We start from the raw sequence: 225,696 nt of genomic DNA on the forward strand, positions 1-225,696 counted from the left end.
GGCTTTGCCACGATCAAAGCGCCGATTTCCGGCAGGCTTGGCGCGGTCAGCGTCGCGGTGGGCGACCTCGTCACCACCAGCAACGGCAGCAGCACGTCGACGCCGCTGGTGACGATCACGCAGGTCGACCCGCTGCAGGTGAACTTCAATCTTCCCGAAAGCGATCTTGCCTTACTGCACAAGGCGCTGGCGGCGCCGCAGCAAGGCGCGGTGACGCTGACCAAGGACGGCGACCCGAAGCCGATCGGCAAGGGAACGCTGGATTTCGTCGATTCCAGCGTGGACACGGCATCCGGCACGATCGCAACGCGGGCCAGTGTGCCCAACGCCGATCTTTCGCTGTGGCCGGGCCAATACGTCAATGTCGTGCTCGATGCCGGCATCATGCCGCAAATGACGTCCGTTCCGACGGTCGCCGTCCAGCCCAGCCAGAAGGGCCCGTTCGTCTATGTGATCAAGCCGGACAACACCGTTGAAATGCGGCCCGTGCAGGTCGCGCTGACAGAAGGCGCCAACACCGCGATCAGCCAAGGATTGAAAAGCGGCGAGCGTGTCGTCGTCGAAGGCCAGACCAAGCTGAAAAACGGCGCGGCGGTGCGCGAAGGCAAGGCCTCGAGCGGCACCGGCGACCAGGCGGCTCCGAAGGTCGCCGAGGCCGACAGGACGGGCGGAACACAGCCATGATTTCCGAATTCTGCATCCGCAGGCCCGTCGCCACGCTGCTCATGTCGTTCGCCTTGGTTCTGGGCGGGCTATTTGCTTACAAATTCCTGCCGGTCGCGGCGCTGCCAAGCGCGGAATTTCCGGTTGTCAATGTCTCGGCCTCGCTGCCTGGGGCCTCGCCGGAAACCATGGCGACCTCGGTGGCAACGCCGCTGATCAAGCAGTTTGCCACTATCGCCGGCATCGATTCGATCTCGACGACCAATTCGCTCGGCACGACCTCGATTGCCATTCAGTTCGTGCTCAACCGCGACATCGATGCAGCCGCCGCCGATGTGCAGGCGGCGATCGCACGCACGCAACGACAATTGCCGCCGGAGATGACCAGCCCGCCGAGCTATCGCAAGGTCAATCCAGCCGACGCGCCGATCCTGCTGATGTCGCTGGTCAGCGACACCATTCCGCTGACCGATCTCGATGCCTTTGCCGAGAATGTGATTTCGCCGTCGCTGTCGACGATCGACGGCGTTGCGCAGGTTTCGATCTACGGCCAGCAGAAATATGCCGTCCGCGTCCAGATCGATCCGACGGCGCTCGCCGCACGCGGCATCTCGATCGACCAGCTGCAGACGGCCATTGCCTCGGCCAACAGCAACACGCCGCTCGGCGTGCTCAAGAACAACAAACAGCAGTTGACCATCACGGCGAACACGCAGCTGACCAATGCGGCGGGATTCTCCAACATCATCATCGCCACCAAGAACGGCCATCCGGTGCGGCTCGGCGAGGTGACCCGCGTCATCGATTCGGTCGAGACCACGACGACGGCAAGCTGGTATGACGGCACCCGCGCCATCATCATGGCGGTGCAGCGTCAGCCGGATGCCAATACCGTCGATGTCGTCGACCGCGTCAAGGCGATGCTGCCTTCCTTCGAGGGTCAGATGCCGGCAGCTGCGAGCATCCAGTTGCTCAACGATCGCTCGACATCGATCCGCGAGGCGGTCGACGACGTGCAGTTCACGCTCCTGCTCACTATCGCGCTGGTGGTGATGGTGATCTTCCTGTTCCTGCGCCGGGTGACGGCGACGGTGATCCCGGCCGTGGCGGTGCCGATTTCGCTCATCGCCACTCTGGGCGTGATGTACCTGTTCGGCTTTTCCATCGACAACATCTCGCTGATGGGACTGACGCTGGCGGTCGGCCTTGTCGTCGACGACGCCATTGTCATGCTGGAAAATATCTTCCGGCATATGGAGGAGGATGGGCTCTCGGCAATGGAGGCGTCGCTCAAGGGCGCCCGCGAAATCGGCTTCACCATCATCTCGATCTCGATCTCGCTGGTCGCCGTGTTCATTCCCGTGCTTTTGATGGGCGGCGTGATCGGGCGCATCTTCAACGAGTTCGCGGTGGTGGTGACGGTCGCCATCCTGGCATCGATGTTCGTCTCGCTGACGCTGACGCCGATGCTGTGCTCGCGGCTATTGTCGTTATCGAAAGCCGAGCAGAAAGCAGCGCACGGTGAAGGCCATAGACAAAACGTCTTCATGCGGGGCTATGACCGGCTGCTGACATTCTGCCTGCGCCACAATTTCCTGGTTTTCCTTGTCTTCCTGGTAACCGCCGGGCTGTCGGTGTGGCTGATCCAGATATCGCCGAAGGGCTTCTTCCCGCAGGAGGATATCGGCCAGGTCTCGGTGACGACCATCGCGCGCCAGGACATTTCGTTCGACGCCATGGTGAAGCTGCAGGGGCAAGTGGCTGATGTCTTCACCCATTCGCCCTATGTCGCGCATGTCGGCTGGTCGGCGGGCAGCGGAAACAATGCGCTCAACCAGGGCCAGCTCTTTGTGCAGCTGAAGGACAAGGACCAGCGCCCCAACATCGACAAGGTGCTTTCGGATCTGCGGCGCCAGCTTGCCAATGTGCCCGGCATCGAAACCTACATGCAGCCGGTGCAGAACCTGCGGCTCGGCGCGCGTTCTTCGGCGAGTGCCTACCAGCTTGCCGTGCAGGGCCTCGATACCGGCCTGACGAACGTCTGGGCGCAAAGGCTGACGGACGCGATGGCCGCCGATCATGCCGCCTTCACCGACGTGACCAATGACCTGCAGAACAACGCGCTACAGGCGACGCTGGTGATCGACCGCGACAAGGCGGCGAACCTCGGCGTCGATACCGACACGCTGCGCTCCAGTCTCTATGGCGGTTTCGGCACCCAGCAGGTGTCGACCATCTTCGGCTCGGCCGACAGCTACGACGTGATCATGGAGCTCGACCCGAAGATCGAGTGGTCGCCCGAGCGGATGCTGGCCATCAAGGTGAGAACGGCGAGCGGCAGCCTGGTGCCGCTCGGTGCGTTCGCTCGCGTCGATCGGACCGCCGGTGCTTTGACCGTCAACCAGCTCGGCCAGCTTCCGGCTGTGACCATCTCCTACAATCTGCCGCAGGGCGTGGCCCTCGGCGACAGCGTGAGCCACATCAACGCGCTGAAGGACAAGATCGGCATGCCGCCGACGATCTCGACCGCCTTCTCGGGCACGGCGAAGACGTTCCAGGATTCGCTTTCCAACCAGGGGCTGCTGATCGGCGGCGCGATCCTGACCATCTATATCGTGCTCGGCATGCTCTATGAGAGCTTCATCCATCCGCTCACCATCCTGACCGGGCTTCCATCGGCGGTGCTCGGCGCGCTGGTGGCGTTGCGGCTGGCGGGGATGGATCTGTCGGTGATCGCGGTGATCGGCATCCTGATGCTGATCGGCATCGTCAAGAAGAACGGCATCATGATGATCGACGTGGCGCTCGAGCTCAGGCGCGAGGGAATGTCGCCTGTCGAATCCATCCACAAGGCCTGCCTTATGCGCTTCCGGCCGATCATGATGACCACGCTTGCCGCGCTGATGGGTACCATCCCGATCGCGCTCGGCACCGGCGCCAGCGCGGAACTGCGCCAGCCTCTCGGTGTGGCGGTGGTCGGCGGCCTCGTCGCCTCGCAGGCACTGACGCTGTTCGTCACCCCAGTCATCTACGTTTACATGGAGCATTTTTCCGGCTGGCTGGTCAGGCTGTGGACGCGGCGCCGGGGCGAGCCGAGTCCGGTCGAGGCGGTCGACCAGCCGTCGCTGTTTAACGACGAGGAAGAACCGGTGCCGCAGAAGGCGGCAGCTGAATAGCGCTGGCCCAAGCCGTGGTGCTTGCGGCCGGGTGTCCGCGATCGTAATTTGACGCCATGCAGCATAATCACGACCACGACAACGAGTTCGATCCGTTCGCGGCGCGGGTGCGCGCGCTGGAGACAATTCTCACCCGCAAGGGGCTGATCGATCCAGCGGCGATCGACGTTATCGTCGACACCTACGAGACCAAGATCGGCCCGCGCAACGGGGCAAAGGTGGTGGCGAAGGCCTGGGTTGATCCCGGGTTTGCCGCATGGCTGAAGCGTGATGCGACGGCGGCCATCGAATCGCTCGGCTACACCGGCCGGCAAGGCGAGCACATGCAGGCGGTGTTCAACACGGCCGACACGCACAACCTCGTCGTCTGCACACTATGCTCCTGCTATCCGTGGTCGGTGCTCGGCCTGCCGCCGGTCTGGTACAAGGCGCCGCCCTACCGTTCGCGCGCGGTGATCGATCCGCGCGGTGTGCTCGAGGAATTTGGGCTGAGCTTGCCGGCAACGACAACAATCCGGGTGTGGGATTCGACCGCCGAGCTGCGCTATCTGGTGGTGCCGATGCGGCCCAGGGACACAGAGGGCTGGGATGAGGCGCGGCTCGCCGATCTGGTGACGCGCGATGCCATGATCGGCACGGCGCTGGCGCGGGAACCGGCATGAACGGGCCGCAGGATCTCGGCGGCCAGATGGGTTTCGGGCCGGTCGCGCCTGAACAGGACGAACCCTATTTCCATGCCGATTGGGAAAGGCGGGCGCTGGGCGTGACGTTGTGCGCCGGCGCCATGGGCGCCTGGAACATCGACGAGAGCCGGCACGCGCGGGAATCGCTGCACCCGGCCGACTACTATGCGTCGAGTTATTACGAAATCTGGATCAAGGCGCTGGAGGTGTTACTCAAACGCCATGGTTTCGTCAGCGACCGCGATCTGGCCAGGGGCGATGCGGTCGACCCGGTAGCGACACCCAAGCGGGTCCTGAAGGCGCAAGACGTTTCGGCGGTGCTGGCCAAGGGCGGGCCTTGCGACCGGTCGGTCGCCGCCTTGCCGCGATTCAAGGCAGGCGACCTCGTGCGAACCAGGAACTTTCATCCGACCGGCCACACCAGGCTGCCGCGTTACGCGCGCGGCAAGCGAGGCGTCATCGAGGCCATGCGTGACGGCTTTGTCTTTCCCGACACCAATGCTCACGGTCAGGGCGAAAACCCGCAATGGGTCTATACGGTGGCTTTCACCGGCAGCGAAATCTGGGGCGAGGGCGCCGACCCGAAACTTGTCGTGTCCATCGATGCCTGGGAGAGCTACCTTGAACCGGCGTGAGACGGGCTCAGCCGCCACCGCGCTGCCCGCCGGTGTCGAGGCGCCAGTCTTCGCCCAGCCGTGGCAAGCAGAGGCCTTCGCCATGACGGTGGCGCTACACGACAACGGGCTGTTTTCGTGGAGCGAATGGGCGGACGCCTTGTCGGCCGAGGTGAAGCGGCCGGGCGCCGCGCGCGACGGTCATGACTATTACGAGCACTGGCTGGCCGCGCTAGAAAAGCTGCTTTCGGCCAAAGGCGTTGCCGGTAGGAGCGACGTCGACAGCCTTGCTGCTGCCTGGGAACGGGCCGCGCATGCTACGCCGCATGGCAAGCCGATCCTGCTGGAGAACGATCCACAGCGGGCTGGGTAAGCTGTCGTCGCCCGGCGTTGTTCTCTTTACGTTCCTCTTCGTCGCTGATAGCCTGGCCCTGTCGCAGCAGCGTAATTGCAGGCGATGAAGTTGATGGTGACGGCAGTCACCTTGTCTTTCCCTCGCGAATCCGGTCTGTCGCGCTGATGGAATTTTCTCCTCAACAGGACGAGGCGCTGAAGGCGGTGGCCGGCTGGCTGAAAGCCGGCAAGCCGCAGCTGTTCCGGCTGTTCGGCTATGCCGGCACCGGCAAGACGACGCTGGCGCGCTATTTCGCCGAGCATGTCGACGGCCAGGTGCAGTTCGCCGCCTTTACCGGCAAGGCGGCGCAGGTGCTGCGTTCCAAGGGCGCGGTCAATGCCCGCACCATCCATTCGCTGATCTACCGGCCGAAAGGCGAGGAATCGGTAGCGGACGAGGTGACCGGCAAAACCTCGATGTCGCCGACCTTTTCGCTCAACCGGCAGAGCCCGATCTCGCGGGCCAAGCTCGTCGTCATCGACGAATGCTCGATGGTCGACGAGCAGCTTGGCCGCGATCTGATGAGCTTCGGCACGCCGATCCTGGTGCTCGGCGATCCCGGCCAGTTGCCGCCGATCTCCGGCGGCGGCTTCTTCACCGAGCACGAACCGGACATTCTGCTCACCGAAATCCACCGCCAGGCGCGCGACAACCCGATCATCAGGCTGGCGCTCGATGTGCGCGAGGGCCGCGAGTTCATGCGCGGCGACTATGGCGCGGCGCAAGTGATCGGCAAGGAAGACGTCACCCAGGAATTGGTGCTGAAGGCGGACCAGGTGCTGGTCGGCACCAACCGCACGCGCCGTCGCTATAATCAGCGGCTGCGCGAGCTGAAGGGGTTCAACGCCGATTATCCGCAAGCCGGCGACAAGCTGGTCTGCCTGCGCAACGATCCAGCCAAGGGGCTGCTCAACGGCTCGCTGTGGAAGGTGATGACCTCGTCGCGCGAGACGGTCAAGCCCGGCATCAATCTGCTGGTCTCGCCGGAGGAAGACGATCCGGATCGCGGCGTCGCCAAGATCAAACTGCTCAAGGCGGCGTTCGAAGATCCGGACGCCGACATTCCCTGGCAGCAGAAGAAGCGCTTCGATGATTTCGATTATGGCTACGCACTGACCGTGCACAAGGCGCAGGGGTCGCAGTGGAACGAGATCGTGCTTTTCGACGAAAGCTGGGCATTCAAGGAAACCCGGCAGCGTTGGCTTTACACCGCCATCACGCGCGCGGCCGAACGGCTGACGATCGTCCGATAGGGCGGCCGTATCAGCGCTGGGCGATCGGTCTGGCGCCAAGCCATTCCCAGGCGGCGGTTTCGTCCTTAGCCTCGAAATGCCGGAGTTCGATAGGCAAAGAGGCTGGCAAGAAGGCTCTTGCCTCCGCTATCCAGTTCGGCTCACCGACCGCCGCGCAGCGGCCGATATGCTCCACCGCGTGAGCTATGCCCTGTTCGATCGTCTCGTCCGATACGTCGGTCCAGTCGACACCCTCATGATCGATCAGGCGCACCAGCACGTCGATTTTCGTGTGCAGCGCGTAGGCTGCCTCCAGCAATCCGAACAGGTTTTCGGCATCAGCCGCTGCGACATGGCCGACGACATCGATGGCGAAGAGGTCTTCGCGATCGGTATCGATGCGGCGGATCGCCGGCACGGCATCGAGAAAATTCAACAGGAAACTCCTTGCGCTCGATTTTCTTCGTTCCCCTGGAACACCTGAAACCCTCTGTCTGTTCCCCTTAAAGGCGCTATAGATGCGCGCCGAGATCAGCCTGGAACCGTGCAAATGCCTGCAAAGCTTTCCGTCAACCTCAATGCCATCGCCATGCTGCGCAACCGGCGGGACCTGCCGTGGCCAAGCGTGACGGGGCTCGGACGCATCGCCCTTGCCGCCGGTGCGCATGGGCTGACGGTGCACCCGCGACCCGACGAGCGGCACACCAGGCATTCCGATCTGCCTGAGATCAGGGCGCTGATCGACGACGAGTTCCCGAGTGCGGAATTCAACATCGAGGGCTATCCGACCGAGGAGTTCCTGGCGCTTGTGGAAAAGCATCAGCCGGAACAGGTGACGCTGGTGCCCGACGACCCGGTGCAGGCGACTTCCGACCATGGCTGGAACTTCGCCGCCGGGGCTGCGTTCCTGACACCGGTCGTCAAGCGCCTGAAGAAGGGAGGCTTTCGCGTATCGCTGTTTTCCGATCCGGACCCCGATGGCGTGAATGCCGCTCGCGACACCGGTGCCGACCGGATCGAACTCTATACGGGTCCATACGGCAGCTATCATTCCGATTCGGCAAAGGCGGCGAAGGAATTGGAGAAATTGGGAAAGACGGCGGATGCCGCTCTTGCTGCAGGGCTCCAGGTCAATGCCGGGCACGACCTTGTGGTCAGCAATTTGCCGGCACTGGCCAGGCGCATCCCGGCATTGGCCGAAGTGTCGATCGGACATGGGTTGACAGCCGATGCGTTGGAGTATGGCATGGCCGCAACGGTCAGGCGGTTTCTGAAGGCTTGTGGCTGGTAGAGAGAGGCGAGCCGATAGGCCGTGCGTTCCCGGCATGGCAGCGCGTCCTTTCCACCCCGCAGCATAGAGCACCGCACGTCTATGGGAGTGTCGTCCATGGCCCTTGCCCACGCCGGTAGCGAGGCAGAACCCATCGAGCAATCCAGCCACTCCACCGTCGAGCAGCACAGCACCAAGGTGCTGATGCTGGGCGCGCTGGGCGTGGTTTACGGCGATATCGGCACCAGCCCAATCTATGCATTTCGGGAAGCGCTGCACGCATCGTCGGGACCGGTAGCGCGCAACGACGTCCTTGGCGTGCTGTCGCTTATCGTCTGGGCGCTGACGATCATCGTCACGATAAAGTACGTCGCTTTCGTTCTCAGAGCCGACAACAAGGGCGAGGGCGGCACGCTGTCGCTGATGTCGCTTGCGCGCAGCGCTTATCCCAATGGAGCCAAGCTCATCCTGGGGATCGGGCTGTGCGGCGCGGCGCTGTTTTTCGGCGACGCCATTATAACGCCGGCCATCTCCGTGCTTTCGGCGGTCGAAGGCCTGGAAGTGGTGACCCCGACGCTGGAAACCTATGTGGTTCCGATCACGCTGGTCATCCTGGCAATGCTTTTTGCCGTGCAACGCTTTGGCACCGGCAGGGTGGCGGCCGTGTTCGGACCGGTGACGGCAGTGTGGTTCCTGGCGATCGGCGCCGCCGGGGTCTACCATCTGCTGGACGACCCGTCGGTCCTGCTGGCGATCAATCCCTATTACGCGGTCGCTTATCTGGCCAATACGCCCACCGGTGCCTTCGTCACGGTCGGGGCGGTGTTCCTGGCGGTCACCGGGGCCGAAGCCCTCTATGTCGACCTCGGTCATTTCGGGCGCAGGCCGATCGTGCTGGCATGGTTTTCCGTGGTGTTCCCTTGTCTGCTCCTCAACTATTTCGGACAAGGCGCGTTCGTTCTGGCCAACGGCGGCAAACCCACCAATCCATTCTTCCAGATGCTGCCTGATTGGGCGCTGATGCCCATGGTTGGGCTGGCCACGGCAGCGACCGTGATCGCCAGTCAGGCGGTGATCTCCGGCGCTTTCTCGCTGACCCGCCAGGCGGTGCAGCTCAATCTGCTTCCGCGCATCGAGGTGCAGCATACGTCCGAAATGCAATCCGGCCAGATCTACATGCCGCGCGTCAATCTGGTGGTTGCGCTGGGCGTGATGTTGCTGGTGGTCGGCTTTGGCGGTTCGAGTTCGCTGGCTTCCGCCTATGGCATTTCGGTGACTGGCGAAATGCTGATGACAACCATCCTGCTGTTTGTCGTGATGCGGTTCCGGTGGAAATGGCAGCTTGCACTGGCGGCGGCGCTCACACTGCTGTTTGGCACGATCGATACCGGATTTTTCCTCGCAAACATCGTCAAGATCCTCGAAGGCGGGTGGGTCTCGATAACAGTCGCTTGCGCCATGGGGCTGATCATGTCCACATGGATCCGCGGCACCCGCTATTTGTTCGACAAAACCCGCCGGAACGAGATTCCGCTGGATTTCCTTGCCGGCAATCTGCTGAAGAAGAAGCCGCATCTGGTGTCGGGCACCGCAGTGTTCCTGACCAGCGATCCGCTGAGCGCGCCGACCGCGCTGATGCACAGCCTCAAGCACTACAAGGTGCTGCACGAGCAGAATGTCATCCTTTCGGTGGTGACGGCACCGCAGCCGGTTGTGCCCGACAGCGAGCGCGTCAAGATGGAGACGGTCAACGAACTGTTCATGCGGGTGACGCTGACCTTCGGCTATATGGAGCAGCCCAACATCCCGCGTGCGCTGGCGATCTGCCGCAAGCAGGGCTGGAAGTTCGACATCATGACGACATCCTTCTTCCTGTCGCGGCGCTCGCTCAAGGCCTCGCCCAATTCCGGCATGCCGGTCTGGCAGGACAAGCTGTTCATCGGCCTGGCGCGCTCGGCGGCTGATGCGACGGAATATTTCCAGATCCCGACCGGACGCGTCGTCGAGATCGGGACGCAGGTGGCTATTTGAAAACGTGTCCGTTGCGACATTCCAGGTAGTCTGCCGATGGGACTGAGTCTGCCAAGTCGTGGAGGACTCGCAATATCGGGACGGAGCCATTACGTGACGGCACTTGATATTGCAGCGCAGCAAGCGTAGAGCACCGCCCGCTTATCGGAGTGTCGTCCATGGCCCTTACCAATGCTGGTAACGAGGCAGAACTTGTCGAACAATCGAGCCATTCTGAGGTCGAGCAGCACAGCACCAAGGTGCTGATGCTGGGCGCACTCGGTGTGGTTTACGGCGATATCGGCACCAGCCCGATCTATGCCTTCCGAGAGGCGTTGCATGCATCAGCCGGTGGCAACGTCGCCAACCGTGGCGACATCCTGGGCGTACTCTCGCTGATCATCTGGTCGCTGACGATCACCGTCACCATCAAATACATCATGTTCGTGCTTCGTGCCGACAATCGCGGCGAGGGCGGGGTGCTGTCGCTGATGGCGCTGGCGCGCAACAGTTTCCCGACCCGCTCGGCGGTGATCCTCGGCATCGGCATCGTCGGCGCGGCGCTTTTTTTCGGCGACGCAGTCATTACGCCGGCGATCTCGGTGCTGTCGGCGGTCGAAGGCATGAATGTCGTCACGCCGACATTCCAACCCTATGTGGTGCCGCTGACGCTGGCCATCCTGGCGATCGTGTTTGCGGTACAGCGGTTCGGCACCGGCGGCGTAGGATTGGTGTTCGGGCCAGTCACGGCGCTATGGTTCCTGGCCATCGGCCTTTCCGGCATTAACCACATCATCGCCGATCCGGAAATTCTGCTGGCAATCAGCCCGCATTACATCGTGTCGTTCCTGGTCAACTCGCCCGACGTCGCCTTCGTCACGGTTGGTGCGGTCTTCCTCGCCGTTACCGGCGCCGAGGCGCTCTATGCCGATCTCGGCCATTTCGGCCGCAAGCCGATCGTGCTCGCCTGGCTGGCAATCGTGTTCCCTTGTCTGTTGCTCAACTATGTCGGGCAAGGCGCCTTCGTGCTGGCAAATGGCGGCGTTGTCGGTCATCCATTCTTCGAGATGAACCAGGGCTGGACGCTTATTCCGATGGTCGTGCTGGCGACGGCGGCGACCGTGATCGCCAGCCAGGCGGTGATCTCCGGCGCTTTTTCGCTGACCAGACAGGCGGTGCAGCTCAATATGCTGCCGCGCTTCGTCATCCAGCACACGTCGGAAAAACAGTCGGGCCAGATCTATCTGCCGCGCATCAACCTGATGCTGGCGCTGGTGGTGATGTTGCTGGTGGTCGGCTTCGGCGAATCCAGCCGCCTGGCCTCGGCCTACGGTATTTCGGTGACCGGCAACATGCTGGTGACGAACATACTGCTTTTTGTTGTAATGACGCGCATCTGGAAATGGCCGCTCGGCGTCGCGGTCGCCCTGATGGCGGTGTTCGCCTTCGTCGATACCGGCTTCTTTGCAGCCAACATAGTCAAGGTGTTTGAAGGGGGCTGGTCCTCGCTTGCCATTGCCGCGGTTATTGTGCTGACCATGTGGACCTGGATCCGCGGCACCCGCTATTTGTTCGAAAAGACCCGCCGGAACGAGATTCCGCTCGATTTCCTTGCCGGCAATCTGCTGAAGAAGAAGCCGCATCTGGTGTCGGGCACCGCAGTGTTCCTGACCAGCGATCCGCTGAGCGCGCCGACCGCGCTGATGCACAGCCTCAAGCACTACAAGGTGCTGCACGAGCAGAATGTCATCCTTTCGGTGGTGACGGCACCGCAGCCGGTTGTGCCCGACAGCGAGCGCGTCAAGATGGAGACGGTCAACGAACTGTTCATGCGGGTGACGCTGACCTTCGGCTACATGGAGCAGCCCAATATCCCGCGCGCGCTGGCGATCTGCCGCAAGCAGGGCTGGAAGTTCGACATCATGACGACATCCTTCTTCCTGTCGCGGCGCTCGCTCAAGGCATCGCCCAATTCCGGCATGCCGGTCTGGCAGGACAAGCTGTTCATCGGGCTGGCGCGCTCGGCGGCCGATGCGACGGAATATTTCCAGATCCCGACCGGACGCGTCGTCGAGATCGGGACGCAGGTGGCTATCTAAACAAACGGCCGTGCCCCTTGAGGGCACGGCCATTGTGAGGCTCAGCTCACCAGAGCCGCCTTGTTTGCTTCAAGAAATTGCTTCAGCGGCTGCGGCTTCCTGCCGGACAGCGTCTCGACCGCGTCGGTCACCATGCTGATGCGACCGGAGCGGGTGTTGGTATCGAAGGAAACGATAACGGGGGCGAAAGCCTCGGGAACGCCGGCTGCCTTCAATCCCTCGGTCAGCGCTTCATCCGAAAGCTGGACAACTTCGATCGGCTTGCCGGTGATCTCGGTGACGAGGGCTGCAATTTCGGCCATCGTGTGGGCCTTGGGGCCGGTCAGCGTGTATGTCGTGCTTTCGGTTGCGCTCGAAGCGAGGCCGGCGGCAATCGCGGCAGCCATATCGTCGCGCGCGCCGTGGGCAATGCGGCCGTCTCCAGCGGACGTGTACCACTGCCCAGAGGCGATGGCGTGCGGCAGCGCCAGGAACAGGTTCTCCTGATACCAGCCGTTGCGGAAGATGGTGGAGGGGATACCGCTCGCCTTGATCGCCTGCTCGGTGCCGTGGTGATCGGGCGCAAACAGCACCGGCGATCCTGGCTCCGGATTGGGCATCGATGTGTAGAGCAGATGCGAAACACCCGCGCTTTTTGCGGCGGCGACCGCGGTCTCATGTTGCTTCAGGCGCTTGCCCGGAATGGCGAGCTCGTTTGTCGAAATGATCAGAACCCTGTCGGCGCCGGTAAATGCACTGGCCAACGATGCGGTGTCGTCGAAGTCGACCGTCCTGATGGTGACGCCTCGGGCTGCCAGATCGGCCAGATTTTCCGGATTGCGGGTAGCGGCGATGATGCGCTGAGGGGAGACCTTGAGCGTGTCAAGCAGATGATTGATGACGCCGCGGCCAAGCTGGCCGGAGGCGCCGGTGACGAGAAGGGTGTCGGTCATGAAAGGTCCTGACGTTGCGCCGGAGCGGCGGGTGCATATGTTAGTCTCAAAAAGAGACCAGCACTAAAATAGGAATTGACCCATCCTCGTAAAGAAGGCAGTTTTGCGGGAGGTAGGCACAGCCAGGGAACCAGCCATGGACGGCAAGATCGTCAATCTGAGATCGAAGCTCGAGATCTACAAAGCAGGCAGCGGTGGCGGAAACCTTGCGGATTGCCCGGTTCGCGACGTGATCCAGGGCATAAGCAACAAATGGAGTTCGCTGCTGATGGAGGCCTTGGCCGAGAAGCCGTACCGCTTTGGCGAGTTGCGGCGCCTCGTGCCCGATATTTCACAGCGCATGCTCACCCAGACGCTGCACGATCTGCAGCGCGACGGCTATGTGCATCGCGAGGTTTTTCCGACCAAACCGCCGAGCGTTGAATACAGCCTCACCGATCTCGGGCGCTCGATGTTTGGACCCTTGCACCAGCTGATCCAATGGGCCGAGCTCAATCACGGCGCTGTACGCGAGGCGCGGAAGGTTTTCGATGCTGCCGAAGGCTGAGTCTCAAGGCCGAGACAGCGGCTTGATTTAGCGACAACGCTGAAGGATTGTCCGGCCTGGGTCGGGTCGGGCAAATGGGCAATTCTCTGGACATCGCGATTGCCGGCGCGGCGATCAGTTACGCGCTCATCGGAACGGACGTATCGATACTGCGCTGGAGGCTTGCGTCCGCGGCAGGCTGGTGGCCAGTGGCAAGCATTCCGCCGGAAACGAATATCCTTGCCTCGATGATTACCGGCACTGTGATCAATCCATTCAAGCCGATCGGGCTTGCGGAAGCCCGGTGGCCGGATCGTTTCGGCGGATGATTTCCGAAAGGTGCGAGCCCTTCGCCTGTAGGAATGTATGGAGGCGTTGCGGATAATCGGGAGCGACCGCGTCCTTCACGGATGGGCGTTTGCGCAACGCCTCGCGCCACACCTGGACATGCGGCTTTCCGTCCAGGATGCCGAAATCGCCGATCCGGTCGAAGACGTCGAAATAGCGGAAAATCGGCCCGTAGACCGCGTCGACCAGTGAAAAGCGCTCACCGGCGAACCACGGCCCAACCGCGCCATTCGCCAGTTCCACTTCCAGGCGATCGAACACCGCCGATAGCGCCTCGCTTTCGGCGAGCAACGCGGCTTCCGTAGGCGCTGAATAGAAGCGACCGATGGCGCTGAGGATTGCCGAGCCAAACTCGATCCAGGCGCGATGTCGGGCACGGGCATAGGGATCGGTGGGATGCAGCGGATTGGGCTGGGTTTCCTCGAGGAATTCGAGGATGACGAGCGATTCGAAGATCACCGTTTCCTGGCCGTCATGCTCAACGCGAAGCAGCGGCACCTTGCCGAGCGGCGATATCGCCTTGAACCAGGCAGGCTTGTTGGCGAGATCGACGGCGATGCGCTCGAACGGCACGCCCTTTTCGCGAAGCGAAATCGCCGCGCGCTGCACATAGGGACAAACATGGTGGCTGACGAGGATGAGCTTGTCGGTCATCTCACTCTCCCCAGACATAGTTCAAGGCGCCGTTCTCGACGCGGGTGGAGAGGAACATCAGGCGGGAGCCCTTCGGCGCTGGGCCTTCGAGGCGATCACCGTTCGCCATGTCGAACGAGGCGCCGTGCCATTGGCAGACGAGCTTGCCGTCCTTGCAGTCGAGCGGGCCACCGAAGTGCAGGCAGACGTTGGCGGCGGCGCGGATACGCTCGCCGCTGCCGTAGACATGGACCTCGCGGCCGAAAAACGGAGCGATCAGGCTGCCTGTTTCCGGAATGTCGGCGATCCTGCAGATTTCATGCTTCATCGGAATTGCCTCTCATGATTGATGCGATTGCATCTATATAGATGCATTTGCATCGATCGTCAAGCTTGATGCAGTTGCATCTATCGCCTACGATGTAATCATGACCGGGATTCCTTCACCTCCAGCAATCAAAGCCTGGGCCCGCCTGATGCGGGTTTCGCGCCAGTTGTTGGAACGAGCCGAGGACGCGCTGAAGGACAGTGGCCTGCCGCCGCTTGCCTGGTACGACGTGCTGCATGAGCTTGCCGAGGCGGGCGAGGGCGGATTGCGGCCGTTCCAACTCACCGAGCGCACCCTGTTTGCGCAATACAACATCTCGCGGCTGCTGGCGCGGCTCGAAGCCGACGGGCAGGTCGAGAAGCTTCCAGTTGCCGATGACGGCCGCGGGCAAACCATCCGCATCACCGGCAAGGGGCGCGAGACGCGCCGCCGCATGTGGGTCGTCTACGGCCGCTCGATATCGGAGTTGGTCGGCTCCCAGCTTTCCAACGATGATCTGGACACGCTGTCGGCTCTGCTTGGGCGCCTGCGAGATCCGCCCGCCCTGGCGTGACACGCCTTCGTGCCGAAGATGGCGCGGATCTGCGAGGTCAGGCACTGCCCCAAAGGAATGCCAATGTCGCCAGAACCCCAAGCCCGACGCGGACCAGATGCAGATTGCCCCATTTGACGATCATTGTCCGAGCCTCAGGATTGACGGTGTTAGCGTCCATCACCTCCAGCAGCCGATTTGCCGGCATCATCACCAGCAGCGTCCATGGCCAAGGCAGGATGATCAGCACGGCGCCGGCCAGATAAGCGAGATTGCCGGTCTGCCACCACGCGACGAGGCCCAGAATACAGGCGATGACGGCGATCGAGGCCTGCATGGCGGCGCCGCGCTTGTAGGAAGGCTGCCATTCCTGCAGCAATGCTTTGTCATCGAGGCGAAGCCGCGCCGGCTGTTCGGCGACGCTGACGTAGATAGCCGCGCCTGCAAACACAGCGGCAACGGTCAAGGCAAGCAATCCGGCGAGCATGATCCGTGTCTCCCGTAATGCCCCGCATGGAGCAAGCTACAGAAATAAGGCTTGCGCCGGGTCGGGCAATACGCCATAAAGCCGAACCGTAACGTACGGTACGCGGTCGAGTTCGTATCTGAACTGCGGGTGAGTTCGCCTCCTGAGGAAAGACTGTGTTGCACGCTGTGACCGACATCGACACCAGCGAGACGCTGACGGAGCGGCAGAAGGCCGTGCTCGACGCCGCCCTTCGCCTGCTGGTCGAAGAGGGCGATCAGTTGACCATGACCGCCGTGGCGCGGCGGGCGAGCTGCTCGAAGGAGACGCTCTACAAATGGTTCGGCGATCGCGACGGGCTGTTGACGGCAACGGTGCAATGGCAGGCGTCCAAGGTGCGGGTAGTGCCGGTCGACCGCAAGGGACTCGATCTTGCCTCGCTGACGGCGAGCCTCGAACGCTTCGCTTCGGACTGGCTCAGGGTAATTTCGAGCGACACCTCGATCGCGCTGAACCGGGTGGCGGTCGGCCATGCTAGTTCGGGGAAGGACGATCTCGGCGCCATCGTGCTGGAGAACGGCCGCTTCGCGCTGGCCAGGCGGCTGAAGCCGGTGCTGGAGGCAGGCAAGGAAGCTGGTTTCCTCGAGTTTTCCGACGCTGAGATGGCTTTCCGCACCTTTTTCGGGCTGGTCGCCCGCGACGTGCAGATCCGCCTGCTGCTCGGCGACCGGCTGGAATTGACTGATGCGGCGATCGGCGGCGATGCCGTCCGGGCGACGCAGCAGTTTCTCGCTCTTTACGGGGCAAAAACCGGGCCGCAGGGCCTCTGAATTCAAAACGGGAAGGAAGAAAAATGCGTGTCTATTACGATCGCGACGCCGATCTCAACCTGATCAAAGGCAAGAAGGTTGCCATCATCGGCTATGGCAGCCAGGGCAGGGCGCATGCGCTCAACCTCAAGGATTCCGGCGTCAAGGATATCGCCATTGGCCTCAAGGCCGGCTCGGCGACCGCGAAGAAGGTCGAGGCCGACGGGCTCAAGGTGATGAGTGTGGCCGATGCCGCCAAATGGGCCGACCTGATGATGATGGCGACGCCCGACGAGCTGCAGGCCGACATCTACAGATCAGAGATCGCGCCGAACATCCGCGACGGCGCGGCGATCGCCTTCGCCCACGGCCTCAACGTGCATTTTGGCCTGATCGAGCCAAAAGCCTCGGTCGACGTCGTCATGATCGCGCCAAAGGGCCCGGGCCACACGGTGCGCGGCGAATACCAGAAGGGCGGCGGCGTGCCGTGCCTGGTCGCGGTCAACCAGGACGCTTCGGGCAATGCGCTCGATTTGGCGCTCTCCTACGCCTGCGGCGTCGGCGGTGGCCGTTCGGGCATCATCGAGACCAATTTCCGCGAGGAGTGCGAGACCGACCTGTTCGGCGAGCAGGTGGTGTTGTGCGGCGGTCTGGTCGAGTTGATCCGCGCCGGTTTCGAGACACTGGTGGAAGCGGGCTATGCGCCGGAAATGGCCTATTTCGAGTGCCTGCACGAGGTCAAGCTAATCGTCGACCTGATCTATGAAGGCGGCATCGCCAATATGAACTATTCGATCTCGAACACCGCCGAATGGGGCGAATACGTCTCGGGTCCGCGCATCATCACCGCCGAGACCAAGGCCGAGATGAAGCGCGTGCTCAAGGACATCCAGACTGGCAAGTTCACCTCGGAATGGATGCAGGAATACCGCGCCGGCATGTCGCGCTTCAAGGGCATCCGCCGCAACAACGACAGCCACCAGATCGAGGAAGTCGGCGCCAAGCTGCGCGCGATGATGCCGTGGATTTCCAAGAACAAGCTGGTCGACAAGGCCAAGAACTGAAGGAAATCCACGTTCGTTTCGTTACGCGTCCTCGGGCTTCGCCCTGCGGGCGCGTGGGAATTTCCAAGAACAAGCTGGTCGACAAGGCCAAGAACTGATCGCAATTTCATTGTCGATCAAGAAAGCCGGCGGAGCGATCCGCCGGCCTTTTTGCGTTGATTTCTCAGCAGGCGCGCTATTCCCGCTGTCGTGGTATGCGTGTGCAGGGCATGGCACAAAATGGCCAAGGGGGTGAGCGTTGGAACTCAAATTTCTGTTGGTCGGGTTTGCCGGCGCGGTTGCCGGCATGCTGTCCCTCGTCACCTTGCTGAAGTGGTGGGAGGTGAGGGCGGTCAGCCGCTGGTCTCCGACGCAGGGAAAGATCATCTCGTCGCGGGTCGAGGCTCGCGAGGTGACCAGTTCGGGATCCGGTTCGGACAGCAGAGGGTCGACCGAGATGCGCAACTTCCCGGCGATCACCTTCGAATACAAGGTGAACGGCAAGAAGTTTCGCAGTTCGCACTACAGCGTGCAGGAGAACCTTGGAAACTTTGCGGTGGCGGAAACCCTTGCGAAATTTCCAAACGGGGCCGGCGTAACCGTCTTCTACAATCCGGCCGATCCAGCCAAGGCCGTGATCGAACGCACCATGCCCGACGGTTCCTTCAAATTCATGGTCCAGCTTTCGGCCGGGTTGGTGGTCGGCGCGCTGGTATTGGTCTTCTCCGTTGGCGGCGTCCTGGAAGCGATCCGGCCGTTTTTGCCCAAGCCGCAGAACCTCGGCGCCGCGGCCCTGCTGCTTTTCATGGGATTGTTTGTCCTGCGCATGGGCTTTGCCCAGAAGTCACTTGCGGAACAGGCGGCCAAGTGGCCCATCACGGCAGGACGCATCGACGCCTCGGGCCTGCAGAAAGTCGAGACCCGCGACAGGTCCGGAGGCGGCTATCGGCCTTGGCACACAGTTTTCAAATCCCGCATCGTCTACAGCTATAGCGTTGCCGGCCAGCGCTACGCCGCCGATCGCATCGCTTTCGGCGCAAACGTGACGGCGTCGCTGCCGAGCCTCGTCAGCGGTCAATCGCAGCGCTACCTCGAGGGCGACAAGGTCGAGGTCTACTACGATCCCGCCAATCCGGCTGCAGCCGTTCTCGAATGCAGGGTGCGTGGGCTTTGGCTACTGTGGATCTGCGCCGCTGGCTTCCTTGGTGGAGCCGCGCTTCTGGTAGGCGTAATCTGAAGCTGCTGTTCTAGATGCTGCATATCCAGCGGAAGAAGGCACCTGTCGTCAGCATCTGACAAGAACTCCGCTGTCGAAGCCAGGCCAGGTCAATCTCACCGTCGTGCCATTGCCAACGATATGGACGAGACGCGAGAACGGCTCTTCGATCGTGGGATCAGAACCGTAGCATTGGCTGGCCCGCGCCACCCAGCCCGTGGATATCTTGCGAAACGTTGCGTGTTCGCAGCCGAAAGCAGGAACCGACAGTGCCTCAGGGTACAATGTGTAAACAGTCTGGCGTTGAACATCCGCGACGGCGGTACAGTTCAATCTGTGCCCGGACCATGTGCCCACATAGGGTTCCGTGGCAAAGGCGCTGCCGCACGAAAATGTTAAGATCGAAATGAGCATCAAGAGATTTCGCATCATCGATTTCTTTCTTTCGACCGGGCCTCGGGCCATGCTAAAGCATCGATGCTTAAACTTCACAATGCTGCTGCTCCAGGGACTCAAATGATCATCCGCAAAGCAGCAGCTATTTTTCTGAGCATGCTGAGCCTGTTGCAAGCAGCGAATGCGACAGAATGTTCGCTCAGCCACGCGACCTATCGCGAGCCGCGTTCGGGAGCGACGATACAGTTCCGGCCCATCGACCGCGAACCGGCCGCGCTGACGACAGAGGTCTTTTCGCTGATCGTGCCCAATACCCCCATTCGCCTGCCATCGGACATCACCTGGACCAATGGCAAGTACTCGTTTCCTGTGGGGACGATTCGGCACACCTGCAACGACGACGATCGTGAGGCGGGTCTCGAGGACGGCACCGGGCTGTGCAGAGTGTGGGATGGGCAGGTCTATGCGTTCAACGCAGGCGGTGCCGAGCAGTTGAGCTCTCGCGAAGCCTCGCCGGCACCGACAGGGTTGCTGTTGCCTGACTTCGGCGCGATGTTGACCGAATGGCCCGATTTCGCCAAAGCCAATCCCGATGGCTCGGCCTGGGATGCCTTTACCTTGACGGGTTGCAGCGATGAATAGCAAGAGACTGCCGGCCTGCATCTGCGCCCTGCCGGTCCTTCTGGCCATGGCCATCGGGGCGCGTGCCGACCAAAGCAAGCCGTCGCGTCCGCCTGTCGACAAATGCACCTGGGAACGGCTGGCGGACAGAGATGTCGGGCTGGCTGCCTGGGTACAGCGCTGCGATTTCGGATTCCGCCAGATCCATTTCGAGCTTGGCGGCAATGCTCTTGCCATCAAATACAGCGATGGCGGGCCGGCCGATCCCGTCGTCGAAGTCTTCGATATGCTGCCGGGCGAGGCCGCTGGCGCCGCGTTGCAGCGAATATACTCGCAGAAGACCGAGAAGGCTGTCAGCACACGTTGCGTGCTCATGCCTTACACCGAAGGGGTCACGCCCACGGGCACCCTGCGGTATGTCTTCAGTCCCGATGCCGTTTATCTCAGTGAATTGAAAGCCGTTGCAGACCCTGACGAGGTCGGCGAACCGCCATGCGGCGAATGGGGCGAAGCCCCGGACGGCATTCAGTATTTCGAGGTACAATCACCCGAGCTGCGAAAGCTTCTGTTCATTCGCGTTGGCCAGGAGGAGCCGCTGTTTGACGAGCAGACACTGCAAGTCCTGCCACCCGGATAGGGCCGGGAACCTCAACCGTAGTGCCAGCTGGGCTTTGGTTCGGTGCCGGTGAACATCACCCCAATTCGGTCCTCGCGGCGCCAGCGGACCTCCGCCTTGTAGGCAATGCCGTCGGTTGGAACGTAGAGCAGGAACTCATCGGGCACGCGCGCGTCGATCGAGACCTTCAATTCGGCACCGCCGGCATGCATGTTGCGCAGCGTGCATGTGACCTCGGAGTTGGTCATGCCGGTCAGGATCGCCGCGCCCTTCAAGACGCGCTGCCGGCGTTTGTCCCTCTGTTCGTCCTCGGCCATCGTACGCAATCCAGCGATCTTTCGCGTCTCGGGCGTTCTGATCGGGAGGATTATTAGACCTGGCTGATAAAAATAGCGTTATCGCTGGTGGAGGCTGGACGATTTTCGCGATTCCTGGCTGAAAGAAAAAGGCGCCGCGAAGCACGGCGCCGAATGATGCTTGTTGTCGGCCTGCTCAGCTATAGGGCGAATAGCATTGCTGGCGCCGGCCGTTGTAGGGCTGGAACGTGTTGTCCCAGGCGCGGTACGACCGGTAGCGATTGTAACACCATTGGACATGCGCGCTGGACAGCCGCTGTGTCCGGTAATAGCGCCGCGGTGGCGGCGCGTCGTAGTAGTTGTAGTTGTTGTACAGGCTGCCAAGGCCGAGCCCCAGGCCCAAGCCAAGAATCGCGGCGCCCGCACCACCATCATCATAGTAGCCGCCACGGTAATGGCGGCGATGATGGCGCCTACGCCAGCTGTCGTCCCAGCCGCCATTGTCCCAGTGTCTCGAAAAATGACGGCCGCGGAAATTGTTGGACCGCCATCTCCAATCATTGTCGCCGTGCCATTGCCGAAAGCCGCGATGGCGCCAACGCCAGATCTGCCTGTCGTTGCCGCCTGCCCAATCTTCACGAATTTGCACGATGTCGGCGGCATTGCCCGCCACCGGCAGCAGGGGTTTGGGCATCGGCCCGGCAAGCGAGGGGGCCGAGAGGCCGGCTATCAGACCGAGGGCCATCAGCCCGGATCTGACGGAAGATAAAAAGAGCGGTTTCATCGCACTCTCCTAAGATTCAGGCCCCACGCCCAGAATACCCAGGGAAGAGCCCATTCATGGAACTTTCCATCTGAACGGAGGATGAACAAAAAAGGTTCCATCAACCATGACGAGCGCGCGGTCAATCGGGGCCGCCTGGGTTCTACGCCCTTGTTTTCGAGCGCGCTTGCGGGCAAAGGTCAAAGCCATGTCGCTGCGCCTTGCCACATTCAACGTCGAAAACCTGATGAACAGGTTTGATTATTCCGGATACCGCAATCAGCTCAACGAAGATCGCACGCTGGCGCTTTTCGACATCCAGAGCGAGGCCGAATACAAGATGCTCGAGCAGGCGCGGGCGATCGCGCAGTCTGACGACACGCGGCAGTTGACGGCACTGGCGATCGCGGCCACCCGCGCCGACATCATCTGCATGCAGGAGGTCGACAATATCGAGGCGCTGAGGGCCTTCGAATATGGCTATCTGTTCAAGATGGTGGGGCAAGGCTACCGGCAGAAATACACCACCGCCGGCAATGATTCGCGCGGCATTGACGTCGCCGTGATGATGCGCAACGAGACCGCGCAGGGCCAGCCGATCGAATTCGTGCGTATGACCAGCTACGCCTATGTCACGTTCGAGCAATTCGGGCTGCACACGGCGGAATTGGCTGCGCTTGGACATCAGGCCAATGAACGCATCTTCCGGCGCGACTGCCTGGAAATCGATCTGACGGTGGCTGGCGCGCCGTTGACACTCTATCTCGTGCATTTGAAGTCGATGGGCTCTCCCCGCAACGGCCTCGACGGCCGTGAAGCAACAATGCCGCTGCGCATCGCCGAGGCGCAAGCGGTGCGGCGGATCATTGAGGAGCGCTTCGGCAAGGACCATGCCGCCGACAAACGCTGGGCAATCTGCGGCGACATGAACGACTACCGGCAGCGCGTGAAGATTACCGGCGATGCCGTCGACGGCTATCGCTTCGAGGTCATCGACGAGACCCGGTCCTGCATCGACGTGCTCACTGCCGGCGGTTTTTGCGAAAACGCGGTCGAGCGGCGGCCGGAAATGGATCGCTGGACTCTCTATCACACGCGCGGACCGGAAGAGCGGCATCTCTGCCAGCTCGACTACATCCTTTTGTCGAGGGCGCTAGCCAGGCAGAACGCCACCGCCGTTCCCGATATCATCCGCAACGGCCAGCCCTGGCGGACCATATTTCCGGCGGGCCAGGAGGTCGAGCGCTTTCCACGCGCCGGGTGGGACCGGCCTAAGGCATCCGACCATTGCCCGGTAGCAATTGCCCTCGACATGGCGTGAGACACGCGTGAGTTTCGACCTGCCGCGCAACGTCATCCTGCCGGTCGATGCCATCGACGTCAGGCTCGATCCCGGCCCACATCCGTTCGAGCGCGATAATGCCGAGGCGATCGCCGCAAACTGGCGGCGTGAGACCGCAGCCAAGCCGGCGCTTTTTGACGGCACCGTGGTGCTGCTTTCCGCTCTCAGCTATCGCGACAATCGCCTCGTCGGCCGCTGCCATGCGGTGCGTTATTCGACCTTCATGCTTTGGCGCAGCAATAGGCAGGTGCCTGGCGCCGAACATGCCTACGCGCACGCCATGCTGGTCGCCGGCGACAACGCGTTGGTGGCGATCCGCATGGCGCCGCATACGGTCAATGCCGGGCGCGTCTACTTCGCCGCCGGTTCGTTCGAGCCAACCGATTTCCACGACGGCCTTGTCGACGTCGACTTCAACATGATCCGCGAGGTGCGGGAAGAGACCGGCCTCGACCTATCAGGCGCGGCACGCGGCAGGCACCATTACGCCCTGTCGACGGCAAGCGGCACGGTGATCTTTCGCCGCTACCGCGAGACGGCCTCCGCCGACGACCTGGCACAGCGGATCAGCGCTTTCGTCGCCGCCGAGTCAGAGCCTGAAATCGAAGGCCCCGTCATCATCCGCAATGCCGCCGATCTGCCGGACGGGCTGATGCCGCATATGAGACCGCTGATCGAATGGCACTTTGCGAGCGAGCAAGGCTTCCGACTCTAACGTCGTAGCCTGCCTTCAATAGCCTTGCGGTCGTTGCGGGCGGCGACAAAATACAACAGCACGCCGAGACCCAGGAGCGCCCCCATCGCCGTTCCCATCGTCTGCCCAATTACCTGCTGGAAGTCAGCGGTGACGCGATCGGGATTCTCCATCCCATAAAGGATCAAATTCCACCAAAGCCCTGCCAAGGCGGCTTCGACGATCACAATCGCCAGAGCCAGTCGCGCTTTCTTGCTCATCCATTGTTCCCCCTTAGTCCCCAACAGCATTGTTATCATTGCAGAATGTGCTGCGACAAGGGCAGGTTGCATAAAAAATCGGCAGCGTCTGGAGGCGACACTTGCTGCAACGCCTACTCATATCTCAGCGCGTCGATGGGGTTGAGCCGTGCGCCGCGCAGCGCCGGGAAGAAGCCGAACACCATTCCGATCAGCGCGGAGAAGCCGACCGCAAGCAGGATGACCGCCGGGCTTGGAGCAAACGGGATCGTCAGCGTCAGCGAGGCAAGACCGGCAAGCGCCAGGCCGATCAGGATGCCGATGATGCCGCCAAGCAGCGACAGCACGGTTGCCTCGACCAGGAACTGGATGAGGATATGCTTTTCGTGGGCGCCGATGGCGAGCCTGATGCCGATCTCGCGCGTGCGCTCGGTTACCGACACCAGCATGATGTTCATGATGCCGATGCCGCCGACGAGCAGGCTGACGCCGGCGACGGCGCCGAGCATGCCAGTCATGGTGGTGGTCGCGCTGGCCATGGCATCGGCGATCTGGGTCATGTCGCGGATCGAGAAATCATCGTCACGGTCGGGCGTGATGCGGCGTGTGTCGCGCAAGATGTCCTCGACGCGCTGCTGCAGCACCGTGGTCAGCGTACGGTCGTCGGCGGCGACATAGATCGAGTCGATGTCGCGATTACCGGCAATGCGACGCTGATAGGCGGCAAGCGGCATCAGCACGACATTGTCCTGGTCCTGGCCGAAGCCGGTATAGCCCTTCGGTTCGAGCAGGCCGATGATCTTGCAGGAGGTGCGGTTGACGCGGATGATCTCGCCTTCGGGATCGCCGGCGCCGAAGAACTGCTGGCGCACCGTCTCGCCGACGAGGCAGACGCCGGTGCCGGAGCGGGTTTCCGAATCGCTGAAGGGGCGGCCCGAGACCAGCTTCCAGTCGCGGGCATCGAGATAGGCGCTGTCGGTGCCGGTGACGCCCGAGGTCAGGCTTTCGGTGCCGAAAATGACGCGCACCTGCTTTTGCGACGCCGGCGAGATGGCGCGCGCGCCGTCCAGGTGCGCGACAAGCGCGGCGAAGTCCTTGTCGGCAAGAGGCCGGACCACCTGGTCGAGCCCTCCCGGGCCGCCGGGTCCGGCCGGCCGGCCGGAACGAATGACGAGCAGGTTGCTGCCGAGCTTGGAAATGTCGGACTTGACCTTCTCAGTGGTGCCCGAGCCGATGGTCAGCATGGCGATAACGGCGGCGACGCCGATGACGATGCCGAGCAACGTCAGGAACGAGCGCAGCACGTTGCGGCGGATGGAGCGGAGCGAGAGGCGAACGGTTTCCCAGATCATGGCTAGGCCATCTCGAGATTGGCTGTGTCCGAGGCGACATGGCCATCGAGGAAACGGATCGTGCGCTGCGCATAGCCGGCAACATCGGCTTCGTGCGTGACCATCGCGATGGTCAGGCCGAGCTCGGTATTCAACTGCGTCAGGAGCTCCATGATCTCGTGCGTGCGGGCGGTGTCGAGATTGCCAGTCGGTTCGTCGGCGACGAGCAGCGTCGGCCTGGTGACGATGGCGCGCGCGATCGCCACGCGCTGCTGCTGGCCGCCGGACAGCTCGGCCGGCGTATGATGCTCGCGGCCGATAAGGCCGACCTCGGCAAGTGCCTGCATGGCCAGGCCGCGGCGCTCGCGGGCACCGACGCCGCGATAGATCAGCGGCAGTTCGACATTCTCGGCCGCCGTGGTGCGCGGCAACAGATTATAGCCCTGGAAAACGAAGCCGACATAAAGATTGCGCAGCTGAGCACGGCGGTTGCGGTCGAGACGGCCGGCGTCGATGCCTTCGAAGCTGTAGGTCCCGGCCGTCGGCGTGTCGAGGCAGCCAATGATGTTCATGGCCGTCGATTTGCCCGAGCCGGACGGGCCCATGATGGCGACGAATTCGCCGCGCCTGATGGCGAGGTCGACGCCGGCCAGCGCATGCACCCGGGCTTCGCCTTGGCCATAGTTTTTGCAGACCTTGTCGAAGCCGATGAGGGTCGCGCCGGATGCCACGATCAGCTCCTCTGCTGCGAGGCGGTAATGACTTGCGCGCCTTCCTCGAGGCCGGAAACGATCTCGGTCAGTTCGCCATCTGTCGAGCCGACCTTGACGTTGACCGGATGCGGCCGCCCATTCTCCAGCACGTAGAGCGTGCGCGAGCCGTCGGTGGGCTTCGTCGCCGCCTGGCGCTGGCGGTTGCCTCCGGGGCGTCCCATGCGGCCAGTGAACAGGTCGGTGAGGCTCCAACCGCGCTCCGCCGTCTGCGCCGGCCGGTAGCGGAAGGCGATGGACGGCACGGTTAGCACGTTTTTGGCCTGCTTGGTGACGACCGAGACGGTGGCGGTCATGCCGGGCCGCAACAGAAGCTCGCTGTTGTCGACATCCAGCCTTGCATCGTAAGTGACGACGCCGTCGGTAGTGACCGAGGCATAGGAAATGTCGCGGATTTCGGCGTCGAATGGCCGTTCAGGGAAGGCATCGACGGTGAAGCGCGCATGCTGGCCGGGTTTGACGGCGCCGATATCAGCCTCGTCGACTGCGGCCTTTAGCTCCATGTTCTTCAGATCCGCTGCGATGACGAACAGCACCGGAGCCTGCAGCGACGAGGCGACCGTCTGGCCGGGATCGACCGAGCGCGTCAATATGATGCCGTCGATGGGAGCGTAGATGGTGCTCTTGGCAAGATCCGTCTGCTGCGCCTTGAGATCGGCATTGGCCATGGCGAGGTTGGCTCTGGCGATATCGAGCGCCGCCTTCGAGCGGTCGCGCGTGGCGGTTGCCGCTTCAAGCGACTGGTCCGTCGCCATGCCGCGCTTGGTCAATTGCGCCGCGCGCACCAGCGCCTTTTCGTTTTCGGCCAGGGTCACGGTGGCGTCCTCGACGCTCGCCGCCGCCGCCTTGGCGGAGGCCTGGGCGCGCTCAATCTGAACCTCCAGCTTGGCAGTGTCGAGCGCGGCCAGCACATCGCCCTTCTTCACCAGCTGGTTCTCGTTGACCGAGACCGAGCGGACGACGCCGGAGAGTTCGCTGGAAATATCGACCTGGGTGAGGGGCTGCAGCGTGCCAGTAGCCGAAACCGCGACGGTAAGATCGGCCATGGCAGCTAGTGTCGTGGTATACTCGATCTTGGCGGGCGAGCCCGCGTACCACTGATAGCCGGCAAAGGCCGCGGCGACGGCAAGCAGTGCGAACACTGCGTAAAGCCAACCGCGACGGCGTTTTGTCTTCAGGCCCTGGTGGTCAAGCCCGAGCGCCGTCTCGATGGCGGAAGTGGAATCCGTCTTTGGCAGATTGACAATCTGGTCCACGCCGGACCCCTATGTTCAGTGATGTCCCATCAGTGCACAAATCAGGCCTTATGGTTCAAAATTCAAATTAAATTTCGCTCATGTTGGGAATGAGGCAGAGGACTTACTGAAATGCAGCCGCGGAATTACTTGCTTTACGACGTATTCACCACCAACCGGCTGGCCGGCAATCCGCTGGCCGTGGTGCTCGACTGTGACGGGCTGGACGTTGCGGCGATGCAGGCGCTGGCGCGCGAGTTCAACCTGTCCGAAACCGTCTTCGTGCTGCCGCCTGATAGTCCCAAGCATCGGGCCCGCATCCGTATCTTCACGCCCGACTATGAAATGCCGTTTGCCGGCCATCCAACCGTAGGCTCGGCGATAGCGCTCGCCGAAATGGCGGGTGAGGCCGCCGGGATCTTCGTGCTCGAGGAGAATATCGGCCCGGTGCGCTGCGCGGTGAGCACCCATGATGGTTCGACCTTCGCCGAGTTCGACCTGGCAAAACTGCCGGCGCAGCTGGAATTGTCGGCCGATCCCGAGGCGATCGGCGCAGCACTTGGCCTCGGACCGCACGAGATCGGGTTCGAGAACCACCGCGTTTCGTTCTGGTCGGCGGGCGTGCCCTACGTGGCCATCCCCGTCGCCAATCTGGAGGCGGCCGCCCGGATCAGACTGGACAACCAGGCCTGGTCGGAGCTCGCACCACGCAAGAGCGATTGGGCCTTCGCCAGCCCCTATGTCTATTGCCGCGAGACGGTGCACCACGACAGCGCCTTCCATGTCCGCATGGTCGTGCCCGGCAATCCGTCCTACGAAGACCCGGCGACCGGCTCGGCGGCCGCCGCCTTCGCCGGCGCGATCATGCATTTCGACGGCCCGACGGACGGCGTTTCGCAACTGTGGATCGAGCAGGGGCTGGAGATGGGCCGGCCTTCGCGCATCCGCCTCGAACTGAGTGTCGAAGGCCGCAAACTGGGCGCCGCCCGCATCGGCGGCCATGCGGTCAAGGTGGCTGAAGGCAGGCTTTTTGTTTGACGGGCGCGGCACTTCGGCGATTTGTCGGGAAATGAATCCCACGGGGCTGGACATGGCGGATGTCGGCGGCTATATGCCCGCCAACGCCGGTTTTGCCGGCCGAGTGGGTGCGTAGCTCAGTTGGTAGAGCAGCTGACTCTTAATCAGCGGGTCCACAGTTCAATCCTGTGCGCACCCACCAAAGATTTCAAAGACTTGGTGGAAAAGACCCTGGAGACGCGGATTTTTTTTGCGTCTCACTTCCCATGTGGGACTCTGCCTTCTCACGATCGTTCTTGATGAATGGAACCCGACCCGCAGTGACAGGCTTGATGTTGCCGACGGTGTTGGCTTCTATTGGACGGTGAGCAGGTAGGTGAGGATCGCCCGCGTTATAGCCACGATGCCGTCGATTTCGTCAAAGTTCGTCTTGCTTTTGCCAACAATCCATTCGAGCTCGGGAGCGCTTGGCAACTGAAGCGCGCGACATATTCCCCGACCCGAGAGCATAGTAAGATCAAAAGACTGCGGCTCGTTTTCCGCATAATAGGGAAAGCGAAAATACAACCAGATTGGCCCTCCATATCCAAGCTTGAATATCGTTCTGACTACAACATTGTGGCCGAACCGATCCTCGATGACGCCGTGAAAACTAAGGTCTCTAATAGCATAGTCATGGGAAGGCCTCGTTAATCCCATGGAGTTCCATGCCTTCCAAGTGTGTGCCTTCAGTTCCTTGTAGTTGGGGAATTTCGTCATTTCGGGAGTTAACCGGCTGGGAGGGTCGCGATAGCCTGTCTCTGTTTTCCACTCCTCCGCGGCGCTGCGAAGATCTTCAAAAATCTGAACGATTCTCGGGTCTGTCTGCTCGCCAGAAAAGATTGAGATTCGCCATTGAGAAATCATCTCGCACAGCTCTTCGACCGTATGGCCCGATCGCTCTGCCCAATCCTCGGTGGCGAGTATCCACGGCGAATTGTATTTCAGCCCGGCAAAAGCGCCGCTCTTGCTGTCGAAATCTCTAATGATCCGCGCAAGAATATCGCGAAGCCCCTGTTTGGGGTCTCCGAAAATCTGTGAGGGTTTGTTCATCAACGCGATCCGCGCTTGGCTCCGCCTTACTTCTCCGAAACACCAGCCTCCGCAAAGCTTGCCATGCGGGCGTGGCACTCCAGCGCCGAGCGGACGATGTTGACGGCGAGACAGGCGCCGGAGCCTTCGCCGAGCCGCATGCCGAGATCGAGCAGCGGCGGCAGGCCGAGCGCCTCCAACAGGCGGCGGTGGCCGGACTCGGCCGATACGTGAGCGGCCATGGTGTGGGCAAGGCCGGCGGGATGCAGCGCTGCCAAGGGTGCTGCGGCGGCGGTGCAGACGAAGCCGTCGAGCAGCACCGGCACGCCCAGGTGGCGCGCCGCCAACGTTGCGCCCAAGATCGCCGCAAGCTCGCGGCCGCCGAGGGTGGCCGCTAGCTTCAGCGGATCGGCCAGCGCCGTGGCGTGGCGCTTGAGGCCGGCCTCGATGGCGACGATCTTTCGCACAAGGCCGGCATCGTCGACGCCGGTGCCACGCCCGGTCCATCTTTCCGCTCCGCCGCCGAACAGAGCGGTCGAGATGGCCGCCGCCGGCGTGGTGTTGCCGATACCCATTTCGCCGAAGCAGACAAGGTCGAGTTCCCTGCTGATCGCGTCGTAGCCTGCCGAGACGGCGGCGAGGAAGGCCTCGTCGTCCATCGCCGCGTCTTGCGTGAAATCGCCGGTCGGACGGTCGAGGTCGAGCGGGATAACATCGAGATCGGCGCCGGCGATGCGGGCAAGCTGGTTGATGGCGGCGCCGCCGCCGGCGAAATTCGCCACCATCTGCACGGTGACTTCCGACGGGAAGGCCGACACGCCTTGCGCGGTGACGCCGTGGTTGCCGGCGAAGACGAAGACCTTGACGCGGTCGAGCTTTGGCATGTCGCGGCCCTGCCAGCGCGCCAGCCAGGCGGCTATCGTCTCCAGTCGGCCGAGGCTGCCTTGCGGCTTGGTCAGCGTGTCCTGACGGCGGGCGACGGCATTGGCCGCGGTGTCGCTGCCGTTGGGCAGGTCAAGGCAGGCGGCGCGCAGTTCATCGAGCGATTTGAAAGGCATGGGGACAAAATCTCCGAAACAGAGTCAGGAAAGGGAAACGGAAGCGACGATCAGGATTGCGATCTCGCCGAGCTGCTGGAGGGCACCGACAGTGTCGCCGGTCTGGCCGCCGATCTGGCTGATGCACAGCGCGCGGAAGGCGGCAAACAAAAGCGCAAGCAGGATGAGCGCGAAGATAGCAGCGCCGAACCCAAGCGCCAGCAGCGCGACCGCACCGAGTACGGCACCGATGCCAGCGGTCTCAGTCGTAACCAAGCCTGCTTCGGCCGAGAGGCCGTCGCTGCGAGCCGGCGGCAAAAGGTGCATGAAGGCGCCGAGCAGGCCGCGCGAGGCGGCATGCGCGGCAATGAGAGCCCAGAAGACAGGGGCCGGGCCGGCGAATCCAGAGAGCACGCTCCAGCGGATCAGCAGCGAGATGCTGAGTGCGCAGGCGCCGTAGGCACCGATGCGGCTGTCGCGCATGATCTCCAGTTTCCTGTCGCGCGTCTTGCCGCCGCCAAAGCCGTCGGCGACATCCGAAAGCCCGTCTTCATGCAGGCAGCCGGTGGCGAGCAGGATCGCGGCAAGGGTCAACGCTGCAGCAGGGCTCTCGGCTAGGCCTAGCCTCGTGCCGACGGCGTAGACCAGGGCACCGGCCAGAGCGACGGCGAGACCGGCAACGGGTGCAGCCCAGATCGCAGCGGCAAGGCTGCGGCCACGGAAGTCGGCTCTCGGCAGCGGCAGCCGGGTAAAGAAGACGAGGCAAAGCGCGATGTCGTCGAGCAGCTGCCGTTGCGAGGGGATCTGGAGTTTGAGCATGATCTATTCCGAAAACCGGCTACCACTTTTCGCTGACGCGGACCTTCGGTTCGGGATCATGCTCTCGCCCCTCGCAATGGCGTGGAAGAAGGTGCCGCTGACATTGCCGCGCTGGTATCCCGACGCACCAAGCGGATTGCCTTGTCCGTCGGCGAGGTCGGCCAGCGGCTCGTCATTGCCGGTCGCAACCATCTGCGCGTAGTGGAATTCATGGCCGCGGATCAGCGTGCCTTGGCTGCCGAGCGGACACCCGGAACGCAGCCGCGCCTCGCGGTAGCCGAGATTCATCTTGCGCTTGGCGAAGCTGGTCGAATGACCGAGCAGGCCAAGCATTCGATGCGTCTCGCCCGACGCGTCCTCGAGCGCCTCGCCGAGCACCATGAAGCCGCCGCACTCACCATGCACCGGCCGCGTAGCGGCGAACCGCGCCATGCCGGCTCTGAAATTCGCCGCGGCGGCGAGGCGACCGGCGTGAAGCTCGGGATAGCCGCCGGGCAGCCAACAGACATCGCAATTGTCGCCTAGTGCTTCGTCGGCGAGTGGCGAGAAGGGAATAATCTCGGCGCCGGCCTTGCGCCAATGCATGGCGACATGCGGATAGAGGAAGCTGAAGGCGGCGTCCTCGGCAAGTGCAATGCGCTGGCCGGGGGGCGGCAGCGCGTCGCCGAAATTGCCCGGCGCGGGCGTGAATGGCGCCGCCAGCGCCATGATGGCGTCGAGGTCGAGCGAGCGCTCGACCATGTCGGCCAGCCGGTCGAGGTGCGCCATCAGATTCTCATATTCGCCGGCCTGGACGAGGCCGAGATGGCGCTCGGGCAGGTTGAGCGAGGGATCGCGCAAGATAGCGCCGACGACAGGCAGCCCGAGTGCCTCGATGGCATCGCCGCATAGCCGGCGGTGGCGCTCGCTGCCGAGTCGGTTGAGCACGACCCCCGCCATGCGCACATCCGGATCGTAGGTGGCAAAACCCTTGGCGACGGCCGCTGCCGTGGTCGACTGGCCGGAAACGTCGAGCACCAGCAGCACCGGCAGGCCGTAGAGCCGGGCAAGGTCGGCAGCCGAGCCGGACCGTCCTGGAGCAGCCGGAATCCCGTCGAACAGGCCCATGGCGCTTTCGAGAAAGATAAATTCGGCATCCTCGTTCGCTTCACCAGCCAGCGCGTTGAGCAGGGCAGGCGGCATTGCCCAACTGTCGAGATTGACGCCGGACAGGCCGGTGGCTGCGGCGTGGAAGCCGGGATCGATATAGTCCGGGCCGGATTTGGCGCCGCGCACCTTCAGGCCGCGCCGGGCGAGCGCGCGCAGAATGCCGATGGTGACGCTGGTCTTGCCCGAGCCCGAGCGCGGCGCGCCGATGATGATGGCGCGGGTCATGACTCACCCGCCAATGCCGCGCGCATCGCGACGATGCCGCCAACGACGATCAGCGCCGGCGAGGTCAGACCGGCGGCCGCTGCCTCTTCCGCAATGGTGGCGAGCGTGGCGACGACGATCCGTTCCTGCGGTGTCGTCGCAGCGACAATTACCGCGGCGGGCGTCGAAGGCGCCAGCCCGCCCTCAAGCAGCGAGGCGGCGATCAGCGGCAGATTGGCCATGCCCATATAGATGACCACCGGCTGGCCGGTACGGGCGATGGCCGCCCAGTCGAGATCGTCATCGGTGCCGGCGGCGTGACCGGTCGCCAGGATCAGCGCCTTGTTGATGCCGCGCATGGTGCCGGGAATGCCGGTGGCGGCCAGCGCGCTGAGGCCGGACGTCAGGCCAGGCAGGATGTGGAACGGGATGGTTTCCCCGGCCAGCGCCAGCGCCTCTTCGCCGCCACGCCCGAAAATATAGGGGTCGCCGCCCTTCAGCCTGACGACGCGCCGGCCCTCGCGCGCCAGCCGGACCAGCAGAGCGGTGATGTCGTCCTGCTTCATCGATGGTTTGCCACCGCGCTTGCCGGCATAGAACAGTTCCGCGCCCTCGGCGACGGCGACGACTTCGGGCGAGACCAGCGCGTCATAAACCAGCGCGTCGCACTGTCCGAGGGCGGCCAGCACTTCCAGCGTCAGGCAGCCGGGATCGCCAGGGCCGGCGCCGGCCAGCCAGACATGTCCGGGCTCCAGCTGGCGCGGCTTGAAGTTCAGCCGGGTGAGCGCCTGCTCGACAGTAGTGTTTCTATTGCTGCCGCTCACGGTCCGTCTCGTCCGCGAAAACGCCGCTGGTAGTGGGCGTCGTAAAGTGAACTTTCACTAAAATCTTCCGCCGCCAGCGAGCGGCCGACGAAGATGATCGCCGTGCGTTCCATCGGATCCGCGCCTAGCTGCGCCTCAATGGTCGCCAGCGTGCCGGTCAACACCCGCTCGTCCGGCCAGGAGGCGCGGAAGACGACCGCGACTGGGCAGTCGGCGCCGTAGTAGGGCGTCAGCTCGGCGACGACGCGGTCGACAGCGTGGATGGCGAGGTGGATGGCGAGCGTGGCGCCGGTGCGGCCGAAGCCGGCCAGTGTTTCTCCGGGCGGCATTTTCGAGGCGCGGCCGGAGATGCGGGTCAGCACCAGGCTTTGCGCGACTTCCGGAATGGTCAGCTCGCGGCGCAGCGCGGCGGCCGCGGCGGCAAAAGACGGCACGCCCGGCGTCAGCGTGTAAGGGATGCCGTGCTTTTCCAGCCGGCGGATCTGCTCGGCAACGGCGCTCCACACGGAAAGGTCGCCAGAATGGAGGCGGGTGACATCATGGCCGGCCGCGTGGGCTGCCAGATATTCGGCCTCGATCTCGTCGAGTGACATCGGCGCGGTGTCGATCAACATCGTTCCGGGCGCGCAGTGCTGCAACAGCTCCGGCGCGACGATCGATCCGGCATAGAGGCAGACGGGACAACTGCCGAGCAGACGGCTCCCGCGCAAGGTGATCAGATCGGCGGCACCCGGGCCGGCGCCGATGAAATGGACGGTCATACCGCATCTCCGCTGATGGCGATGGCGCAGGTGACAGCACCGAGCACGGTGCGTGGTCCGAGCAGTTTTGCGCCTTTGCCGGCGGCGGCAAGCGCGGAGGCTTCGGAAACCGACGGCGTGCCGGCGTGCTCCTGTGATAGGTTGGAGTGGCTGGTTGTAGATGCAGCTTTGAGTTCGTCCTGCTCGACAACGATCACCGGAAGGCGGAGTTCGCGTCCGGCGGCGAAGATTGCCGCTTCATCCTGCTTGAGAGACGCGGTCGCGAGCGCCGAAAGCGCGGGCAGGGCAAGCCCGTGCGCCTCCAGCGCGGTTTCTACCGCAGCAAGCACGTCGCGTGCGCTGACGCCTTTGCGGCTGCCGATGCCCGCGACCATCATGGCTTCACCCAGCTCCATTGGGTGACCGGCATAGCCGGCCGCCAAGCCTGCATCGAACCGACCGGCGAAGCACGGGATATGGCGATGCGGGTGAGCTCGCCGCCGAGCGCAGCGTGACGGGAAAGCAGCAGTGCCTCCATCTCCAGCGTCACCGCGTTGGCGACGAGGCGGCCGCCGGCGGGTAAGGCATCGATGGCTCTTTCCAGCACGCCGGCATCGCTGCCGCCGCCGCCCATGAAGATCGCCGCCGGCGTTTCCAGTCCGGCAAGAGCTTGCGGTGCCGAACCTTCAACGACGGCGAGACCGGGAACGCCGCAGGCCGCGGCGTTGTGTCGGATGCGCGCGGCGCGGGCCGGATCGCCTTCGACGGCGATGGCGCGCATGGAGGGATGCGCGAGCATCCATTCGACGCCGATGGAGCCGGAGCCGGCGCCAATGTCCCACAGCAGTTCGCCGCGCCTTGGCGCGAGAGCGGACAGGGTGACGGCGCGCACTTCGCGCTTGGTGATCTGGCCGTCGTGCTCGAACAAATGATCGGCAAGGCCCGATGTCAGCGGCAGGACGCGTGATTGCGGGGTCGAATCAACTTCGATTGCGAGCACGTTGAGTGGGTTGATCTTTTCGAGGTCGAAAGCGCCGGCGTTCGCCGAGCGCAGCCTTTCGTTCTGCCCACCCAGCGCCTCCAGAACCGTCAACCGCGAGGCGCCGAAGCCGAGTTCGGTCATGAGACGGGCAATCGCTTCCGGTGCATCGCTATCCGAGGTCAGCGCCAGAATGCGGGTGCAAGGATGCAGCAACGGCCGGATCAGGTCGAGCGGGCGGCCATGCAGCGAAATGGTCTCGACGTCCTGTAGCGCCCAGCCCAAGCGTGAGGCGGCCAGCGAGAAGGCCGAGGGCGCGGGGATCACCCGCATATCCTCCGCCGCGACCTTGCGGGCGAGGGTGACGCCGACACCGTGGTAGAAGGGATCGCCGGAGGCCAGCACGCAGACGCGTCTGCCGGAGAGCGCCAGCACGTCGCGCATTTCGGCATCGAAAGGCGTCGGCCAGGCGCGCGCTTCACCTTTGGCGAGCGATGCGACGAGGGCCAGGTGGCGCTTGCCGCCGAAAACGAATTCGGCACCCGCGATCAACTGCTTGGCCTCGTCGCCGAGACCCGCTACACCGTCCTCGCCGATGCCGATGATCGTGAGCCATTTTGGAGTGAGCACGGCGGCGCGCGGACCTTCAGCAGGCATGATGACCCACCGCATTCTGATCCTCGGCGGAACCACCGAAGCCCGGCAGGTGGCCGGAATACTCTCGGTGCGCTCCGATCTCGCGATTACGCTGTCGCTGGCCGGCCGCACTGAAAACCCGGCCGCGCAAGGCGTGCCGGTGCGGGTTGGCGGCTTTGGTGGCGTCGACGGGCTGGCGTTGTATCTCCACGAGACGGACGTCGACCTGCTGATCGACGCCACGCATCCCTATGCGGCGCAGATCTCCGCCAATGCGGCGGAAGCAGCGCGCCGATCCGGCGTGCCGATCGTTGCGCTCAAGCGCCCAGGCTGGGAGCCTGCCGAAGGTGACCAGTGGACGCTGGTCGACGGTGTTACCAGCTCGGTGACGGCGCTGGGATCGGCGCAGCGCCGCGTGTTCCTGGCGCTCGGACGGCAGGAGATCACTGCCTTCGAGGCTGCACCCCAGCACCACTATCTCATCCGTAGCGTCGATCCGGTCGAACCAAGACTTACTGTGCCCGACGCGACCTATCTCTTGGCGCGCGGGCCGTTCCAGGAGCCGGACGAACACTCGCTGCTTCAAGAGCACCGCATCGATGTCGTCGTTTCCAAAAACAGCGGCGGCGAAGCGACCTACGGCAAGATCGCCGCAGCGCGGGCGCTCGGCATCGAGGTGGTCATGATCCGCAGGCCGGCGTTGCCGGACGTCACGTCGGCTGAGACGGTCGAATCTCTTGCCGCGATGGTCGATCATTTTCTGGTCGGTCATGTTCTTGGGCCCGCTGCCGACCGCGGCGTGTAGACCAGCGCTGGTTTTTCACCGCGCTTGATGATCCGGGTTTCCGGTGAACCGATGATGATGCAGGTGGCCATGTCGGCATTTTGCGCATCGGCTTCCGCCAGCAAGAAAACTTCGATGCGCTCGTCGGGACGGCCGGCGGCGCGACCGAAGATCACCGGCGTGGTGCCCGGCAGGATCGCGGCAAGGCATTCGAAGGCGCGGCCGAGTTGCCAGGGGCGCGCCTTGCTGATCGGATTGTAGAGCGCGATGACGAAGCCGGCGCCGGCCGCGGCCAGCAGGCGCAGCTCGATCAAATCCCACGGCTTCAGATTGTCTGACAGCGAGATGGCGCAGAAATCATGGCCGAGCGGCGCGCCGATGCGGGCGGCGACGGCGAGCATGGCGGTGATGCCAGGCACGATGGCGATGTCGACCGCGCGCCACTCGACCGGCCCCGCCTCGATCGCCTCGCAGACGGCCGCCGCCATGGCGAAGACGCCGGGATCGCCGCCCGATACGACCGCGACATTGTGGCCTTCCGCAGCCTTCAGCAGCGCGTCCCTGGAGCGCGCTAGCTCCTCGCGATTGTCGGAAGCGACGCGAATCTGGTCGGGACGCAGATCAAGCCGGTCAAGATAAGGCTTGTAGCCGTAGAAGAATTTCGCCTCGGCGACGGCCCGGTTCGCTTCCGGCGTCACCTGGTCGGCGTTGCCAGGCCCCAGGCCGATGACGGTCAGGCGGCCGCTCATGCTTCGGCTCCCAACGCGCTTGGCCGCCCCGACCAGCCGGCGACCAGCACGATGGCGAAATAAGGCGCCTGGTCGTCCTTTTTGTCGGCAAGCCGCATCGAGACGCCGCCCGGCATGGTGCCGCGCTCGACATAGATGGCCCGCGGCAGCTTGTCGGTCGCCTCCAGCGCACGCCTGATCTTGGGCAAGTTGCGGCCGACCTTCATGATTACGGCGGCATCGGTGTCGGCGAGGCGGCGCGTCAGCTCGAATTCGCTCATGGTGCCCGGCAGCACCGTCAGCACGTCGTCGCCCTGGACGATCGGTAGGCCGGTCGCCGACCAGCAGCCGGACATGGCGGTGACGCCGGGAATGACTTCGGTCGGAAAGCGATGCGCCAGCCTGACATGCAGATGCATGTAGGAGCCGTAGAAAAGCGGGTCGCCTTCCGAGAGCACCACAACCATCCTGCCGGCGCTGAGATGCTCGGCAACCTTTTCGGCCGACTGCTCGTAGAAATCCGTGATCTGCGAGCGGTAGTCGCCATGATCCTTGTCGATCTCCGTGGTCACCGGATAGAGCAGCGGCAACTCTATCAAATCAGGGCGAAAATGGGTTCCGACGATGGCACGCGCGTTGCTGTTGTTGCCGCGCTTGGCGAAATGCGCAACGACATCGGCCTCCGCCAGCGCGCGCACTGCCTTCAGCGTCAAGAGTTCTGGGTCGCCAGGACCGGTGCCAACGCCGACCAGCCGACCTCTTGCGATCGCATTCATAGGCCCGGCCTCGCCAGTGCGTTGAGTGCGGCGGCGGTCATGGCGCTGCCGCCCAGCCGGCCGCGCACGATGGCGTAAGGCACGCCATAGGAATTTTCGGCCAGCGCATCCTTCGATTCGGCGGCACCGACAAACCCGACCGGCATACCGATGATCGCCGCCGGCTTCGGCGCACCATCGCGCAGCTTTTCCAGCAGATAAAACAGGGCGGTCGGCGCATTGCCGATGGCGACGACCGAACCGGCCATGCGCTCGCCCCACAAATCGATCGCCGCGGCCGAGCGGGTGTTGCCGATTTTTCTCGCGATGTCGGCGGTCCGCGGATCGCGCAGCGTGCAGATCACTTCGTTGCCGGCCGGCAGCCGCGCGCGCGTGACGCCATGCGAGACCATCTGTGCGTCGCAGAAGATCGGCGCGCCGGCGCTCAACGCTGTGCGCGCAGCGGCGACGAAATCGCGTGAGAAAACGAAATGCCGCGCAGCCTCGACCTGGCCGCATGCATGGATCATGCGGATAGCGACGTCGGCCTCGGCTTCGGAAAAGCGCGACAGGTCGGCCTCGGCGCGGATGATGGCGAAGGAGCGCTCATAGATCGCTGTGCCATCATGAATATAGTCGTAGGTGATGGGGTTCTGGGCGGGCATGCTCATTCCTGTCGGTAAGCTTTGACGACGCCGGCCGTGCCAAGCCTTGCAAGGCAGGCGGCGGCAGTCTGGCCTCGAAGTCGTTTTCTGCGGATTGCCGCTGCAACGCCGCCGATGCCGCGCGAGGCGTCATCGCCCGGCCTGTATCCGGCAGGAAACATCTTAGCCGTCCCGTCCACGACAAGTCCGGCTCCGTTTTCGCTACCGACCAATGTCAGCGCCGCCGGACCGGGATGGGCGCAGCCCTTGGCGCAGCCGGAGATGTGCAGCGTCAAGGAAGAATCGAAGATGTCGCGGTTTTCCACGGCGATGGTCTCGGCGATTTCGCGCGTCGCGATGCGGCCGGAGGCACAGGCGGGAGCACCCGGGCAAGCGGCGATCCTGGTGCGCGGGTCGGCGGCGTCGGTGACGAAGCCGAGGGTTGCGGCGGCTTGGTGGAGCGGCGGGCAGGCCGCTGGCGCGAGGCCGAGGAAAACCAGCGCGCGGCCCGGCGCCAGGCGGATTTCGGTGGCGCCAAGGGCCAGCGCGCTCTGCGCGAGAGCGATGATCTGGTTCGCCGGCATGCTGCCGAAGGGTAGGCCGATGCCGAGGGCGGTTCCGGCTGCAGCCAAGTCGAAAACTCCGATGGGCCGGCGATCCTTCGCGCCCCCCTCTGTCCTGCCGGACATCTCCCCCACTTGGGGGGAGATCGGCAGCTTCGCCGGTGGCTCACTCTTAGCATGCTTATCGATTGGCGAAAGCTGAGATGAGGGCGCAATCTCCCCCCAAGTGGGGGAGATGTCCGGCAGGACAGAGGGGGGCGCGAAGGATCGCCAATTTGCCAGAGATCTCAGCTGTCTTTCTGTCAAATCCCGCGCATGGGCATCGCGCCCCTTTTCGGCAACCATCCTTAGGATCGCAACGGCGATGTCGCAGGCCGCATCTTCCTCGGCCATGACGAGTAGCGTCGCAGTCTGACCGCCGCCGGCGATAGCCACCTGCCATTGCGTCCCCGCATCGGTCCGCACCGCAGCCAGCCTGGCATCGGCCGTCACTGCATCCAAGGTCAGCTGTCCGCCACCGTCGACAATCACCGAGACCTTCGGGCCAAGACGCTGCGTGACGCCGGCGTCCTCGATTGCCGCCCGAATCCGCTCCGCTAGCGGGCGCGGATCGGCGATTTCCTGCGGGTCGAGCCCGGCCAGCGGACCAGTCTCGACCGGCACGCCGGTGCGAACGGCAACACCCAGCGCATCGACCTCCATCGCCAGCAGCCGGGCGCTTTCGGGCGTCAGGCCGCGTATCTGCAAGCTGCCGCGGGCGGTCACTTCCATAATGCCGTTGCCGTGGCGCAGGGCGGATTCGCAGAGTCCGATCAACGACTTCGGCAACAGTCCTCCAGCGACCGGATTGAGCCGCACCAGCAGCCCGTCGCCGGTTTGCATCGGTGCCGACAAAGCAGGGCAGGCGCTGCGTCGGGAGAAAGCGTTCATGCCGCCACCCCAAGCGCCTGGGCTTCGGCAATCAGTGCGGCGAGATCGTCATCGATCGAATTGCGCAGCGGATGCCACAGACCGCGCCGTCGTGCCGACATGAAACGTTCGGCCATGACCTTCGCCGCCGACGGGTTCTCGCGCAGGATGAAGGCGCGGACAACGGGGTCGCCGAGATAGGCGTCGTGCACGGCCTCGATCAGCGCGCCAGATATGGCATGAGTGGTCTCGGCAAAGCCGACAAGCCGGTCGACCGTCTCGGCGAATTCCGAGGCGCCGCGCGGCCCGTGGCGCATCTGGCCGGCAATGAAGCGCGGATTGACGGCGCGTGCCCGTACGACGCGGGATACGGCGTCCCCAACCGAGCGTGGCTTGGGCTTTTGCGGATCCGTGGTGTCGAGCACGATCACGTCAGCGTTTTTGCCGAGCGCGGCAAGCGCTGCCGAAAAGCCGCCGATAAAGGCGACGTCGGCCGAGCCTTCGAGGATGTCGCGGCCGGGATCGTCGCCGGTATGAACCAGAAGGTCGGCCTCAGCGATGCGGCCCTCAAAAGCGCCGGGCGCCGAAATGCCTTCGCCCTCGGCGCCGCCATAGGCATGCGAGGTGGCGGCGAGATAGGCGCGGCCGATCTCTTCGCGCGCGGCCCAGTCGCCGCTTGATAGCAAGTCCTCGATGCCGGCGCCGTAAGTGCCGGGCGAGGTGCCGAATATGCGCGGGCTGATCTTGCCGTCTGCACGGGTTCTCGCCGCCAGCGGGTTTTCCGAATCGTCCTCGTCGCGGGTCGCGACGGCGTTGGCGGCGGCATCGATCAGCGCGATCTGGGTTGGGAACATGTCGCGGAACAGGCCGGATATGCGCCAGGTGACGTCGACGCGCGGGCGGCCGAGCGTTGCCGGCGGCAGCACCTCGATGCCGGTGATGCGGCCGGTGGCGGAATCCCATTGCGGCCGGCAGCCCATCAGCGCCAGGCCTTGCGCGATCTCCTCACCGCCGGTGCGCAGCGAGGCCGAGCCCCAGAGGTCGATGACCAGCGAGCGCGGCCAGTCGCCATGCGATTGCATGTAGCTGCGGACGACTTCTTCCGCTGCCACCTTGCCCAGATCATAGGCGGTCGGCGTCGGCATGGTGCGTGGGTCGGCGGTAAACAAATTGCGGCCGGTGGGCAGCACATCGCGCCGGCCACGCGCCGGTGCACCGGCCGGACCGGCGGCGACATGGCGGCCGTCGAGGGCCGCGATGAGTGCTACTTTCTCGGCTGCCGCACTCTGCTCGCGCAAAGGATCGGTTTCGCCCTCAGGCGAGCGACCGTAGATATGCAGGCCGTCCTTGATGGCGAAATCCTTGAGATCGCAGAGCCAGGCGTCGATGCGGCGCAAGGCTTCGTCGGCTGCGTCGGTCCTGGCGACGCCGGCCTCTGAGGCGAGGCCGGTCTTTTCCGCAGTCTCGACGATCAGCTTCGCCAGGCGGTCGCGGCGGCGGCGGTCGAGCCCGTCGGCCTGGGCATATTCGTCAACCAGTCGCTCGAGTTTATGCTGCTCTTCGTCCAGCCCGGCGCCGGTCAGCGGCGGCGGCAGATGGCCAAGCGTGACGGCGGCAATGCGTCGCTTGGCTTGTGCTGCCTCGCCGGGGTTGGAGACGATGAAAGGATAAATGACGGGCAGGGGGCCGGTGACGATTTCGGGAAAGCAGTTTTCGCTGAGCGCCACGGTCTTGCCGGGCAGCCACTCCAGCGTGCCGTGGGCGCCGACATGGATAATTGCATGGATGCCGAGCGACTTACGCAGCCACAAGCCAAAGGCGATCAGTGCATGGCGCGGCGGCAGTGTCGGGTCGTGATAGTCGGCGCGGCGGTCGGCTGAGCGCCCGCGATCAGGGGCGAGGGCTACGGTGATATTGCCGAAGGTGGCGGCGCGGAAGGGGAATTTTGCGGTGGTGGGCGCTTGGACACCCCCCTCTGCCCTGCCGGACATCTCCCCTTCAAGGGGGAAGATTGGCAGTTCGGCTGCCGGCTCTCCCTTAACGCCCTTGGTAGTTGGCGAAAGCAGAGACAACAGCGCAATCTCCCCCCTTGAAGGGGAGATGTCCGGCAGCACAGAGGGGGGTGCCTCGCGCGAACCTGTCTCATCATCCGTATTCCCCCATGCGGCCTCCACCGCAGCGATGGCCGCCGGCGGCAATTCCTTCGAGAAGGTCAGATAATCCTGCAAAGCCAGTCCCTGGTCGGCTGGCTCCAGCACCTCCAGCAACTGACGCGGCGTTTGCGGAATCCCTTCAACGGCGTAGCCCTGTTCGCTCAGGTCGTGCAGCATCGCCAGCACGCTGGACGGCACGTCGAGACCGACGGCATAGCCGGTGCGGCCGGGCGCGCTCGGATAGTCGGGGATCAGGATGGCGAGCTTGCGCTCCGCACGCGGCGTCCGCTGCAGACGCACGAAGGCCTCGATACGGTTCGCGACCTGCGCCACGCGGTCAGGCTCTGGCCGGTTGGCGAAGGCGCGGAAGGCCAATGCCGGATCGATCTCGCTTTCGCTCTTGAAGGAAATGGCGCCGGCCAGGATGCGGCCGTCGAGCTCGGGCAGGACGACATGCATGGCAAGGTCGGCGGGCGCCAGGCCGCGCTGGTTGTTCTGCCAGATGTCGCGGCGGGTGGTCGCGACGACGACCTGGAACACCGGCACTCCGGCGCGGTCGAACAGCGTCTCGACGCCGGGTTCGGCGCCCGAGGCGAAAGCTGTGGCGGTGATGATGGCGGCAGGGTTCAGCGCGGCAAACGCGGTTTCGACAACGGCGAGCGATGCCGCGTCCTTGAGGCTGGAGACGAAGATGGGGACCGGCGCTATGCCACGCTGCCCGAGCGCCTCGACAAGCGCATCGATGGGCGCGACATCGGCGGCGAGCAGCATCGAGCGGTAGAACAGGATGGGGATGATGGGGGCGGGTTCGGCGGACGGTAGATTTAGGCTGCGTTCCGTCGCGCCCCCCTCTGTCCTGCCGGACATCTCCCCCACAAGGGGGGAGATCGCCTGGTCATCGTCGCCTTCGTCAATGTTCGATGTTGCAGAAGTCGCGAGACGGTCAGTGACAGCCGATCTCCCCCCTTGTGGGGGAGATGTCCGGCAGGACAGAGGGGGGCGCGACGGAATGCCGACGCTTGATAAGTCCATTCTTTCTATAACGCCGCGTCCCGGCTCGTAAAATCCCGCCTTTGGCACGCTGACAGGTTCAGCGACCGCCGCACCCGATCCGGCGAGACTTGCCAACCTCTGCACCAGCGCCGTCATATTCGCCGGGCCACCTTCGCGGAAATAGTCGAGCAGACCATCAAGTTCCTGGCGCGGCAGCGTCGAGCCTTCGATCAGCCGCAAATCCTCGTCGTGGCTCTCGCCCGGTAGGAGCGCCAGCTTAATACCGCGATTTCGCGCGACAACGGCAAGCTGGTCGCAGCCGTAGCGCCACCAGTCGTAACCGCCGAGGATGCGGACCAGGACGACCTTGGCGTGGCGGGCGACGCTGTCGATCCAGAGGTCGACGGACATCGGGTGGCGCAGGTCGCGCAAGGCGGCGAGCCGCATCGACGGCAGGCGGTCCGCATCTGCCTTCCACGCCGCCGCCAGCCCGGCGAGGTCGCTGTCGGTGAAGGACAGCGCCACGACATCCGCAGGCGTTTGCCTGAGATCGACAGGCTCGGCGAGATCGTCGAGCGAGGCGGATGTGGTGGTGAGGATGTGCATCGCGGCTCGTACCTGGGATCAGCCGGCGAGGATACGCTCGATCGCCGGGCGGTTCAGCCCTTTCAGGCCGATGACGACGAGGCGCGAGCGGCGATCGTCTTCAGCGGTCCAGGCGCGGTCGTAATAGTGGTTGACGCGCGGACCGACGGCCTGCAGCAAGAGCCGCATCGGCTTGCCGCCGACGTCGACGAAACCCTTGACGCGCAATACGTTTTCTTCCTCCGCCGCCGTGGCGACGCGTTGTGCCAGCTCGTCCGGATCGGACACCGACGCAATGTCGATGACGAACGAGTCAAAGTCGTCATGTTCGTGGTCGAGCTCGTCGTCGTGATGGGTCTTGCGGTTCTCGATGTCGTCCTCGACGGCGAGACCAAGGCCGAGCAGCACCGACGGATCGACCTTGCCTTGCGAGGTCGGCACGATCTTCACCGCCCGCGCAACATGCTTGCCGATGACGGCATTGGCGCGCGCCGCGCCGGCTGCGTCCAGCAGGTCGCTCTTCGACAGGATGATCAGGTCGGCACAAGCGAGCTGGTCTTCGAACACCTCCTCGACAGGATCGTCATGGTCGAGCGTCTCGTCCTGCGCGCGCTGCGCCTGCAGGGCGTCCATGTCGTTGGCAACGCGGCCATCAGCCAGCGCCGGCCCGTCGACGACGGCGATGACGCCATCGACCGTGACGCGGCTTTTCACCGACGGCCACTGGAAGGCCTGGACCAGCGGCTTGGGCAGGGCCAGCCCGGACGTCTCGATCAGGATGTGGTCGACCTTCGGCGTCAGCGACAGGATCTGGTCGAGCGCGGGGACAAAGTCGTCGGCGACAGTGCAGCAGATGCAGCCATTGGCCAGCTCGACGATGTTTTCCTCGGGGCAAGTGTCGATGCCGCAGCCCTTCAGGATCTCGCCGTCGATGCCGATATCGCCGAACTCGTTGACGATGATGGCCAGGCGCTTGCCTTTGGCGTTTTCGAGCAAATGGCGGATCAGCGTCGTCTTGCCGGCGCCGAGAAAGCCGGTGACGACGGTGCAGGGGACGCGCGAAACGTTGGCGGCCGAATCTGGGGAAGTCATATCAAGTCCTTCAAAAGGTCGAGGGGAGGGATGCGGGCAACCAAGCCGCGCTTCAGGCAATCGGGACGGCCGCGCCACGGAATGAGGCCGTCCGTCGAAGTAGCGAACAGCTTTGCCCCCGTCACCAGATCGGTGCCGCTGGTCGTGGTCAGGTCGCCGAAGACATAGCTCCAGCAGCCGTCGCGCAGCATCGCGGCGCTGAGCCGGCGCTTGCAATTGCCGAGGCATTCGACGGTGCGGATTTTAATGTTTTCGCTGGAAGCGGCGCGGCGCGTGTGCTCGGCGAGCAGTTCGCCGGCGCGGGGATAAGCGTCCGAACCGGTCTCGTCACGGCAGGACGAGCAGACGATGACGGTAACGCCGGCCGGGGAATCACCATGGCCGGACAATAAATCCGCTGTCTCAGCCGGAAAACTGCTGTCGCGTTCCAAATCAGGCTCCTTGCCCGGAAAACCCGCCAGGCGATCGGATTCTTATGTCCTAGACGGCAGGTCTCCTGGCTCGCGGGTCATCGCCTGGGTGCCGCCTTCCCGGGAATATCCCAGTGGTTTTCGGCCTTGGCTCGTCGCTTACAGTTGCGGGGACAGCCGCGGATTTGAAATCGAGATTTCGCACCGCATTCCCTCTTGGCCCTTGCCGTTGCGGGCAGGGGACCGTCTGGAACGGATTTAGGCTTGTGAAGGCAGTCGTGTCAACGCACGTCTATGACGCGGCGATATCTGCGAGCGGCTGGCCGAGGTCGCCGGCAGCCGTCACCTCGATGCGCTCGAGCCCGAGCCAACCCTGCATCTGCTTCAATTCCTCGAAAAGGGCGGCGGCAGTTTGCGGCGGGGCGCCGGGCTCCGAATAGGCGGCATGGACGCGCAATACGCCGGCCGGGCGGTCGGCCCTGAGGTCGACGCGCCCGACGATGCTGTCGCCGAGCAGGAACGGCAGCACATAATAGCCATACTGGCGCTTTTCGGCCGGCGTGTAGATCTCGATGCGGTAGTGGAAGTCGAACAACCGCTCGGTGCGCGACCGCTCGAAGACGACGGGATCGAACGGCGCAAGCAAGGCGCGCGCCTCGATCCTGCGCGGCAAACGGGCGTCCTTGTGGAGATAGGCTGTTTTGCTCCAGCCTTCGACGCTCACCGGCAACAGGTCGCCAGCCTCGACCAGTTCCTCGATGCGGCCCTTGATGTCGGCGGGCGAGAGGCGGAAATAGTCGCGCAGATCGCCCGCCGTGGCGACGCCATGGGCGCGGGCGGAGATGCGCAGCAGTTCGCGGTGGGCGTCCGCGGGGGACGGAACTGGCAAAGCGAGTACCGTTGGCGGCAGCACGCGCTCCGGCAGATCGTAGAACCGCTCGAAACCACGCCGGTGCGCCGTGGTGATGCGGCCCGCCCAGAACAGCCATTCGAAGGCATGCTTGGCATGGCTCCAGCCCCACCAGCCGCCCGAGCCCTTCTGGCCTTCGAAAGCCGACGCCGCGATCGGGCCTCGTTCAGCGACCTCGCGATAGATGTCCTCAATGTAGGCGGCGTGCTCGCGGCCCCATTTTGCCAGTCCGCTGTACATTTCCTCGCCGCGCTCGGCCCGCCGCATGCGCCAGCGCATCAGCGGATAGGTCTCGACGGGCAAGAACGAGGCTTCATGCGCCCAATATTCGAAGACCATGCGCTTGCGTGTCACCGCGGCGTCGTCGAGCAGCGCCAGCTTGTAGGGGCCAAGCCGCGAATAGAGCGGCATATAATGGGCGCGAACCACGGCGCTGACGGAATCGATCTGCAGCAGGCCGGTACGTGCAAGCACCCGGGCCAGATGCCGGCGGTCAGGCGTGCCGCTGGGGCGCGGGTCATTGAATCCCTGTGCCGCAAGCGCAATGCGACGGGCCAGGGCAAGCGAGATTTTTTCTTTCATGAAGGCGGTATCCGGACGATGTTAGACAGAGAAAATGACCTGCGATTCCGCCCCATGCTAGCAAGGTTTTGGCGGCATCTATGTCAGGAGAGAAAAGTGGAGTGAAAAGTGAAGGAAATCAAACAGGAGCGGATCGGACCAGTTTTCCCGGATATGCCGTCCAGCACCGCGATTTGAACAAGGTTTGACTTGCTTCGCCGAAAGCGCTGCGCTAACCCTCGCCGCGTTGCAGCATAGAGCCCCCTTAAAACGGTTCAGTGGTTAATCTGTCACGCTTCCGCAAGTGGGTCCGGTGCTGTAATCAGAGTGGATTGGCCGCCAACGGAAAACTGCAGCATGAACGCACTTTTAGGTTCGTACCTGCCCATCGTCCTGTTCATCGGCGTGGCGCTGGTCGTCGGCCTGGCGCTGCTCGCCGCACCGTTCCTGGTGGCTTACCGCAACCCCGATCCGGAAAAGCTTTCCGCCTATGAGTGCGGCTTCAACTCGTTCGACGACGCCCGCATGAAGTTCGACATCCGCTTCTACCTGGTGTCGATCCTGTTCATCATCTTCGATCTGGAGGTGGCCTTCCTGTTTCCTTGGGCAGTGTCGTTCAGTCAGATCGGCATGCTCGGTTTCTGGTCGATGATGGTGTTTTTGGCGGTGCTGACCATCGGCTTTGCCTATGAATGGAAAAAAGGAGCGCTGGAATGGGATTGAACGACAGTTCCGGCACGCTCGTCGCGCCGAAGCCCAAGGGCCTCATCGACCCCAACACCGGCAGACCGGTGGGGGAGGATGATCCGTTCTTCCTGGAGATCAACAACGAACTCGCCGACAAGGGTTTTCTCGTCACTTCGACCGAGGCGCTGATCACCTGGGCGCGCAGCGGCTCGTTGATGTTCATGACCTTTGGCCTCGCCTGCTGCGCCGTCGAGATGATCCACACCTCGATGCCACGCTACGACAGCGAGCGTTTCGGTGTCGCGCCGCGCGCGTCTCCGCGCCAGTCCGACATCATGATCGTCGCCGGCACGCTGACCAACAAGATGGCGCCGGCGCTGCGCAAGGTCTACGACCAGATGCCGGAGCCGCGCTACGTCATCTCGATGGGCTCCTGTGCCAATGGCGGCGGCTATTATCATTATTCCTATTCGGTGGTGCGCGGCTGCGACCGCATCGTGCCGGTCGACATCTACGTGCCCGGCTGCCCACCGAGCGCTGAAGCGCTGCTCTACGGCATCCTTCTGCTGCAGAAGAAGATCCGCCGCACCGGCACGATCGAACGGTGAGCGGCATGACCCAGGCGTTGAATGACCTCTCGACCTATCTTGGCGAGAAGCTGACCGGCCGGATCGGCGAAGCGGTGCTCGCCTATGGCGAACTCACTATCTCGGTCGAGCCGCGCGACCTGATCGAGGTGGTGACCTTCCTGCGCGACGACCCGAAATGCCAGTTCATTTCGATCATCGACGTTTGCGGCGCAGATTATCCGTCGCGGGCAAAGCGCTTCGACGTGGTCTATCACCTGCTGTCGCCGAGGCAGAATATCCGCATCCGCATCAAGGTCCAGGCCGACGAAGAGACGCTGGTGCCGTCGATCACCGGCATATATCCCGGCGCGGACTGGTTCGAGCGCGAGACCTACGACCTCTATGGCGTGCTGTTTTCGGGCCATCCCGATCTGCGCCGGATCCTGACCGACTACGGCTTCGAGGGCCATCCGCTGCGCAAGGACTTTCCGCTGACCGGCTTCGTCGAGGTGCGCTACGACGACGAAGCCAAGCGCGTCATCTACGAGCCGGTCGAGCTCAAGCAGGAATTCCGCAATTTCGATTTTCTGTCTCCGTGGGAAGGTACGGATTACGTGCTTCCGGGAGATGAGAAGGCAAAGCAGTAAATGGCTGAAACCTCCGTTCGCAACTTCAATATCAATTTCGGCCCGCAACACCCTGCTGCGCATGGCGTTTTGCGCCTTGTGCTGGAGCTTGACGGAGAAGTCGTCGATCGCGTCGATCCGCATATCGGGCTTTTGCATCGCGGCACGGAAAAGCTGATCGAGCACAAGACTTATCTGCAGGCCGTGCCCTATCTCGACCGGCTCGACTATTGCGCGCCGATGAACCAGGAGCATGCCTTTGCGCTCGCCGCCGAGCGGCTGCTCGGTATCGAGGTGCCGAAGCGCGGGCAGCTTATTCGAGTTCTCTACTCCGAGATCGGCCGCATTATGTCGCACATCCTCAATGTGACGACGCAGGCGATGGATGTCGGCGCGCTGACGCCGCCGCTCTGGGGTTTTGTCGAGCGCGAAAAGCTGATGGTGTTCTATGAGCGCGCCTCGGGCTCGCGCATGCACGCGGCCTATTTCCGGCCGGGCGGCGTCCACCAGGACCTGCCGCAGAAGCTGATCGAGGACATCGGCAAGTGGATCGACCCGTTCCTGAAGTCGGTCGACGACCTCGACGCGCTTTTGACCGGCAACCGCATCTTCAAGCAGCGCAATGTCGACATCGCTACCGTCTCCCTGGCCGACGCTTGGGCCTGGGGCTTTTCCGGCGTCATGGTGCGCGGCTCGGGTGCGCCGTGGGATCTGCGCAAATCGCAGCCCTACGAATGCTATGCCGAGCTGGACTTCGACATTCCGATCGGCAAGAACGGCGACTGCTTCGACCGTTATCTGGTGCGTATGGAAGAGATGCGGCAGTCGGCGAAAATCATGCGCCAGTGCGTCGACCTGTTGCTCGGTAAGGAGGGCAGCGGGCCGGTGTCTAACCTCGACGGCAAGGTGGTGCCGCCGAAGCGCGCGGCGATGAAGCGCTCGATGGAAGCGCTGATCCATCACTTCAAGCTCTACACCGAAGGCTACCGCGTTCCGGCCGGCGAGGTCTATGCCGCGGTCGAGGCGCCGAAGGGCGAGTTCGGTGTCTATCTCGTCTCCGACGGCACCAACAAGCCCTACCGCTGCAAGCTGCGCGCCCCCGGCTTTGCGCATCTGCAAGCGATGGACTTTTTGTGCCGCGGCCACATGTTGGCCGACGTCACCGCCGTTCTCGGCTCCCTCGACATCGTGTTTGGTGAGGTCGATCGGTGAATCGCATTCTGAGCCTCATGTTAATCGTCATTGCTGTCGCAATGCACCCTGCATATGCAATCGAGTGCGGAGCGTCTATCGATGCTTCCGATCTTGTGAAGCAGCACTTCAAGCTGAGCTACGTCACGCTTGGCATGCAAGAAAGTGCGACAGCAGAATCCGCCGATGTCGATGCTTTCTATTTCAAGAGAGATACATGCGAGTGTAGCGTCGCAGCGCCGGATGGCGCGAGTTTCTCTAAGGCGGAGGTATCGGCAGCCGCTTCCGGCAAAACAGGGTTCGCGCGGCTTGTTGCTCGCTTGGCTGGTAAATCCGGCGTTTGCCCGCCTGTCATGACAAATTCGCCGACTTTCCAATGTTTCGACGGTACGGCGAAACTTTGTAAGGAGGCCGCAGCAAGATGACGAACCTATACGTCTTTGGTGAGGTCGATCGCTAAATGTCAGTCCGCCGTCTCGCAGAAGCCAGCCTCCAGCCAGCCTCCTTCGCCTTCAACCGGGCGAATGCGGCAGCGGCGAAGCAGTGGATCAAGCAATATCCGAAGGGGCGCGAGCAATCCGCGATCATCCCCTTGCTGATGCTGGCGCAGGAGCAGGAAGGCTGGGTGACCAAGGCGGCGATCGAGACGATCTCCGACATGCTCGGCATGCCCTATATTCGCGGGCTAGAAGTCGCCACCTTCTATACGCAATACCAGCTCAATCCGGTCGGCACCCGCGCGCATGTCCAGGTCTGCGGCACCACGCCCTGCATGCTGCGCGGCTCGGAATCGCTGATGGATGTGTGCCGCTCGAAGATCCATCACGACCAGTTCCACACCAACGACAAGGGCACGCTGTCGTGGGAGGAGGTCGAATGCCTCGGCGCCTGCGTCAACGCACCGATGGTTATGGTCTTCAAGGACACATACGAGGATTTGACGCCGGAGCGGCTTGCCGAGATCATCGACCTCTATGACGCCGGCAAGGGTGCTTCGGTGACGCCAGGACCGCAAAACGGCCGCGTCACCTCAGAGCCGGCCAGTGGCCTGACGACCCTCAAGAGTGAAAAGGCGATCCTGAAGGCGACCCGCGACCGGGAAACCAGGGCGGCGACCAAGGCCGCCAAGGAAGCGGCGCCGGCGGCTGCCGCCGCAGCACCCGCGGCGCCGGCCCCGCCAGCCGCTTCTGCCGCGCCGGCGCCGGTTGCGCCCTCGAATGCCAGCAAGCCGAAGACCGACGCTGTCGAGACCAGTCCGGCGCTGAAATCGCCATCGGCGACAAAAGTCGCGCCCGCGGCGGAAAAGGCGGCGAGCGTTGCAGCGCCGCTGCATTCGGCCGCCAATGCCAACAAGGCCGAGCCGCAGGTCGAGGACGTCTCGAAACAGCGCAAAGGCCCCAAGAACAAGGCCGAGCCGGCGTCTGCTTTCAAAGCGCCGGAGGCCAAGGTTAAACCGGCGAAGACTGCCGCCAAGGCGGCCACGCCGTCGCCCGGAAACAAAAGCCGGCCGACCGGCAAGAAGCCGGTCTGAGGAACGAGCAATGCTTCAGGACAGAGACCGCATCTTCAACAATATCTACGGCCGCTTCGACAAGTCGCTGGCCGGCGCCATGGCGCGCGGTGCCTGGGACAACACGCCCGGCATCATCGCCAAGGGGCGCGAGTGGATCGTCAATGAGATGAAGGCCAGCGGCCTGCGCGGACGTGGCGGCGCGGGCTTCCCGACCGGGCTGAAATGGTCGTTCATGCCCAAGCAAAGCGACGGCCGGCCGAGCTATCTCGTCGTCAATGCCGACGAGTCCGAGCCCGGCACCTGCAAGGACCGCGACATACTGCGCCACGACCCGCACACGCTGGTCGAAGGCTGCCTGCTTGCGGGCTTCGCCATGGGCGCGGTCGCCGCCTACATCTATGTGCGCGGCGAGTTCATCCGCGAGCGCGAGGCGCTGCAACGCGCCATCGACGAGGCCTATGCGGCCAAGCTGATCGGCAAGAACAACACCTCCGGCTATGATTTCGACATCTACATGCATCATGGCGCCGGCGCCTATATCTGCGGCGAGGAAACGGCGCTGCTCGAAAGCCTCGAGGGCAAGAAGGGCCAGCCACGGCTTAAGCCGCCATTTCCGGCCAATGTCGGCCTCTATGGCTGCCCGACGACGGTCAACAATGTCGAGTCCATCGCTGTCGCGCCGACCATCCTGCGCCGCGGTGCCGCCTGGTTCTCGTCCTTCGGCCGGCCCAACAATGTCGGCACCAAGCTGTTCTGCATCTCCGGCCACGTCAACAATCCGTGCACCGTCGAAGAGGCGATGTCGATCCCGTTCCGCGAGCTGATCGAGACGCATTGCGGCGGCATTCGTGGCGGCTGGGATAATCTGCTGGCGGTCATTCCGGGCGGAGCGTCGGTGCCGCTGGTGCCGGCCGAGCAGATCATCGACGCGCCGATGGATTTCGACGCGCTGCGCGACCTGAAATCGGGCCTCGGCACGGCAGCTGTCATCGTCATGGACAAATCGACCGATATCGTGAAAGCGATCGCGCGGCTTTCCTATTTCTACAAGCACGAAAGCTGCGGCCAGTGCACGCCCTGCCGTGAGGGCACCGGCTGGATGTGGCGGGTGATGGAACGGCTGGTGCGCGGCGAGGCGCAGAAGCGCGAGATCGACATGCTGCTCGATGTGACCAAGCAGGTCGAGGGCCACACGATCTGTGCGCTTGGCGACGCGGCGGCATGGCCGATCCAGGGCCTGATGCGACATTTCCGCGGCGAGGTGGAGCGGCGCATCGACGAGTTTTCGCGCAACGCACACCGCGCCGAACCGGTGCTGGCGGCGGCAGAATAGAAGAATTCAAAAATGCGGGCGAATGTCCGAGACGAGGAAACGAGCGCGGGGCAGACGGAAACGACCAGGAGACCACCTATGTCGCTGTTTTCGACACCCGACGATTTTACGCCCGATATGGACCCGTTGTTGAAGATGAACCAGGATCTGACCAGGATGATGCCGAAGGAGATGGCCAATGCCGTCAATCTCCTGGCGCATCCTGTCGCGAGTGCGGCGGCGATGGCGGCACTCGGCATCGGTCTTGCCAACCACGCCTTTGGCATCTGGATGGGCGTGCTTTCGGGCGCGGCCGAAACTTCGCAGCGGCTTTGGCAGCCGGTCGCCGAGGATTTCGAAGCCAGGACGGAACGCTTTTCCGCGACCGGCAAAAGCTCCTCGACAAAGGCGCGCGCAGCGACCAAAACCCTGATTGCCGAGGCGCAGTCCTTCGCCAATGACGTGACCGACATTGCGACGAGCACCGCGGCGCGGAGCTTGGCGAATGCGAGCACCGTTGCAGCGGATGCCTCGGCCGGGCTGATGCCGGAAGATTTCAAGCAGCCCAAAGCGATGGACCGGCCAGCTGAGCCGGCCGACCTCAAGGCGATATCGGGCATCGGGCCGAAACTGGAAAAGGTGCTGAACGGCCTTGGCATCTGGACATACGCCCAGATCGCCGCGTGGACGCCGCAAGAGATCGCCTGGGTCGAAGATTACCTGTCGTTGAAGGGCCGCATCGGCCGTGACGGCTGGATCGGTCAGGCGGCCGCGTTGGCCGGGGTCAAAAAGTGAATTCAATATCGTGCGCGGTCTCGGCTGCGTCCGGAAGGAAAGATTGCGGAACGTCCGCAGGGGTTTGAGGCGAAATGGCAAAGCTCAAGGTCGACGGGAAAGAGATCACTGTACCCGACCATTACACGCTGCTGCAGGCGGCCGAGGACGCCGGCGCGGAAGTTCCGCGCTTTTGCTTCCACGAGCGGCTGTCGATCGCCGGCAATTGCCGCATGTGCCTGATCGAGGTCAAGGGCGGGCCGCCCAAGCCGCAGGCGTCTTGCGCCATGGGCGTGCGCGACCTGCGCCCCGGCCCGAACGGCGAGCCGCCGGAAATCTTCACCAACACGCCGATGGTCAAGAAGGCGCGCGAAGGCGTGATGGAATTCCTGCTGATCAACCATCCGCTGGATTGCCCGATCTGCGATCAGGGCGGCGAGTGCGACCTGCAGGACCAGGCGATGGCGTTCGGCGTCGATTCCTCGCGCTACCACGAGAACAAGCGGGCGGTCGAAGACAAGTATATCGGGCCGCTGGTCAAGACGATCATGAACCGCTGCATCCATTGCACGCGCTGCGTCCGCTTCACCACCGAGATTGCCGGCATATCGGAACTCGGTCTGATCGGCCGCGGCGAGGATGCCGAGATCACCACCTATCTCGAAAGCGCGATGACTTCGGAACTGCAGGGCAATGTCATCGACCTTTGCCCGGTCGGTGCGCTGACTTCCAAACCCTACGCCTTCCAGGCACGGCCGTGGGAACTGACCAAGACCGAATCCATCGACGTCATGGACGCCGTCGGCTCGGCGATCCGCGTCGATAGCCGAGGCCGCGAAGTGATGCGCATCCTGCCGCGTACCAACGAGGCGGTGAACGAGGAATGGATTTCCGACAAGACCCGCTTCATTTGGGACGGCTTGCGCACGCAGCGCCTCGACCGGCCCTATGTGCGCAAGGACGGCAGACTGGCCCCCGCAAGCTGGGCCGAGGCTTTTGCCGCGATCAAGGAAGCGGTGTCGAATGCCGCACCCGAAAAGATCGGTGCCATTGCCGGCGATCTTGCCGCCGTCGAGGAGATCTACGCGCTGAAGCTTCTGATGGCTTCGCTTGGCTCGAAGAACACCGACTGCCGCCAGGACGGTGCCGCACTCGATCCGTCGCTCGGCCGGGCGAGCTATGTCTTCAACCCGACCATCGAAGGCATCGAACAGGCCGATGCGGTGCTGATCATCGGCGCCAATCCGCGCTTCGAGGCGTCCTTGCTCAACGCCCGCATCCGCAAGCGCTGGCGGGCCGGCAATCTGCCGGTCGGCGTCATCGGCGATGTCGGCGATACGCGCTATGATTACGAGCAACTCGGCGCCGGGCCGGAATCGCTGAAGGATCTTGCCGATGGCAACGGCAAATTCTTTCAACTGCTGAAGAAGGCGACGCATCCGCTGATCATCGTCGGCCAGGGTGCGCTGGCGCGTCCGGACGGCGCGGCCGTGCTCGGCCAGGCGGCGAAGCTCGCCGTCGCCGTCAACGCCGCAAGGGCCGACTGGAACGGCTTTGCCGTACTGCACACCGCGGCGGCGCGGGTCGGCGGCCTCGATGTCGGCTTTGTGCCGGGCGAGGGCGGCAGGAACGTCGCCGGCATGCTGGGCGAGACCGATGTGCTGTTCCTGCTCGGCGCCGACGAAATCGACATGGCCAAGACCGGCGGCGCTTTCGTCGTCTATATCGGCACGCATGGCGACAAGGGCGCGCATCGCGCCAACGTCATCCTGCCGGGTGCCGCCTATACCGAGAAGTCGGGCACCTTCGTCAACACCGAAGGCCGCGTGCAGCAGACCAACCGGGCCGGCTTCGCGCCCGGCGAGGCGCGCGAGGACTGGGCGATCCTTCGGGCACTGTCGGATGTGCTCGGCAAGAAGCTGCCGTTCGATTCGCTGCCGCAATTGCGCGCTAGGCTCTATGCGGAATACCCGCATCTTGCCCGCATCGACCATGTCGCGGCCGGCGACCCGGCCGACATCGCCAGGGTGGCCAAGCTCGGCGGGCGGCTGAACAAGGGCACCTTCACCTCGCCGGTCAAGGATTTCTACCTGACCAACCCGATCGCGCGGGCTTCCGCGGTGATGGCCGAGTGCTCGGCTTTGGCGAAGAACGGCTTCAGGCAGGCGGCGGAGTAGACATGGACACCTTCTTCTCCTTCTACGTGCTGCCGGCGCTGCTGATCCTTTTGAAGTCGGTCGTGCTGATCGTCGTTCTGTTGATCTTCGTCGCCTATGTGCTTTACGCCGACCGCAAGATCTGGGCGGCGGTGCAATTGCGCCGCGGACCGAACGTCGTCGGCCCATGGGGCACGCTGCAGGCCTTCGCTGACCTTTTGAAATTCGTCTTCAAGGAGCCGGTGATTCCGTCCGGCGCCAACAAGGGCGTTTTCCTGCTGGCGCCGCTGGTGTCGGCGGTGCTTGCGATCTCAGCCTGGGCGGTGATCCCGGTCAATGAGGGCTGGGCCATCGCCAACGTCAATGTCGGCATCCTCTACGTCTTCGCCATCTCCTCGCTCGAGGTCTATGGCGTGATCATGGGCGGCTGGGCGTCCAATTCGAAATACCCGTTCCTCGGTGCGCTGCGCTCGGCGGCGCAGATGGTGTCCTACGAAGTCTCCATCGGTTTCGTCATCGTCACCGTGCTGCTTTGCGTCGGCTCGCTCAACCTGACCGATATCGTTTTGTCGCAGCAGGATGGGCTGGGCACGAGGATCGGCCTGCCCAATACCTTCCTCGACTGGCATTGGCTGTCCCTGTTTCCGATGTTCATCGTCTTCTTCATCTCGGCGCTGGCGGAAACCAACCGTCCGCCCTTCGACCTCGTGGAAGCCGAATCGGAACTCGTCGCCGGCCATATGGTCGAATATTCCTCGACGCCGTTCCTGTTGTTCTTCCTGGGCGAATATGTCGCCGTCGTCCTGATGTGCGCACTGGCCACCATCCTGTTCCTTGGCGGCTGGCTGCCGCCCTTCAATTTCGCGCCGTTCACCTGGGTGCCGGGGCTGATCTGGTTCGTGCTCAAGGTCTGCCTGGTGTTCTTCATGTTCTCGATGGTGAAGGCGTTCGTGCCGCGCTATCGCTACGACCAGCTGATGCGGCTCGGCTGGAAGGTCTTCCTGCCGATCTCGCTGTTCATGGTGGTCGCCACCGCCGCCTTCCTCAAGATCACGGGGTTTGCCTGATGTCAGCATTGTCCCAGGCCGCCAAGTCACTGCTATTGCAGGATTTCGTCAGTGCTTTCTTCCTGTCGATGCGCCAGTTCTTCGCGCCGAAGGAGACGATCAATTATCCGCATGAGAAGGGGCCGGTCAGCCCGCGCTTCCGTGGCGAACATGCGCTGCGCCGCTATCCGAACGGCGAGGAACGTTGCATCGCCTGCAAATTGTGCGAGGCGATCTGCCCGGCGCAGGCCATTACCATCGAAGCCGGCCCGCGCCGCAATGACGGCACGCGGCGCACCGTGCGCTACGACATCGACATGGTGAAATGCATTTATTGCGGCTTCTGCCAGGAAGCCTGCCCGGTCGACGCTATCGTCGAGGGGCCGAATTTCGAATTCGCGACGGAGACGCGCGAGGAGCTTTATTACGACAAGGACAGGCTTCTGGCCAATGGCGACCGCTGGGAGCGTGAACTTGCGCGCAACATCTCGCTGGATGCGCCTTACCGCTGATATTTGACGCATGGACGGGGCGAGGGGCCTCGTTTAAGGAACACGCAACTTGCCGGCCGGAGGCGGTGGCAAAAAACAGGACGAATGTCCTGTTCGGACAGGAAACCCGGGGGAACCCATGCTGAGTGGACTAGAGGCGGCCTTTTTCTACCTCTTCGCCTTTGTCGCGGTGGCGTCGGCGTTCATGGTCATTTCGGCGCGCAATCCTGTGCATTCGGTGCTGTTCCTGATCCTGACCTTCTTCAACGCCGCCGGCCTGTTCATGCTGACCGGCGCCGAGTTCCTGGCGATGATCCTGCTCGTCGTCTATGTCGGCGCGGTTATGGTGCTGTTCCTGTTCGTCGTGATGATGCTCGACGTCGATTTCGCCGAGATGAAGGAAGGCGCCCTGCAATACGCGCCGATCGGCGCGCTGGTCGGCCTGATCCTGGCAGCGGAGCTGATCATCGTGCTCGGCGGCTACACATTTGCGCCGAAACTGGCGGCGACGGTTTCGAAGCCCATCCCGGACCTGGCCGCGCGCTCCAACACGGCGGCGCTCGGCGACATCCTCTATACGGATTACCTCTATTACTTCCAGGTGGCGGGGCTGGTGCTGCTGGTCGCCATGATCGGCGCCATCGTGCTGACGCTGCGCCACAAGCCGGGCGTCAAGCGGCAGTCGATCGCCGCCCAGGTCGGCCGCACGCCGGTAACCGGAGTGGAAATCCGCAAGGTCAAGACGGGCGAAGGAGTCTGAGATGGTCGTCGGCATCGCGCACTACCTGACCGTATCGGCGATCCTGTTCACGCTCGGCGTGTTCGGCATCTTCCTGAACCGTAGGAACGTCATCGTCATCCTGATGTCGATCGAGCTGATCCTGCTTGCGGTCAACATCAATTTCGTCGCCTTTTCGGCGGCGCTCGGCGATCTGGTCGGCCAGGTGTTCGCACTGTTCGTGCTGACCGTCGCGGCGGCCGAGGCGGCGATCGGCCTTGCCATTCTCGTCGTCTTCTTCCGCAACCGCGGCTCGATCGCGGTCGAAGACGTGAACATGATGAAGGGTTGACGGAACCACCATGTATCAGGCCATCGTCTTCCTTCCGCTGCTCGGCTTCCTGATCGTCGGCCTGTTCGGCACCTCGCTTGGCGCCAAGGCTTCCGAATACATCACCTCAGGCTTCCTGGTGATCGCGGCTGTGCTGTCGTGGGTTGCCTTCTTCTCGGTCGGCTTCGGCGGCGGCGAGGTGTTCACCGTGCCGGTGATGCGCTGGATCCAGTCGGGCGGCCTCGAAGCGTCGTGGGCGCTGCGGATCGACACGCTGACCGTAGTGATGCTGGTCGTCGTCAATACGGTGTCGGCGCTGGTCCATATCTACTCGATCGGCTACATGCATCACGACCCGGACCGGCCCCGCTTCTTCGCCTATCTGTCGCTGTTCACCTTCGCCATGCTGATGCTGGTGACGGCCGACAACCTCGTGCAGATGTTCTTCGGCTGGGAAGGTGTCGGTCTGGCCTCTTATCTGCTGATCGGCTTCTGGTACAAGAAGCCGTCGGCCAATGCGGCTGCGATCAAGGCCTTCGTCGTCAACCGCGTCGGCGATTTCGGCTTTGCGCTTGGCATATTCGGCGTGTTCGTGCTGTTCGGCTCGGTCAATCTCGGCACTATCTTCGCCAATGCGGCGACGTTCATTCCGGCCGAAGGCGCGCCGCAAGGTGCGGCCGTGCTGACCTTCCTCGGCTATGCGCTTGATAAGCAGGCCGCGATGACGGTCGTCTGCCTGCTCCTGTTCATGGGCGCCATGGGCAAGTCGGCGCAGGTGCCGCTGCACACCTGGCTGCCTGATGCCATGGAAGGCCCGACGCCGGTCTCGGCGCTGATCCATGCCGCCACCATGGTGACGGCAGGCGTGTTCATGCTGGCGCGGCTGTCGCCGCTGTTCGAGCTGTCGCATTCGGCGCTGACCGTGGTCACCTTCATCGGCGCCTTCACCGCCTTCTTCGCGGCGACAGTCGGTCTCGTCCAGAACGATATCAAGCGCGTCATCGCCTATTCGACGTGCTCACAGCTCGGCTACATGTTCGTGGCGCTCGGCGTCGGCGCCTATGGCGCGGCGATCTTCCATCTGTTCACGCACGCCTTCTTCAAGGCGCTACTGTTCCTCGGCTCGGGTTCGGTCATCCACGCCGTCTCCGACGAGCAGGACATGCGCAAGATGGGCGGCCTGAGGGAGCTCATCCCGACGACCTACTGGATGATGGTGATCGGCACGTTGGCGCTGACCGGCGTCGGCATCCCGGTGACGATCATCGGCACGGCCGGTTTCTTCTCCAAGGACGCCATCATCGAAGCCGCTTTTGCCAGCCACAATGCGGTCGCCGGGTTTGCCTTCATATTGCTGGTCATTGCCGCCTGCTTCACCTCCTTCTATTCCTGGCGGCTGATCTTCATGACCTTCCATGGCGAGCCGCGGGCCAGCCATGAGGTGATGCACCATGTCCATGAATCGCCGCCGGTCATGCTGGTGCCGCTGTTCATCCTGGCGGCAGGCGCCCTGTTCGCCGGCGTGATCTTCCACGGCGCCTTCATCGGCGAGGGCTATGCCGAATTCTGGAAGGCGTCGCTGTTCACGCTGCCTGACAACCACATCCTGCACGAGATCCACGAACTGCCGCTTTGGGTCGAGCTGGCGCCGTTCATCGCCATGCTGATCGGCTTTGCGATTGCCTGGCAGTTCTATATTCGCGCGCCGGAAATGCCTCGGAGCGTCGCCGCCAACCATCGCCTGCTCTACGCCTTCCTGCTCAACAAATGGTATTTCGACGAGCTCTACGACTTCCTGTTCGTGCGGCCGGCAAAGCGCCTCGGCAGCTTCCTGTGGAAGACCGGCGACGGCACTATCATCGACGGGCTCGGGCCGGACGGCATCTCGGCGCGCGTCGTCGATGTCACCAACCGCGTCGTCAAGCTGCAGACCGGCTATCTCTACCACTATGCCTTCGCCATGCTGATCGGCGTTGCCGCACTCGTCACCTGGATGATGCTCTGATGACCGCCTGGCCGATCCTATCGCTGGTCACCTTCCTGCCGCTGGTTGGTGTGCTGCTCATCCTTTTCGTGCGCGACGACAGCGACAATGCGCGCCGCAACATCCGCGCCATTGCGCTGTTCACGACCGCCTTCACATTCGTGGTTTCGCTGTTCATCTGGACCGGCTTCGACAATTCGCAGCCCGGCTTCCAGTTCGTCGAGAAGTTTGCCTGGCTGGATTCCGGCATCTCCTACCATATGGGCGTAGACGGCATCTCCATGCTGTTCGTCATCCTGACCACCTTCCTGATGCCGCTCTGCATCCTCGCCTCGTGGGAATCGATCGAGAAGCGCGTCAAGGCCTATATGATCGCCTTCCTGCTGCTCGAGACGCTGATGATCGGCGTGTTCTGCGCGCTCGACATCGTCCTGTTCTATGTCTTCTTCGAAGCCGGCCTGATCCCGATGTTCATTATCATCGGCGTGTGGGGCGGCAAGCGGCGCGTCTATGCCTCGTTCAAGTTCTTCCTCTATACGCTGGCCGGCTCGGTGCTGATGCTGCTCGCTATCATGGCGATGTTCTTCCAGTCCGGCACCACCGACATCCCGACGCTTCTGACCCACAACTTCCCGGCCAATATGCAGACCTGGCTATGGCTTGCCTTCTTCGCTTCCTTTGCGGTGAAGATGCCGATGTGGCCGGTGCATACCTGGCTGCCGGACGCCCATGTCGAAGCGCCGACGGCCGGCTCGGTGATCCTGGCCGCCATCCTGCTCAAGATGGGCGGATATGGCTTCCTGCGTTTTTCGCTGCCGATGTTTCCAATCGCATCCGAAATGTTCGCGCCGCTGATCTTCACGCTCTCCGGCGTCGCCATCATCTACACCTCGCTGGTGGCGCTGATGCAGGAGGACATGAAGAAGCTGATCGCCTATTCGTCGGTCGCCCACATGGGCTTCGTTACCATGGGCATCTTCGCGATGAACCAGGAAGGCGTCCAGGGTTCGATCTTCCAGATGCTTTCGCACGGCCTGGTCTCAGGCGCGCTGTTCCTCTGCGTCGGCGTCGTCTACGACCGCATGCACACGCGTGACATCGACGCCTATGGCGGGTTGGTCAACAACATGCCGAAATATGCAACCGTGTTCATGATCTTCACCATGGCCAATGTCGGCCTGCCCGGCACCAGCGGCTTCGTCGGCGAGTTCCTGACCATGCTCGGCGTGTTCCGGGTCAACACCTGGGTGGCGTTCTTCGCCGCCACCGGCGTCATCCTGTCGGCGGCCTATGCGCTCTGGCTCTACCGCAAGGTGATCTTCGGCGCATTGACCAAGGAAAGCCTGAAAGGCCTGCTGGACCTGTCGACACGCGAGAAGGTGATCATCTATCCGCTGGTCGCGCTGGTCATCTTCTTCGGCGTCTATCCGGCGCCGATCTTCGACGCGACGGCCGAATCGGTCAAGGCGCTCGTCACCAATGTCACTGCATCCATCGGCGCCGCGCAGACCGCGGCGGCGAACTGACTGGGGTTTTGCGAACCATGACGCCGGACCTTCTCTCCAGCCTGTCGCTCTCGACGCCAGAGCTGATCCTCGCCATCGGCGCCTTGGCGCTGTTGATGCTCGGCGCCTATTCGCGCGCCAACACCACCGTCACAGTGAGCGGCCTTGCCGTCGCCGTGCTGGTGATCGCTGGCGCCTGGCTGATCTTTTCCCCGGGGCAGGGCAACGCCTATGGCGAAGCCTTCATCCAGGATCCGTTCGCCCGCTTCATGAAGGTGTTGGCGCTAATCGGCTCGGCGGTGACGCTGGTCATGTCGGTCCGCTTTGCCCAGGCGGAGCATTTCGACAAGTTCGAATATCCGGTGCTGATCCTGCTCTGCACGCTCGGCATGATGCTGATGATCTCGGCCAACGGCATGATCGGGCTCTATCTCGGCCTCGAGCTGCAGTCGCTGGCGATCTACGTGCTGGCGGCGATCAACCGCGACAGTCTGCGTTCGACCGAGGCCGGCCTGAAGTATTTCGTCCTTGGCGCGCTGTCTTCGGGCATGCTGCTTTACGGCATCTCGCTGGTCTACGGCTACACCGGCAATACCGGCTTCCAGGAGATCGCCGCGGCGCTGAGCGGCGGCGAGCGCCAGCTCGGCCTGGTCTTCGGGCTGGTCTTCGTGCTGGCCGGCCTTGCCTTCAAGATCTCGGCGGTGCCGTTCCATATGTGGACGCCCGACGTCTATGAGGGCGCGCCGACGCCGGTGACGGCCTTCCTGGCGGCGGCACCGAAGATGGCGGCGATGGCGCTGATGGTGCGCGTCACCATGGGCGCCTTCAAGCCGATCGCCGCCGACTGGCAGCAGATCATCGTCTTCATCTCAATCGCCTCGATGGCGCTCGGCGCCTTCGCGGCGATCGGCCAGACCAACATCAAGCGGCTGATGGCCTATTCCTCCATCGGCCATATGGGCTATGCGCTGGTCGGCCTTGCCGCCAACAGCCAGGACGGCGTGCGCGGCGTCGCCATCTACATGCTGATCTACCTGGTGATGACGCTCGGCACCTTCGCCTTCATCCTCGCCATGCGGCGCAAGGAGGGCAATGTCGAGCAGATCAGCGATCTCGCCGGCCTGTCGGCGACCAACCCGATCATGGCGACGATCCTCACCATCCTGATGTTCTCGCTGGCCGGTATCCCGCCGCTCGCCGGCTTCTGGGGAAAATGGTACGTGTTCCTTGCCGCCATCAATGCCAATCTCTACGCGCTGGCGATCATCGGCGTGCTGGCCTCGGTGGTGGGCGCCTATTATTATCTGCGCATTATCAAGATCATGTGGTTCGACGAACCGGTCGGCGGCTTCGTTCCGATGGCGACCGAACTGCGCGTCGTGCTCGGCGTCTGCGGCGCCTTCGTGCTGTTCTACGTGCTGATCGGCGGCCCGATCGGAACCTACGCCGCTGCCGCAGCCAAGACCTTCTTCTGACGGAATGACATTCAGGCTGGCTCCAACCGCGGCTTCGGAAGGGTTCCGGCTCGAGGCGCACGACACGGTCGGCTCCACCAATGCGCTGGCGCTGGAGCACGCGCGGGCCGGCGATCCGGGCAAGCTCTGGGTCGTCTCAAAAAAGCAGGAAGCCGGGCGTGGCCGCCGTGGCCGCGCCTGGGCGACGCCCGAAGGCAATCTGGCAGCGACGCTGCTGGTGATCACCAACACCGAGCTTCGGCTTGCCGCGACGCTCGGCTTCGTTGCCGGACTGGCGCTGGCCGACGCGCTCGACGCTGTCGTGCCGAAGGGCAGGATCGCGATCGGCCTCGATGGTGCGAGCCAAGGCAAGAACCGTTTCGAGCTGAAATGGCCGAACGATGTGCTTGCCTCGGGCGCCAAGCTCGCCGGCATCCTACTGGAATCGGCGATGCTGGAGGGGGGCCGTTCCGCAGTGGCTGTCGGCATCGGCGTCAATGTGGTGGCTTATCCCAGGGATTTGCCCTATCCAGCGACCTCGCTCAACGCGCTGGGGTCTGCTTGCGATGCCGAGACGCTGTTTCTGGCGCTGTCGGATGCATGGAGCGAGAATGCCCGGCTGTGGAACGAAGGGCGTGGGCTTGCCGCCGTCAGGCAGCGGTGGCTGGCGCGTGCGGCGGGGCTTGGCGGGCAGGTTGCTGTCAGAATTGACGGTAATGTGGTGCGCGGCACCTTCGAGACCATTGACGAGGACTGCCGTTTCGTGATCCGCGACGATGAAGGTTCGGTTCTGACGATCGCCGCCGGCGACGTGCATTTCGGCGCGGTTGCCTCGGCCGGCGGTTGACTGGCCAATACGTTTGACTGGCCTGTATTTGACCAGCTTGAATTTGACCGGCCCAAGAGTTTGACGGGCAAGGAAGGAAAGATCATGGCGAAAGCGGAAAACGCCGAACTTGTCTTCGTGCCGCTCGGCGGTGTCGGTGAGATCGGCATGAACTTCGCCCTCTACGGCTATGGCCCGGCCAATGCGCGCGAATGGATCGTCGTCGATGTCGGCGTCACCTTTCCCGATGCAACCCTGCCCGGCGTCGACCTGGTGCTGCCCGACACGCGCTTCATCGAGGAGAATGTCGCCAATCTGCGCGGGATCGTCATCACCCATGCGCATGAGGACCACTACGGTGCGCTGCACGACATCTGGCCGAAGCTCAAGGCGCCGGTGTGGATGACGCCGTTCAGCGCCGGCCTGCTGGAAGCCAAGCGGCAGGGCGAGCAAGGGGCGCCGAAAATTCCGGTGACGATCTACCGGGCCGGCGAGAAATTCACCGTCGGTCCGTTCGAGATCGAGGCCATCCCCGTCGCGCACTCCATTCCCGAGCCGATGTCGCTGGCGATCACCACTCCGGCCGGCGTCGTCATCCATACCGGCGACTGGAAGATCGATCCGGCGCCGACGGTGGGGCCGATGACCGACGAGTCACGCTTCCGCGCCTATGGCGACAAGGGCGTGCTGGCGCTGATCTGCGATTCCACCAATGCGTTGCGGGAAGGGGAATCGCCGTCCGAAGTGGCGGTGGGCGAGGGCATCAAGAGCGTCATCCAGAACGCCAAGGGCCGTGTCGCCGTTACCAGCTTCTCCTCCAATGTCGGGCGCATCGTCTCCATCGCCAAGGCAGCGCGGGATGCCGGCCGCCAGTGCCTGGTGCTTGGCCGCTCGATGAAGCGCGTCATCGATGTGGCTGATGAACTCGGCTATATGGACGGCTTGCCGGAATTCATCGCCGAGGAAGATTACGGCTTCATCCCGCGCGAAAACCTCGTCATCATCTGTACCGGCAGCCAGGGCGAGCCGCTTGCCGCACTCGCCAAGCTGTCGCGCGACGAGATGAAGTCGGTGGCGCTGACTGCCGGCGACACGGTGGTGTTTTCCTCGCGCACCATTCCCGGCAATGAGAAGGCGATCCTCGAGATCAAGAACCGCCTGATCGACCTCGGCATCAAGATCATTGAGGACGGCGATGCGCTGGTGCATGTCTCCGGTCATCCGCGCCGCAGCGAATTGCGCAAGATGTATGAATGGGTGCGGCCGCAGATCGGCGTTCCCGTGCATGGCGAGGCGGCGCATCTGGTGGCGCAGGGCTCGCTGATGTCGACGTCCGGCATCGGCCAGGTGGCGCAGGTGCGCGACGGCGACATGCTCAGGCTCTATCCGGGTGCGGCTGCGATCATCGACCAGGTGCCGTTCGGCCGCATCTACAAGGACGGAAGGCTGGTCGGCACCGACCAGGCGATGGGCATTCGCGACCGGCGCAAGCTGTCCTTCGCCGGCCACGTCGCCGTCAATGTCGTGCTCGACGACAAATACGAACTCGGCGGCGATCCCGATCTAGTCGCCATCGGCGTCGCCGAGGCCGATGGCAGCGGCGAGAGCCTGGAAGACCTGATGATCGATGCGGCAATCGGCGCCGTGGACTCCATCCCCCGCCAGCGCCGAAAAGACCTCGACCTGGTCCAGGAGGCGGTGCGGCGCGCGGTGCGCGGCGCGGCCAACGAAGCCTGGGGCAAGAAGCCGCTGGTGACGGTGTTCGTCACGCGGTAAGGGAATAGGGGAGTAGGGCAGTACGGCAGTAGGGGAGAAAGTAGTTTTCCCTACTCCCATACTGCCCTATTGCCTTACTGCCCTAAGGACGCAGTCAATGCTCGGACGCCTCAACCATGTCGCGCTTGCCGTGCCGGATCTGGCTGCGGCGGCGGCGGCCTATCGGGATACGCTTGGCGCCCGCGTGACCGCGCCGCAGGCGCTGCCGGAGCATGGCGTGACGGTGGTGTTCGTCGACGTCGGCAATACCAGGATCGAGTTGCTGGAGCCGCTCGGCGAAGGCTCGCCGATCGCGGCATTCCTCGAGAAGAATCCGTCCGGCGGAATGCACCATGTCTGCTACGAGGTTGACGACATTGTTGCGGCGCGCGACCGTCTCAAGGCCAGCGGCGCGCGCGTGCTGGGCGATGGCAATCCGAAGACCGGCGCGCATGGCAAACCGGTATTGTTTCTGCACCCCAAGGACTTTTTCGGCACGCTGGTCGAACTGGAGCAAGCATGAGCTGGGTCTCTTTCATCGCCCTGTTCTTCGCCACATGGTGGGTGGTGTTGTTCGCCGTCTTGCCATTCAGCATGCGGACGCAGGACGAGGACCAGGATGTGACGCTGGGTACGGTTCCGAGCGCGCCGCGCGGACCGCATATGCTGCGCGCCGCACTGCGCACGACGATCGCCACACTGGTCCTGATGGGCATCTTCTACGGCATCACGAGAGGGCTTGGTCTCGGCATCGACGACATCCCGCACATCGTGCCGGATTTCAACCAGAGCCCAGCGCATTAGCCGGCTACCCAATGTCCGGCTATCCAAGACCTATGCCGACGCCCTGAAATCAAGCTCAGCCAGCAAGGTCAACCCAAGTAAAGGCCGTGGGCCGGATTTGGGCTGACGCAACGTCATGTAGTTTGGCAATCTGTCTTGCTAACCAAATGATTGCACAAAAAAAATGCAAGGCGCGAGGCCTTGCAATTTAAACGCGTCCGATCTGTTTCCGGTGTCCGGCGGCAGCGAGTTACCGCGCCTAGATCGCATCCTCCCAAGACTTTGACCGCGTAGGAGGGCAGATTTTTCTCCGCCCTCTCGGTTATCGGGGCACACTAGCCTAAGGCGGGTGAAAATGTCACGAAGAATTTTGCCCGGAAACAGGCAATCTCGTGCTGCAGTGCACAATAGTACGGCAGGCGTTGCTTGCGAAACGCCCAGCAAGCCGTGTGCGGCAATTGCGGCGTCTGTGCAGCGCCTGGGCCGGGTTTCCATTCCGCCATGAAATGGCTATGAAGCCGGGGCAAGCAAGCCTGCGCTGCGCCGATTCCGGCGCCGCCATCCTCTCTCACGGACCAGTTCATGCGTTTGTCGCGCTATTTCCTGCCCATCCTCAAAGAAAATCCGCGCGAGGCCGAGATCGTCTCGCATCGGCTGATGCTGCGCGCCGGCATGATCCGCCAGCAGGGGCAAGGCAGCTTCTCCTGGCTGCCGCTCGGCAAGCGGGTACTGGACAAGGTCTGCCGGATCATTCGCGAGGAGCAGAATCGCGCCGGCGCGCTCGAAATCCTGATGCCGACCATCCAATCGGCCGAGCTGTGGCGCGAAAGCGGCCGCTACGAAGACTACGGCAAGGAGATGCTGCGCATCAAGGACCGGCAAGATCGCGACATGCTCTACGGCCCGACCAACGAGGAGATGGTCACCGAGATCTTCCGCTCCTACGTCAAGTCCTACAAGGACCTGCCGCTCAACCTCTATCATATCCAGTGGAAGTTTCGCGACGAGGTGCGCCCGCGCTTTGGCGTCATGCGTTCGCGCGAATTCCTAATGAAGGACGCCTATTCCTTCGACCTCGATTATGAAGACGCCAAGGCCGCTTATAACCGTATGTTCGTGTCCTATCTCAGGACGTTCACGCGCATGGGGCTGCAGGCGATCCCGATGCGCGCCGACACCGGGCCGATCGGCGGCGACCTCAGCCATGAGTTCATCATCCTGGCCGACACCGGCGAGAGCCAGGTGTTTTGCCATCGCGACTATCTCTCGCTTGATGTACCGGGGGCGAATACCGACTTTTCGAATGACGCCGAGATTGCCGAGATCGTCAAGACATGGACGACGCCCTATGCCGCCACCGACGAAATGCATGACGAGGCGGCATGGGAAAAGCTCACCGAAGCCGACAAGGTCTCGGCGCGCGGCATCGAGGTCGGCCATATCTTCCATTTCGGCGACAAATATTCCAAGCCGATGGGCGCCAAGGTGACCGGGCCGGACGGCAAGGATCATTTCGTCTCTGGCGGTTCCTACGGCATCGGTCCGTCGCGGCTGGTCGCGGCGATCATCGAGGCCAGCCATGACGATAACGGCATCATCTGGCCGGAAGCGGTGGCGCCGTTCGACGTCGGCCTGATCAACATGAAGGCTGGCGATGCCGAATGCGACCGCGTCTGCGGCGAGCTGCATGCCGCCTTTGCCGCCGCCGGCAAGGAGGTGCTCTACGATGACACCGACCAGCGGCCGGGAGGCAAGTTCGCTACCGCCGACCTGATCGGACTTCCGTGGCAGGTGATCGTGGGGCCGCGCGGCGTCGCAGCCGGCGAGGTCGAGATCAAGAACCGCAGGACCGGCGAGCGCGAGACGCTGCCGATCGGCGACGTGAAAAAGCGTTTCGGTGCCGCCGCATGAACGAAGCGGCAGCAGCCAAACCTTCGGGGGCAGGACCCTTTTCCGGCTTTGAGCGTATGGTTGCGTGGCGCTATCTGCGCTCGCGCCGCAAGGAGACGGTGATCTCGGTCATCGCCTCGATCTCCTTCCTCGGCATCATGCTGGGCGTTGCCACGCTGATCGTCGTCATGGCGGTCATGAACGGCTTTCGCGCCGAACTGCTGACGCGCATCCTCGGCGTCAACGGGCACCTGATCGTGCAGCCGCTCGACATGCCGCTGGAGGACTATGCCCAGGTCGCCGGCCGCATCAACGGCGTGCCCGGCGTCAAATACGCCATTCCGCTGATCGACGGGCAGGTGCTGGCGCAAGGCAATGTCGGCGGCGGCACCGGCGCGCTGGTGCGCGGCATACGCGGCGAGGACCTCGGCAAGATCACCATCGTCGCCAACAACATCAAGGAGGGCTCGATCGTCGGCTTCGACACCGGCGAGGGCGTCGCCATCGGCAGCCGCATGGCCGAGAATCTCGGCCTTGTGCTTGGCGATACGATCACGCTGATCTCGCCCGAGGGCGACGTCACGCCGCTCGGCACGACGCCGCGCATGAAGGGCTATCCGGTCACCGCGATCTTCGAGGTCGGCATGTCGGAATATGACAGCTCCATCGTTTACATGCCGTTCTCGGAATCGCAGCTTTATTTCAACATGGACGGCCGGGCGCAGACGATCGAGATCTACACCGACAATCCCGACAATATCGACGCGCTGAAGCCGAAGGTCGAAGAGGCGGCGCAGCGGCCGATCAGCCTTGTCGATTGGCGGCAACGCAACAAGACGTTCTTCGACGCGCTGCAGGTCGAGCGCAACGTCATGTTCATGATCCTGACGCTGATCGTGCTGGTGGCGGCCCTCAACATCATTTCGGGCCTGATCATGCTGGTGAAGGACAAGGGCCACGACATCGCCATCCTGCGCACCATGGGAGCGACGCGCGGCGCGATCCTGCGCATCTTCCTGATGACAGGCGCTGCGATCGGCGTTGTCGGCACCATCGCCGGCGTGCTGCTCGGTATCTTGATCTGCCTCAACGTCGAGCGCATCCGCCAGTTCTTCTCCTGGCTGGCCGACGAGCGGCTGTTCAATCCCGAGCTTTATTTCCTGAGCCAGCTGCCGGCCCGCATGGATGCCAGCGAGACGATCTCGGTCGTTCTCATGGCTTTGGCGCTGTCGTTCCTGGCGACACTGTTTCCGGCGTGGCGGGCGGCCAGGCTCGATCCGGTCGAAGCGCTGAGGTACGAATGATGGCCGAGGCCATTATCGAGCTGAAGAGCGTCGAACGGCACTATGTGCAGGGGCCGCGCAAGCTGACCATCCTGAACGGCGCCGATTTTTCGCTTAAGCGTGGCGAGATGGTGGCGCTGGTGGCGCCGTCGGGCACCGGCAAGTCGACGCTGCTCCACACCGCCGGGCTGCTGGAGCGGCCGGACGCCGGCGACGTGATCCTGGCGGGGCGCGCCTGCGGCCGGCTTTCCGACGACGAGCGCACGGCGATCCGCCGCAACGATGTCGGCTTCGTCTACCAGTTCCATCATTTGCTGCCTGAATTCTCGGCGCTGGAAAACATCATGATGCCGCAGCTGATAAAAGGGCTGGCGCGCAAGGAGGCGGCCGAGCGGGCGGCGCAATTGCTCGACTACATGCAGATCGGCAAGCGGGCGCAGCATCGCCCTTCCGAGCTCTCCGGCGGCGAGCAGCAGCGCGTCGCCATTGCGCGCGCCGTCGCCAACGCACCGCTGGTGCTTTTGGCCGACGAGCCGACCGGCAACCTCGACCCGGTGACTGCTTCCTATGTGTTCGAGGCGCTGGCAGCGCTGGTCCGGCAATCCGGCCTGGCGGCGCTGATCGCCACCCATAATCACGAGCTTGCCTCGCGCATGGATCGCCGCGTGACGCTTGCCGACGGCAAGGTCGTCCCGCTTTAGGGTGTGCTAAGACCGAGGTGATGCCGGCCTGCGAACTGGCGTGCGCCGTCCGCTATTTTTCGTGCGCGCTCTCGGCCCGAAACCGTCGGCAATCTGCCTCTCAACCCTTTCTTAACCCTGCCGAAATTGACCGCACGCAATTCCGGCCATGCCGGGATTGCGATCGTTGACATTCGAACAAAATTAGAACAAAATACGAACATACTAACAACAGGAGAGAGTTATGACCGATCTTGTTCAGGATGTCGTTTCGCTGGTGTGCATGAGCACGTTCCTCATTTCCATGGCAATCTGGATCGGCGCGATGTGAGGATGCGCTGAAAGACATGGCTCGAACGCTGACGACCCGTTCTTCGCGGAGGCGAGGGGCGCAGCGTAGGACTACGGTCTTCAGTGAGGTCCTGTCAGCCGACTTTGCGAGCCGCCTCGACCTGCAAAGGCGCTGCCGGGCCGAAGACATCTTCGAAGGCTGATTTCAGCGCCAGGTCGAGATCGGCCATTGTTACGGGAAGGCCGAGATCGATGAGGCTGGTGACGCCGTGATCCTGGACGCCGCACGGCACGATGCCGCTGAAATGGCCGAGATCCGGCTCGACATTGATGGCAATGCCGTGAAAGCTCACCCAGCGCCTCAGCCTGATGCCGATGGCAGCGATCTTGTCCTCGGCGACCGAGCCGTCGGGCAAAGCGGGGCGATGCGGCCGCACCACCCAGACGCCGACGCGGTCCTCGCGGCGTTCGCCGCGTACGTTGAAGGCGGCCAGCGTGCCGATGATCCATTGTTCGAGTGCCGCGACGAAGGCGCGGACATCCTCGCGGCGCCGCTTAAGGTCGAGCATGACATAGGCGACGCGCTGGCCCGGCCCATGATAGGTGTATTCGCCGCCGCGCCCGGCGGCAAAGACCGGGAAGCGGTCCGGCTCGATCAGGTCCTCGAAACGGGCGCTGGTGCCGGCGGTATAGAGCGGCGGATGCTCGACCAGCCAGACCATCTCGCCAGCCGCGCCGCTGCGGATTGCTTCGGCGCGCGCCTCCATCACGGCGAGCGCATCGGGATAGGCGGTGAGCCCGGGCTCAATGCGCCATTCGACCGGCGCCGAGCCGGGCGAGGGCAGGAACGACGTGGCGATCTGGCTGCGTTCTGTCATGATATCTCGTCTCGCCCCTCATATGGCGGCAATCGGTACAAACGTCCAGTTCCGGGCACGTTCGGCGCTTTGCAGAGTTAAGCCGATATCCGGCCGATTATTGCTGGCCGCGCACTTGTTTCACCGGAAACGATTTGCTACACGCCGCGGGCCGGTTCGTTCTGGCTCCTACCACGTGCGGTCGTGGCGGAATTGGTAGACGCGCAGCGTTGAGGTCGCTGTGGGGCAACCCGTGGAAGTTCGAGTCTTCTCGACCGCACCATTAAATTCGAAAGCGCCCCGTTGAGTTCGAGCACGGCAAAGAGCGTCTTTGTCAGGCGCGAGGCTTTTTTGCCTGCGATCGCGAGTTTGGCCGATGCGAAAACGCCATCGGCGCGCAGCCATATATGCGGTTTGCGTGGATAATTATTCGCGCACCAGGCGTCCGGTTGCCCACCAGATCACAGATACAGCAGCGATCGATACGTAGCCGTCCAGGGCATAGTGCCATCCAGTGTACACCGATCCGTACAGGATCAGGGCTGCAAACGCCCAACCCAGAGCGCCCAGCCAGAGATTGATCGAGGACAGCAAATAGGCGTTCAGTGCGGCAAAGGCGACATGCATGCTTGGCATGGCCGAGATGCCGCCGCCAAGGCTTGGCCGGCCACTCCGGTAAGCCATCAGGAGATATGCTGCGGGTTCCCGCACCATGTAATTATGGTCCAGTCTGTCCAAGGCGGCATTCAATCCGTGGAAGCGATCCACGCCAACAAACTGGTGGTAGTAAACCGGCCCGACCGATGCCAGCGCCAAAGCCAAGACAGTTCCGAGGATGCACAACGTCAGCGCTGCCGCGCTGAGATAGCGGATGCGCGCAATCTCGTCCGACCAGAGCGCCACGAAAAGGATGGTGCCGAACCACTGGTAGAACCAAATGACTTCATAGCTGTTGAAGACGACGAGCGACCACCCGTTGCTGTCGAGCTTATGGGCGATCTCCCACGGCGGCATCCCGTGCAACCATTCATCAGCGTCGGCTAACCAGTGGTCGGCATAGTATGGGACGACGGACGGGATGGCGATCTTGTAGGTGGAGAACGCGGTCAAGCTGGCAAAGAAGAACAGCAGCACCAACAGACAGCCGCGCCAGCGCCCTTGAACCAAATCCAGGGCGTAGCGAACCGGTTGCCGTCGGCCATGGATGAGCGCGGCACAACAGACGCCACCGATAAACAAGACCGGCATGCCAATAAGAAACTTGTGAGAATAGATTAGGGCTGATGTACGGAATACTTCTGGATATAGTGCAGATGCACCTAACACGTACATTGCCATAAACAAGGAGAGGCGCAATTGCCATATGGCTGAGGGCCTGTGGCGAGAGGCTTCCGTAGTTAGGGCCAAGCCAATTTACCCGTTCTTAATGTTTCGCCGGAGAGACATATACACCGATAAGGTAAAAACCTTGCCGTCAGGTTTACTTTTCCCCGGTGGTCGATACCTGCCGGCTCGCATGCGGTGGATTGATTCCCTGAGCAATCTTGCATCCGCATTGCTGCCCATGCCCCGCGCGAAGGAATTACCCCGGAGCCTCGGGCCGAACCGGCCCGTTGCTTAAACACAGGCCCGCCACTCCCTCGGTTGACCTATCATAAGTTTTAGCTTATCATAAGTCATGGTTTATGATTACGCAGGAATGGTGGCCTTGGCCGATCCGACACGCCGCAAGGTGTTCGAGCTCATCGCCGATCGGCCGCGCTCGGTCATCGATCTGACGCGGGTGCTTCCGGTCTCGCAGCCGGCGGTATCGCAGCACCTCAAAGTGCTGAAGGAAGCCCGACTGGTCCGTGCCGAGCCCAAGGGCGCCAGCAATATCTATCATCTCGACCCGCATGGGCTCGGCGAGATGCGCGCCTGGCTCGATCGCATGTGGGGCGATGCGCTCGACGCCTTCAAACGGGAAGTCGACAACAGCAAGGAGAAGAGGAAATGAGGACTATGATCAAGCCCGCACCGGTCAGGAAGTCGGTGACCGTGGAGGTGCCGCTCGACAAGGCATTCGATGTGTTCACGGGCGCCTACGCGGCTAAGGCCAAACGCTACGCTGCCTGATCGGCAGGCCTCTAAGCCCGATATCCAGCGAGGCCGTCGCAGCGTCGGCCTCGCCTCATTCCCGGTGCAGCATATGCCGTTCTGCCCGACCACCGGGACTAATGTTGTTGAGCGACCGATTCCCCGACCGGGGCAAACCACACCTGGCGTTGTCGCGGACTACCCGGCGGTTGGTCGGCGGCGATGGCACAGCTGGATTACCGGTGCTTCTCGACGAAAGCCTTGCAGGCGGGTGACAACTGCTCGATCATGCTCTGAAGGTCGCATTTGCCGATCGGTGTCATTGGGCAAAGCCGTTTGTAGTCAGGCTTGCATTCCTTGCCCTGAAAAGATTTGAAGGCCTTTGCATCGGCGGCAATCGGGTTCAAAAGTATTCCCGAACAAACCAGCGCAAGGCTGGTAAACAGATACTTCCCCATAAACACCCTCCCTTTATTACCGGTAATTATAGAGATGATAAATTAGAATGCTCTAATTATCAATCTTGAATTATCAATCTTGGGCAACCGGCAGCTCGCAAGGTCGTCTGATATCCGTCCGTTGCGCACGGAGAGGCCGATTCTCAAGCCAATCGCGCCGCCGCTCCATCTTTGTGTTTGACCATGATCTTTTCGGAAAACCGGTTTCCACTTTTCAGGATCATGGTCTAGACCTGACTGGCACCTTATCCGGAAATCCGATAGCGGGAGGCGCTGGTGGAAGGCCAGGACGAACACATGACCGGCACCAGGGCCACCGAGGAGCGCCGCGCCGACATCTATGACGAGGACGGCGTCATCCTGTCGTCGTTTCTCACCCAGATCGGTGCCGCGATCGCCGATCGCGATACGCTGACGCTGAAGCGCGAAGTCGACGATCTGCACCAGTCGGAACTCGGCCACCTGCTCGAGGCGCTGCACCCGGAACAGCGCCGCGCCCTGGTCGAATTGCTGGGCAAGGATTTCGATTTCTCCGCGCTGACCGAGGTCGACGAGGCGATCCGCCGTGACATCGTCGACAATCTGCCCAATGCGCAGATCGCCCAGGCGGTGCAGGAGCTCGATTCCGACGATGCCGTCTACATCCTCGAGGACCTCGACCAGGAGGACCAGGACGAGATCCTGTCGCAACTGCCGTTCACCGAGCGGATCAGGCTGCGGCGCTCGCTCGACTATCCCGAAGAGACCGCCGGCCGCCGCATGCAAACGGAGTTCGTCGCGGTGCCGCCATTCTGGACGATCGGCCAGACCATCGACTACATGCGCGAGGACAACAACCTTCCCGATCGTTTCAGCCAGATCTTCGTCATCGATCCGAGCTTCAAGCTGCTCGGCGCCATCGACCTCGACCAGATCCTGCGCACCAAGCGCTCGGTCAAGGTCGAAGAAGTCATGCATGAGACCAGGCATGCCATCCCGGCCACCATGGACCAGGAGGAGGCGGCACGCGAATTCGAACAATACGATCTTCTGTCCGCCGCCGTCGTCGACGAGAACGAGCGGCTGGTCGGCGTGCTGACCATCGACGACGTCGTCGACGTCATCCAGCAGGAGGCCGAGGAAGATCTGCTGCGCATGGGCGGCGTCGGCGACGAAGAACTCTCGGACAGCATCCTTTCGACTTCGCGCTCGCGTGTGCCGTGGCTGCTCGTCAACCTTTTGACGGCCTTCCTCGCGGCTTCGGTGATCGGCCTGTTCGACCGCACCATCGAGCATATCGTGGCGTTGGCGGTGCTGATGCCGATCGTCGCCGGCATGGGCGGCAATGCCGGCTCGCAGACCATGACCGTCACCGTGCGGGCGCTGGCGACGAGGGACCTCGATATCTACAATGCCGGCCGCATCATCCGCCGCGAAATCGGGGTGGGCTTCATCAACGGCATCATCTTCGCCATCCTGATCGGCATCGTCGCGGCTGCCTGGTTCCACGATCGCAATCTCGGCGGCATCATCGCGGCGGCGATGATCATCAACATGTTCGTGGCGGCTCTGGCGGGCATCCTGATCCCGCTGCTGCTCGACCGCTTCAAGATCGATCCGGCTGTGGCTTCGGCGGTTTTCGTCACTACGGTCACCGATGTCGTCGGTTTCTTTGCCTTTCTCGGGCTTGCCACATGGTGGTTCGGCGTAGGCTGAACGGCACCTCAATTGACTTTTACGTAAATGCCATGCGAGGCTTTGAAAGGTGCCTTGTCCGCCGATTCTGGTACGCGCCTGGGCGCCGGCGGCGCCGACCAGTTGGAACTCGCGGCGTGGCCGGGGCATTGGAGTGACGATGCGGGAATATTATTCGATCACGGAGCTGACCCGCGAATTCGACGTGTCGACGCGGACGTTACGCTTCTACGAGGACGAAGGGCTGGTGCAGCCGGTAAGGCGCGGCCGCACCCGGCTGTTCCGTCCGTCGGACCGGCATCTCATCCGCCAGATCATGCGCGGCAAGAGGCTCGGCTTCTCGATCAACGAGATCCGCGAAATCATCCAGATGTACAGGGAGCCGCCCGGCGAGGTCGGCCAACTCAAGCTGATGATCAAGCGCATCGAGGAAAAGCGCGAGGATCTTCGCCAGAAACGCCGCGACCTCGAGGAGACCCTGGCCGAGCTCGACCAGGCCGAGGAATCCTGCGTCGAGCGGCTGGTTGAACTCGGCGTCACCACGTAAGCGCGGTGTCAGCCCCGGCTCAAATCCAGCGCCGCACCCTTTTGGCGTAGTCCCGGTACTTCTTGCCGAATTTGGCCGTCAGCACCTTCTCCTCGCTCTCGATCGTCAGCTTCTGCGTCAGGAACGCCGCGATGACCGCGAGCGGCAGGAACCAGGCGATCCCCGAGACAAAGGCGAGGCTGACCAGCAGCAATGTGTTGGCGAGGTAGATCGGGTTGCGGCTGACGGCGAAGGGTCCGGTGGTCACCAGATGGTCCGGCACGCCGTTGGGGTTGAGCGTCGTTTTGGCGCGGATCATGGTGCGGATCGCGGTGAACCAGAGCGCGGCGACCGCCACCAACCCCACAAGGCCGGCGGCGAACAGGATGTCGCCGAGAAGATCGCCGATCCACGGCAGTGGATAGAAAAACCCTAGCGCGACGCTGACGATGATGGCGGCGACATAGATCAGCGGCGGCCATGGGATGTGCCCCAGCTTCGGCTGCCCAGGATTTTGCTGCACGGGTTTCGGGTGACTGTCGGTCATTGTTGTCCTCCCTCGATTAGCGCGTTCTCGGTTCCGCCGTCTCGGTTTGGGCGGTGCAGGTGCCGGCGAGCTCGCCAATATGCGCCTTCCACTCCGGGGACTGGTCGTTGCTGTAGAGCCGGTCAAGCGAGGCTTCGCCCTGGAGAGTGTCCAGCATGCAGGCACAATAGCTGGAGCAGAACTCGGTGTCGCGCGCCTGCTCGCAGGATATTTGGCAGGATTTCAGAAAGTTCACCTCCCTGCTTTCGACCCGCGCCGGCATGAATTGCGAAAACAGCCAGACCGAGCCGATCAGCAGCGGCTGATGGATCAGATAAAAGGCAAGGCTGTGCCGGCCGATGAAGACCAGCGGGTTTGCCCAGCGGCCTGGCGTCATGGCCGACAGCCGGGTCAGCACGCCGGAGGTGGCGGCGAGTTTGGTAACCGCGATGCCGGCAAGCACGGCGCCGAACCAGGGCAGCAGCGGAACATAGTCGTTGGAGTGCGGATTGGTCGCCGATAGACCGACCCACCACAAAGCCGGATGATCGAAGGCCTCGGATCTGAGGTAGAAGGGCGCCGCGATGACAAACGCCGCGACAAGCAGTGTCAGCAGCGCCGGCAGCCGCAGGAACGCCAGGCCGAGCAGGCTGGCGAGCGCGATCTCGTGCAATATGCCGAAAAAAATGAAGCCGTCGGGCGTGGCGATTCGGGTGACCAGCGATATTGCGAGAGCCGCCCCGGCAACCATGGCGAAGCGCTTCCAGAAGCCTGTCCAGCGGATTTTCTTGCCATGGGCGAGATAGAGGCTGACGCCGACCAGGAACAGGAAGCTCGAGGCGATGCAGCGCGCGTAGATTTTCCACCAGCCGAAGGCGGTGAGGCCGGGATCGGTGTAGCCGAAAAATTCGAGATCCCAGGTGAAATGATAGCTCGCCATGGCAAGCAAAGCGATGCCGCGTGCGATGTCGATGGCGGCGATGCGCTTCGCCTTCGGTTGATCCTGAACGGCGGTGGTCGGCGTGGCGATGCTCATCGGTCTCGCTGTCTTGGTTCAGCCCCGGCAAGACGACTATCACGGTTGCCACCGTCAAAAGAAGCAGTCCTCGCGTCACGTTGGCGCGGGTCAGCATTAGAACTCGCTTTAGGCCAGAGCCGGAAAGCCTTTGGCCGGCTTCGCTTTTTGCCGTGAAGGCGTCGGTTTCCTGTTACCCGGCCAGGAATCGCCGCGGCAGATTTGTGCTCCAACCCTGCTTTGGGCGATTCTGCTTCGGGGAAAGCAATGGCTACCCATGTGCGCCATCCTATCTGGCTTGCGGCCTTGCGGCCGGCGGATGCACGCACCTTCGCCTCGCTTTATGCGGTCGAATCGTTCGCGCGCGCCACCGTCTCCAGCGTCATCCCAATCCAGGCCTATGAGATCCTGCACAACGAGCAGACCGTCTCGATCCTCTACACGGTCGTGGCAATGCTCGGCCTCTCGGCGACGCTGTTCATGCCGATGCTGATCCGGCGCTTTGCCCGGCGCTGGGTCTATACCGCCGGTGCCTGCCTGCTGGCCGTCGGCTCGCTGTTCTTCGTCACTCATACGCTTGCTGGCCAAACGGTCGGCATGCTCTGCCGCGTCATCGGCGCCAGCGCGCTGGCGATCACGCTCAACCTCTACATCATGGACCATATCCGCAAGACCGATTTCATGCAGGCCGAGTCGCTGCGCATGGCGTGGTCGATGCTTGCCTGGACCGCCGGGCCGACGCTCGGCATTTTCCTCTACACGCGTTTCGGCATCTATGCCGCGCATAGCGCGGTGGCCGCCTTCGCCATGGCCCTGCTGGCGCTGTTCTGGACCTACCGGCTTGGCGACAACCCGTCGATCCGCCCGGGCAAGACGCGGCCGGTCAATCCGCTGGCCAATATCGGCCGCTTCGTCGCGCAGCCAAGGCTGAGGCTGGCCTGGCTGATCGCCTTCGGCCGTTCCTGCTTCTGGACGACGTTCTTTGTCTATGGGCCGCTGTTCATGGTGATCACCGGCGAGGGCGAGCTCGCCGGTGGCCTCTTGGTTTCGGCCGGCAATGCGCTTTTGTTCATGGCCATCTTCTGGGGCAGGGCGGGAAAGCGTTTCGGCGGCCGGCGCACCATGACGTTTGCCTATTTCGCCATGTCGGCGACGCTGCTGGCGGCCGGCGCCGTCGGCGAGGCCGCGCCGCTCGTCACCGGCGCGTTGCTGCTTTGCGGTGCCTTCTTCACCATCGCGCTCGATGCGCTGGGCTCGACCGCGTTCATGCGCTCGGTGCGCTCGTATGAGCGGACGCAGATGGCGGCGGTCTACCGCACCTATCTCGACTTTTCCGAGCTGACGCCGCCGCTGGTCTATTCAGTGGTGCTGGCGTTCTTCGGCCTGGGCGCGGTTTTCGCGACGCTCGGCCTGCTGGCGGCGGTCTGCGGCTTCGTCACTTGGCGCTATCTGCCCAAATCGCTTTGATGTTCAAGCGCCGCATGCCGCTCGCGCACCCAGTTGTGGAAGCGGTGCAAATCATATTCCTCGGGCATCAGCACGCCGGCCTTATGGCGCATCGAGCGCAGGCCCTTCTGGTTGACCTCGCAGATATCAGCGTCTTCCTCCAGCACCTGGGTACCGAAGGCGACGATGTTGTCGATATCCGCAGCCGGATCGACGAGCGCTTCGGGCGAAAAAAGCCATTCGGCGGTGAGTTCGGTCTGCTCCGGCCCAAGCGGCACCAGCCGCACGGTCCTGACATAGTCGACATGGCCGACGACGAACATCGACGGCAAGTTGGTGGCATAGGTCTGCCCGGCAGCACGCTCGGCCGGCGTCAGGCTCGAAAAGACCGAGCCGTGGACGCGCCCGTCGCGCGACCAGGTTTCGGCCCCGGCCCGCAAGCCGCCGGCAAATTCCGGCGCGTCATTGTCGGCGTGGCGCGCCCATTCGGGGTCGTCGTGCCGGCCCATCAGGCCGCGGCCATAGATCGGCACCAGCCGCGACAGGTCCTTGTGGACGCCGGGGCAGTGCAGGCACTCATTGAAGTTCTCCCAAAATATCTTCCAGTTGCAGTTCATAACCTTGCGCAGCACATGGCCGCTCAGCAGCGTTTCCAGCGGCCAGTTGGCGAGGTTGCCGGATGCCGGATCGAAGGATGTTTCAGCCGAACCGGCAGCGTCTTGCGCGAGGTTGACGAAAACGAAACCGCGCCACACCGAAAGCGCGACGCGGTAGAGCGGATGATCGGCCTTGTCGAAACCGTCCGGCAGCGATTTCGACGGCACGCGCACCAGATCGCCGCGCAGCGAATAGGACCAGGCGTGGTAGGGGCAGGTGATGAGCCGCGCCTTCAGCCGTCCTTCGCTCTGCTGGCAAAGCTGCGAGCCGCGATGCCGGCAGGTGTTGTGAAAGGCGCGCAATTCGCCGGTCTCGTCGCGCAGCACGACGACCTCCTGCGTGCCTATGCGAAACGTCCTGAAAGCCAGCGGATGGGCAAGGTCGGCCTCGCGGCAGACCAGCAGCCAATTGCGATACAAGATGGCCTCGAGATCGCGCTGATAGCCTGCGATGTCCCAATAGGCCGATGACGGCAGCGTCGGCTCGGCCCGCGTCAGGCCGTTATAGGGACCGCGCTCATTCGGGCTGGGTTGCATGCCGGCTTCCTCCCCATCCGCCAGCCGACACCCGGCTGTGAGAATTGTCAATTGCGGCGCCGGCCGGCGAGCTTGGCGAGGCGGCGCATTCGCCACACGATCCGGCGGAATTTGGTTTGCCGGGCGCGGCGATTCTGCCTATAGTCGCTGATGTCGTCGGTTCCGTTTGGAACCAAGAGGGAATGCGGTGCGGGCGAAATTCTTGCCCAATGCCGTGGCTGCCCCCGCAACTGTGTGCGGTAGTCCTCTCCATATGCCACTGAAGATTTTCTTCGGGAAGGTGGGGAAGGGCGCTGATCCGCGAGCCAGGAGACCTGCCGGCGACAGGAAACTGACTTCTATGCCCTCGGGTGGAGGGCGAAAGGACAAGACATGAATACCGCTTCCGTCTCGCTCGGCGCTTCCGTCTCCTCGCAGTCGCGTTTCATGCAGCTGGCGCTTGCTGCATTCCTCGGCATTTTCGTCATGGGCTTTGTCGGCTTCTCGCACATCGATGCGGTCCACAATGCCGCCCACGACTATCGCCACTCGATGGGCTTTCCCTGCCACTGACAAGGGGCTGACATCATGACACTGTTTCGCAACGTCGTGTTCATCGCGGCGATCGCAGGGCTCGTGGCCGGCGTCGTTCTCGCCTGCATGCAGGCCTATGCCACGGTGCCGCTGATCCTGAAGGCGGAAGTCTACGAACAGGCCGGCGGCGGCCATGACCATGCCGCCGCACCTGCGGCACCGGCCGCCACGGGCACGATGGCTATGAGCAGCGCCGCGCCGGCACCGGCTGAAGCAATGGCTCCGGCTGAGGACGAAGGCTGGGCGCCGGCCGACGGTTTCGAACGCTTTGCCTTCAGCGTCGTTGCCAATATCGTCACCGGCATCGGCTTCGCGCTGGTCCTGGTTGCGGTTTCGGAGTTCGCCGGCGGCATCGGCAATTGGCGCCAGGGCCTGTTCTGGGGGCTTGCCGGCTTTGCCGTGTTCACGCTGGCGCCCGGCCTCGGCCTGCCGCCGGAACTGCCGGCGATGCCGGCGGCCGACCTTGTCCAACGCCAGATCTGGTGGTGGGCAACGGTGGTGGCGACCGCCGCCGGTCTCGGCCTGCTCGCCTTCCGCAGATCGCTGCCGCTGGCGATCCTTGCGGTGGCGTTGATCCTAGCGCCGCATTTCGTTGGCGCGCCGCAGCCCGACAGCTTCGAGACGGCGATCCCGGAAGGCCTGCACCACCAGTTCGTGGTGGCGGTGACGCTGACCAATCTGGTGTTCTGGCTGGTGCTCGGCGCGGTCGTCGGCGTGGTGCGCGGCCGCTTCACCGGCACGGCGACCAGCCTGCACGACAGCTTTGCCTGACCGCGCTGCCGGGGCGCTGACCCTGATCATCGGCGGTGCGCGCTCCGGCAAGAGCGTGCATGCCGAGAGGCTGGTGAGTGCCTGTCCGGCGCCATGGAGCTATATCGCGACGGCGCAAGCCTATGACGAGGAGATGCGCGAACGGATCGCGCTGCACCGCTCGCGCCGCAGCCCCGGCTGGACGACCATCGAGGCGCCGCTCGACCTTGCCGGCGCGATCGAGGCACTGCCTGACGGCCAGCCGGTGCTGATCGATTGCCTGACGCTGTGGCTGACCAACCATATGCTGGCGGAACATGATGTCGAGGCCGAATGCCGAAGGCTGGCAGATGTGCTGTCGCGGCCGCGTGGACCCTGGTTCGTGGTGTCCAACGAGGTCGGCCAGGGCATCGTGCCGGAGAATGCGCTGGCAAGACGGTTTCGCGACGCGGCCGGCCGGTTGAACCAGGACGTTGCCGCCGTCGCTGACACCGTGCTTTTGATGGTGGCGGGGCTGCCGCTCAGGGTGAAATGACATGGCTGATACCGACCACATCGATCCCAAGGACGAGGAACGCCACCGCGCGAAGATGGCCAAGCGCAAGGCGGTGCAGGACGCCGAGGTTGCAGCCAAGACGGTCGAGAAAGGGCTGTTGATCGTCAACACCGGTCCGGGCAAGGGCAAGACCACGGCCGCCTTCGGGCTGGCGCTCAGAATGCTCGGCTACGGCAAGCGCGTCGGCGTCGTCCAGTTCATCAAAGGCAAATGGCACACCGGCGAGAAGGATGCTTTTGCCTGCTTCGGCGACCGCGTCGTCTGGCACGCCATGGGCGAGGGCTTTACCTGGGAAACGCAGGACCTGAAGCGCGACATCGCGGCCGCTGAGGCCGCCTGGGCCAAGGCGCTCGAGCTGATGGCCGAGCCGTCGATCAGCCTCGTGGTGCTCGACGAACTCAACATCGCGTTGCGCTACGATTATCTCGACCTCGAAAAGGTGGTCGCAGCGCTGAAGGCGCGTCGCGAGGGCCTGCATGTCGTCGTCACCGGCCGCAATGCCAAGCCGGTATTGGTCGAGGCAGCCGATCTGGTCACCGAGATGGGCGTGACCAAGCACCACTTCTCCGCCGGCGTGAAGGCGCAGCAAGGGATAGAGTTCTGAGGGGTTTGGCGATCGGGGAAGGGCGTTTCGGAGCAGGCGGCGCCGGCGAAGCTGCCGATCTCCCCCCTTGTGGGGGAGATGCCCGGCAGGGCAAAGGGGGGCACTGTCCCTCGGCCTGTCAGTCGGAGACAACTACGTCGTCAGACCGTCATTAGCAGGTGAACGGTCAAGAGGCTGGCGATCCTTCGCGCCCCCCTCTGTCCTGCCGGACATCTCCCCCACGAGGGGGGAGATTGGATGGCGCTTCGGATTTCGCCAACCCCGAACGTCAAAGGCAGGGAATGAGAAGCGCAAAGCTGGGGCGATTATTCTTTGGGCACAGCAATTTTGTTCTTGCTTTGTGCCGGCAGCTATGCTACTAATCTGGGTATGGTGCTAACTGGCTCCAACGACCCGCCGCTTGGCGGGTTTTTTGTTTCCGCTCGATCTCGAGCGCAGGTCACGCCAAGATAACGACCACTGCGACCACCCCGAACAGCCCGATCAGCAGCAAGTCGGCGACCCGGTAGAGTTTCAGCGCCCGCCGGATGTCGGTGCTCTCGGCATCGCGGCGGCCGCCTTCGCCCATCAACGCGTCTTCGACCATGACGCCGTCATAGGAACGGGGGCCGGCGAGCGCCAGGCCGAGCGCACCGGCCATCGCTGCTTCCGGCCAGCCGGCATTGGGCGAGCGGTGCTTTTTCGCATCGCGCCGCACGGCGTGCCAGGCGGCTTTGGCGTCGGCGCCCTTGACCAGGCAAGCGGCGAGTACGATCAGCAGCGCCGTCAGCCGCGACGCCGGCAGGTTGATCCAGTCGTCGAAGCGCGCCGCCGCCCAGCCGAAGGCTTCGTGGCGCGGAGTGCGGTGGCCGATCATCGAATCGGCGGTGTTGGCGGCCTTGTAGGCGACGCCGCCGGCGAGCCCGCCAATGCCGATCCAGAACGCCGGCGCGACGACGCCGTCGGAGAAATTCTCGGCCAGGCTTTCGATCGCGGCGCGGCAGACAGCGGCCCTGTCGAGCTTTTCCGGGTCGCGGCCGACGATCCGCGAGACGGCAATGCGGCCCATGTCCAGTCCGCCGCTGTCGAGGGCGTCGGCCACCGCTTCGACATGCTCGGCCAGGCTCTTCTGCGACAGCAGCGACGTCGCCAGGATTGCGATGACCAACAAGCCGAGGGGAATGCTCCAAAGCATGGTTTCGAGCCAGAAGGCGAGGGCGGCCGGCACCAGCACGATGACCAGCAGCGCGAGCACGCCCCAGCGGCGACGGTGGGCGTCGGAATCAGTGGCGCGGTTGAGCCTGCCGTCGAGAAAGGATATCAGCCTGCCGAACCAGGTGACGGGATGGCCAATGGCATCGAAGAGCTGGGCCGGGTAGCCGAGTACAAGTTCGATGGCCAGCGACAGGAAAGTGATCAGGATCGACATGAAGTCTCTTGATGGAGTGACGGCGGCAGTGGACCACGGCGGAAGCCTTGGCCGGGCGAGGGCGCTTTTCCCTCACGCGCCGCTGCCTTTCGTCGACCTCTCGACCGGGATCAATCCGCACTCCTACCCGCTTTTCGATTTGCCCGCCACCGCCCTGTCGCGATTGCCGGAAGCAGCGCGTGCCCGCGAATTGGCCGAAGTCGCGGCAAGCGCCTATGGCGCTCCATCGGCGGCGAATGTCGCAGCGGCGCCCGGCACGCAGATCCTGTTGCCGCGCGTCGCTTCGCTGGTCAGCCCGGGCAGGGCGCTGGTGCTCGGGCCGACTTATGCCGAGCATCGGCGGGCAGCGGCGATCGCCGGCCATGCGGCGGCTGAAGTCGATGATTTCGAAGCCTTGGCGGCGGCCGACCTTGCCGTCGTCGTCAATCCCAACAACCCGGACGGGCGCGTCGTCGAGCGCGAAAGATTGCTTCGACTTGCCGCAAAATTGCGCGCCAGAGGCGGGCTGCTGGTCGTCGACGAGGCCTTCATGGATGTCGGCCCACGCAGCGAAAGTCTCGCTGGCGACGTCGACCAGGGCGGCATCGTCGTGCTGCGCTCGTTCGGCAAGTTCTTCGGCCTGGCCGGCCTGCGGCTTGGCTTTGCATTGACCGACGCGCTGACGGTCGAGCGGCTGCAGGCGCAATTCGGGCCATGGGCGATTTCCGGGCCGGCGCTCGAATATGGCATAAGGGCGCTTGCCGATACCGGCTGGCAGGCCGGGATGCGGCGCCGATTGGCCGAGGATGCCGCACGGCTCGATGCGCTGTTCGGCCGGTTCGGCGTGCCTGTCGCCGCTGGCACCGCGCTGTTCCGCTATATCAGGCTGGCGAACGCCGCCCGCCTGTTTTCGGTGCTCGGCCAGCGCGGCATCCTGCTTCGGCATTTCGCCGACCGGCCGGATGTGTTGCGCGCCGGCCTACCGGGAGCCGACGAAGAATGGCGGCGGCTCGAATCAGCGCTTGCCGGCTGGGCCTCGCGGCGCGACGATGATGCCAAGGGAGAAACGATCCAATGATCCATGTCTGCTCGCTGTCCAAAGTCGAGGAAACGGTGACGAAGACCGGGGCCGGGCGGCTGCTTTCGCTGCTCGCTGCCGGCACGGAGGTGATGCGGCCGGCCTCGATCACCAGGGAAAACCATCTGCACCTGGTCATGCACGACATTGCGGTAGCGCAGGAGGGCATGACCATGCCGGGCGAGGAGCATGTCTTGAACCTGCTCGATTTCGCCCGCCAATGGGATCGCTCGCGGCCGCTGGTGGTGCATTGCTATGCCGGCATCAGCCGGTCGACCGCCTCGGCCTACATTATCGCGGCAGCGCTGGCGCCGAAGCGCGACGAAGCCGAACTGGCCAAGACGCTGCGCGCGCTGTCGCCCACGGCGACACCCAATCCGCGGCTGATCGCAATTGCCGACGCACTGCTCGAGCGCGACGGCCGCATGAGCCGCGCCATCGAGGCGATCGGGCGCGGCGCCGAAGCGTTTGAGGGCACGCCGTTTGCGCTGAGGATCGAGGGCTAGTTACGCAGCCAATCCGCCAGCTTTGCCTTGCGCACGTCCTTCAGCAAGCTGATGAAGCCGTCGGCTTGATGCTCGGCGGTGAGCCGGCCTTTTTCGGCGGTTGCAATGCTGGCGTCGCCGACCACGCCATTCGGGTTGAGGTCGCTGGCGATCCAGGCGAAGGCGTGTGTTCCGGTGTGGCGCAGCAGCGAAAATTCCTTTTCGGCGCGGGCGACCTTGGACACGAAATTATCGGCCTTGGCCATGTCGACGAGGTCGGGCCGGAAGTGCAGCATCAGCGAGGTCTCGACGTCGCCGCCATGAATGCCGTGGCGGTCTTCGAGGTCGGTGTACATGCCGGCCGGCCGGCCAAACCGTTGCCAGCTGGTCTTTACCGCCAGCATCTTTGCCCGCACGCGCAATTCGCGGGTGACGATGCCCATGATCTCCTCATTGCCGCCATGCGAGTTGACGACAATCAGTTTTCGGACGCCGGCGCGTGCGACCGACAGGCCAAGTTCGGTCCACGCCTCGACCAGGGTCGTCGCCGGCAGAGTGAGGGTGCCGGGCGCATGCAAATGCTCGTTCGACTTGCCCACCGCCTGAACCGGCAGGATGCGGATGTCGAGATCGCCGGGCAGGCGCGCGATCACCGTTTCCAGCATGCCGTTCATGATCGAGGTGTCGGTCGAAACCGGCAGATGGGGCCCGTGCTGCTCGATCGCCGCCAGCGGCAGAACGGCAATGGTCGCCTCAGGATCGACGGTCGCGTATTCGGTGGTCCGGTAGTCACCCCACCATACGCGTTTTTTTGTTCCGGCCATTTTTTACCTCGAAGAGACTGGATGCGCGCTTGATGAGGGGCGGCACCAACCTTTGTCGTGTAACTTGAGATCATCGGCCTGTCGATTCCAGCCGCTGGCCAGCGCTCCTCAACCCGCCGCGATGACCTCGATCTCGACCTTAAACTCCGGCCGGGCAAAGCCGGACACGATCATCAGCGTCGAGGCCGGCGCCGGACTGGCGAACAGCCGGTCGCGAACCTCCATATAGGGCCGCAGGAAGGCGCGGTCGGTGACGTAGGCGTTGATGCGGACGATGTCGGACAGGCCGAGCCCGGCCTCGCCGAGAATCGCCGCTATGTTCTGGAAACAGAGCTCGGCCTGTGCGCCGGCCTCCTCGGGGATCTGGTCGTCCGCTGTGATCGCGACCTGGCCCGAACACAGCACCAGCCGCTTGCCGGGCGGCAGCTCGACGCCATGGCTGTAGCGGGCGAAGGGCGGCTTGATCGACTTCGGCGTGAGAAATTTGAACATGGCAATCTCCGTTCACGGCAGCGTAAAGCTGGATGTAGGCGGGCATCAAGATGGCGGTGCATGTCACGAGGGCGATTGTGGACAGGCGATCAAAAAATAGGCACGATGCCTTCCGTACAGCATGACCCGTCCGGCCTTCGCGCCGCCATTGCACAGGCGGGCATTGCACAAGCGGGCGGTCCCGACGCAACGCGCCGGTGGCATGTGTCTTGCTTCTTGAAACAATGGTGTCGAGCCCGGCGCGTGATGCGCCGGAGCGAACAAAGGGTGGTGTGGATGTACGGAAGACTCAAGATTTCGGCGGGCGTGATCGTGCTGCTTGGCGCAGGTACGCTTGCCGCGGCAGCGAACGAAAAAGTCACCTTCGGCACCAACTGGCTGGCCGAGCCGGAACATGGCGGTTACTACCAAGCCGTGGTGGATGGTACCTATGCCGCATGCGGCATCGACGTGACGATCATGCAGGGCGGCCCACAGGTCAGCGGCCGGCCGCTGCTGCTCGCAGGTAAGATCGATTTCTACATGGGCGGCAATCTGCTGTCGGCCTTCGATGCCGTGCAGCAAGGCATACCGATGCGCGTCGTGGCCGCCGACTTCCAGAAGGACCCGCAGGTCATCATGTCCCATCCCGGCCAGGGGCTGGACAAATGGGAAGACCTGAAGAACGCCGACCAGTACATCCTCGGCGACGAAGGTGCGCAGACCTTCTTCCAGTGGATGGTCACCGACCTCGGCTTCGATGCCGCAAAACGCGTGCCCTACACTTTCAACCCGGCTCCGTTCATCGCCAACAAGAAGTCGATCCAGCAGGGCTACGTCACCTCGGAGCCATTCGCCGTCCAGAAGCAGGGCGGTTTCACGCCGAACCAGTTCCTGCTGGCCGACTATGGCTGGGACACATATGCAACGACGGTCGAAACCATGCAGGAGACGGTCGACAAGCGGCCCGAGGTGGTCCAGTGCTTCGTCGATGGCTCGGCCAAGGGCTGGTACAATTATCTCTACGGCGACAACAAGGCCGCCAACGAGATGATCAAGAAGGAAAATCCGGACATGACGGATGAGCAGATCGCCTTCTCGATCGAGCAGCTGAAGAAGTTCGGCGTGGTCGATTCCGGCGACAGCGAAAAGCTCGGCATCGGCGCCATGACCGATGCGCGCATCCAGAGTTTTTACGACAAGATGGTCAAGGCCAAGGTAACACCGGCGGGCATCGACATCAAGAAGGCCTACACGCTGGCCTTCGTCAACAAGAGCGTCGGGCTCGACCTGAAGAAGTAGGCCGTGAAGCTGGAGAAAGTGGCGCAACAGCCAGGAAGCGTATCGGGGCCGACGCTGTTGGCGCTGCGTGGCGTCGGCAAGGTGTTTTCCAACGGCGTCACCGCGCTCAGCAATGTCGAGCTGACGATCCGGGAAGGCGATTTCCTCAGCCTGCTCGGACCGTCGGGCTGCGGCAAGTCGACGGCGCTGCGGCTGATTGCCGGCCTGTCGACGCCGACCTCGGGTGTGCTCGACTGGCGCGGCAGCGGCGCCCTCGATCGTTCAAATATCGGCGACCGCTCGAATATCGGCTTCGTCTTCCAGGAGCCGACGCTGCTGCCCTGGGCCGATGTCTTCGACAATGTCTGGCTGCCGCTGCGGCTGAAGGGTGTGTCGCGGGCCAAGGCGGCGCCGGCGGTGATGGAGATGCTGGCGCGGGTTCACCTGACCGGCTTCGAGAATGCCGTGCCGCGCGAATTATCAGGCGGCATGAAGATGCGCGTCTCGATTGCCCGCGCCATGGTGACCAAGCCGCGCATTCTGTTGATGGACGAGCCATTCGCCGCACTCGACGAGATCACCCGCTTCAAGCTCAACAACGATCTTCTGGAGTTATGGCAGGATGAGCGTTTTACCGTCGTTTTCGTCACTCACAGCGTCTTCGAAAGCGTTTTCCTCTCCAACCGCGTCGTCGTCATGGCGGCGCGGCCGGGCCGGGTGTTTGCCGAGCTTGCCGTCGATGCATCCTATCCGCGCGACGAGGCGTTTCGCACCTCGCCCGATTATGCCGCGCTCTGCCGCCAGGCATCCGACGTGCTGATCGGCGCCATCAACTCAACTGCCGGACCGCATCATGACGGCCATTGAAGAACAAGTCCTGGCGCTCGACCCGGAGGAGGCGCGTCGCGTTCGCCAGGAGCGCTTCGAGCGCATCGGCAGGTGGCTGCTGCCGCTGGCGATCATGATCCTGGCGATCTGGCTGTGGGACCGCGTCTGCGTCTGGAACGACATCCCGAAATATATCCTGCCGCGTCCCGGCGTGGTGCTGCAGACGCTGCACGACGATGCCGGGCTGCTGTTCTCCTCGCTGCTGGTGACGCTCAGGATCACCTTCTTGAGCCTGCTTCTCGCCGTCATCGGCGGCGTCGGGCTGGCAGTGCTGTTCGCGCAGTCGAAATGGGTGGAGATGTCGTTCTTTCCGTTCGCCATCGTGCTGCAGGTGACGCCGATCGTCGCGATTTTTCCGCTGATCAACATCTATGTCGACAACCAGACGACAAAGCTGCTGCTTTGCGCCTGGATCGTCGCCTTCTTCCCGATCCTCTCCAACACCACGCTCGGCCTCAATTCCGTCGACCGCAATCTGCGCGATTTGTTCAAGCTCAACGGTGCCACCCGCTGGCAGCAATTGCGCTATCTGCGGCTGCCGGCGGCGATGCCTTATTTCCTCGGCGGGCTGAAGATCGCCGGCGGCCTGTCGCTGATCGGCGCGGTGGTGGCCGAGTTCGTCGCCGGCGCCACCGGCCAGTCGTCCGGCCTCGCCTCGCGCATCATCGAGGCCGGCTACCGGCTCAACGCACCAAGGCTGTTCGCCGCGCTGATCCTGATCTCGCTGACCGGCATCCTGATCTTCCTGGTACTGTCGCTGATTTCGCATCTCATTTTGCGGCGCTGGCACGAGAGCGCACTGAGGCAGGAGCGGTGATGGTGGACAGCGCCGCCTTGATACCAGCTTCTGGTTCCTACCATCTCGCCAAGGTTCGGCTTCATGCCTCACTGACGCCGGGCTTTTCTGGAGCCTTCGATACCGACGGGTTTGGGCTCGCCGATATCGCCATCGCCGATGGCAAGATCTCCGGGATTACGGCGCATCGATCCAACGCACAGGCAGGCGCCATCGACCTTGGCGGCCGGATCGTCTTGCCCTGCTTCGTCGACTGCCACACCCATATCGACAAGGGCCATATCTGGCCTCGAAAGCCCAACCCGGACGGCACCTTCATGGGCGCGCTGAACGCAACGGGCGCCGACCGCGCGGCGCACTGGAGCGCCGACGACGTTGCCCGCCGCATGGATTTTTCGCTGCGCTCTGCCTATGCGCATGGCACCAAGGCGCTGCGTACGCATCTCGACAGCGTCGCCCCGCAGGAAGAGATCTCCTGGCCGGTGTTCGAGACGATGCGGGAGAAATGGCGCGGCCGCATCGAGCTGCAGGCGGCCTGCCTGCTCGGCATCGAGGGCGTGCGCGACAGGAAGTGGTTCGAGAGGCTGGCCAAGCGGGTGGCTGCCGCCAAGGGCGTGCTCGGCGTCGTCACCTACATGGTGCCGGACCTCGAAGAACTGCTCGACCAGGTGTTTGCGCAGGCGATCAAGCATGGCCTCGACCTCGATTTCCATGCCGACGAGACCGACGATGTCTCGGCGATCTCGCTCAAGAAGATTGCCGAAGCCGCCCTTTGGAACGGTTTTGACGGGAACATCCTGGTCGGCCATTGCTGCTCTTTGGCGCGCCAGCCCGACCTTGACGTGCTCGACACGCTGGACAAGGTCGCCAAGGCCGGCTTGGCGGTGGTGTCGCTGCCGATGTGCAATCTCTATTTGCAGGACCGGCGCGGCGACAACACCACGCCGCGCTGGCGCGGGGTGACGCTGCTGCACGAGATGAAGGCGCGCGGCATTGCCGTCGCCGTCGCCTCCGACAATACGCGCGACCCGTTCTACGCCTATGGCGATCTCGACATGCTGGAGGTCTATCGCACGGCGACGCGCATCCTGCATCTCGACCATCCCGTCGCTGACTGGCCGCAAGCGGTGACAGCGACGCCGGCCAAGGTGATGCGGCTCGATGGTTTCGGCACGCTTGCCGCCGGAGGGCCGGCCGATTTCGTCGTCTTCAAGGGGCGAAGCTGGACGGAATTGCTGTCGCGGCCCGAATCGGATCGCATCGTGGTGCGCGACGGCCAGGCGATCGAACGCCAGCTGCCCGATTATGCCGAACTCGATGATCTGATGGTGGAATGATGGATATTGCGGCGCTCAAGCGCGACCTGGACGGCCTCAAGGTCGACGACCATCCGGCGATCGTCCAGCAGAAGAGCCGCGACTTCTACTGGTACAGCCCGGTGCTGAAGCAGCAGCTCGAGCATGTCACCGGCGACCTGATCGTGACGCCGAAAACGGAAGACGAGGTCGTCCGCGTGCTCGCCGCCTGCCACCGGCATGGCGTGCCGGTGACGCCGCGCGGCAGCGGCACCGGCAATTACGGGCAGGCGATGCCCCTGTCCGGCGGCGTCGTGCTCAATCTCGCCGAGATGAACGCGATCAAGGCGATCGCGCCCGGTCGTGTCGTCACCGGTCCCGGCGCCGTGCTCGCCGACATCGACAAGGCGACGCGGGCGCATTCCGGCCAGGAGCTCCGCATGTCGCCGTCGACCTACAACACGGCATCGATCGGCGGCTTCGTCGCCGGCGGCTCCGGCGGTATTGGCTCGATCCGCTGGGGCGGCTTGCGCGACCTCGGCAACGTCATCCGGCTGAGGACCGTGACGATGGAGGCACAGCCCCGCGTCATGGAGCTCACCGGCGAGGACGTGCTGAAAGTGATGCACGCCTACGGCACCAACGGCATCATCACCGAAGTCGAGATGCCGCTAACCGCCAGTTATGACTGGATCGACGTCATCGTCGGCTTCGACGATTTCATGGATGCGGCCGGCTTCGGCAACGATCTCGCCATCCAGGACGGCATCCTGGCGAAGTTGATCACGCCGATAGCAGCACCCATCCCCTACGATTACTTCAAGCGCCACCAGCGGTTTTTCCGGCGCGGCCAAAGCATCGTCGTCCTGATGATCGCGCCGCATGCGATGGATGCCTTCCTCGCCTTCACTGCGCGCATTAAGGGCGAGATCGTCTTTCGCGCCGATAAGGAGGCCGATCTCAAGGGGCTGCCGCCGGCCTATGAGCTGACCTGGAACCACACCACGCTGCGCGCCATCCGGGTCGACCCGACGATCACCTATCTGCAGACCCGCTACCCGTCGCCGGACCACCTCGGTCACGTCAAGGCGATGGTCGAACGCTTCGGCGACGAGGTGCCGGCGCATCTCGAATTTATCCGCTTCGATGGCGCCATCGGCATCGCCGGATTGCCGCTGGTGCGCTTCACCACGGCGGAGCGGCTGTACGAGATCATCCGCATCCACGAAGACAATGGCTGCTGGATCTTCAACCCGCACCGCTACACGCTGGAAGAAGGCGGCATGAAGCGGACGGATGAAGTGCAACTGGCTTTCAAGCGTGAGACCGACCCGCAAGGGCTGCTCAATCCGGGCAAGATGATCGCCTGGGAAAACCCGGACTATGATTATCGCTCAGGCAAGTCGTTCCTGTTCAAGGGGCTGGAGAAGACGGGTTGAGGAGAGGTTTGCGCTTGAACACCCCCCTCTGGCCTGCCAGCCATCTCCCCCTCAAGGGGGGAGATCGGCTGTCGGTATCGCTTTCGCCAGTTGACGACGTTGGAAGATGGTCGAGACGATGGAACCGCCAATCTCCCCCCTTGAGGGGGAGATGCCCGGTAGGGCAGAGGGGGGTGCCTCGCGCCGACCTGCGAGGACTTGGGTGAACATCCTCGTCCTCTACGCTCATCCGGTCGAGACCAGCTTCAATGCCGGTCTGCACCGGACCATCGTCGAGCGGCTGAAGGCCGCCGGCCATGCCGTCGACGATTGCGATCTCTATGCCGAGGGGTTCGATCCCAGGCTGACGCGGGCCGAACGGCTCTCCTATCACGACGCGCGCAGTGACGGCGATCCTGCAGCGGCTTACGTCGAGCGCTTGCTGCGGGCCGAGGCGCTGGTGCTATCGTTTCCGGTGTGGAACTTCGGCTATCCGGCCATTCTGAAAGGCTTTTTCGATCGCGTCTTCCTGCCCGGCGTGTCGTTCAAATTGGTTGACGGCAAGGTGCAGCCGTCGCTGCACAACATTCGCAAGGTCGCCGCGGTCGCCACCTATGGCGGCAGTCGGTTCCGAGCCATGCTGATGGGCGACCCGCCGCGCAAGCTGGTCAAGCGGGTGCTGCGTGCGACCATCAAGCCTGGCGGGTCGGTTTCCTACCTCGCGCAGTACTCGATGAACCTATCGACCGACGAGAGGCGGACGAGGTTCGTGGCGAAGGTCGCGGCCGAGATGGATGCGTTCTGAGCTACATCCGCACTCGCTCGGCCTTCGGATCGTACATCGGCTTGAGCGAGGCCTCGGCGGCAAAGCGCTCGCCGGCGATCTCGATCTCGTAGGACGACGACAGCACATCCGCCTCGCTCTCACCCTTGCAAGGCACGTAGCCAAGCCCGATTGCGCCGCCGAGATGATGGCCGTAATTGCCCGAGGTGATCGGACCGACGATCTTGCCGTCGCGCAGGATCGCCTCGTTGTGGAAGAGCAGCGGCTCGGGGTCGTTCAGGCGGAACTGCACCAGCCGGCGTGACAGGCCGGTTTCTTTCTTCTTCAGCACCGCATCGCGGCCGAGGAAATAGCTCTTGGCCGTCTTCACGGCGAAGCCAAGGCCGGCCTCCAGCACATTGTCTTCGTCGGTGATGTCGTGGCCGAAATGCCGGAACGCCTTTTCGATGCGGCAGGAGTCCAGCGTGTGCAGGCCGCATAGCTTCAGACCGACATCGGCGCCGGCCTCTTCTATCGCCTCGAAGACGTGGGCGGCCTGATCGGTCGAGACATAAAGCTCCCAGCCGAGCTCGCCGACATAGGTGACGCGGTGGGCGCGGGCCAGGCCCATGCCGATCTCGATCTCCTGAAACGTTCCGAACGGATTGTTGTCATTGGAGAAATCATTCGGGCTGACCTTTTGGATCAGCTTCCTCGAATCCGGGCCCATCAGGCAAAGCACCGCTTCGGCAGCGGTCACATCGGTAATGACGACGAACTCGTCGGCAAGATGTTTTTTCAGCCAGGCCAGATCGCGCTGCAGCGTGGCGCCCGGCACGACGAGGAAGAAGGCTGTTTCGGACAATCGCGAGACGGTCAGATCGCTCTCGATACCGCCGCGCTGGTTGAGCATCTGGGTGTAGACGATCTTGCCCGGCGCCACGTCCATGTCGTTGGCGCAGAGTCTTTGCAGGAAAGCGCAGGCGTCGCGACCCTCGACGCGGATCTTGCCGAACGAGGTCATGTCGAACAGGCCAACGCTGTTCCGGACCGCCAGATGCTCCTCGCGCTGGTTGTCGAACCAGTTCTGCCGTTTCCACGAATAGCGGTATTCGCGCTCCTGGCCGGGCCTAGCGAACCAGTTGGCGCGCTCCCAGCCGGCGACCTCGCCGAACACCGCACCGCGCGCCTTCAGATGCTCGTGCAGCGGCGAACGCCTCACGTTCCGCGAGGTTGCCATCTGCCGGTAAGGAAAATGATCGGCATAGAGCAGGCCGAGCGTTTCGGAGACGCGCTCCTTGAGATAGCGGCGGTTCTTCTGGAACGGCTGGGCGCGGCGGATGTCGACCTCCCAGAGATCGAACGGCGCTTCGCCGTCATTGATCCATTGCGCCAGCGCCATGCCGGCGCCGCCGGAGGAGACGATACCGATCGAATTGTAGCCGGTCGCCATCCAGTAGCCGGAAAGCTCCGGCGCCTCGCCGAGATAATAACGGTCGTCGGGGGTAAAACTCTCTGGGCCGTTGAAGAAGGTGTGGATGCCGGCGGTGGCCAGCATCGGCATGCGGTTGACGCCCATTTCGAGGATCGGCTCGAAATGGTCCATGTCCTGCGGCAACTGGTCGAAGCAGAACTCCTCGCTTATGCCGTTCATGCCCCACGGCTTGGCCACCGGCTCGAAAGCGCCGAGCATCATCTTGCCGGCATCTTCCTTGTAGTAGGCGCATTCGTCGGGCACGCGCAGCACCGGCAGGCGGGAGAGCCCGGGGATCGGTTCCGTCACGAGATAAAAGTGCTCGCAGGCGTGCAGCGGAATGGTGACGCCGTTCTGGGCGCCAAGTTCGCGTGCCCACATGCCGGCGCAGTTGACGACGATGTCGGTGTCGATCGTGCCTTGCTCGTCGCCCTGCGCCCAGGAGACGCCGGTGACGCGGCCTGCCTTGGTATGCACCTTGGTCACCTTGACGTTCTCGACGATCGTCGCACCGCGCTGACGTGCGCCCTTGGCCAACGCCATGGCGATGTTGGCGGGGTCGCATTGGCCGTCGAGCGGCAGATGCACGGCGCCGACCACATCGGATACATTGAGATGCGGATACATCTGCTTGACTTCACCTGGCGAAATCTCGCGCACGTCGACATCGAAGGCACGGGCGAGAGACGCCTGCCGATAGATCTCGTGCTTGCGCTCCCCGGTCAGCGCCACCGTGATCGAGCCAACCTGGCGCATGCCGGTGCCGACATCGGTCTCGGCCTCGAGCTTGACGTAGAGGTCGGCCGAGTATTTCGCCAGCCGCGTCATGTTCTGCGAGCCGCGCAGCTGGCCGATCAGGCCGGCGGCGTGCCATGTCGTGCCCGATGTCAGCTGCTTGCGCTCGAGCAGGACGATATCGGTCCAGCCGAGCTTGGCCAGGTGATAGGCTACCGAGCAGCCGGAGACGCCGCCGCCGATGATGACCGCCCTCGCTTTGGGAGGAATGGCCTTGGTCGGAATGGTTTTGGCGGGCGGGGCGTTCATGCGGCCTCACGGCGATAGCTGGAGGCGAAGCGGCGCAGACGCGTGGCAGCTTCCATCAGTACCGCCTCAGGCTGGCAGAGGCTGAAGCGGATGTGGCCTGCTGCGGCCTCGCCGAAGCTCGAGCCGGGCATGACGGCGACCTTTTCCTGGTCGAGGAAGGCCCAGGCGAATTTCTCGTCGTCCGGCTCGATCGCCGATATGTCGAGCATGACGTACATGCCGCCTTCGGAGCCGCGCACGGTGACGTCGTTCATGCCGCGCATGGCATCGAGAACGACGGCGCGCCTTGCGGCATAGCGCTCGGCGATCTCCTTGACGCCGTAGCCGTTTTCGAGCGCCTCGGCGCAAGCCAGGCTGATGAAGGCCGGCAGGCCGTAGGTCATCACCAGATTGAGGTCGGTCAGCAGCGAGATCATCTCCTCGGGCCCGGTCAGCCAGCCCATACGCCAGCCGGTCATGCCGTGGCTCTTGGACATCGAATTGATGACCAGCGTACGTTCTGCCATGCCGGGCAGCGAGCGCGGCGAGACGTGCTCGCCACCGCCAAGCGTCCAATAGACCTCGTCCGACAGCAGCCAGAGGTCATGCTCGCGGCAGATCTGCGCCAGATCTTCCAGCCGCTCGCGCGAATAGACGGCGCCGGTCGGATTGTTCGGCGTGTTGATCAGGATGGCGCGGGTGTTCGGCCGAAGTGCGGCGCGGATCTCGGCGGCGCGCGGCTGAAAGCCATCTTCGGCAGGTGTCTCGACGACGCTGAACGCGGCGCCCGCCGCGCTGAAGGTATTGGGATAGGTGGCGTAATAGGGCGCGACGACGATGGCATGGTCGCCCTGGTCGAGAACAGCTTGAATAGCTGCGTAAAGCGCGGCCTGCCCGCCCGGCGTGGCGATGACCTGGTCGGGGCTGGTCGCAACACCGGTGCAGAGCGTCGAGGCCGCCGCCATCGCCTTGCGCAGCCGCGGAACGCCGGCAAGTGGGGTGTAGTGGTGATTGCTGGCGCGGACCGCCGTCACGCAGGCTTCGATCGTCTCGCTCGGCGTGTCGAAATCATGGTCGCCGACCGACAGCATGATGATGTCCTCGCCGGCCTGCTTGCGCGCCCAGGCAGCGGAATGAACCTCCCAGCCATCCTTGCCCGAAGGCACGATGCCGGAAATGCGCGATGATGGCCTGGGCATTATGCTACTCCCGAAATTTCGTAGCCGGCCTGTTCGAGCCGGTCGCGCAAGGCGGCGATGTGGGCCGGTCCGACTTCGCAGCAGCCGCCGACGATGCCGGCGCCGGCCTCGACCCAGCCGATCGCCTGGCCGGCATAGGCGTCCGGATCGAGGTCGTGGCGGGCGTGCAGCACTTCGACGGTGCCGCCATGCTTGAGCGCCTCGACCGAGGTGAAGCCATTGGCATAGGCGCCGACCGCACCGCCGAGAGCGATCAGTCCGGGCAGCGCTGCAGCGATCGCTTCGGGCCGGCAGCAATTGATCAGCCGGGCCGCGACGGGCAGTCCGTCAAGAGCGCTCGACGCCGTCGTAATGGCTTCGCCGCTGCGCAGGCGCGGCGTGCCGTGGTCGGCAAGCGTCCACGACACCCATACGGGCTTGCCGCTTTCCGATGCCGCGGTGACGGCGGCGCGCGCCTCTTCGGCCGACGCCATGGTTTCGCACAGAAACAGATCGACGCCGTCCGCCTGCTCGGCAACGATGCGGCGATAGATATCGAGTGTATCCTGGAACGATATCGTCAGCGCCGGCGCATAGCTGCCGAACAGCGGCGACAGGCAGCCGGCGATCGCTGCGTCGCCGGCCTGGTCGCGCGCTTGCCTTGCCAGTTCGATGCCGCGTTTCTGCAACGGCTTGAACAGCTCTTCCGCGCCCTCGCGCGCCAGCCGCTCCGGCGTGGCGGAATAAGTGTTGATGGTGATGACGCGGGCGCCGGCGCGGATGAATTCCGCATGCAGGTCGCGCACCAGATCCGGTTCGTCGATCAGCACCCTGGCCGACCAGAGCGGCGTCGGCTCGGAGCTGCTGCGGCGGACCAGCTCCTGGCCCATGCCGCCATCGGTGAGGATGACTTTCTTCATGCTTTGAGCCTTTCGTTCGTCGGATCCCATAACGGCTCATCCTTCTGCACGATCGCCCGAAAACGTTCGCCGAAGATCTCGACCTCGACCGCGGTTCCCGGCTCGGTGAGGTCGGCGCGCAGCATGCCGAGCGCGATCGACTTGTCGATGCGATGACCCCAGCCGCCGGATGTCGTCTCGCCGACGATGTGGCCGTCATGCCAAAGCGTCGACATGTAAGGTGCGTCGCAGTCGCCGGGATTTTCGACGACCAGCGTGACGAAGCGCTTCTTGATGCCCTGCTGCTTTTCGTTCTGCAGCGCCGCCTTGCCGCGGAAGTCGGGCTTGTCCCATCTGACGAAGCGCTCCAGCCCGCCCTGCAGGATCGAGTAGTCGGTCGACAGGTCGCCCTTCCAGGTGCGGTAGCCTTTTTCGAGCCGCAGCGAATCCAGCGCGTACATGCCGAACGGTTTCAGGCCGTGCCTCTGGCCGGCCGCCCAGACAGCGTCGAAGATGACAGCGGTATCGTCGACCTTGCTGTGGATTTCCCAGCCGAGTTCGCCCGCGAAGGACACGCGCACCAGCCTTGCCCAACGTCCGGCGATACTGGTCTCCTGGTGCGTCAGCCAGGGCTGGGTGAGGTCGGCCGCGCAGAGTTCGGCGAGGATGTTTCGCGAGTTGGGGCCGGCGAGGATCTGGGTGGAGTATTCCTCCGTCCTGTCGACCAGCTTGAATGTGGCGTCCTTCGGTGTGCGCGATTTCAGCCATTCGAAATCATGCCATTGCGCCACCGCGGCAGTAATCAGCGTCATCAGGTCTTCGTCGTGGCGGACGACCGACATTTCGGTGACGATGCGGCCCTTGTCGTCGGCAAAATAGACGAGGCCGATGCGGCCGGGTTTCGGCACCAGGCCTGTCACCTGGAGGCTCAGCCATTCGGCGGCACCCGAACCGTCTAGATTGAAGCGGGAAAATCCCGGCAGGTCCAGAATGCCGGCGGCATCGCAGACGGCGAGGCATTCCTCGCGCACACGACGCTGCCAGGGGCCGTCACGGCGGAAGGTCAGCGTGGATTGTTCGGAGATGTCGTCGCCTGGCTTCGCATACCAGGTGGCGCGTTCCCAGCCATTATAGGCGTCGAACTGGGCGCCGAGCGCCTTGATGCGGCCGTGGAGCGGCGACAGCTTGCGGTCGCGCCCAGCCGGCCAGGCGTGGCGCGGGAATTGGATGGCATACTCGTTGCCGTAGATCTCCATGCCCTTGGCGACGCAGTAATCCGGCGCCGACGCAAAGGCGGTGAAACGGCGTGGATCGCAGGACCACATGTCCCATTCGGTCTGGCCCTCGGTCACCCACTCGGCCAGCACTTTGCCGGCGCCGCCGCCCTGGGCGATGCCGAAGGTGAAGACGCAGGCCTCGAAGGCGTTGGGCACGCCAGGCATCGGGCCGATCAGCGGGTTGCCGTCCGGCGCATAGGGGATCGGCCCGTTGATGACCTTGGACAGCCCGGCGGTACCGAGGATCGGCACGCGGGCGACGGCATCGGCCAGGTAATGTTCCAGCCGGTCGAGGTCGTCGGGAAACAGCTGGAACGAAAAGTCGTCCGGCATCGGGTCGTTGTGGCCGACCCAATGGGCGCGGCAATTGCGCTCATAGGGGCCGAGGTTCATGCCGTTCTTTTCCTGGCGCAGATAATAGGACGTATCGACGTCGCGCAGCAACGGCAGCTTCTTGCCTTGTTCCTTCGACCACGCCGCCAGTTCGGGGATTTCCTCAAACAGGATGTATTGATGGCTCATCACCATCATCGGCACCTCGCGGCCGAACATCCTGCCGACTTCGGCGGCGCGGTAGCCGGCGGCGTTGACGACAATCTCGCAGCGAATCTCGCCTTGCGGCGTCTCGACCACCCACTCGTCGTTCTCGCGGCGCACGCCGGTGACCGGGCAGAAGCGGATGATCTTCGCACCCATGTCGCGCGCGCCCTTGGCCAGCGCCTGGGTCAATTGCGCCGGGTCGATGTCGCCGTCGCTCGGATCGTAGAGCGCGCCCTTCAGCTCATGCGTTTCGATGAAGGGGTAGCGGCGCTTGATCTCGTCGGGGCCGACGACATTGATGTCCATGCCCTGATAGCGGCCCATGCCCTTGGCGCGCTGGAATTCCTGCATACGCTCGATCGTATGGGCGAGCCTGAGCGAGCCGGTGACATGATAGTTCATGGGATAGCCGACCTCGTCGGCCAACCGGCGATAGAGCTCGGTCGAATAGCGCTGCATGTTCATCAGCGACCATGACGAGGAGAACGTCGGCACGTTGCCGGCGGCATGCCAGGTCGAGCCGGAAGTCAGCTCGTTCTTCTCCAGAAGCACGCAGTCGGTCCAGCCCGCCTTGGCGAGATGATAGAGCGAGGAGGCGCCGACGGCACCGCCTCCGATGATCACCACGCGTGCCGTGGTCGGCAAACTGGCCATGTTCTTCTCCAGATCAATAGACGGGCGGCGAAACCACCCAGATCACCACAGCCGGTTCCGCTCCAGGATTGCGCCAGCGGAACGGCTTGCCGTCAAAGCGGAAGGAGTCGCCTGCTCCAAGCCGGTGCCAGACGCCGGCAATTTCGATGTCGAAGCTGCCGGACGCGACGTAGCCGGCTTCCTCGGTCGGCCGGCGGGCCTCGGTCTTCAGCTCGGCACCGGGGGCGAAGACCGAACGCAGCATCTCGAAGCTACCGCCGAGATCCGGCGACAGAAGCTCCTCCACCAGGCCGGAATCGCTTGTGCCAAGGGTGCGCCGGTTGCCGGCGCGCACGACCACGCCGCGTTCGGTCTCGACAGGCACGTCATGGCTGAAGAACAGGCTGACCGGCACGCCGAACAATTCGGCGAAGGCCCTGAGATCGCCGAGCGACGGGATCGACAGGCCGCGCTCGACCTGACTGACCCAGCCGACGGAACGGCCGAGCTTCAGCCCGATTTCGGCAAGCGTCAGGCCGCGCGCCTTGCGCAACGCGCGAATGTCGCCGGCCAGCAGCCGTTCGCCGTTATCTTGTTCCGGTGTTGCGGCGGTTGAGGGCAAAGCCATCCCTGTCTCGATGAAAAATTCCCAGCAAATTTCATGTGACCGCAGGTCTGTGAAAAAATCAAGATGATTTTCATGAACCCACAAGATTTACTTGCGCCATTTTGACGGTTCAGGCAAAGGCTCGGCACACGAGCGGCGAGTGGGGCGTCCGGTCGAGGCGGATAGGGCGTCGAGCGTTCATAGAAACTCGCAAGGATGCTCCATCACTTCTAGTCGGCGCATGATCCTTTCCGGAAAAGCCGGGTTCCAGGATTATGCGCAAAGGGACGGCCCATGCTGGAAAACAACTCCCGGATTGCGGCGGCGATCGTCGATGACGCGATCACCTCGCGCCGGTCCGTACGCGCCTTCTTGCCTGACATGGTCGATGACGACACCATCCGCGATATTCTCGCCGTTGCCGCGCGCGCGCCTTCAGGCACCAACATGCAACCCTGGAAGGTCTATGTGACCAAGGGCGAGGTCAAGCAGCGCATCACCGACGCCATTCTCAGTTCGGGCATCCGCGCCGAAAAGGCGGAGTGGGACGAGTACCGCTACTATCCTGACCAGTTCTTCGAACCCTATCTGACGCGACGGCGGGCCAACGGCTTCGGCCTCTACGGCGTGCTCGGCATCGGCCGGCGCGAGGTCGACAGGATGCGCGCCCAGCACGACCGCAATTTCGTCTTCTTCGATGCGCCGGTCGGCATGATCTTCACCGTCGACCGGCGGCTGAACAAAGGGTCGTGGATCGATTACGGCATGTTCCTGCAGAACATCATGGTCGCGGCGCGGGGCAGGGGCCTACACACCTGCCCGCAGGCCGCCTTCGCGCCCTATCACCGGCAGATCAGGCCGGTGCTCGACATCCCCGACGAGGAGATCGTCGTCTGCGGCATGGCGCTCGGCCATGAGGATACGTCCAAGCCCGAAAATGCCTTCCGCACCGACCGCGCGCCGCTGGAAGAGTGGGTTACGTTCGCGGAGTAGGGTGACGACGCGCCGTCTAGCTACTGCACTTCGTAACCGACTTCCTCGCTGGCGTGGCAGAGCGCCTTCCAGAACGAGCGTGCGAACGAGCGGAACACATAAATGTCGAATTGATCGGCGCCGGTGCGCTGGATCTGCGCGAAGACGTCGTGATGCATGGTCGAGCGGCCGGCGCCGATCGGGAAGGCCGGCAGCGCGAAGTCGATGGCGAAGAATTTTGCCAGGACCCACTCGGCCTTCGGCCCGGCGATACGGATCGCGGTGCGGCCGTGCGAAAGGTCGGTCACCGTACCGATAGCCGGAGTGACGACGTCGGCAAAGGCCGACGCCAATCCCTCGGCCTCATCGACCATTGTGAACTTTCCCGGCGCAAAGCCGAACACCGATCTGACGCCGTCCGTGACGCCGCCGCCGGCGCCGTCGGGCAGAGCCAGGCCGGTGACCGCATGGATGCCGGCCATCAACGCCTTCTCCTGGCCGGGCCAGGCGGCGAGCTGCAGGATCGAACCCGGCCTGGTTTCGGAGAGGATGATTTCGACACCGTGCTCGAAATTGCCATGCGAGCCTGGATGCAGCACCGGCTCAAGCGGTGATTGGCGCTCAACCATGCATGCGGCTCCCGTCCGGATCGAAGAAATGGTTGGAGACGATCTCGACCGGCCCGAACCGGTTGCGCAACGGGTCGGAGACATAAGCGCGCGTGCCGCGCCGCGCCTTGCCGCCCTTGACCAAGGCAAGCGCTATATATTTGCCGAGCGCCGGCGAATAGCAGCAAGCGGTGATGTGACCGAGCGAGCCGTGCGGATTGGCTTCGTCAAGCTCCTCGACGATGTGTGCGCCGCCGTTTAGCGGCTGGTTGTCGAGCGAAACAATACCGACGAGTTCCAGGCGGTCGGGCGCGATCAGCCCCTCGCGATCCATCATCGCCGAACCGATAAACGGCTTCTTCTTCGACAGTATCCAGTCGAGATGCAGGTCGCGCCCCGTGGTACGACCGTCGATCTCGGCGCCGGTGACGTGGCCCTTCTCGATGCGCAGGGTGCCCAGCGCCTCCAGTCCGTAGGTCACCAGCCCGAACGGCTTGCCGGCTTCGATCAGCGCCTCCCAGACATGGGTGCCGTAACCGGTGCCGGAATAGACCTCGAAGGCCATTTCGCCGGAGAAGGACAGCCGGCAGATCATCACCGGCACGCCGGCGATTTCGCCGTGGACGATGCCCATGAAGGGCAGGGCGGCATTGTCGACAGCGGTGCCGCTGACGCAAGCAGCCAATATCTGCCTGGCGTTCGGCCCGCCGATGGCGGCACCGGCCCATTGGTCGGTGACCGAGGTGACGTGGACCTTCAGCTCCGGCCAGATCACGTCGAGAAAATACTCCAGATGCTGCATTACCTTGCCGGCATTGGCGGTGGTGGTGGTCATCAGGAAATCCTGCTCGCCAAGCCGCCAGGTGGTGCCGTCGTCGAAGGCGAGGCCGTCCTCGCGCAGCATTAGCCCATAACGCGCCTTGCCGACGGCCAGCGTCGAAAACATGTTGGTGTAGACGCGGTCGAGGAATTCCGCCGCGTCCGGGCCTTGCACCGCGATCTTGCCCAGTGTCGAGACGTCGACAATGCCGGCGCTCTCGCGCGTGGCTCTCGCCTCGCGCACATAGGCCTGCTCGATCGTTTCACCGGGATGGCCGTAGATCATCGGCCGGTACCAGAGGCCGGCCGAATACATGGTGGCGCCGTTGGCGACGTGCCAGTCATGCATCGGCGTCAGCCGCTCGGGCTTCAGATCGCCGAAGCGTTCGGCGGCAAGCGAGCCGATCGACACCGCCGAAAAAGGCGGACGAAAGCGCGTCGTGCCGACCTGCGGGATCGGCTTGCCCAGCGCCTCGGCCATGATGGCGAGGCCTGGTATGTTGGAGCTCTTGCCCTGGTCGGTCGCCATGCCGAGCGTGGTGTAGCGCTTCAGATGCTCGACCGAGACGAAGCCTTCGCGGTGTGCCAGACGCACGTCGTCGGCCGTCACGTCATGCTGGAAGTCGACGAAGCTTTTTCCTGCGGCCTTGATCTCGAACACCGGTGCCGGATCGGGATCGCCAGGTGCTGCCCCGACGGCAGGCAAGGCCGCCGGCGTGGCTGTTGCGCCCGCAGCGGAAAGGCCGGCGGCGCGACCTTCGGCGATCGCCTCGGCGGTGGAGAAACTGCCGGTGAAGGCGCCGGCGCCGATCCATTGCCGTGTTGTCGGTTTCGGCGGCAGGAACGCTTGTAACGCTTCGTTCCATTCCGCTTTGGCTCCGGCCTGGCTGGCCAGATGGATGGTCGGCGACCAGCCGCCCGACATCAGCAGGCAATCGGCGTGGATGCTGCGCGCATCGCCGGAAAGCGCACCACTGGCCATGTCGAAGCGCTGCACCTTGAAGCCGGAAAGCGCCTTGCCGCCCTCGGTGGCTATCACCGCGTGGCCAGAAAAGATCTCGGCTTCGGTCTCGCCGGCCAGCTTGCGCATTTCGCTCGAAAGCTCTGGGCGCGCGTCGACGATGGCGACGACCGCGGCACCGGCCTTCTTCAACGCCAGTGCTGCGCGATAGGCGCTGTCATTGTTGGTGAACAGCGCGACCCTGTGACCCGGCAGCACGCCATATTCATTGGCATAGCGCTCGGCCGCATGCGCCAGCATCACGCCTGGCCGATCATTGCCAGGAAAGACCAAGGGACGCTCCAGGGAGCCGGTGGCCAGCACCACCGATTTGGCGCGGATGGTCCAGTAGCGATGGCGCGGCTCGCCTTTGTCCGGTGTTTCCTTATGGTCGGTGACGCGTTCGATCGCGGCAAGCGTGTTGCCGTCGTAATAGCCCCAGACGGTGGTGCGCGGCAGCAGGCGAACATTGTCATGGCCTTCGAGCTGGCCGGCGGCGCGCGCCGCCCAGTCGGCGGCCGGCATGCCATCGATCGTCTCGCCCGACCAATTGGCCGAGCCGCCGAAATGCGGCTCGAGCTCGGCCAGGATGACGCGTGCACCCTGATCGGCGGCCGCCCTGGCGGCCATCAGCCCGGCCGGGCCGGAACCGACCACCAGCACGTCGCAAAACGCGTTCATGCGTTCGTAGCGCGCCGTATCGGGAGCCGTGCCTGCCTTGCCCAGGCCGGCGGCACGGCGGATGAAATGCTCGCAGAACATCCAGAAGCGCGTGCCCTTCAGCGGACCGACCACGGGTCCCATGAAGGTCTTGTAGTAGAAGCCGGCCGACAAAAGCTTGCCGCCGAGCTGGTTGATGGCATTGACGTCCCAGGCAAGCGAGGGGAAGCGGTTCTGGCTCATTGCGGCCAGCCCGTCATAGATCTCGACCATGGTGGCGGGAATGTTCGGCTCGCGAACCTCGCCCCTCAACACAGTCACGAGCGCGTTTGGCTCCTCGACGCCGGCAGTCAGCACGCCGCGCGGGCGGTGATATTTGAACGAACGCCCAAACAGGGTGACGCCGTTGGCCAGCAGCGCCGAAGCCAGCGTGTCGCCGGCATGGCCGGTATAAGGCGCGCCGTCGAAGGTGAAGCGGATGGTCCGCAGCCGGTCGATGCGGCCGCCGGTCTCGGTACGGCGCGGGCTCATGACTTGTCCTCGGCCCTGTGCCGCGCAACCGAGTTGTGGTCGCCGCGCGCGAAGGCAGTGCTGGAGATCTCGTGCGTCAGCGTGTTGCGCACCACCCTGAGATGGGCGCGGCAGCCGCCGGAATGCTGCCAGATCTCATTGTGGTCGCCGGCGGGGTTCAGCCGGTCGTAGACATAAGCGTTCCAGGCGTCGAGGTTTTGCGACGCGGGCTGTGGGCGCTGGCGATTGCCGTCGCCCTGATAGGTGAATTCGATAACGTCGCGCGGGCCGCAATAGGGGCAGGTGATGAGCATGGATCTCTTAAACTTCTCGTTTGACCATGATCTTGTCCGAAAACCGGTTTCCACTTTTCGCTGACGCGGACCTGCGGTTCGGGATCATGGCCTAATGCAGCCGGGGTGTGGCGCCCTGGCCCTTGTCGTCGATCACCATGCCACGGTAAAAGCGGTCGAGTGTGAAGGCCGCGTTGAGATCGTGCGGCTCGTCCTTGGCGATGGTCCAGGCAAAGCACCAGCCGGAAGCCGGCGTCGCCTTGAAGCCGCCATAACACCAGCCGCAATTGAGATACATGCCCGGCAGCGGGCCGGTGGTGATGATCGGCGAGCCGTCCATCGACATGTCGCAGACGCCGCCCCATGAGCGCAGCATGCGGACGCGGGCGAGCCCCGGGAACAGCGCCAGCATCTCGCTCATCACCTCATCGACGATCGGCAGGCTGCCGCGCTGGGCGTAGCTGTTGTAGCCGTCGAGGTCGCCGCCATAGACAAGACCGCCCTTGTCCGATTGCGACATATAGAAATGGCCCATGCCGAAGGTCAGGACCGTATCGATGAAGGGTTTTAGCGATTCCGTAACGAAGGCCTGCAGCACGTGGCTCTCGATCGGCATCGTCTCGATGCCGGCAAGCCGCATGACCCGCCCGGTGCTGCCGGCCACCGCTACCGCTACCTTCTTGGCGCGGATTTCGCCGCGCGTCGTCGTGACGCCGGTGATACGGTCGCCGTCGCGCAGGAAGCCGGTGACCTCGCAGTTTTCGATGATGTCGACGCCGCGGCGATCTGCGCCACGCGCATATCCCCAGGCGACCGCATCGTGGCGGGCGGTGCCGGCGCGTCGCTGCATCAGGCCGCCGACGATCGGGAAACGCGCCGTGGCGGAGACGTCCAGCGCCGGCACCAGGCGGGCGATCTCCGCCGTGGTCATCAGTTCCGCGTCGACGCCGAGATGGCGCATGGCGTTGCCGCGCCGGGCATAGTCGTCGAGCTGAGCAGGTGTGTGGGCGAGGTTCAGGCAGCCGCGCTGCGAGAACATGACGTTATAGTTGAGGTCATGCGACAGGTTCTCCCACAGCTTCATCGAATGTTCGTAGAAGCGCGTGTTGGCGGGCAGCAGGTAGTTGGAGCGGACGGCCGTCGTGTTGCGGCCGACATTGCCGGAACCGAGCCAGCCCTTCTCCAGCACCGCGACATTGGTGATGCCGTGCTCCTTGGCGAGATAGTAAGCGGTCGACAGGCCATGGCCGCCGCCGCCGATGACGATGACATCGTAGGACGCCTTCGGGTCGGGCTTGCGCCAGGCCGGCCTCCAGTCCTTGTTTCCGGTCAGCGCGTTCTTGAGAAGCGAAAAGGCCGAATATTCCGCCATTCTTATTGTCATCCATTTCAGGCTTGGCGGCAGACTATAGAGCAGGCGGCCAACGCAAAGCCAAGATTGCGCCATCGCTTTTCGACTCCCCGACTTCGATTGGATATGGCCGACTTCGAAAGCGGGCCGTCAGGGACGGCTTGCCCCCAGATATGTCGGTCTTTACCAAGAGCGGGCCTTTAGAACGCCTTATCGCCCGTGAGTCGCCAGACAATCATGTTTTTCCGACTGCTCCGCTTCGTTCTGGTCCTGATGCTTGTCGCCTCGGCGCCGCTTTCGTTGCGAGCGGTGGCGCAAGGGCTTGGCCAGGCGCCCGCGGGACTGGTCAGTGATCAGCAGAAAATCCTCCAGGACCTGATGACGAAGACCGACAATCTCGAAACGAAGTTCCAGCAGGACGGCGACGATGACGCCAGCCTTGTCGATATTCGGCTGCAGCTGGAAGAAATGTCGCGTGCCTCGCTCAACAGCGCGCTCGCTTTCCGGCCGCGGCTGAGCGAGATCAACAGCCGGCTAGAGCAGCTAGGCCCGCCGCCGGCCGCGGGCCAGCCGGCCGAGCCCGATATCGTGACCGGCGAACGCCAGGCGCTGGCCTCCGAAAAAGCCGAGATCAATGCCGTCATCGCCACGGCGCAAAACCTGTCGATCCGCATCAGCGGGCTGATCGAGAAGATCGGCAATATGCGCAGCGAGCTTTTCCGCAACCAGCTCACCAAGCGCTACGTGCTGTCCGATGCATTGAGCCCGGAGGTCATTTCCGATGCCAACAACGAATTTACCAGTTTCTACAAGGCGGTGTCGTCCTGGCTGAGCTTTGCCTTCAAGTTCAAGTTCCAGGCCGTTCTTGCCGCGGCCTTGATGGCGCTTGCCTTGGCCGCCGTGCTTTTCGTCGGCGGGCGGCGCCTGTTCGGCCGTGTGTTCGAAGCGGACCCCTCGGTGGAGGATCCCTCCTATCTCAGCCGGCTGTCGGTGGCGTTCTGGTCGACATTGCTGCCGACGCTGGCAGTCGGCGTCTTCCTTGCCTCGACCATTTTCTTTTTCAATTATTACAACGTCTTGCGCGGCGATATCGGCATCTTCCTGAATGCGCTGGCTGCCGTTGTCGCGGGTGTGTTCTGCGTCAACCGGCTGACCAATGCGGCGCTTGAGCCGCGACTGCCGAACTGGCGTCTGATCCCTGTCGAAACCGGCCCGGCGCGCTGGCTGGTGCGGCTGACGACGGCCATGGCCGTCGCCATCGGCATCAATTATTTCCTGTCGGTCGTGAACGACAAGATGGGCTCGCCGCTGTCGCTGACCATCGCCAGAAGCTTTGTCGCCACCATCATCGTCGGCGTCATCCTGATCCTGATGGGCCTGCTGAAGCCGTTCAAGGCCGCCGACGGGATCTGGCGGCCGTGGCCGGCGTGGCTGCGTTACACCGCCGTGGCGCTGGGGCTGTTCACCATCGCGTCGGCGCTGTTCGGCTATATCGGCCTTGCCATGTTCGTCTCGGTGCAGGTCGTGATCACCGGCACCATCCTGGTCACCGCCTATATCGGCTTCCTGTCGGCGCGGGCGATCGGCGAGGAAGGCGGCTTCGCCAATAGCTCGATCGGCCGTTGGCTATCCGCCAATTCAAGCTATGAGCCGACCGCGCTCGACCAGCTCGGCCTGGTCGTCAGCGTCGCCATCAACGTGATGATCGTGCTGGTGTTCCTGCCGCTGATCCTGTTGACGTGGGGCTTCCAGCCCGGCGACATCCAGGCTTGGGCCTACAAGCTGGCAACGGGGCTGACCATCGGCTCGGTGACGATCTCGATCACCGGCATCCTCTCAGGCGTCGTTGTCTTCATCATCGGCTATTTCCTGACGCGCTGGTTCCAGGGATGGCTGGACGGCTCGGTGATGGCGCGCGGCCGCGTCGACACCGGCGTGCGCAATTCGATCCGGCTGGCGGTCGGCTATGCCGGCGTCGCCGTCGCGGCACTGGTCGGCATCTCGGCCGCCGGCATCGACCTCTCCAGCCTCGCGCTGGTCGCCGGTGCGCTGTCCCTCGGCATCGGCTTCGGCCTGCAGAATGTCGTCTCGAACTTCGTCTCGGGCCTGATCCTGTTGGCCGAGCGGCCGTTCAAGGTCGGCGACTGGATCGTCGCCGGCGACATCAGCGGCACTGTCAAGAAGATCAGCGTGCGCGCCACCGAGATCGAGACGTTCCAACGGCAATCGGTGATCCTGCCCAATTCAAACCTGATCAACAATGCGGTCGGCAACTGGACGCACCGCAACAAGCTCGGCCGCGTCGACATCAAGGTCGGCGTTGCCTATGGTAGCGACGTCAAGCACGTGCATGGCGTCCTTTTGGAGATCGCACGCAGCCATCCGCTGGTGCTGAAGAACCCGGAACCCTTTGTGCTGTTTTCCAATTTCGGCCCGGCCGCGCTCGAATTCGAGATTCGCGTGTTCCTGGCAGACGTTCTTAGTGGCAATATCGTCCAGAACGACATCCGCTTTGCAATCTTCGATGTGTTCGCCGACCAGCATATCGAAATTCCGTCGGCGCCGCGCGCCGTCGTCGAGACCAAAAAGCACGAGGCGTGGCCGATCGACGACGACAAGATCGAAGTCGAATTCGCCGAGCGAGAGCAAGCAAAAGCACTGGCAGTGGCGGAGGCGAAACGTCTCGCCAAGTCGGGACGCAAGGTGCGGAAGCCTGATCCTGACTAGCTGTTTGGAGCTTGCCTTCAAGCCTTCGGAAACCAATTGCGGCATGAATGCGGCATTCAGTTGCCGTTCAGCTTGCATTGCATATAAGCTCACCTGCAAACGGCGAGAATGCCTTGCAAAATGCAACAGAGGCGGTGGCAACACCGATACTGCAAAATGTGGAAGTCTCTCGTCGCCGCCATCGCTTTTCTGGCCGTGGGCGGTTCGGCCCATGCCGCCAGCGCGGTCAACAAGGACGCTGAGACCCGCACGCTGATCGTGACCGAAGGCGGCGGCAAGACCGAGCTGGCGCTGGCCGCCGGCGAAACCGTGGAATTTTGCCCGAGCGGCTGTTTTGTTACCTTGCCGAATGGCGACCTCGAGGCGCTGACCGGTTCGGAGACCATTGAGATCTCGGGCGGCGTCGCGCGCATCAAGTAAAGTCGACGCCATGATTTTTTGAAGGCCGGGCAAACGCCCGGCCTTTTATTTGCTTCCGGTAATCGGCGATGAAGGTATGCACTTTTCTTCGAAGCTGCGCAGGACGGGCTCTAGCAGCGCCTTCGTACTGAGCAGGGCGAAGGCGTAGGTCTAACTGCATTCGACGGGCTGGTGGCGCGGGCTTTTTTGGCGATGTCGCAAACAGGCTGCAAGCGCGGCGCGGCGCCGCCCTATAGTCTGGCGCAATAGCATCTTGGAGTCGCGGGCAATGGCAGGGTTTCCGGAAAAGGCGAAGGTCGTCATCGTCGGGCTTGGCGGCATCGTCGGCGCATCGGTCGCCCATCACCTGATCGAGCGCGGATGGGACGATATTGTCGGCATCGACAAATCAGGCATCCCGACGGATATCGGCTCGACGGCGCATGCCTCCGACTTCTGCTACACGACCAGCCACGATTTCCTGTCGTGCTGGACGACGCTCTATTCCATCGATTTCTACGAAAAGATGGGCCATTACGCGCGCATCGGCGGCCTCGAGGTCGCCCGCGTCGGCGACGACGCCCGCATGGCGGAGATCAAGCGCAAGATCGCCTCGGCGAAGGCCTTCGGCACACGCGCCCGCCTGATCGATCCCGCCGAGATCAAGGAAAAATTCCCGCTGATCGAAGAACAGATGGTACAGGGCGGCCTGTGGGATCCCGACGCCGGCCTCGTCATCCCGCGCTCGCAGACGGTCGCCGGCAAGCTGGTCGACCAGGCGGAAGCCTCCGGCAAAGTCAGGGCGTTTGCCAATACCTCCGCCAAGTCGCTCGTCATCGAGAACGGCCGCATCAAGGCCGTGGTGACCGACCGCGGCACTATCGAAGCCGACTATGTCGTGGTCTGCACCGGAATCTGGGGACGGCTTATTGCGGAAATGGCGGGCGAGGACCTGCCCGTGATGCCGATCGACCATCCGCTTACCTTCTTCGGGCCGTACACCGAGTTCGCCGGCACCGGCAAGGAGATCGGCTGGCCGCTGCTGCGCGACCAGGGCAACTCGGCTTACATGCGCGATACCGGCGATCCCAAGACGGCCGAAGGCGGGCAGATCGAGTGGGGCTACTACGAAGAGACCAATCCGCGCCTTTGCCATCCGCGCGACATTCTCGAGAAAAACGAGGCACGGCTTTCGCCGTCGCAGCGCGATCTCGACATGGAGCAGATCATGGCGCCGCTCGAGCGCGCCATGGAACTGACGCCGATCCTGGGCGAGTTGGGCTACAATGAGAGCCATTCCTTCAACGGCCTGCTGCAGGTGACGGCGGACGGCGGCCCGTCGATGGGCGAAAGCCAGAAGGTCAGGGGCCTCTGGTATGCCGTTGCCATCTGGGTCAAGGATGGCCCGGGCATGGGCAAGCTCATCGCCGACTGGATGACGGACGGCCGCACGGCGATCGACCACCACGCCATCGACTATTCGCGCTTCTATCCGCACCAGACGAAAGAGCAGTTCATCTGGGACCGCTGCACCGAAACGGCGATGAAGGTCTACAACCCGGCGGTGCATCCGCGCGAACCCTTCTCCAAGGCCCGCAATGTCCGCCGCTCGCCCTTCTGGGAGCGCGAGAAGGAACTCGGCGGCTATTTCATGGAGCTCGGCGGCTGGGAACGCGCCCATGGCTACGCCGCCAACGAGCATTTGCTCGAGAAATACGGCAACCGGGTGCCGATGCGTCAAAACGAGTGGGACAACCGCCATTTCTGGCGCGTCTCGAATGCCGAGCATCTCGCCATGAGCGAGGATTGCGGCATCGTCAACCTGTCGCATTTCGCCATGTACGACGTCGAAGGCCCCGATCACGTCGCGCTGATGGAATGGCTGTGCGCGGCAAAGATCGGCGGCGACGGCAATATCGGCAAGGGCATCTATACCCATTTCCTCGATGAGGAAGGCATGGTGCGCGCCGACCTGACCGTCATCCGCATGGCCGACCGCTGCCGCGTGATCGACGGCGCCGATGCCGGACCGCGCGACTTCCAGTACATGCGCCGGACGGCAGAAGACAAAGGCTTCGACGTTACCGTCACCGACGTGACCGAGAAGTACGTGACCGTCGGCATCTGGGGTCCGAATGCGCGGGCGGCATTGAGCAAGGTCGTGGAAAATCCCGACGGACTGACGCCGGAGAATTTTCCCTTTGCCGCCATCAAGCCTGTCAGGATCGCCGGCAAGGACGTGACCGCCTTCCGCATCTCCTATGTCGGCGAGCAAGGCTGGGAACTGCATATGCGCTACGAGGACGGCCTGGCCGTCTGGGACGCCCTGCGGTCGACCGGCGTAATGGCCTTTGGCGTCGAGACCTATGCCAACAGCCGCCGCATGGAGAAGAGCCTGCGCCTGCAGAACGCGGATCTCTTGACCGAGTACAATCTGCTGGAGGCTGATCTTGCCCGGCCGAAGGTCAAGGAGGCCGATTTCTGCGGCAAGGCAAAGCATCTGGAATATCGCGCCCGGGCGCATCAGCCGGCCATGCTTTGCACCCTTGTGATGACGGACAATACCGATTCCAACGGCGTTCCCCGCTATCCGGTCGGCACGATGCCGGTGATGGACCCGCAAACCGGTGAGACGCTGGTCGACGAGCTCGGCCGTCGGTCGTTCACGACCTCGGTGGCCTATGGTCCGACCCTCGGCAAGAATATCGCGCTCGCCTACCTGCCCTGGGCTTATTGCCAGGAGAGCCGCAAGTTGAGCGTCGAATATTTCGGCGAGAAATACCCGGTCGAAGTGGCCGCGGTCGGCTACAGGCCGCTCTACGACCCGGAGAACCTCAATCCGCGCAGCTGAACTTAGAGACGTGCTCGCAAAAACGTGACTGGAACAGCCGCGCTCTCGGCCGGGCTTTCCTCTTTGTCGGTCGTCGATTTTAGCTTACCGTGCGGCATGTCTGCTTTTGCCTGTGCAAGACATCTCGTCTCGGGTGCCGCCGCGCTGGCGTCGGTGCTATGGCCGGCGGCAATCTCCCGCGCCGCCGAGCCGGTTGACGTCGAACTGGTGCTGGCAGTCGACGTGTCCTTGTCCATGTCGCCCGACGAGCTCGAAATCCAGCGCCACGGCTATGCGGCGGCGCTGACGCACGACGACGTGCTGCAGGCAATCGGCGACGGCGCTCACGGCAAGATTGCCGTCACCTACGTCGAATGGGCAGGCGCGACCTGGCAGCAGGTCGTTGTGCCGTGGACGGTAATCGCCAACCGTGCCGACGCCGAGCGGCTGGCAGCGCAGCTTTCCGCTCATCCGCCGGCCAGTGCCAGGCGCACCTCCATCTCCGGCGCGCTGGAATTCGCCAGCGATCTGTTCGCCGAAAGCGGCTTCCAGGGCGTCAAGCGGGTGATCGACATTTCGGGCGACGGCCCCAACAACCAGGGCGCACCTGTCGACATCACCCGCGACGCCGTGATCAAGCAGGGCATCACTGTCAACGGCCTGCCGCTGATGACCAAGGGCGGCGGGTTCAGCAGCGCTTACGATGTCAACAATCTCGACCGTTATTACAGCGATTGCGTCATCGGTGGGCCAGGTTCCTTCATGATCCCGGTCAATGACTGGACGCAGTTTCCGGAGGCCATCCGCCGCAAGCTGGTGCTGGAGCTTGCCGGTCCGGCCTCGCCGCAGCGAGCGACGGAAGAGGCGGCGCATCCGCCATTGGTGCTGGCACAGGACATCCCCGTCACCGACTGCCTGGTCGGCGAAAAAATGTGGCGCGACCGCAGCTGGATGTACAACAGCCGCTAATGGCGAAGTTTGCTGCCGGCGGCCACATACCGCAGTGCAGCATCGGCTTCATTGACAAGCCTGCGGGCGTCTGTGACACAATTCCCATCCGAACAAAAAAGGGGAACCGACATGAACAGGATCGGAATTCTTGCCACAGGCTTGGCGCTTGCCGCTGGGTTGTGCGCGCCGGCGATAGCCGCCACATCGGTCAGCATCGGCATCAGCGGATGGACGGGCTTTGCGCCGCTGACGCTCGCCAAGCAGGCCGGCATCTTCGAAAAGCATGGCCTCGACGTCACCTTGAAGAAGGTGCCGCAAGCCAGCCGGCCGCTCGCCATCGCCAGCGGCGACCTGCAATGCGCCGCCACCACGGTCGAGACCTGGCTGGTCTGGAACGCCAACGGTGTGACGACTAAGCAGATATTCCAGCTCGACAAGTCCTACGGCGCCGACGGCATCGTCGCCCGCAACGACATCAAGACCGTTGCCGACCTCAAGGGTAAGTCGGTTGCGTCATCGGCGCCGGGCACGTCGCCCTATTTCATGCTGGCCTGGGTGCTCAACAAGAACGGCATGTCGACCAAGGACGTGACGGTCGTCAATCTGGAGCCGGATGCGGCGGCGCAGGCGTTTCTTGCCGGACAGAACGATGCGGCAGTCACCTACGAGCCGTTCATCTCGGCGGTGCGCGAAAAATCCGACCAGGGCCATATCCTTGTGACCACTCTCGACTATCCGATGGTGCTCGACACGGTCGGCTGCACGCCGGAGTTCCTCAAGGCCAATCCGGATGCGGCCAAGGCGCTTGCCGACAGCTATTTCGAGGCACTCGCCCTGATCAAGAGCGATCCGGCGAAATCCTATGAGACCATGGGCGCCGACGTGAAGCAGTCGGCCAAGGAGTTCGAAGAGTCGGCCAAATACCTGAAATGGGCCGACAAGGCCGAAAACAAGCAGTTCTTCACCAAGGAGTTCCAGGACTTTTCCAAGACCGCCGGCGAGCTTCTGCTGCAGATGGGCCTGATCAAGGAAGCGCCCGACGTCTCGACATTGGCCGACACCAGCGCCGTCGCCGACTGACCGGCAGGATTGTCGCCCGGCGGCGGTGCCCTGCGCCGCCGCTTTTTCATTCAGATCAAAGGACGGTTGACGATGCCGCGCCCCTTGCATCCGGTCTCGCCCGGCATTCGAACCGTGCTCGGCATCTCGTTCTTCGTGCTGTTCGTGGCGTTCTGGGCGTGGATCACGCTTGGCGGCCACGTCAATCGCATCTTCCTTGCCGATCCGCTTTCGATGCTGAGAGACGGCTGGCGGCTGCTGGTCGAGGACCGCTTCTGGCTCGACATCCTCATCACCATCTGGCGCGTCTTCGGCGGGTTTCTGATGGCAGCCATCGTTGCCGTCCCGCTCGGCATCGTGATGGGCGCCTGGAAGCCCGTGGAGGCGTTCCTGGAGCCGTTCGTCTCCTTCGCCCGCTATCTGCCGGCATCGGCCTTCATCCCGCTGCTCATCCTGTGGGCGGGCGTCGGCGAACTCGAAAAACTGCTGGTGATCTTCGTCGGCTCGGTGTTCCAGATCATTCTGATCATCGCGGTCAAGGTCGGCGGCACACGGCGCGACCTGGTCGAGGCGGCCTACACGCTGGGCTCGTCCGACAACGGCATCGTGCGGCGCGTGATCATGCCGGCCAATGCGCCGGAGATTGCCGAGACCCTGCGCCTGGTGCTCGGCTGGGCCTGGACCTATGTCATCGTCGCCGAGCTGATCGGCTCGTCGTCGGGCATCGGTTACATGATCATCAACAGCCAATCGCGGCTGGCGACGGGGCAGATCATCTTCGGCATCATCGTCATCGGCCTGATTGGGCTGTTGTCCGATTTCGCCTTCAAGGCGCTCAACCGTTGGCTGTTTCCATGGAGCCTGGCGTGAGCAAGCTTCTTATTGAAGGCGTCTCGCGCACGTTTGCCGGTGTCGGCGGCGGGCAACCGGTCCAGGCGCTGATGCCGATCGATCTGGCGGTCGCCGCCAACGACTTCATCACCATCCTCGGGCCGTCCGGCTGTGGAAAATCGACGCTGCTCAGGATCGTCGCCGGCCTCGAAGCGCCGAGTGAGGGCCGCGTGTTGCTCGACGGCAAGGCGGTGGACCGGCCGGGTCCAGACCGTGGCATGGTTTTCCAGTCCTATACGCTGTTCCCGTGGCTGACGGTCGCCGAGAACATCGCCTTCGGCCTGCGCGAACGTGGAATGGCCGAGCGCGAGCGCAGCGACATCGTCGCGTCCTATGTCGATCTGGTCGGTCTGAAAGGTTTTGAGAACCATTGGCCGAAGCAGCTTTCCGGCGGCATGCAGCAACGCACGGCGATTGCCCGGGCACTGGCCAACGATCCGGAGATCCTGCTGCTCGACGAGCCGTTCGGCGCACTCGACAACCAGACCCGCGGGCTGATGCAGGAACTGCTTCTCGGCATCTGGGAGCGCCGGCAAAAGACGGTGCTGTTCGTCACCCACGACATCGAGGAGGCGATCTTCATGGCGTCGCGCGTGGTGGTGATGACGGCGCGGCCCGGCCGCATCAAGTCGGACGTTGCCGTCGACCTGCCGCATCCGCGCCACTATACGCTGAAGACCAGCCCGGAGTTTTCGGCACTGAAGGCGCGGCTGACGGAAGACATCCGCGTCGAGGCAATGCGCACGGCCGAAGCGCATTAACTCTGTGGACTTTCTTCAGCTGATGGCTCGGATCAAGCCGCCAGAAGCTGCTTGCGGTCGACGCGTTCTTGTTGCGGCGAGCGGGCATAGAGTTCGCGATAGCATTTGGAGAAATGCGAGGCGGAAACAAAGCCGCAGGCGACTGCCACTTCGACCACCGGCAACGACGACTGGATCAGCAGGTGCCGGGCGCGGTCGAGGCGGATTTCCAGATAGTAACGGGCAGGGGAGCGCCCCATCTCGGTGCGGAACAGGCGCTCGATCTGCCGGCGCGACAGGTCGACATGGTCAGCGATCTCGATCAGCGAGAGCGGCTCGGAGAGATTGGCCTCCATCAGCTCGATAATGGTCAGAACCTTGGAATTCTGCACGCCGAGACGGGCGCGTAGCGGCAGGCGCTGGCGGTCGGTCGGGCTGCGCACGCGATCGGTCAGCACCTGCTCGCAGACGCGGTTGACGAGGCTCTCGTCGAAATCGTCGCCGATCAGCTTCAGCATCATGTCGAGCGCGGCGGTGCCGCCGGCGCAGGTGTAGATGTTCTGGTCGATCTCGAAGAGGTCGGCGAAGACATTGGCCTTGGGGAACGCCTCGGAAAAGCCCGGCAGGTTCTCCCAATGGATGGCGCAGCGCTTGTTGGACAGCAGGCCGGCGGCGGCCAGGATATGCGCGCCGGTGCACAGGCCACCGACGGCAACGCCGCGATTGTACTCCTCGCGCAGCCAGGCAAAGGCCGATTTGTTCTGGTAGCGCTCGACATTGATGCCGCTGCAGACGATGGCCATGTTCGGCCGGTCCGGTCCGGACATTTTCTTGCGCTCTTCCTCCAGCGAGGTGTTGACGGCGCATTCGACGCCATTCGAGGCGCGCACCGGCTTGCCGTCGATGCTGGCGAGCCGCCAGCGATAGGCTTCATAGCCGAGCATGCGGTTGGCCGAACGCAACGGATCAAGCGCCGTCGCGAAGGCGATCATGGTGAAATCGGGGATCAGGAAGAATACAAACGATCGCCGGATCGGGTGCTTTACGACGTTCACGGGTAGATCCTCACGCTGCAATGGCGCGAACAGGATGTCGCGATCAGCATAGCGACATCAGGAAAAACGTTTCCTGTCAATTGGCTAGATGGCAACGGAAAGACTTTATTTGCGACATGGGTCGCAAATGGGCAATCGCTATGCGGCGAAGGGCACAACGTGCCGCCGGATTGTCCAAACGAGCCGAACAGTCTGCGCACACGAAAACGCCGCCTCGGCAAAGCCGAAGCGGCGCTGGATCGACTTCGAAGCAGCGCTAGGCTGCTTCTGCCAAGATTTGCTGTTTCAGGCGACAAAGCCGAGGCGCGCGGCGGCCATGGCACCGGTCTGGCCAGGCATGGTGTTAGCCAGGCGCTGGCGCTCGAGCGCGGTCGTCAGGTTCATTTCGCGGCGGGCAAAGAGGCGGGCAAAAAGCTTCATGATCATCTCCATTCGGTTGCTCAGACGGGTCGCCTTCGCTTGATGGAGTGGGGCAGCTCGTTTGTTGATGATGATATAGGCTTAGGTGAGGGGAAACTAAATCGCAAAAGCGAAGCACTTGATATGAAAAGCGACACGGAATGCGACAAATTTGGGCATTCTGCCCAGGATTTACGATTATTTACAACGTGTTGATTGCCGGCGCGGGCTGCTATGCGACTTGCTCATATGCGTCATGCGGCGGCGACATGGCTCGGGGAAATCATTTGAATACAAACAAAAAGGCCTGCCGGGCTGATCTGCGCGGCAGGCCTTCAGCTGTTGATACACACGGTTACTTTGCTCCGGCCCAAGATCCCACACCATGGCGAGTGCCAGTCTTGGCATCGGCAGCTTCGGGCCAGCCGATATCCTTCTGCAGTTCAATCGGCAGCGCGCGGATGGCGCGTTCCGTCTGGTAGCGGGCACGGGCCTCGCTGAACTCGGTCGCGATCCGACCGATGGATGACAGGATAGACATCTCATTCTCCTTCGCGTTGGGCCGGGATTGTCCCGGCGCTTGCAGCGTCAGGCGGTACACCGGGCTTGTTTCAGCTTCATTTCGTGTCGATTGCAGGTCCGTGTCATGGTTGTTTCGGGACCACTTCTACGTGTCTTGCCTTCGATGGAGTTGACTATCCTCCCAAACTGATGTTCAATCAAACGAAATGGAATGATGGTTTGCATCAGAAAAATTGAAGGTCGCTCCCCATGAACGCCCCACTCAATCATCCACTGCCGCTGCTCGATCTCGATGTTCTGCGCACTTTCGTCGCAATCGCCGAGACCGGCAGTTTCACCACTGCGGCCAATGCGGTCTTCCGCACGCCGTCGGCCGTCTCCATGCAGATCAAGAAGCTGGAGGACATTCTCGGCCGCTCGGTGTTCGCGCGCGACGCCCGTTCGGTGACGCTGACCACCGATGGCGAGATGCTGCTCGGCTATGCGCGCCGGCTGCTGTCGATCAATCGCGAGGTGGTGTCGAAGTTCATCATTCCAGACATTGTCGGGGTGGTGCGGCTCGGCTCGCCGGACGATTACGGCGAACGTGTGCTGCCGCATGTGCTGAAGCGGTTCGCACAATCGCATCCATCGATCGCAGTCGACGTCACCATCGACCAGAGCGTCAATTTGCGCCGGCGCATGGACGACCGGGCGCTCGACATCACGCTGCTCACCAACTCCTACAAGACCAGCGCGATCGGCGCCGAAGTGCTGCTCACAGAGCCGATCGTCTGGGCCGGTGCCAAGGGCGGTTGCGCGCATCTGCGCGAGCCGCTGCCGGTCTCATTGTGGGAAGAGGGCTGTGCCTGGCGGGCAGGGGCATTGGAGGCGCTTGGCCGCGAGGGCCGCAACTACCGCATCGCCTATATGAGCGCACACACGGCCGGCCAGCGCGCCGCGATCATGGCGGATCTTGCAGTCGCGCCGCTGCCGAAATCGTTCCTCGGCAGTGACATGGTCGAGCTGTGCCCGAAGGACGGTATGCCTGACATCGGCACCTACAATCTCGCCATGGTGGTGACGCCAGACGCCAGCGCGCCGGTGAAGGCAGTCGCCGACCATATCCGCGCGACGTTTGAGATGTTCAGGGAAACTGGGAAGTTCTGACCCAAACTACGACCTGAGCGGCGCAACCAGATCGCGAGGGGTTCCGTCGCGGTCTGTCCTCTGCAGCGACAACACGCCTGCCGTGGCATGATAACTGTCAGTTTCGTTGGTCAAGAAGGCCACTATACTGTCCCGCGCGCGTCGCGCCTCCGGCATGTCGATCAACGGCCAGACATGGAACATGCCTTGCTCGTGGACGACCTCAATTTCGACGCCGGCCGCGCGTGCCTTTTCAGCGAAGATCAGATTGTCGGGGGTGAGCAGATCGCGTGAACCGGTCAGCAGCAACGTTTTGGGCAGCACCGACAGGTCGCCGTAAACCGGGCTGATGCGCCAGTCGGTGGGATCTATACCGGCGCTGTAAAGCCGGATCGCCTCGCGGCCGCCAGCAATGCCCAGCCACGGATCGTTGCGTTCAGCCTCATACATTTCTGGGTTGGCGAGCGACACGTCGAGGCCGGGCGAAATCAGCACGTGGCGTGATGGCAAGGGCAGGCCGTCTTGCGCAGCCATCATGGTCAGCACGACGGCCATGTTTCCGCCGGCGGAATCGCCCATGAAGATGATGTCATTCGCCCCGGTTTCGCCGAACATCTGGCGGTAGACGGCGCCGACCATGCCGAACATGGCGTGGAAATCGTGTTCGGGAGCAATGGGATAGATCGGCACAGTGATGCCGAACCCGAGACGGTCGGCCATGTCCGCGATCAGCCGCCAATGATAGGGTGTGATTTCAAAGACGTAAGCGCCGCCGTGCAGGTAGAGAATCCGCCTCCGCTCGCCAGCCTTGGGCGCGATCTCGTAGACGGGGAAGCCGCTGATCGTGCGGGTTGTGATCTCCAGGCGCGACTGCAGCGACGCAGGCGGCTGATGGTTTTCAGTCTTGCGCGCATAGGCGATCCAGCGCTGCAGGTTCTCCGGGCTGGAAAACGCCTTCTTGCGGCTGTACCTGAGGACGAACGACACGACGTGGCTTTTGAGGCTGGGCATACAGATACACGGACTTCGGCTGAGCCGACTAAGAGAACCCCCGACTATTTCGAAGATTGTGTCGCCACCAAAAAAGTCAAGATTTATGCGATCTCAACACGGTGGTTTGATCCCGGCCGGCGACAAAGTGTCCGGCCTATGGAGTCCCTGGCCCAGCGGCGCAGCTCAACGCCGGGGCAGTAATGCGCCGCGCAGCCAATTGCTGGGTGCAGCCGGAGCCGCATTGCGGCCCCGGCGAATACCGAGCAGCTTGCATTTGTCGGTGAATTTCATCCGCGCTGCATGCCCCAGCCGACCGAAAGCTGCTTTTTGCTCGATCGCGGCGACACCGGCCAGCCAATGTCCTTCTGGATCTCAGGCGGCAGGTTGTTCAGGATGCGCAGTGACTTGCGCGCTTCGCGTGCTTTCTTGAAGGCCGCACCATAGCGGCCGAGGCTTTCGAACATCGACATCTTGATCTCCTTTGGAGCGTTGCGGTGGCCGGAAACTGGTTCTGCCTGCCGTTCGATGCCGGTTAAATGCACCGCCTATGTATCTGGCGGATTTCACGAAAACGCGATTTCGTTTCCAGATCGGCGCGATCTGGAAACATTTGCATACAAATGAAAATGGAAGGTATGACAGGCCTAGCGGGGGCGAGTCATCCCCGCCCGCGCCGCGCGGCGTGGCCTTCGCGCGAACGCCGCCGCGGGGCGGCGTCGCCGGCAATGCCGTCTTCGCTCACCGTCTTGCGCGGCGGCAGTTTGACCGCCGCCGAAAGCTTGGGGAACGGGTCGATCTTGTTCGGCAGCGCCATGGCGTAGACGAAATGCTCCTGGAATTTCGGCTCCAGGGCCGTCTCAATCTTCTCGATCCTGCTGACGGTTTCCTCGATCTCGCGGCGATAGCCGCGGTTCAACAGCGCCATGCGGGCACCGGCGCCGGCCGCATTGCCAACGGCCGAGACCTTGTCGAGGTCGCAATCCGGGATCAGGCCCAGCACCATTGCGTATTTCGGGTCGATGAACGAGCCGAATGCACCGGCGAAGTGGATGCGGTCGACATGATCAGTGTGCTGCTTTTCCATCAAAAGCTTGGTGCCGGCATAAAGGGCGGCCTTGGCAAGCTGGATAGCGCGCACGTCGGTCTGGGTGATGGTGATCTTGGGCCCGCCTTCCTTCAGCACATAGGAGAAGGTGCGGCCGTTGGCGACGACGCGCGGCGAGCGGGCGCTCAGCGATCCGTCGACGACACCGTCCTCGGAGATGACGCCGGCGAGATACATCTCGGCGACTACCTCGATGATGCCGGAGCCGCAGATGCCGGTGACGCCGGTCGCCTGCACGCTGTCGAGGAAGCCCGGCTCGTCGGACCAGAGTTCCGAGCCGATGACGCGATATTTGGGCTCCAGCGTTTCGGGATCGATACGGACGCGCTCGATGGCACCCGGTGCGGCGCGCTGGCCGCCGGAGATTTCCGCGCCCTCAAAGGCCGGGCCGGTCGGCGAGGATGCCGCCACGACCCGCTGGCGATTGCCGAGCACGATCTCGGCATTAGTGCCGACATCGACGATCAGCATCATTTCGTCCTGGCGGTGCGGCCCCTCCGACAGCGTCACCGCCGCCGCATCGGCGCCGACATGGCCGGCAATGCAAGGCAGCATATAAAGCCGGGCGCCCTGGTTGAGCTTCAGGCCGATATCCGATGCCTTGATGTGGACGGCGCCGGAGATCGCTAGCGCGAAGGGAGCGCCGCCGAGCTCGGTCGGATCGATGCCGAGGAACAGATGGTGCATGATCGGATTACCGACGAAAATGGAATCCAGTATGTCGTTGCGCTGGACGCTGCCTTCGGCGCAGACCTTGTCGACGAGGCCCGAAATGGCCTCGCGCACGGCGACTGTCATGCCTTCGCGGCCGTCCGGGTTCATCATCACGTAAGAGACGCGGCTCATCAGATCCTCGCCGAAGCGGATCTGCGGATTGGATGTACCCGACGAGGCGGCGACGCGGCCCGATAGCAACGACACCAGATGCATGGCGATCGTGGTCGAGCCGATATCGCAGGCAAGCCCGTACGCCTCGTTCTTGAGGCCTGGCCACAAGGCGATGACCCGTGCGGTCTCGCTGTCGGTGTCCTTGTGGATGGCGGCGGTCGCTGCCCAGTTGCCTTTGCGCAAAATGCCTTGCACCTGCGGCAACAGATGGAAATCGAAATCGAGGCTCTTGAGGCCCCAGTCCTTCATCAGCGCGATTTTCAGGCGGTCGAGGTCGCCGAGCGGCTTGTGCATGTCGGGTTCTTCGATCTCGACATAGCACATGCGGATTGCCGCATCGCGGGCGATGACCCTGGTGTCGGCGTCTTTGCGGATGGTTTGCGCGTTGATGACGGTGTCCTGCGGCACGTCGACGACGAGATCGCCGAGAATCTGCGCCGAGCAGGACAGGCGGCGGCGTTCGGGCAGCCCACGAACGCGCTCGTAGCGCTCTTCCTTTGCGCCCTTGGGCGAGATGTGGTCGTTGGAGGAAACGATCTTGTGCTTGGCGAAATTGCCTTCCTGCACCTCAATCTGGCAACGCCCACAAGTGGCACGCCCGCCGCACACGCTCTCGACATAGACACCGAGCTGGCGCGCGGCATCCAGCACCGGCGTGCCGACCGGAAACCGCCCCCGCTTGCCAGACGGCATGAACAGCACGAGCGGATCGGTGATGTTGACGGGAGAGTTCATACGTTCCAGACTTTACTTTCTACGCTGCTCAGGTCTTGGCCGCGGCAGCGATGCCGCAGTGTTTCGGTTCCTCCCCAGTCCTAAGCCCCATATCGTGTCGGCCAAGCCATGGCTCAACCCCGGGCCATCCGCGCTTCGCGGCCGCCGCGCCTGCGTCCGCCATTGCCATTGCCATCGCCCGGCGCGTTGACCTGCGTCCGGGCGGCAACGGCCTGGCCGCCTTCGGCAGGCTTGTAATCCTTGTAGGTCCTGATCCAGTTGGTGCAGTTCTCATCGGTGCCGTTCAGCACATTGGCGCCACGCACCGCTTCCATTTCCTGCGGCCGCACCGGGTTCATGATCGCCGAGGTCATGCCGGCGCCGATCACCATCGGAATGAAGGCGGCGTTGATGCCATGACGGTGCGGCAGGCCGAACGAGATGTTAGAGAGGCCGCAGGTGGTGTTGACCTTGAGCTCCTCGCGCAGGCGGCGTAGCAGTGCAAACACCTGGCGGCCGGCATCGCCCAACGCGCCGATCGGCATGACCAGCGGGTCGACGACCACGTCATGCGCCGGAATACCGAAGTCTGCGCAGCGCTGAACGATCTTCTTGGCGACGGCAAAGCGCACGTCGGGGTCCATCGAAATACCGGTCTCGTCGTTGGAAATGGCGACGACCGGAACGTTGTATTTCTTGACCAGAGGCAGGATGGCCTCGAGCTTTTCCTCCTCGCCAGTGACGGAGTTGACCAGCGGTCGGCCCTTGGCGACTTTCAGCGCCGCTTCGATCGCCGCGGTCACCGAGGAGTCGATCGACAGCGGCAGGTCGACCAGGCCCTGCACGATCTCCAGGGTCTGCACCAGCAGGCCGGGTTCGGTCTCGTTCGGGTTGACCGAGGTGACGCCGGCATTGACGTCGAGCATGGTTGCGCCGCAGGCGGCCTGTTCCAGCGCATCCCTGATGACGGTCTCAAAATTGCCCGCGATCATTTCGGCGGCCAGCTTTTTGCGGCCGGTCGGGTTGATGCGCTCGCCGATCACGCAGAAGGGCTGATCGAAGCCGATGATGATTTCTCGTGTCGCCGAGGCGACGATGGTCCGGGTCATGAAATCTCTCCATCGTGATATAAAGAGTTCTTTATATCGTTATCTGTTTCTGATCAAGCGAATGCTGACGATTCGCGCTGTCAATGCGCGGTCTTGACCATGTCGACCTGGGTTTCGGTGAGGTCGTCATGCAGTATGTGGTCGAGCCGGTCGGCAACGAGCTGGTCGTCGCGGCGGATTTCGCGCTTCCACGGCCGGCGGCCCTTCAGCACGCCGGACTCGTCGACGATCTCGGCGACATACTCTTCCTGGCGATAGGCCATCACATGGACGCCGGACACACCTGGAATTTCCTTCACCTCATTGATGATGTCGATGCAGAGCTGCTTGCCTTCCTTCTTCTGATCCTGAGCGCCTTCCAGGCGCTTGACGATCTGATCGGGAATGTGAATGCCCGGCACGTTGGAGCGGACCCATCTGGCCGTCTTGGCCGAGGCCAGCGGCCCGACTCCGCACAGGATGAAGCATTTCTCGGTATAGCCGAGGTCGCGGACCTTCTGTATGTAGGTGCGGAACATCGGTACGTCGAAGCAGTACTGGCTCTGCACGAACTGCGCGCCGGCGGCGATCTTCTTGCCCAGCCGATACGGCCGGAAATCGATCGGCGGCGCGAACGGGTTGATGGCCGCGCCAAGGAAAAGCTGCGGCGGCGTGGTGAGTTTGCGGCCGGACAGGAATTTGCCGTTATCGCGCATGATGCGGCAGGTTTCGAGCAGCGACATGCAGTCGAGATCGAACACCGGCTTGGCGCCGGGCTGGTCGCCGGCCTGCACGCCGTCGCCAGTCAGGCACAGCATGTTGGCAACACCCATCGCGGCACCCCCCAGCACGTCGCCCTGGATGGCGATGCGGTTCCGGTCGCGGCAGGCGATTTGCATGATCGGGGCATAACCCATGCGGGTCAGCAGCGCGCAAATACCGACCGACGACATGTGGCAGTTGGCCCCGGAAGCGTCGACGGCATTGATCGCGTCGACCCAGCCGTCGAAAATCCTGGCGCGGTTGTAGACGTCTTCCGGATCGGCGCTGTCGGGCGGATTGAGCTCGGTCGTCACTGCGAACTCGCCGCGCCGCAGGACCCGCTCAAGCCGGCCGCGCGAGGTGTGACCGGGCAGGGGATCGAGCGGCAAATGGATGCCGGCCGGATTCTCGTCTGGCTGACGGCCGATCATGCCGACGCTCCGGTGTTCGTAGTATTCTGGGCCGCATTGCGGGCGGCCGCGGCCTGCGCGGTCACCCGCAGCCAGGCGGAGGTTTCGCGCAAGGACTGATCCACCGGCTTCTGCACGTCCAAAATCTTGTCGCCATGCACCATGTTCTGCGAGCCTTCCCAGGCCTTGACCCAGACGCAAGGCATATCAGGCTCGACCTCGCAATTGCCGTTGGCGCGCACACCGCCGCAAGGGCCGTTGCGCAATTGCTTAGGGCAGTTCATCGGGCACGACATGCCGGTCGAGGAAAGAATGCACTGACCGCACATGCGGCAGTCGAACATGAAGCCCTTGACGCGCTTCTCGACGAATTTCACCGGCCCTTCGACACGGCTGTAGCCGATGCCTTTCCATAGCGGGTGGAGAGTCAGGAACATGTCGGCGAATTTGGCGTAGAACCACTCGAGCAGCCGCGAATGCCGCACCGACCAAAGCCGCACCGCAAACGAGCGCTGCACGCGCCGCTGCGGCGACACGTCAGCCGGCTTGTAGTCGGATTTCGGCGCCGCCTTCTTGACGATTGTCGCCTGGGTCACGCCGCCTTGAGCCGTCGTCGCCGGCATTGATTGGGGATCAGACATTTTCTTTGCCGCCCGCCTTGACCAGAGCGACCAGCCGCTCACGGTCGTATTTCGCATCGAGCTCCTGAAGAGCCTTCTCGGCCTCGACTTCAAGATCGTCACTGACTGGGACGGGCTCTGCCTTGCGCCATTCGGCAAGATAGTCGTCGGTGCCGCCGGCGCCGGTGCGCATGGCGCACATGTCGATCGCCTCGGTGAAGCGCAGCGGCAGTTCGCGCTTGGCGTTCTGCCGGCCCTTCTTGATGATGACCTGGGCGGGGATGTCGCGCCAGTAGACGACGATCAGATCGGCCATGAATTCCTGCTCCTGGAGAGCGCCGCGCGTCCAATCGAACGCACAAACGATGCTCTACCACCTAACTCCGCTGCATCGTGCCCTCCGAAGATCGATTCCGATCCTTTGGGCCGATGCAGTGGTTTCGAGCATTGCCGGAAGCGCTGTTGGGCTGCTTGTTATGGGACGACGCGGGGGCCTTCAAAAGCGACGCAATCGACGGCTGCGGCTGAAAGCGGAGTCTCTTCCAGCACTGGTCAGCCGGCGCGGCCATCGAAGCTGCCGACCAGTTTCCTGTGGAAGCGCACGTAACCTCGTTCGGTCGTGCGTAAATGCTCCGCGATGATCTCATGGAAGCGCGGCAGGCGATGGAAGGGAACGGCCGGATAGGAATGGTGCTCGGAATGGTACGGCATGTTCCAAGCCACGAAGCGCACCAGCCTTGTGGTGAAGGTGGTGCGGGTGTTCTCGAGCATGTTGGCGACATGCGGGCACAATGCGTGCTCGGCCAGCAGGTAGGCCCGCAAAAACGGCTGTGCGACCAGCACCGGCACGATCCAGACCCACAACAGCAGCGCCGACTGTGCGGCGAGCGATGCGGCCAGCAACACCGCATAGCCGATCAGGAACAGCCGCGCTTCAATAACCACCTTGCCGCGGCCCTTTTCCGGCACAAAGCCGTCGCGGTTGCGGCCCGCCGCATTGGTTGCGATCACACGAGCCATGCCTATCCAATAGGGGCCGCCGGACAGATAGCGCAGATATTGGCTGATGGTCTCCGGCTTCGGCGCCATCAGTTCGGGGTCGTTGTCCGGGTCGTGGGTGTGGCGGTGATGGGCGAAATGGAAATAGCGGAACCATGCGGGCGGCAGCAGGATCAAGAAGCCGGCCACGGCGGCAACAGCGCGATTGAGCCACGCCGTTCTGAACGCCGTTTCATGGATGGTCTCGTGCAACAGCGTGAAGAAGAAGACGATCAGGATCCCCTGCGGCAAGACGAGAAGCGGCCAGAACGGGATGCGGGCGGCGATCAGTGCGCCCAGCACGACAACCAGCCCGCCATGGACGGCCAGCCGGACAATGCCTGGCCCGTCGACCCGGGCGGTGAGGTCGCGACGTTCCTCAACCGAAAGACCGGCAATGATGGTGCGGTGGTCGATGTCGCTCATGATGCAATGTTAGCGGCGGGTGGCTGTCGGGTAAATCGGCGCGCGTGTCACCAGACGCCGTTTCTTATCCCGGTCCAGAGATAGAACCAGACCGTCGGATGATACCATTGTCTCGAAGGCAGACCGGGATCGACCGTGCCGAGCTTGCCGGCCAGCGCATCCCTGACCGCCTCGACGCAGATGTCGCGCGAGAATGCCGCCTGCCGCAACGCGTAGCTTGAAATAGTGTCGCTAGGTTGGGGTTTGCCGCGTGCCTGCCGCAACACCCCGCCAGTGTCGACGCCGGCGTCGACCAGATGCACGGTGGTGCCGAAGTTTTCCGCATCGCCTGAAGCCAGCGCCCAATAGCCGCCGTTCATGCCACGATATTTCGGGGCGATGCCGGCATGGTAGTTGAGGACCGGGCAAGGGATTTTCGCCAGCGTCTGCCGCGACAGCAAGCGGCAGCCGGCGAGCAGCACGACACCCGGCTGGATTTTCTCGATCGCCTGCAGGCACTCCGGCGCGTTGGCCGACGAGACCTGGACGATCTTTTGCCCAGGCTTCGGTTCGGTTTGCAGCTTTTGCTCGGCGGCGAGCCGTGCTGCGTGGCCGGCGAAGAAGCGCTTGCCGAGCCGGGTCAGCATCATCGTGCCGAGTTGACCGATGGCCGAGGTCCAGCCTTGCCGCCGCGCCCGCCCGAGAAGCAATTGCCTTTTGGATTCAGGGGTTTCGAGGATGACGCTGACAGGCGCGAGGTGGTCGGCGATGGCGTTGACGATCGCCCAGATATGCGGGCCGCCTTCGGTGACGACGACGATCGGCCGTTGGTTTGTTTTCGACCGTGCCATGCTTCGCGACCCCCGCAAAGAGCTGTTCTTTGTGCGCGAATGCTAGGTTGACCGGGTTAACCCTTGGTGATCGGGGGCGGGCTCAGCGCTTGAATTCGAGGATGTCGAGCTTCGATTCGTAGTGGGGCGCCGGGAACTCGATGCGCCATTCGCTGGCGCTGTGGCGGAAGGCATAGCCGACCTGATCGCTTTCCGGGCCGCTGCCGTAGGGCTTTGCCGGATCGTCGTTGACGTAGAAGGAACCTAGATAGATCGCGCGTTTCTCGCCATCGTCGAAGAAGCGGCCCTTGGTGCGCTGCGAACCGGTGATCTTTTCCAGTCTCCAGCCGGAACCGTCGTCGCTCACCTTGCATTTGAACCAGCCATAGATGACGAGCGGGCTCAATCCGCCGGCCTTGATGGTGCGGCATTGCCAATTGCCGGTCAGGTCCTTGTCGGAGAAGGAAACCAGCGGCTTTGCCAGCAAGGCGTCGAGCTGCTTGACCTCGGCGGGATCGCCGGCCTTCGCCTCGTCAAGCGCTGCCTTGCGCGTCTCGCCATATTTGTCGAGGCGCGCCTTGTCGGCAGCGGTGATCAGCTTCTGCACTTCGCCATCGGCGAACGCGGGCAACGTCAAGCAGAGGACAGCTGCTACGGCAAACATAAGGCGAGCGATCATTGGTGGCGTTTCCCTTTTGATGACTGGAGCAGCCTGTTTTCTTGTCTGGCGCATACCTTAATGTTTCGCCGCGCTCTGTCATCCTTGCTTGAGCATCGACAGCAGAAACGAGGTGGAAAGAATGCGGATCTTGCTGACGGGATCGTCGGGTTGGCTGGGCAGGGCCTTGGCGCCACGCCTGCGGACTCTCGGCCATGACGTCACTGGCCTCGATCCCGTCCCATCCTCGGAAACGCGAATCGTCGGCTCAGTCGCCGATCGCGACCTGGTCATGAGGGCGGTCGAGGAGAACCGCATCGAGGCCATCATCCATAGTGGCGCGCTGCACAAGCCTGACATCGAACATCATCGCAACGAGAATTTCGTCGAGACGAATGTGCGCGGCACGCTCAACCTGCTCGATGCGGCGGCAACTTTCGGCGTTCAGCGCTTCATCTTCACGTCGACGACATCGCTGATGATTACCCAGGCCATCCGCGCCGGCTTGCCCGGCAGGGCGGCTTGGCTAACGGAAGACATGTCGCCTGAACCGCGCAACATCTACGGCGTGACAAAGCTTGCGGCGGAACATCTTTGTCGGCTCTACCATATCCAGTTCGGCCTGCCGGTGATCGTACTGCGCACCGCCCGCTTCTTTCCCGAAGCAGACGATATGGCGCATGTGATCGAACAGTCGGACGCCAACACCAAGGCCAATGAGCTGTTGTTTCGCCGGCTGACGGTGGAGGATGCTGCCGACGCCCACATCGCTGCCTTGGAGAAAGCGCCGCAATTGGGCTTCGACACCTTCATCATCTCGGCACCGACACCTTTCCAGCCCGACGATTGCGCGGCATTGATCGCCGACGCACCGTCGATCGTCGCGCGCTATTTTCCGGATTATCCGGCACTCTACTTGAAGAAAGGCTGGACGATGTTTTCGTCGATCAACCGGGTCTACGATGCGTCCCGGGCGAGGGACCGGCTGGATTTCGTCTGCAAGACGAGCTTTGCCGATGTGCTCGCTGGGCTCGAAGCTGAAGAAAACGGTGCCTAAAGTGTCAGGCCAGGGCTGAGGCCCCAGCCAGTTCCTTCGTCAGGTCGCCGTAGCCGGTCGAGCGGCGCTCATAGGCGAGGCCGAGCATTTTCGCCGCCTTTTCGGCGACCTTGTCGAGTTCCGGGTCGTCGGTCTGGGCGATGTAGATCAGCTTCTCGTAATTGCCGAAATAGTCCTTGATCAGCTCCGGGTGCTTGTCGAGGCCGAGCGGCTTCATGAAGAAGGCATCGAATTGCCGGCAGAGGAAATCGGTCATGTAGAACGACATCATGTCGTCATCGGCAACCTTCGCATAGGCATCCATGCCTTGGTAGAAGGCAAAGCAATGCGGCCCGGCCATGCGCTCGACGCCATGCTTCTCGCAGATCCGGTCGAGCAGGCCACCCGTGCCGCAATCGGCATAGCCGACGAAGATGTGTTTGTAGCCGTCAGCCCTGGCCTTGGCGATTGCCTTGTCCATGGCCGGCGCAATGCGGTCCGGATAGAAATGGAACTCCGCCGGGAGGCAGGTCAGGTCGAGATGGTCGAGCCCGAGCTGCTCCTTGACCGCCAGAACTTCGCGCGCAATCATCCCGCAGGCGATGACGAGCAGCCTGTCGCCTTGATCGGATTGTTGTTTTCGCGCGGTAGTCATGGAACCAGTCTAATCCATCTTCGTTGCTGTCCAGCGAATTTATATTCTGAGGGAGACACCAATCATGAAATTGTTCCGCGTTGCGCCAATCGCTATTCTCGCCTGCGCCCTGGCTGTTTCGGCCTGCGCCAACACGGTGCGCGGCGTCGGTAAGGATATCAAATCCACTGCGAAGGCGGTTGACGATACCGTCAAGAAACCCTGATCTGCACGATTTCAAACATTTGGGAATAAAAAAGCCGCACTGCAAGGCGCGGCTTTTCTCGTCGGTGCCGAATTTATTGACTCAGGCCGAAGCGCGGACGTTGTGCTTGCGCTTCATGAAGTCCTTGGCGGTCTCGACCGCCACCGCGGCGTCGCGGCAATAGGCGTCGGCGCCGACGGCTTTGCCGAATTCCTCGTTGAGCGGCGCGCCGCCGACCAGCACGACATAATCATCGCGAATGCCTTTTTCCTTCATCGTATCGATGACGACCTTCATGTAAGGCATGGTCGTCGTCAGCAGGGCCGACATGCCGATGATGTCGGGCTGATGCTTTTCGATGGCATCGAGATATTTTTCGACCGCATTGTTGATGCCGAGGTCGATGACATCGAAGCCGGCGCCTTCCATCATCATGCCGACGAGGTTCTTGCCGATGTCGTGGATGTCGCCCTTAACGGTGCCGATCACCATCTTGCCCTGCTTCGGCGCGCCGGTGGCGACAAGCAACGGACGCAGGATGAACATGCCGGCCTTCATCGCGTTGGCCGACAGCAGCACTTCCGGAACGAACAGAATGCCGTCGCGAAAATCCTCGCCGACGATGCGCATGCCTTCGACCAGAGCCTCGGTCAGCACCTTGTAAGGCGCCCAGCCGCGCTCGAGAAGGATGTTGGTGCCTTCCTCGATTTCTTCCTTCAACCCATCATAAAGGTCGTCGTGCATCTGCTGCACCAACTCGTCGTCGGAGAGTTCCGAAAGGATGATCTCGTCGTCGGCCATTTTTTCTCAGGCTCCTTGCCGGCTACAACTATCGCGGCAGCTTAAAAATATCGCGCCATTACCTAACCCGCGCGGGCCGGTTGTCCATAGCTGATTTGCGACTTCCCGCAAAACGAAAGCGACCGTAAATCTCTTGGAATTCTTGTCGATTTTGCGACAGGCGTTGGCGCTGGCGGGCCGTTTCGAATAAGGTGCATGGCTACGATCCGGCCAGAGACCGCAATATGCGGCTGCAAATGGATTTCAGGCCGGAACAAGAGCCCGGCCAAAGCAAATCAGGCCAGAACGAAAGCCAGGGAAGAACGATTATGAGTGAGAACGCGCCGGTCGATCAGGAAGCGTCAAACGCACGGCGCGGGCGCGCTGCCAGCGGTGGCGCCGCAGCGCGCCGGGCTGCACGTTCGGGCGGCGGCCCCGGTACACAGCTCACCTATATCAAGCGCAAGATCAACGTCTATGAAGTGCTGGACGAGGAAGGCCTGGCGCTGATCGAAAAGAACACCGACACGGTGCTGGAAGAGATCGGCATCATCTTCCGCGACGACGCCGAGGCACTGCAGCTTTGGAAAGAGGCGGGCGCCGACGTCAAGGGCGAGCGGGTGCATTTCCCCAAGGGCCTCTGCCGCTCGCTGTTGAAGACCGCTCCGTCCGTCTATACCCAGCACGCCCGCAACGGCGAGCGCTCGGTGCAGATCGGCGGCAACGCGACCGTGTTCGCGCCGGTCTATGGACCGCCCTTCGTGCGCGATCTCGACGGCGTCAGGCGCTACGCGACGATCGAGGATTTCCGGAATTTCGTAAAACTTGCCTATATGGCGCCATCGATCCACCATTCGGGCGGCACGGTTTGCGAGCCGGTCGACGTGCCGGTCAACAAGCGCCATCTCGACATGGTCTACAGCCATATCAAATATTCGGACAAGCCGTTCATGGGCTCGGTGACCGCGCCCGAGCGCGCCGAAGATACGGTGGCGATGGCCAAGATCGTGTTTGGTGACGATTTCGTCGAGAACAACACGGTGTTGACCAGCCTGATCAACGCCAACTCGCCGATGGTCTTCGACGAGACCATGCTGGGAGCGCTGAAAGTTTACTCGCGCCATAACCAGGCGTGCATCGTCACGCCGTTCATCCTTGCCGGGGCGATGAGCCCGGTGACGGTCGCCGGCACACTGACCCAGGTTTTGGCCGAGGTTCTGGCCGGGGCGTCGTTCACACAGCTGATCCGGCCGGGTGCGCCGGTACTGTTCGGCACCTTCGCCTCGTCGATCTCAATGCAGTCGGGCGCGCCGACCTTCGGCACGCCGGAGCCGTCGCTGGTCTCCTATGGCGCCGCCCAGCTTGCTCGCAGGCTCGGGCTGCCGTTCCGCACCGGCGGCTCGCTTTGTGCTTCGAAAATCCCCGATGCGCAGGCGGCCTATGAGAGCGCCAACACGCTGAATTCGACGATCCTCGCCGGCACCAATTTCGTGCTGCATTCGGCCGGCTGGCTCGAGGGCGGGCTCGCCTCCTGCTACGAAAAGTTCATGATGGATATCGACCAACTCGGCATGACGCAGAAGTTCTCCGAGGGTGTCGACCTGTCGGAAAACGGTCAGGCGATGGATGCCATCCGCCAGGTGGGTCCGGGCAGCCATTACCTCGGCTGCGATCACACCCAGGCCAATTTCCAGACCGCGTTCTACCGCTCCAACATCGCCGATAACAATTCCTACGAGCAGTGGCTGGCCGAAGGCGAAAAAACCGCGCCGCAGCGCGCCAACGAGCTCGCCCGCCGCTGGCTGGAGAGCTACGAGGCGCCTTATCTCGACCAGGGCATCGACGACGGGCTGAAGGACTTCATCGCCAGGAAGAAGGCGTCGATGGCCGACGCCTTCACCTGAAAGGAGCCCGAATCAGGCGGGGCTAAAGTCGCCAACATCATCCACAAGGAAGTCTGGCGGAGCGCCTTCTCCGACCCGGACAAGAAGGGATGATTCTCGAGCGCGGCATGGTCGAAACCATCGCGGCCGCGCTTTCCGCCCACGGCCTCATCCTGCGCGGCGGCTTCAATTTTGCGGGCGGTGAGGGGACACCTTCCGGTCTCTCCGGCGCCGCCGCCAGATCCGTCCTGCTGGTGGGGCAGGCAGGCGCCGCACCTTGGCCGCACTTCCTGCGCTGGTTGGAGAAACAGTCACAGCCGATCGACGATTCGCTCGACAGATGGTCGCGCGGAGTGATCGGCGCTGTGGCCGAAAAATTCGGGGCACGCGCGGTGTCACCGTCCGACAGGCCTTATCTGCCGTTCCAGCAATGGGCGATGCAGGCGGAGGGGCTGAAGCCGTCGCCGCTCGGCATCCTCATGCATCCGCAATACGGGCTCTGGCATGCCTATCGCGGCGCGCTGTTGTTCGAGAACGAGATTGCGCTCCACGAACGTCGCGACGTGATTCACCTTTGCGACACATGTTTGGAAAAACCTTGCCTGAAATCCTGTCCGGTCGCGGCTTATTCTGCGGATGGTTTTGTGCATGAAACCTGTCTGGCGCATGTGCGTGGGCAAAACGGCGGACCTTGCCGGACCGGCGGCTGCCTTGATCGCAACGCCTGTCCTTACGGCATCGATTATCGCTATCCGGCCGAGGTTCAGGCCTTTCACATGGCAGCATTCGCGCGCTAGCCAGACAAGACCCCGCTGCACGCAAAGACGTCGACCGTTCCGATCTCAGGATTTTTGGCCGAAAGCCAGCCCCGCCGCGTGAAAGAGACCCATCAGCAGCACCCCGATGGCACCAGAGACCAACGAGACGATGGGATACTGTGCGAAGTTGGCCCCGTACGCGAAGAGGGTTGCCACCACGAAGCTCGCCCAGCCGGCTATCAGATTGGGCACGGCGGAGTTACCGAAGACGCACGGGTAGGAACCCTTGGTTATCCCACTCACGAAATGTGGGACGCCATTGGCGCCAAAAACACCCGCGAAAAAAACAAGGAATGCCGTCAGCCACATATGAGCTCCGTCCCTTGGCAAATTGAAGCGCGCCGTTCACTTCAGGCCGCCATAGCATGGCAGGCAGTCGGCGAAATTGTGCACAAAGCCAGCGTAAAGCAACCCCGATACGCATTTGTGAACGTGGCGGCTCCACATAGTGCCTTCGATGCAGCCGGCGCCGAACGCCACTGGAAGCGGCTGACGATGCTGTTTGCGGAGACGCTCGGCCAAGGCGCGCCAACCATTACGACGTGACTGCCCGCCAAAAAATTCTTTCCATCGCCCCAAGGAACCGCCATTAGCCTTCGTCCAACAGGCAAATGATGGCGATGATGCTGGACGAAAGCGAAGCCTCCGACGCCGAACTGATCGGACGGGCGAAGGGCGGAGACCGGGGTGCTTTCGGCAAGTTGCTCGAAAGGCACTATGGTTTCGTCTATCGCGCCGCCTATCGGTGGTGTGGAAAAAAGGCCGACGCCGAGGATATCGCCCAGGAAGTGTGCGTCCGGCTCGGCCGCGCGATCCGCGACTATCACGGCAGCGGTGCCTTCACGACGTGGCTCTACACCATGACGCTGAATGCCGCGCGCGACATGATGCGCAAGACCGCCCGCGATACGGCCAAGACCGAGGCCTATGGCGCCTATGCGCTGATTTCGGGGGAAACCTCGTCCGAGGCGGAAGACCCGGTCGAGGCGCTCTGGGCAGCGGTGCGCAAGCTGCCGGACAAGCAGCGCGACGCGGTGCTGCTGGTCTATGGCGAAGGGCTGAGCCACGCAGCCGCCGCCGAGGCGATGGCGATCTCGGAGACGACGGTTTCCTGGCACATCCATGAGGCGAAGAAACGGTTGAAGACGCTGATGCGTTCAGCCGGGGAAGTGTGACCATGGTCGACGACAAGCAACTGAACAGGCTGCGCGATATCGCAGCACCGGCGCCTGACGCGGATGCAAAGGCGCGTGCCCTCCAGGCCGCGCTGCGCGCCTATGACATGGAAGAAAAAACTTTACCGGCCGCCCAAGGATCGGCAGGCGGGCTTCGTCTCACAGAGCGAGCACAAAGGCTCTGGAGCGAAATCATGCAAAAGAAACTCTTCGCCACGCCGGCCATTGCCGGGCTCGTTGCCCTGCCGATCGCCGGATACGCCACCATCTATATGCTTGGGGAATCCAAATTCGGCGGGCCCGAATTCGGCGGCGACGATAAGATCACCGAAACGCTGGCTGACAAGCCGGCGACCGTCAAACCGCCGGTTGTTGCCGAAGCAGATAAGCAGAAGAAGGCGGACGCCGACAGCGAAAGCCGCGACGCCGGCGAGGCGCTTGTGGCGCCGACATCGCCGCCGAAAGCGGAATCGACCGCGGTCGGCGGGTTGACGCAGCAGGATGTGCTCACCCGCAATGCACCCGAACCGGCGCAGAGCGGCGAGTTTGCGCTGGATGGCGGTGCAAACTCCGTGGCTCCGGCAGTCGATGGTGGCGCGCGGGTCGGACGCATGCCTGGCACGGTTGCCGAGTCCAAGCTGATGGCACAGCAGCCTGCCGCTGCGCCGGCCGACCAGATGCTGCCGCGAGAGGAAAACCGTGACCGGGTCGAGGATTTCAAGACCAATCCGGTGCATGCCGCACTCGAAGACCCGGTCTCGACGTTCTCTATCGATGTCGACACCGCTTCCTATTCCTTCGTCCGGCGCTCGCTGAAGGAAGGTTTTATCCCGCAGGCCGATACGGTGCGCGTCGAGGAGATGGTCAACTACTTCCCCTATGACTGGAAAGGCCCGGACTCCGCCTCGACGCCGTTCAACTCGACCGTCAGCGTCATGCCGACTCCGTGGAACGAGCACACCAGGCTGATGCATGTCGCCATCAAGGGTTTCGACGTGAAGCCGGCCGAGCAGCCCAAGGCCAATCTGGTCTTTCTGATCGATGTGTCGGGCTCGATGAACGAGCAGGACAAGCTGCCGCTCCTGCAGTCGGCCTTTCGGCTGCTGGTCAACAAGCTGAGACCCGACGATACCGTCTCGATCGTCACCTATGCGGGCGATGCCGGTACCGTGCTGGAGCCCACCAAGGCTTCGGAAAGGGACAAGATCCTCGCTGCCATCGACAACCTGACATCCGGCGGCTCGACGGCAGGGGAGGCGGGCATCAAGGAAGCCTACAGGCTGGCGCAGAAATCCTTCGTCAAGGACGGCATCAACCGGGTGATGCTCGCCACTGATGGTGATTTCAATGTCGGCCAGACCGACGACGACGATCTGAAGCGGCTGATCGAAAAGGAGCGCAAGACAGGCGTGTTCCTGTCGGTGTTCGGCTTCGGCCGCGGCAATCTGAACGACCAGATGATGCAGACCATCGCCCAGAACGGCAACGGCACCGCCGCCTATATCGACACTTTGGCGGAGGCCGAGAAGGTGCTGGTCGAGGATGCCTCCTCGACACTGTTCACCATCGCCAAGGATGTGAAGATCCAGGTCGAGTTCAACCCGAACAAGGTCTCGGAGTACCGGCTGATCGGCTACGAGACCCGCGCCTTGAACCGCGAGGATTTCAACAATGACCGCGTCGACGCCGGCGAGATCGGCTCAGGCCATTCGGTCACCGCGATCTACGAGATCACGCCTAAGGGCAGCGGCGGCGAACAGATCGATCAGCTGCGCTATGGCCAGGCCTCGGTGAACAATGGCGGTGTCGCCAATGCCGACGAATATGCCTTCGTCAAAATCCGCTACAAGCTGCCGAACGAGGACACTTCGAAGCTGATCACCACGCCGGTGACGTCAGCCAACGAGGTGGCGTCGTTCGACCAGGCCAGCACCGACCAGCGTTTCTCCGTTGCCGTCGCTGCCTTCGGCCAGAAGCTGCGCGACGAGGATGCGACCGCGAAGTTCGGCTACGACAAGATCATGGAGATTGCCACCGCCGCCAGAGGAGCCGACCCGTTTGGGTACCGGTCCGAGTTCCTCTCGCTTGTGCGCCTTGCCTCGGCGCTCGGCGGTAACCGGTAGTGGCAATGATGGCCGGTTTCTTTCAGATGGGATCGTTCTGACAGGGGGAACCGGCCTACGGGCGGGTGAGGCAGGCCGGCGAGGGAAACCTTGCCGGCCTTTTTTCGTGGCTGCACCGCTTCGCGGACCGCGTCGCAGCCGAAAGCGTCAGGCGCGTCCGCGGCGCCGTTCGCGGCGGGCTTCGCTGGTCTCGGCGACGTTGACCGTCGCCTGCTTGTTGCGCATCGGGCCGATGCGTTCGACGATCTGCTCGACGGTCGGGCGATCCGACCTGGTGTGCGCATCGAGCGCCTTGCGCATGGCGGCAAGGTGCTGGAACGAGGTACCGCAGCAGCCGCCGACGATCTTGGCGCCGGCATCGACGGCCAAGCGCACATAATCGGCCATCAGCTCGGGCGTGCCCGAATAGTAGATCTCGGCACCGCGAAATTCGGGGATGCCGCAATTGCCCTTGACGATCACCGTCGCCTCCGGCTTCGCCTCGGTCATGTCGAGCAGCGAAGCGAGAATATCGGAGGCGCCGACACCGCAATTTGCGCCGACACCGAGCGGCGTCTGCGACAGGCCGTCGACGACACCGTGGATGTCCTTCGGCAGCAGCCCCATCATGGTGCGGCCGGCGGTGTCGAAGGAGCCGGTATAGGTATAGGGCAAGCCGACGCGGATGGCGGCTTCGGCGGCGGCACGGATCTCGTCCGGCGCCGACATGGTTTCGATCCAGGCGACTTCGGCGCCGCCGGCCTTCAGGCCCTCGATCTGCTCGGCAAAGGCCTCGACCGCCTCGTCATAGGTCATGGCGCCGAGCGGCACCAGCAATTCGCCGGTCGGGCCGACTGAGCCGGCCACGATCACCTTGCGGCCGGCCTTGCCGGCGACGGCGCTTGCGATCTCGGCGGCGCGCTTGTTCAGTGCGTGGACGCGGTCCTGCGCATGGTGCAGCTTGAGCCGATGGCGGGTCCCGCCAAAAGAGTTGGTCAGAATGATGTCGGCGCCGGCATCGACAAAGTTCTGGTGCAGGCTGGTGATGGTGTCGGGCGCGGTCTCGTTCAAGAGCTCAGGAGCCTCTCCGGCCTCAAGGCCCATCGCGAACAGATTGGTGCCGGTGGCGCCATCGGCGAGCAGGACGCCCTTTTCGGCAAGCAGAGCGTCGATCGGATTGGTCATGTGAAATACGCCTTCCCGGAAGAATAACTGAGATAAGGATATAAAGAATTCTTTATGTGCCGTCAATGTCGACACGGAGAGCAACCGGTCAAAATCGCATCTCCGCCAGCTTTCGTGTGAAGCTGGCCGCTTCATGCGCGTTGACGTCCGCGGCACGGATCAGATTGTCGAAATGGCTGGTCAGGATGCGGATCGGCTGCGTCGCGTTCAGCACCAGATACATGTCGCCGACGTAAATGGCGGCGCGATAGGGTCCGAAGATGGTGTAGGGGATCGAATAGCGCATCCGCCCGTCATAGAGAAACAGGCGGAAGGTGGGATAAAGGTCGTCGAGCAGCGTCGCCATGTGCAGGAGTTGCTGGTGGCGGTCAGCCTCCGGAAAGCGGTCCCACACGCCCAGCCCGCGCGCGAAAATCTCCAGCGTGTGGCGCGGCATACAGACTTCCATGTCGGTTTCGGGCCGTCGGTTGTAGTCGATGCGGTACTGCGTTTCGCCGGCCTGTGCCTCGCGGCTCTTGTTGGCGATGACGGCTTCATAGTCGACAAGCGCCTCGGTGCGCAAAAGATCGGGAATACCGGCCGGGACGTAGCGGATTTTCGTTCCCGCCGCCTCGGCATGCCAGCGAGCCAGCAGCGTGCGGTCGAAGCCGTCCGGCGCCTCCTCGATCTCAAGGCTCTCGCGGATTTCACCGGTGACGCCCTCGTCCTGGCTGAGGCCGAGCAGCCAGTCGAGCGAGACTTTGAATTCGGCGGCGATGTTGAGCAGCGTTTCGGCGCGGGGAAGGCGGGTCGAGGCGCCGGAGAGCAGCTGCGACAGCGCCGAACGGTCGATGCCAACCGCGGCGGCGAAGGCCGACTGGTTCAGATCGGACCTTGTCAAGAGCATTTTCAGGCGCTCGCGAAAGATCGTCGACAGGTCGCGCTTGTCCAAATCGCCACCCTACCCGATAGGAGGAAAAATTTGCGCTGAAGCCGCGAACGCGGAGCTTCAGGCGTAAATGAATCCGGTGCGTTGTTCACAATGCATAACATATGCAGCTGAAAATGCGCAATCGCAACAGTTTGTGCGCTTTATCGCGTTGCAGCAATGCAACGCTCCTGACACAATACTGTCAGGAATCAAACGGGTTCCGGCGACTGGAAGGCAGTGGTCGATAGCATGACGAGCATGGGCAACAGGCGACATGGCGCGGCGACCATCGAATGGCCGACGGTGTTTCTCGCACTTTTCTGCTACGGCGGCTGGCTCGCTACCGGCTTTCTGCTCTGGCCATCCTACCCGCTGTTGGCGCTCGCCCTTCTGGCCCTGATTGCGGCGCTGCAATCCTCGCTGATGCACGAGGCCCTGCACGGCCACCCAACCCGGAACGCGCGGCTCAACGAAGCCGTTGTGTTCCTGCCGATTGGCCTTGTCTGGCCGTTTCGCCGGTTCAAGACCATTCATCTGCGCCACCATGCAGACGAGCGCCTGACCGATCCGCTCGACGATCCCGAAAGCTATTACAAGGCGCTCTGGCAGCACGAAGAGCTGCCGTCGGCTATGAAGTTCCTGCTGAAGGTCAACAACACGATGCTCGGGCGTTTGGTGCTCGGTCCGTGGCTCTCCTGCATCGGCTTCTTCATCGACGACGCCAGGCAGGTTGCCGCGGGCGACAATTCCATCCGCAAGGCATGGCTGCTGCATGCGATCGGCCTCGCCGTAGTGTTGCCTGTCGTGCAGTTCGGCTTCGGCATGCCGTTGTGGCTCTACATACTGGTGCCGGTGTGGCTTGGGCAGTCGCTGATTTCGATCCGCACCTACGCCGAGCATCAATGGTCTGAACATCCGGAAGGCCGCACGATCATCGTCGAGCGCTCGCCGCTGTCCTTCCTGTTCCTCAACAACAATCTGCATTTCGTCCATCACAAGAGCCCGACGGTGGCCTGGTACAGGCTGCCGAAGCTGTTTCGCGACCGCCGCGACGAGTGGCTGCGGATGAACAATGGCTACGCCTATCCGAACTATTTCGCGCTGCTCAAGGCCTATGCCTTCAAGGCGAAGGAACCGATCGTCCATCCCGTGCTGCGGCGCATGCCGGAACCAGGACGCGCGTTCAAGCCGCGCGTCAGGGCACGCAGCCTCAATGGGCTTGGCAGCGCACCGGTACCCGCCGAGCCGCCGAAGGAATGATCCTCGCGGCATTGCAGGCGCTGCCGCAACGCTTTCCTGACCTTGTCAATTTCCCTGCATAACGGTCAAATCCCGGCATGAGCGAATTCATTGCGGCTTTGCCGATGTACGACTGGCCGGAAGCGCGGGACGAGGTCGACGCAGAATGGGCGCGGCTGCGCGATGCTTTCAGACAAAAAGGCATCGATGCGCCGGAGACGATTATCCGCCGCAATGGCGATTTGCCCCCGGTGCCTGGCGGTATTCGCGACGATCAGGGAAAACTCATCGCGCCCGATCCGGCGACATTGCCGCCGGACGAACTGGATTTTCACCGGCTCTGGCTGCACCCGGCGCTGCTCTTTGCGCAAACCTGCTGGGGACCGATGGAACTCGGCCTGTCGCAGCGTGTCCACCTCGTCGGCCAGCCGCGCTACGACGCCTTTGAGGGCGGACAGGGCGAACTCTATTCGAGCGCCATCGTCATGAGGGCGGGCGAGGCACCGCCGGCAAGGTCGCCGGCCGACGGCGGCGCCGTCATTCCGCTCGATCAGCTTCGCGGCAAACGTTTCACCTTCAACAGCCTCGATTCCATGTCGGGCATCATCGCGCCGACACGCGACCTGCAAGCACTGGGCGAGAGTTTGGATATCTTTTCCGCGCTGAGCGAAAGCTGGGGGCACCGCGCTTCGATTGTTGCTGTTGCCGAGGGCAGGGCCGACGTCGCGGCGATCGACTGCGAGAGCTGGGCGCTGGCGCAGCGTTTCGAGCCTGCAGCGCAGAAGATGACGGTCGTCGGCTGGACAAGGCGGCGCAAAGGATTGCCGTTCATCACGGCCAGCAGGACGCCGGAAACGATCGTCGCCATGATGCGCGAGGCGATCGAGGCGCTCACATAAAGCGCGTCGCGTCCGGTCGGCCTCATGCGACGCGCTTTAAATTCTTGTTTTACGCATGTCGTTATCGCAAAACCGCTGCACACTTTTGCGCGACATGCATTAGGTTCGCTCAGCCCCCAAGCAGCCGATTGTCGAGCGGATAGGTCGAAAGCTTCTCGTTGCCGGTGTCGGTGATCAGGATCTGTTCCTCGATCTTGACGCCTTCGTAGCCGCCAAGCCTGCCGATGTAGCTCTCGACGCACAGCACCATGCCTGACACAAGCACGCCGTCCGGCGTGTCGTCGGTCCAGTCGCCGGCATGCGGCAATGTCGGGTATTCGTCGGCCAGGCCGACGCCGTGATAGAGCACCCCGTAGCGCGCCGGGAAGCAGTCTCCCGGCGGCACCGACGAGCCCTCGACGAGATCGCGGAAGGATATGCCCGGCCGCATCAGCTCGGTGTTGTGGGCGATCTGGTCGGCAGCGATCTGAAACAGGTCACGCTGTTCCTGCGACGGCGGCGCGTCACCGCAAAGCCAGGTGCGCGACAGGTCGGCGCAGAAGCCGTAAGGACCGATCAGGTCGGTGTCGAAGGCGACGAGATCGCCGGCCTCGATCGTCCGCGACGAACACTCCTGGAACCACGGATTGGTGCGCGGACCCGACGACAGGAGCCGGGTTTCGATCCATTCGCCGCCGCGCGCGATGTTGCCGCGATGGAGTTCGGCCCACAATTCGTTCTCGGAAATACCAGGTCTCAGCGCCTGCTCCATCTCGCCCATCGCCGCCTCGCAAGCGACGATCGCCCGGCGCATGGCAAGGATCTCGTCGGGCGATTTGATCAGCCGGGCATTTTCCATCACCGCCTCGCCATTGCCGGTCGAAATGCCGAGACGGGCGAGCTCTTCGATGCCCTCGGGATTGATATGGTCGATGGCGATACGGCGATTGCCGCCGCCATGTTCCAATACCAGCTCGGCGATGCCGGCTGCCCAGCGGCGGACTTTTTGCCCGGTCAGCTCGCCGCTGTAGAGATACGCCCACGACACCGCCGGCCGCACCTCGTCGACGACGCCGGAATGGTCGGAAAGGTGCTCACAGGAAAAATAGTCGAACAGTACCACCGGCCCATCGGTGGCGACGAAACAATGCCTGGTCGGATTGTGCGCAACCCAGAGCTGCATGTTGGTCGCATCGGTCGCGTAGCGGATGTTGACCGGATCGTAGAGCAGGGCTCCCGCATAGTCGCGGCGCTTCAGCTCGGCGCGGATGCGCTCGAGCCGGTATCGGCGCATGGCGGGCAGGTCAGGAGCGGCAATACCCGCCGCCTGCCACTCGGCTTCCGCCAGCGCACCATAGCCCAGCAGATGCTGGTTGAGTTCAGCGGCCTTCAGGCGCGATTTTTTGCGCAGCGCATCGATCGAGTCCTCCGGCTCGAACGGCATGATCTTGCGATGATGACGGGGCCGGTCAGTCGGATTCCTGTCCACCCTCGACTCCTTCGCCAGCGCCTTCCTTGGGCGCCATGGCTCCTTCCATTCTCTTCAGTCGGACGAATGCGCCGGGCCGGGCGGACTTGTCGGTGCCACGCAACAGCGGAACCATGATTTGCCGCGGTTGGCCGTCCGGCTCATAGCCGGCCGCTTTGAGCTGGTCCAAAATGACCGGCCGCGGATCGTCGTGGTCAAGCCAGACGAGTACGGCCGGCTCCCGCATCAGCGTTTCGAAATTAGGCACTTCCTGGTCAAGTGCGACCAGTTTTTCGTCGACCAGCCGCAGGTTTCCGACCCATGCACCGTCGGATATTGCGGTTTTCACCGGTCCGTCCGCGGTGAGTTGGCGATAGAGGGCGGGGTAATCCACGCGGATCATGCGCGAGAGGCCACTGGTCCCGTTTATCTGGACGTACCAGGTGGCGGGCGCGAGCAGCACGGCGATGATCGCTCCAGCCGCGATCACCAGGAGCTGCGCATTCCTGCCGCGCTGCGCCAGCCGTTCCATAGTGGCGACGATGGCCAGCGGCAACATGAACAGGACCGGCAGCAGCCAGCGGTCCTTGACAACCGTCACGCCGGTGGCCAGCACAAGTATTGCCAGCATGGCCAAGCCGAGCGCCAAGCTACGCCACAACAGAATTTCCCTGGCCGGACGTTTCGGGTGCCGCTCGGAGAAACGGAACTTCGCCACCCCGAAGGCCAGCGCGGAAACGAGCACCGGCAAGACCGCGAAATTGAAGGTCCCCATGACAAACTTGCCGGCGCCGACAAAGGCCGCCGCGATGCGCCCTTGTTGCGGGTCTATTCCGAACTTCTCGCCTCTCGACAATAAATCGGCGGGATGCATGAGGCTCCAATAGGTGGTTGGTGCCAGCACCAATATCGCGACCGCTATGCTGATTGCGAACTTTGGATCAAGAATGGCGCTGCGCAATTCGCGCAGCGACAGCGCTGCCGCAACAAGGGCCACCACGAGGAAGACATCGTTATACTTGGCAAGAATTGCCGCCGCCGTGGCCAGGCCAAACGCCGCATAGGCAATCATGCTACGCCGCTCGAGAAGATAGGCCATGGTGAGCAGGAGCAGCGAGCAGAAGCCGACGACGGCGACGGAATGCGACAAAGCGCGCTGCGATTCCCAGACGACCTGCGGGATCGTAAACAGGCCGAACATGGCCGCCGCCGCTGTCGCCTTGGTGTAGCCGAACCGCCGCATGGCGGCGAACACGCTGCAGGCGGCGAGGAACAGCACTGAGTATTTGACGAGCTTCAGCGTGAAGATACTGGTGCCGAAAACATGCGCGGCCAGCCAATTGATCCAGGTGTAGAGAGGTGGTTGCGAGCCGCCATATCCAGCCCAGAGATACGGTACATAGATCAGCTGCTCCGCATCGTCGATGCCGACGCCGGTTCCCGCCCAAGAGCTCAACAGGGACAGTATGATGGTCTGCAAGGCAAAATAAGCCGCGACCATGACGATCGCCGCCGGGAAGGGGCCGATCCGTCCCTCGGCCAGCCACTCGGCCCATTTCATGTCGTACTTCAAGGAAGTCTCATCGCCCCTGCCGGCACAGTTGCCGGCTGGGCTAGCATGAAGAGCGTGCTCCGCACAATGCGACCGGCTGGCTGCACCTACGTTCGCATCTTTTCGCCACTCGGGTCGAAGGGCGGCTCGACGTTGATGCGCGCCGACCGCCGGTGTCCAAGGATCTCGATCTCGAACAGCCCGCCGCTCTCGTTTTCGGCAAGCACTGCCGGTACGTAGCCTTGCGCCATCGACTTCTCGACATAATGCGCATAGCCGCCGGAGGTGACCCAGCCGACCACGCGCCAGTTGCCGTCGACAATACCGCGCACGGCAGACGCGCCTTCAGCGGCGTTCGAGCCGCGCACTTCCTTGCCGCCCGCGTCGAAGCGCGGCGCGCCATAGCCATGCGGCTTTTCTACCGTGCCGAAATCCTTGTCGCCGACCTTGGCCCAGATCGGCTCGTCGCCCATGACGTCGGCATCCGCAGCATCGACGATAAAGGAAACGCGGCGCAGCTTCGGCCCTGCCGCCTGTTCCTTGGCCGCTGCCTCGCGGCCGATGAAATCGTTCTTCTCCAGCTTGATAAAGCGGTCCATCGAACCTTCGAACGGTCCGTAGATCGGACGTAGCTCGCGGAACCAGGTCGGAAAGTTCTTTTCAAGCCGCATCGAGAGCAGGGCGCGCATGCCGAAATCAACAAGTCCGAACTCTTCGCCGGCCTCCTTGATCGCCTTGTAGACCAGACGCTGATAGGCCGGAGCCATCCAGATCTCATAGCCGAGATCGCCGGTGTAGGTGATGCGGTTGACCATGCAGGGCGCGGCGCCGACCGCCATCTCGCGGAAATCCATGAAGCGGAAGGCCTTGGTCGAGATGTCGACGTCGACCAGTTTCTGCAGCAGGTCGCGCGATTTCGGCCCGGCGATGGAGAGGCCAACCAGCGTCTGGTCGAAGCGGTGGATGCGCACCTCCGACGCCCTTGGACCGTCCTTCGGCAGATGCTTCTCGAACCAGCGCATGTGATATTTTTGCGCGGCCGAAGAACCCCAGATCATGAAGCGTTCTTCGCCCGCCTTGGCGATGGTGAAGTCGCCGATCAGCCTGCCGAACTCGTTCAGCATTGGCGTCAGCACGATGCGGCCGGTCTTCGGCATGCGGTTGGTCATCAGCCGGTTGAGGAAATCCTCGGCCCCAGGTCCGGAGACTTCGTATTTGGCGAAGTTGGCGATCTCGGTGACGCCGACCCTCTCGCGGGTGGCGCGCACTTCCTCGCCGATCGCGCCGAAATCATTCGAACGGTGGAAGGACACGACGTCCTTCGGCTCCGAGCCTTTCGGCGCGAACCAGAGCGGGGTTTCGAGACCCCAGCTGTCGCCCATGACGGCGTTGTTGGCGAGCATGGTGTCGTAAAGCGGGGTCGTCTGCGCCGGTCTTGCCGCCGGCAATTCCTCGTTGGGAAAGCGGATGGAGAAACGGCGCGAATAATTTTCGCGCACCTTTGCGTTGGTATAGCGCAGCGTTGCCCATTCGCCGAAGCGCGCAACGTCCATGCCCCAGACGTCGAAGCCGGGGTCGCCATGGACCATCCAATTCGACAGCGCCAGGCCGACGCCGCCGCCCTGGCTGAAGCCGGCCATGACGGCGCAGGCGCACCAGAAATTGGTCAGGCCCTGCACGGGGCCAACCAGCGGGTTGCCGTCGAGCGCGAAGGTGAAGGGGCCGTTGATGATCTGCTTGATGCCGGCTTTCTCGATGCCGGGAAAATGCTTGAAGCCGATCTCGAGCGACGGCGCGATGCGGTCGATGTCGGGCTGCAGCAACTCGTGGCCGAAATCCCAAGGCGTGTTGACCGGCGACCACGGCTTGCAGGCCTTTTCATAGGTGCCGAGCAGGATGCCGTTGCGTTCCTGGCGGGTATAGATCTCGCCCTTGAAGTCGAGCACGCCGATCATCTCGCGCCCGGTCGACTTGTTGAATTCCTCGACCTCCGGCATCGGCTCGGTCAGGAGATACATGTGCTCCATCGCCAGCACCGGCAGCTCGACGCCGACCATGCGACCGATCTCGCGCGCCCAAAGGCCGCCGCAGTTGACGACATGCTCGGCTTTGATCGTGCCTTGCTCGGTGACGACGTTCCAGGTGCCGTCGACCTCCTGCGTCAGTTCGACGACGCGGTTGCGCAGCACGATCTCGGCGCCGAGCTTCCGGGCGGCTTTGGCATAGGCGTGGGTGGTGCCGGAAGGGTCGAGGTGGCCCTCGACTGGATCCCACATAGCGCCGACGAAATTCGTCTCGTCCATCAGCGGGAACATCGCCTTGGCTTCGGACGGCGTGATCAGTTCGGTGTCCATGCCGAGATAGCGGCCCTTGGCGTGGGCGAGGCGAAGGAAGTCCATGCGCTCGGGCGTGTCGGCCATCATGACGCCGCCGGTCAGGTGCAGCGAGCAGGATTGGCCGGAAATCTCCTCGATCTCCTTGTAGAGCTGCACCGTATAGGCCTGCAGCTTGGCGACGTTGGGATCGCCGTTCAGCGTATGGAAGCCGCCCGCCGCATGCCAGGACGAGCCGGAGGTGAGCTCCGAACGCTCGATCAGCATGATGTCGGTCCAGCCGGCCTTGGCCAGATGATAGAGCACCGAGCAGCCAACGACGCCGCCGCCGATAACAACCGCTTTTGCATGAGATTTCATGAAGATAGTTCCGTTTTTGAAGAGGTTGAATCGAGTGAGCGGGGCGCGAAAACAAAGCGGAGATCGAATACAGCGATGTTTTCGGCCAGCCTGCCATCAAGCGCGGCAAGAATGGTTTCCCAGACGGAAGTACGATGTTTCAGGACGTCATGGCTCCAAAGACGCAGGATCGAGTAGCCTTGGGCGCGCATGAAATCATCGCGGCGGCGGTCATATGAACTGCCGGCGTGCTGTTGTCCGTCGGCTTCAACAACAAGCCATTTTTCGCGGCAGACAAAGTCTGCAAAAAAGGCGCCGATGGAGAACTGACGCGTAAAGCGATAGCCGCCAAGCTTGCGCGCCTTTAGTTCAGGCCAAAGCAGTGCTTCGGCCTGATTGCCTGCTTGCCGCAGGCTACGCGCTCGCTGGGTTGTGCCTGTTTTGCGGCGGCTGCGCGTTTCATGAACGGCTTCCCCCACTCCGTCGCCGCTTCGCGGCGCCACCTCTCCCCTCTCCGGGGGGAAAGGAAGGGCGCCAACTGGAATCGTTGCGCGCCTTTCCTCACCCCCGTCGATGGGGGTATTGGTGTCGCGGCACGCTCGACGGAGTGGGGGTCGACTACTCATCAGATGATCAGAAATCGGTCGGGGCGCCGCCTTCGGCCCGGCGCTTGTCGACGAAAGCATTGAGCTCCTCGCGGATCGCCGGGTCCATATAAGGCTCTTCATAGGAGGCCAGCCGCTCCTTCCAGACGCGATTGGCTTTTTCGAGCGCCGTCGGCGACCCGGCCTCCGCCCAACTCTCGAAATTGCGCCAGTCCGAAATGATAGGCGCATAGAAGGCGGTCTTGTAGCGGTCCTGCGTGTGCTGGGTGCCGAAGAAATGGCCGCCGGGGCCGACCGACTGGATGGCGTCGAAACCGAGCGCCTCGTCGGAAAGATCGAGCGGCGTCAGGAACTCGGCGACCATCTGCAACAGGTCTATATCGAGGATGGTCTTTTCGTAGGAGCAGCGCAGGCCGCCTTCGAGCCAGCCGGCGGCATGCATCATCAGATTGCCGCCGCCCTGGATGGCACCCCACAGCGAGAACACGCTTTCATAGGCAGCTTGCGCGTCGACCGTGTTGGCGGCGCAGGTGTTGGAGGTGCGGTAGGGGATGTTGTAGCGGCGGGCGAGCTGCCCGCCGACCAGCTGCGCCTTCATATATTCCGGCGTGCCGAAGGCCGGCGCGCCGGACTTCATGTCGACATTCGAGGTGAAGCCGCCGTAGCCGACAGGCGCGCCCTTGCGCACCATCTGCGCGAAAGCGATGCCGGACAGCGCCTCGGCATTCTGTTGCACCAGCGCGCCGGCAATCGTCACCGGCGCCATGGCGCCCGACAGGGTGAACGGCGTCACGATGACCACCTGGCCCTTGCTCGACATCTGGATGATGCCTTCCATCATCGGTACGTCGAGCTTGAGCGGCGAATTGGTGTTGATGATGGTGAATACCGACGGCTCTGCAAGCAACTGATCGTGACTGATGCCACGTGCGATCCTGGTGATCTCGATGCCGTCGACGTTGCGCTCCTTGCCGAGCGAATAGATGTGGAACATCTTGTCGGTCAGCGTGGCGAGGTCACGGATGCATTCGAGGTGGCGCACGGACGGATGGATGTCGATCGGCTCCACCGGATAACCGCCCGTGCAATTCAATATGTTGTGCATCTGCGCAAGCTTGAGAAAGTTGCGATAGTCCTGCTGGTTGCCCGGCCGGCGGCCGCGGTCGACGTCGGAGCAATTGGGTGCCGACGCCATCATCGAGATGATCAGATTATCGCCACCGAAGCGCACATTGTGCGCCGGGTTGCGGGCGTGGATGGTGAATTCCGGCGGGCAGTGCGCAACCAGTTCCAGGATCATGTCGCTGTCGAAGCGCACCCGCTCGCTGCCTTCGCGGACATCGGCGCCATGCGCCTTCATGATGCGCCGCGCTTCGTCATGCAGCACGTCGACGCCGATTTCCCGCAGCACACGCAGAGAGGCGAGGTGGATGGATTCCAGCTCGTCGTCGGAAACCAGCCGGGTCGGCGTCAGCGGGTTCTTCAATTGGCGAAACGGCGGCTGCTCGAACGCCGCCGATCCGCCGGCACGCTTCCCCGCGCGGCCGCCGCGACGGGCGCGGTCGTTTGCCAGTGCCGGTTCGGCGGGCTGAAGGGCGGCGGTCATGATAGTCCTCGTACGCTGCGGCAATGCGGCGGCATAATGGACTGCCGGCCGTGCGGCCATTGCGGAGGCGGCGACCACTAGGACGAGGGAAGCGACATGCCGTGGGGCAGCCGGCGGGATCGTCAGCCTCTTGATCGCGTTCCGGCTGGCGCAAGCGGTTTTCATTGCCGGTGCTTACTGCGACGGAACCGAAACGCTAATCCTGCATCATGGACCGGGCGGAACAGAACAGCGGCGAGACAGTGCAATGGGCGGCGATCACCGGCGTGATCGCCACCGTCTCGGTGTTCGCCATTGCGCAAGGGCTGAGCTATCCGCTGTTGAGCTTCATCCTGCAGCGCCAGGGCGTCTCGCCGGCCATGATCGGCCTGTCGGCGGCAATGACGCCGATCGGCTTCATCGTCTCCTCGCCGTTGGTTCCAGCGCTGGCGCGCCGTTTCGGGGCCGGGCGCACCGCGCTTACTTGCGCGGCACTTTCCGCGCTGGTGCTGGCGCTGATCGGCTGGACGCAAAATGTCTATCTGTGGTTTCCGCTGCGCTTTTTGATCGGTGGGGTCACCAACCCGCTCTACGTGCTGAGCGAAGTCTGGGTGATCGCACTGGCGCCGCCAGCACGCCGCGGCCGCGTCATGGGCATCTATTCGACGATCATTTCGGCGGGCTTTGCGGCGGGGCCGCTGTGCCTGCTTGCGGTCGGCACCGTGGGATGGCCGCCGTTTCTGGTCGGCATCGGCGCATTCCTGTTTTGCGGCGCCTGCCTTGCCTCTGTGCTGGCACGGCTGCCGAGGGTCGACGAGAGCGGGCACCGGGTTTCGGTACTGGGATTCGTGCCGGAGGCGTGGCTGCTGTTGGCTGCGGTCGTCGTGGCCGCCGGTTTCGAACAGGCAGTACTCGCCTTGCTGCCGGTCTACGGAACGCATTACGGCATCGCCGAAGCGCGCATGTCGGCGCTGCTGTCGGTGATGATCGCCGGCAACATCGCCATGCAGGTGCCGCTCGGCCTGTTGGCGGAACGGCTGACGGCGCGGCTGGTGCGGTTCATCTGTGTATCGGTGACTGTGCTTGGATGCGTGCTGCTGCCGGTTCTCATCGAGACGCCATTGATATGGCCATGCGTCTTCATCTGGGGCGCGGTTTCCTACGGCATTTACACGATGTCTATCATCGAACTCGGCGAGCGGTTCACCGGCTCGGCACTGGTCGCCGGCAACGCCGCCTTCTCTTTGATGTGGGGCGTCGGCGGCATCGCCGTGCCGCCGCTGGCGGGCGGCGCCATGGATGTTGTTGGCGCAGGCGGCCTGCCGCTCACGCTTGGCGCAATTTGCCTGGCGCTGGCGATTGTAACGGTCATCCGAAGGCGGATGGTGTGAATGCCTGAAGTCGCCGTTCTGACGCAAATGACTTGAATATAAGCGGCCCCATGTCGATCTTGGCGATGCCGACGCCCGACTCAACCGGAGACCTCATGACCAAATTGAACAGCCAGGCCCAACCGGATCCGGCGGCCGAAGATCCCTTCCTCTGGCTGGAGGACAGGACTGATCAGCGAGCGCTCGACTGGGTTCATCGCCAGAATGAAATCACTGTCGCCGAATTGCAGGGTGACCCGTCCTACCAGGCAACGTTCCAGACCGCGCTCGACCTGATGACGGCCGAGGATAACATCGCCGTCGGGGCCGCTATCAACGGCCATGTCTATAATTTCTGGCAGGACCGCACGAACGTACTCGGCCTCTGGCGGCGCACCACCGTCGCGTCCTACAAGACCGACAAGCCGGATTGGCAGACGATCATTGACTTCGACAGTCTGGCGGCGGAAGAGGGGGTGAAATGGGTGTTCAGCGGCGCCAGCCGGCTTTACCCCGATTTCAGCCGCTGCCTGCTCAGCCTGTCGCCGGATGGCGGCGATGCCAGCGAGATGCGCGAATTCGATATCGAAAGCAGGTCCTTCGTCGAGGGTGGCTTTCGTGCTCCCGCCTCGAAATCGAACTTCAGCTGGCTGGACGAGGACACGGTCATCGTTTCCGCCGCCTTCGAGGAGGACGACAAGACCCAGTCCGGCTATCCGCGCGTGGTCAAGCTCTGGCGGCGCGGCACGCCACTGGAAGCGGCGATGCCGATCTTCGAGGCGCTGAAGCAGGATCTCGCCGCCGGCGGATCCGTCGAATTCGACGGTGACAGGCGCCACGTCTTCCTGGCCCGGACGCTCGACTTCTTCGCCTCGCACAGTTTCCTGCGGCTGCCTTCTGGCGAGAACCGGCGCATCCCGTTGCCGGACGACGTCACCGATACGGCGCTGTTCAAGGGCCAGCTTGTCTTCGGCGTGCGTACCCCGTGGACGGCGCCGGACGGCACGCTGTGCAAGCCCGACGGGCTCTATTCACTCGATTTCGAGCGCTGGATCGAAACCGGTCTGTTCGGATCCATCGATATCGTGCTCGAGCCGGCGCACCGTGTCTCGATCGCCGGCATCGCCCGCACGCAGGCCCGGCTGTTCATCAATTTGATGGACAATGTGCGCGGCAAGGTCATCGCCGGCGAGCGCAGCGACAGCGGCTGGGAGTTCAAGCCCGTTGCATTGCCCGAAAACGGCAATGTCGGCATCAGCCATGCCGAGCATTTCGGTTCCAGCGTCTCCTTCTCCTTCACCGATTTCCTGACGCCGAGCTCGATCATCTGGTCGGACGACAATGCCGCGGCGCTGGCAACGGTGAAGTCGCAGCCGGCGCGCTTCGATGCGTCGTCCCTGGTCTCCGAACAGTTCGAGGCGCGCTCGAAGGACGGCACGATGATCCCGTACTTCGTCGTCAGGCGGCGCGACCAGGACGGGCCGGTGCCGACATTGCTTTACGGCTATGGCGGCTTCGAAGTGCCGCTGCTGCCCGGCTATGCCGGCGTGCGCGGCAGGCTGTGGCTGGAAAAGGGCAATGCCTATGTGCAGGCCAACATCCGCGGTGGTGGCGAGTTCGGCCCGAACTGGCATCAGGCCGCGCTCAAGGCCAATCGCCAGAATGCATTCGACGATTTCGCCGCGGTGGCGCAAGATCTGGTCAAACGCGGCATCGCCACACCGGCCACGCTGGGCATCCAAGGCGGTTCGAACGGGGGCTTGCTGACTGGCGTCTCGCTGACGCAGCGCCCGGAATTGTTCGGCGCGGTGATCATCGACGTGCCGCTGCTCGACATGCTGCGTTACACCGAGCTGCCGCCCGGCGCGTCATGGATGGCCGAGTATGGCGATCCGGCGAAGCCGGAAGAGGCAGCCTGGCTCGCCTCCTATTCGCCCTACCAGCATGTAGACACGGATGCAGCCTATCCGCCGGTACTGCTGACGACCTCGACTGCCGACGACCGCGTCCATCCCGGCCATGCCCGCAAGATGGCGGCGCGGCTGCAGGCGGCGGGCCATGGCAAGACGCTGTTCCTCGAAGAGACCGAGGGCGGGCATGGCGGGCGCGGCGATCGGCGGCCGCAGGCCGCACAGGCGGCGATGAAGTACGTCTTCCTGCAGCGGGCCCTGACTGGCACCAATTGACCGACATCGCTTGACCGGTACGGCTTGAACTGAGGGCTGGAGGCAGCCTAAGGTACATGCATGGCTCGGCTGGCGAAATCGGGGTGCGCATTTGGGGTGGCGGTGACGCCGTCGCCGCGCACGCTTCGCGCCGAGCTGTTGCGGCTGTGCGCCCGTATCGGCTATTCGCCGCCCGCTGTCCTCTAACGAATCCGCCCCGGCGCGAAAGCTGCCGGATTGGTTCAAGAGGAAAGACCAGACATGACCTACCAGAATTATTCGCTGAAGCAGCTTCAGCAGATCGATGCCGCGCATCACCTTCATCCGTTCACCGACCACAAGGAGATGCGCGAGACCGGCTCGCGCATCATCACTCACGCCAACGGGCCGTTCATCTACGATTCCGAAGGGACGGAAATCCTCGACGGCATGGCCGGGCTATGGTGCGTCAATGTCGGCTACGGCCGCGACGAGCTTGCCGACGCCGCCTACGCCCAGATGAAGGAATTGCCCTACTACAACTCCTTCTTCAAATGCTCGACGCCGACGCCGGTTCTGCTGTCGAAAAAGCTGGCGGAGATCGCGCCGAAGCATATCAACCAGATGTTCTATGGCTCATCCGGTTCGGAGGCCAACGACACGGCGCTGCGCCTCGTCCGCCACTATTGGGTGCTGGAAGGCAGGCCCGAGAAGAACCGCATCATCTCGCGCAAGATGGGCTACCACGGCTCGACCATAGCCGGTGCCTCGCTCGGCGGCATGGATTTGATGCACAAGCAGCTCGGCGGCGCCGTGCCCAACATCGTCCATGTGATGATGCCCTATGCCTATGAGCTGGCACTGCCTGGCGAAAGCGACCATGATTTCGGCCTGCGCGCGGCAAAAGCGGTCGAGGACGCGATCCTCGAAGCTGGCGCCGACAAGGTCGCCGCCTTCATCGGCGAGCCGGTGATGGGGGCAGGCGGGGTGAAGATCCCGCCGATGAGCTATTGGCCGGAACTGCAGCGCATTTGCCGCAAATACGATGTACTGCTGATGCTGGACGAGGTTATCACCGGCTATGGCCGCACCGGCGAATGGTTCGCCGCACAAGCCTTCGACGTCGAGCCCGACACCATCACCACGGCCAAGGCGCTGACCTCCGGCTATCAGCCGCTGTCGGCGCTGCTTGTCGGCGACCGCATCGCGGCGACGCTGGTCGAAAAGGGCGGCGAATTCTATCACGGCTACACCTATGCCGGGCATCCGGTGGCCTGCGCGGTGGCGCTGAAGAACCTCGAGATCATCGAGCGCGAGGGCCTGATCGAGCGCGTCAGGAACGACACCGGGCCTTACTTCGCCAAGGCGCTGCAGGAACGTTTCGGTGGGCATGATCTGGTTGGCGAGGTGCGCTCGTTCGGGCTGATGGGGGCGATCGAGATCGTCAAGGACAAGGTGACCAAGGAGCGCTTCCTGCCGGCCGGCAGCGCGGCGGTGATGGTTCGCGACCACGCCCTTGCCCAAGGCATGATGCTGCGCGCCACCGGCGACACGATGATCCTGTCGCCGCCGCTGATCTGGACGCGCGAGACGATCGACATGGCCTGCGACCGCATCGCCAGGGCGCTCGACCTGGCCGAAGCAGATTTGCGCAAGCGGTAAGATGGAACGATCGCCGGGCGTCCGGTAATCGGGCGCCCGGAGTTTGAATGCCGCTTTATGGCGAAGAGTTCGCCAGGCGAGGCTGTTGGCAGTATCGACGACCACGCGTGATCACTGGCCCGCCTTGACACCGATGACGTGCCCCTTCGCGTCAGTGACCAACATCCCTTTCGATTGGTCCAAGATCACAACAATGTTGCCGAAAGGATCGCGGACACGGGCGCACCGCCCGACCGCGATCTCGAATGGCGGTTGCACAGCCTCACCGCCGGCGGCCAAGAATTCCTCAAACGCGTCGTCCACGTTATCGACCAGGATGTCGGTCTCGGGACCGATATGAAGATGGACAACCAGCTCCGCATCGGTTTCAGGCAGCGCAAAGCCGGCGGCTTCATCGTCCCGCCAAACGAGCGCATGACCGAGACGATCCCCATAGAACGATACGGCTGCATCGAGGTCGCTCACGCGCAGTAGATGATTATCGAGCTTGCGGAATAATGGTCTTTTTCGAGGCTCGTGCGCCATTGCGGGACCTCAATATGTGAAGAGATTCGTGCGGCCGTATAGCCTCTAATGAAATAGTCTTCGCGACTATGTCTGCAACTGGGTTGCCTTCAAGCTTTCGAGCCCGCTCGGTGGAAATGGTAGCGAGCCGAAATTCATGTGGGGGTCGTGAGCGGAAATTCAAACTGAGACAGCACCGAAGGGCCGCATCAGCGACGCGGCAATCGGAATATAGCTCCGACGACATGGCGAAAACGCAAAAACCGCGCTCCATCGGAACGCGGCTTTGCCAGATACGCATGGTGCTTCGCCAACAATACACTTGCGAAACTTACGGCGAAAGTTACGGGCTCCGGTACGCGAGACCTGATCCGGAGCGCCGGGCGGATGTCCGCCTCGCAATCCGTTTTAAACGCACATCGTTACTGCAGGGTTAGCAAGAACTTAAGCAAACCTAAATTTGCCGACTTTCCGCTTTGGGCAGATCGAAAACTATGAAATTTGACCTTACGCAGGGTCACCGCGCAGGAAATTGATGATGCCGGAAAAATCCGCGCCGGCATTGCCTTGTGCGTTGAACAGCGCATAAAGCTGGGCTGCCTCGGCGCCGAGCGGCGTTGCCGCACCGACGCTCTGTGCGGCCTCCTGCGACAGTTTCAGGTCCTTCAGCATCAGTGCCGCTGCAAACCCGGGCTTATAGCCATTGTTGGCGGGCGATGTCGGCACAGGGCCGGGCACCGGGCAGTAAGTGGTCAGCGACCAGCACTGGCCGGACGAGGTCGAGGCGACGTCGAACAGCGCCTGGTGCGACAGGCCGAGCTTTTCCGCCAGCACGAAGGCCTCGGCAACGCCGATCATCGAAATGCCCAAAATCATGTTGTTGCAGATCTTCGCCGCCTGCCCGGCGCCGTCGTCGCCGCAATGAACGATGCGGCCGGCCATTGGCTTGAGGATCGGTTCGGCCTTGGCGAAGGCGTCCTTCGAACCGCCGGCCATGAAGGTCAGCGTGCCGGCCGCCGCACCGCCCGTCCCGCCGGAGACCGGCGCGTCGATCGTCAGCAATCCGTGCTTGGCCGCGGTGGCATGGGCCTTTCGCGCCGACTCGACGTCGATGGTCGAGGAATCGATGAACAACGCGCCTTTTTTCGCCTTGGCCGCGATGTCTGCGTAAACCGACAGCACATGCTTGCCGGCCGGCAGCATGGTGATGACCGCATCGGCATCCTTTACCGCCGCAACGGCATTGGCCATGATGACGACGCCGTGCTCCCTGGCGATGACGAGGTTTTCCGGCACCAGGTCGAAGCCGTGCACGGCATACCCGGCCTTGACCAGGTTGGCGGCCATCGGATTTCCCATATTGCCGAGGCCGATGAAGGCGATGGTGGTCATAATGGCACTCCGCGGTTTGGGTAAGGCAGGCAGTAGGCAGTAGGCAGTAGGCAGTAGGCAGTAGGCAGTAGGCACTAGGCGACCTATTCGGGCGCAAGTTTGCTAATAAGTTGGCGAAGCATTTTTCCGATGCCCTCGGTCGCTAACAGTACGTGATAAGCTTGGTCATGCGTGGCAAGGCCAATGCGTTCAGCGATCTGAAGGTGTGTCTCGAACTCCTTCAACGATCCTTGGGCTATCCTGAGAAATTGCTGATAGGAGCCTCTGTTGTCTCGACCATAACCTTCCGCGATGTTTGCAGGAATAGAGGTTGCTGAGCGGCGAATTTGGCTGGTCAACCCATACAATTCTTCTTTTGGCCATGCCTTGGTCAAGGAGTAGGTGGTGACGGCCAGATCCATCGCCTGCTGCCATACGATAAGATCCTTGTACGAATTGATCTTGCCGGTCATCTTCCTGCCTACTGCCTACTGCCTACTGCCTACTGCCTACTGCCTACTGCCTACTGCCTTACCGTCCGATCAGCGCGCGAGCGATGATGACGCGCATGATCTCGTTGGTGCCTTCGAGGATCTGGTGGACGCGCAGGTCCCGTACCAGCTTCTCGATGCCGTAATCGTGCAGATAGCCATAGCCGCCATGCAGCTGCAGGGCGTCATTGGCGACGTTGAAGCCGGTGTCGGTGACGAAGCGCTTGGCCATCGCCGACCATTTTCCGGCATCCGGCGCCTTGCGGTCGAGCTTCGAGGCGGCGGTGTAGAGGAAAATGCGTGCTGCCTGCAATTCGGTCTCCATGTCGGCGAGCTTGAACTGCAGCGCCTGGAACTGGTTGATCTTCGAGCCGAAGGCCTTGCGCTCGGCGGTGTAGGCGAGAGCCTTGTCGAGTGCCGATTGCGCGCCGCCGAGCGAACAGGCGGCGATGTTCAAGCGGCCGCCGTCGAGCCCGGCCATGGCGATGCCGAAGCCGGCGCCTTCTGCCGACAAAAGGTTTTCCGCCGGCACCTTGCAGTCCTCGAAGACGACCTGGCGGGTCGACTGCATGTGCCAGCCCATCTTGTGTTCGTTGGCGCCGAAGGAAAGGCCGGGCGCATCGTTCGACACGACGAAGGTGGAAATGCCTTTCGGCCCGTCGGCGCCGGTGCGCGCCATGACGACATAGAGGTCGCTGTCGCCGGCACCGGAGATGAACTGCTTGGCGCCGTTCAGCACATAGTCACTGCCGCTTTTGACCGCGCGCGTCTTCAGCGCCGCCGCATCCGAGCCCGAGCCCGGCTCGGTCAGGCAGTAGCTTGCCAGCCATTCCATCGAGGTCAGTTTGGGCAGGAAGCGCCGGCGCTGCTCGTCGCTGCCGAAGCGGTCGATCATCGATGCTGCCATGTTGTGGATCGAGATGAAGGCGGAAAACGCCGGATCGGCACGCGAAAGCGCCTCGAAGATCAGCACGGCGTCGAGCCGGCCGAGCCCCGAGCCGCCGACATCGTCGCGGACATAGATGCCGCCAAGGCCGAGCGGGCCGGTCTCGCGGATCACGTCGGCGGGGAAATATTTGTTGCGATCCCAGTCGAGTGCGTTCGGCGCCACACGATCGGCGGCGAAGGCCTCGGCCATCTCTTGGATGGCGCGCTGGTCCTCGTTGAGTTCGAACTGGCTGGTGCCCGCATCGACAGCGGCGTCCATGGCGTGCTCCCTGATGTTTCCGGCCTGCTGGCCTGTCGTTTTTGGCTTTGCGCGCCGTCCAATCTAGACCAATGATGCCGCCGCGCAACCCGACCGTCTGCGCAGCCGCTGTGTGCGAATGCGCTTTGGAGCAAAGTGTGACGACAAATTTCGACGAACTGCTTGGACGCTTCCATGCCTATCTCCAGACGTTCGATGATGCGCTGGTGCGCGACGCCGTGGCCCGAATCGGCTGGGACATGCCAAGCCGGCCGCTCGAACCGCATGCACTGCCTTGTCTCGTCCTGCTCGACCGTATCGTCGAACTCGCTCCCGCTGCGGCCAAGCCGCTGGCGCGGCTGGTTGCGCAGCGTCGCGGCGATCTGCGCTGGGGCCAGACCTATGGCGAAGCGGATTTCGGCAAGATTTTTATCGACAATTACGGCTGGCTGGAGGTATTCGGCACGCGCGGTCATTTCGTCAATGAAGAGGTCGCGGCCGGCCTGCTGATCCTTGGGCCCGACATTGTCTACCCCGATCACCATCATGTCGCGGAGGAGATCTATATCCCGCTGACCGGCGGCGCCGAATGGCGCATGGGCGATGGCGGTTTTCGCCTTCGAGCGGCGGGCGAGGTGATACACCATGCCTCTGACGTCAGCCATGCCATGCGCACCGGCAAGGAGCCGCTGCTGGCGCTCTATCTCTGGCGCGGCGGCCCGCTGGCAGCCAAGTCGACGATCACCGGAACCGTTGCGCAGGGCAGGGGCTGATATGGCCAAGGCAATCATGCTGCAGGGCACGGGTTCGGATGTCGGCAAGACGGTGCTCGTCGCCGGTCTTTGCCGCGCGGCGAAGAACCGCGGCTTGAAAGTGCGGCCGTTCAAGCCGCAGAACATGTCGAACAATGCCGCCGTCGCCGATATTCCCGGCGATTCAAGCGGCGGTGAGATCGGCCGCGCGCAATGGCTGCAGGCGATCGCCTGCGGCGTGCCGCCGACCATCCACATGAATCCGGTGCTGCTCAAGCCGCAGACCGATGTCGGCGCTCAAGTTGTCGTGCAGGGCAAGGTGTTCGGCGAGGCGCGGGCGCGCGACTACCAGGCGCTGAAGGGCCGGTTGATGGATGCGGTGCTGGACTCCTGGGCGAAGGTCGGCGAGGGCGCCGATCTGGTCATTGTCGAGGGCGCCGGCTCGCCGGCCGAGATCAATCTCAGGAGCCGAGACATTGCCAATATGGGCTTTGCGACGCGCGCCGGCGTGCCGGTGATCCTGGTCGGCGATATCGATCGCGGCGGTGTCATCGCCTCGGTCGCTGGCACCCATCTGATCCTGCCGGAGGAGGACCGGCGTATGATCGTCGGCTACCTCATCAACAAGTTCCGTGGCGATGTCTCGCTGTTCGATGACGGCATCGAGGCGATCGAAAAATTCACTGGCTGGCGCTGTTTTGGCATCGTGCCGTGGCTGAAGGCGGCGGCGCGGCTGCCGTCGGAGGATTCCGTCGTGCTCGAACGGCTGGCGTCCGGCCAGAGGCGCGCGCTGAAGATCGCCGTGCCGGTGCTCTCGCGCATCGCCAATTTCGACGACCTCGACCCGCTCAAGGCCGAACCGCAGGTCGAGGTGGTGTTCGTGCCGCCTGGCCAACGCCTGCCGCAGGATGCAGGGCTGGTGGTCATTCCCGGCTCGAAGTCGACGATCGGCGATCTCGTGAAATTCCGCGAGAATGGCTGGGACCGCGACCTTGCCGCGCACAGGAAACGCGGTGGCCACATCGTCGGCATTTGCGGCGGCTTCCAGATGCTCGGCCATAGCGTGCGCGATCCAGACGGCATCGAGGGCAGCGTTACCGAGACGCAAGGCCTCGGCCTGCTCAACGTCGAAACGGTGATGGAGCCGGAAAAGACAGTGCGCAATGTCAGCGCGCGCTCGGTGCCGTTCGATCTGCCGCTCGAGGGCTATGAAATCCATCTCGGCCGCACCACCGGTCCGGACACGCTGCGGCCGTCCGCCGTTATCAACGGCGTCGATGACGGCGCCATCTCCGCCGACGGCAAGGTGTCAGGCACCTACATGCACGGGCTGTTTTCCGCCGACGCCTTCCGGGCGAAATTCCTCGAAAGCCTCGGCGTCAAGGGCGGCGGCATCGACTACCGCGCCGAGGTCGAACGGGCACTGGACGAGATCGCAGCCGAACTGGAAACCCACCTCGACTGCGACGCGATTTTCGGGCTGGCGCGTTAGCTGGCGGCTTCGTCAGCCTTCGGCCAGTAGGTGCCGAACGACCAGACATTGCCTTCCGGATCGCGGCAGATGAATTCGCGGCTGCCATAGTCGCGGTCGGTGAGTTCTTCCAGAATCTCGGCGCCGGCGGTTTTTGCCCGCGCGTATGCCGCGTCGGCGTCAGCGACCGCGACATAGATCGACTTGCCGCCGCCCGAGCCGGGCGCGCCGACCATCTTTCCATAGGCATCGTCGCGGGCCGTGCCGAGCATGATGATCGAGGAGCCGAATGCGAGTTCGGCATGGTGCACCACGTCGCCTTCGCCATAGCGGGTGCGGACGCTGAAGCCGAAGGCCTCGCACAACCAGTCGATCATTTTGCCGGCATTTCTGTAGCGCAGCGCCGGGTAAAGCCGCGGTGCTTCGGTGGTGTTCGGCATGGCAGATCTCCTTCAACAGGTTGGTCGATCAACCCAGTCTGGGCGAAGGCCGGTCGCGCGTCTTGAAGAAATGTTACCTCACGGCGACAGTCGTCGGCGTGACGCCTGCGAGGTCGCGAAACTCTCGCACCAGATGAGCCTGGTCGGCATAGCCGCAGTCGGCGGCAATGTCGGCCCAATCGCTGCTGGTCTGTCTCGACAGCCCAAGCGCGTGGTTGAAGCGGACGATGCGCGAGAGCGTCTTGGGTCCAACGCCGATCGCGTCCGAAAATTTTCCGGCGAGATGCTTGCGGCTCCAGCCAAGCTTTTCGGCCAGCGTCGAGATGCGGGTCCGACCACTCGTCGAGACGATCGTCTCATAGGCCCAGACAATTTCGGCTTGAGTGCCGTCTGTGGTTGCCAACCGGTCGGCGACGAAGGCCTCGGCGATGGCAAAGCGTGAGCTCCAATCCGGCGCATTGCCAAGCCTTTCGCGCAGCGCGACGCCTCCAACGCCGAGCACGTCATCCAGGCCGACCATGCGGTCGGTCAGTTCGCTCATCGGCCGGCCGAAGAAGCGACGAGCGCCAAGCGGGGTGAAATTGATCTGCACACAACAGGCGCCGCCGAAGGATTCGATCACCACCGGCCCGGCGTAGAGGCCGGCGGCAAAACTGGCGAAGCGGTCATTGTCGCCGGGGTCCCTGCCGAGCCCGATGGCAAAGGGTTCGGCAAAGCTGATGACCAGCGGCACGGTCAGCGAGGCATATTCGATGGCGCGGAAATGGCCTGGCATGGTTTCGCGAAAGCCGCATATGTCGGTGACGGCGCCCTGAAGCCGATGACTGGGCGCGCGCCGCACCATCTCGAACCGATCGAGCCCTGGGCCGTCGTGGCGGCTGCCGTCTTCGCTGGCGGGCATGTGCTTTCCCTCGTCCAGGAATTCTAACAGACCATCCTGCAGAATCAAAAGCGCCCGGTGTGGGGGGGGGCGCTCCGAGTTGCCTGAGATTCTGAATTGTCTGGACGTGTTTAAGCGCCGCGCATCAGGCAGCCGGCGGCCAGCACGATGTAGGCGATGACGACAATCCACGCGGCATTCAAAGGGATGAACGCAAGAACGCCAAGCGCGGCGAGAACGCCGATGATGGCGATGACAAGGGATATGATGAAAATAAGCTGGGTAGGCGCACTGAGATTCATGTTCGGTCCCTCCTCAACATGATTCGTACAACGGCATACTATCAGTCGCGCGGTCACACACCAATGAGCGCAGCGGGCTTGCCGGATTGGCCGGCAGTTTTATGGGAGTGGCCAGAACGGTGCCGCGAGTTCGATCACGAAGGGCAATCGCTTCAGACGAATGACAGTTTCCAAATTGTGGCGGAGACCACCAATTGTCGATGTCGCCGCCGCCCCTCATTGCCCTGCCGGGCATTTCTCCCCGTATAGTGACGGGGAGAAAGGGCTGGTCGCAACGTCGGCGCCTTTTCTTGCAGCGTCTGCGATTGGCGAAACCGGTGACGAGAGCGCCCTCTCCCCGTCACTAAACGGGGAGAGGATGCCGGCAGGCAGGTGAGGGGCAGCGCCAACGCCCTAAAGGGGTGAGGAGACGAATTCAAAACCTGAAGCGATTGCCCAGTTCCACCCTTCGCACCCCGTTTGCGCAAAGCCGATTCCGCGCTACCTTCCCGACGAATCGGAAGGGGCTGATGGCGATGGGATTGCTGGACCAGATACGCTCGATCTTCGACGGCGACCCCGGGGTGCGCAAGGTGGCGGACGATCCGGTGCTGTCGGCGGAATTGCTGATGCTGTTCCGCATGATCCTGGCCGACGGGTCGGTCAGCGAGAGCGAAATGACCGCCTTCAGGCGTATCTGCCGGGACGCCTTCGGCATTCCCGAAACCAGCATCGACAGCGTCATCGAGTATCTCAACGAATTCGGCTACGAGACCAACGGCTCGCAAGCCATCGCTCAGTTTCGCGACCTCGATGTCGAGCGGCGCAAGCTGCTCGCCCGTCACATGGCCGAGATCGCCAAGGCCGATTCGCAACTTGCCGGAAGCGAGATGCAGCTGTTGCGCCGCACCCTCGACCTGCTCGACATCAGCCCGGCCGATGTGGTGAAGCCGCAAGACTGAGTCATCGGCTGACTGCTGACGTTCTGAGCGTCATTTTGTCTGTAATAGGTCATCCTCCAGGATAACCTGTCACAGAATTGCCGTGTCTCACTTATGTGGTGAAGTCCAGCACTGTCACCGTAGTTCCCCGTTTTGTACATCTGGCGAAAAAAATCTTTAGGCATCTAATTGCTCTATTTACCTTTGCGTATCCATCGCAAACTTTTTAAACTGTTCGATAATCTTCGACAAGTTCCTTGCCACTCCAAATCCCTTGAAAGTACCATCCTTTACTGTTACAAAAAACCAATCTATTTCGTCGCCATACTGAAAGCTTACGTCTGTAAACTTTCTTCCATAGAGCTGCGTCCCGTGCAAATCTATTGAAACTTCCCATCCAGGGTTGTCGATCGTATCAATTTTTATCCCGTATTGGTGTTCCCAATCGCCGTTGCACTGCCCTTGGTACCACTCCTCTAACCACTCGAGCATTGATAGGTCGACCATTAGCCCCTCCTGTTAGTCGTTTGGAACAGAAGGAGGTTTATCGCCTCCTTTGTTGGGATTTGGCTTTACAGGGTCCCGACGCCCCGTTTCGCCGCCTCCTTAGCCATTCTAATGTCCGCCATTGTTGCCGGTCGAATCCTTGCTTTCTTTGTGGCTAGACTCGACACTCCGCTCGCCTGATTGACCGCGATCGGTGTAGTTTTCACGTGAGGGGGTAGGTATGCTTTGTGGATCAAGCCGTGCCACGAAGCTGCTCACCCCTGTTCTTGCAGCCGTTTCGCAATTGCCCGATGCAAATCGGGAGCGGCGGCGACCAACGCCTTGGCGGCTTCGGATTGCGGGTGGTCGAGCACTTCGCTCGTCCTGCCGCGCTCGACGATCTTGCCGTCATGCATGACCATCACTTCGTCGGTGATGGCGCGGGCGACGGTCAGATCATGGGTGATGAACAGATAGGCGATGCCGAGCTTCTGGTTGAGCTCGGCGAACAGATCGAGGATCTGGGCGCGGATCGAGACATCGAGCGCCGAGACCGGCTCGTCGGCGACGACCAGCTTCGGTCGCGTGATGATGGCGCGGGCGATCGACAGGCGCTGACGCTGGCCGCCCGAAAACTCGTGCGGATATTTGTCCATGTCTTTAGGCGACAGGCCGACCTCGTGCAGCGCATGCGCCACCATCTCGCGCCGCGCGGCGGGCGCCGGCTTCTTCTCCAGCACATGCAGCGGCTCGGCCACCAATCTCTCGACCTTCTGGCGTGGGTCGAACGAACCATACGGGTCCTGGAACACGACCTGCATGTCGCGCCGCGCCGGCTTCAGCTCCGCCTCGCTCTTGCCGGTGAGGGTGTCGCCACGGAAGCGGATCGTACCGGCCGTCGGCTTGTCCAGCGCCAGGACCATGCGGGCGAGCGTCGACTTGCCGCAGCCGGAGCGCCCCACGAGCGCCACCGACTGGCCGGGCGCCATCGAGAAGGAGACATCGTCGACGGCGCGGATGGGAGCTGCCGGTTTCAACAGCGATATGCGCCGTCCGGGATAGTCCCGCGTTACGTTCGCTACCTGAAGCAGCGGTTTGGCTGATCCGCTGTCATGCGTGCGGGCTCGCGCCGGCAAATGCATCGAGGCCTGCGCCAGTTGGCGCGTGTAGGGGTGAAGCTGTTCGGATAGCGTGCGGGCCGTGTCGCCGGCCTCCATCACCTCGCCATGGCGCAGGATGGTGATGCGGTCCGCCATCTCCGTCACCACGGCGAGGTCGTGCGAGATGAGCAGAAGACCCATGCGGTTTTCCGCTACGAGGTCGCGCAGAAGGTCGAGGATCTGCGCCTGCAGCACCACGTCGAGCGCGGTCGTCGGCTCGTCGGCAATCAGCAGCTTGGGTTTCAGCGCACAGGCAATGGCAATGACGACGCGTTGGCGCTGGCCGCCGGAGAGTTCGTGCGGATAACGCGACAGCGGGAATTGTGCTGCCGGCAGGCCGACCCGGTCGAGCATTTTTCGCGCCCGTTCCTCGGCGTCGGCGCGGCTTGCCCTGGTGTGCCAGCGAATACCCTCGGCGACCTGCTCGCCGATGGTCTTGACCGGATTGAGCGCCGTCATCGGCTCCTGGAACACCATGCCGATATCGTCGCCGCGCAGCGCGCACATCTGGTCCTCGCTGGCGGCAAGGATGTCGATGCCGTCGAAGGTGATGCGTCCGCTGGTGTGCGCCGCCCAGGGCAGAAGCTGCATGACGGTGAGCGCCGTGATCGACTTGCCGGAGCCGGATTCGCCAACGAGCCCCATCACTTCGCCCGGCGCGACGGAAAGTTCGATGTCTCTGAGGATACGGGTGCTGCCGATGGTCAGCGACAGCTTGTCGATTTCGAGCAGGCTCATCGCTGCCGCCGCGATTTCGGATCGAGAATGTCGGCAATGCCGTCGCCAAGCAGGTTCAGGCCAAGCACGGTGACGACGATCGCCATGCCCGGAAAGATCGCCATCCAGGGCGCCACCACCATGCGGGTCTGGGCGTCGAACAGCATGCGGCCCCAGCTCGGCATCGGCGGCTGGGTGCCCAGCCCGACATAGGAAAGCCCGGCTTCGGCCAATATGCCCAGCGCGAACTGGATGGTGCCTTGCACCAGCAGCAGCGTGGCGATGTTGGGCAGCACATGTTCGATGCTGATCAGCGTCCTGCTTTTGCCGGCGGCGCGGGCGGCGAGGATGAATTCGCGCGGCCAGATCGCCAGGGCGCCGGCCCGGGCGACGCGCGCGAACACCGGGACGTTGAAGATGCCGATGGCGATGATGGCGTTGAACGCGCCCGGCCCGAAGATGGCGGTGATCATGATTGCCGAAAGCAGCGCCGGAAAGGCGAAGACCAGGTCGTTCAGCCGCATCAGCACGTCGTCGGCGATGCCGCCGCGCGCCGCGGCAAAGGCGCCGAGCGGCACGCCGATGCCCATGCCGATGCCGACCGCCACCAGCGCCACGGCGATCGAGTTGCGGGCGCCGACCATGATCATCGACAGGATGTCGCGACCGAAATGGTCGGTGCCGAACCAGTGCGCCAGCGATGGCGCCTGGGTCTTGTCGGAAATGACCAGCCTGGTGACATCGTAAGGCGTCCAGAAGAAGGAGAGGATCGCGACCGCAGCCACCAGCGCGGTGATGACGAAGCCGGCGAGGAACGAACGGTTTTTGAACGCCTTGGCCAGGATGCCGGCAAGGTTCTCGTCGGGGATGTCGATGTGCAGCGTCATTGCCGGCCTCTCAGGCGCGGATCGACCACCGCATAGGAGAGATCGACAACGAAATTGACGACGATGACGGCGGCGACCAGCAGCATGACGACGCTCTCGACCACGATCAAGTCACGCTGGTTGATCGCCTGGAACACCAGCCGGCCGAGGCCGGGTAAGTAGAAGACGTTCTCGATGATGACGGTGCCAGCGAGCAGGAAGGCGAATTGCAGGCCTAGAATGGTGACTACCGGGAGCATGGCGTTGCGTAGCGCATGCCGCCACAAGACAATACGATAGGGCAGGCCCTTGGCGCGGGCGGTGCGGATGTAGTCCTCGCTCAGCACTTCGATCAGCGCTGAACGGGTGACCCGGGCAAGGATCGCCGCCTGCGGCAGAGCGAGTGCGATTGCCGGCAGGAGCAGCGATTTCAGCGCCGGCCAGACGCCGGCGCTCCAGCCGGGAAAGCCGCCGCCAGGCACCAGCCGCAGCCAGACGGCGAAAAGATAGATCAGCATCAGCGCAAACCAGAAATTGGGCACGGCGACGCCAAGCTGGGCGGCGCCCATAGCGATCGTGTCGCCGGCCCGGCCGCTACGGCTGGCGGAAAACAGCCCGACCGGGATGGCAATGACGGTGGACAGCGCCAGCGCCATCAACGCTAGCGGCAGCGACACGACGAGGCGCTCGCGGACCAGATCGATGACCGGCACCGAATAGGTATAGGAACGGCCGAAATCGAGGCTCAGCAGCCCGCCGGCCCAATGCAGATAGCGCAGCACGACGGGAGCGTTGAGGCCCATCTGGTTGCGCAGCAATTCGATCTGGTCGGCGCTGGCGTTCAGGCCAAGCATCAGCCGTGCCGGGTCGCCGGGAATGATCTCCAGCACGGCAAAGACCACCATCGAGGCCAGAACCAGCGTGACGACGGCGATGGCGAGGCGCTTGAGGAGGTAGGCGGTCATGGACGTTGAGGAACCGCTGTGTTGCCGGACGCAAAAACCGGGCGAAGCTTGCGTTCCCGCCCACCCCCCTCTGTCCTGCCGGACATCTCCCCCTCAAGGGGGGAGATTGGCAGTTTCCACGTTGACACTGTCCTTGCAACGCTAGTGGTTAGCGAAAGCGGCGATGAGGGCTCAATCTCCCCCCTTGAGGGGGAGATGTCCGGCAGGACAGAGGGGGGTGTGACGGAGTGCAACTTTCGCCCTTCTGTCAGCGGCTCAATCCGTCCACTTCACCTTGGTCAGGTCGTTGGCCTGGATCGGGGCGTTTTCCCATAGGCCTTGCAGTTTGGCGTCCCAGACGCCGACCTTCGGCAATTCGTAGAGGAAGCCGACCACGGCGTCGTCGGCCAGGACCTTCTGCGCTTCGCCGAGCAGCGTCATGCGCTTGGCTTCATCGGAGGTAAGGTTCAGCTCGTCGATGATCTTGTCGAAGGCCGGATTGTCGTAGTTGAAATAATAGTCCTTGCGCGAATAGATATCGATGTCGTTGGGCTCGGTATGGGAAACGATGGTCAGGTCGTAATCCTTCTTGGTGAAGACCTGGTCCAGCCACTGCGCCCATTCGACCGGGATGATCTCGAGATCGATGCCGATTTCGCGAAGCTCGGAGGCGATGATCTCGCCGCCAAGCCGCGCATAGGAGGGCGGCGGCAGCTTCAGCGTCGCCTTGAAGCCATTCTCCAGGCCGGCTTCCTTCAGCAACTCCTTGGCCTTCTCTACATTGTGCGGATAGAGGCCGGTGAGGTCGACATAGGCCTTGCTGGCGGGCGACATATGCGAGCCGATCGGCACGCCGAGCCCGGCCGAGGCACCGTCGATGATCGCCTTGCGATCGAGCGCAAAGGAAATCGCCTGCCTGACCTGCAGCTTGTCGAAGGGCGGCTTCTTGTTGTTGATCGACAGGATGGTTTCGCCCTCGGTCGAGCCGATGACCACCTTGAAGCGCGGGTCGTCCTTGACCTGGGCGACACTGTCAGGATCGAAGAACGGAAAGGCCTGGATGTCGCCGGACAGCAGCGCCGGAACAGCAGCGGCGGCATCCGGAACGATGCGGAACTCGGCCTTGTCGAGAAATACCGGGGCGCCCCAGTAATTGTCCGACTTGACCAGCGTGATCGATGAGCCCTTGGCCCAGCTCTGGAACTTGAACGGGCCGGTACCGATCGGCTTTTCCTTGTTGGTGTCGGCTGTCTCAGGCGCGACGATCACCGCGTCGCCCCAGCCCATATTGTAGAGGAACGAGCCTTGCGGGTTCTTCAGCGTGACCGTCACCGTCGCGGGATCGACGACCTCGACCTTGTCGATGGCGGCGAACAGGCCCTTTTGCGCGTTGACGGAATTGTCGGCGCGGGCACGATCGAGCGAGAATTTCACGTCGTCGGCGTTGAAGTCGCTGCCATCATGGAATTTCACGCCTGTGTGCAGCTTGAAAGTGTAAACCTTGCCGTCGTCGGAAATGCTCCAGCCTTCAGCGAGATCGGGCAGCACTTCGCCATTCGGGCCGATGCGGGTCAGGCCCTCGAAGACGTTGGCATAGAGCACCTCGTCGATTGCCGCGGCGGCACCCGCGGTCGGGTCGAGATGCGGGGGTTCAAGCGTAATGCCGATGACCAGGTCGGTGCGCGCGGCCATCGCCGAGGTCCCGGCGGCCAACGCCAGCGCCGCAGCGGCCAGAATGGTTTTCCACAATTTCATCGTGCAACTCCCCATATCTAAAACACGTGCTCAAACCCGGGCGGATAGAAGCGTGAATTCGCCGCCGAGTAAATTGCGTTTCGTACCGTCCGCCGCCGCCGGGAGGAATGTTTTTCCGCCCATAGCCGGATCATCGCGGGCCGGCGCTCCTCAGCAGAACGCCGAGGCCGATGGCCATCACCTTTGCCGAGTCCAGCATATCGGCAATGCCGACCCATTCGTCGGGTCGGTGGGCAAGGTCGAGAATACCCGGGCCATAAGCGATGCAGTCATAGATGTGGCCGATGCGGGCGATGTGCTTCTGGTCGTAGGTGCCCGGCGAAATCACATAGTCCGGCTCGCGGTCGAATATCTCCATGATGCCTTGCGCGACCGCCTTCACCACCGGTGCGTCGCGCTCGGTCATCAGCGGCAGCACTTCCATCAGATCGCGGATTTCGTAATCGAATTTCTTGCGCTCGCGCTTAAGCCGCTCGAGGATATCGATCACCTCGCTCTTGACCGTGCCGAGATCCTCTTCGAGCAGGAAACGGCGATCGATGGTCAGCCGGCAGGAATCGGGCACGTTGGGCGAGGGCAGGCCGGGCCGGAAATCCTCCGTCTGGCCGCCATGGATCGAGTTGATGTTCATGGTCGAGCGTTTTGCGCCTTCGGGCACGACCGGCATGCGCGTCATCTTGCGGTCGAGCGCCGGAAACAGCTCATCCTCGAAGGCCCGCAGCACGGCGCCCATATGGCGCACCGCGTTGTCGCCGAGGAACGGCATCGAGCCGTGCGCGATCTCGCCTTTGGTCTCGATCTCCGCCCACCAGACGCCGCGATGGCCGAGGCAGATGCGGTCCTTGTTGAGCGGCTCGGGAATGATGACGTGGTCGACCTTCGGCCTGGAGAAATAGCCGAGCTTGGCCAGATGGGCGACACCGCCAAAGCCGCCGGACTCCTCGTCGACCGTGCCCGAAATCTCGATAGCGCCGGGAAAATCGGGAAAGACCTCCATGAAGGCTTCAGCGGCGATGATCGAGGCGGCAAGCCCACCTTTCATGTCGCAAGCACCGCGGCCATAGACCTTGCCGTCCCTGACGATGCCGGCGAACGGATCGAGGCTCCAGCCGTCGCCGGGCTCGACCACGTCGATATGCGAATTGAAGTGCACGCAAGCACCCGGCGCGCGGCCATCGAAGCGGGCGACGACGTTGACGCGCGGATAACGGTCAGTGTCGCCGGGCGTGCCTTCGGCACGGATGAATTCGATCTCAAAACCGCGCTTCTTCAGCCGCGCGCCGATAAATTCGGCACACGGCTGATAGGCTTCGCCGGGCGGGTTGATGGTCGGAAAGCGGATCAGATCCGCGGCCAGCGCAACCAGATCATCGGCTCGGTCATCGATCGCCTTGAGGAGCCGTTCGTTCGGTTCGTTCATTCGGCGAATTGAGCAGCGGATGAGGCGGTTTTGCAAGCCCGATGGCGAATTGCGAGGCGATTGCGTGTCGTTACGGCAACTATTGCGGGAAATCGTTCAAATTCGCTGCTTTGGATTGGTGAAATCGTCAGGGAGTAGGTGTTAGCTCGCTGGCTTGCCATCAAAATGCTGGAGAACAGCGTGAGGGCAGGCAGGCAAGGGGCATCAAAGGGGTTTGATCGCATGAAAAACACTGTTCTCATGGCAGCAGCATTGGTAGCGATGCTGTTCGGTTCGTCGTTCGAGGGCCGGGCGGCCAGCCTGGTCGCGAACATTGATATTTCCTCACAGACGATGACGGTAAGATACGGGCTTTCGTATTACCGGTGGAGCGTTTCCACCGCCCGCAAAGGCTACATCACGCCGCGCGGCAGCTATCGTCCGCAGCGGACGGCCAGGATGTGGTATTCGCGCAAATACGATATGTCGCCGATGCCCTATTCGGTGTTCTTCCGCGGCGGCTATGCCATCCACGGCACCGGTGCCGTCCGGCAATTGGGGCGCCCGGCATCGCATGGCTGTGTGCGCCTCCACCCCAGCAACGCCGCGGCCTTCTATTCGATGGTGCGCAAAGCCGGCTTCGGCAACACGCGGATCCTGGTGACGAATTAGGCCTGTCACTGGGCCTGAAAATAAAAAACCCGCCGGAGCGGCAGGTTCGTCGGCGCCAAGTAGCACCATACCGAAATTAGTAGCATAGCTGCCGGCACAAAGCAAGAACAAAATACGTCAGTAGCGGAAAATGTTTGCTATGATTTCCGCTCAGGCGGCTTTGTCGCGCAATTTCAACGGCCGCCGCTTTTTGCGCTTGCTGATCTCCCAGCGCTTGTGGAACCACATCCACTGGCCAGGGTCTTCGCGCACCCAGCGCTCGACCACATCGTTGAGAAGCTGGGTGGTGGCGGGGACGTCGACATTGCCGCCTGCGGTGCGCGGCAAGGTGAGCTTGTCCTCGATCTCGAGCCGGAAACGATTGTTCGGCAAGCGCACGCAGCGCGCCGGGTAGACATCGCAATCGTAGTGCCTCGCCAGCGTGCCTAGTACGCGGTTGCTCTCGCAGGGGCGGCCGAAGAATGTCGTCTCGAGCCCGCCCGTGAATTTCTGGTCGACCAGCACGCCGATATTGCCGCCGTTCTCCAGGATAGCCGCAAGCGCGAACGAGGCGCCGGTCGAAGACGGCAGCAGCGATCCCATGCTCGAGCGGCGGGTCGAGAGGATGTAGTCGGCGAGGTAAGGGTTGTTGGGCGGGCGAAACAGCGCCGTGATGTTCATGCCGAAGGTGGCAGCAGCCACCGGCAGCAGCTCGAAATTGCCGAGATGCCCGGTGAAGACGATATGCGGCTTGTCCTCGCCGGCGATGCGCACGAAATGCTCCACGCCCTTGACCTCGACACGGCCCGGCTTCGTCGCAGCAGGATCGTAGTCGAACAAAGCATCGAGGAAGATATATTCGGCGGCGAGGCGAGCCATGTTGCCCCACATGTCGGAGGCGATCGCCTCGATCTCTGTATCGCTCTTTTCCGGATAGGCCTTGCGCAGATTGTCGATCGCAACCTCGTGGCGCTGCACCCAAGGGCCGATGCGGCGGGCGGCGCGGTCGGCGAAATTGAGCGCCCTGTCGGGCGGCAGCAGGCGCAGCGCGGAGATGATGATCATCGCGACCCGCGCGACCAGCCAGTAGTTGAACCGTCGAAGCCGCCGGCCATGGCGGAATCCCAGGTCCCGGCTGATCTTCCTGAAAGTCTTGCCGACCATTCTCAGCCGACGCGCAGGATGATCTTGCCGAACACGTCGCGGCCTTCCATGCGCTTCAGTGCGGCATCGATGCCGTCGAAACCGACCTCGGTGTCGATCACCGGCGCGACAAGACCCGCCGCCATCTTCTGCATGGCGTCGGCCATGTTTTCCATGCGGCAGCCGAACGAGCCGAGCAGCTTCAGCTGCTGCTGGAACAATTGCATCAAATTGATCTGTGTTGACACGCCGGAGGTCGAGCCGCAGGTGACGAGCCGTCCGCCGCGTTTCAGGCACAGCATCGAAGCGGCAAAGGTGTCGGCGCCGACATGCTCGAACACCACGTCGACGCCCCTCTTCTTCGTCAGCTTGCGCACGACGCCTTCGAAGCGGTCGTCGCGGTAATTGACGACGTGGTCGGCGCCGAGCGCCTTGGCCTTGTCGATCTTTTCGTTCGAGCCGACGGTGGTGATGACCGTGCAGCCCATCTTCTTGGCCAGCTGAATGGCGGCTGAGCCGATGCCCGAGCCGCCGGCATGGACGAGTATCGTCTCGCCGGGCTGCAGCCGGGCATTGTCGAACAGCATGTGCTCGACCGTGCCGAAGGTGACCGGCGCCACCGCCGCGCCGATTTCGCTCACGCCGGGCGGCGCGGGGACCAGAAGGCGCGCCGGCAGGTTGATCTTTTCCTGCGCAAAGCCGTCGAGATGGAAGCCGTGCACGCCCGAAACATGCTCGCAGAGATTGTCGCGGCCTTCGCGGCAGGCGCGGCAAAGACCGCAGGTGCGGGCGCCATAGATCGACACCAATTGCCCGGGCACAAGGCTGGAAACGCCGGGGCCGACCGCCTCGACCTCGCCGGAAGCCTCGGCGCCGACGACCAGCGGCAGCTTGCGCTTGGCAAAAGCCATGCCGCGCCAGCCCCAGACGTCGATGTGGTTCAGCGCCACGGCCTTGATGCGCAGCGTCACCTCGCCGAGCGAAGGCGGCGGCGGTGGCGGCAGGTTCACCGTTTCAAGCCGGCGATCCTCGATAAGTTGCAATGCGCGCATGCCAGATCCCAGGTTGCGCATGACCCGAGAACCGTTTCGGAAAGGACCATGCGCACGATAACAGTGCTAGAGCGGAACGGTCGCTTAGACCGGTTCCCGCGCCATGACAAGGCAGGTGTTCTGGCCGCCGAAGCCGAAGGAGTTCGACAGGACCGTGGCGACCTCGGCGTTGCGCTTGGTGTTCGGCACCACGTCGAGCACGATCGCCGGGTCGGGATTGTCGTAGTTGATGGTCGGCGGAATGACGCTTTCGCGCATCGTCATCAGCGAAAATGCAGCCTCGACGGCACCGGCAGCCGATAGGGTGTGGCCGATCATCGACTTGTTCGACGAGACGGGCATTGACGAGATACGCTCGCCGAACACCGTCGACAGCGACAAATGCTCCATCTTGTCGTTTTCGGGCGTCGAGGTGCCGTGGGCGTTGACATAATCGATCCCGTCCTCGCTCAGGCCGGCATCGGCAAGGGCGGCGCGCACCGCCGCGATCGCCGGCGAACCGTCCGGCTTGGAGCGGGTGCGATGGAAGTCGTCGGCCTTTTCGCCGCAGCCGCGCAATATGCCGAGAACGGTGGCGCCGCGGGCAAGTGCTGCCTCCAGCGATTCCAGCACAAGGGCGCCCGAGCCTTCGGCGAGCACAAAGCCGTCACGATCCTTGGAGAACGGCTTGGATGCCTTTTCGGGGATGTCGTTATGGGTGGAGAGCGCGGACAGAAGCGAGAAGCGGATCAGCGCCTCCGCGGTTGCCGATCCGTCGGCGCCGATCGACAGCGCCCGGTCGCATTCGCCGCGGCGGATCGCCTCGACGCCGAGCTGGATCGCCGTGGCGCCCGAGGCGCAGGCGGTCGACAGCGTGATCGGCAGGCCGCGCGTGCCGAAACGATCGGCAAGCCGGTCGGCGATCGAACCGAACTGGGTGGTCTCGAAAATGTCGAGTTCCCTCAGGCCGCGCGCCACCCGCAGGAGCCTCTCTGCACCGGTATCGTGCGTGTCGGAATTGTAGAGCGAAAAGCGCTCGCTCCAGTCGAGTTCGACCGGCGGCGAAGCGAGGAAAAGCGGTCCGCCGAAATCGCCGGCATCGAGGCCCGCCTCCGACATCGCTTCCTGGGCGGCGGTTTCGGCAAGCTCATAGGTGAGGAGACTGGCGCCCTTCGAACTCGACGGCAGGAAATCGACCATGCCGGAGATGCGGGTGTTGAGATGATCGACCGGGAAGCGGGTGATCGGATGGATGCCGGATTTGCCTGACGTAAGTGCCGCCCAATTGTCGGCCTTGCCGACACCGAGCGAGGTCACCACGCCGATGCCGGTGACGGCGACGATCGGCCTGCCCATGTGGTCGTTCAGATTGGCCATTTGTTGTCCAAAAACCTGTTTCTCTTGGAGCATCGGATCGCCCGAAAACCGTGTCACACTTTTCGGTGCGATGCTCTAGGCGGCTTTGATCAGCGCCATGCCCTCGAATTGGTGATAGCCGATCGCCGTTGCAAGGACGGTCTTCGGGACGCCGGCAAACGGTTTTTCGACTGTGGCGTCGAAGACAGGGTAGGCGGCCTTGCGGTCGACAGCCAGTGCCGCCAGCGCCACGGCGAAGGGGAACTGCGCTTCCTTCATGTGGCCGGTCAGCGTCGAAAAGCCGCGTGCGGCGATCGCCGGATTGGCCTCGAGCGCCGATTTCTCGGCGGCGGTCGCGTCATGGGCGCCCGAAGCGCCGGAGATCGCCAGCAACTCGCCGTCCGGCAATGCGGCCTGCTTCAGCAGCATGGCGATCTCACCATCGAGTTCGCCCCGCCGGCGCCTGGCGCGACCGGACAGGACCGGGCCAAGTTCCGCATAGATCTTCCGGCCACGGCTTGTCGCGTGCTCGCGCTGCTCCAGGACGAGGAACGCGCCGCCGGATCCGGTCACCACGCCGCCGCCCTCGGCACCTTGCCTCTGCCAGACGGGCCGCCACGGACCGCGATGCAGGTAGCCGGCCAGTTCATAGCCGAGCAGCATGTCGGAATGTTCGGTCTGGAAAGCGCCGCCGACCAGTATATGCGTCGACTGACCGGAACGGATGCGCGCGGCCGCGGTCTCGACGGCGGCGACGCCCGCACCTTCCTCGCCCATGAAGGTGCGCGACGACCCCGTCACCTTGTGGACAATCGAGATGTTGCCGGCGAGCAGGTTGGAAAGCTGTGCCAGAAACAGCGTCGGGCGCAATTCCGTGGTCAGCTTCTCGTTGAGCAGCACGTCGCGGTCATTGCGGCTTTCCGATGCCGCGAGAATGGCCGCGTCAACCGCCTCGTCGCGCTCGCCGCCGCCGGCGGCCACCACCATGTCCATGGTCGCGCAGAGTTCGTCATTGCCCTTGATGCCGGCATCGTCGAGAGCAAGGCCGGCTGCATAGGTGCCGAGCCTCTGCCAGGTCTCCATCTGCCGCTGGTCGCCACGCTTGGAGATCTGCAGGTTCCAGTCGACCTCCGGCAGCGGGTGGACTGTATAGGGCGAGAAGCGCGAGGCCTCCAGAACCGGCTCAAGGCGCGGCTGGACGAGCTTTTGCCAATGCGCATCCGGACCCTCGCCCAGCGACGAGACTAGGCCGATGCCTGATATGACGACGTCGTGGGGGTTCATGGGCGGCTGTTCGGGTGAAGGCGCGTCAAGCGCTGTGCTTACGTGGCGTTCTTGGCGGCGACGAGCGCGTCGATCTTGGCGCACAGGTTCTTCATGACGAAATAGTCGTCGGTCGACGCCTTGCCGTCATTGACCTCCTGCGTCCACTTTTCCAGCGGCACCTTGATGCCGAATTCCTTGTCGATGGCAAAGACGATGTCGAGGAAGTCGAGGCTGTCGATGCCGAGATCGTCGATGGTGTGGCTTTCGGGCGTGATCGTCTCGATGTCGATCTCGCTGGTGTCGGCGATGATCTTGGCGACTTTGTCGAACGTGGTGGACAAGGGCTTTTCCTTCGATTGCGGGCGGAATCTGTCCGCATGTGTTTTGGGCTGTCTAATCGGTTTTTCCGGGCAGGAAAAGGCCTGATACGCCCGGCGCAGATGGGATTGCTGCCCAGGCAGAGCAAGATGAGATCGGAATCCAACCACGGCTTCTCGTGGCAGTGGCATTTCGGCAACACCTATCTCGCTCGACGCGAGGAGCGACCGGCCCGGTCAGAAGGTGACGCGGCCGAGCACGCGCAGGCCGTCGCCTTGCGGCTCGACGACCACGGCTTCGCCTTCGCGCGGCGAGATGCCGGTCAATTCCTTGATGTTTTCGAGATGTGTGACCATGACCAGATTGTCTGACCCGGAATAGCCGCGGATCTCGGCCAGGATCGCGGCGATCTGGGTGGCCTTCTCCTTCTCGCCGGTCTTCAGCAGGTCAAGCGGTTCGAACGGCTCCGGCTCGCTTTCGAAAGCGATGCGGGCGGTCTCGAGGCAGCGGCAATAGCGGCTGGACAGCACGCGCTCGACCGGTGCCGCGCGGGCGCCAAACAGCGCGCCGATCTTGCGTGCCTGCTGCTTGCCGCGCTCCGAGAGATTGACCTGGGTGGCACATTTGCCGAGGTCGAAATTGGCCGCATCGGTGGTGCCGGTGACCATGGCATGGCGCAGCAGCACCACATGCCCGCCGTCGCGCAGCAGCGCCCAGCCGGCTTCCGTCGCATGGGCTGTGGCGGAAACGGCAAGCAACAGCAGCGCCAGCACAAATCGAAGCATCAGACATCCTTTTCGGGTGACCGGCAGGCAGGTCCCCGGTGACCGGCATATAGGGACGGCAAAGCCGGCTGAAAGACAAGCCGAGTGCAACCTGCGGCCGAAACGGCTATCCCTTCGCTATCTGCTTCTTCACCAGATCGATCTTGCGGTCGGTCAGCGGGATGGGGATTGTATAGCCGGCTTCGGTAAAGCCCTGCTTGGCGTTCTCGAAGAATTCGATCGCCTTTTGGTATTCGGCATTGCCGCCGCCATAGCTGCCGCGGTTCCAGTGGACGTCGCCGAGATTGTTCTGCTCGAAGGCCCATTGCATCGGCTGGCTTTCGCGGGTGAAGACCTTGAGCGTTGCCTCGAACGCGGCTTCGGCTTCGTCCAGATACTTGCCGGTGCGTTCGAGATTGCCGAGATTGATCAGGCTCATGCCGATGCCGTTCTGCGCGTTTGCCCAATCGACGGGCGAGGTCTCGAAGGTCAGCACCTCCAGCGCCGCCCGGCGCGCGGCGATAGAAGCGGCCAGTTTGCCGGGATCGGCCTCGCTCATGCTCAGCCATTGCAGCGCCGAGCCGAGGCCTGCCTGCGCCAGCGCCCATTGCCGCGGCGTCGTCTCGCGCTTGTATTCGCGCAGCGCATCGCGATAGGCCTCGATCGCGTCTTCGTAATGCATCGGATTGTCGGTCACGCCGCCGAGCAGTTGCAGCGTGTTGCCGAGATTGTAGTGGGTCATCGCCCAGTCGAGCGGAAAGCCCTTCTTGGTATAGACGCGCCGTGCCGCCCGGTATGCGGCGGCCGATTGCTCAAGCCTGGCAGCATTGCGGGTGCGCTGGCCGAGCGTCTGGTAGATCGAGCCGAGATTGTTCTCAGCGGAAGCCCAATCCATCGGAAAGCGCTGGCGGGTGAAGATGGTCAGCGCATCGCCGTAGGCGGCAGCCGCCTCTTCGAGCAGGCCGGTGCCGAGATCGAAACGGGCAGCACTGCTCAGCGCGTTGCCGAGATTAAGGCGGCTGGTCGCCCAGGAGACCGGAAAGGTGGCGCGGGTGCGGATCTTGAGCGCAGCGCGAAAGGCGTCGGCCGCTTCGTCGATTTTCGCCTTGTCGTTGCGTTGCGTGCCGAGAGACACCAGCGTGTTGCCCAGATTGTTCTGAAGCATCGCCCACTGAACGGGTGCTTTTTCGCGCGTGTACTCTTCAAGCGCCAGCCGGTAGGCGGTCTCGGCCTCGGTCAGGCGCTCGCCATTCGGTTCCCGTTCCGAAAGCGCATAAAGCGCAAGGCCGAGATTGTTTTGCGAGGCGGCCCAGTCCAGCGGGACTTTGTCGCGCGGACGCTTCTCCAGCGTGGCGCGCATCGCCACCACCGCCTCGTTCAGGCGTTTCGGGTCGCTCTCGCGCTCGCCGATCTTCAGCAGCACATTGGCCAGGTTGTTCTGGGCGGCGGCCCAGTTGAGGTCGTCCTTCTCGCGCTCGAACACGACAAGCGAATCGCGAAAGATCTTCGCTGCCTCTTCCAGCCGGTCGGTTTCGCGCTCGCGCTCGCCGATCGTCTGCAGCACCACCGCCATGTTGTTGCGGGTGATCGCCCAGTCGCGGTTCTGCTCGCCATTGGGGATGAAATTCAGGATGACGCGGTAGGCGTCGATGGCGCGCTGCAGCGCTTGCCTGTCGCCGGTGGCATTGCCATGGGCATTCAGCGCTTCCGCCTCCTGGTTCTTGTAGTTCCAGCGCAGTCTGTCGTCCCATTTCTCGACCAGCGAGAAGGCCTTGCCGTAATCGTTGGCGGCCGACAGATAGTCGAAGACCAGCGCCGAAGCGTCGGCGCGCCTGGTATAGATCGCCGCGTCGGCAAGACGCTTCTGCCTGACCAATTCCTCCGCCTGGTCGACGGCGCCGCTGGCCTGCTCGACCCGGCCCACCGCTTGGTCGAGGAAGTTGCGCGCGGTGACGATGGCGCCCTGGCCTATGGCCTTGTCGGCCGAGGCGACGAGGCGGCTTATCTCGGGGTCGTCGGTGCGCAGCGCGTCGCGCTCGGAAATCATCTTCTTCAGGCGCTCGGCCTGGGCGTCGAGCAGCTTTTGCAGGTCGGTGGGGTCTTCCGGCATCTTTTCGGTGCCGAGCGCCTTCAGCACGCCATAAAGCGCGTCGAGCGGCACGCCGTCCTGCAGCGAGGCCAGTTCCACCTGTGCCCGCTTGGGGTCCGGCAACTCGGCAATCGTCAGCAGCAATTGCCGCCGCTCGCCGGTGATCAGCCCGTCGTCGCCGGTCGGTTCCTGCGGTGCTACGCCGAAATAGAGCAGCCGGCGCAGGCTTTCATTGACCCATGGCCGCTGCTTTGCCTTGGTGTCGAGATAGACCTCCTCGGTCACCATGCGCATGACCGAGCCGAACTCCGTGCCCTTCATCGCCGCGAGATGGCGCAGAAGTGCCGCTGCATAGGGGCTGTTTTCGCCGACGATACCGTCGAGTGCCGGCCGCCCCGGCTCGGCGGCAAAGCCGATCACCGTTCCCAGATTTTCCGTCGCGGTCGCGTCCGCCAGTGCCTTGGCGCCGCGCACCGGCTCCAGTCCGCCGGCGCCGATCGGCGAGGCCGAGGCCGTGGGCGCCCGGCGCAGCACCGCGTCCGCCGGAAACGGGTTGGTGCGGCAGGCATCGAGCAGCATGATCGTTACCGGCACGGTCTTCTTCAATTCGTCCATGACGGCGGAGATCGGCACCAGGGCCTGATCGGCGTCCTTCAATGAAGAAACGTCGGCGTCGACCGGCACCAGATAGTTTTCGCCGCCCGCCTCGATGCCGTGGCCGGAATAGTAGATCAAGGCGACGTCGGCGTCGTCGGCATCCTCGGCGAAACGCTCGAGGTCACGCTTCAGCTTTGCCGCGTCGCGATCGGTGACGCTGCGCGCGTCGAAGCCGAGATCGGTCAGCATCTTGGCGATGTCGCGGGCGTCGTTGGCGGGGTTGGGAAGAGCCGTTATGTGCCGGTATTTCGACTGGCCGACGATCAGCGCCACGCCCTTGAGGCTTGCTGGCTCCGCGGCATGAGTCGAGGTCACCACGAGACAGAGCAGGGCGGCGACGAAAGCCGTCAGCCACGCCTGCTTGAAGAAGTGCTGATTTCCGACAAGGCCCATTCGCCGCGTGTCCCCCGACAACCCTGTATAGCGCTGCCATCCAACCATGAGCAAATTCGGGCAAGATCCGAGCGGCCGGATTGTTGGCTGGTACATTCGCGAGGGAAGGGCGATTGCGCCGCGATCAGGGCTCGCCTATCACGGCAAAAATGTCTCCGCTTACCGAAACCGTCCTCTTCGTCTTCAGTCTCGTCGGGCTCGGCTATCTTGCCGGGTTGACCGGCTATTTGAAGCCGGCGAGCGGCGAGGGCGTATCCGAATTCGCCATCAACGTGGCAATGCCGCTTTTGCTGTTCCAGACCATGATAAAGGCGGATTTCCACGGCGTGGCGCCGTGGTCGCTGTGGGGCGCCTATTTCGCAGCGGTGGCGCTTACCTGGGCTGCCGGCCATCTGGTCATTACGCGCATCTTCGGACGAGACGCACGCGCCGGCATCGTCGGCGGCGTGTCGTCGTCCTATTCCAATGTCGTCCTGCTCGGTGCTCCCTTCATCATCGGCGTGTTCGGCCCGGCCGGGTTCGAAGTGCTGTCGCTGCTGGTTTCCATTCACCTGCCGGTGATGATGATGGCCTCGATCATCCTGTTCGAAATGTTCGGCCGCGGCGGCAGCGAGCCTGTGCATCCGCTCCGCGTCATCACGAGCTTTCTCAGGAGGGTATTCATCAACCCGCTGATCATCGGCATACTGGCCGGGCTCGCGTGGCGCTTCACCGGTGCGCCCCTGCCGGTGCTTGCGACGCGGTTGAGCGACGCGCTGGCCGGCACGGCCGCCCCGGTGGCGCTGTTTGCCATGGGGCTCAGCCTGCGCCGTTTCGGCATCTCCGGCAATGTAAGACCGGCGTTGGCACTGTCGGCGCTGAAACTGTTCCTGATGCCGGCACTGGTTCTTTGCCTGGTTTGGCTGATCGGCCTGCCGCCATTGACCGCCAAAGTGGCGGTCATGGTTGCGGCGTTGCCGTCCGGCATCAATTCCTATCTCATTGCCGTGCAGTTCAACACCGGCCAGGCGCTGGCATCGAACCAGATGACCATCGCCACCGCCAGTGCGGTCGTGACTACTGCGTTTTGGCTGACAGTGGTCGTCCATATTTTTGGATAAGAGCCCGGCGGGATCGCTCTCGCTTTGGCTGGCCTAAACCCTATATGCCATCTTGTGATTGCTTGCGGGGCTTGCCCTGGGCTAAGAGCAGTGGCTCTAGCGATGCTATCGCGCACGTCCATTCACGAAATCAGCGACCGGCCCGCCAGGTGCCGAACGGAGGCGAGATCATGCTTCAGAAAACCAGCCATTTCATGCGGCAGGCCAATCTCATCAATGGCGAATGGGTGCAGGCCGATTCAGGCCAGACGGTCGACGTCAACAATCCTGCCACCGGCCTCAAGATCGGCACCGTGCCAAAATCGGGCAAGGCCGAGACCCGCCGCGCCATCGAAGCCGCCGACGCTGCCTTCAAGACATGGCGCAAGACCACCGCGCTCGAACGCTCGAAGCTGCTGCGCAAGCTGCATGACGCGATGATGGACAATCAGGACGTGCTGGCCGAACTGCTGACCATCGAGCAGGGCAAGTCGCTGTTCGAATCGAAGGGCGAGATCGGCTCGGCCGCGTCCTACATATTGTGGTTCGCTGAAGAGGGCCGCCGCACCTATGGCGACGTCGTTCCGTCACCCTGGGCGGACCGCCGCATTCTGGTGACCAAGGAGCCGGTCGGCGTCATCGCCGCCATCACGCCATGGAATTTTCCATCCTCGATGCTGGCCCGCAAGCTTGGTCCGGCGCTTGCCGCCGGCTGTACCGCCGTGGTCAAGCCGGCGTCGCAGACGCCTTATTCGGGGCTTGCCTGGGGCGCACTTGCCGAGGAAGTCGGCTTCCCCAAAGGTGTGATCAACATCCTGACCGGCGCCGCCGGCGAGATCGGCGACGAGATCTGCGCCAATCCGCTGGTCAAGAAGATCACCTTCACCGGCTCGACCGAGGTCGGCAAGATCCTGATCCAGAAGTCGTCGGTGACCGTCAAGAAAGTGTCGATGGAACTCGGCGGCAATGCGCCGTTCATCGTTTTCGACGACGCCGATCTCGATCGGGCCGTCGCTGGCGCCATCACCGCCAAATACCGCAATTCCGGCCAGACCTGCGTCTGCACCAACCGCTTCCTGGTGCAGGCCGGCATCTATGACCGGTTCGTCGAAAAGCTGGCTACTGCGAGCAACGGGCTGAAGGTCGGTTCCGGCCTCGAAGACGGTGTCCAGCAGGGACCGCTGATCGATGAGAAGGCGGTGGAGAAGGTCGAGGAGCTGATTGCCGACGCTACTGCCAAAGGCGGCAAGATCGTCGCCGGCGGCAAGCGCCACGCGCTCGGCGGCTCGTTCTTCCAGCCGACGGTGATCGCCAATGCCACGCCGAAGATGCGCTTCATGAAGGAAGAAATCTTTGGCCCGGTGGCGCCGGTGTTCAAGTTCGAGACCGAGGAAGAGGCCGTAGGACTCGCCAACGATACCGAGTTCGGGCTGGCCGCCTATTTCTACACCGGCGATCTCGGCCGCGCCTTCCGGGTCATGGAAGGGTTGAAATACGGCATGGTCGGGGTCAATGAAGGGCTCATCACCACGCCTGAGGCGCCGTTCGGCGGCGTCAAGGAATCGGGCCTCGGCAAGGAAGGCGGCCATCAGGGCATCGAGGATTATCTCGACACCAAATATGTCTGCATCGGCGGACTTGGTCTCTAGAAGCCTCATACGGTAATACCGAAAACGATCCTGGGCCGCTTCGGAAAGGCCAGGCTGGCGTCGATCGAGCAACGAACTTGCGAGCATGGCGATGAAGGACGGCGAGGTTTTCGGCACGACGCAGGCGGGCGAGGAAGTCCGCCGTTTCACCATCTGTGGCGGCGGCCTTACCGCCAACATTATCGGCCTGGGCGCGATCATCCAGGATCTGCACCTGGCCGGGCACGAGGCGCCATTGGTGCTCGGGTATGATCGTTTCCAGTACTATGAGACGGATAAGGCCTTCTTCGGCACTGTCGTCGGGCGCTACGCCAACCGTATCCGCGACGGCCGCTTCACGCTTGCCGGCAAACGCTACCAGACCGAGCGCAATTTCCTCGAAAAGCATACGCTGCATGGCGGTTCGCAAGGTTTTTCGCGACGAGCCTGGGCGGTTTCGCTGCATGGCAGGGATTTTGTCACGCTGACCCTGCATGACCCGGACGGCACGATGGGCTTTCCCGGCGCGCTCGACGTGACCTGCACCTACCGGCTGAAGATCCCGGGTACGCTCAGCATCGAACTGACCGCCACCTGCGAGGAGCCGACGCTCTGCAACCTCACCCAGCATTCCTATTTCAACCTGGATGACGGCGGCGCCGGCGACATTCTCGACCACCGGCTGATGCTGAATGCCGGCGCTTATCTTCCTGTCGACGCCGATTTGATTCCGACAGGCACGGTCAAGCCGGTCGACGGCACACCTTTCGACTTTCGCCAGGCCCGGCCGCTACGCATGGAGACCGAGGGCGAACAGCTCCCCTACGACCAGAATTTCTGCCTCGCCTCGACGCGCGGGCCGTTGAAGCAGGCATCATGGGCGCAAGGCGCGAATTCCGGCGTCGAGATGGAGCTCTGGACCACCGAGCCGGGCGTCCAGCTCTATACCGGCCAGTATCTGGCGCCGTCTTCGCCTGGTTTGGGCGGCCGCCAGTACAAGCCTTTTTCAGGCTTCTGCCTGGAACCGCAAATCTGGCCGGATGCGCCCAACCGGCCGTATTTCCCGCAAGCCACGCTGTGGCCGGGCCAGATCTACCATCACGTGACGGAATACCGGTTCAGGCTGCCTTAGGGCTGGAGTGCCCCTGCCGAAGCGTACGACTCGAGCGTTGCAAACACGCCCCAATGCAGCGCCCTCGGAATCCTTGGTCTGCGGCAGAGCCTCAGCTATCCGGCGCACCAAGGTCGTCTCAGAACCGGCTGGAGCGTTCTTTCGGCTGAGGCGACTTCAAGCCGTGACAGGAGCATTCCGGATCAGCGGGAAGTCGCGCGGCGGTCTCCAGCGCGACCCGCGAGGCTGTCATGGAGAGACTGGGCAGCACGTCCTCCTGCAGCAATTTCTGGCGATTGCGATCCATATAGTCGTTGAAGCCCGCCGTCACGAATGCGCAAGGCACGAAACACGCGCCGATCTCGCGCGACAAGGTCGCCTCAGGGGCGATGGAATGGTTGAGGACATCCGCACCCATGCCCCGATACGCCAAGGCTTCGGCTGGCGTTGTCAGTCGGGGCCCATAACAATGGGCAGCCACCAACTGCTGTTCGATGCCGTAAACGCGGCATTCGGCTGGCCAATGACGGCGGGCCGTTTCGACCAGAACCGCCGCACATCTTGGACACACGATTTGCTTGCCCGAACAGTCAAAGCTCTGGCGGTCAGGAAGTAGTGAAAACGGGGTCTGCGTCAGTTCAATGATGTCGGCGGTCACCACCATGTCGCCCGGCTGGATCGCCTTGTTGACGGCGCCTACAGTCGAGCAGGCGAGAACTTGCCGTACACCCGCCCGCATCAATACCCAGAACGCGCGGCGATGGCAGGAATGGTCGATACGGTCGCGGGGATTGCCGTGCGAATACATGCACAACGCACGTTTTGCTCTCCCTTCGGCTGTGATGGACGCATCGAACTCGAGCAGCTTCCAGTTGTCGGTACGACCGAAAGGCGTTTCAAAACTCATGTCGCGCCGCAACGTGCGCACACCATCGAATTCGACATCTTCCGGGAAGGCAAGCCCCCAGTTTGCCGACCCGGTGATGATGGTCAACCCTACCTGAGGGATGTCCGTCGAATGATCCGTCAGATCGTCGGCTGCATGGTGATTGGTGGGCATGTTTCCAGTCTCGGTCAGGATTTTTGGCGAAGGGTCACAATCAGGACCACGGCCACGACGATGACGGTCCACAATGTCGAGATCGCCGCAATGGTCGGATCGATCTGATCGCGCAGCGACAGGAACATAAGCTTCGGCATCGTGCTGTTGCGACCGCTTGCGATGAAGATCGAAATCACAGACTCGTCGAGCGAAGTCAGGAACGCCATCAATGTCGCCGACAGCAAGCTGATCCGAAGTTGCGGAACGATTATTCCGCCAATGGCTCTGGCCCAGTTTGCACCGAGGCTGCGCGCCGCCTGGACCTGGTTCCAGTCAAAGCGGGCGAGAGCCGGCAGCAACACAATGCAGGCGACCGGAACGGCCAGCACCACATGTCCGACCAGCACACCGAATAGCGTTCCGATCAGATGTTGTGCAGCCAAGACAAAGAAGAGACCGATCGCAAGCAGGATACCCGGGGTGATCGAGGGGGTTAGCAGGACGCTCTGGATGATCGCAGCGGTTTTTCCGCCCAGCCGATTCATTGAAATGCAGGCGAGCAGCGCAAACGGCACCGCGATCAACGCCGTCAATGTCCCAAGGATCAAACTCGTTCTGAGCGCAGCCATCCACGTTGCCGAGCCGAAGAAGTTCTCATACCAACGCAACGAGTAGGCGTGCGGCGGAAACTCGAGGAGATTCGACGCCGAAAAGGAAAGCGGCACCACCACGAGCGTTGGCAGCATCAGAAATGCCATGACAAGAGCGGCAAAGCTCCAGAGCAAAATGCGGGCGAGCCTGTTTTGCGGATAGGCTTCAAGCATGGGGGGCTTCCACTGTGTTCTGGGCCACCAGGCGGCGTGCCGCCAGCAACATCACACCGATCAGCGCCATAAGAACGAGGAGCAGAATGCCCAGGACGCTCGCCGACCCCCAGTCCTGAAAGGTCGATAGTGTACGCTCGATCCGGGTAGAGAGAGGATTTACCTTGCCGCCGCCAAGCACCGCCGGCGTGATGAAAAAACCTATGGCGTAGATGAGGACGATGATCGAACCCGAGAAGATGCCGCCCGCCGATAGCGGCAAAATGACCGTGCGGATGACCTGCCTGAGAGTGGCTCCCATGCTCGCCGCCGCGCGAATGAGATTTGGGTCGATATCGCGCATCGCAGCATAAACCGGCAGCAGAAAGAGCGGCAGCATGTAGTGCACCATGCCGATGAGCGTTCCGGTGAAGTTGTAGACCAGCTGCAATGGCTCCGCCGTCAGGCCTGAACCGGTCAAAGCCGCGTTGATCAGGCCATCGCGCCGCAAGAGCACGAGCCAACCGTAGGTACGCACCAGAATGGAGGTCCACAGCGGCAGCATGACGAACGCCATCAGCACGTTGGCCACCCTTGGTCTGACGCTGGCCAGAGCCAGCGCCAGGGGGGTGCCGAGAAGAATGCAGGCCGCCAGCGTACCCAGGGACAGTTCGAGGGTCGTGACGAGCGCCGACCATGTCAGTCCGCTTGAAAGGACCTTCTGGTAATTGCCCACGGTGTACTCACCCGCGGTGGTCAGGAAGGACTGCCGGATGATCCAAAGGATGGGCAGTATCGCCGCCAGCCCAACGATGAACAGCGCCGGGAGCGAAAGTGAAAGAAAAAACCGCCGCTCGCGCCGTGCATCCGCAGCGAGCGCCGGATCCCGGACGACGGTCACGCCGTCGCTCCCGGTATGGCGTGAACCTTCGCTGCTGGTGCATATGCGGTCATCCGCTGACCGGCGGCAAGCTCGGCGCAGCCGCCGGCCAGCGCTGCCGGAATGCAGACAAGAACCTCTTGCCCACCGTCAAGCGCCAGCGTCAAAAGCCAGTTTTCGCCGCGGAACGCTTTGGCGCGCAGTATTCCTTCGAGAGCCACTCCGTTTCCCCCGACGAGCTTCGCATCAAGATGGAAGCTTTCGGCGCGGATCATCAGAGTTTCGCGTGATGGTTCGGCGCCGTCGATTCTGCGTGCTGAGCCTGGCGCCACAATGTTAGCCTCGCCCATGAACTCCGCGACGAAGCGGGTCGATGGACGATCATAAATTCGCTGCGGCGTATCTATCTGCTGGATGCGGCCAGAGTTCATCACCGCAATCCGGTCAGACATAATCAGCGCTTCGCGCTGGTCATGGGTCACATAGATTGTGGTGATCCTTAGATGATCATGCAGGCGCCGGATCTCATACTGCATGGTCTCGCGCAGATTCTTGTCGAGCGCCGACAGCGGCTCGTCCATCAACATCACGCGCGGTTCGAAGACGATAGCCCGCGCCAATGCCACCCGTTGACGTTGGCCGCCGGATAGTGCGGCAACATTGCGCTCCGCCAGGCCATCCAGCTTCACGCGGGCCAAGGTATCAAGCGCCCGCTGACGCGCCTCCGCTCTCGGTATCTTGCGCAGCACCAGCGGATACGCGACGTTCGCCAGGACATTCATGTGGGGAAACAGGGCGTAATTCTGGAATACTATGCCAATGTCTCGTTTGTTGGGCGGCAGGCGGGTGATGTCTCGATCGCCCAAGAGAAGTTTACCGGAATCCGGCCGGACAAAACCGGCCAGAGCCATGAGTAACGTGGTCTTGCCCGATCCCGATGGCCCTAGCAGCGTGAGGAATTCGCCAGCCTGAATGTCGAGCGAAACATCATCCAGTGCGACGTAGGATCCATAAGCCTTGTGCACGCTTTCGATGGTGATCGCGAGCGACTTCATCATGTGCTCCAGCCTTAAGGCGCGTCGCCTTCGACCGGCCTCACGCGACACGCTTTAGGTTCTTGTTTTCATGCATGTTGTTGTCGCAAAACCGCTGCACACTTTTGCGCGATATGCATTAGAGCTGAGAGTCAGCGGGCCATCATTTCATCGAAGGCTCTTTGGGCAGCCTCGCCATTCTTGACCCACCATTCTGAATTCGAAAACACCGACGTGCCAGCATTTTCAGGCGCGGTCGCAAGGGTCTTCAGACGGTCCTCGGGAATAAGGCCACCCTCATATGCCGCAGGATTGACTGGGCCGTAGGCAATGAAATCGGTCAGCTTCGCAACTCGCGCAGGCTGCGTCATCGCTGCGATGAGCTTCATCGCGGCTTCCTTGTTCGGCGCTCCCTTCGGCACCCCAAGGCAGTCCGTGCCGATGACCGAACCCTTGAACGTGTAGTCAGCCGCGCCGCCATCTGCTTTCACGGTTTGAGCCCGTCCGTTCCAGGTAATGACCAAATCCGCCTCACCATCTTTCAGCAACTGCGCGGACTGAGCTCCCGAGGTCCACCACACGGCGACATTTGGTTTGATCGCTTCAAGCCGGTTGATGGCGCGCTCTAGCCCTTCCGGCGTGCTGAGCACGGAATAGACGTCCGCGGGTGCCACGCCATCGGAGAGAAGCGCGATCTCGATCGAGTCTTGCGCATTGGCGCGCAACGCGCGCCGGCCAGAAAATTTGGCAACATCCCAGAATTCCGCCCACGTCTTCGGCGGGTTCTGGCCATAGGTCTTGGTGTTCCACGACATGACGGTGCCGTAGGAGTCGAACGGATAGCAGTAGTCGGACTTCGCACCCTCCGGCACGGATTTCGGATCGATGATCTTGTAGTCGAGCGGCTCAAGCAGCGATTGTGCGGCCGCCTGGGCACCTTCCGGTGAGCCCAGGTGAATGACGTCGGTCGTGACCGCACCCGATGTGACCTGCATCTTCAAGGCGGCTAGGCCGTCGCTTAGGGTCTCCTCGCGGACATCATAGCCGAGCTCTTTTGCAGCAGGCCCCCACATGGCCTCCTTCATGGCGTTGCCATAATCGCCACCTGCGGTCGTGATGGTGACTGTTTGCGCATGGACAGGCAAGGCAGCCGAGATTGCGAACGCTGTTAAGGAAATGCGTAGCCAGGACATAGGTTCTCCTCCCCAACTTTATCAAATGTCGCTCAAAAGAGCCATTATTTTGTAATCGTAACGTTACGATTGTATCTGAATGCGCTGGAGTCAAGCTGCTTCCTGCGGGAGTTTGGATTGACCGGGATGTCGAATCCGGTAACGTTGGCGGTCAGCAAAATCAGCCGGCGCTTTCGCAAACGAAGTCGGGCGAACAATGGCCAATCTAAAGCAGATCGCGGCGGAACTTTCCCTCTCGGTGACCACGGTATCCCGCGCTCTGAAGGATGGGCCGGAAGTGCAGCCCTCGACCATAGCCCGCGTCAAGGAGGCGGCTAAGCGGGTCGGCTATTTACCAAATCATCATGGTCGCGCGCTCAAAACCGGTCGAACGCAGACGCTGACGGCAGTACTCCCGATGGAGACACGAGACCATCTGTCCGATCTGTTGAAGCTTCCTTTAATCGAAGGCATGACGCTGGCGGCGCGGCAAGCCGGTTATAGTCTGTCCATCTATTCCACCACTCCCGACGACGATCCCGTCGAGAGTGTGGAGCGGCAGCTCCAGGCGCGCAGCGCAGACGGCCTGATCATCACACGCCTGGTGTCGGCTGATCCGCGCGTCAAGCTGCTGCTGGATAAACGCATGCCATTCGTCGCGTTTGGAAGAACCGACCTGGATATCGCGTATCCTTATGTCGATGTCGACAATGAACAGATTACCTACGAGGCGACCCGGCGGCTCATGGATAAGGGCTGTCGACGCATTGCGCTGCAACTTCTCGTTCCGGAGGACCAGGCGAGTGCCATGCGTCTTTCCGGGTATGGAAGGGCAATGGCCGAGGCCGGTATTCCGATCGACCAATCGCTGATCGGTCATGGCATGTTCACCATGGAATCGAGCGCAGGCTGGTTCGATCGCTTGCTGGCGTCGTCAGATCCGCCGACAGGCTTGGCGTGCGCCAACGAACTGGGCCTTCTGGGAGCATTGCACGCCCTCGGCAAGCGGGGTCTTACACCGGGCCGCGACGTCCACATCGTCACCCGTGACAGCACGCGGCTGGCACGTTTCCTGCCGGCAAAGATCGGAGTTCATTTCGTGGATATGGCGAGTGTTGGACGCAAACTTATCGAAGTCCTGGAGAGCCGGATCATCAATCCGCTTGGACCGGTGGAGACTGTCTTGGTGCAAGGCAGATTCGAGCCGGCCGAATAGTCCGGGCTGCCCTCAGGGGGCCACCTCGTCTTGAACCGGCCGGATCAGCGCCTTTGCCGCAGCTGATCCCGCCGCAAGGATGCGATCCGACAATTCCGTCCCTTCCAGGGCGCGGGCCAGTTGAAGCGCGCCGATGAGCGTTGCAAACACACCCAACGCAACGCCCTCTGGATCGTTGGTCGGCGGCAGAGAGTCGGCTATCTGACGCACCAGGGATTGGGCGCGTTCGGCATAGAGGGCCCGCGTTTCAGGCGGCTGCCGCGCTATTTCCGGCAGTAGCGCGGCCGAAGCGCAGCCCTTTCCAGGATTGTCCCGGTGCTCGGCCGATAGATATGCCTCTATGGCCATTTCCGGACCGCCGACGGCCAACGCTTCCTGCACTTGCTGCGACTGCGCGTCCAGGGCCGCCGCCACGCTTTCACGGACGAGCTCCGCCTTGGACTGAAAGTGCGGATAGAAGGCCCCGTTCGTCAGCCCGGCGTCGCTCATGATGGTCGCCAGCCCGGACGCCGCGATGCCGTCAGATCGAAAACGTTCGGCGGCGACCTCCATGATCCGGCTGCGTGACGCGTCTTTTCGGCCCTTTTCGTAGCGCATGTCTTCTTTCCTGTCCTGCTATTGCATTATGCTCATAATCTGATATTACGACCATAATTCAATTCGTGGAAATAAGCTAGACCTCTCGAACCTGGAACATTAAAAATGGATGGGAATTCTGAAAAAACCGCAATCGTGACCGGAGCCTCCTCGGGCATCGGCCGCGCCAGCGCCGAGGCCTTGGCGCGGGCGGGGTTCACTGTCTTTGGCACAAGTCGCCGCAAGACCAGTAATGGCCCGGAAGGGGTGACCATGCTGGCATGCGACGTGACCGATGATGCGGCCGTCACTGCGCTCGTTGCCACCGTGCTCGCGCAGACCGGCCGGATCGATCTCCTGGTCAACAATGCCGGTGTCGGCCTGCTAGGGGGTGCCGAGGAATCCTCGGTCGCACAGGTACAAGCCCTGTTCGACGTCAATCTGTTCGGCGTCATGCGGATGACCAACGCAGTATTGCCGTCGATGCGGCGGCGCGGCCAAGGGCGCATCATCAATATCGGCTCCATTCTGGGATTGGTACCCGCGCCATACTCAGCGCATTATTCGGCAGTCAAGCACGCGCTCGAAGGCTATTCGGAATCGCTCGACCACGAGGTGCGCGCCTTCAACGTCCGCGTTTCCGTCATCGAGCCGGCATTCGTCCGCACCGTCTTCGACCAGAACGGCATCGAGCCGGATTCGCTGTTGAAGGAATACGATCGGGCTCGAGCCGGGCTCAAGGCGTTGCTGGGCGATGTGATGCCGATAGCCGATCGGCCGGAAGTGGTGGCGAATGTGGTCGTCAAGGCGGCGACCGATGCCCGTCCGCGACGGCGTTACACCGCTGGCAAGGCAGCGCGCCAGGTCAGCCTGCTGCGCCGCTTTGCCCCCGCGGGGATGTTCGACAAGAGCCTGCGCAAGCAGTTCCGCTTGCCGGTCTGAACAACAGAGCCAGGGGATTTCGCGCATATGCGACTAGCAACCACAACACATTTGGTCAGGCCCTTGTGCGCAAACTCATCCTGGCTGGCACGGGGCCGGCCGGTGGCGAAGGCATCGACAAGGTGACGCCGCTGACGATCGTGGACATGATCAAGGGCGCGCTGACTTTGCGGGATCCGAAATACTATCTCTTCTTCACAACGACGCCGAATGGGCGCCGCGCCGCAAACGCATTTCTGCAACGGCTGAAAGAGCGCCGGTCCAACCGGGACAAGGCGGTATCGCTGAGCGCCTTCGGCGCGCAACTCAAGGCGATCAAGGCCTACGGACTCCAGGCGCCGCAAGACCTGAGCGCTATCCGCATTCCCACTTTGGTTGCGAATGGCGACCAGGACAGGATGGTGCCGAGCAGCAATACCTACGATCTCGCCGGGCGTATCCCAGGGGCGCATCTGGTTATCTATCCGGATGCCGGGCATGGCGGGGTAGTTCAGAACTACGCCGATTTCGTCCCGAAAGCCCTGTCCTTCCTCGAGGCTGAGGTCTTGCCGCAGGGCGGCCATGCAACTGAAAACGTTCGGCTTGTTTTGTCGCGGAACACCAACAGACATTCTTAGAAAGTAACTGCCATGAAGGCATTCGTTGTCGATAAATATAATAAAAAGGGCCTTCTGCGGCTGGCCGAAATGCCGGAGCCGCAGCTCCAGGACAGCGATGTCCTGGTCGAGGTCCATGCCGCAGGGGTGAACCTGCTCGATTCCAAGGTCAGAACCGGAGAATTCAAGCTCATCCTGCCCTATCGCCAGCCCTTCATCCTGGGCCACGACGTGGCCGGGACGGTTATTCGCGTGGGATCGAAAGTCCGCAAGTTCAAAGCCGGCGACGATGTCTATGCGCGGCCGCGCGATGGCCGGATTGGGACATTCGCCGAATTCATTGCCGTGAATGAAGCCGACGTGGCCTTGAAGCCCGAGAATCTCAGCATGGAAGAGGCGGCCTCGATTCCCCTGGTCGGTCTCACCGCCTGGCAGACGCTCATAGAAAGGGCAAACCTGAAGAAGGGACAGAAGGTCTTCGTTCAGGCTGGTTCCGGGGGCGTGGGAACATTCGCCATTCAGTTGGCCAAGCACCTCGGCGCGACCGTTGCGACAACAGCGAGCGCAGCGAGTGCCGATCTGGTGAAAAGTCTCGGCGCCGATGTCGTCGTCGACTACAGGCAAGAAGACTTCGAGAAAGTTCTGTCGGGCTACGATGTCGTCTTGAACAGCCAGGATGCCAAGACGCTCGAAAAATCCCTGAGCGTGCTGAAACCGGGTGGGAAGCTCATCTCCATCTCGGGTCCACCGGATCCCGAGTTTGCCAGGGAAAAGGGACTGAATTTGATGCTGAGGCTGGTGCTGCGCCTCCTGAGCCGCGGAATTCGGGCCAAAGCCAAGCGCCGTGCCGTGCAGTTTTCGTTCCTTTTCATGTGGGCGCAGGGCGATCAGCTGAGCAAAATCGCCGCTCTAATCGAATCCGGCGCGATCCGCCCGGTTCTGGATCGGGTCTTTCCATTCGAAGCGACCAATGAGGCTCTGGCCTATGTCGAAACAGGACGCGCCAAGGGCAAGGTCGTCATCAAGGTCAGATAGCAGTTGCCTCGAACGCAGCCCTGAGCGTCTCGAACGGCGCCAGGGCGCCGCGCACCTGTACGACGGCGGCGGCGACGCGATGGGCGCGCTGCACCGCCTCAGTCGGCGCATGGCCGGCAAGGCGGGCGGCGAGATAGGCGCCATTGAAGGAGTCGCCGGCGCCGGTGGTGTCGACCGGGGTGGCGACGTGTACCGCCGGCACGGTTTGCAAGGTTCCGTTTTGCGCGATCAGCGCCGGTTCCTCGCCGTTCTTCACGACGACCTCGCCGACCAGCTTTCGCAGCCGTTCGGCTGTTTCCTGCGGTGTCGTATCACCAAACAGCATCTGTTCGTCGGGAAAGGTGGGTAGCGCGATGTCGGCGACGGCGAGCGCCTCGAGGATCGCGGCCTGCGCTTCCTCGCTTTGGCGCCACAGCCGCGGCCGGTAATTGGGATCGAAGGCGATCAGCGAGCCGGCCGCGCGCGCCTTGGCCACGGCCGTCAGCAGTACCTTGCGCGCACCCTCGTCGAGGATTGCCAAAGTGATTCCGGAAAAATAGACCAGCGCCTGGTTTTCAAGGCTTTTCTGTAAAGCGGCTGGATCCGAAGCCAACTGCCTCGCGGCCGCATCGGCCCGCCAATAGGTGAACGAACGTTCGGCGCCGGTCAGCGTGATCGCATAGAGGCCGGGGCGGGCGCCCGCTATCACCGGGCTGGCGCCGACGCCGATGCCGTTTTCGGCGAGGAATTTGATCTGGTCGCCCGAGAACGGGTCGTCGCCGAAGGCCGAGACATAGGTCGCCGGCCGCTCGCCGCTCAAGGCATGCAGCGCCCATAAAGTGTTGAACGTGTCGCCGGCAAAGCCCATGCGCCAGTTCGGCCCGGCCTGGCCCGAAAGCTCGAGCATGCACTCGCCGATCGAGGCGACGCCGTTTCCTGCCATGAAGTACTCCTCCATCCGTGCAATTGCGGTGCTGTAGCTTTTTGCGGCCGGCAGCGCCATGCTTGGCGACGGCGGATTCTTGCGCTGGGCGCGATTTCCCACAGGGGCGTGGGACGCGATCTGCCCAGCGAATCGTTATCCGCAGAACAGGAATGGGTTTGGCATCGTTATGGCGTTATCTTCTTGGAGGCTTCGGCCTGGCTGCCTTGCTCGCCGGTGTGCTGGCCGTCGTCTATCTGACGGCGCCGCATGCGCCGCAACCAAGCTCGGACGTCGGCCGTTCAAGGACGACGGCGAACAAGCTGTTCGTGGCGACTTTCGAGCCCGAGAAAGGCGTCATCCGGCAGGGCGAACTGGAGTCCTGGCTGCTCACATTGAAAACCGTCGAGGGTGCGCCGGTGGAAGGTGCTGCGATAACGATTTCCGGCGGCATGCCGCAGCACAAGCACGGTCTGCCGACCAGCCCGCAGGCGACCGATTACCTCGGCGAGGGACGCTATCGCATCGACGGCGTGAAATTCACGATGAGCGGGTGGTGGCAGTTGCATTTTGCCATTTCCGCCGCGGCCGGTTCGGACACTGTCGTCTTCAACGTGGTGCTGTGAGCCATAGATGAGCCGGTTTTCCAGTCTTCTCGCGTTGGTGATGGTGGCCGTGCTCGCCGGCTGCGGCAGGCCGGAGTTTTCCGACGCCGAGAAGCAAACCGTCGCCTCATTGGCGCTGTCCAAGCTGCCTCCGCTGAAGCCCGACACGACCAATCGCTTTGCCGAGGTGCCGGCCGCCGCGGCACTCGGTTCGACGCTGTTCTTCGACACCGGGATGAGCGGCGGCGGCACCGTATCCTGCTCGATCTGCCACAAGATCGACCGCCAGTTCCAGGACGACCTGCCGCAAGCGGTCGGCGTCGGCCGCACCAACCGGCGTACCATGCCGCTGGCCGGCGTCGCGCATGATCCCTGGTTCTTCTGGGACGGGCGGCGCGACAGCCTGTGGGCGCAAGCACTGACGCCGCTCGAAAATCCGCTGGAGCAGGCCGGCAACCGCGCCGCCTTCGCGCATTACATCAAGGCCCGTTTCGGCGAGCGCTACGAGCGCATCTTCGGGCCGCTGCCGGACCTTTCGGGCGTGCCGGCCAATGCCAGCCCGCTCGGAACCGATGCAGAGAGGGCGGCCTGGAACGCCATGCCCGCCAGCCGGGCCGAGGAGGTTGATCGCGTCTTTGCCAATATCGGCAAGGCGATTGCCGCCTTCGAGCGCTCGATCGCGCCGCCGCAGACGCGCTTCGACCGTTTTGCCACCGATCTTGCGGTGGGCGCCGAGCCGCAAGGCGACGCCGTCTTTTCGCCGGAGGAAATCCTCGGCCTGAAGCTGTTCATCGGCAAGGCCAATTGCGTGACCTGCCACAACGGCCCGCGTTTTACCGACGGCAGTTTTCACAACACCGGCGTGCCGCCTGTCGCGGGCCTGCCGCCGGATCGCGGCCGCGTCGACGCGGTGGCGCAGGTCGAGGCCGATCCGTTCAACTGTTTCGGCACCTTTCGCGACGGTGATGCCAGCGCCTGCCGCGAGTTGCGCTTCATGGTCAAGGCCGGGCCGGAACTCATTCGTGGGTATAAGACGCCGTCGCTGCGCGGTGCCGCCACCCGGCCGCCCTACATGCATGCCGGGCAGTTTTCCTCGCTGGACGAAGTGGTGGCGCATTATTCCAAGGCGCCGGCCAGCGTCGAAGGCGTATCCGAGATCCACCCGCTGCAGCTTTCGGACCGCGAACGCGCGGCTCTGGTGGCGTTTTTGAAGACGCTGGCGGAGTGAGGTTTGGATTAGTGTGCGGCAGGAGCAGTTGAACTGCTGTTCATAGGCCGCCAAAGCAACGATGTAGACGATTGTTGACACGATGCGGCGACGGTGATCATGATCCCAGGCGCAAGGTGCGGTACTTCAGGCTGTGGGAGGATAGAATGCAGCCACTTGAAATCGACGCCAAGCCTCAACCTGTTTCAATTGACCCCGCCAAGGCCGCAGTTCTCGTCGTGGACATGCAGAATGACTTCGGCTCGAAAGGCGGGATGTTCGACAGAGCCGGAATCGACATTTCCGGGATTCAGCGGGCTGTCCGCCCTACCGCAAGTGTTATAGCGGCCGCTCGCAAGTTGAGACTGCCCGTCATCTATCTGAAGATGGGGTATCATTCCGACCTTTCGGATCTCGGGACATCGGATGCCCCCAATCGTCTCCGACATCTCCAAATCTTTGGGGTCAGTGAGAACATGACAGCGCCGGATGGCAGCGAGAGCCGGATTCTGATCCGCGACACCTGGGGAACAGATATCGTCAAAGACCTAAGGCCGGAGGCAGGAGATGTCGTCCTCTACAAAACCCGGTTCAGCGGCTTCTACGAGACCGAACTCGACGCGGTCCTGAAGGCCGCAGGCATCAAACAGCTCATCGTGACTGGGTGCACGACCAGCGTGTGTGTGGAGTCGACAATTCGGGATGCCTTCTTCAGGGACTATCACTGTATCCTGCTGACGGATTGCACGAGCGAACCGATCGCGTTGGAGGCCCCACGGAGCAATCATGACGCCTCGATTACGCTCGTGCAGATACTCTTTGGATGGACATCGACGTCCGACCATTTCCTGAGGGCGATCGAGGAGCAATTTCAGGAGCGTCTTGAACGAGCCGGATGAGCTGACGAGATATCAGTGAGCGCCTACCGATCCTTCACCGTCTCCATCGCCACGAAGGTCGAGGTCTGGGCGACGTGCGGCAAGGCCGAGATGCGCTCGCCGAGCACGCGGCGGTAGGCGGCGATGTCGGTGGTGCGGACCTTCAGCAGATAGTCGAAGCTCGATGCCATCATGTGGCACTGCTCGATCTCCGGCACCGTCTGCACGGCGCGGTTGAAGGCGTCGAGCGCGGCCGAGCGGGTGTCGGACAGTTTCACCTGGACGAAGGCGACATGGCCTTCGCCCATGCGCTCGCGGTCGACGATCGCCTGGTAGCCCCTGATAAAGCCGTCCTTCTCCAGCCGCTTCACCCGCGCCTGCACCGGCGTCTTCGACAGGCCGACTTTTGCCGCCAGTTCCGACATGGAAAGCCGGCCGTTGCTGCCCAGGGCCGACAGGATGTTTCTGTCGATGCGGTCCAATTGGTCTTCTGCCATCGGATTCCTGGTCGAATTGGAGGTGATTGGCCATAATGATAGATCAATCGACCTGCCCTGTCGATTTCTTTGGACCGGACGAAATCCCTACTTATGTTAGCTTGCGCCATTCGGTCCGGTGACCGCCGGCCCGCTCCCTTATGCTCGCTCTACAGGACCGCCATGCCAGCGCTCGACACCATCCGCCAGCAAATCCGTGCCAATTATTTGCCCGACGAAGACCAGGCGGTGAAGCGGCTGGCCGAGGCGGCCGGGCTGTCCGTGCACGATCGCAAGGCGATTTCGGCCCGTGCCGCCGATCTGGTGCGGGCGGTGCGCGGCTCGTCCGATCCGCGGCTGATGGAAGTGTTCCTGTCCGCCTACGGCCTCTCGACCAAGGAGGGCGTGGCGCTGATGTGCCTGGCCGAAGCGCTGCTGCGGGTGCCCGACACCGAGACGATGGACGACCTCATCGCCGACAAGATTGCGCCGCACGACTGGTCGGCGCATTCGGGCGGTTCGAGCTCGATCTTCATCAATGCATCGACCTGGGCGCTGATGCTGACCGGCCGCGTGCTCGACGAAGGCGAGGGCGGCATCGAAGGCACGCTACGCGCCATGGTGCGCCGGCTGGGCGAGCCGGTCATCCGCAAGGCAGTCGCCGCCGCGATGCGCGAGATGGGCGAGCAGTTCGTGCTCGGCCGCACCATCGCCGAGGCCGTCAGGCGCGGCCGGCCGATGACGCAGAAGGGCTATCTCTATTCCTTCGACATGCTGGGCGAAGCGGCCCGCACCGAGGCCGACGCGCTGCGCTATCTCAAGGCCTATGCCGACGCCATCTCTTCGCTCGATGCCGGCGCCAACGGCCCCGACATCCGCCAGAACCACGGTATTTCGGTCAAGCTGTCGGCGCTGCATCCGCGCTATGAAGTGACCCAGAAAGAAAAGATGCTGCCCGTGATGGCCGAGCGGCTGTTGTCGCTGGCGCTGGCGGCGCGCCATTCGCGCATGGGGCTCAACATCGACGCCGAGGAAGCCGACCGCCTCGATTTGTCGCTCGACGTCATCGAGCGGGTGCTGGCCGAGCCGGAGCTTGCCGGCTGGAACGGTTTTGGCGTCGTCGTCCAGGCCTATGGACCGCGCGCCGCCTTCGTCATCGACTGGCTCTACGCTCTGGCCAGGAAATACGACCGCAGCATCATGGTGCGGCTGGTCAAGGGCGCCTATTGGGACACCGAGATCAAGCGGGCGCAGACGCTCGGGCTCGACGGCTATCCGGTCTTTACCCGCAAGGCCAACACCGACGTCTCCTACCTGGCCTGCGCGAAGAAGCTGTTGTCGATGACCGACCGTATCTATCCGCAATTCGCCACTCACAATGCCCACACCGTCGCCGCCATCCTGTCGATGACGACGGAGCGCGATAGATTCGAGTTCCAGCGCCTGCACGGCATGGGCGAAGCGCTGCATGAGACGGTGCGGCGGGCCGAAGGCACGCGCTGCCGCATCTATGCGCCGGTCGGCGCGCATTCCGACCTGCTCGCCTACCTGGTCCGCCGGCTGCTGGAGAACGGCGCCAATTCCTCCTTTGTCCACCAGCTCACCGACGAGGAGGTCGAGCCCGAGGACATTGCCCGCGACCCGCTCGAAACAGTGGAGAAACAAGGCCCCGCCGCCAATCCGGCGATCGTGCCGCCGTCGGCGATCTTTGGCCCCGGCCGGCGCAACTCCAAGGGTTTCGATATCACTGACACGCTGATGCTGGCGGCGATCGACAAGGCCAGGGCCGAGTTCGCCGGGCCGGAGCGCTGGCACGCCAAGCCGGTCAGCCGCGCCGCCGGCTACGGCAAGCAGCGTCCGGTGGTCAATCCGGCAAAACCTTCGGAAGTGGTCGGCACGGTCAGCGAGGCCGGCGCCAAGCAGGTCGAGACCGCCGTGCGCATCGCCGTCGAGGCACAACCGGCATGGGCAAGACACCCCGTCGCCGAGCGCGCCGCCATCCTCAACCGGGCGGCCGATCTCTATGAGGCGAACGCCGTCGAGTTCTTTGCGCTCGCCGCCCGCGAGGCCGGCAAGTCGCTGGCCGACGGCGTTGCCGAGGTGCGCGAGGCGGTCGATTTCCTGCGCTACTATGCGGCCGAGGCCGCCAATGCCGAGGCGGGCACCGAGGCGCGCGGCGCCATCGCCTGCATCTCGCCGTGGAATTTTCCGCTCGCCATCTTCACCGGGCAGATCGCGGCGGCACTCGTCACCGGCAATTCCGTGATCGCCAAGCCGGCCGAGCAGACGCCGCTGATCGCTTTCCGCGCTGTCCAACTGCTGCGCGAGGCCGGCGTACCGGAAGACGTCATCCAGCTTCTGCCCGGCGACGGTCCCTCGGTCGGCGGCCCGCTGACCGCCGATCCGCGCATTGCCGGCGTCTGCTTCACCGGCTCGACCGATGTCGCCAAACTGATCGAAAAGCAGCTAGCCGAGACCGCCGCGCCCGACGCCATGCTGATCGCCGAAACCGGCGGCCTGAACGCCATGATCGTCGATTCCACGGCGCTGCCTGAACAGGCGGTGCGCGATATCCTGGCCTCCGCCTTCCAGAGTGCCGGCCAGCGCTGCTCGGCACTGCGCATTCTCTACGTGCAGAAGGACGTCGAGAAGAAGATGCTGGAGATGCTGAAAGGCGCTATGGAAGCGCTCAGCCTCGGCGACCCCTGGCGGATCTCGACCGATGTCGGCCCGGTCATCGACGACGAGGCACAAGCGTCGATCCGCGACTATTGCACGAAAATGGGCCTGCAGGGCCGGCTGATCGCCAAGCTCGAAGCGCCGAAGGACGGCCGCTTCGTCGCGCCGCACGTCTTTCGGGTCAAGAGCATCGAGGAGTTGGAACGCGAGGTGTTCGGCCCGGTGCTGCACGTCGCCACCTTCGATGCCGACGAGATCGATGCGGTGATCGCCGCGATCAACCGCAAGGGCTACGGCCTGACCTTCGGCCTGCACACCCGCATCGAAGGCCGCGCGCAGCATTTCGTCGACGGCATCCATGCTGGCAACATCTACGTCAACCGCAACCAGATCGGCGCCGTCGTCGGGGCGCAGCCCTTCGGCGGCGAGGGGCTTTCCGGCACCGGACCGAAGGCGGGCGGGCCACATTATCTCCGGCGCTTCCGCAAGGGGCCGGAGGCCGGCACCCATCTTGCCGAAGGCCGCAAGGTGACGGCGACCGAGCTCGCCGACAATCTGCCGGACCCGGCCTTTGGCGGCTGGTCGACGCGGCCGGATCGCGTCGCCATCCTGAGGAAACATCTGCGCGGCAAGGGTGCCGCGGCCATCGGTGCCGCCGCCGGCATCGATTTCGGCCAGGTCGACCTGCCCGGGCCGACCGGCGAGGCCAACACGCTGTCGCTGTCGCCGCGCGGGCGCGTGCTGTGCCTCGGTCCCGACGCGGATACCCTGCTTGCGCAGACGATCCAGGCGCTGGCCGCCGGCAATGCCGTGCTCGCCGTCGCACCTGGCGCGCCTGCGGCACTGTCGGCGCTGACCGGCAAGGGCCTGCCGCTGGCGGCGATCGACGGCCGTCCGGACCCGGTCGAAGCGCGCTCGCTGCGGGTCGATGTCGTCGCCTTTTCCGGTACGCCCGAGGCCGCGCGCATCGTGCGCAAGGTCATCGCCGACCGCGCCGGCCCGATCGTACCGCTGGTCAGCGAAGTGTATTATCCGGCCGCCTATGCGCACGAGCGCGCCGTCTGCGTCGACACCACGGCGGCGGGCGGCAATGCCAGCCTGCTGGCCGCGGCATAGGGTTTCGCCAGGGCTCGCTCATCGCGGGCAGGGCGGCGCCGACTCTGCGTGGGGACGGTCGCTACCTGATACCGAGCGGCACCTCGAACTGCCAGGCCGAGCGACCGGCTCCGTCTGGAATCGGGGGAAACGGAGAAGCCCGGCGGACCGCGTCGAGAGCGGCCTTGTCCAGCGCGGCAACGCCTGAACTGCCCGTCAGCCTGGCCGACCGGACGCTGCCGTTCGAACCGACGGTAAAGGCAACCGTGGCTGTGCCCGTGGCGCGCGTGCGTGTCGAATTGAAGGCCCGCACCAGCTTTGATCGGATCTTGCCGGGGTAGTTTGTGACGGCTGCATTGCCGATGCCGGACTTGCCGCCCCTGCTGGCAGTCAGGATCTTGCCGTCCTTCTTGCCGTCGGCCGTGCCGCGCGCGACATCCATTTCGTCACGGCCGCCGGAGCCGGTCTTTTTCTTCTTGGAATCGGCTTTGGCAAGTGCCTTGCCCGCCTTCTTGCGCGAGACCGGCTTTTCAGGCTCGTTTGGTTCAGCTTTCCTGGCCGGCTTGTTCTTTGCGGTTGCCTTCTTCGGCTGCTTGGGCTTCGGCCTTTCCGGCTTCGGTTCTTCCGCCGCGACGACGGTCTCGACCGTCTGAACCGGTTCGGCCGGCGCCGGGTCGGCTGGTGCCGGAGCACTCGTCTCGGCAGGATCGGCCCTTTCGACCGTGCTGACTGGCGGCGGCACGGCATTGTCGTCAGTGGGCACCAGCCTGTCGGTCGCGAGAATGTCGGGCGATGGATCCGGGCGCGCCGGCTCGACAGGCTGGGCAGGCGCGGGCTCGGGGCGATCGGCAAGAGGAGCAGTTTCCGTGACGGCCTCGCTAACCGGCTCGACCACATCTTTTTCCGATGCTTCCGCCACATCGGTGACCGGCTGGAGCGCCTCCTCTGCCGCGGTTGCCTGCGCCTCGACCGTTTCGACGGGCTTGGCGTCGAGCATGGTCACCATCGTTACGTTGGTCACTTCCGGGTCGTCTCCGACATCGCCGGCCGCCTGCTGCGGATCGGCGCCGAGCAGCATTTCGCCTTGCTGGTCGGCACCTTCGATGCTTGGCCTGTCGTCCGGCAGGGTGAGAAAGGCCAGCGCCACCGCTGCGTGAAATGCGCAAGAGCAGGCGATCGCCACCGTCCAGTTGTGGCGCCGCTGCATCTGTCGTGCCTGCCGCAATGGCTCCGCCGGCACCGCAGTCAATTCGCCGTCGGCATCGGCGATGCAACTGTCTTCCGGTCTGTCGCGCGGCGAAACATGCAGCACCCCGCGAGGGATGGCGAAATCGGGATCGTCCGGTTCCGGCGGCAGGAAACCGGCCAATGGCCACGCCAGGGTGTTTCGCGCGAATGCCGGTTCCAGTCCCAAATTCAGACCCCGAAGGCGATGCCGGTCCTGGTCTGCGTCTTCAGCCCGCGCATGCAGGCATTCGGCTCGGCGCCGGCGCATTCCGTGGCGCTGTTGATCAACACGCGGCTGACCTTGCCGCAATCGGTGCCGGCAAGGTCGAAACGCGTCACCTTGGTCTTGCCTGCAGGCAGCTCCTTGAAATCGAGCACGGTCAGCCGGTCGACGACGCCGGCCTCGTTGAACAACGCGATCTCGAACGCCGCCTTGGAAAGACCGGCGCCGAGATTGTTGGTGACCACGAAGGTTAGGCGGCAGCCCTTGTCGGATGGCTGCGCGCCGTTCAGCTCGAGGATCAGCGCCGGCGCTTGCTGCTGTGTCCATGCCGGAGCCGCCGCAAGCGACATAGCCACCGCCGCGGCCAACAGACGAAGGGATGCTGTCACGCCTTGCCTCATCGTCAGCCTCCAAACCGCATGGTCGCCGCCAGCTTCAGGGTGACGCCGGGCTCGTAGACGATACTCGTGGTCGACGCGTTCAGTGGGTTGGCGTATTTGACGTCGAACAGATTGTCGGCGCGGAAATCGACCTTGAAATTGTCGGTCGCCTGGTAGCTGGCGAAGGCATTGACCAGCGTATAGTCCTTGGCCACCGCGTTGCCCTGCGGCTTGCCGTTGTATTGCACCTCGCCGCCGACAGTCAGCCTGTCCTCGAGGAAGCGAAAGCCGAGTTGCCCGGTGACCTGGGAGGAGGGGACGGTGACAAGGTCCGCCCGATCGCCTTCATAGGAAATCGTGTGGCCATCGGTGAACGACGCCGAAAGCCCGGCAAAGCCCCAGGCTGCGTCATAGACGCCCTCCATCTCGAAGCCGTGGATCTTGGCCTTGGCGAAATTCTGATACTGGAAGCAGATCGGGATGCCCGGACCGAACGGGCAGCCGCTGGTCGGGTCGAACGCCGATAGCGTCACGCCGTCGATGTAATCGTCGACATTGTTGTTGAAATAGGCCGCCTTCAGCCGCAGCGCGTCGTCGGCCTCGATGACGCCGTTGGTGCTGTAGTTGACGCCAAACTCCACGGTCTTGCCGGTTTCGGGCTTGAGATTGGGATTGGGGAGGAACGGGAAGCTGACGCCTGCCGGATGATTGCCGCTGATCAGGGTCTCCGATAGCGAAGGGGAACGGTAGCCTTCTGCGTAAGTGCCGTAGAATTGCAGGCCGGAAAGGCTGGCGCTTGCGAAGGGCGAAATGCCCACTGTGATGCGTGGCGACAGCCGGTCGCCAGAGGTTTCGCCGACATCGCTGTCTAGCTTGTAGCTGTCGTAACGCAGCCCGGCGATGACCTCGAGCCAGTCCCAGGTGAGCTTGTCCTGGACGTATGCGCCGGAGACGTTTCTATCGCCCGAGGGCGTGTAGAAACTGTCGCCGCCCGCCGTGCCGCCTGTCTCGACATCGTCGCCAACCCAGTCGCCGCCATAGGTCAGCTCATGCGCGATCCCAACGGTCTCGAATCTCGACGTGTTCCAGATGTCGATGCCGGAGGTGCCGATGTCGAACATCGATTTCGAACCCGCCGGCAAAACCACGGGCAGACCGGTGACCGGATCAAACCGGTTTTGCGCCACAAGGGTCGTCAGATCGAGCTTGGTCTTGTTGTAAGAGGCGTTGATGTGGAGATCGAGCCAGCTCGTGTCTTCGTCGGTGATGTTGTAGCGGGCCGTGAAGGTATTCGCCTTCAGGTCGGCGTCGTTCACCGGCGCGCTGCCGCTGGTCTCGGTCCATCCGTCGTTCGAGCCGATCCAACCGAGCTTCAGCTCGCTGTTTTCGCTGGGGCGGATGGTCGTCTTGAGGAGGCCGCTCAAGACGTCGAAGCCAGTGCCCGCTACAGTGTCGCCGCCGCCATGCTTGTAGTCGTCATAGTCGCGGTAGACGATGTTGCCGAGCACGTCCCAGTTCTCGTTTATCCGGTAGGCGCCGGTGGCGCTGGTGGTCCAGCCTTCACCGTTGGTTTCGTAACGCCCGGTCGCGGATGCCGCCCAGGTCTCGTCGGGCTTGAGGAAATCCTGAGCATCCTTGGTATCGAAAAAGACGACGCCGCCGATCGCCCCGGAGCCGTAGGTATTGGCGACCGGACCGCGGATCACGTCGACGGATTTGATCAATTCGGGATCGATGTAGAAGGTCGATTGCGTGCCGTGATCCGAGCGCTGGAAATTCTGGCGGGCACCGTCGACGATGACGGAGACGCGGCCGAAGTCCTGCAGGCCGCGGATGTTGATGCTGGAGCTGACACGCCTTGCGTCGGCCTGGACGGCGACACCCGGCACACCGAACAGCATGTCGTTGGGCGTCGTCGCCATGCGGCGCTCTAGCTGCTCCTCGTCGACATGGCTGGCTGAAGCAAGCGACTCGATCGCCGTCTCGCCGGTGCGGCTGAGGATCAGGATCTTGTCGAGCAGCGTGGCACCCGCCGGGGCGGGCTTTGCCTGTTCTGGCGGTTGAGACGGGTCAGTCTGCTGCTGGTCGGCTGCCGGTTGGGCAGCCGGCTGGGCGCCGGCCGGTGCGGCGAGCAGCGGGATCGCCGCCGCGCCGGCCAGCAACGCGGCCATTTTGCTTGTCATAGAACAGTGTGCCAGGCCGCTGCCCACCGGCCGTCCCCAATTCGCCAACCCCATGCTGCAACTCCAAGAATCCATGTTCGATGCTGGCTGGCTTGGGGCTCGCTGGCATTTTTCATCGCGTCCGGCGTCTTAAATGTTGACTCATTTACTCCGGTATTGCACTGCTAGATAACATGACCATTCGAGTCAAGAATTGAATCGGCATTTCACGCCGGCGCCGAGCCAGATGCCCGGCACAGAACAGGGAGCGAACCCATGAACACGCACAATCCCAGCGACTTTCGCTATCGCGTCCGCCGTTCCGACGAAAATTCCGTCCGTTTCGAACGGGTCCAATCGGCCGTGAGAACGCTGTCCAGCAACACGCTGTTCCAGGGCGAGCACGAGATCGGCATCGAACATCACGGTGCGCTGTATCGGCTGAAGATCACCCGGCAGGGCAAGCTCATCCTCAACAAGTAGGTGGTGGAAATGGACCAGCGCGTAAAACCCGCCCCGCACGAGATCCGACGGGCACGGGTAGACAATCCGAAGATGCGCGAGCGCGACCTCGCCGCCCAACTCGGTATTTCGGAGGCCGAACTGGTCGCCGCGCATTGCGGCGACGGGGTCGTGCGGGTCGAGCCGCGTGTCAACGACGTTTTGACTGGTCTCGAAGCTGTCGGTGAGGTGATGGCGCTGACCCGCAACGAAAGCGCGGTGCACGAGAAGATCGGCGTCTACGACAAGGTCGTCACCGGCAATCACAATGCCATGGTGCTCGGCGAAGACATCGACCTGCGCATCTTCCCGAAAGTCTGGGCGCACGGCTTTGCGGTGGAAAAGCGCGACGGCGCCGACATCCGACGCAGCCTGCAGTTCTTCGACGCCGCAGGCGAGGCGATGCACAAGGTGCATCTCAGGCCCGCATCCAACCTCTACGCCTATCAGAAGCTGGTGGCCGGGCTGGAATCTCCGAACCAGGAACCGACGGTGGCGATTTCAGCGGGCGCGGCTGACGACGAGATCGAGACTGCGGACAATTCGGCCAGCGTCGAGGATCTGCGCGACCGCTGGAGCCAACTAACCGACGTGCATCAGTTCTTCGGCATGCTGAAGACACTGAAGCTCAGCCGCCGGCAGGCGGTGCGCTTGGTCGGCCAGGATTATGCCTGGCTGGTCGATAACGATGCGGTGAGCGCCATGTTCAACCACGCCGCCGCTGGCGCCATGCCGATCATGTGCTTTGTCGGCAATCGCGGCTGCATCCAGATCCATTCCGGCCCCGTCGCCTCGATCAAGCCGATGGGACCATGGCTCAATGTGCTCGACGAGACCTTCCATCTGCACCTGCGGACCGACCACATCGATGAGGTCTGGGCCGTGCGTAAGCCGACCAAGGACGGCCATGTCACGTCGCTCGAAGTCTATGGCACCGACGGCAAGATGATCATCCAGTTCTTCGGTAAGCGGCATGAGGGCGAAAGCGAGCGCGAAGACTGGCGCTTTCTGGCCGAAAACCTGCCGCGTATCCCAAGCCCGACCGCAGCCTGAGGAAACGATGATGGCTCTTTTCTCCAGGCTGGTCTCCAGGTCGGCGCTTGGTCCTGCGGCCGCTGTTTTCCTGGCGTTCGCCGTGCTGATGCCGGCTCAGGCCGCCGAAGGCATCGCGACTTTTGCCGACCGCTCGAGGATCGTGGCCATCGGCGGCTCGATCACCGAGATCGTCTACGCGCTCGGCGAACAGGATCGCCTTGTCGCGCGCGATTCGACCAGCCGCTATCCGCAAGCGGCGGCGGAACTGCCGGATGTCGGCTACATGCGCCAGCTGTCGCCGGAGGGTGTGCTGTCGGTCAATCCGTCGGGTATATTGGCCCTGCACGGAAGCGGACCGAAGGAAGCCGTCGACGTGCTGAAGAAATCGAGCATCCCGTTCATCGAGGTGCCCGAGCGCTATGATAATCAAGGCATTCTGGAAAAGATCCACATCGTCGGCAAGGCGCTCGGCGTCGAGGCCAAGGCCGATGCCCTGGCAGCCCAGATCGACGCCAAGCTGAAGGCAGCCGAAAAGCAGACCGCCTCGATCAAGGAGCGCAAGCGCATCCTGTTCGTGCTGTCGATGCAGGGCGGCAAGCTGCTTGCCGCCGGCAGCGACACCGCAGCCGACGGCATCATCAAGCTTGCGGGCGGCATCAACGCCATCGACCGCTTTGCCGGCTACAAGCAATTGTCGGACGAGGCAGTCATCACCGCTAGGCCGGACGTGATCCTGATGATGAACAATGCCGGACCGGCCACCGCGGATGACGAATTGTTTTCGAACCCTGTCGTGGCTTCGACGCCGGCGGGTGCCGCCCGCAAGCTGATCCGCATGGACGGCGGCTATCTGCTCGGCTTCGGCCCGCGCACGGCCGACGCTATCCACGATCTCGCCGTCTCGCTCTATGGCGGCCAGGTCACGGATTGAGCGCGATGGCCGATCATTCGATCGCTGATGCGGCGGGCATCATGGCGACGGCAGCCGAGGGTGACCGTTCGCGGCGCGCCCGCCTCGTCATCGTGCTGCTCTGCGTCGGGCTGGCTATCGCCGTGCTGTTGTCACTGACCTCCGGCGCATCCGATGCCTCGGCCATCGGCGTCATGCACGACTGGCTGTTCGGCGCGTTGCCCGGCGACGCGGCATTGAGCGCCCGCGACCATGTGATCATCCATGACATCCGTCTGCCGCGCGTCATTCTGGGCGTACTGGTCGGCGCATCGCTTGCCGTCTCCGGTGCCGTCATGCAGGGTTTGTTCCGCAATCCGCTGGCCGACCCCGGCCTGATCGGCGTTTCGGCCGGATCGAGCCTCGGTGCGGTCGCCGTCATCGTGCTTGGCTCGACCATGCTGGCGCCGCTGACCTCGGCGCTCGGCACGCTGGCTCTGCCGCTGGCTGCGTTCTGCGGCGGGCTGGCGACGACATTGCTGCTCTATCAGGTCGCGACACGGCAAGGCCGGACCTCGGTCGCCACCATGCTGCTCGCCGGCATCGCGCTGGCGGCGCTTGCCATGGCGCTGACCGGCATCCTGATCTTCATGGCCGACGACCGGCAATTGCGCGACCTGACCTTTTGGCAGCTCGGCTCGCTGGGCGGCGCAACCTGGCAGAAGATCGGCTCCGTCGGGCCGATCATCGTGCTGGCGCTGGCGGCAATGCCGTTCCTGGCGCGCGGCCTCAACGCGCTGGCGCTTGGCGAGGCGACGGCCGGCCATCTCGGCATTCCGGTGCAGCGGCTGAAATACACCGCGATCGTCGGCGTCTCGGCAGCGGTCGGCGCGTCGGTCGCCGTCAGCGGCGGCATCGGTTTTGTCGGCATCGTCGTGCCGCATTTGCTGCGCCTGCTGATCGGCCCCGACAACCGTTACCTGCTGCCGGCATCGGCGCTGCTCGGCGCCGCGCTGCTGCTGTTGGCCGACGCCGTTGCCCGCAACATCGTTGCCCCGGCCGAATTGCCGATTGGGATCGTCACCGCGGTCGCCGGTGCCCCGTTCTTCCTGTGGATACTGCTGCGTAAGCGCGGCGTCATCGACCTGTGAGAGACCGTTTGGAAACTCTACTCTGGCGGCCATCTGATGGCGTTTTCTGCGCTTCCGGTGCTCACGGACCCAAATGTCCGCTCCGCTCCGGTTCTCGAAACCACCACCATATGACTCGCCAGAGCAAATTTCGAAACAGTCTCTAAGAGGGTTTTATGATCGAAGCGCGCGATGTCTCGGTGGCGATCGGCGGCAAGCGCATTGTCGCCAATGTCGATTTCGAGGCGCGGCCGGGCGAAATCGCGGCCATTGTCGGCCCCAACGGTTCGGGCAAGACGACCTTCCTCAGAGCACTGTCCGGCGATCTTGGCTATTCGGGAGAGGTCACCATCAACGGCCGCAATCTATCGGCGATGAATCCGGTCGAGGCGGCGACGGTGCGCGCGGTGCTGCCGCAGGCGACGACGCTGTCCTTCCCGTTCACTGTGCGTGAGATCGTCAGGCTGGGCCTGGTCGGCGGGCGCTCCGGCGCGCTGCCCGGCGAGGACCAGCGCCTGCCCGAACGCGCGCTGGCGCGCGTCGACCTCGACGGTTTTGCCGGCCGCTTCTACCAGGAATTGTCCGGCGGCGAGCAGCAGCGCGTGCAGCTTGCCCGCGTACTCTGCCAGGTCTGGGCGCCGGTGCTCGACGGCAAGCCGCGCTATTTGTTCCTCGATGAGCCGGTGTCCAGCCTCGACATCAAACACCAGCTGATCATCATGGACATCGCGCGTGATTTCGCCAGACGGGGCGGCGGCGTGGTCGCCATCCTGCACGACCTCAATTTGACGGCGATGTATGCCGACCGGATTTTCGTCATGCATCGCGGCAGGCTCGCCGCTACAGGTTCGCCGCAACAGGTACTCAGCGACGAGCTGATCGAAAAGGTCTTCGATTGCCGGCTGAAGGTCGGCGTGTTGCCGGCAGGAAACATGCCGTTCGTTTTGCCGCAATCGGCAGCTTAGGCAATCAGAAAAATCAGGCGGCCGGCGCCCGTTGCACCAGCATGTCGATGCCGAGCAGGTGTCGCACATTCGGGCGCGCCGCCACCAGATCGGCGATCGTGTAGCGCGACAGCACGGCGAAGAAGGCGTTGAGCGCTTCGCGCAATGCCGAATTCAAGGCGCAGCTGTCGACCAGCGGGCATTCGGCGGCGTCGTTCTCGAAGCACTCGGCCATGGCAAAGCTTTCCTCCGTCACCCGCACGACATCGAACAGGCTGATCGTTTCGGCCGCGCGACCGAGCCTGACGCCGCCATTCCTGCCGCGCACCGTTTCGATCAAGCCGTTTTCGACCAGTGGCTGCAGGATCTTGAACAGGAAAAGTTCCGATACCGAATAGGCGGCGGCGATCTCGGGGATGCGGCTCAGCCGTTCGGTATTGGCGGCGCAATACATCAGAATGCGCATGGCGTAGTTGGTCTGACGGGTAAGCCGCATTGTGTCCTCACATAGCAGTGGTTGGGGTCAATATGGCCTATAGTTTGGAACAATTCCAGACTGGCGCTGCATAATAGATGAATTCAGGCGTCAAGTTTGCATGCGCGATTGCGCGCACCGGGATCAGCGGCGCGCTTTCTGTGGGAAGCGACATTAGATAAGTTCGCATGATCGATCAGGAGCGGCCCACCATGTCACGACCAGCCCCGGTTCTTGCATCCGTCGCGTTCGCCCGGTTCGACACCGACGCCGATGCCAAGCTTTCGGCGCTCAGGCGCACCAAGTTCGCTGCCACCGCAGCACTTGCGTTTTGCGTGCTGATCTTTGCGGCGGCGAAATCGTTCGAGAGCCGGCATGCGTGGTTGGGCTTTGTTGCCGCTTTCGCCGAGGCGGCGACGATCGGCGGGCTGGCCGACTGGTATGCGGTGGTAGCGCTGTTTCGGCGGCCACTCGGCCTGCCGATCCCGCATACGGCTATCATCCCGGAGAACCAGAACCGAATCGCCGACAATCTCGGCCGCTTCATCGAGGTCAATTTCCTGGCGCCGGAGCCGGTGCGCGAAAAGCTCGCCGAAGTCGATTTTTCCGCGCTGGTCGCGGACTGGCTGGCCGACCCGAACCGCGCCGCCGACCTGTCGCGTTTTGTCGGCCGGCTAGTGCCGCAGACGCTGGCGGCGGTCGAGCAATCCGGACTGCGCGGCTTCGTCACCAGCCGTATGCTGGAGCAGATCGAAAAGGTGCCGCTGGCGCCGCTCGCCGCCGAGTTGCTGTCGGCGCTGACTGACGATCGCCGCCACCAGAAACTATTCGACGAGTTCACCAAGGTGGTCGGCCGCTTCTTGAGCGACGAGCAGGCGCTGGCGACGATGCGCGAGAAGATCCGCGAGGAACTGCCGTCGCTGTTCAACCTGTTTCGCGCCGACGCCTATCTGTTGAAGAAGATCGTTGCGTCGGCCGGCTCGCTGCTCGATGAAGTGCGCGCCGATCCGCACCATCCAATGCGCGCCGAATTCGACCTTTTCGTCGCGACTTTCGTCGAGCGGCTGAGGACATCCAAACAATATGCCAGGCGCGCCGAAAAGCTGAAGCGAGATTTCCTCGCCCGGCCGGAACTCAGCGCTCTGGCCGGCGACATGTGGGAGAGCCTGCGGCTGTTCATCGAGCAGGACGCCAAGGCGCCGAATTCGATGATCCGCGACCATCTCGCCACCATGTTCGTCGAGGTCGGCCGCCATCTTGCCGACGACGCGCAGATCAGGGCCGACATGAACCAGGGGTTCATCGTGGCGCTGGCATCCTTCGTCGAAAGCCAGAAGAGCGGCGTGTCCAAATTCATCGCCGACCAGGTCAAGCGCTGGGACCTCGCGCAACTGACAAGGCTGATCGAGATGAACATCGGCAAGGACCTGCAATATATCCGCTTCAACGGCATGATCATCGGTGGCCTTGCCGGGCTCGTGCTCTACACCGCCGAACGGCTGTTTCTCGTCGGCTGACCTCGTCCGAATGGACCGCTGAGCTTCGCTGCACTATCTTCCGTGCAGTGGCGGCGTTCACGGCAACAGGGGGAGAGTACCAGCATGGCAAAACGACCGGATTCCGAGTCCTTTATCGACATGTTCGGCAAGTTCGGCCGCGACCTGAAGCTGCCGAATGTCGATGTCGAGGCGATCCTCGCCCACCACGCCAAGAACCTGGAAGCGCTGGAGAAGTCGGCCAGGGCGAGTGCCGCCGGAGCGTCGGCGCTGTTGTCCAGGCAACGCGAGATGCTACAGGACACGCTGCGCGAAATCACCGACATGGCACAAAACTACAGGGCGCCCGGCAATCCCCAGGAAATGATGCAGAAGCAGGCGGCGTTCGCCAGGAGATCCTTCGAGACCGCGCTGAAGAATGCCGGCGAGATGGCCGAACTGGCGAGGGCGTCCGGCACCGAATCCATCGAAATCCTGCGCAGCCGCATCAAGGAGGCGATGGAGGAGATCCGCGCCGGCCACGACAAGAAATAAGCTGTTCCCCAGCAGCACGCTTGCCGGCGGCGAAGACTGGCGGTTCGCGGCCGAAGATTATGGGCTGGAATCGCACTGGCGAATTGACAGGGGCGGCCCGTCGTGGTCCGGAACAGGCAAGCGATCGGGAAAGCAGGAATGACGCAGATACGGCCCACGACGCCGCCGACCTTCGAGCAACTCAGGGCGATGGCCGGGCAGGAATTAGGCGTCTCGGACTGGACGCTGGTCGATCAGCACCGCATCGACCAGTTTGCCGAATGCACGGGCGATCATCAATGGATCCATGTCGATCCCGAGCGGGCGAAGCGGCAAAGCCCGTTTCGCACCACGATCGCGCATGGCTATCTGACCCTGTCGATCATCGGCGCGCTGGCGCTTGAGATGGGCATCGTACCCGAAAACACGCAGGCCGCTTTCAACTACGGTTTCGACAAAGTGCGTTTCGTGGCGCCAGTCAGGGTCGGCTCGCGAATCAGGCTGCGCACCACGCTGTTGTCGATGGAAGACAAAGGCCCGGGGCAATATCTGATGAAGGCTTCCAATACGGTCGAGATCGAAGGCGAGCAGAGGCCGGCGCTGACCGCCGAGACGCTCGTCATGCTTTACGCACGCCGCAAGCGGGCCGGCACCTGAGAGACCGTTTGGAAACTCTACTCTGGCAGCCATCTGATCGCGTTTTCTGCGCTTCCGGCCTTCGCCGGCCGAAGCACCGATCAGCGGTCGTGGCAGTTAAGGCTACGGCCGGCGTAGGCCGGTGCTCACGGACCTAAATGTCCGCTGCGCTCCGGTTCTCGAAACCACCACCATATGACTCGCCAGAGCGAATTTCGAAACAGTCTCCGAGGACACGGGCTCAGACAGGCGTGCGGCGGTGCAAATCAGCGCGACATCGCCTGTTCAAGCGCCCTGAAAATCCGGTCGTCTCCGGACTGGGCGACGTTGAAGCGCATGAAACGGCTGGCCGACCGAGACAGGCTGAACGCATTGCCGGGCGCAAGCACGACGTTGGCCGACAAAGCGTGACGGGCGACATCCGCGGCATCTATCCCCTCCGGCAGCCTGCACCACAAAAACATGCCGGCCGGCTGATCTATCCATGGCACGATGCCGATGGCCTTCAGGCGGGCGCTGGTTTCTTCCACGGCGCGCGAGAGCCGCGCGCGCAGCAGATCGACGTGCTTGCGATAGAGGCCGTCCTTCAGCAGCGTCAGCACCAGTTCGGATGCAAGCCGCCCGCTGCCAAAGGACGTGGCGATCTTGAGATCGGTCAATCCTTCCATCCAGTCGCGAGGAGCGGCGATGAAGCCGCAGCGCACCGATGCCGAAAGCGTCTTGGAGAAGCTTCCGATATGGATGACCCGGCTGAGACCGTCGAAGGCCGCCAGCCGGGGCGCGGGCGTATGTTCGAAATCGGCGAAGATATCGTCCTCGATAATCGTCAGCCCCGACTGGTCGGCGAGCTTCAGCAGCCGATGGGCGGCGACGGGCGACAATATCGCGCCGGTCGGATTGTGGAGCGCGGAATTGGTGATGTAGAGGCGCGGCCGGTGCTCGTTCAGCGCTTGCGCGAACAGCTCGATGTCCGGCCCCGAGCGTGTGTAGGGAACGCTGATCACCTTGGCCCGATGGGCGCGCAACAGGGCATGGAAGTTGAAATAGCAGGGATCGTCGACCAACACGGTGTCACCCGGTTCGAGCAGAAACCTACACAGCAGGTCGATCGCCTGGGTGCCCGATTCCGTCAGCATGATCTGGTCCGGGGAGGCTTCGATACCGTGCTCGGCCATGCGCCGCGCCAGCAGATGGCGCAGCGCCGGCAAGCCGAGCGGCGTGCCGTAATCGGTCAGCGCGGCATCGTCGGCGCGGGCCATGGTCCGCAGTGCGCGGCGCAATCCGGCCTCGGGCATCCATGCGGCCGGCAACCAGCCGCAACCGGGTTTGAGCACATTGTCGCCAGCTTCCAGCGATTGGCGCGAGACCCACAGCGGGTCGACAGCACGGTCAAGCCTGGGGCCGATCTCGGCCAGTGACAGCGGAGCCAGCGATCCGGCGGCATAGAAACCCGAGCCCGGCCGCGAGCGGATCATGCCTTCCGCCGCAAGACGCTCATAGGCTTCGACCACGGTGGATTTGGAAACCTGCATGGCCTTGGCGAAAGCCCGGATCGAAGGCAGCCGCATTCCCGGTGTCAGGCTGCGCGCGGCGATCCTGTGCCTGATCGTCGCCATGACGGTTTCGACAAGCGTCCGGCTGCCCTCATCTGTTGTCGTCTGCTCGTCCATCCGTACTGCTCAGCCTACCATGACGGTTTTGTCGAACTGTACCTCATTGTCTCTGGCGGAGCCATACGCCCGGCCCGATAGAGGGCGAAACGAGCGGGGCATCGATGGACAAGGCGGTGAGTGGTGGGGCGGCGAGTAGCTGGGCGGCGAGCGGCTGGGTCAACGGGTTCATAGGCGTGCTGATCTTCAGCGGTTCGCTTCCGGCGACGCGCGTGGCGGTGATGGATTTCGATCCGGTGTTCGTGACGGTCGCCCGTGCGGCTTCGGCGGGCATTCTCGGCCTCGCGCTGCTGCTCGTTTTTCGCCAGAAGCGACCGGAGCGGCAAGATCTGTTCTCGCTGGCGATCGTCGCGCTTGGCGTCGTGGTCGGCTTTCCCCTGCTGACGGCGCTGGCGCTCAAGCACATCAATTCGGCTCACTCGATCATTTTCGTCGGCCTGTTGCCGTTGGCGACCGCGATCTTCGGCGTGGTTCGAGGCGGTGATCGCCCGAAACCGGCGTTCTGGCTGTTCTCGTGTCTCGGCAGCGCCCTTGTTGTCGGTTTTGCAGTGACGCAAGGCCTCTCGGTCTCGCCGCTCGGCGACATCTTGATGCTGGCCGCCATCATCGTGTGCGGATTGGGCTATGCCGAAGGAGCGGCGCTGTCGCGCAAGCTCGGCGGCTGGCAGGTGATCTCGTGGGCGCTGGTGCTGTCGCTGCCGGTCATGCTGGCGCTGACGTTCATCACCATGCCGCCGTCGCTCGAAAGTGCCGGCAGGGGCGCGTGGATAGGTTTGGCGTATGTGTCGCTGTTCAGCATGCTGATCGGTTTCGTGTTCTGGTATCGCGGCCTGGCGCAAGGCGGCATCGCCGCGGTCGGGCAGCTGCAACTGGTGCAGCCTTTCTTCGGCCTTGGGCTGGCGGCAGCGCTGCTGCATGAGCAGGTCAGTCCCGCCATGATCGCCGTCACCGCCGCCGTCGTGCTTTGCGTCGTCGGCGCCAAGAGATATGCGAGATAGGTGCCCCGGCGCAGTCTTGAACTCGATACAATCGCGTCCAGTTGAGACCAAGAGCTGCCGACCTGGCGGAACGGCGTCTCCGAGGCGCCGAATCGGCCAGCGTGGCGCAAGGCGCGAAGTGGGCCTTGCGCGGCGTGGAGAAAAAGGGGCAATTTTGGTGCCTGGGATCCAGAAGATACGCTTGTCCTCGGGTGGCGAGGTGGCCGTCCGGACGGCTGGTGATGCTTCCGAACCCGCGCTCGTGCTGCTGCACGGCTTTCCTAGCTCGTCGCGGACGTTTCGCGACGTGATCGCGCCGCTCTCCGGCAGCGTCTATGTCGTGGCGCCGGACCTGCCGGGCTTCGGCGCATCCGATCTGCCGCCCGAGCCGTCGTTCGACATGCTGGCCAGCGCGATTGAAGAGCTGCTCTCGCGTCTCAACGTTGGCCGCAGGTTTCTCTATTTGCATGATTTCGGAGCCCCGGTAGCGCTTCATCTCGCCATGCGCGCCCCGGAACTCGTCGAAGGCCTTGTCATCCAGAATGCCAATGCCCACCGCTCCGGCTTTGGTTCGCAATGGGCAGACACATTGGACTTCTGGGCTGAGCCGAATGCGGCGAATGAGCAGGCCGCCACCGCCCATCTCACCCTCGAGGGAACCCGCGACCAGTACGTCGCCAGCCTGCCAGCCGAGATCGCGGCGCAGATCGATCCAGGTGGTTGGATTGAAGACTGGCGGGTCATGTGCCTGCCGGGACGACTTGATCTGCAGAAGGCGCTCATTGCCGACTACGGCCGATATGTCGACCGGTTCGCGGCGGTGGCTGATTATCTGGCGAAGCGTCAACCCCGAGCGATGCTTCTTTGGGGTCGCCACGATGCCTTCTTCGACATTGCAGAGGTTCAATCGTGGCTTATGGATCTTCCCCGGATGGAGGCCCACGTCTTCGACGCAGGCCATTTCCTTCTGGAGACGCATGCGCTCAGGGCTGCTGAACTGATGCTGGAGTTCGTCGCTGGCGGCTCAGCTAAGCGCGCTGGCCGCGGCGACCAGAAATAATCGCAATGATCAAAGCCGCCACCACCAGGGCCGTCGCGACCTGGAAAGTGACCTGCATGCCGCGTGCGGCTGCCGCAGATGCTAATACCTGCCGACCGGTGCCTTCGTTTCCGCCAGCCGATGCGAAGGCAAACACCGCGCCCATCACCGACGCACCGGTGATCAGGCCGAGATTGCGCGACAGGTTGAGCACTCCGGAGACGACGCCGCGCTGGTCGGATGCGACGCCCGTCATCACGGCCGAATTGTTGGCGGTCTGAAACAAGCTATAGCCGGTGCAGACGATGATGATTGGCACGACATAGCCGGCAATGCCAAATTCCGCCTGTGACAGAGCAAAGCTACCAATAGCGAGATCGAGCAGACCAACGATCATCATCCGGTGCGCTCCGAAACGATCGACCAGGCGTCCGGCCAGCAGCGCCGCCAAGGCCGTAACCAGAGGGCCGGTCGACAGAACCAGCCCGACCATGGCTGCGTCCAGCCCAAGCGCGCGCGACAGATAGAATGGCGCGACCACCAGCGTCGCCATCATCACGGTGGCGACGATCAGGTTCATGGCGAGGCTTGCGTTCAAGGCGCTATCGCGGAACCTGGCAGGCTGGATCAAAGGGTTCTCGACCCTTGTCTGCGCAATGACGAACAGCAGGCCACCCACGGCGGCGGCAACCAGCAAGCCGACATTGAGAGAACCAAAACTGCCGCGCCCAAGGGTCATGGCGAGCGCATAGGCGGCTAGCGTCAGCGCGAGCAAGGCCGTGCCGATGCCGTCGAAATCGCGCCGATCTCGTTCCGCTGACTTTTTTCCAGCCGGCAGGACGCGATAGGCGAGCGCGAAGGCCAGCGCCCCCAACGGCAGATTGATGAGGAAGATCGCTCGCCAGCCGAGGCCGGCGATCAGCAGTCCGCCAAGCGAGGGGCCAAGCGTGGTGCCGATCGCGGACATGGCGCCGAGCAGGCCCATGGCGCTGCCGGTTTTTTCCCGGGGGACCGTGTCGGCGATCAAGGCCAGCGTCAGAGCCATCATGACGGCCGCGCCGAGCCCCTGTGCCGCCCTTGCGGCAATCAGCAGCCAGAGCGTCGGCGCGAGCCCGCAAAGCACCGATGCGAAGGTGAACAGGCCAATGCCGCGGAGCAATAGCGGGCGGCGGCCGAATATATCGGCGAGTCGCCCGGCGCTGACGATCAAGGTGGTGATGGCGAGCAGATAGGCAAGAACGACCCATTGCACGAGCTGGAACGATGCGCCGAATGCCTGCATCAGCGATGGCAGCCCGACGCTGGCGATGCTGGTGGCGAGCGACGACAGCAGCGTTGAAAGCGACAGGCTGGCCAACGCCCATCGGGCCGAGCGGACGCTCACCGGGGCCGTTTCATTCCCGATCTTTTCAGCCCCGGCCTTTTCAGCCCAGCTCTTTTCAGCGGTCGATGCCACGGTGAACTCCTCTGCCGGCAAGCCCCCAAAACCGGAGCTGTCGGAAGCTATTCCCCTGCTTGATGTGGCGAAAGGCGCAGCATTTGCATCTTATTCGTGCATGAAACGCCACATCACGGCTGAGCTGTGTTATGGTCCTTCCATGTCGTCACCCGATCTCAATCTGCTTGTCGCCCTCGATGTGCTGCTGAGCGAGGGCAGCGTCGCCCGCGCTGCCGCGCGGCTGCACCTCAGTCCGTCGGCGATGAGCCGGACGCTGGCGCGGCTGCGCCAAGCGACAGGCGATCCATTGCTGGTCCGGGCCGGCCGTGGCCTGGTTGCGACACCGCGCGCGCAGGAATTGCAGCAGCAGGCAGGCCGAGTCGTCCAGGAAGCCGAAGCGCTCCTGCTTCCCGCCAGGCTCCTCGACCTCTCAGGTCTCGACAGGGTTTTTACGCTGCGCGCCAATGAAAGCTTCGTCGAGGAATTCGCGCCGCGTCTCGTCGCCCGTATCGAAGCGAATGCGCCTGGCGTGCGGCTGCGTTTTGCGCCGAAATCCGACAGGAACGACATGTCGCTGCGCGACGCAGGGATTGATCTCGAAATCGGGGTTGCCGGTGAAACGAGCCCTGAAATGCGTATTCAGGCGCTGTTTCGCGACCGCTTCATCGGTGCGGTGCGAACGGGCCATGAGCTGAGCGAGGGTCCGGTGACGCCGGAACGCTATGCGGCCGGCCGCCACATCAGCGTTTCGCGGCGTGGTCGCGAAAAAGGCCCGATCGACGAGGCCTTGAAACTGCTGGGTCTCCAGCGGACGGTTGTGTGCATGGTTTCCAGCTTCTCGGCCACGCTCGCCATGGCGCGCGCCTCCGATTTGATCGCCAGCGTCCCCGAGCGGCACACGCTAGGCGCGCGCACGGGCATGTTCAGCTTTCCGTTGCCGGTCGATGTTGCCGAGGTCACGATCTCGATGCTCTGGCATCCGCGGCTCGATGCCGATCCGGCACAACGCTGGTTACGCGCCTGCGTGCGGGAGGTCTGCGCCTTTCTCCGCTAATCCAGACTCGGGTCGCTGATCTAGAATCGGGTCACCACGCCGATGCCGATGCCTTCGAAGCCGCCCATCGCCATCAATGCGGCCGGCGCCTCCTCGAGGCTGATCTTCTTGCCGACCAGCAGTTCGGGCTTAAGCTTGCCGGTGCGGATCATCTCCATCATCGCCTGGTAGCGAAACGCCTGCATGCCGTGGCTGCCGCGGATCTCGAGCTCGAAGGCGATCACCTTGTCCATCGGTATCTGCGGCCTGGCATGCTCGCCGAGCATCAGGCCGACCTGCACATGGCGGCCGCGCCGGCGCAGGTTCGCGATCGAGTTGAACGACGTCGTCGGATGGCCGAGCGCGTCCATCGACATATGCGCGCCGCCATTGGTGATCTGCTTGACCGCCTTGACCACGTTCGGCGTCTTTGCCGCGTTGATCGTCGCCACCGCGCCGATCGTTTTGGCGAAGTCCAGCTTCTCGTCGGTCAGGTCGATGGCAACGACATTGGCGCCCATGGCGCTGGCGATCATGATCGCCGACAGGCCGACGCCGCCGCAGCCATGCACGGCCACCCATTCGCCGGGCGTCACTCGGCCCTGGTCGACGATGGCGCGGAACGAGGTGACGAAGCGGCAGCCGAGGCTGGCGGCGGTGGCGAATTCCATCTCGTCGGGCAAGCGCACGAGATTGGTGTCGGCATGGTCGATGGCGACATATTCGGCGAACGATCCCCAGGCAGTGAAGCCGGGCTGGAACTGGTGTTCGCAAACCTGGTGATTGCCCGAGGTGCATTCAAAACAGCGGCCGCAGCCGACGGCGAACGGCACGGTGACGCGCTCGCCGGTCTTCCAGCGGGTCACCTGGCTGCCTGTGGAGACCACGACGCCGGCCAGTTCGTGGCCCGGCACATGCGGCAGGCGGATGCCGTCGTCGTGGCCCATCCAGCCATGCCAGTCGCTGCGGCAGAGGCCAGTCGCCTCGACCTTGATGACGACGCCTTCCGGCGAAGGCGTCGGATCCGGCACCGTCTGGATCGTCGGCGCCTCGCCGAATTTTTCGAAGACGACGGCTTTCATCGGCAGTTCCTCATCACGTCATGCAATTTGCGGTTTACTCGGCATCGATCTGGTTTTCCGGCGCGGCCTTCTGGAACGCCGGCAGCGCCATGCAGGCGGCATTGATGCGCGAGATCGTCGGGTAGGGCGTCATGTCAACGCCGAAACGGGCATTGCTGGTGATCTGTGCGACGAGGCAGATGTCGGCCAGTCCCGGCTTATCGCCATGGCTGAATGTCTTTGTCTCGGCGGACGAAGCCAGAATCTTTTCAAGCGGCTGGAAACCTTCGTTCACCCAATGCCGGAACCAGTTGGCGACATCCTGGTCGCCGGCGCCGAACAGCGTCCGCAATGAGGTCAGCACGCGCAGATTGTTCACCGGATGGATGTCGCACGCGATCATCTGGGCCAGCATCCTGACGCGAGCCCGGCCCGGTGCATCCTTGGGCAGCAACGGCGGCTCTGGCGTGGTCTCGTCGAGAAATTCGATGATCGCCAGCGACTGCGTCAGGAGCGTGCCGTCGCCCAGGACCAGCGCCGGCACCAGCCCTTGCGGATTGACCGCGAGGTAGGCGGGCTCCCGATGCTCGCCGTGCCGCAAATGATGCGGCACGTAGTCGTAGGTCAGGCCCTTCATCTCCAGTGCGATCCGCACCCGGTAAGACGTCGAGGACCGGTAGTAGTTGTGAAGGACGATGTCGCTCATCAGATCATGGGTCCGGTTGGCCGATCGTCAATTCGATTTCGCCGATGCCGTCGACGCCGCCGGTGATCTTTTCGCCCGGCCCAACGGCGCCGACGCCAGCCGGCGTTCCGGTGAAGATCAGGTCGCCGGGTTTAAGCTCTACCGCCTCGCTGCAAATCGAGACGATGTCGGGAACCGGCCAGATCAGTTCGGCAAGGTCGCCGTCCTGCCTGATCTCGCCGTCCACGGCGAGCCAGATGCGGCCCTTTTCGGGATGACCGGATTTTTGCGCCGGGACCAGCGGGCCGCAGGGCGCTGAACGGTCGAAGGCTTTCGACCAGTCCCACGGCCGTGCCGCCTTCTTCGCTTCGTCCTGAAGGTCGCGGCGGGTCAGGTCGACGCCGACGCCGTGGCCCCAGACATGGTCCAGCGCGCGCTCGCGCGGGATGCGGAAGCCGGCTCTGCCGATCGCGACGACAAGCTCGATTTCGTGATGCAGGTTTTGGGTCAGCGGTGGGTAGGGGATCGTCGTGCCAGATCCGATTGCTGCATCGACCACCGCATCACCCGGCTTGGTGAAGAAGAAGGGCGGGTCGCGCTCGTCATTGCCGAACTCGCGGGCATGGGCGGCGTAGTTGCGGCCGACGCAGAAGATCCGGCGCACCGCAAAACGCTCCAGTGAGCCGGCGACGGCCACCGACGGGGTTGCGGGCAGGGGAAGGACGAAGCCTGTCATGCAGTGTCTCTGTTTCAATGCATCTGTCCTGGCACATTCGGCCGATTTGGATCACCGGGCAAGGCATTGAATCTCAGATGAGCCACGCCCGCCGCGCGGCGCCGCGGAAATCGCTATAATTGTGCTTTAGCCGGCCAAGATGGCGATACACTATTTGGCAATAAGCTGGCCCTGCTCGCAGCGCCTGCCACCAACGCCTGAGACCACCGACCGTCGGTTTTGGGAAGGGGCCTTGACGGCCCTTTCTGTCCGTCCCCGTACTTCGGGCGTGTCGTTATCTCGCACTTGCACAAAGTTCTGGTGCGCTGCAATATAGCTGGAGGGAATGCGGCCTCCAGCCCGCCTTTCGCAGGTTCAATGAAGGGACCGGCATGACGGATATCTCCGCGACGCGTCTTGTCGTGTCCAGGCCTGTTGCCGACAGCTCGGCAAGAACCAGGCTTGCCTATCTCGACGGCTGGCGCGGCCTGTCGATCGCGCTGGTGCTGATCGGCCATTTCTTCCCCGTTCCCGGCATCAATCTCGGCGTCTTGGGCGTCGAATTCTTCTTCGTGCTCAGCGGCCGGCTGATGGCCGAGATCCTGTTTGTCGAACACTATCCGCTGAAGAAATTCTTCAAGCGCCGGTTCTCCCGCATCTACCCGGCACTGATGGTTTTCGTCGTCGCCGCGATGGTTGCCTTGTCCGGCACATTCATCGCCTTCAAGTGGAAGGCGGCGCTGACGGCGCTGACGTTCACTTACAACTACGCCGGAATTCTCGTCACCCGCGCCGGCGCGCTCGACCATATCTGGTCGCTCTGCGTCGAAGAGCATGCCTATATCATCCTGGCGCTGATCAGCGTCGTCGTCTCGGGGCGGTCCCGGGTCATAGTGCTGCTCGGCGCATTGTCGGTGCTGGCCATGGCAAACGGCGTCATCTCCTACTGGGTGCTCGGAATAGGCTACGAGTCCACCTATTGGCGCACCGACGTGCACATCGCCTCGATCCTGCTGTCAGCGGTGATATGCCTGCTCAAGGCCGATGACAGGCTGCCGGCGCTGCTCAAGGGCCCGCATGCCGCCCTGGGGGCCGCTGTCGTGGCGGTTCTAGTGTTCATGGCTGCCGTGCCAACCCCGATCCACTATCTGGTCGCGGTGCCGCTGTTGGCCCTCGCCGTCAACTCGCTCGACTTCAGCAGCTGGTATCTGACCTGGTTTCTATCCTCCCGGCCGATGACGATGCTGGGGCTGTGGTCGTATTCGCTCTATCTTTGGCAGCAACCCTTTTATCAATTCGTCGACATACAAGGCAGTTCGCCGTGGCTGATGTTGGCGGCGGCGTTCGCTTGCGCTCTGTGCAGCTACTACATCGTCGAAAAGCCGACCCGCTCCTGGCTGAACCGCAATTGGTAGGGCGAGGCGGCTGCCGTTCAGCCGGCGATCCGTCTTAGATAATACCGCACGGCTTTCTTGCCGCCGTGGATTACCGCGTCGCCCACTTCCATGAAGCCGAGTGCCGCGTGGAAGGCGTCCGAAGCCGGATTGGGTGGCTCGGCATTGACCTCGCAAGTGACGATCGCCTGGCCGGCGCGTGACGCCTGCTCGAACAGATCCTCGTACAGCCGGCGGGCATGACTCCGGCCGCGCGCATTGGCGCCGACCACGACGCGATCGACATAGACGAAGCGCGGATAGCGCTCGCGAAACCACAGGAAATTCGGGCTGTCGTAGCTTGCGTCCTGGTCGAAGGTCATGATGAAGGCTTCGAGTGCACCGATACGGCGCGCGTAAAACGCTTCGCCAAGCAGGAAGGAAAGGCGCTCAGGTTCGAGCCATGATAATTCCGCAGCGTGCTCGTTGTTGAGCGCGAGGATTGCGGGCTCATCCCGCGGCAAAACCAGCTCGATCGGCAATCGCGTTTCAATCATTTTCTTTCTTCTGTCTTCCAGGATCATGCCCGGGCAGCGGCGATGGTCGCCGCCACCAGTACCTCGTCGGTCACGGTGTTGCGGTATTCGCGGTCGAGGTCGGTGCCGCCCATACCGACTTTCGGGTTGCGATAGCGCATGGCGCTCGGCACGTCCTTGAGCGCGGCGAAGTGCATTTCGCTCACCCCGGTTTTCCTCCGCACCTCGGCAATGTTCTGCGGGTCAAGCCCGCCGCAGCCGAGGATGATGATGCGGTCGCCAGCCTGCCTGACCAGATCGGCGAGCAGGTCCGCGCCCTCCAGCGCCGTGTCGCGCTGGCCGCTGGTCAGCACGCGACCGACTTTGCAGCGGATCAGCGCTTCCAGCGCCTCTGTCGGGTCGCGGGTCATGTCGAAGGCGCGGTGGCAGGTGACGTTCAAGCTCCCCGCTGCCTGCGCCAGTTCGCTCATGCGCTGCTCATCGATCGTGCCGTCGGCAGCGAGGCAGCCGATAACGACACCGGCGACGCCAAGCTCGGCAAGCGCTCGGACATCGGCGAGCATCGAACGATATTCGGCCTCGCTATAGAGAAAATCGCCGCCACGCGGCCGCACGATGACGTGGAACGGGATCGTCGCTAATTCAAGCGCCGTGCGCACGGTGCCGAAGCTCGGCGTAATGCCGCCCTCGACCAGGCTGGCACAGAGCTCGACACGGTCGGCACCGGCGGCTTGCGCGGCCAGCAGGCCGTCTATGCCTTCGACGCAGATCTCGATCAGCGGCAGGCGAGGGCGTTCGGTCTCGGTCATGAGAGTTCCGTTGATGATTTCAGCTGGCCAGCGGTAGCATCGGGCATGGTGCGATGAAAGCCGGAACTGTGGGCTCAATGTGCTTGCGGGCGCGCCTGCCATTCCGCCGCTTGACACATTCATAACTTAAGCGTTATACGTAACTCATAGCTGATGGGTTATTGGTTCTCATGGAGAGCGCGTTGTTGAATAGCCCAGCCAAACCGCAAACAACGGGTCCGAAGTCATGACTGAAGCAACCACAATCGAAACCAAATCCATTGTCGTCGAGCGTCTGATCCCGCATGCGGCTGAAAAGATATGGCGCGCACTGACGGTGCGGCATCTGGTTGCCGAATGGCTGATGGAGAACGACTTTGCGCCTGAGCAAGGCCATCGCTTTACCTTTCGCGCGACGCCGGTGCCTGGCTGGTCCGGCGTGACGAACTGCGAGGTGCTGAAGATCGAGCCGCCGCGCCTGCTCGCCTACAGCTGGGGCGACGGCACCGAATCCGACAGCGGTCTGAAGACCGTGGTGACATGGTCGTTGACGCCCGAAGGTAAAGCGACGCGGGTGCGCATGGAGCATTCCGGGTTCCGGTCCGAAGACGAGCGCGGCTACATCGGCATGGGAAGCGGTTGGCCGCGCATTCTCGAGCGGCTTGAGCGGGTGACTGCCTCGCAAAGCTGAAGATCCCGGCGCTCGCCTTGCCGCAACGCGGCAGCCGGCGAACTGACAGAACCAAGAAATATCGAGACCCCGGATGTTCGTCGTCCGGGCTTGAGAAAACACGCCCGAAGGAGACCACTATGCAAGCACGATTGAAAAACCCGGTGATGCTCATTCCTGGCGCCCTGCAGGCGCTGCTCGCGCTGGACAAGTCGACGGAAACGGCCGA

Annotated in this window: 215 protein-coding genes, 2 tRNA genes, 1 pseudogene and 2 riboswitches (2 of these 220 running past the window's edge); of the genes and pseudogenes, 111 read left to right on the top strand and 107 right to left on the bottom strand. The window is 63.2% G+C overall.

What is annotated here, in order from left to right; genetic code table 11:
* The 6 genes from NKH91_RS10250 to NKH91_RS10275 form a co-directional block, all read left to right on the top strand.
* Positions 1–684: the 3' portion of an efflux RND transporter periplasmic adaptor subunit gene (locus NKH91_RS10250; protein WP_352844458.1), read on the top strand. 570 nt of this gene lie to the left of the window's left edge; 684 of the gene's 1,254 nt are visible here — the last part of the coding sequence; the start codon falls outside the window, past its left edge; it ends in the stop codon at positions 682–684.
* Complete coding sequence (locus tag NKH91_RS10255) at positions 681–3,839, top strand: efflux RND transporter permease subunit (RefSeq protein WP_352844457.1); 3,159 nt, start codon at positions 681–683, stop codon at positions 3,837–3,839. The genes NKH91_RS10250 and NKH91_RS10255 overlap by 4 nt, the downstream gene beginning before the upstream one ends.
* 56 nt (positions 3,840–3,895) lie before the next feature.
* Complete coding sequence (nthA, locus tag NKH91_RS10260) at positions 3,896–4,501, top strand: nitrile hydratase subunit alpha (RefSeq protein ID WP_352844456.1); 606 nt, start codon at positions 3,896–3,898, stop codon at positions 4,499–4,501.
* The gene (nthB, locus tag NKH91_RS10265) at positions 4,498–5,157 is read left to right on the top strand and encodes a nitrile hydratase subunit beta (protein WP_352844455.1); all 660 of its coding nucleotides are present in this window, start codon (positions 4,498–4,500) and stop codon (positions 5,155–5,157) included. Before nthA ends, nthB begins: the two co-directional genes overlap by 4 nt.
* A complete protein-coding gene (locus NKH91_RS10270) occupies positions 5,126–5,509 on the top strand; it encodes a nitrile hydratase accessory protein (protein ID WP_502898980.1) in 384 nt (127 codons plus the stop codon). The genes nthB and NKH91_RS10270 overlap by 32 nt, the downstream gene beginning before the upstream one ends.
* A gap of 146 nt (positions 5,510–5,655) precedes the next feature.
* Positions 5,656–6,783, top strand: a complete 1,128-nt coding sequence (locus NKH91_RS10275; RefSeq protein WP_352844453.1) for an ATP-dependent DNA helicase — start codon at positions 5,656–5,658, stop codon at positions 6,781–6,783.
* Between the two features lie 10 nt (positions 6,784–6,793).
* Here the strand turns inward: NKH91_RS10275 and NKH91_RS10280 are convergent, their stop codons facing one another.
* On the bottom strand, positions 6,794–7,198 hold the full coding sequence (locus NKH91_RS10280; protein ID WP_023720790.1) for a SpoIIAA family protein: 405 nt from the start codon (positions 7,196–7,198) through the stop codon (positions 6,794–6,796).
* Between the two features lie 114 nt (positions 7,199–7,312).
* Between NKH91_RS10280 and NKH91_RS10285 the strand changes: the two genes are divergently transcribed.
* The 3 genes from NKH91_RS10285 to NKH91_RS10295 all read left to right on the top strand — a co-directional run bounded on the left by NKH91_RS10285 (position 7,313) and on the right by NKH91_RS10295 (position 12,141).
* Positions 7,313–8,053, top strand: coding sequence for a pyridoxine 5'-phosphate synthase (locus tag NKH91_RS10285; protein WP_352589610.1), 741 nt, complete (start codon positions 7,313–7,315; stop codon positions 8,051–8,053).
* A 96-nt stretch (positions 8,054–8,149) separates the two neighbouring features.
* On the top strand, positions 8,150–10,063 hold the full coding sequence (locus tag NKH91_RS10290) for a potassium transporter Kup (RefSeq protein WP_352495184.1): 1,914 nt from the start codon (positions 8,150–8,152) through the stop codon (positions 10,061–10,063).
* 158 nt (positions 10,064–10,221) lie between these two features.
* A complete protein-coding gene (locus NKH91_RS10295; protein WP_352495185.1) occupies positions 10,222–12,141 on the top strand; it encodes a potassium transporter Kup in 1,920 nt (639 codons plus the stop codon).
* Positions 12,142–12,182: 41 nt separating this feature from the next.
* Here NKH91_RS10295 and NKH91_RS10300 read toward each other — a convergent pair whose 3' ends face one another.
* Positions 12,183–13,073, bottom strand: coding sequence for an SDR family oxidoreductase (locus NKH91_RS10300; protein ID WP_023720787.1), 891 nt, complete (start codon positions 13,071–13,073; stop codon positions 12,183–12,185).
* 136 nt (positions 13,074–13,209) lie between these two features.
* On the opposite strand from NKH91_RS10300, the gene NKH91_RS10305 reads away from it, so the two are divergent.
* On the top strand, positions 13,210–13,620 hold the full coding sequence (locus tag NKH91_RS10305) for a winged helix-turn-helix transcriptional regulator (RefSeq protein ID WP_023720786.1): 411 nt from the start codon (positions 13,210–13,212) through the stop codon (positions 13,618–13,620).
* A gap of 255 nt (positions 13,621–13,875) precedes the next feature.
* On the opposite strand, the gene NKH91_RS10310 is transcribed toward NKH91_RS10305, so the two are convergent.
* The gene (locus tag NKH91_RS10310; protein WP_352814673.1) at positions 13,876–14,601 is read right to left on the bottom strand and encodes a glutathione S-transferase family protein; all 726 of its coding nucleotides are present in this window, start codon (positions 14,599–14,601) and stop codon (positions 13,876–13,878) included.
* A 1-nt stretch (position 14,602) separates the two neighbouring features.
* A complete protein-coding gene (locus NKH91_RS10315) occupies positions 14,603–14,908 on the bottom strand; it encodes a Rieske (2Fe-2S) protein (RefSeq protein ID WP_023720784.1) in 306 nt (101 codons plus the stop codon).
* Between the two features lie 100 nt (positions 14,909–15,008).
* Here NKH91_RS10315 and NKH91_RS10320 point away from each other — a divergent pair, with 100 nt between their 5' ends.
* Positions 15,009–15,461, top strand: coding sequence for a MarR family winged helix-turn-helix transcriptional regulator (locus tag NKH91_RS10320; RefSeq protein ID WP_023720783.1), 453 nt, complete (start codon positions 15,009–15,011; stop codon positions 15,459–15,461).
* A 37-nt stretch (positions 15,462–15,498) separates the two neighbouring features.
* Here NKH91_RS10320 and NKH91_RS10325 read toward each other — a convergent pair whose 3' ends face one another.
* Positions 15,499–15,927: an anthrone oxygenase family protein gene (locus tag NKH91_RS10325; protein WP_023720782.1), complete on the bottom strand. Its 429-nt coding sequence runs from the start codon at positions 15,925–15,927 to the stop codon at positions 15,499–15,501.
* A gap of 155 nt (positions 15,928–16,082) precedes the next feature.
* Between NKH91_RS10325 and NKH91_RS10330 the strand changes: the two genes are divergently transcribed.
* From NKH91_RS10330 to NKH91_RS10350, 5 genes are all read left to right on the top strand, one after another.
* Positions 16,083–16,736 carry a TetR/AcrR family transcriptional regulator gene (locus tag NKH91_RS10330; protein ID WP_023720781.1) on the top strand — a complete coding sequence of 218 codons (654 nt, stop codon included), beginning with the start codon at positions 16,083–16,085 and terminating at the stop codon, positions 16,734–16,736.
* A gap of 23 nt (positions 16,737–16,759) precedes the next feature.
* Positions 16,760–17,779 (top strand): ketol-acid reductoisomerase, encoded by a 1,020-nt coding sequence (gene ilvC / locus NKH91_RS10335; RefSeq protein ID WP_352483016.1) that lies wholly within the window; start codon positions 16,760–16,762, stop codon positions 17,777–17,779.
* A 238-nt stretch (positions 17,780–18,017) separates the two neighbouring features.
* The gene (locus tag NKH91_RS10340; RefSeq protein WP_352483017.1) at positions 18,018–18,995 is read left to right on the top strand and encodes a DUF3592 domain-containing protein; all 978 of its coding nucleotides are present in this window, start codon (positions 18,018–18,020) and stop codon (positions 18,993–18,995) included.
* Positions 18,996–19,490: 495 nt separating this feature from the next.
* Positions 19,491–20,012: a hypothetical protein gene (locus tag NKH91_RS10345; protein WP_352844452.1), complete on the top strand. Its 522-nt coding sequence runs from the start codon at positions 19,491–19,493 to the stop codon at positions 20,010–20,012.
* Positions 20,005–20,628 (top strand): hypothetical protein, encoded by a 624-nt coding sequence (locus NKH91_RS10350; RefSeq protein ID WP_352788440.1) that lies wholly within the window; start codon positions 20,005–20,007, stop codon positions 20,626–20,628. Before NKH91_RS10345 ends, NKH91_RS10350 begins: the two co-directional genes overlap by 8 nt.
* 11 nt (positions 20,629–20,639) lie before the next feature.
* Here the strand turns inward: NKH91_RS10350 and NKH91_RS10355 are convergent, their stop codons facing one another.
* Both NKH91_RS10355 and NKH91_RS10360 read right to left on the bottom strand, forming a co-directional pair.
* On the bottom strand, positions 20,640–20,924 hold the full coding sequence (locus tag NKH91_RS10355) for a PilZ domain-containing protein (protein WP_352483022.1): 285 nt from the start codon (positions 20,922–20,924) through the stop codon (positions 20,640–20,642).
* A gap of 175 nt (positions 20,925–21,099) precedes the next feature.
* Positions 21,100–21,687 (bottom strand): BA14K family protein, encoded by a 588-nt coding sequence (locus tag NKH91_RS10360; RefSeq protein ID WP_023720774.1) that lies wholly within the window; start codon positions 21,685–21,687, stop codon positions 21,100–21,102.
* Between the two features lie 187 nt (positions 21,688–21,874).
* On the opposite strand from NKH91_RS10360, the gene NKH91_RS10365 reads away from it, so the two are divergent.
* Together NKH91_RS10365 and NKH91_RS10370 are read left to right on the top strand one after the other, a co-directional pair.
* On the top strand, positions 21,875–22,987 hold the full coding sequence (locus tag NKH91_RS10365) for an endonuclease/exonuclease/phosphatase family protein (RefSeq protein ID WP_352844451.1): 1,113 nt from the start codon (positions 21,875–21,877) through the stop codon (positions 22,985–22,987).
* A gap of 7 nt (positions 22,988–22,994) precedes the next feature.
* Complete coding sequence (locus tag NKH91_RS10370; RefSeq protein ID WP_023720772.1) at positions 22,995–23,723, top strand: hypothetical protein; 729 nt, start codon at positions 22,995–22,997, stop codon at positions 23,721–23,723.
* Here NKH91_RS10370 and NKH91_RS10375 read toward each other — a convergent pair.
* From NKH91_RS10375 to NKH91_RS10390, 4 genes are all read right to left on the bottom strand, one after another.
* A complete protein-coding gene (locus NKH91_RS10375) occupies positions 23,720–23,962 on the bottom strand; it encodes a hypothetical protein (RefSeq protein ID WP_023720771.1) in 243 nt (80 codons plus the stop codon). The genes NKH91_RS10370 and NKH91_RS10375 overlap by 4 nt on opposite strands.
* 113 nt (positions 23,963–24,075) lie before the next feature.
* A complete protein-coding gene (locus tag NKH91_RS10380; protein ID WP_023720770.1) occupies positions 24,076–25,293 on the bottom strand; it encodes an ABC transporter permease in 1,218 nt (405 codons plus the stop codon).
* A gap of 2 nt (positions 25,294–25,295) precedes the next feature.
* On the bottom strand, positions 25,296–26,003 hold the full coding sequence (locus NKH91_RS10385; protein ID WP_352844450.1) for an ABC transporter ATP-binding protein: 708 nt from the start codon (positions 26,001–26,003) through the stop codon (positions 25,296–25,298).
* Between the two features lie 2 nt (positions 26,004–26,005).
* On the bottom strand, positions 26,006–27,298 hold the full coding sequence (locus NKH91_RS10390; RefSeq protein ID WP_352844449.1) for an efflux RND transporter periplasmic adaptor subunit: 1,293 nt from the start codon (positions 27,296–27,298) through the stop codon (positions 26,006–26,008).
* A 111-nt stretch (positions 27,299–27,409) separates the two neighbouring features.
* On the opposite strand from NKH91_RS10390, the gene NKH91_RS10395 reads away from it, so the two are divergent.
* Both NKH91_RS10395 and NKH91_RS10400 read left to right on the top strand, forming a co-directional pair.
* Positions 27,410–28,315, top strand: coding sequence for a PhzF family phenazine biosynthesis protein (locus NKH91_RS10395; protein WP_352844448.1), 906 nt, complete (start codon positions 27,410–27,412; stop codon positions 28,313–28,315).
* 105 nt (positions 28,316–28,420) lie between these two features.
* Positions 28,421–28,496: transfer RNA gene (locus tag NKH91_RS10400), tRNA-Lys, on the top strand.
* A 152-nt stretch (positions 28,497–28,648) separates the two neighbouring features.
* Here the strand turns inward: NKH91_RS10400 and NKH91_RS10405 are convergent.
* Genes NKH91_RS10405 through cbiE form a run of 8 tightly spaced genes read right to left on the bottom strand, consistent with a single transcriptional unit; the run spans position 28,649 to position 35,774 of the window.
* Positions 28,649–29,386 (bottom strand): hypothetical protein, encoded by a 738-nt coding sequence (locus NKH91_RS10405; protein ID WP_352884609.1) that lies wholly within the window; start codon positions 29,384–29,386, stop codon positions 28,649–28,651.
* 26 nt (positions 29,387–29,412) lie between these two features.
* Positions 29,413–30,423, bottom strand: a complete 1,011-nt coding sequence (cobT, locus tag NKH91_RS10410) for a nicotinate-nucleotide--dimethylbenzimidazole phosphoribosyltransferase (protein WP_352844446.1) — start codon at positions 30,421–30,423, stop codon at positions 29,413–29,415.
* A gap of 24 nt (positions 30,424–30,447) precedes the next feature.
* Positions 30,448–31,221: an adenosylcobinamide-GDP ribazoletransferase gene (gene cobS / locus NKH91_RS10415; protein WP_352483032.1), complete on the bottom strand. Its 774-nt coding sequence runs from the start codon at positions 31,219–31,221 to the stop codon at positions 30,448–30,450.
* 3 nt (positions 31,222–31,224) lie between these two features.
* Positions 31,225–32,595: a cobyrinic acid a,c-diamide synthase CobB gene (locus tag NKH91_RS10420; RefSeq protein WP_352844445.1), complete on the bottom strand. Its 1,371-nt coding sequence runs from the start codon at positions 32,593–32,595 to the stop codon at positions 31,225–31,227.
* Positions 32,592–33,398 (bottom strand): uroporphyrinogen-III C-methyltransferase, encoded by an 807-nt coding sequence (cobA, locus tag NKH91_RS10425; RefSeq protein WP_352496380.1) that lies wholly within the window; start codon positions 33,396–33,398, stop codon positions 32,592–32,594. The genes NKH91_RS10420 and cobA overlap by 4 nt, the downstream gene beginning before the upstream one ends.
* Complete coding sequence (cobM, locus tag NKH91_RS10430; protein ID WP_352844444.1) at positions 33,395–34,159, bottom strand: precorrin-4 C(11)-methyltransferase; 765 nt, start codon at positions 34,157–34,159, stop codon at positions 33,395–33,397. The genes cobA and cobM overlap by 4 nt, the downstream gene beginning before the upstream one ends.
* Positions 34,156–34,536: a cobalamin biosynthesis protein gene (locus NKH91_RS10435; RefSeq protein ID WP_023720761.1), complete on the bottom strand. Its 381-nt coding sequence runs from the start codon at positions 34,534–34,536 to the stop codon at positions 34,156–34,158. Before NKH91_RS10435 ends, cobM begins: the two co-directional genes overlap by 4 nt.
* A complete protein-coding gene (gene cbiE / locus NKH91_RS10440) occupies positions 34,533–35,774 on the bottom strand; it encodes a precorrin-6y C5,15-methyltransferase (decarboxylating) subunit CbiE (protein WP_352844443.1) in 1,242 nt (413 codons plus the stop codon). Before cbiE ends, NKH91_RS10435 begins: the two co-directional genes overlap by 4 nt.
* 1 nt (position 35,775) lies before the next feature.
* Between cbiE and NKH91_RS10445 the strand changes: the two genes are divergently transcribed.
* Positions 35,776–36,558, top strand: a complete 783-nt coding sequence (locus tag NKH91_RS10445) for a cobalt-precorrin-6A reductase (protein WP_023720759.1) — start codon at positions 35,776–35,778, stop codon at positions 36,556–36,558.
* Here NKH91_RS10445 and NKH91_RS10450 read toward each other — a convergent pair.
* The 8 genes from NKH91_RS10450 to NKH91_RS10485 form a co-directional block, all read right to left on the bottom strand.
* On the bottom strand, positions 36,522–37,286 hold the full coding sequence (locus tag NKH91_RS10450; RefSeq protein ID WP_023720758.1) for a precorrin-3B C(17)-methyltransferase: 765 nt from the start codon (positions 37,284–37,286) through the stop codon (positions 36,522–36,524). The genes NKH91_RS10445 and NKH91_RS10450 overlap by 37 nt on opposite strands.
* The gene (locus NKH91_RS10455) at positions 37,283–38,041 is read right to left on the bottom strand and encodes a precorrin-2 C(20)-methyltransferase (RefSeq protein WP_023720757.1); all 759 of its coding nucleotides are present in this window, start codon (positions 38,039–38,041) and stop codon (positions 37,283–37,285) included. The genes NKH91_RS10450 and NKH91_RS10455 overlap by 4 nt, the downstream gene beginning before the upstream one ends.
* Complete coding sequence (locus tag NKH91_RS10460) at positions 38,038–38,691, bottom strand: precorrin-8X methylmutase (protein ID WP_156948158.1); 654 nt, start codon at positions 38,689–38,691, stop codon at positions 38,038–38,040. The genes NKH91_RS10455 and NKH91_RS10460 overlap by 4 nt, the downstream gene beginning before the upstream one ends.
* Positions 38,688–40,157: a precorrin-3B synthase gene (cobG, locus tag NKH91_RS10465; RefSeq protein WP_352884605.1), complete on the bottom strand. Its 1,470-nt coding sequence runs from the start codon at positions 40,155–40,157 to the stop codon at positions 38,688–38,690. The genes NKH91_RS10460 and cobG overlap by 4 nt, the downstream gene beginning before the upstream one ends.
* Complete coding sequence (locus tag NKH91_RS10470; RefSeq protein ID WP_352844441.1) at positions 40,154–43,888, bottom strand: cobaltochelatase subunit CobN; 3,735 nt, start codon at positions 43,886–43,888, stop codon at positions 40,154–40,156. Before NKH91_RS10470 ends, cobG begins: the two co-directional genes overlap by 4 nt.
* 18 nt (positions 43,889–43,906) lie before the next feature.
* Positions 43,907–44,959, bottom strand: a complete 1,053-nt coding sequence (cobW, locus tag NKH91_RS10475) for a cobalamin biosynthesis protein CobW (protein ID WP_023720753.1) — start codon at positions 44,957–44,959, stop codon at positions 43,907–43,909.
* Positions 44,956–45,390, bottom strand: a complete 435-nt coding sequence (locus tag NKH91_RS10480; RefSeq protein ID WP_023720752.1) for a DUF1636 family protein — start codon at positions 45,388–45,390, stop codon at positions 44,956–44,958. The genes cobW and NKH91_RS10480 overlap by 4 nt, the downstream gene beginning before the upstream one ends.
* A gap of 38 nt (positions 45,391–45,428) precedes the next feature.
* A riboswitch (cobalamin riboswitch) is annotated at positions 45,429–45,632 on the bottom strand.
* Between the two features lie 29 nt (positions 45,633–45,661).
* Positions 45,662–46,861, bottom strand: a complete 1,200-nt coding sequence (locus NKH91_RS10485) for a winged helix-turn-helix domain-containing protein (RefSeq protein ID WP_023720751.1) — start codon at positions 46,859–46,861, stop codon at positions 45,662–45,664.
* A 336-nt stretch (positions 46,862–47,197) separates the two neighbouring features.
* On the opposite strand from NKH91_RS10485, the gene NKH91_RS10490 reads away from it, so the two are divergent.
* The 23 genes from NKH91_RS10490 (at position 47,198) to NKH91_RS10600 (ending at position 70,435) form a co-directional block, all read left to right on the top strand.
* Positions 47,198–47,563, top strand: coding sequence for an NADH-quinone oxidoreductase subunit A (locus NKH91_RS10490; RefSeq protein WP_023720750.1), 366 nt, complete (start codon positions 47,198–47,200; stop codon positions 47,561–47,563).
* Positions 47,554–48,135: a NuoB/complex I 20 kDa subunit family protein gene (locus NKH91_RS10495; RefSeq protein WP_023720749.1), complete on the top strand. Its 582-nt coding sequence runs from the start codon at positions 47,554–47,556 to the stop codon at positions 48,133–48,135. Before NKH91_RS10490 ends, NKH91_RS10495 begins: the two co-directional genes overlap by 10 nt.
* 5 nt (positions 48,136–48,140) lie before the next feature.
* A complete protein-coding gene (locus NKH91_RS10500) occupies positions 48,141–48,743 on the top strand; it encodes an NADH-quinone oxidoreductase subunit C (protein WP_023720748.1) in 603 nt (200 codons plus the stop codon).
* Positions 48,744–49,934: an NADH-quinone oxidoreductase subunit D gene (locus tag NKH91_RS10505; RefSeq protein WP_023720747.1), complete on the top strand. Its 1,191-nt coding sequence runs from the start codon at positions 48,744–48,746 to the stop codon at positions 49,932–49,934.
* On the top strand, positions 49,931–50,338 hold the full coding sequence (locus tag NKH91_RS10510; protein ID WP_352483044.1) for a hypothetical protein: 408 nt from the start codon (positions 49,931–49,933) through the stop codon (positions 50,336–50,338). The genes NKH91_RS10505 and NKH91_RS10510 overlap by 4 nt, the downstream gene beginning before the upstream one ends.
* A gap of 35 nt (positions 50,339–50,373) precedes the next feature.
* Positions 50,374–51,444, top strand: a complete 1,071-nt coding sequence (gene nuoE, locus NKH91_RS10515) for an NADH-quinone oxidoreductase subunit NuoE (protein ID WP_352496386.1) — start codon at positions 50,374–50,376, stop codon at positions 51,442–51,444.
* A 10-nt stretch (positions 51,445–51,454) separates the two neighbouring features.
* The gene (nuoF, locus tag NKH91_RS10520; protein ID WP_352483047.1) at positions 51,455–52,759 is read left to right on the top strand and encodes an NADH-quinone oxidoreductase subunit NuoF; all 1,305 of its coding nucleotides are present in this window, start codon (positions 51,455–51,457) and stop codon (positions 52,757–52,759) included.
* Between the two features lie 78 nt (positions 52,760–52,837).
* Positions 52,838–53,533 (top strand): helix-hairpin-helix domain-containing protein, encoded by a 696-nt coding sequence (locus NKH91_RS10525; RefSeq protein WP_352483048.1) that lies wholly within the window; start codon positions 52,838–52,840, stop codon positions 53,531–53,533.
* A 74-nt stretch (positions 53,534–53,607) separates the two neighbouring features.
* Entirely contained in the window at positions 53,608–55,689 is a 2,082-nt protein-coding gene (gene nuoG / locus NKH91_RS10530) for an NADH-quinone oxidoreductase subunit NuoG (RefSeq protein ID WP_352483050.1), read from the top strand.
* 2 nt (positions 55,690–55,691) lie between these two features.
* A complete protein-coding gene (gene nuoH, locus NKH91_RS10535; RefSeq protein ID WP_352483051.1) occupies positions 55,692–56,735 on the top strand; it encodes an NADH-quinone oxidoreductase subunit NuoH in 1,044 nt (347 codons plus the stop codon).
* A complete protein-coding gene (gene nuoI / locus NKH91_RS10540) occupies positions 56,735–57,226 on the top strand; it encodes an NADH-quinone oxidoreductase subunit NuoI (RefSeq protein WP_023676622.1) in 492 nt (163 codons plus the stop codon). Before nuoH ends, nuoI begins: the two co-directional genes overlap by 1 nt.
* Before the next feature lie 118 nt (positions 57,227–57,344).
* Positions 57,345–57,965, top strand: coding sequence for an NADH-quinone oxidoreductase subunit J (locus NKH91_RS10545; protein ID WP_352483053.1), 621 nt, complete (start codon positions 57,345–57,347; stop codon positions 57,963–57,965).
* A 1-nt stretch (position 57,966) separates the two neighbouring features.
* Positions 57,967–58,275: an NADH-quinone oxidoreductase subunit NuoK gene (nuoK, locus tag NKH91_RS10550; protein ID WP_023676620.1), complete on the top strand. Its 309-nt coding sequence runs from the start codon at positions 57,967–57,969 to the stop codon at positions 58,273–58,275.
* Positions 58,276–58,285: 10 nt separating this feature from the next.
* Positions 58,286–60,259: an NADH-quinone oxidoreductase subunit L gene (gene nuoL, locus NKH91_RS10555; protein ID WP_352844440.1), complete on the top strand. Its 1,974-nt coding sequence runs from the start codon at positions 58,286–58,288 to the stop codon at positions 60,257–60,259.
* Positions 60,259–61,764, top strand: a complete 1,506-nt coding sequence (locus NKH91_RS10560; RefSeq protein ID WP_352908286.1) for an NADH-quinone oxidoreductase subunit M — start codon at positions 60,259–60,261, stop codon at positions 61,762–61,764. Before nuoL ends, NKH91_RS10560 begins: the two co-directional genes overlap by 1 nt.
* A 17-nt stretch (positions 61,765–61,781) precedes the next feature.
* The gene (nuoN, locus tag NKH91_RS10565) at positions 61,782–63,218 is read left to right on the top strand and encodes an NADH-quinone oxidoreductase subunit NuoN (protein ID WP_023720737.1); all 1,437 of its coding nucleotides are present in this window, start codon (positions 61,782–61,784) and stop codon (positions 63,216–63,218) included.
* Positions 63,219–63,222: 4 nt separating this feature from the next.
* Entirely contained in the window at positions 63,223–64,044 is an 822-nt protein-coding gene (locus NKH91_RS10570) for a biotin--[acetyl-CoA-carboxylase] ligase (RefSeq protein WP_023720736.1), read from the top strand.
* Positions 64,045–64,128: 84 nt separating this feature from the next.
* The gene (locus NKH91_RS10575; RefSeq protein WP_352844437.1) at positions 64,129–65,799 is read left to right on the top strand and encodes a ribonuclease J; all 1,671 of its coding nucleotides are present in this window, start codon (positions 64,129–64,131) and stop codon (positions 65,797–65,799) included.
* 97 nt (positions 65,800–65,896) lie between these two features.
* A complete protein-coding gene (gene mce, locus NKH91_RS10580; protein WP_352483057.1) occupies positions 65,897–66,301 on the top strand; it encodes a methylmalonyl-CoA epimerase in 405 nt (134 codons plus the stop codon).
* Positions 66,298–66,582, top strand: a complete 285-nt coding sequence (locus NKH91_RS10585; protein ID WP_352590101.1) for a DUF1467 family protein — start codon at positions 66,298–66,300, stop codon at positions 66,580–66,582. Before mce ends, NKH91_RS10585 begins: the two co-directional genes overlap by 4 nt.
* 561 nt (positions 66,583–67,143) lie before the next feature.
* Positions 67,144–68,472, top strand: coding sequence for a proline--tRNA ligase (gene proS, locus NKH91_RS10590; RefSeq protein ID WP_352844436.1), 1,329 nt, complete (start codon positions 67,144–67,146; stop codon positions 68,470–68,472).
* Positions 68,469–69,755: a lipoprotein-releasing ABC transporter permease subunit gene (locus NKH91_RS10595; protein ID WP_352791256.1), complete on the top strand. Its 1,287-nt coding sequence runs from the start codon at positions 68,469–68,471 to the stop codon at positions 69,753–69,755. The genes proS and NKH91_RS10595 overlap by 4 nt, the downstream gene beginning before the upstream one ends.
* Positions 69,752–70,435, top strand: coding sequence for an ABC transporter ATP-binding protein (locus NKH91_RS10600; RefSeq protein ID WP_023720730.1), 684 nt, complete (start codon positions 69,752–69,754; stop codon positions 70,433–70,435). The genes NKH91_RS10595 and NKH91_RS10600 overlap by 4 nt, the downstream gene beginning before the upstream one ends.
* A 404-nt stretch (positions 70,436–70,839) precedes the next feature.
* On the opposite strand, the gene lipB is transcribed toward NKH91_RS10600, so the two are convergent.
* Positions 70,840–71,583, bottom strand: coding sequence for a lipoyl(octanoyl) transferase LipB (lipB, locus tag NKH91_RS10605; protein WP_352844435.1), 744 nt, complete (start codon positions 71,581–71,583; stop codon positions 70,840–70,842).
* Positions 71,584–71,760: 177 nt separating this feature from the next.
* Between lipB and NKH91_RS10610 the strand changes: the two genes are divergently transcribed.
* Positions 71,761–71,845: transfer RNA gene (locus tag NKH91_RS10610), tRNA-Leu, on the top strand.
* A 143-nt stretch (positions 71,846–71,988) separates the two neighbouring features.
* Here NKH91_RS10610 and NKH91_RS10615 read toward each other — a convergent pair.
* On the bottom strand, positions 71,989–72,810 hold the full coding sequence (locus NKH91_RS10615) for a phosphatase PAP2 family protein (RefSeq protein WP_023720728.1): 822 nt from the start codon (positions 72,808–72,810) through the stop codon (positions 71,989–71,991).
* Positions 72,811–73,240: 430 nt separating this feature from the next.
* On the opposite strand from NKH91_RS10615, the gene NKH91_RS10620 reads away from it, so the two are divergent.
* A complete protein-coding gene (locus NKH91_RS10620; RefSeq protein WP_023720727.1) occupies positions 73,241–73,558 on the top strand; it encodes an ArsR/SmtB family transcription factor in 318 nt (105 codons plus the stop codon).
* Positions 73,555–73,677, top strand: coding sequence for a hypothetical protein (locus NKH91_RS10625; protein WP_352844412.1), 123 nt, complete (start codon positions 73,555–73,557; stop codon positions 73,675–73,677). Before NKH91_RS10620 ends, NKH91_RS10625 begins: the two co-directional genes overlap by 4 nt.
* A 197-nt stretch (positions 73,678–73,874) precedes the next feature.
* Here NKH91_RS10625 and NKH91_RS10630 read toward each other — a convergent pair whose 3' ends face one another.
* Positions 73,875–74,096: a hypothetical protein gene (locus NKH91_RS10630; protein WP_352814643.1), complete on the bottom strand. Its 222-nt coding sequence runs from the start codon at positions 74,094–74,096 to the stop codon at positions 73,875–73,877.
* A 297-nt stretch (positions 74,097–74,393) separates the two neighbouring features.
* Between NKH91_RS10630 and mgtE the strand changes: the two genes are divergently transcribed.
* Both mgtE and NKH91_RS10640 read left to right on the top strand, forming a co-directional pair.
* Entirely contained in the window at positions 74,394–75,791 is a 1,398-nt protein-coding gene (mgtE, locus tag NKH91_RS10635; protein ID WP_352844410.1) for a magnesium transporter, read from the top strand.
* 139 nt (positions 75,792–75,930) lie between these two features.
* Complete coding sequence (locus NKH91_RS10640) at positions 75,931–76,317, top strand: MerR family transcriptional regulator (protein ID WP_023676566.1); 387 nt, start codon at positions 75,931–75,933, stop codon at positions 76,315–76,317.
* A gap of 19 nt (positions 76,318–76,336) precedes the next feature.
* Here NKH91_RS10640 and NKH91_RS10645 read toward each other — a convergent pair whose 3' ends face one another.
* Complete coding sequence (locus NKH91_RS10645) at positions 76,337–76,843, bottom strand: methyltransferase family protein (protein WP_352483066.1); 507 nt, start codon at positions 76,841–76,843, stop codon at positions 76,337–76,339.
* 16 nt (positions 76,844–76,859) lie between these two features.
* A complete protein-coding gene (locus NKH91_RS10650; protein ID WP_352844408.1) occupies positions 76,860–77,858 on the bottom strand; it encodes a heparan-alpha-glucosaminide N-acetyltransferase in 999 nt (332 codons plus the stop codon).
* Between the two features lie 246 nt (positions 77,859–78,104).
* Between NKH91_RS10650 and NKH91_RS10655 the strand changes: the two genes are divergently transcribed.
* Entirely contained in the window at positions 78,105–79,304 is a 1,200-nt protein-coding gene (locus NKH91_RS10655) for an MFS transporter (protein WP_352884596.1), read from the top strand.
* Here the strand turns inward: NKH91_RS10655 and NKH91_RS10660 are convergent.
* Complete coding sequence (locus NKH91_RS10660) at positions 79,283–80,476, bottom strand: aromatic ring-hydroxylating oxygenase subunit alpha (protein WP_352884594.1); 1,194 nt, start codon at positions 80,474–80,476, stop codon at positions 79,283–79,285. The two genes, NKH91_RS10655 and NKH91_RS10660, sit on opposite strands and share 22 nt — an antisense overlap.
* Positions 80,477–80,616: 140 nt before the next feature.
* Positions 80,617–80,812, top strand: a riboswitch (cobalamin riboswitch).
* A gap of 36 nt (positions 80,813–80,848) precedes the next feature.
* Between NKH91_RS10660 and NKH91_RS10665 the strand changes: the two genes are divergently transcribed.
* The 4 genes from NKH91_RS10665 to cobO are packed head-to-tail and all read left to right on the top strand — an operon-like array spanning position 80,849 to position 82,959.
* Positions 80,849–81,028, top strand: a complete 180-nt coding sequence (locus NKH91_RS10665; protein WP_023720718.1) for a CbtB domain-containing protein — start codon at positions 80,849–80,851, stop codon at positions 81,026–81,028.
* Positions 81,029–81,043: 15 nt separating this feature from the next.
* Positions 81,044–81,820: a CbtA family protein gene (locus tag NKH91_RS10670; RefSeq protein ID WP_352844400.1), complete on the top strand. Its 777-nt coding sequence runs from the start codon at positions 81,044–81,046 to the stop codon at positions 81,818–81,820.
* The gene (gene cobU / locus NKH91_RS10675) at positions 81,813–82,334 is read left to right on the top strand and encodes a bifunctional adenosylcobinamide kinase/adenosylcobinamide-phosphate guanylyltransferase (RefSeq protein ID WP_352844398.1); all 522 of its coding nucleotides are present in this window, start codon (positions 81,813–81,815) and stop codon (positions 82,332–82,334) included. Before NKH91_RS10670 ends, cobU begins: the two co-directional genes overlap by 8 nt.
* A gap of 1 nt (position 82,335) precedes the next feature.
* On the top strand, positions 82,336–82,959 hold the full coding sequence (cobO, locus tag NKH91_RS10680; protein WP_352483070.1) for a cob(I)yrinic acid a,c-diamide adenosyltransferase: 624 nt from the start codon (positions 82,336–82,338) through the stop codon (positions 82,957–82,959).
* A 439-nt stretch (positions 82,960–83,398) separates the two neighbouring features.
* Here the strand turns inward: cobO and cbiB are convergent, their stop codons facing one another.
* Positions 83,399–84,367: an adenosylcobinamide-phosphate synthase CbiB gene (gene cbiB, locus NKH91_RS10685; protein WP_352844394.1), complete on the bottom strand. Its 969-nt coding sequence runs from the start codon at positions 84,365–84,367 to the stop codon at positions 83,399–83,401.
* Between cbiB and cobD the strand changes: the two genes are divergently transcribed.
* Entirely contained in the window at positions 84,366–85,424 is a 1,059-nt protein-coding gene (gene cobD, locus NKH91_RS10690; RefSeq protein WP_352844392.1) for a threonine-phosphate decarboxylase CobD, read from the top strand. The genes cbiB and cobD overlap by 2 nt on opposite strands.
* The gene (locus tag NKH91_RS10695) at positions 85,421–85,930 is read left to right on the top strand and encodes a tyrosine phosphatase family protein (protein ID WP_023719902.1); all 510 of its coding nucleotides are present in this window, start codon (positions 85,421–85,423) and stop codon (positions 85,928–85,930) included. The genes cobD and NKH91_RS10695 overlap by 4 nt, the downstream gene beginning before the upstream one ends.
* Here NKH91_RS10695 and NKH91_RS10700 read toward each other — a convergent pair.
* A complete protein-coding gene (locus NKH91_RS10700; RefSeq protein ID WP_352844390.1) occupies positions 85,927–86,733 on the bottom strand; it encodes a creatininase family protein in 807 nt (268 codons plus the stop codon). The two genes, NKH91_RS10695 and NKH91_RS10700, sit on opposite strands and share 4 nt — an antisense overlap.
* A gap of 108 nt (positions 86,734–86,841) precedes the next feature.
* On the bottom strand, positions 86,842–87,225 hold the full coding sequence (locus NKH91_RS10705) for a RidA family protein (RefSeq protein ID WP_352640494.1): 384 nt from the start codon (positions 87,223–87,225) through the stop codon (positions 86,842–86,844).
* A 276-nt stretch (positions 87,226–87,501) separates the two neighbouring features.
* Between NKH91_RS10705 and NKH91_RS10710 the strand changes: the two genes are divergently transcribed.
* From NKH91_RS10710 to NKH91_RS10735, 6 genes are all read left to right on the top strand, one after another.
* The gene (locus tag NKH91_RS10710; protein WP_023719905.1) at positions 87,502–88,506 is read left to right on the top strand and encodes an ABC transporter substrate-binding protein; all 1,005 of its coding nucleotides are present in this window, start codon (positions 87,502–87,504) and stop codon (positions 88,504–88,506) included.
* Between the two features lie 3 nt (positions 88,507–88,509).
* On the top strand, positions 88,510–89,352 hold the full coding sequence (locus NKH91_RS10715; protein WP_023719906.1) for an ABC transporter ATP-binding protein: 843 nt from the start codon (positions 88,510–88,512) through the stop codon (positions 89,350–89,352).
* Entirely contained in the window at positions 89,339–90,190 is an 852-nt protein-coding gene (locus tag NKH91_RS10720) for an ABC transporter permease (protein ID WP_352495936.1), read from the top strand. The genes NKH91_RS10715 and NKH91_RS10720 overlap by 14 nt, the downstream gene beginning before the upstream one ends.
* A 17-nt stretch (positions 90,191–90,207) precedes the next feature.
* On the top strand, positions 90,208–91,506 hold the full coding sequence (locus NKH91_RS10725; protein WP_352844839.1) for a cytosine deaminase: 1,299 nt from the start codon (positions 90,208–90,210) through the stop codon (positions 91,504–91,506).
* On the top strand, positions 91,506–92,903 hold the full coding sequence (locus NKH91_RS10730; protein WP_352844838.1) for an FAD-binding oxidoreductase: 1,398 nt from the start codon (positions 91,506–91,508) through the stop codon (positions 92,901–92,903). The genes NKH91_RS10725 and NKH91_RS10730 overlap by 1 nt, the downstream gene beginning before the upstream one ends.
* Before the next feature lie 202 nt (positions 92,904–93,105).
* Positions 93,106–93,687: an NAD(P)H-dependent oxidoreductase gene (locus NKH91_RS10735; RefSeq protein ID WP_352495937.1), complete on the top strand. Its 582-nt coding sequence runs from the start codon at positions 93,106–93,108 to the stop codon at positions 93,685–93,687.
* A 1-nt stretch (position 93,688) separates the two neighbouring features.
* On the opposite strand, the gene NKH91_RS10740 is transcribed toward NKH91_RS10735, so the two are convergent.
* The 5 genes from NKH91_RS10740 to NKH91_RS10760 are packed head-to-tail and all read right to left on the bottom strand — an operon-like array spanning position 93,689 to position 101,297.
* Complete coding sequence (locus NKH91_RS10740) at positions 93,689–96,163, bottom strand: GcvT family protein (protein ID WP_352844388.1); 2,475 nt, start codon at positions 96,161–96,163, stop codon at positions 93,689–93,691.
* The gene (locus NKH91_RS10745; protein WP_352844386.1) at positions 96,160–97,341 is read right to left on the bottom strand and encodes a pyridoxal phosphate-dependent aminotransferase; all 1,182 of its coding nucleotides are present in this window, start codon (positions 97,339–97,341) and stop codon (positions 96,160–96,162) included. The genes NKH91_RS10740 and NKH91_RS10745 overlap by 4 nt, the downstream gene beginning before the upstream one ends.
* A complete protein-coding gene (locus NKH91_RS10750; RefSeq protein ID WP_352844384.1) occupies positions 97,341–98,240 on the bottom strand; it encodes a homocysteine S-methyltransferase family protein in 900 nt (299 codons plus the stop codon). Before NKH91_RS10750 ends, NKH91_RS10745 begins: the two co-directional genes overlap by 1 nt.
* The gene (locus tag NKH91_RS10755; protein ID WP_352844382.1) at positions 98,237–100,690 is read right to left on the bottom strand and encodes a GcvT family protein; all 2,454 of its coding nucleotides are present in this window, start codon (positions 100,688–100,690) and stop codon (positions 98,237–98,239) included. Before NKH91_RS10755 ends, NKH91_RS10750 begins: the two co-directional genes overlap by 4 nt.
* 13 nt (positions 100,691–100,703) lie before the next feature.
* Positions 100,704–101,297: a helix-turn-helix domain-containing protein gene (locus tag NKH91_RS10760; RefSeq protein WP_352484512.1), complete on the bottom strand. Its 594-nt coding sequence runs from the start codon at positions 101,295–101,297 to the stop codon at positions 100,704–100,706.
* A gap of 273 nt (positions 101,298–101,570) precedes the next feature.
* On the opposite strand from NKH91_RS10760, the gene NKH91_RS10765 reads away from it, so the two are divergent.
* Entirely contained in the window at positions 101,571–102,269 is a 699-nt protein-coding gene (locus NKH91_RS10765) for a nitroreductase (RefSeq protein WP_352484513.1), read from the top strand.
* 20 nt (positions 102,270–102,289) lie between these two features.
* Here the strand turns inward: NKH91_RS10765 and NKH91_RS10770 are convergent, their stop codons facing one another.
* The 4 genes from NKH91_RS10770 to NKH91_RS10785 all read right to left on the bottom strand — a co-directional run bounded on the left by NKH91_RS10770 (position 102,290) and on the right by NKH91_RS10785 (position 107,510).
* The gene (locus NKH91_RS10770; protein ID WP_352484514.1) at positions 102,290–102,877 is read right to left on the bottom strand and encodes a sarcosine oxidase subunit gamma; all 588 of its coding nucleotides are present in this window, start codon (positions 102,875–102,877) and stop codon (positions 102,290–102,292) included.
* Entirely contained in the window at positions 102,870–105,866 is a 2,997-nt protein-coding gene (locus NKH91_RS10775) for a sarcosine oxidase subunit alpha (RefSeq protein WP_352814626.1), read from the bottom strand. The genes NKH91_RS10770 and NKH91_RS10775 overlap by 8 nt, the downstream gene beginning before the upstream one ends.
* Positions 105,863–106,159, bottom strand: a complete 297-nt coding sequence (locus NKH91_RS10780) for a sarcosine oxidase subunit delta (protein WP_023719917.1) — start codon at positions 106,157–106,159, stop codon at positions 105,863–105,865. The genes NKH91_RS10775 and NKH91_RS10780 overlap by 4 nt, the downstream gene beginning before the upstream one ends.
* A 91-nt stretch (positions 106,160–106,250) precedes the next feature.
* Positions 106,251–107,510 (bottom strand): sarcosine oxidase subunit beta, encoded by a 1,260-nt coding sequence (locus tag NKH91_RS10785; protein WP_352844380.1) that lies wholly within the window; start codon positions 107,508–107,510, stop codon positions 106,251–106,253.
* A 216-nt stretch (positions 107,511–107,726) separates the two neighbouring features.
* Here NKH91_RS10785 and NKH91_RS10790 point away from each other — a divergent pair, with 216 nt between their 5' ends.
* From NKH91_RS10790 to NKH91_RS10820, 7 genes are all read left to right on the top strand, one after another.
* On the top strand, positions 107,727–110,216 hold the full coding sequence (locus NKH91_RS10790; RefSeq protein WP_352844378.1) for a mechanosensitive ion channel family protein: 2,490 nt from the start codon (positions 107,727–107,729) through the stop codon (positions 110,214–110,216).
* Positions 110,217–110,372: 156 nt separating this feature from the next.
* Positions 110,373–110,636: a hypothetical protein gene (locus NKH91_RS10795; protein WP_023676533.1), complete on the top strand. Its 264-nt coding sequence runs from the start codon at positions 110,373–110,375 to the stop codon at positions 110,634–110,636.
* 268 nt (positions 110,637–110,904) lie between these two features.
* A complete protein-coding gene (locus tag NKH91_RS10800) occupies positions 110,905–113,466 on the top strand; it encodes a GcvT family protein (protein WP_023719920.1) in 2,562 nt (853 codons plus the stop codon).
* Between the two features lie 96 nt (positions 113,467–113,562).
* Positions 113,563–114,414 (top strand): DUF1194 domain-containing protein, encoded by an 852-nt coding sequence (locus NKH91_RS10805; protein ID WP_352495943.1) that lies wholly within the window; start codon positions 113,563–113,565, stop codon positions 114,412–114,414.
* Positions 114,415–114,525: 111 nt separating this feature from the next.
* Entirely contained in the window at positions 114,526–115,476 is a 951-nt protein-coding gene (locus tag NKH91_RS10810; RefSeq protein ID WP_352495944.1) for an ABC transporter substrate-binding protein, read from the top strand.
* 72 nt (positions 115,477–115,548) lie between these two features.
* The gene (locus tag NKH91_RS10815) at positions 115,549–116,325 is read left to right on the top strand and encodes an ABC transporter permease (RefSeq protein ID WP_352484520.1); all 777 of its coding nucleotides are present in this window, start codon (positions 115,549–115,551) and stop codon (positions 116,323–116,325) included.
* Positions 116,322–117,107 (top strand): ABC transporter ATP-binding protein, encoded by a 786-nt coding sequence (locus NKH91_RS10820; RefSeq protein WP_352791112.1) that lies wholly within the window; start codon positions 116,322–116,324, stop codon positions 117,105–117,107. The genes NKH91_RS10815 and NKH91_RS10820 overlap by 4 nt, the downstream gene beginning before the upstream one ends.
* Positions 117,108–117,139: 32 nt before the next feature.
* On the opposite strand, the gene NKH91_RS10825 is transcribed toward NKH91_RS10820, so the two are convergent.
* From NKH91_RS10825 to NKH91_RS10835, 3 genes are all read right to left on the bottom strand, one after another.
* Positions 117,140–118,078 (bottom strand): GlxA family transcriptional regulator, encoded by a 939-nt coding sequence (locus tag NKH91_RS10825; protein ID WP_302895626.1) that lies wholly within the window; start codon positions 118,076–118,078, stop codon positions 117,140–117,142.
* Between the two features lie 348 nt (positions 118,079–118,426).
* Positions 118,427–118,573 carry a hypothetical protein gene (locus NKH91_RS10830; RefSeq protein ID WP_198030510.1) on the bottom strand — a complete coding sequence of 49 codons (147 nt, stop codon included), beginning with the start codon at positions 118,571–118,573 and terminating at the stop codon, positions 118,427–118,429.
* A 322-nt stretch (positions 118,574–118,895) separates the two neighbouring features.
* Positions 118,896–119,081, bottom strand: a complete 186-nt coding sequence (locus tag NKH91_RS10835; protein WP_023719925.1) for a hypothetical protein — start codon at positions 119,079–119,081, stop codon at positions 118,896–118,898.
* A 230-nt stretch (positions 119,082–119,311) separates the two neighbouring features.
* On the opposite strand from NKH91_RS10835, the gene NKH91_RS10840 reads away from it, so the two are divergent.
* On the top strand, positions 119,312–120,211 hold the full coding sequence (locus NKH91_RS10840; RefSeq protein WP_023676521.1) for a LysR substrate-binding domain-containing protein: 900 nt from the start codon (positions 119,312–119,314) through the stop codon (positions 120,209–120,211).
* 6 nt (positions 120,212–120,217) lie between these two features.
* Here NKH91_RS10840 and NKH91_RS10845 read toward each other — a convergent pair whose 3' ends face one another.
* The 10 genes from NKH91_RS10845 to NKH91_RS10890 form a co-directional block, all read right to left on the bottom strand.
* Positions 120,218–121,201 (bottom strand): alpha/beta hydrolase, encoded by a 984-nt coding sequence (locus NKH91_RS10845; protein WP_023719926.1) that lies wholly within the window; start codon positions 121,199–121,201, stop codon positions 120,218–120,220.
* A 269-nt stretch (positions 121,202–121,470) separates the two neighbouring features.
* The gene (locus NKH91_RS10850) at positions 121,471–121,653 is read right to left on the bottom strand and encodes a hypothetical protein (RefSeq protein WP_352844376.1); all 183 of its coding nucleotides are present in this window, start codon (positions 121,651–121,653) and stop codon (positions 121,471–121,473) included.
* Positions 121,654–121,841: 188 nt separating this feature from the next.
* Complete coding sequence (locus NKH91_RS10855; protein WP_023719928.1) at positions 121,842–123,911, bottom strand: ASKHA domain-containing protein; 2,070 nt, start codon at positions 123,909–123,911, stop codon at positions 121,842–121,844.
* Between the two features lie 113 nt (positions 123,912–124,024).
* Complete coding sequence (locus NKH91_RS10860; protein WP_023719929.1) at positions 124,025–124,999, bottom strand: methyltetrahydrofolate cobalamin methyltransferase; 975 nt, start codon at positions 124,997–124,999, stop codon at positions 124,025–124,027.
* 80 nt (positions 125,000–125,079) lie between these two features.
* A complete protein-coding gene (locus NKH91_RS10865) occupies positions 125,080–126,171 on the bottom strand; it encodes a methylenetetrahydrofolate reductase (protein WP_352844374.1) in 1,092 nt (363 codons plus the stop codon).
* Positions 126,168–126,791 (bottom strand): methylenetetrahydrofolate reductase C-terminal domain-containing protein, encoded by a 624-nt coding sequence (locus NKH91_RS10870; protein WP_023719931.1) that lies wholly within the window; start codon positions 126,789–126,791, stop codon positions 126,168–126,170. Before NKH91_RS10870 ends, NKH91_RS10865 begins: the two co-directional genes overlap by 4 nt.
* Positions 126,784–127,086 carry a virulence factor gene (locus NKH91_RS10875; RefSeq protein ID WP_023719932.1) on the bottom strand — a complete coding sequence of 101 codons (303 nt, stop codon included), beginning with the start codon at positions 127,084–127,086 and terminating at the stop codon, positions 126,784–126,786. Before NKH91_RS10875 ends, NKH91_RS10870 begins: the two co-directional genes overlap by 8 nt.
* A gap of 236 nt (positions 127,087–127,322) precedes the next feature.
* A complete protein-coding gene (locus NKH91_RS10880) occupies positions 127,323–128,234 on the bottom strand; it encodes a fatty acid desaturase (RefSeq protein ID WP_245278621.1) in 912 nt (303 codons plus the stop codon).
* Positions 128,235–128,281: 47 nt separating this feature from the next.
* Positions 128,282–129,064 (bottom strand): formyl transferase, encoded by a 783-nt coding sequence (locus NKH91_RS10885; RefSeq protein ID WP_023719934.1) that lies wholly within the window; start codon positions 129,062–129,064, stop codon positions 128,282–128,284.
* Between the two features lie 82 nt (positions 129,065–129,146).
* On the bottom strand, positions 129,147–129,722 hold the full coding sequence (locus NKH91_RS10890) for a DUF4893 domain-containing protein (protein ID WP_023719935.1): 576 nt from the start codon (positions 129,720–129,722) through the stop codon (positions 129,147–129,149).
* Positions 129,723–129,843: 121 nt separating this feature from the next.
* On the opposite strand from NKH91_RS10890, the gene NKH91_RS10895 reads away from it, so the two are divergent.
* Positions 129,844–130,758 carry an NAD-dependent epimerase/dehydratase family protein gene (locus tag NKH91_RS10895; protein WP_023719936.1) on the top strand — a complete coding sequence of 305 codons (915 nt, stop codon included), beginning with the start codon at positions 129,844–129,846 and terminating at the stop codon, positions 130,756–130,758.
* A 4-nt stretch (positions 130,759–130,762) separates the two neighbouring features.
* Here the strand turns inward: NKH91_RS10895 and NKH91_RS10900 are convergent, their stop codons facing one another.
* The gene (locus NKH91_RS10900; protein ID WP_023719937.1) at positions 130,763–131,392 is read right to left on the bottom strand and encodes a DUF1638 domain-containing protein; all 630 of its coding nucleotides are present in this window, start codon (positions 131,390–131,392) and stop codon (positions 130,763–130,765) included.
* Positions 131,393–131,456: 64 nt separating this feature from the next.
* On the opposite strand from NKH91_RS10900, the gene NKH91_RS10905 reads away from it, so the two are divergent.
* Positions 131,457–131,597, top strand: a complete 141-nt coding sequence (locus NKH91_RS10905) for an entericidin A/B family lipoprotein (protein ID WP_023676507.1) — start codon at positions 131,457–131,459, stop codon at positions 131,595–131,597.
* A gap of 81 nt (positions 131,598–131,678) precedes the next feature.
* Here the strand turns inward: NKH91_RS10905 and NKH91_RS10910 are convergent, their stop codons facing one another.
* A complete protein-coding gene (locus NKH91_RS10910; RefSeq protein WP_023676506.1) occupies positions 131,679–132,377 on the bottom strand; it encodes a cobalamin B12-binding domain-containing protein in 699 nt (232 codons plus the stop codon).
* Between the two features lie 308 nt (positions 132,378–132,685).
* Between NKH91_RS10910 and NKH91_RS10915 the strand changes: the two genes are divergently transcribed.
* Positions 132,686–134,260 (top strand): trimethylamine methyltransferase family protein, encoded by a 1,575-nt coding sequence (locus NKH91_RS10915; protein ID WP_023719938.1) that lies wholly within the window; start codon positions 132,686–132,688, stop codon positions 134,258–134,260.
* Between the two features lie 89 nt (positions 134,261–134,349).
* Positions 134,350–135,036 carry a hypothetical protein gene (locus NKH91_RS10920; protein WP_031194270.1) on the top strand — a complete coding sequence of 229 codons (687 nt, stop codon included), beginning with the start codon at positions 134,350–134,352 and terminating at the stop codon, positions 135,034–135,036.
* Positions 135,037–135,081: 45 nt separating this feature from the next.
* Here the strand turns inward: NKH91_RS10920 and NKH91_RS10925 are convergent, their stop codons facing one another.
* Positions 135,082–135,366: a hypothetical protein gene (locus tag NKH91_RS10925; protein ID WP_352844371.1), complete on the bottom strand. Its 285-nt coding sequence runs from the start codon at positions 135,364–135,366 to the stop codon at positions 135,082–135,084.
* Positions 135,367–135,671: 305 nt separating this feature from the next.
* Here NKH91_RS10925 and NKH91_RS10930 point away from each other — a divergent pair, with 305 nt between their 5' ends.
* Both NKH91_RS10930 and NKH91_RS10935 read left to right on the top strand, forming a co-directional pair.
* Entirely contained in the window at positions 135,672–136,232 is a 561-nt protein-coding gene (locus NKH91_RS10930; protein ID WP_023719942.1) for an RNA polymerase sigma factor, read from the top strand.
* 2 nt (positions 136,233–136,234) lie between these two features.
* On the top strand, positions 136,235–138,355 hold the full coding sequence (locus NKH91_RS10935) for a vWA domain-containing protein (protein ID WP_352844369.1): 2,121 nt from the start codon (positions 136,235–136,237) through the stop codon (positions 138,353–138,355).
* Between the two features lie 147 nt (positions 138,356–138,502).
* On the opposite strand, the gene bmt is transcribed toward NKH91_RS10935, so the two are convergent.
* Positions 138,503–139,519, bottom strand: a complete 1,017-nt coding sequence (bmt, locus tag NKH91_RS10940; protein ID WP_023719944.1) for a betaine--homocysteine S-methyltransferase — start codon at positions 139,517–139,519, stop codon at positions 138,503–138,505.
* An 88-nt stretch (positions 139,520–139,607) separates the two neighbouring features.
* A complete protein-coding gene (locus tag NKH91_RS10945; RefSeq protein ID WP_023719945.1) occupies positions 139,608–140,450 on the bottom strand; it encodes a helix-turn-helix domain-containing protein in 843 nt (280 codons plus the stop codon).
* A 228-nt stretch (positions 140,451–140,678) separates the two neighbouring features.
* On the opposite strand from NKH91_RS10945, the gene NKH91_RS10950 reads away from it, so the two are divergent.
* Complete coding sequence (locus tag NKH91_RS10950; RefSeq protein WP_352484528.1) at positions 140,679–141,689, top strand: fatty acid desaturase; 1,011 nt, start codon at positions 140,679–140,681, stop codon at positions 141,687–141,689.
* A 77-nt stretch (positions 141,690–141,766) separates the two neighbouring features.
* A complete protein-coding gene (locus tag NKH91_RS10955) occupies positions 141,767–142,567 on the top strand; it encodes a phosphate/phosphite/phosphonate ABC transporter substrate-binding protein (RefSeq protein ID WP_352844367.1) in 801 nt (266 codons plus the stop codon).
* A 109-nt stretch (positions 142,568–142,676) separates the two neighbouring features.
* On the opposite strand, the gene NKH91_RS10960 is transcribed toward NKH91_RS10955, so the two are convergent.
* The 5 genes from NKH91_RS10960 to NKH91_RS10980 form a co-directional block, all read right to left on the bottom strand.
* The gene (locus tag NKH91_RS10960) at positions 142,677–143,990 is read right to left on the bottom strand and encodes a M24 family metallopeptidase (RefSeq protein ID WP_352844836.1); all 1,314 of its coding nucleotides are present in this window, start codon (positions 143,988–143,990) and stop codon (positions 142,677–142,679) included.
* Positions 143,991–144,015: 25 nt separating this feature from the next.
* Positions 144,016–145,587, bottom strand: a complete 1,572-nt coding sequence (locus NKH91_RS10965) for a glycosyltransferase family 39 protein (RefSeq protein ID WP_352844365.1) — start codon at positions 145,585–145,587, stop codon at positions 144,016–144,018.
* An 86-nt stretch (positions 145,588–145,673) separates the two neighbouring features.
* The gene (locus NKH91_RS10970; protein ID WP_352844363.1) at positions 145,674–148,259 is read right to left on the bottom strand and encodes a GcvT family protein; all 2,586 of its coding nucleotides are present in this window, start codon (positions 148,257–148,259) and stop codon (positions 145,674–145,676) included.
* Positions 148,256–148,741, bottom strand: coding sequence for an endonuclease domain-containing protein (locus NKH91_RS10975; RefSeq protein ID WP_352844361.1), 486 nt, complete (start codon positions 148,739–148,741; stop codon positions 148,256–148,258). The genes NKH91_RS10970 and NKH91_RS10975 overlap by 4 nt, the downstream gene beginning before the upstream one ends.
* Positions 148,742–148,871: 130 nt before the next feature.
* Positions 148,872–150,449, bottom strand: coding sequence for a trimethylamine methyltransferase family protein (locus tag NKH91_RS10980; RefSeq protein WP_352844359.1), 1,578 nt, complete (start codon positions 150,447–150,449; stop codon positions 148,872–148,874).
* A 209-nt stretch (positions 150,450–150,658) separates the two neighbouring features.
* Between NKH91_RS10980 and NKH91_RS10985 the strand changes: the two genes are divergently transcribed.
* The 3 genes from NKH91_RS10985 (at position 150,659) to NKH91_RS10995 (ending at position 155,604) form a co-directional block, all read left to right on the top strand.
* The gene (locus tag NKH91_RS10985; protein WP_352844358.1) at positions 150,659–151,819 is read left to right on the top strand and encodes an MFS transporter; all 1,161 of its coding nucleotides are present in this window, start codon (positions 150,659–150,661) and stop codon (positions 151,817–151,819) included.
* A gap of 95 nt (positions 151,820–151,914) precedes the next feature.
* A complete protein-coding gene (locus NKH91_RS10990; RefSeq protein ID WP_352844356.1) occupies positions 151,915–153,984 on the top strand; it encodes a prolyl oligopeptidase family serine peptidase in 2,070 nt (689 codons plus the stop codon).
* A 240-nt stretch (positions 153,985–154,224) separates the two neighbouring features.
* Positions 154,225–155,604: an aspartate aminotransferase family protein gene (locus NKH91_RS10995; RefSeq protein WP_352844354.1), complete on the top strand. Its 1,380-nt coding sequence runs from the start codon at positions 154,225–154,227 to the stop codon at positions 155,602–155,604.
* Between the two features lie 111 nt (positions 155,605–155,715).
* Here NKH91_RS10995 and NKH91_RS11000 read toward each other — a convergent pair whose 3' ends face one another.
* The 4 genes from NKH91_RS11000 to NKH91_RS11015 all read right to left on the bottom strand — a co-directional run bounded on the left by NKH91_RS11000 (position 155,716) and on the right by NKH91_RS11015 (position 159,177).
* The gene (locus NKH91_RS11000; RefSeq protein WP_156948098.1) at positions 155,716–156,129 is read right to left on the bottom strand and encodes a VOC family protein; all 414 of its coding nucleotides are present in this window, start codon (positions 156,127–156,129) and stop codon (positions 155,716–155,718) included.
* 486 nt (positions 156,130–156,615) lie between these two features.
* Positions 156,616–157,500 carry a 3-hydroxyisobutyrate dehydrogenase gene (gene mmsB / locus NKH91_RS11005; protein ID WP_352484536.1) on the bottom strand — a complete coding sequence of 295 codons (885 nt, stop codon included), beginning with the start codon at positions 157,498–157,500 and terminating at the stop codon, positions 156,616–156,618.
* Between the two features lie 83 nt (positions 157,501–157,583).
* The gene (locus NKH91_RS11010; RefSeq protein ID WP_023719958.1) at positions 157,584–157,952 is read right to left on the bottom strand and encodes a four helix bundle protein; all 369 of its coding nucleotides are present in this window, start codon (positions 157,950–157,952) and stop codon (positions 157,584–157,586) included.
* Positions 157,953–158,010: 58 nt separating this feature from the next.
* On the bottom strand, positions 158,011–159,177 hold the full coding sequence (locus NKH91_RS11015) for an isobutyryl-CoA dehydrogenase (RefSeq protein WP_023719959.1): 1,167 nt from the start codon (positions 159,175–159,177) through the stop codon (positions 158,011–158,013).
* 137 nt (positions 159,178–159,314) lie between these two features.
* Here NKH91_RS11015 and NKH91_RS11020 point away from each other — a divergent pair, with 137 nt between their 5' ends.
* Together NKH91_RS11020 and NKH91_RS11025 are read left to right on the top strand one after the other, a co-directional pair.
* Positions 159,315–159,929 carry a dimethylsulfonioproprionate lyase family protein gene (locus tag NKH91_RS11020; RefSeq protein WP_352844352.1) on the top strand — a complete coding sequence of 205 codons (615 nt, stop codon included), beginning with the start codon at positions 159,315–159,317 and terminating at the stop codon, positions 159,927–159,929.
* A 1-nt stretch (position 159,930) separates the two neighbouring features.
* Positions 159,931–161,400 carry a cobyric acid synthase gene (locus tag NKH91_RS11025; protein ID WP_352844350.1) on the top strand — a complete coding sequence of 490 codons (1,470 nt, stop codon included), beginning with the start codon at positions 159,931–159,933 and terminating at the stop codon, positions 161,398–161,400.
* On the opposite strand, the gene NKH91_RS11030 is transcribed toward NKH91_RS11025, so the two are convergent.
* The 3 genes from NKH91_RS11030 to NKH91_RS11040 all read right to left on the bottom strand — a co-directional run bounded on the left by NKH91_RS11030 (position 161,397) and on the right by NKH91_RS11040 (position 163,001).
* Positions 161,397–161,819 (bottom strand): VOC family protein, encoded by a 423-nt coding sequence (locus tag NKH91_RS11030; protein WP_023719962.1) that lies wholly within the window; start codon positions 161,817–161,819, stop codon positions 161,397–161,399. The two genes, NKH91_RS11025 and NKH91_RS11030, sit on opposite strands and share 4 nt — an antisense overlap.
* 73 nt (positions 161,820–161,892) lie before the next feature.
* Positions 161,893–162,720, bottom strand: a complete 828-nt coding sequence (locus NKH91_RS11035; RefSeq protein ID WP_352844348.1) for a helix-turn-helix domain-containing protein — start codon at positions 162,718–162,720, stop codon at positions 161,893–161,895.
* Positions 162,721–162,830: 110 nt separating this feature from the next.
* Positions 162,831–163,001 carry a hypothetical protein gene (locus tag NKH91_RS11040; protein ID WP_023676480.1) on the bottom strand — a complete coding sequence of 57 codons (171 nt, stop codon included), beginning with the start codon at positions 162,999–163,001 and terminating at the stop codon, positions 162,831–162,833.
* 509 nt (positions 163,002–163,510) lie between these two features.
* On the opposite strand from NKH91_RS11040, the gene NKH91_RS11045 reads away from it, so the two are divergent.
* Complete coding sequence (locus tag NKH91_RS11045; protein ID WP_352495961.1) at positions 163,511–163,942, top strand: TerB family tellurite resistance protein; 432 nt, start codon at positions 163,511–163,513, stop codon at positions 163,940–163,942.
* 177 nt (positions 163,943–164,119) lie between these two features.
* On the opposite strand, the gene NKH91_RS11050 is transcribed toward NKH91_RS11045, so the two are convergent.
* The 6 genes from NKH91_RS11050 to NKH91_RS11075 form a co-directional block, all read right to left on the bottom strand.
* Positions 164,120–164,428: an immunity 53 family protein gene (locus tag NKH91_RS11050; RefSeq protein WP_352844346.1), complete on the bottom strand. Its 309-nt coding sequence runs from the start codon at positions 164,426–164,428 to the stop codon at positions 164,120–164,122.
* Positions 164,429–164,682: 254 nt separating this feature from the next.
* Positions 164,683–166,305: an ABC transporter ATP-binding protein gene (locus NKH91_RS11055; RefSeq protein WP_352885435.1), complete on the bottom strand. Its 1,623-nt coding sequence runs from the start codon at positions 166,303–166,305 to the stop codon at positions 164,683–164,685.
* Positions 166,302–167,171, bottom strand: coding sequence for an ABC transporter permease (locus NKH91_RS11060; RefSeq protein ID WP_352844342.1), 870 nt, complete (start codon positions 167,169–167,171; stop codon positions 166,302–166,304). The genes NKH91_RS11055 and NKH91_RS11060 overlap by 4 nt, the downstream gene beginning before the upstream one ends.
* Positions 167,168–168,115 carry an ABC transporter permease gene (locus tag NKH91_RS11065; RefSeq protein ID WP_352495965.1) on the bottom strand — a complete coding sequence of 316 codons (948 nt, stop codon included), beginning with the start codon at positions 168,113–168,115 and terminating at the stop codon, positions 167,168–167,170. The genes NKH91_RS11060 and NKH91_RS11065 overlap by 4 nt, the downstream gene beginning before the upstream one ends.
* A gap of 255 nt (positions 168,116–168,370) precedes the next feature.
* Positions 168,371–169,849, bottom strand: coding sequence for an ABC transporter substrate-binding protein (locus tag NKH91_RS11070; protein WP_352844340.1), 1,479 nt, complete (start codon positions 169,847–169,849; stop codon positions 168,371–168,373).
* 130 nt (positions 169,850–169,979) lie between these two features.
* A complete protein-coding gene (locus NKH91_RS11075; protein WP_352844338.1) occupies positions 169,980–171,269 on the bottom strand; it encodes an acetylornithine deacetylase/succinyl-diaminopimelate desuccinylase family protein in 1,290 nt (429 codons plus the stop codon).
* Positions 171,270–171,491: 222 nt separating this feature from the next.
* Between NKH91_RS11075 and NKH91_RS11080 the strand changes: the two genes are divergently transcribed.
* Positions 171,492–171,920, top strand: coding sequence for a L,D-transpeptidase (locus NKH91_RS11080; protein WP_023719972.1), 429 nt, complete (start codon positions 171,492–171,494; stop codon positions 171,918–171,920).
* A gap of 150 nt (positions 171,921–172,070) precedes the next feature.
* On the opposite strand, the gene NKH91_RS11085 is transcribed toward NKH91_RS11080, so the two are convergent.
* The 7 genes from NKH91_RS11085 to NKH91_RS11115 form a co-directional block, all read right to left on the bottom strand.
* Complete coding sequence (locus NKH91_RS11085) at positions 172,071–173,063, bottom strand: lipid A biosynthesis lauroyl acyltransferase (protein ID WP_352844336.1); 993 nt, start codon at positions 173,061–173,063, stop codon at positions 172,071–172,073.
* Between the two features lie 2 nt (positions 173,064–173,065).
* Positions 173,066–174,094, bottom strand: a complete 1,029-nt coding sequence (locus NKH91_RS11090) for a zinc-binding dehydrogenase (protein WP_352844334.1) — start codon at positions 174,092–174,094, stop codon at positions 173,066–173,068.
* An 84-nt stretch (positions 174,095–174,178) separates the two neighbouring features.
* Positions 174,179–175,450 carry a beta-ketoacyl-ACP synthase gene (locus tag NKH91_RS11095; RefSeq protein WP_352844332.1) on the bottom strand — a complete coding sequence of 424 codons (1,272 nt, stop codon included), beginning with the start codon at positions 175,448–175,450 and terminating at the stop codon, positions 174,179–174,181.
* 75 nt (positions 175,451–175,525) lie between these two features.
* Positions 175,526–176,713: a beta-ketoacyl-ACP synthase gene (locus tag NKH91_RS11100; RefSeq protein ID WP_352844330.1), complete on the bottom strand. Its 1,188-nt coding sequence runs from the start codon at positions 176,711–176,713 to the stop codon at positions 175,526–175,528.
* A gap of 38 nt (positions 176,714–176,751) precedes the next feature.
* Positions 176,752–177,036: an acyl carrier protein gene (locus tag NKH91_RS11105; RefSeq protein ID WP_023719977.1), complete on the bottom strand. Its 285-nt coding sequence runs from the start codon at positions 177,034–177,036 to the stop codon at positions 176,752–176,754.
* 213 nt (positions 177,037–177,249) lie between these two features.
* The gene (locus NKH91_RS11110; protein WP_352640459.1) at positions 177,250–177,798 is read right to left on the bottom strand and encodes a histidine phosphatase family protein; all 549 of its coding nucleotides are present in this window, start codon (positions 177,796–177,798) and stop codon (positions 177,250–177,252) included.
* Positions 177,799–177,904: 106 nt separating this feature from the next.
* Positions 177,905–180,916, bottom strand: a complete 3,012-nt coding sequence (locus NKH91_RS11115) for a caspase family protein (RefSeq protein ID WP_352844328.1) — start codon at positions 180,914–180,916, stop codon at positions 177,905–177,907.
* A 149-nt stretch (positions 180,917–181,065) separates the two neighbouring features.
* On the opposite strand from NKH91_RS11115, the gene NKH91_RS11120 reads away from it, so the two are divergent.
* The 3 genes from NKH91_RS11120 (at position 181,066) to NKH91_RS11130 (ending at position 184,755) form a co-directional block, all read left to right on the top strand.
* Positions 181,066–182,016, top strand: coding sequence for an AEC family transporter (locus NKH91_RS11120; protein WP_352844834.1), 951 nt, complete (start codon positions 181,066–181,068; stop codon positions 182,014–182,016).
* A 170-nt stretch (positions 182,017–182,186) separates the two neighbouring features.
* A complete protein-coding gene (locus tag NKH91_RS11125; protein WP_352844326.1) occupies positions 182,187–183,644 on the top strand; it encodes an NAD-dependent succinate-semialdehyde dehydrogenase in 1,458 nt (485 codons plus the stop codon).
* An 85-nt stretch (positions 183,645–183,729) separates the two neighbouring features.
* Positions 183,730–184,755, top strand: coding sequence for an aldose epimerase family protein (locus NKH91_RS11130; protein ID WP_352844324.1), 1,026 nt, complete (start codon positions 183,730–183,732; stop codon positions 184,753–184,755).
* Between the two features lie 118 nt (positions 184,756–184,873).
* On the opposite strand, the gene NKH91_RS11135 is transcribed toward NKH91_RS11130, so the two are convergent.
* The 5 genes from NKH91_RS11135 to NKH91_RS11155 all read right to left on the bottom strand — a co-directional run bounded on the left by NKH91_RS11135 (position 184,874) and on the right by NKH91_RS11155 (position 189,686).
* Complete coding sequence (locus tag NKH91_RS11135; protein ID WP_352844322.1) at positions 184,874–185,794, bottom strand: phosphorylase family protein; 921 nt, start codon at positions 185,792–185,794, stop codon at positions 184,874–184,876.
* A gap of 14 nt (positions 185,795–185,808) precedes the next feature.
* Positions 185,809–186,600: an ABC transporter permease gene (locus tag NKH91_RS11140; protein ID WP_023719987.1), complete on the bottom strand. Its 792-nt coding sequence runs from the start codon at positions 186,598–186,600 to the stop codon at positions 185,809–185,811.
* Entirely contained in the window at positions 186,593–187,480 is an 888-nt protein-coding gene (locus NKH91_RS11145) for an ABC transporter permease (protein ID WP_352844320.1), read from the bottom strand. The genes NKH91_RS11140 and NKH91_RS11145 overlap by 8 nt, the downstream gene beginning before the upstream one ends.
* The gene (locus tag NKH91_RS11150) at positions 187,477–188,514 is read right to left on the bottom strand and encodes an ABC transporter ATP-binding protein (RefSeq protein ID WP_023719989.1); all 1,038 of its coding nucleotides are present in this window, start codon (positions 188,512–188,514) and stop codon (positions 187,477–187,479) included. Before NKH91_RS11150 ends, NKH91_RS11145 begins: the two co-directional genes overlap by 4 nt.
* Positions 188,515–188,645: 131 nt before the next feature.
* Positions 188,646–189,686 (bottom strand): ABC transporter substrate-binding protein, encoded by a 1,041-nt coding sequence (locus tag NKH91_RS11155; RefSeq protein WP_023719990.1) that lies wholly within the window; start codon positions 189,684–189,686, stop codon positions 188,646–188,648.
* A 196-nt stretch (positions 189,687–189,882) separates the two neighbouring features.
* On the opposite strand from NKH91_RS11155, the gene NKH91_RS11160 reads away from it, so the two are divergent.
* Positions 189,883–190,881, top strand: a complete 999-nt coding sequence (locus NKH91_RS11160; RefSeq protein WP_352844318.1) for a LacI family DNA-binding transcriptional regulator — start codon at positions 189,883–189,885, stop codon at positions 190,879–190,881.
* A 12-nt stretch (positions 190,882–190,893) separates the two neighbouring features.
* Here the strand turns inward: NKH91_RS11160 and NKH91_RS11165 are convergent, their stop codons facing one another.
* Positions 190,894–191,478, bottom strand: a complete 585-nt coding sequence (locus NKH91_RS11165) for a TetR/AcrR family transcriptional regulator (RefSeq protein ID WP_352844317.1) — start codon at positions 191,476–191,478, stop codon at positions 190,894–190,896.
* Positions 191,479–191,583: 105 nt separating this feature from the next.
* Here NKH91_RS11165 and NKH91_RS11170 point away from each other — a divergent pair, with 105 nt between their 5' ends.
* The 3 genes and pseudogenes from NKH91_RS11170 (at position 191,584) to NKH91_RS11180 (ending at position 194,030) form a co-directional block, all read left to right on the top strand.
* Positions 191,584–192,399: an oxidoreductase gene (locus tag NKH91_RS11170; RefSeq protein WP_352791370.1), complete on the top strand. Its 816-nt coding sequence runs from the start codon at positions 191,584–191,586 to the stop codon at positions 192,397–192,399.
* A gap of 62 nt (positions 192,400–192,461) precedes the next feature.
* Positions 192,462–192,938, top strand: a pseudogene (locus NKH91_RS11175) (alpha/beta fold hydrolase); the annotation flags it as partial.
* A gap of 90 nt (positions 192,939–193,028) precedes the next feature.
* Complete coding sequence (locus NKH91_RS11180) at positions 193,029–194,030, top strand: NADP-dependent oxidoreductase (RefSeq protein ID WP_352844315.1); 1,002 nt, start codon at positions 193,029–193,031, stop codon at positions 194,028–194,030.
* On the opposite strand, the gene NKH91_RS11185 is transcribed toward NKH91_RS11180, so the two are convergent.
* Positions 194,023–194,952 carry a sugar kinase gene (locus NKH91_RS11185; RefSeq protein WP_023719996.1) on the bottom strand — a complete coding sequence of 310 codons (930 nt, stop codon included), beginning with the start codon at positions 194,950–194,952 and terminating at the stop codon, positions 194,023–194,025. The genes NKH91_RS11180 and NKH91_RS11185 overlap by 8 nt on opposite strands.
* A 158-nt stretch (positions 194,953–195,110) precedes the next feature.
* Between NKH91_RS11185 and NKH91_RS11190 the strand changes: the two genes are divergently transcribed.
* The 3 genes from NKH91_RS11190 (at position 195,111) to NKH91_RS11200 (ending at position 197,642) form a co-directional block, all read left to right on the top strand.
* Complete coding sequence (locus NKH91_RS11190) at positions 195,111–195,557, top strand: FixH family protein (RefSeq protein WP_023719997.1); 447 nt, start codon at positions 195,111–195,113, stop codon at positions 195,555–195,557.
* 7 nt (positions 195,558–195,564) lie between these two features.
* On the top strand, positions 195,565–196,764 hold the full coding sequence (locus NKH91_RS11195) for a cytochrome-c peroxidase (protein WP_352885434.1): 1,200 nt from the start codon (positions 195,565–195,567) through the stop codon (positions 196,762–196,764).
* 146 nt (positions 196,765–196,910) lie between these two features.
* Positions 196,911–197,642, top strand: a complete 732-nt coding sequence (locus NKH91_RS11200; RefSeq protein WP_352844311.1) for a cysteine hydrolase family protein — start codon at positions 196,911–196,913, stop codon at positions 197,640–197,642.
* 23 nt (positions 197,643–197,665) lie between these two features.
* Here NKH91_RS11200 and NKH91_RS11205 read toward each other — a convergent pair whose 3' ends face one another.
* Entirely contained in the window at positions 197,666–198,118 is a 453-nt protein-coding gene (locus tag NKH91_RS11205; protein WP_023720000.1) for an Lrp/AsnC family transcriptional regulator, read from the bottom strand.
* 162 nt (positions 198,119–198,280) lie between these two features.
* On the opposite strand from NKH91_RS11205, the gene putA reads away from it, so the two are divergent.
* The gene (putA, locus tag NKH91_RS11210) at positions 198,281–201,892 is read left to right on the top strand and encodes a bifunctional proline dehydrogenase/L-glutamate gamma-semialdehyde dehydrogenase PutA (protein WP_352885433.1); all 3,612 of its coding nucleotides are present in this window, start codon (positions 198,281–198,283) and stop codon (positions 201,890–201,892) included.
* 61 nt (positions 201,893–201,953) lie between these two features.
* Here putA and NKH91_RS11215 read toward each other — a convergent pair whose 3' ends face one another.
* From NKH91_RS11215 to NKH91_RS11225, 3 genes are read right to left on the bottom strand one after another with little or no spacing between them, the layout of a single operon-like run.
* Positions 201,954–203,240: an energy transducer TonB family protein gene (locus NKH91_RS11215; RefSeq protein WP_352844307.1), complete on the bottom strand. Its 1,287-nt coding sequence runs from the start codon at positions 203,238–203,240 to the stop codon at positions 201,954–201,956.
* A gap of 47 nt (positions 203,241–203,287) precedes the next feature.
* Positions 203,288–203,722, bottom strand: coding sequence for a hypothetical protein (locus tag NKH91_RS11220; protein WP_031194295.1), 435 nt, complete (start codon positions 203,720–203,722; stop codon positions 203,288–203,290).
* A 2-nt stretch (positions 203,723–203,724) separates the two neighbouring features.
* Positions 203,725–205,938 (bottom strand): TonB-dependent hemoglobin/transferrin/lactoferrin family receptor, encoded by a 2,214-nt coding sequence (locus NKH91_RS11225; protein WP_502898981.1) that lies wholly within the window; start codon positions 205,936–205,938, stop codon positions 203,725–203,727.
* A gap of 201 nt (positions 205,939–206,139) precedes the next feature.
* Between NKH91_RS11225 and hemP the strand changes: the two genes are divergently transcribed.
* From hemP to NKH91_RS11250, 5 genes are all read left to right on the top strand, one after another.
* Positions 206,140–206,346 (top strand): hemin uptake protein HemP, encoded by a 207-nt coding sequence (gene hemP / locus NKH91_RS11230; RefSeq protein WP_023720005.1) that lies wholly within the window; start codon positions 206,140–206,142, stop codon positions 206,344–206,346.
* A gap of 9 nt (positions 206,347–206,355) precedes the next feature.
* Positions 206,356–207,417, top strand: a complete 1,062-nt coding sequence (locus tag NKH91_RS11235) for a hemin-degrading factor (protein WP_352844303.1) — start codon at positions 206,356–206,358, stop codon at positions 207,415–207,417.
* A gap of 10 nt (positions 207,418–207,427) precedes the next feature.
* A complete protein-coding gene (locus NKH91_RS11240; protein ID WP_352885431.1) occupies positions 207,428–208,330 on the top strand; it encodes a heme/hemin ABC transporter substrate-binding protein in 903 nt (300 codons plus the stop codon).
* Between the two features lie 5 nt (positions 208,331–208,335).
* Complete coding sequence (locus NKH91_RS11245; protein ID WP_352844301.1) at positions 208,336–209,439, top strand: FecCD family ABC transporter permease; 1,104 nt, start codon at positions 208,336–208,338, stop codon at positions 209,437–209,439.
* A 155-nt stretch (positions 209,440–209,594) separates the two neighbouring features.
* Positions 209,595–210,383, top strand: coding sequence for a heme ABC transporter ATP-binding protein (locus tag NKH91_RS11250; RefSeq protein ID WP_352844299.1), 789 nt, complete (start codon positions 209,595–209,597; stop codon positions 210,381–210,383).
* A gap of 13 nt (positions 210,384–210,396) precedes the next feature.
* On the opposite strand, the gene rirA is transcribed toward NKH91_RS11250, so the two are convergent.
* Positions 210,397–210,858 carry an iron-responsive transcriptional regulator RirA gene (rirA, locus tag NKH91_RS11255; RefSeq protein WP_023720010.1) on the bottom strand — a complete coding sequence of 154 codons (462 nt, stop codon included), beginning with the start codon at positions 210,856–210,858 and terminating at the stop codon, positions 210,397–210,399.
* Positions 210,859–211,049: 191 nt separating this feature from the next.
* Here rirA and NKH91_RS11260 point away from each other — a divergent pair, with 191 nt between their 5' ends.
* The 3 genes from NKH91_RS11260 (at position 211,050) to NKH91_RS11270 (ending at position 213,503) form a co-directional block, all read left to right on the top strand.
* Positions 211,050–212,354 (top strand): DUF445 domain-containing protein, encoded by a 1,305-nt coding sequence (locus NKH91_RS11260; RefSeq protein ID WP_023720011.1) that lies wholly within the window; start codon positions 211,050–211,052, stop codon positions 212,352–212,354.
* 84 nt (positions 212,355–212,438) lie between these two features.
* The gene (locus tag NKH91_RS11265) at positions 212,439–212,867 is read left to right on the top strand and encodes a phasin family protein (protein WP_023720012.1); all 429 of its coding nucleotides are present in this window, start codon (positions 212,439–212,441) and stop codon (positions 212,865–212,867) included.
* A gap of 138 nt (positions 212,868–213,005) precedes the next feature.
* On the top strand, positions 213,006–213,503 hold the full coding sequence (locus tag NKH91_RS11270) for a MaoC family dehydratase (RefSeq protein ID WP_023720013.1): 498 nt from the start codon (positions 213,006–213,008) through the stop codon (positions 213,501–213,503).
* Between the two features lie 245 nt (positions 213,504–213,748).
* Here NKH91_RS11270 and NKH91_RS11275 read toward each other — a convergent pair whose 3' ends face one another.
* A complete protein-coding gene (locus tag NKH91_RS11275) occupies positions 213,749–215,152 on the bottom strand; it encodes an aminotransferase-like domain-containing protein (protein ID WP_352484216.1) in 1,404 nt (467 codons plus the stop codon).
* Between the two features lie 104 nt (positions 215,153–215,256).
* Here NKH91_RS11275 and NKH91_RS11280 point away from each other — a divergent pair, with 104 nt between their 5' ends.
* Both NKH91_RS11280 and NKH91_RS11285 read left to right on the top strand, forming a co-directional pair.
* Positions 215,257–216,150, top strand: a complete 894-nt coding sequence (locus tag NKH91_RS11280; RefSeq protein ID WP_352844297.1) for a DMT family transporter — start codon at positions 215,257–215,259, stop codon at positions 216,148–216,150.
* 181 nt (positions 216,151–216,331) lie between these two features.
* Positions 216,332–217,189 carry an alpha/beta fold hydrolase gene (locus NKH91_RS11285; RefSeq protein WP_352844295.1) on the top strand — a complete coding sequence of 286 codons (858 nt, stop codon included), beginning with the start codon at positions 216,332–216,334 and terminating at the stop codon, positions 217,187–217,189.
* On the opposite strand, the gene NKH91_RS11290 is transcribed toward NKH91_RS11285, so the two are convergent.
* Positions 217,158–218,573, bottom strand: a complete 1,416-nt coding sequence (locus NKH91_RS11290) for an MFS transporter (protein WP_352844832.1) — start codon at positions 218,571–218,573, stop codon at positions 217,158–217,160. The genes NKH91_RS11285 and NKH91_RS11290 overlap by 32 nt on opposite strands.
* Before the next feature lie 193 nt (positions 218,574–218,766).
* On the opposite strand from NKH91_RS11290, the gene NKH91_RS11295 reads away from it, so the two are divergent.
* Complete coding sequence (locus tag NKH91_RS11295; RefSeq protein WP_352844293.1) at positions 218,767–219,660, top strand: LysR family transcriptional regulator; 894 nt, start codon at positions 218,767–218,769, stop codon at positions 219,658–219,660.
* A gap of 20 nt (positions 219,661–219,680) precedes the next feature.
* Here NKH91_RS11295 and NKH91_RS11300 read toward each other — a convergent pair whose 3' ends face one another.
* Genes NKH91_RS11300 through NKH91_RS11310 form a run of 3 tightly spaced genes read right to left on the bottom strand, consistent with a single transcriptional unit; the run spans position 219,681 to position 222,121 of the window.
* Positions 219,681–220,721 (bottom strand): zinc-dependent alcohol dehydrogenase family protein, encoded by a 1,041-nt coding sequence (locus NKH91_RS11300; RefSeq protein ID WP_352844291.1) that lies wholly within the window; start codon positions 220,719–220,721, stop codon positions 219,681–219,683.
* Positions 220,722–220,755: 34 nt separating this feature from the next.
* Positions 220,756–221,406, bottom strand: a complete 651-nt coding sequence (maiA, locus tag NKH91_RS11305; RefSeq protein ID WP_352844289.1) for a maleylacetoacetate isomerase — start codon at positions 221,404–221,406, stop codon at positions 220,756–220,758.
* A gap of 4 nt (positions 221,407–221,410) precedes the next feature.
* A complete protein-coding gene (locus NKH91_RS11310; protein ID WP_352885430.1) occupies positions 221,411–222,121 on the bottom strand; it encodes a fumarylacetoacetate hydrolase family protein in 711 nt (236 codons plus the stop codon).
* A 371-nt stretch (positions 222,122–222,492) separates the two neighbouring features.
* On the opposite strand from NKH91_RS11310, the gene NKH91_RS11315 reads away from it, so the two are divergent.
* Positions 222,493–223,515 (top strand): acyltransferase family protein, encoded by a 1,023-nt coding sequence (locus NKH91_RS11315; RefSeq protein WP_352844285.1) that lies wholly within the window; start codon positions 222,493–222,495, stop codon positions 223,513–223,515.
* A gap of 17 nt (positions 223,516–223,532) precedes the next feature.
* Here the strand turns inward: NKH91_RS11315 and NKH91_RS11320 are convergent, their stop codons facing one another.
* Both NKH91_RS11320 and NKH91_RS11325 read right to left on the bottom strand, forming a co-directional pair.
* Positions 223,533–224,030, bottom strand: a complete 498-nt coding sequence (locus NKH91_RS11320; RefSeq protein WP_352844283.1) for a GNAT family N-acetyltransferase — start codon at positions 224,028–224,030, stop codon at positions 223,533–223,535.
* Between the two features lie 23 nt (positions 224,031–224,053).
* A complete protein-coding gene (locus NKH91_RS11325) occupies positions 224,054–224,818 on the bottom strand; it encodes a copper homeostasis protein CutC (RefSeq protein ID WP_352844281.1) in 765 nt (254 codons plus the stop codon).
* A 226-nt stretch (positions 224,819–225,044) separates the two neighbouring features.
* Here NKH91_RS11325 and NKH91_RS11330 point away from each other — a divergent pair, with 226 nt between their 5' ends.
* Positions 225,045–225,488 carry an SRPBCC family protein gene (locus tag NKH91_RS11330; protein WP_352844279.1) on the top strand — a complete coding sequence of 148 codons (444 nt, stop codon included), beginning with the start codon at positions 225,045–225,047 and terminating at the stop codon, positions 225,486–225,488.
* Positions 225,489–225,607: 119 nt separating this feature from the next.
* Positions 225,608–225,696: the beginning of a carboxymuconolactone decarboxylase family protein gene (locus NKH91_RS11335; RefSeq protein WP_023720025.1), read on the top strand. The gene runs 367 nt beyond the window's last position; 89 of the gene's 456 nt are visible here — the first part of the coding sequence; the start codon lies at positions 225,608–225,610; its stop codon lies off the right edge, out of view.

This window comes from Mesorhizobium sp. M0894 (genome assembly GCF_040319725.1).
Classification (GTDB): domain Bacteria; phylum Pseudomonadota; class Alphaproteobacteria; order Rhizobiales; family Rhizobiaceae; genus Mesorhizobium.

Coding starts and splice junctions, on each gene's coding strand:
- NKH91_RS10355 (WP_352483022.1), bottom strand. CDS start 20,924: ATGGCCGAGGACGAACAGAGGGACAAACGCCGGCAGCGCGTCTTGAAG.
- NKH91_RS11065 (WP_352495965.1), bottom strand. CDS start 168,115: ATGACCGCCTACCTCCTCAAGCGCCTCGCCATCGCCGTCGTCACGCTG.
- NKH91_RS11270 (WP_023720013.1), top strand. CDS start 213,006: ATGACGCAGATACGGCCCACGACGCCGCCGACCTTCGAGCAACTCAGG.
- NKH91_RS11095 (WP_352844332.1), bottom strand. CDS start 175,450: ATGGCCAATCTGAACGACCACATGGGCAGGCCGATCGTCGCCGTCACC.
- mgtE (WP_352844410.1), top strand. CDS start 74,394: ATGACCGGCACCAGGGCCACCGAGGAGCGCCGCGCCGACATCTATGAC.
- NKH91_RS11260 (WP_023720011.1), top strand. CDS start 211,050: ATGTCACGACCAGCCCCGGTTCTTGCATCCGTCGCGTTCGCCCGGTTC.
- NKH91_RS10875 (WP_023719932.1), bottom strand. CDS start 127,086: ATGGCCGATCTGATCGTCGTCTACTGGCGCGACATCCCCGCCCAGGTC.
- NKH91_RS11280 (WP_352844297.1), top strand. CDS start 215,257: ATGGACAAGGCGGTGAGTGGTGGGGCGGCGAGTAGCTGGGCGGCGAGC.
- NKH91_RS10960 (WP_352844836.1), bottom strand. CDS start 143,990: ATGCCGTTCGAGCCGGAGGACTCGATCGATGCGCTGCGCAAAAAATCG.
- NKH91_RS11250 (WP_352844299.1), top strand. CDS start 209,595: ATGATCGAAGCGCGCGATGTCTCGGTGGCGATCGGCGGCAAGCGCATT.
- NKH91_RS10740 (WP_352844388.1), bottom strand. CDS start 96,163: ATGAACGCCCCGCCCGCCAAAACCATTCCGACCAAGGCCATTCCTCCC.
- NKH91_RS11060 (WP_352844342.1), bottom strand. CDS start 167,171: ATGACGCTGCACATCGACATCCCCGACGAGAACCTTGCCGGCATCCTG.
- NKH91_RS10470 (WP_352844441.1), bottom strand. CDS start 43,888: ATGCACATCCTCACCACCACATCCGCCTCGCTCGACGATCTCGCCGAG.
- NKH91_RS10920 (WP_031194270.1), top strand. CDS start 134,350: ATGATTCTCGAGCGCGGCATGGTCGAAACCATCGCGGCCGCGCTTTCC.
- NKH91_RS10905 (WP_023676507.1), top strand. CDS start 131,457: ATGAAATTGTTCCGCGTTGCGCCAATCGCTATTCTCGCCTGCGCCCTG.
- NKH91_RS10350 (WP_352788440.1), top strand. CDS start 20,005: ATGAATAGCAAGAGACTGCCGGCCTGCATCTGCGCCCTGCCGGTCCTT.
- NKH91_RS10925 (WP_352844371.1), bottom strand. CDS start 135,366: ATGTGGCTGACGGCATTCCTTGTTTTTTTCGCGGGTGTTTTTGGCGCC.
- nuoL (WP_352844440.1), top strand. CDS start 58,286: ATGTATCAGGCCATCGTCTTCCTTCCGCTGCTCGGCTTCCTGATCGTC.
- NKH91_RS10380 (WP_023720770.1), bottom strand. CDS start 25,293: ATGATCTGGGAAACCGTTCGCCTCTCGCTCCGCTCCATCCGCCGCAAC.
- NKH91_RS10785 (WP_352844380.1), bottom strand. CDS start 107,510: ATGGCGGAATATTCGGCCTTTTCGCTTCTCAAGAACGCGCTGACCGGA.
- NKH91_RS11120 (WP_352844834.1), top strand. CDS start 181,066: ATGTCTCCGCTTACCGAAACCGTCCTCTTCGTCTTCAGTCTCGTCGGG.
- NKH91_RS10860 (WP_023719929.1), bottom strand. CDS start 124,999: ATGACCCGGACCATCGTCGCCTCGGCGACACGAGAAATCATCATCGGC.
- NKH91_RS11075 (WP_352844338.1), bottom strand. CDS start 171,269: ATGAACGAACCGAACGAACGGCTCCTCAAGGCGATCGATGACCGAGCC.
- NKH91_RS11115 (WP_352844328.1), bottom strand. CDS start 180,916: ATGGGCCTTGTCGGAAATCAGCACTTCTTCAAGCAGGCGTGGCTGACG.
- NKH91_RS10990 (WP_352844356.1), top strand. CDS start 151,915: ATGACCAAATTGAACAGCCAGGCCCAACCGGATCCGGCGGCCGAAGAT.
- NKH91_RS10620 (WP_023720727.1), top strand. CDS start 73,241: ATGGTTTATGATTACGCAGGAATGGTGGCCTTGGCCGATCCGACACGC.
- NKH91_RS10545 (WP_352483053.1), top strand. CDS start 57,345: ATGCTGAGTGGACTAGAGGCGGCCTTTTTCTACCTCTTCGCCTTTGTC.
- NKH91_RS11080 (WP_023719972.1), top strand. CDS start 171,492: ATGAAAAACACTGTTCTCATGGCAGCAGCATTGGTAGCGATGCTGTTC.
- NKH91_RS10880 (WP_245278621.1), bottom strand. CDS start 128,234: ATGAGCGACATCGACCACCGCACCATCATTGCCGGTCTTTCGGTTGAG.
- NKH91_RS11165 (WP_352844317.1), bottom strand. CDS start 191,478: ATGCGCTACGAAAAGGGCCGAAAAGACGCGTCACGCAGCCGGATCATG.
- cobM (WP_352844444.1), bottom strand. CDS start 34,159: ATGACCGTCCATTTCATCGGCGCCGGCCCGGGTGCCGCCGATCTGATC.
- NKH91_RS10405 (WP_352884609.1), bottom strand. CDS start 29,386: ATGAACAAACCCTCACAGATTTTCGGAGACCCCAAACAGGGGCTTCGC.
- NKH91_RS10600 (WP_023720730.1), top strand. CDS start 69,752: ATGATGGCCGAGGCCATTATCGAGCTGAAGAGCGTCGAACGGCACTAT.
- NKH91_RS10705 (WP_352640494.1), bottom strand. CDS start 87,225: ATGTTCAAATTTCTCACGCCGAAGTCGATCAAGCCGCCCTTCGCCCGC.
- NKH91_RS10345 (WP_352844452.1), top strand. CDS start 19,491: ATGATCATCCGCAAAGCAGCAGCTATTTTTCTGAGCATGCTGAGCCTG.
- NKH91_RS11195 (WP_352885434.1), top strand. CDS start 195,565: ATGAGCCGGTTTTCCAGTCTTCTCGCGTTGGTGATGGTGGCCGTGCTC.
- proS (WP_352844436.1), top strand. CDS start 67,144: ATGCGTTTGTCGCGCTATTTCCTGCCCATCCTCAAAGAAAATCCGCGC.
- cobT (WP_352844446.1), bottom strand. CDS start 30,423: ATGCCTTTCAAATCGCTCGATGAACTGCGCGCCGCCTGCCTTGACCTG.
- NKH91_RS11200 (WP_352844311.1), top strand. CDS start 196,911: ATGCAGCCACTTGAAATCGACGCCAAGCCTCAACCTGTTTCAATTGAC.
- NKH91_RS10435 (WP_023720761.1), bottom strand. CDS start 34,536: ATGATGGTCGCGGGCATCGGCAGCCGCAAAGGCGTCAGCGCACGCGAC.
- NKH91_RS10360 (WP_023720774.1), bottom strand. CDS start 21,687: ATGAAACCGCTCTTTTTATCTTCCGTCAGATCCGGGCTGATGGCCCTC.
- NKH91_RS11315 (WP_352844285.1), top strand. CDS start 222,493: ATGACGGATATCTCCGCGACGCGTCTTGTCGTGTCCAGGCCTGTTGCC.
- NKH91_RS11030 (WP_023719962.1), bottom strand. CDS start 161,819: ATGCCGAACACCACCGAAGCACCGCGGCTTTACCCGGCGCTGCGCTAC.
- NKH91_RS10765 (WP_352484513.1), top strand. CDS start 101,571: ATGCTGGAAAACAACTCCCGGATTGCGGCGGCGATCGTCGATGACGCG.
- NKH91_RS10800 (WP_023719920.1), top strand. CDS start 110,905: ATGGCAGGGTTTCCGGAAAAGGCGAAGGTCGTCATCGTCGGGCTTGGC.
- NKH91_RS11300 (WP_352844291.1), bottom strand. CDS start 220,721: ATGAAAGCCGTCGTCTTCGAAAAATTCGGCGAGGCGCCGACGATCCAG.
- NKH91_RS10930 (WP_023719942.1), top strand. CDS start 135,672: ATGGCGATGATGCTGGACGAAAGCGAAGCCTCCGACGCCGAACTGATC.
- NKH91_RS10560 (WP_352908286.1), top strand. CDS start 60,259: ATGACCGCCTGGCCGATCCTATCGCTGGTCACCTTCCTGCCGCTGGTT.
- NKH91_RS10595 (WP_352791256.1), top strand. CDS start 68,469: ATGAACGAAGCGGCAGCAGCCAAACCTTCGGGGGCAGGACCCTTTTCC.
- NKH91_RS10885 (WP_023719934.1), bottom strand. CDS start 129,064: ATGGCACGGTCGAAAACAAACCAACGGCCGATCGTCGTCGTCACCGAA.
- NKH91_RS10325 (WP_023720782.1), bottom strand. CDS start 15,927: ATGCTCGCCGGATTGCTTGCCTTGACCGTTGCCGCTGTGTTTGCAGGC.
- NKH91_RS10450 (WP_023720758.1), bottom strand. CDS start 37,286: ATGAGCGGCCGCCTGACCGTCATCGGCCTGGGGCCTGGCAACGCCGAC.
- NKH91_RS10830 (WP_198030510.1), bottom strand. CDS start 118,573: ATGGAGATGATCATGAAGCTTTTTGCCCGCCTCTTTGCCCGCCGCGAA.
- NKH91_RS10270 (WP_502898980.1), top strand. CDS start 5,126: ATGCCTGGGAGAGCTACCTTGAACCGGCGTGAGACGGGCTCAGCCGCC.
- cobS (WP_352483032.1), bottom strand. CDS start 31,221: ATGCTCAAACTCCAGATCCCCTCGCAACGGCAGCTGCTCGACGACATC.
- NKH91_RS10375 (WP_023720771.1), bottom strand. CDS start 23,962: ATGAGCAAGAAAGCGCGACTGGCTCTGGCGATTGTGATCGTCGAAGCC.
- nuoH (WP_352483051.1), top strand. CDS start 55,692: ATGGACACCTTCTTCTCCTTCTACGTGCTGCCGGCGCTGCTGATCCTT.
- NKH91_RS10815 (WP_352484520.1), top strand. CDS start 115,549: ATGCCGCGCCCCTTGCATCCGGTCTCGCCCGGCATTCGAACCGTGCTC.
- NKH91_RS10275 (WP_352844453.1), top strand. CDS start 5,656: ATGGAATTTTCTCCTCAACAGGACGAGGCGCTGAAGGCGGTGGCCGGC.
- NKH91_RS10505 (WP_023720747.1), top strand. CDS start 48,744: ATGGCTGAAACCTCCGTTCGCAACTTCAATATCAATTTCGGCCCGCAA.
- NKH91_RS10750 (WP_352844384.1), bottom strand. CDS start 98,240: ATGAAGAAAGTCATCCTCACCGATGGCGGCATGGGCCAGGAGCTGGTC.
- NKH91_RS11220 (WP_031194295.1), bottom strand. CDS start 203,722: ATGAGGCAAGGCGTGACAGCATCCCTTCGTCTGTTGGCCGCGGCGGTG.
- cobO (WP_352483070.1), top strand. CDS start 82,336: ATGGCTGATACCGACCACATCGATCCCAAGGACGAGGAACGCCACCGC.
- NKH91_RS10320 (WP_023720783.1), top strand. CDS start 15,009: ATGACCGGGATTCCTTCACCTCCAGCAATCAAAGCCTGGGCCCGCCTG.
- NKH91_RS10460 (WP_156948158.1), bottom strand. CDS start 38,691: ATGAGCATGCCCGCCCAGAACCCCATCACCTACGACTATATTCATGAT.
- NKH91_RS11000 (WP_156948098.1), bottom strand. CDS start 156,129: ATGGCGCACGAGCCTCGAAAAAGACCATTATTCCGCAAGCTCGATAAT.
- NKH91_RS10870 (WP_023719931.1), bottom strand. CDS start 126,791: ATGTCTGATCCCCAATCAATGCCGGCGACGACGGCTCAAGGCGGCGTG.
- NKH91_RS11225 (WP_502898981.1), bottom strand. CDS start 205,938: ATGGGGTTGGCGAATTGGGGACGGCCGGTGGGCAGCGGCCTGGCACAC.
- NKH91_RS10745 (WP_352844386.1), bottom strand. CDS start 97,341: ATGCCCAGGCCATCATCGCGCATTTCCGGCATCGTGCCTTCGGGCAAG.
- cobD (WP_352844392.1), top strand. CDS start 84,366: ATGAAGTCTCTTGATGGAGTGACGGCGGCAGTGGACCACGGCGGAAGC.
- putA (WP_352885433.1), top strand. CDS start 198,281: ATGCCAGCGCTCGACACCATCCGCCAGCAAATCCGTGCCAATTATTTG.
- NKH91_RS11330 (WP_352844279.1), top strand. CDS start 225,045: ATGACTGAAGCAACCACAATCGAAACCAAATCCATTGTCGTCGAGCGT.
- NKH91_RS10495 (WP_023720749.1), top strand. CDS start 47,554: ATGGGATTGAACGACAGTTCCGGCACGCTCGTCGCGCCGAAGCCCAAG.
- NKH91_RS11040 (WP_023676480.1), bottom strand. CDS start 163,001: ATGAATCTCAGTGCGCCTACCCAGCTTATTTTCATCATATCCCTTGTC.
- nuoF (WP_352483047.1), top strand. CDS start 51,455: ATGCTTCAGGACAGAGACCGCATCTTCAACAATATCTACGGCCGCTTC.
- NKH91_RS11325 (WP_352844281.1), bottom strand. CDS start 224,818: ATGACCGAGACCGAACGCCCTCGCCTGCCGCTGATCGAGATCTGCGTC.
- NKH91_RS11235 (WP_352844303.1), top strand. CDS start 206,356: ATGGACCAGCGCGTAAAACCCGCCCCGCACGAGATCCGACGGGCACGG.
- NKH91_RS10300 (WP_023720787.1), bottom strand. CDS start 13,073: ATGACCGACACCCTTCTCGTCACCGGCGCCTCCGGCCAGCTTGGCCGC.
- NKH91_RS10255 (WP_352844457.1), top strand. CDS start 681: ATGATTTCCGAATTCTGCATCCGCAGGCCCGTCGCCACGCTGCTCATG.
- NKH91_RS11110 (WP_352640459.1), bottom strand. CDS start 177,798: ATGCTTCGATTTGTGCTGGCGCTGCTGTTGCTTGCCGTTTCCGCCACA.
- NKH91_RS10615 (WP_023720728.1), bottom strand. CDS start 72,810: ATGCCGGTCTTGTTTATCGGTGGCGTCTGTTGTGCCGCGCTCATCCAT.
- NKH91_RS11015 (WP_023719959.1), bottom strand. CDS start 159,177: ATGGACGCCGCTGTCGATGCGGGCACCAGCCAGTTCGAACTCAACGAG.
- nuoK (WP_023676620.1), top strand. CDS start 57,967: ATGGTCGTCGGCATCGCGCACTACCTGACCGTATCGGCGATCCTGTTC.
- NKH91_RS11045 (WP_352495961.1), top strand. CDS start 163,511: ATGGCGATGGGATTGCTGGACCAGATACGCTCGATCTTCGACGGCGAC.
- cobW (WP_023720753.1), bottom strand. CDS start 44,959: ATGACTTCCCCAGATTCGGCCGCCAACGTTTCGCGCGTCCCCTGCACC.
- NKH91_RS10850 (WP_352844376.1), bottom strand. CDS start 121,653: ATGTCGATGTTCGAAAGCCTCGGCCGCTATGGTGCGGCCTTCAAGAAA.
- NKH91_RS10810 (WP_352495944.1), top strand. CDS start 114,526: ATGAACAGGATCGGAATTCTTGCCACAGGCTTGGCGCTTGCCGCTGGG.
- NKH91_RS10790 (WP_352844378.1), top strand. CDS start 107,727: ATGTTTTTCCGACTGCTCCGCTTCGTTCTGGTCCTGATGCTTGTCGCC.
- NKH91_RS11310 (WP_352885430.1), bottom strand. CDS start 222,121: ATGACAGGCTTCGTCCTTCCCCTGCCCGCAACCCCGTCGGTGGCCGTC.
- NKH91_RS11160 (WP_352844318.1), top strand. CDS start 189,883: ATGGCCAATCTAAAGCAGATCGCGGCGGAACTTTCCCTCTCGGTGACC.
- maiA (WP_352844289.1), bottom strand. CDS start 221,406: ATGAGCGACATCGTCCTTCACAACTACTACCGGTCCTCGACGTCTTAC.
- NKH91_RS11050 (WP_352844346.1), bottom strand. CDS start 164,428: ATGGTCGACCTATCAATGCTCGAGTGGTTAGAGGAGTGGTACCAAGGG.
- NKH91_RS11125 (WP_352844326.1), top strand. CDS start 182,187: ATGCTTCAGAAAACCAGCCATTTCATGCGGCAGGCCAATCTCATCAAT.
- NKH91_RS10625 (WP_352844412.1), top strand. CDS start 73,555: ATGAGGACTATGATCAAGCCCGCACCGGTCAGGAAGTCGGTGACCGTG.
- NKH91_RS10935 (WP_352844369.1), top strand. CDS start 136,235: ATGGTCGACGACAAGCAACTGAACAGGCTGCGCGATATCGCAGCACCG.
- NKH91_RS10915 (WP_023719938.1), top strand. CDS start 132,686: ATGAGTGAGAACGCGCCGGTCGATCAGGAAGCGTCAAACGCACGGCGC.
- NKH91_RS10295 (WP_352495185.1), top strand. CDS start 10,222: ATGGCCCTTACCAATGCTGGTAACGAGGCAGAACTTGTCGAACAATCG.
- NKH91_RS10290 (WP_352495184.1), top strand. CDS start 8,150: ATGGCCCTTGCCCACGCCGGTAGCGAGGCAGAACCCATCGAGCAATCC.
- NKH91_RS10655 (WP_352884596.1), top strand. CDS start 78,105: ATGGCTACCCATGTGCGCCATCCTATCTGGCTTGCGGCCTTGCGGCCG.
- NKH91_RS11185 (WP_023719996.1), bottom strand. CDS start 194,952: ATGGCAGGAAACGGCGTCGCCTCGATCGGCGAGTGCATGCTCGAGCTT.
- NKH91_RS11245 (WP_352844301.1), top strand. CDS start 208,336: ATGGCCGATCATTCGATCGCTGATGCGGCGGGCATCATGGCGACGGCA.
- NKH91_RS10970 (WP_352844363.1), bottom strand. CDS start 148,259: ATGAAATCTCATGCAAAAGCGGTTGTTATCGGCGGCGGCGTCGTTGGC.
- cbiB (WP_352844394.1), bottom strand. CDS start 84,367: ATGTCGATCCTGATCACTTTCCTGTCGCTGGCCATCGAACTTGTACTC.
- ilvC (WP_352483016.1), top strand. CDS start 16,760: ATGCGTGTCTATTACGATCGCGACGCCGATCTCAACCTGATCAAAGGC.
- NKH91_RS10720 (WP_352495936.1), top strand. CDS start 89,339: ATGACGGCCATTGAAGAACAAGTCCTGGCGCTCGACCCGGAGGAGGCG.
- NKH91_RS10485 (WP_023720751.1), bottom strand. CDS start 46,861: ATGAAAGAAAAAATCTCGCTTGCCCTGGCCCGTCGCATTGCGCTTGCG.
- NKH91_RS11085 (WP_352844336.1), bottom strand. CDS start 173,063: ATGGTCGGCAAGACTTTCAGGAAGATCAGCCGGGACCTGGGATTCCGC.
- NKH91_RS10950 (WP_352484528.1), top strand. CDS start 140,679: ATGACGAGCATGGGCAACAGGCGACATGGCGCGGCGACCATCGAATGG.
- NKH91_RS11130 (WP_352844324.1), top strand. CDS start 183,730: ATGGCGATGAAGGACGGCGAGGTTTTCGGCACGACGCAGGCGGGCGAG.
- NKH91_RS11265 (WP_023720012.1), top strand. CDS start 212,439: ATGGCAAAACGACCGGATTCCGAGTCCTTTATCGACATGTTCGGCAAG.
- NKH91_RS11155 (WP_023719990.1), bottom strand. CDS start 189,686: ATGTCCTGGCTACGCATTTCCTTAACAGCGTTCGCAATCTCGGCTGCC.
- NKH91_RS10640 (WP_023676566.1), top strand. CDS start 75,931: ATGCGGGAATATTATTCGATCACGGAGCTGACCCGCGAATTCGACGTG.
- NKH91_RS10575 (WP_352844437.1), top strand. CDS start 64,129: ATGGCGAAAGCGGAAAACGCCGAACTTGTCTTCGTGCCGCTCGGCGGT.
- NKH91_RS11100 (WP_352844330.1), bottom strand. CDS start 176,713: ATGAACCCCCACGACGTCGTCATATCAGGCATCGGCCTAGTCTCGTCG.
- NKH91_RS11240 (WP_352885431.1), top strand. CDS start 207,428: ATGGCTCTTTTCTCCAGGCTGGTCTCCAGGTCGGCGCTTGGTCCTGCG.
- NKH91_RS10670 (WP_352844400.1), top strand. CDS start 81,044: ATGACACTGTTTCGCAACGTCGTGTTCATCGCGGCGATCGCAGGGCTC.
- NKH91_RS10585 (WP_352590101.1), top strand. CDS start 66,298: ATGAGCTGGGTCTCTTTCATCGCCCTGTTCTTCGCCACATGGTGGGTG.
- NKH91_RS10570 (WP_023720736.1), top strand. CDS start 63,223: ATGACATTCAGGCTGGCTCCAACCGCGGCTTCGGAAGGGTTCCGGCTC.
- cbiE (WP_352844443.1), bottom strand. CDS start 35,774: ATGCCTGCTGAAGGTCCGCGCGCCGCCGTGCTCACTCCAAAATGGCTC.
- NKH91_RS10855 (WP_023719928.1), bottom strand. CDS start 123,911: ATGAACTCTCCCGTCAACATCACCGATCCGCTCGTGCTGTTCATGCCG.
- NKH91_RS10365 (WP_352844451.1), top strand. CDS start 21,875: ATGTCGCTGCGCCTTGCCACATTCAACGTCGAAAACCTGATGAACAGG.
- NKH91_RS11295 (WP_352844293.1), top strand. CDS start 218,767: ATGTCGTCACCCGATCTCAATCTGCTTGTCGCCCTCGATGTGCTGCTG.
- NKH91_RS10755 (WP_352844382.1), bottom strand. CDS start 100,690: ATGGCCAGTTTGCCGACCACGGCACGCGTGGTGATCATCGGAGGCGGT.
- NKH91_RS10650 (WP_352844408.1), bottom strand. CDS start 77,858: ATGAGCATCGCCACGCCGACCACCGCCGTTCAGGATCAACCGAAGGCG.
- NKH91_RS10770 (WP_352484514.1), bottom strand. CDS start 102,877: ATGGTTGAGCGCCAATCACCGCTTGAGCCGGTGCTGCATCCAGGCTCG.
- NKH91_RS11025 (WP_352844350.1), top strand. CDS start 159,931: ATGGCCAAGGCAATCATGCTGCAGGGCACGGGTTCGGATGTCGGCAAG.
- NKH91_RS10760 (WP_352484512.1), bottom strand. CDS start 101,297: ATGGCTTTGCCCTCAACCGCCGCAACACCGGAACAAGATAACGGCGAA.
- NKH91_RS10500 (WP_023720748.1), top strand. CDS start 48,141: ATGACCCAGGCGTTGAATGACCTCTCGACCTATCTTGGCGAGAAGCTG.
- nuoN (WP_023720737.1), top strand. CDS start 61,782: ATGACGCCGGACCTTCTCTCCAGCCTGTCGCTCTCGACGCCAGAGCTG.
- NKH91_RS10895 (WP_023719936.1), top strand. CDS start 129,844: ATGCGGATCTTGCTGACGGGATCGTCGGGTTGGCTGGGCAGGGCCTTG.
- NKH91_RS11275 (WP_352484216.1), bottom strand. CDS start 215,152: ATGGACGAGCAGACGACAACAGATGAGGGCAGCCGGACGCTTGTCGAA.
- NKH91_RS10630 (WP_352814643.1), bottom strand. CDS start 74,096: ATGGGGAAGTATCTGTTTACCAGCCTTGCGCTGGTTTGTTCGGGAATA.
- NKH91_RS11035 (WP_352844348.1), bottom strand. CDS start 162,720: ATGCCCGCCAGCGAAGACGGCAGCCGCCACGACGGCCCAGGGCTCGAT.
- NKH91_RS10525 (WP_352483048.1), top strand. CDS start 52,838: ATGTCGCTGTTTTCGACACCCGACGATTTTACGCCCGATATGGACCCG.
- nuoG (WP_352483050.1), top strand. CDS start 53,608: ATGGCAAAGCTCAAGGTCGACGGGAAAGAGATCACTGTACCCGACCAT.
- NKH91_RS10420 (WP_352844445.1), bottom strand. CDS start 32,595: ATGACCCGCGCCATCATCATCGGCGCGCCGCGCTCGGGCTCGGGCAAG.
- NKH91_RS10980 (WP_352844359.1), bottom strand. CDS start 150,449: ATGACCGCCGCCCTTCAGCCCGCCGAACCGGCACTGGCAAACGACCGC.
- NKH91_RS11070 (WP_352844340.1), bottom strand. CDS start 169,849: ATGAAATTGTGGAAAACCATTCTGGCCGCTGCGGCGCTGGCGTTGGCC.
- NKH91_RS10665 (WP_023720718.1), top strand. CDS start 80,849: ATGAATACCGCTTCCGTCTCGCTCGGCGCTTCCGTCTCCTCGCAGTCG.
- NKH91_RS11205 (WP_023720000.1), bottom strand. CDS start 198,118: ATGGCAGAAGACCAATTGGACCGCATCGACAGAAACATCCTGTCGGCC.
- NKH91_RS10845 (WP_023719926.1), bottom strand. CDS start 121,201: ATGCCCAGCCTCAAAAGCCACGTCGTGTCGTTCGTCCTCAGGTACAGC.
- nthA (WP_352844456.1), top strand. CDS start 3,896: ATGCAGCATAATCACGACCACGACAACGAGTTCGATCCGTTCGCGGCG.
- NKH91_RS11170 (WP_352791370.1), top strand. CDS start 191,584: ATGGATGGGAATTCTGAAAAAACCGCAATCGTGACCGGAGCCTCCTCG.
- NKH91_RS10445 (WP_023720759.1), top strand. CDS start 35,776: ATGACCCACCGCATTCTGATCCTCGGCGGAACCACCGAAGCCCGGCAG.
- NKH91_RS11180 (WP_352844315.1), top strand. CDS start 193,029: ATGAAGGCATTCGTTGTCGATAAATATAATAAAAAGGGCCTTCTGCGG.
- mce (WP_352483057.1), top strand. CDS start 65,897: ATGCTCGGACGCCTCAACCATGTCGCGCTTGCCGTGCCGGATCTGGCT.
- nuoI (WP_023676622.1), top strand. CDS start 56,735: ATGTCAGCATTGTCCCAGGCCGCCAAGTCACTGCTATTGCAGGATTTC.
- NKH91_RS10660 (WP_352884594.1), bottom strand. CDS start 80,476: ATGCAACCCAGCCCGAATGAGCGCGGTCCCTATAACGGCCTGACGCGG.
- NKH91_RS10985 (WP_352844358.1), top strand. CDS start 150,659: ATGGACCGGGCGGAACAGAACAGCGGCGAGACAGTGCAATGGGCGGCG.
- NKH91_RS10835 (WP_023719925.1), bottom strand. CDS start 119,081: ATGTCTATCCTGTCATCCATCGGTCGGATCGCGACCGAGTTCAGCGAG.
- NKH91_RS10700 (WP_352844390.1), bottom strand. CDS start 86,733: ATGGCCGGAACAAAAAAACGCGTATGGTGGGGTGACTACCGGACCACC.
- NKH91_RS10285 (WP_352589610.1), top strand. CDS start 7,313: ATGCCTGCAAAGCTTTCCGTCAACCTCAATGCCATCGCCATGCTGCGC.
- NKH91_RS10780 (WP_023719917.1), bottom strand. CDS start 106,159: ATGCTCATCACCTGCCCCTATTGCGGCCCGCGCGACGTTATCGAATTC.
- NKH91_RS11055 (WP_352885435.1), bottom strand. CDS start 166,305: ATGAGCCTGCTCGAAATCGACAAGCTGTCGCTGACCATCGGCAGCACC.
- NKH91_RS11150 (WP_023719989.1), bottom strand. CDS start 188,514: ATGAAGTCGCTCGCGATCACCATCGAAAGCGTGCACAAGGCTTATGGA.
- NKH91_RS10795 (WP_023676533.1), top strand. CDS start 110,373: ATGTGGAAGTCTCTCGTCGCCGCCATCGCTTTTCTGGCCGTGGGCGGT.
- NKH91_RS11320 (WP_352844283.1), bottom strand. CDS start 224,030: ATGATTGAAACGCGATTGCCGATCGAGCTGGTTTTGCCGCGGGATGAG.
- NKH91_RS10910 (WP_023676506.1), bottom strand. CDS start 132,377: ATGGCCGACGACGAGATCATCCTTTCGGAACTCTCCGACGACGAGTTG.
- mmsB (WP_352484536.1), bottom strand. CDS start 157,500: ATGACCACCATCGCCTTCATCGGCCTCGGCAATATGGGAAATCCGATG.
- nuoE (WP_352496386.1), top strand. CDS start 50,374: ATGTCAGTCCGCCGTCTCGCAGAAGCCAGCCTCCAGCCAGCCTCCTTC.
- NKH91_RS10730 (WP_352844838.1), top strand. CDS start 91,506: ATGGATATTGCGGCGCTCAAGCGCGACCTGGACGGCCTCAAGGTCGAC.
- NKH91_RS10395 (WP_352844448.1), top strand. CDS start 27,410: ATGCAGCCGCGGAATTACTTGCTTTACGACGTATTCACCACCAACCGG.
- bmt (WP_023719944.1), bottom strand. CDS start 139,519: ATGACCAATCCGATCGACGCTCTGCTTGCCGAAAAGGGCGTCCTGCTC.
- NKH91_RS10645 (WP_352483066.1), bottom strand. CDS start 76,843: ATGACCGACAGTCACCCGAAACCCGTGCAGCAAAATCCTGGGCAGCCG.
- NKH91_RS11135 (WP_352844322.1), bottom strand. CDS start 185,794: ATGCCCACCAATCACCATGCAGCCGACGATCTGACGGATCATTCGACG.
- NKH91_RS10955 (WP_352844367.1), top strand. CDS start 141,767: ATGAGCGAATTCATTGCGGCTTTGCCGATGTACGACTGGCCGGAAGCG.
- NKH91_RS10490 (WP_023720750.1), top strand. CDS start 47,198: ATGAACGCACTTTTAGGTTCGTACCTGCCCATCGTCCTGTTCATCGGC.
- NKH91_RS10455 (WP_023720757.1), bottom strand. CDS start 38,041: ATGAATGCGATCGCAAGAGGTCGGCTGGTCGGCGTTGGCACCGGTCCT.
- NKH91_RS10315 (WP_023720784.1), bottom strand. CDS start 14,908: ATGAAGCATGAAATCTGCAGGATCGCCGACATTCCGGAAACAGGCAGC.
- NKH91_RS11010 (WP_023719958.1), bottom strand. CDS start 157,952: ATGACCGGCAAGATCAATTCGTACAAGGATCTTATCGTATGGCAGCAG.
- NKH91_RS10840 (WP_023676521.1), top strand. CDS start 119,312: ATGAACGCCCCACTCAATCATCCACTGCCGCTGCTCGATCTCGATGTT.
- NKH91_RS10695 (WP_023719902.1), top strand. CDS start 85,421: ATGATCCATGTCTGCTCGCTGTCCAAAGTCGAGGAAACGGTGACGAAG.
- NKH91_RS11140 (WP_023719987.1), bottom strand. CDS start 186,600: ATGCTTGAAGCCTATCCGCAAAACAGGCTCGCCCGCATTTTGCTCTGG.
- nthB (WP_352844455.1), top strand. CDS start 4,498: ATGAACGGGCCGCAGGATCTCGGCGGCCAGATGGGTTTCGGGCCGGTC.
- NKH91_RS10305 (WP_023720786.1), top strand. CDS start 13,210: ATGGACGGCAAGATCGTCAATCTGAGATCGAAGCTCGAGATCTACAAA.
- NKH91_RS10310 (WP_352814673.1), bottom strand. CDS start 14,601: ATGACCGACAAGCTCATCCTCGTCAGCCACCATGTTTGTCCCTATGTG.
- hemP (WP_023720005.1), top strand. CDS start 206,140: ATGAACACGCACAATCCCAGCGACTTTCGCTATCGCGTCCGCCGTTCC.
- NKH91_RS10825 (WP_302895626.1), bottom strand. CDS start 118,078: ATGATCGCCTTCGCGACGGCGCTTGATCCGTTGCGTTCGGCCAACCGC.
- NKH91_RS10900 (WP_023719937.1), bottom strand. CDS start 131,392: ATGACTACCGCGCGAAAACAACAATCCGATCAAGGCGACAGGCTGCTC.
- cobG (WP_352884605.1), bottom strand. CDS start 40,157: ATGAACGCTTTCTCCCGACGCAGCGCCTGCCCTGCTTTGTCGGCACCG.
- NKH91_RS10710 (WP_023719905.1), top strand. CDS start 87,502: ATGTACGGAAGACTCAAGATTTCGGCGGGCGTGATCGTGCTGCTTGGC.
- NKH91_RS10775 (WP_352814626.1), bottom strand. CDS start 105,866: ATGAGCCCGCGCCGTACCGAGACCGGCGGCCGCATCGACCGGCTGCGG.
- lipB (WP_352844435.1), bottom strand. CDS start 71,583: ATGACAGAACGCAGCCAGATCGCCACGTCGTTCCTGCCCTCGCCCGGC.
- NKH91_RS10865 (WP_352844374.1), bottom strand. CDS start 126,171: ATGATCGGCCGTCAGCCAGACGAGAATCCGGCCGGCATCCATTTGCCG.
- NKH91_RS10995 (WP_352844354.1), top strand. CDS start 154,225: ATGACCTACCAGAATTATTCGCTGAAGCAGCTTCAGCAGATCGATGCC.
- NKH91_RS10805 (WP_352495943.1), top strand. CDS start 113,563: ATGTCTGCTTTTGCCTGTGCAAGACATCTCGTCTCGGGTGCCGCCGCG.
- NKH91_RS10890 (WP_023719935.1), bottom strand. CDS start 129,722: ATGATCGCTCGCCTTATGTTTGCCGTAGCAGCTGTCCTCTGCTTGACG.
- NKH91_RS11090 (WP_352844334.1), bottom strand. CDS start 174,094: ATGCGCGCATTGCAACTTATCGAGGATCGCCGGCTTGAAACGGTGAAC.
- rirA (WP_023720010.1), bottom strand. CDS start 210,858: ATGCGGCTTACCCGTCAGACCAACTACGCCATGCGCATTCTGATGTAT.